The 226,472-nt window shown below is 49.2% G+C and carries 243 protein-coding genes, 4 tRNA genes and 1 pseudogene (1 of these 248 running past the window's edge); 154 read left to right on the forward strand and 94 right to left on the reverse strand.

What is annotated here, in order from left to right; genetic code table 11:
- Positions 1-106: 106 nt before the first annotated feature.
- Together thiL and PV02_RS06215 are read left to right on the forward strand one after the other, a co-directional pair.
- The gene (gene thiL / locus PV02_RS06210; protein ID WP_256622512.1) at positions 107-1,096 is read left to right on the forward strand and encodes a thiamine-phosphate kinase; all 990 of its coding nucleotides are present in this window, start codon (positions 107-109) and stop codon (positions 1,094-1,096) included.
- A gap of 49 nt (positions 1,097-1,145) precedes the next feature.
- The gene (locus PV02_RS06215; RefSeq protein ID WP_256622513.1) at positions 1,146-4,904 is read left to right on the forward strand and encodes an S-layer protein domain-containing protein; all 3,759 of its coding nucleotides are present in this window, start codon (positions 1,146-1,148) and stop codon (positions 4,902-4,904) included.
- 53 nt (positions 4,905-4,957) lie between these two features.
- Here PV02_RS06215 and PV02_RS06220 read toward each other — a convergent pair whose 3' ends face one another.
- Entirely contained in the window at positions 4,958-5,479 is a 522-nt protein-coding gene (locus tag PV02_RS06220) for a helix-turn-helix domain-containing protein (protein WP_256622514.1), read from the reverse strand.
- Positions 5,480-5,639: 160 nt separating this feature from the next.
- Between PV02_RS06220 and PV02_RS06225 the strand changes: the two genes are divergently transcribed.
- The 3 genes from PV02_RS06225 to PV02_RS06235 all read left to right on the forward strand — a co-directional run bounded on the left by PV02_RS06225 (position 5,640) and on the right by PV02_RS06235 (position 8,327).
- Positions 5,640-6,659 (forward strand): ABC transporter substrate-binding protein, encoded by a 1,020-nt coding sequence (locus tag PV02_RS06225; RefSeq protein ID WP_256622515.1) that lies wholly within the window; start codon positions 5,640-5,642, stop codon positions 6,657-6,659.
- 80 nt (positions 6,660-6,739) lie between these two features.
- A complete protein-coding gene (locus PV02_RS06230) occupies positions 6,740-7,567 on the forward strand; it encodes an ABC transporter permease (protein WP_256622516.1) in 828 nt (275 codons plus the stop codon).
- A 1-nt stretch (position 7,568) separates the two neighbouring features.
- Entirely contained in the window at positions 7,569-8,327 is a 759-nt protein-coding gene (locus PV02_RS06235) for an ABC transporter ATP-binding protein (protein WP_256622517.1), read from the forward strand.
- Positions 8,328-8,349: 22 nt separating this feature from the next.
- Here PV02_RS06235 and PV02_RS06240 read toward each other — a convergent pair whose 3' ends face one another.
- The gene (locus PV02_RS06240) at positions 8,350-8,778 is read right to left on the reverse strand and encodes a bactofilin family protein (protein WP_256622518.1); all 429 of its coding nucleotides are present in this window, start codon (positions 8,776-8,778) and stop codon (positions 8,350-8,352) included.
- Positions 8,779-9,018: 240 nt separating this feature from the next.
- On the opposite strand from PV02_RS06240, the gene PV02_RS06245 reads away from it, so the two are divergent.
- The gene (locus tag PV02_RS06245) at positions 9,019-11,028 is read left to right on the forward strand and encodes a PAS domain-containing sensor histidine kinase (protein ID WP_256622519.1); all 2,010 of its coding nucleotides are present in this window, start codon (positions 9,019-9,021) and stop codon (positions 11,026-11,028) included.
- On the opposite strand, the gene PV02_RS06250 is transcribed toward PV02_RS06245, so the two are convergent.
- From PV02_RS06250 to PV02_RS06265, 4 genes are all read right to left on the reverse strand, one after another.
- Positions 11,009-11,722 carry a hypothetical protein gene (locus PV02_RS06250; RefSeq protein ID WP_256622520.1) on the reverse strand — a complete coding sequence of 238 codons (714 nt, stop codon included), beginning with the start codon at positions 11,720-11,722 and terminating at the stop codon, positions 11,009-11,011. The genes PV02_RS06245 and PV02_RS06250 overlap by 20 nt on opposite strands.
- Before the next feature lie 155 nt (positions 11,723-11,877).
- A complete protein-coding gene (locus PV02_RS06255) occupies positions 11,878-12,708 on the reverse strand; it encodes an Mrp/NBP35 family ATP-binding protein (protein ID WP_256622521.1) in 831 nt (276 codons plus the stop codon).
- Between the two features lie 86 nt (positions 12,709-12,794).
- Positions 12,795-13,106 (reverse strand): DUF134 domain-containing protein, encoded by a 312-nt coding sequence (locus PV02_RS06260; protein WP_256622522.1) that lies wholly within the window; start codon positions 13,104-13,106, stop codon positions 12,795-12,797.
- Positions 13,107-13,192: 86 nt separating this feature from the next.
- On the reverse strand, positions 13,193-13,993 hold the full coding sequence (locus PV02_RS06265; protein WP_256622523.1) for an undecaprenyl-diphosphate phosphatase: 801 nt from the start codon (positions 13,991-13,993) through the stop codon (positions 13,193-13,195).
- 156 nt (positions 13,994-14,149) lie between these two features.
- Between PV02_RS06265 and PV02_RS06270 the strand changes: the two genes are divergently transcribed.
- The 7 genes from PV02_RS06270 to PV02_RS06300 all read left to right on the forward strand — a co-directional run bounded on the left by PV02_RS06270 (position 14,150) and on the right by PV02_RS06300 (position 18,495).
- The gene (locus PV02_RS06270; protein WP_256622524.1) at positions 14,150-14,554 is read left to right on the forward strand and encodes a NifB/NifX family molybdenum-iron cluster-binding protein; all 405 of its coding nucleotides are present in this window, start codon (positions 14,150-14,152) and stop codon (positions 14,552-14,554) included.
- Between the two features lie 164 nt (positions 14,555-14,718).
- Positions 14,719-14,910, forward strand: a complete 192-nt coding sequence (locus tag PV02_RS06275; RefSeq protein ID WP_256622525.1) for a non-structural protein NS4A — start codon at positions 14,719-14,721, stop codon at positions 14,908-14,910.
- An 83-nt stretch (positions 14,911-14,993) separates the two neighbouring features.
- On the forward strand, positions 14,994-15,347 hold the full coding sequence (locus PV02_RS06280; protein ID WP_256622526.1) for a DUF1622 domain-containing protein: 354 nt from the start codon (positions 14,994-14,996) through the stop codon (positions 15,345-15,347).
- Between the two features lie 135 nt (positions 15,348-15,482).
- Positions 15,483-15,905, forward strand: coding sequence for a metal-dependent transcriptional regulator (locus PV02_RS06285; protein ID WP_256622527.1), 423 nt, complete (start codon positions 15,483-15,485; stop codon positions 15,903-15,905).
- A gap of 86 nt (positions 15,906-15,991) precedes the next feature.
- A complete protein-coding gene (locus tag PV02_RS06290) occupies positions 15,992-16,912 on the forward strand; it encodes a metal ABC transporter solute-binding protein, Zn/Mn family (protein ID WP_256622528.1) in 921 nt (306 codons plus the stop codon).
- Positions 16,913-17,662, forward strand: coding sequence for a metal ABC transporter ATP-binding protein (locus PV02_RS06295; protein ID WP_256622529.1), 750 nt, complete (start codon positions 16,913-16,915; stop codon positions 17,660-17,662).
- Between the two features lie 14 nt (positions 17,663-17,676).
- A complete protein-coding gene (locus tag PV02_RS06300; RefSeq protein WP_256622530.1) occupies positions 17,677-18,495 on the forward strand; it encodes a metal ABC transporter permease in 819 nt (272 codons plus the stop codon).
- A gap of 7 nt (positions 18,496-18,502) precedes the next feature.
- Here the strand turns inward: PV02_RS06300 and PV02_RS06305 are convergent, their stop codons facing one another.
- Both PV02_RS06305 and PV02_RS06310 read right to left on the reverse strand, forming a co-directional pair.
- Entirely contained in the window at positions 18,503-19,174 is a 672-nt protein-coding gene (locus PV02_RS06305; protein ID WP_256622531.1) for a TfuA-related McrA-glycine thioamidation protein, read from the reverse strand.
- Positions 19,171-20,448, reverse strand: a complete 1,278-nt coding sequence (locus tag PV02_RS06310; RefSeq protein ID WP_256622532.1) for a YcaO-related McrA-glycine thioamidation protein — start codon at positions 20,446-20,448, stop codon at positions 19,171-19,173. Before PV02_RS06310 ends, PV02_RS06305 begins: the two co-directional genes overlap by 4 nt.
- Before the next feature lie 214 nt (positions 20,449-20,662).
- On the opposite strand from PV02_RS06310, the gene PV02_RS06315 reads away from it, so the two are divergent.
- The 3 genes from PV02_RS06315 to PV02_RS06325 all read left to right on the forward strand — a co-directional run bounded on the left by PV02_RS06315 (position 20,663) and on the right by PV02_RS06325 (position 23,290).
- On the forward strand, positions 20,663-20,818 hold the full coding sequence (locus PV02_RS06315) for a hypothetical protein (RefSeq protein WP_256622533.1): 156 nt from the start codon (positions 20,663-20,665) through the stop codon (positions 20,816-20,818).
- A 41-nt stretch (positions 20,819-20,859) separates the two neighbouring features.
- Positions 20,860-22,041 carry a cysteine desulfurase gene (locus tag PV02_RS06320; protein ID WP_256622534.1) on the forward strand — a complete coding sequence of 394 codons (1,182 nt, stop codon included), beginning with the start codon at positions 20,860-20,862 and terminating at the stop codon, positions 22,039-22,041.
- A 136-nt stretch (positions 22,042-22,177) separates the two neighbouring features.
- Entirely contained in the window at positions 22,178-23,290 is a 1,113-nt protein-coding gene (locus tag PV02_RS06325) for an ORC1-type DNA replication protein (RefSeq protein WP_256622535.1), read from the forward strand.
- A 140-nt stretch (positions 23,291-23,430) separates the two neighbouring features.
- Here PV02_RS06325 and thsA read toward each other — a convergent pair whose 3' ends face one another.
- On the reverse strand, positions 23,431-25,077 hold the full coding sequence (thsA, locus tag PV02_RS06330) for a thermosome subunit alpha (protein WP_256622536.1): 1,647 nt from the start codon (positions 25,075-25,077) through the stop codon (positions 23,431-23,433).
- A gap of 200 nt (positions 25,078-25,277) precedes the next feature.
- Positions 25,278-25,451, reverse strand: a complete 174-nt coding sequence (locus PV02_RS06335) for a DUF5350 domain-containing protein (RefSeq protein WP_256622537.1) — start codon at positions 25,449-25,451, stop codon at positions 25,278-25,280.
- 492 nt (positions 25,452-25,943) lie between these two features.
- Here PV02_RS06335 and PV02_RS06340 point away from each other — a divergent pair, with 492 nt between their 5' ends.
- Positions 25,944-26,678 (forward strand): YkgJ family cysteine cluster protein, encoded by a 735-nt coding sequence (locus PV02_RS06340; protein ID WP_256622538.1) that lies wholly within the window; start codon positions 25,944-25,946, stop codon positions 26,676-26,678.
- A gap of 7 nt (positions 26,679-26,685) precedes the next feature.
- Here the strand turns inward: PV02_RS06340 and PV02_RS06345 are convergent, their stop codons facing one another.
- The 7 genes from PV02_RS06345 to PV02_RS06375 form a co-directional block, all read right to left on the reverse strand.
- Entirely contained in the window at positions 26,686-27,801 is a 1,116-nt protein-coding gene (locus PV02_RS06345; protein WP_256622539.1) for a TIGR04013 family B12-binding domain/radical SAM domain-containing protein, read from the reverse strand.
- Between the two features lie 16 nt (positions 27,802-27,817).
- Entirely contained in the window at positions 27,818-28,219 is a 402-nt protein-coding gene (locus PV02_RS06350; protein ID WP_256622540.1) for a DUF126 domain-containing protein, read from the reverse strand.
- Entirely contained in the window at positions 28,209-29,399 is a 1,191-nt protein-coding gene (locus PV02_RS06355) for a phosphomevalonate dehydratase large subunit (RefSeq protein WP_256622541.1), read from the reverse strand. Before PV02_RS06355 ends, PV02_RS06350 begins: the two co-directional genes overlap by 11 nt.
- A 15-nt stretch (positions 29,400-29,414) precedes the next feature.
- Entirely contained in the window at positions 29,415-30,677 is a 1,263-nt protein-coding gene (locus PV02_RS06360) for an anhydromevalonate phosphate decarboxylase (protein ID WP_256622542.1), read from the reverse strand.
- A 109-nt stretch (positions 30,678-30,786) separates the two neighbouring features.
- Entirely contained in the window at positions 30,787-31,605 is an 819-nt protein-coding gene (locus PV02_RS06365) for an ABC transporter ATP-binding protein (protein WP_256622543.1), read from the reverse strand.
- A 156-nt stretch (positions 31,606-31,761) separates the two neighbouring features.
- Complete coding sequence (locus PV02_RS06370) at positions 31,762-34,185, reverse strand: PAS domain S-box protein (RefSeq protein ID WP_256622544.1); 2,424 nt, start codon at positions 34,183-34,185, stop codon at positions 31,762-31,764.
- 328 nt (positions 34,186-34,513) lie between these two features.
- Positions 34,514-35,041: a GNAT family N-acetyltransferase gene (locus PV02_RS06375; protein ID WP_256622545.1), complete on the reverse strand. Its 528-nt coding sequence runs from the start codon at positions 35,039-35,041 to the stop codon at positions 34,514-34,516.
- 269 nt (positions 35,042-35,310) lie between these two features.
- Here PV02_RS06375 and PV02_RS06380 point away from each other — a divergent pair, with 269 nt between their 5' ends.
- Positions 35,311-35,502, forward strand: a complete 192-nt coding sequence (locus PV02_RS06380) for a CxxC-x17-CxxC domain-containing protein (protein ID WP_256622546.1) — start codon at positions 35,311-35,313, stop codon at positions 35,500-35,502.
- Positions 35,503-35,898: 396 nt separating this feature from the next.
- Here PV02_RS06380 and PV02_RS06385 read toward each other — a convergent pair whose 3' ends face one another.
- The 7 genes from PV02_RS06385 to PV02_RS06415 all read right to left on the reverse strand — a co-directional run bounded on the left by PV02_RS06385 (position 35,899) and on the right by PV02_RS06415 (position 41,224).
- On the reverse strand, positions 35,899-36,093 hold the full coding sequence (locus tag PV02_RS06385) for a YwbE family protein (protein WP_256622547.1): 195 nt from the start codon (positions 36,091-36,093) through the stop codon (positions 35,899-35,901).
- Positions 36,094-36,103: 10 nt separating this feature from the next.
- Positions 36,104-36,889 (reverse strand): TrmB family transcriptional regulator, encoded by a 786-nt coding sequence (locus PV02_RS06390; RefSeq protein ID WP_256622548.1) that lies wholly within the window; start codon positions 36,887-36,889, stop codon positions 36,104-36,106.
- A gap of 23 nt (positions 36,890-36,912) precedes the next feature.
- Positions 36,913-37,995, reverse strand: coding sequence for a COG1361 S-layer family protein (locus tag PV02_RS06395; RefSeq protein ID WP_256622549.1), 1,083 nt, complete (start codon positions 37,993-37,995; stop codon positions 36,913-36,915).
- Positions 37,992-40,292 carry an efflux RND transporter permease subunit gene (locus PV02_RS06400; protein WP_256622550.1) on the reverse strand — a complete coding sequence of 767 codons (2,301 nt, stop codon included), beginning with the start codon at positions 40,290-40,292 and terminating at the stop codon, positions 37,992-37,994. Before PV02_RS06400 ends, PV02_RS06395 begins: the two co-directional genes overlap by 4 nt.
- Positions 40,293-40,464: 172 nt before the next feature.
- Positions 40,465-40,671, reverse strand: a complete 207-nt coding sequence (locus PV02_RS06405; protein ID WP_256622551.1) for a hypothetical protein — start codon at positions 40,669-40,671, stop codon at positions 40,465-40,467.
- Between the two features lie 15 nt (positions 40,672-40,686).
- Positions 40,687-41,046 (reverse strand): FAD-dependent oxidoreductase, encoded by a 360-nt coding sequence (locus PV02_RS06410; RefSeq protein ID WP_256622552.1) that lies wholly within the window; start codon positions 41,044-41,046, stop codon positions 40,687-40,689.
- Positions 41,003-41,224, reverse strand: a complete 222-nt coding sequence (locus PV02_RS06415) for an FAD-dependent oxidoreductase (RefSeq protein WP_256622553.1) — start codon at positions 41,222-41,224, stop codon at positions 41,003-41,005. Before PV02_RS06415 ends, PV02_RS06410 begins: the two co-directional genes overlap by 44 nt.
- Before the next feature lie 296 nt (positions 41,225-41,520).
- On the opposite strand from PV02_RS06415, the gene PV02_RS06420 reads away from it, so the two are divergent.
- Positions 41,521-41,748 carry a CxxC-x17-CxxC domain-containing protein gene (locus PV02_RS06420; RefSeq protein WP_256622554.1) on the forward strand — a complete coding sequence of 76 codons (228 nt, stop codon included), beginning with the start codon at positions 41,521-41,523 and terminating at the stop codon, positions 41,746-41,748.
- A gap of 252 nt (positions 41,749-42,000) precedes the next feature.
- Here the strand turns inward: PV02_RS06420 and PV02_RS06425 are convergent.
- Positions 42,001-42,074, reverse strand: a tRNA-Thr gene (locus tag PV02_RS06425).
- Positions 42,075-42,175: 101 nt separating this feature from the next.
- Here PV02_RS06425 and PV02_RS06430 point away from each other — a divergent pair.
- The 9 genes from PV02_RS06430 to hisC all read left to right on the forward strand — a co-directional run bounded on the left by PV02_RS06430 (position 42,176) and on the right by hisC (position 50,222).
- Positions 42,176-42,748 carry an aldolase gene (locus tag PV02_RS06430; RefSeq protein ID WP_256622555.1) on the forward strand — a complete coding sequence of 191 codons (573 nt, stop codon included), beginning with the start codon at positions 42,176-42,178 and terminating at the stop codon, positions 42,746-42,748.
- 47 nt (positions 42,749-42,795) lie between these two features.
- Positions 42,796-43,449 carry a CDP-alcohol phosphatidyltransferase family protein gene (locus tag PV02_RS06435; RefSeq protein WP_256622556.1) on the forward strand — a complete coding sequence of 218 codons (654 nt, stop codon included), beginning with the start codon at positions 42,796-42,798 and terminating at the stop codon, positions 43,447-43,449.
- A 46-nt stretch (positions 43,450-43,495) separates the two neighbouring features.
- The gene (locus tag PV02_RS06440) at positions 43,496-43,927 is read left to right on the forward strand and encodes an archease (RefSeq protein ID WP_256622557.1); all 432 of its coding nucleotides are present in this window, start codon (positions 43,496-43,498) and stop codon (positions 43,925-43,927) included.
- A gap of 158 nt (positions 43,928-44,085) precedes the next feature.
- Complete coding sequence (locus tag PV02_RS06445) at positions 44,086-45,552, forward strand: RtcB family protein (RefSeq protein ID WP_305891144.1); 1,467 nt, start codon at positions 44,086-44,088, stop codon at positions 45,550-45,552.
- A 410-nt stretch (positions 45,553-45,962) separates the two neighbouring features.
- Positions 45,963-46,436 carry a PUA domain-containing protein gene (locus tag PV02_RS06450; RefSeq protein WP_256622558.1) on the forward strand — a complete coding sequence of 158 codons (474 nt, stop codon included), beginning with the start codon at positions 45,963-45,965 and terminating at the stop codon, positions 46,434-46,436.
- A 77-nt stretch (positions 46,437-46,513) separates the two neighbouring features.
- Positions 46,514-47,434 carry a polymer-forming cytoskeletal protein gene (locus PV02_RS06455; RefSeq protein ID WP_256622559.1) on the forward strand — a complete coding sequence of 307 codons (921 nt, stop codon included), beginning with the start codon at positions 46,514-46,516 and terminating at the stop codon, positions 47,432-47,434.
- Positions 47,435-47,485: 51 nt separating this feature from the next.
- Positions 47,486-47,830, forward strand: a complete 345-nt coding sequence (locus tag PV02_RS06460) for a hypothetical protein (RefSeq protein WP_256622560.1) — start codon at positions 47,486-47,488, stop codon at positions 47,828-47,830.
- Between the two features lie 138 nt (positions 47,831-47,968).
- Positions 47,969-49,144 (forward strand): acetylornithine transaminase, encoded by a 1,176-nt coding sequence (locus PV02_RS06465; RefSeq protein WP_256622561.1) that lies wholly within the window; start codon positions 47,969-47,971, stop codon positions 49,142-49,144.
- Positions 49,131-50,222, forward strand: a complete 1,092-nt coding sequence (gene hisC / locus PV02_RS06470; RefSeq protein ID WP_256622562.1) for a histidinol-phosphate transaminase — start codon at positions 49,131-49,133, stop codon at positions 50,220-50,222. The genes PV02_RS06465 and hisC overlap by 14 nt, the downstream gene beginning before the upstream one ends.
- Here the strand turns inward: hisC and PV02_RS06475 are convergent.
- The 4 genes from PV02_RS06475 to artA are packed head-to-tail and all read right to left on the reverse strand — an operon-like array spanning position 50,211 to position 52,816.
- A complete protein-coding gene (locus PV02_RS06475; protein ID WP_256622563.1) occupies positions 50,211-50,573 on the reverse strand; it encodes a dihydroneopterin aldolase family protein in 363 nt (120 codons plus the stop codon). The genes hisC and PV02_RS06475 overlap by 12 nt on opposite strands.
- Positions 50,573-51,262, reverse strand: coding sequence for an archaetidylserine synthase (locus PV02_RS06480; protein ID WP_256622564.1), 690 nt, complete (start codon positions 51,260-51,262; stop codon positions 50,573-50,575). The genes PV02_RS06475 and PV02_RS06480 overlap by 1 nt, the downstream gene beginning before the upstream one ends.
- A 24-nt stretch (positions 51,263-51,286) precedes the next feature.
- Positions 51,287-51,991, reverse strand: coding sequence for a phosphatidylserine decarboxylase (locus PV02_RS06485; RefSeq protein WP_256622565.1), 705 nt, complete (start codon positions 51,989-51,991; stop codon positions 51,287-51,289).
- Positions 51,992-52,816: an archaeosortase A gene (gene artA / locus PV02_RS06490; protein WP_256622566.1), complete on the reverse strand. Its 825-nt coding sequence runs from the start codon at positions 52,814-52,816 to the stop codon at positions 51,992-51,994.
- 64 nt (positions 52,817-52,880) lie between these two features.
- Between artA and PV02_RS06495 the strand changes: the two genes are divergently transcribed.
- The 4 genes from PV02_RS06495 (at position 52,881) to priL (ending at position 55,576) form a co-directional block, all read left to right on the forward strand.
- Positions 52,881-53,297, forward strand: coding sequence for an NUDIX domain-containing protein (locus PV02_RS06495; RefSeq protein WP_256622567.1), 417 nt, complete (start codon positions 52,881-52,883; stop codon positions 53,295-53,297).
- The gene (locus tag PV02_RS06500; protein ID WP_256622568.1) at positions 53,275-53,595 is read left to right on the forward strand and encodes a transcription factor S; all 321 of its coding nucleotides are present in this window, start codon (positions 53,275-53,277) and stop codon (positions 53,593-53,595) included. The genes PV02_RS06495 and PV02_RS06500 overlap by 23 nt, the downstream gene beginning before the upstream one ends.
- Before the next feature lie 155 nt (positions 53,596-53,750).
- On the forward strand, positions 53,751-54,488 hold the full coding sequence (locus PV02_RS06505) for a DNA polymerase sliding clamp (RefSeq protein WP_256622569.1): 738 nt from the start codon (positions 53,751-53,753) through the stop codon (positions 54,486-54,488).
- Positions 54,489-54,493: 5 nt separating this feature from the next.
- The gene (gene priL / locus PV02_RS06510) at positions 54,494-55,576 is read left to right on the forward strand and encodes a DNA primase regulatory subunit PriL (protein ID WP_256622570.1); all 1,083 of its coding nucleotides are present in this window, start codon (positions 54,494-54,496) and stop codon (positions 55,574-55,576) included.
- 23 nt (positions 55,577-55,599) lie between these two features.
- On the opposite strand, the gene PV02_RS06515 is transcribed toward priL, so the two are convergent.
- On the reverse strand, positions 55,600-56,916 hold the full coding sequence (locus tag PV02_RS06515) for a cobyrinic acid a,c-diamide synthase CobB (RefSeq protein WP_256622571.1): 1,317 nt from the start codon (positions 56,914-56,916) through the stop codon (positions 55,600-55,602).
- A gap of 85 nt (positions 56,917-57,001) precedes the next feature.
- On the opposite strand from PV02_RS06515, the gene moaA reads away from it, so the two are divergent.
- Both moaA and PV02_RS06525 read left to right on the forward strand, forming a co-directional pair.
- The gene (moaA, locus tag PV02_RS06520; protein WP_256622572.1) at positions 57,002-57,934 is read left to right on the forward strand and encodes a GTP 3',8-cyclase MoaA; all 933 of its coding nucleotides are present in this window, start codon (positions 57,002-57,004) and stop codon (positions 57,932-57,934) included.
- Between the two features lie 5 nt (positions 57,935-57,939).
- Positions 57,940-58,089, forward strand: a complete 150-nt coding sequence (locus PV02_RS06525; RefSeq protein ID WP_256622573.1) for a hypothetical protein — start codon at positions 57,940-57,942, stop codon at positions 58,087-58,089.
- Between the two features lie 46 nt (positions 58,090-58,135).
- Here PV02_RS06525 and surE read toward each other — a convergent pair whose 3' ends face one another.
- The 3 genes from surE to PV02_RS06540 form a co-directional block, all read right to left on the reverse strand.
- Positions 58,136-58,924: a 5'/3'-nucleotidase SurE gene (gene surE / locus PV02_RS06530; protein WP_425438346.1), complete on the reverse strand. Its 789-nt coding sequence runs from the start codon at positions 58,922-58,924 to the stop codon at positions 58,136-58,138.
- A gap of 78 nt (positions 58,925-59,002) precedes the next feature.
- Positions 59,003-59,419, reverse strand: coding sequence for a hypothetical protein (locus PV02_RS06535; protein WP_256622575.1), 417 nt, complete (start codon positions 59,417-59,419; stop codon positions 59,003-59,005).
- A gap of 53 nt (positions 59,420-59,472) precedes the next feature.
- Positions 59,473-59,766, reverse strand: a complete 294-nt coding sequence (locus tag PV02_RS06540; protein ID WP_256622576.1) for a hypothetical protein — start codon at positions 59,764-59,766, stop codon at positions 59,473-59,475.
- A gap of 280 nt (positions 59,767-60,046) precedes the next feature.
- Between PV02_RS06540 and alaS the strand changes: the two genes are divergently transcribed.
- The 4 genes from alaS to PV02_RS06560 all read left to right on the forward strand — a co-directional run bounded on the left by alaS (position 60,047) and on the right by PV02_RS06560 (position 65,765).
- Positions 60,047-62,824: an alanine--tRNA ligase gene (alaS, locus tag PV02_RS06545; RefSeq protein ID WP_256622577.1), complete on the forward strand. Its 2,778-nt coding sequence runs from the start codon at positions 60,047-60,049 to the stop codon at positions 62,822-62,824.
- A gap of 8 nt (positions 62,825-62,832) precedes the next feature.
- Complete coding sequence (locus PV02_RS06550; protein WP_256622578.1) at positions 62,833-64,173, forward strand: RAD55 family ATPase; 1,341 nt, start codon at positions 62,833-62,835, stop codon at positions 64,171-64,173.
- Positions 64,174-64,264: 91 nt separating this feature from the next.
- Complete coding sequence (locus PV02_RS06555; RefSeq protein WP_256622579.1) at positions 64,265-65,323, forward strand: response regulator transcription factor; 1,059 nt, start codon at positions 64,265-64,267, stop codon at positions 65,321-65,323.
- Positions 65,324-65,384: 61 nt separating this feature from the next.
- A complete protein-coding gene (locus PV02_RS06560) occupies positions 65,385-65,765 on the forward strand; it encodes a response regulator transcription factor (RefSeq protein ID WP_256622580.1) in 381 nt (126 codons plus the stop codon).
- An 18-nt stretch (positions 65,766-65,783) separates the two neighbouring features.
- On the opposite strand, the gene PV02_RS06565 is transcribed toward PV02_RS06560, so the two are convergent.
- Complete coding sequence (locus tag PV02_RS06565; protein WP_256622581.1) at positions 65,784-66,800, reverse strand: methyltransferase domain-containing protein; 1,017 nt, start codon at positions 66,798-66,800, stop codon at positions 65,784-65,786.
- Positions 66,801-66,965: 165 nt separating this feature from the next.
- Here PV02_RS06565 and PV02_RS06570 point away from each other — a divergent pair, with 165 nt between their 5' ends.
- The 6 genes from PV02_RS06570 (at position 66,966) to flaJ (ending at position 73,323) form a co-directional block, all read left to right on the forward strand.
- Positions 66,966-68,249, forward strand: coding sequence for a FlaD/FlaE family flagellar protein (locus tag PV02_RS06570; RefSeq protein WP_256622582.1), 1,284 nt, complete (start codon positions 66,966-66,968; stop codon positions 68,247-68,249).
- Positions 68,239-68,670, forward strand: coding sequence for an archaellum stator protein ArlF (arlF, locus tag PV02_RS06575; protein ID WP_256622583.1), 432 nt, complete (start codon positions 68,239-68,241; stop codon positions 68,668-68,670). The genes PV02_RS06570 and arlF overlap by 11 nt, the downstream gene beginning before the upstream one ends.
- An 87-nt stretch (positions 68,671-68,757) precedes the next feature.
- Positions 68,758-69,264: an archaellum stator protein ArlG gene (gene arlG, locus PV02_RS06580; RefSeq protein ID WP_256622584.1), complete on the forward strand. Its 507-nt coding sequence runs from the start codon at positions 68,758-68,760 to the stop codon at positions 69,262-69,264.
- Positions 69,265-69,275: 11 nt separating this feature from the next.
- Positions 69,276-69,971, forward strand: a complete 696-nt coding sequence (arlH, locus tag PV02_RS06585; protein WP_256622585.1) for an archaellum protein ArlH — start codon at positions 69,276-69,278, stop codon at positions 69,969-69,971.
- A 20-nt stretch (positions 69,972-69,991) separates the two neighbouring features.
- Complete coding sequence (locus PV02_RS06590) at positions 69,992-71,653, forward strand: type II/IV secretion system ATPase subunit (RefSeq protein WP_256622586.1); 1,662 nt, start codon at positions 69,992-69,994, stop codon at positions 71,651-71,653.
- An 8-nt stretch (positions 71,654-71,661) separates the two neighbouring features.
- On the forward strand, positions 71,662-73,323 hold the full coding sequence (gene flaJ, locus PV02_RS06595; protein ID WP_256622587.1) for an archaellar assembly protein FlaJ: 1,662 nt from the start codon (positions 71,662-71,664) through the stop codon (positions 73,321-73,323).
- A gap of 63 nt (positions 73,324-73,386) precedes the next feature.
- Here flaJ and PV02_RS06600 read toward each other — a convergent pair whose 3' ends face one another.
- The 5 genes from PV02_RS06600 to PV02_RS06620 form a co-directional block, all read right to left on the reverse strand.
- A complete protein-coding gene (locus PV02_RS06600; RefSeq protein ID WP_256622588.1) occupies positions 73,387-74,394 on the reverse strand; it encodes an isocitrate/isopropylmalate dehydrogenase family protein in 1,008 nt (335 codons plus the stop codon).
- Between the two features lie 21 nt (positions 74,395-74,415).
- On the reverse strand, positions 74,416-75,279 hold the full coding sequence (locus tag PV02_RS06605; protein ID WP_256622589.1) for a DUF7714 family protein: 864 nt from the start codon (positions 75,277-75,279) through the stop codon (positions 74,416-74,418).
- Between the two features lie 28 nt (positions 75,280-75,307).
- Complete coding sequence (locus PV02_RS06610; protein ID WP_256622590.1) at positions 75,308-75,793, reverse strand: LeuD/DmdB family oxidoreductase small subunit; 486 nt, start codon at positions 75,791-75,793, stop codon at positions 75,308-75,310.
- A 125-nt stretch (positions 75,794-75,918) separates the two neighbouring features.
- Positions 75,919-78,426 (reverse strand): oligosaccharyl transferase, archaeosortase A system-associated, encoded by a 2,508-nt coding sequence (locus PV02_RS06615; protein WP_256622591.1) that lies wholly within the window; start codon positions 78,424-78,426, stop codon positions 75,919-75,921.
- Between the two features lie 37 nt (positions 78,427-78,463).
- The gene (locus PV02_RS06620; protein ID WP_256622592.1) at positions 78,464-79,624 is read right to left on the reverse strand and encodes a glycosyltransferase; all 1,161 of its coding nucleotides are present in this window, start codon (positions 79,622-79,624) and stop codon (positions 78,464-78,466) included.
- 64 nt (positions 79,625-79,688) lie between these two features.
- On the opposite strand from PV02_RS06620, the gene PV02_RS06625 reads away from it, so the two are divergent.
- The 4 genes from PV02_RS06625 (at position 79,689) to PV02_RS06640 (ending at position 84,548) form a co-directional block, all read left to right on the forward strand.
- Positions 79,689-80,771 (forward strand): glycosyltransferase family 4 protein, encoded by a 1,083-nt coding sequence (locus tag PV02_RS06625; RefSeq protein WP_256622593.1) that lies wholly within the window; start codon positions 79,689-79,691, stop codon positions 80,769-80,771.
- A gap of 91 nt (positions 80,772-80,862) precedes the next feature.
- On the forward strand, positions 80,863-81,918 hold the full coding sequence (locus tag PV02_RS06630) for a glycosyltransferase family 4 protein (RefSeq protein WP_256622594.1): 1,056 nt from the start codon (positions 80,863-80,865) through the stop codon (positions 81,916-81,918).
- A gap of 38 nt (positions 81,919-81,956) precedes the next feature.
- Positions 81,957-83,096 carry a glycosyltransferase family 4 protein gene (locus tag PV02_RS06635; RefSeq protein WP_256622595.1) on the forward strand — a complete coding sequence of 380 codons (1,140 nt, stop codon included), beginning with the start codon at positions 81,957-81,959 and terminating at the stop codon, positions 83,094-83,096.
- A gap of 6 nt (positions 83,097-83,102) precedes the next feature.
- A complete protein-coding gene (locus PV02_RS06640; protein ID WP_256622596.1) occupies positions 83,103-84,548 on the forward strand; it encodes a lipopolysaccharide biosynthesis protein in 1,446 nt (481 codons plus the stop codon).
- A gap of 5 nt (positions 84,549-84,553) precedes the next feature.
- Here PV02_RS06640 and PV02_RS06645 read toward each other — a convergent pair whose 3' ends face one another.
- From PV02_RS06645 to PV02_RS06655, 3 genes are all read right to left on the reverse strand, one after another.
- Complete coding sequence (locus tag PV02_RS06645) at positions 84,554-85,276, reverse strand: hypothetical protein (RefSeq protein ID WP_256622597.1); 723 nt, start codon at positions 85,274-85,276, stop codon at positions 84,554-84,556.
- On the reverse strand, positions 85,273-86,475 hold the full coding sequence (locus PV02_RS06650) for a glycosyltransferase (protein WP_256622598.1): 1,203 nt from the start codon (positions 86,473-86,475) through the stop codon (positions 85,273-85,275). Before PV02_RS06650 ends, PV02_RS06645 begins: the two co-directional genes overlap by 4 nt.
- Before the next feature lie 124 nt (positions 86,476-86,599).
- Positions 86,600-87,973: a mannose-1-phosphate guanylyltransferase/mannose-6-phosphate isomerase gene (locus PV02_RS06655; RefSeq protein WP_256622599.1), complete on the reverse strand. Its 1,374-nt coding sequence runs from the start codon at positions 87,971-87,973 to the stop codon at positions 86,600-86,602.
- Between the two features lie 224 nt (positions 87,974-88,197).
- On the opposite strand from PV02_RS06655, the gene PV02_RS06660 reads away from it, so the two are divergent.
- The 8 genes from PV02_RS06660 to PV02_RS06695 all read left to right on the forward strand — a co-directional run bounded on the left by PV02_RS06660 (position 88,198) and on the right by PV02_RS06695 (position 100,547).
- A complete protein-coding gene (locus PV02_RS06660) occupies positions 88,198-89,040 on the forward strand; it encodes a sulfide/dihydroorotate dehydrogenase-like FAD/NAD-binding protein (RefSeq protein ID WP_256622600.1) in 843 nt (280 codons plus the stop codon).
- Positions 89,040-90,413 (forward strand): NADPH-dependent glutamate synthase, encoded by a 1,374-nt coding sequence (gene gltA / locus PV02_RS06665; protein ID WP_256622601.1) that lies wholly within the window; start codon positions 89,040-89,042, stop codon positions 90,411-90,413. The genes PV02_RS06660 and gltA overlap by 1 nt, the downstream gene beginning before the upstream one ends.
- A gap of 99 nt (positions 90,414-90,512) precedes the next feature.
- The gene (locus tag PV02_RS06670) at positions 90,513-92,528 is read left to right on the forward strand and encodes a phosphoadenosine phosphosulfate reductase domain-containing protein (RefSeq protein WP_256622602.1); all 2,016 of its coding nucleotides are present in this window, start codon (positions 90,513-90,515) and stop codon (positions 92,526-92,528) included.
- Positions 92,529-92,593: 65 nt separating this feature from the next.
- Positions 92,594-93,691 carry an AI-2E family transporter gene (locus tag PV02_RS06675; RefSeq protein WP_256622603.1) on the forward strand — a complete coding sequence of 366 codons (1,098 nt, stop codon included), beginning with the start codon at positions 92,594-92,596 and terminating at the stop codon, positions 93,689-93,691.
- Positions 93,692-93,804: 113 nt separating this feature from the next.
- Positions 93,805-95,709, forward strand: coding sequence for a threonine--tRNA ligase (locus tag PV02_RS06680; RefSeq protein ID WP_256622604.1), 1,905 nt, complete (start codon positions 93,805-93,807; stop codon positions 95,707-95,709).
- A 22-nt stretch (positions 95,710-95,731) separates the two neighbouring features.
- Complete coding sequence (locus PV02_RS06685; protein ID WP_256622605.1) at positions 95,732-96,034, forward strand: acylphosphatase; 303 nt, start codon at positions 95,732-95,734, stop codon at positions 96,032-96,034.
- Between the two features lie 45 nt (positions 96,035-96,079).
- The gene (gene thiI / locus PV02_RS06690; RefSeq protein ID WP_256622606.1) at positions 96,080-97,252 is read left to right on the forward strand and encodes a tRNA uracil 4-sulfurtransferase ThiI; all 1,173 of its coding nucleotides are present in this window, start codon (positions 96,080-96,082) and stop codon (positions 97,250-97,252) included.
- Between the two features lie 496 nt (positions 97,253-97,748).
- Positions 97,749-100,547 (forward strand): FlaD/FlaE family flagellar protein, encoded by a 2,799-nt coding sequence (locus PV02_RS06695; protein ID WP_256622607.1) that lies wholly within the window; start codon positions 97,749-97,751, stop codon positions 100,545-100,547.
- A gap of 158 nt (positions 100,548-100,705) precedes the next feature.
- Here the strand turns inward: PV02_RS06695 and PV02_RS06700 are convergent, their stop codons facing one another.
- The 5 genes from PV02_RS06700 to PV02_RS06720 form a co-directional block, all read right to left on the reverse strand.
- Positions 100,706-101,284 (reverse strand): DUF2189 domain-containing protein, encoded by a 579-nt coding sequence (locus PV02_RS06700; protein WP_256622608.1) that lies wholly within the window; start codon positions 101,282-101,284, stop codon positions 100,706-100,708.
- Between the two features lie 407 nt (positions 101,285-101,691).
- A complete protein-coding gene (locus tag PV02_RS06705; RefSeq protein WP_256622609.1) occupies positions 101,692-102,258 on the reverse strand; it encodes an ATPase in 567 nt (188 codons plus the stop codon).
- Complete coding sequence (locus tag PV02_RS06710) at positions 102,255-102,548, reverse strand: hypothetical protein (RefSeq protein WP_256622610.1); 294 nt, start codon at positions 102,546-102,548, stop codon at positions 102,255-102,257. The genes PV02_RS06705 and PV02_RS06710 overlap by 4 nt, the downstream gene beginning before the upstream one ends.
- 188 nt (positions 102,549-102,736) lie before the next feature.
- Entirely contained in the window at positions 102,737-103,228 is a 492-nt protein-coding gene (locus tag PV02_RS06715; RefSeq protein ID WP_256622611.1) for a type IV pilin domain-containing protein, read from the reverse strand.
- Positions 103,229-103,253: 25 nt separating this feature from the next.
- Entirely contained in the window at positions 103,254-103,460 is a 207-nt protein-coding gene (locus PV02_RS06720) for a DUF5371 family protein (RefSeq protein ID WP_256622612.1), read from the reverse strand.
- 590 nt (positions 103,461-104,050) lie between these two features.
- Here PV02_RS06720 and PV02_RS06725 point away from each other — a divergent pair.
- The 5 genes from PV02_RS06725 to PV02_RS06745 all read left to right on the forward strand — a co-directional run bounded on the left by PV02_RS06725 (position 104,051) and on the right by PV02_RS06745 (position 107,554).
- Positions 104,051-104,329, forward strand: a complete 279-nt coding sequence (locus PV02_RS06725; RefSeq protein ID WP_256622613.1) for an ACT domain-containing protein — start codon at positions 104,051-104,053, stop codon at positions 104,327-104,329.
- Positions 104,330-104,343: 14 nt separating this feature from the next.
- A complete protein-coding gene (locus PV02_RS06730; RefSeq protein ID WP_256622614.1) occupies positions 104,344-105,705 on the forward strand; it encodes a PFL family protein in 1,362 nt (453 codons plus the stop codon).
- Positions 105,706-105,774: 69 nt separating this feature from the next.
- Positions 105,775-106,287 carry a shikimate kinase gene (locus PV02_RS06735; protein ID WP_256622615.1) on the forward strand — a complete coding sequence of 171 codons (513 nt, stop codon included), beginning with the start codon at positions 105,775-105,777 and terminating at the stop codon, positions 106,285-106,287.
- A gap of 591 nt (positions 106,288-106,878) precedes the next feature.
- Complete coding sequence (locus PV02_RS06740) at positions 106,879-107,199, forward strand: hypothetical protein (protein WP_256622616.1); 321 nt, start codon at positions 106,879-106,881, stop codon at positions 107,197-107,199.
- A gap of 181 nt (positions 107,200-107,380) precedes the next feature.
- Positions 107,381-107,554, forward strand: a complete 174-nt coding sequence (locus tag PV02_RS06745) for a hypothetical protein (protein WP_256622617.1) — start codon at positions 107,381-107,383, stop codon at positions 107,552-107,554.
- Between the two features lie 3 nt (positions 107,555-107,557).
- Here the strand turns inward: PV02_RS06745 and PV02_RS06750 are convergent, their stop codons facing one another.
- Positions 107,558-107,758, reverse strand: a complete 201-nt coding sequence (locus PV02_RS06750) for a hypothetical protein (RefSeq protein ID WP_256622618.1) — start codon at positions 107,756-107,758, stop codon at positions 107,558-107,560.
- Between the two features lie 32 nt (positions 107,759-107,790).
- Between PV02_RS06750 and PV02_RS06755 the strand changes: the two genes are divergently transcribed.
- From PV02_RS06755 to PV02_RS06880, 26 genes are all read left to right on the forward strand, one after another.
- Positions 107,791-108,318 (forward strand): hypothetical protein, encoded by a 528-nt coding sequence (locus PV02_RS06755; RefSeq protein WP_256622619.1) that lies wholly within the window; start codon positions 107,791-107,793, stop codon positions 108,316-108,318.
- Positions 108,315-108,479 (forward strand): hypothetical protein, encoded by a 165-nt coding sequence (locus PV02_RS06760; protein WP_256622620.1) that lies wholly within the window; start codon positions 108,315-108,317, stop codon positions 108,477-108,479. Before PV02_RS06755 ends, PV02_RS06760 begins: the two co-directional genes overlap by 4 nt.
- Positions 108,476-108,796 (forward strand): DUF5658 family protein, encoded by a 321-nt coding sequence (locus PV02_RS06765; RefSeq protein ID WP_256622621.1) that lies wholly within the window; start codon positions 108,476-108,478, stop codon positions 108,794-108,796. Before PV02_RS06760 ends, PV02_RS06765 begins: the two co-directional genes overlap by 4 nt.
- On the forward strand, positions 108,796-109,098 hold the full coding sequence (locus tag PV02_RS06770) for a hypothetical protein (protein WP_256622622.1): 303 nt from the start codon (positions 108,796-108,798) through the stop codon (positions 109,096-109,098). The genes PV02_RS06765 and PV02_RS06770 overlap by 1 nt, the downstream gene beginning before the upstream one ends.
- Positions 109,095-109,391 carry a hypothetical protein gene (locus PV02_RS06775; RefSeq protein WP_256622623.1) on the forward strand — a complete coding sequence of 99 codons (297 nt, stop codon included), beginning with the start codon at positions 109,095-109,097 and terminating at the stop codon, positions 109,389-109,391. The genes PV02_RS06770 and PV02_RS06775 overlap by 4 nt, the downstream gene beginning before the upstream one ends.
- On the forward strand, positions 109,382-109,669 hold the full coding sequence (locus PV02_RS06780) for a hypothetical protein (protein WP_256622624.1): 288 nt from the start codon (positions 109,382-109,384) through the stop codon (positions 109,667-109,669). The genes PV02_RS06775 and PV02_RS06780 overlap by 10 nt, the downstream gene beginning before the upstream one ends.
- Positions 109,666-109,875, forward strand: a complete 210-nt coding sequence (locus PV02_RS06785) for a hypothetical protein (RefSeq protein WP_256622625.1) — start codon at positions 109,666-109,668, stop codon at positions 109,873-109,875. The genes PV02_RS06780 and PV02_RS06785 overlap by 4 nt, the downstream gene beginning before the upstream one ends.
- The gene (locus PV02_RS06790) at positions 109,872-110,147 is read left to right on the forward strand and encodes a hypothetical protein (protein ID WP_256622626.1); all 276 of its coding nucleotides are present in this window, start codon (positions 109,872-109,874) and stop codon (positions 110,145-110,147) included. The genes PV02_RS06785 and PV02_RS06790 overlap by 4 nt, the downstream gene beginning before the upstream one ends.
- Complete coding sequence (locus PV02_RS06795) at positions 110,135-110,581, forward strand: hypothetical protein (RefSeq protein WP_256622627.1); 447 nt, start codon at positions 110,135-110,137, stop codon at positions 110,579-110,581. Before PV02_RS06790 ends, PV02_RS06795 begins: the two co-directional genes overlap by 13 nt.
- Before the next feature lie 663 nt (positions 110,582-111,244).
- Positions 111,245-111,589, forward strand: coding sequence for a hypothetical protein (locus PV02_RS06800; RefSeq protein WP_256622628.1), 345 nt, complete (start codon positions 111,245-111,247; stop codon positions 111,587-111,589).
- A gap of 266 nt (positions 111,590-111,855) precedes the next feature.
- Positions 111,856-112,092 carry a hypothetical protein gene (locus tag PV02_RS06805; RefSeq protein ID WP_256622629.1) on the forward strand — a complete coding sequence of 79 codons (237 nt, stop codon included), beginning with the start codon at positions 111,856-111,858 and terminating at the stop codon, positions 112,090-112,092.
- Positions 112,092-112,310, forward strand: a complete 219-nt coding sequence (locus PV02_RS06810; protein ID WP_256622630.1) for a hypothetical protein — start codon at positions 112,092-112,094, stop codon at positions 112,308-112,310. The genes PV02_RS06805 and PV02_RS06810 overlap by 1 nt, the downstream gene beginning before the upstream one ends.
- 13 nt (positions 112,311-112,323) lie before the next feature.
- Positions 112,324-113,223: a radical SAM protein gene (locus PV02_RS06815; RefSeq protein ID WP_256622631.1), complete on the forward strand. Its 900-nt coding sequence runs from the start codon at positions 112,324-112,326 to the stop codon at positions 113,221-113,223.
- Between the two features lie 321 nt (positions 113,224-113,544).
- A complete protein-coding gene (locus tag PV02_RS06820; protein ID WP_256622632.1) occupies positions 113,545-113,688 on the forward strand; it encodes a hypothetical protein in 144 nt (47 codons plus the stop codon).
- On the forward strand, positions 113,685-113,867 hold the full coding sequence (locus PV02_RS06825; protein WP_256622633.1) for a hypothetical protein: 183 nt from the start codon (positions 113,685-113,687) through the stop codon (positions 113,865-113,867). Before PV02_RS06820 ends, PV02_RS06825 begins: the two co-directional genes overlap by 4 nt.
- Entirely contained in the window at positions 113,864-114,043 is a 180-nt protein-coding gene (locus PV02_RS06830) for a hypothetical protein (protein WP_256622634.1), read from the forward strand. The genes PV02_RS06825 and PV02_RS06830 overlap by 4 nt, the downstream gene beginning before the upstream one ends.
- Positions 114,043-114,624, forward strand: a complete 582-nt coding sequence (locus tag PV02_RS06835; RefSeq protein WP_256622635.1) for a hypothetical protein — start codon at positions 114,043-114,045, stop codon at positions 114,622-114,624. Before PV02_RS06830 ends, PV02_RS06835 begins: the two co-directional genes overlap by 1 nt.
- A 9-nt stretch (positions 114,625-114,633) precedes the next feature.
- A complete protein-coding gene (locus tag PV02_RS06840; RefSeq protein WP_256622636.1) occupies positions 114,634-115,245 on the forward strand; it encodes a hypothetical protein in 612 nt (203 codons plus the stop codon).
- Complete coding sequence (locus PV02_RS06845) at positions 115,245-115,733, forward strand: hypothetical protein (protein WP_256622637.1); 489 nt, start codon at positions 115,245-115,247, stop codon at positions 115,731-115,733. Before PV02_RS06840 ends, PV02_RS06845 begins: the two co-directional genes overlap by 1 nt.
- Positions 115,730-115,963 (forward strand): hypothetical protein, encoded by a 234-nt coding sequence (locus PV02_RS06850; protein WP_256622638.1) that lies wholly within the window; start codon positions 115,730-115,732, stop codon positions 115,961-115,963. Before PV02_RS06845 ends, PV02_RS06850 begins: the two co-directional genes overlap by 4 nt.
- A 20-nt stretch (positions 115,964-115,983) precedes the next feature.
- A complete protein-coding gene (locus PV02_RS06855) occupies positions 115,984-117,183 on the forward strand; it encodes a hypothetical protein (protein WP_256622639.1) in 1,200 nt (399 codons plus the stop codon).
- 223 nt (positions 117,184-117,406) lie between these two features.
- Positions 117,407-117,571 carry a hypothetical protein gene (locus tag PV02_RS06860; RefSeq protein WP_256622640.1) on the forward strand — a complete coding sequence of 55 codons (165 nt, stop codon included), beginning with the start codon at positions 117,407-117,409 and terminating at the stop codon, positions 117,569-117,571.
- Between the two features lie 8 nt (positions 117,572-117,579).
- A complete protein-coding gene (locus PV02_RS06865) occupies positions 117,580-117,861 on the forward strand; it encodes a hypothetical protein (protein ID WP_256622641.1) in 282 nt (93 codons plus the stop codon).
- Positions 117,854-118,222, forward strand: a complete 369-nt coding sequence (locus PV02_RS06870; RefSeq protein ID WP_256622642.1) for a hypothetical protein — start codon at positions 117,854-117,856, stop codon at positions 118,220-118,222. The genes PV02_RS06865 and PV02_RS06870 overlap by 8 nt, the downstream gene beginning before the upstream one ends.
- Positions 118,219-119,346, forward strand: a complete 1,128-nt coding sequence (locus PV02_RS06875; protein ID WP_256622643.1) for a hypothetical protein — start codon at positions 118,219-118,221, stop codon at positions 119,344-119,346. The genes PV02_RS06870 and PV02_RS06875 overlap by 4 nt, the downstream gene beginning before the upstream one ends.
- Positions 119,343-120,221, forward strand: coding sequence for a hypothetical protein (locus PV02_RS06880; RefSeq protein ID WP_256622644.1), 879 nt, complete (start codon positions 119,343-119,345; stop codon positions 120,219-120,221). The genes PV02_RS06875 and PV02_RS06880 overlap by 4 nt, the downstream gene beginning before the upstream one ends.
- A gap of 62 nt (positions 120,222-120,283) precedes the next feature.
- Here PV02_RS06880 and PV02_RS06885 read toward each other — a convergent pair whose 3' ends face one another.
- From PV02_RS06885 to PV02_RS06895, 3 genes are all read right to left on the reverse strand, one after another.
- Positions 120,284-121,252 (reverse strand): tyrosine-type recombinase/integrase, encoded by a 969-nt coding sequence (locus tag PV02_RS06885; RefSeq protein ID WP_256622645.1) that lies wholly within the window; start codon positions 121,250-121,252, stop codon positions 120,284-120,286.
- 153 nt (positions 121,253-121,405) lie between these two features.
- Positions 121,406-121,480 (reverse strand) — tRNA-Glu (locus PV02_RS06890).
- Positions 121,481-121,574: 94 nt separating this feature from the next.
- Positions 121,575-122,813, reverse strand: a complete 1,239-nt coding sequence (locus tag PV02_RS06895; protein ID WP_256622646.1) for a proteasome-activating nucleotidase — start codon at positions 122,811-122,813, stop codon at positions 121,575-121,577.
- A 634-nt stretch (positions 122,814-123,447) separates the two neighbouring features.
- Here PV02_RS06895 and PV02_RS06900 point away from each other — a divergent pair.
- The 4 genes from PV02_RS06900 to uvrB all read left to right on the forward strand — a co-directional run bounded on the left by PV02_RS06900 (position 123,448) and on the right by uvrB (position 126,981).
- Positions 123,448-124,305, forward strand: coding sequence for a hypothetical protein (locus PV02_RS06900; RefSeq protein WP_256622647.1), 858 nt, complete (start codon positions 123,448-123,450; stop codon positions 124,303-124,305).
- Between the two features lie 25 nt (positions 124,306-124,330).
- Entirely contained in the window at positions 124,331-124,570 is a 240-nt protein-coding gene (locus tag PV02_RS06905; protein WP_256622648.1) for a TIGR00304 family membrane protein, read from the forward strand.
- Complete coding sequence (locus PV02_RS06910) at positions 124,570-124,833, forward strand: TIGR00304 family membrane protein (RefSeq protein WP_256622649.1); 264 nt, start codon at positions 124,570-124,572, stop codon at positions 124,831-124,833. Before PV02_RS06905 ends, PV02_RS06910 begins: the two co-directional genes overlap by 1 nt.
- 165 nt (positions 124,834-124,998) lie before the next feature.
- Positions 124,999-126,981 (forward strand): excinuclease ABC subunit UvrB, encoded by a 1,983-nt coding sequence (gene uvrB / locus PV02_RS06915; RefSeq protein ID WP_256622650.1) that lies wholly within the window; start codon positions 124,999-125,001, stop codon positions 126,979-126,981.
- A 3-nt stretch (positions 126,982-126,984) separates the two neighbouring features.
- Here uvrB and PV02_RS06920 read toward each other — a convergent pair whose 3' ends face one another.
- A complete protein-coding gene (locus tag PV02_RS06920) occupies positions 126,985-127,992 on the reverse strand; it encodes an ATP-binding cassette domain-containing protein (RefSeq protein WP_256622651.1) in 1,008 nt (335 codons plus the stop codon).
- 95 nt (positions 127,993-128,087) lie between these two features.
- Between PV02_RS06920 and PV02_RS06925 the strand changes: the two genes are divergently transcribed.
- The 3 genes from PV02_RS06925 (at position 128,088) to PV02_RS13280 (ending at position 130,982) form a co-directional block, all read left to right on the forward strand.
- Positions 128,088-128,159: transfer RNA gene (locus tag PV02_RS06925), tRNA-Gly, on the forward strand.
- Between the two features lie 1,083 nt (positions 128,160-129,242).
- Positions 129,243-130,040 carry an ATPase domain-containing protein gene (locus PV02_RS06930; protein ID WP_256622652.1) on the forward strand — a complete coding sequence of 266 codons (798 nt, stop codon included), beginning with the start codon at positions 129,243-129,245 and terminating at the stop codon, positions 130,038-130,040.
- A 117-nt stretch (positions 130,041-130,157) separates the two neighbouring features.
- On the forward strand, positions 130,158-130,982 hold the full coding sequence (locus PV02_RS13280; RefSeq protein ID WP_256623070.1) for a methanogen output domain 1-containing protein: 825 nt from the start codon (positions 130,158-130,160) through the stop codon (positions 130,980-130,982).
- On the opposite strand, the gene PV02_RS06940 is transcribed toward PV02_RS13280, so the two are convergent.
- Genes PV02_RS06940 through PV02_RS06950 form a run of 3 tightly spaced genes read right to left on the reverse strand, consistent with a single transcriptional unit; the run spans position 130,979 to position 132,544 of the window.
- Complete coding sequence (locus tag PV02_RS06940) at positions 130,979-131,368, reverse strand: 5-(carboxyamino)imidazole ribonucleotide mutase (protein ID WP_256622653.1); 390 nt, start codon at positions 131,366-131,368, stop codon at positions 130,979-130,981. The genes PV02_RS13280 and PV02_RS06940 overlap by 4 nt on opposite strands.
- 9 nt (positions 131,369-131,377) lie before the next feature.
- Positions 131,378-131,665 (reverse strand): chorismate mutase, encoded by a 288-nt coding sequence (locus tag PV02_RS06945; protein WP_256622654.1) that lies wholly within the window; start codon positions 131,663-131,665, stop codon positions 131,378-131,380.
- A 15-nt stretch (positions 131,666-131,680) separates the two neighbouring features.
- The gene (locus PV02_RS06950; RefSeq protein ID WP_256622655.1) at positions 131,681-132,544 is read right to left on the reverse strand and encodes a shikimate kinase; all 864 of its coding nucleotides are present in this window, start codon (positions 132,542-132,544) and stop codon (positions 131,681-131,683) included.
- Positions 132,545-133,063: 519 nt separating this feature from the next.
- On the opposite strand from PV02_RS06950, the gene PV02_RS06955 reads away from it, so the two are divergent.
- Positions 133,064-133,231 carry a hypothetical protein gene (locus PV02_RS06955; protein WP_256622656.1) on the forward strand — a complete coding sequence of 56 codons (168 nt, stop codon included), beginning with the start codon at positions 133,064-133,066 and terminating at the stop codon, positions 133,229-133,231.
- A gap of 52 nt (positions 133,232-133,283) precedes the next feature.
- On the opposite strand, the gene PV02_RS06960 is transcribed toward PV02_RS06955, so the two are convergent.
- A complete protein-coding gene (locus tag PV02_RS06960; RefSeq protein WP_256622657.1) occupies positions 133,284-133,835 on the reverse strand; it encodes a hypothetical protein in 552 nt (183 codons plus the stop codon).
- A 628-nt stretch (positions 133,836-134,463) separates the two neighbouring features.
- Here PV02_RS06960 and PV02_RS06965 point away from each other — a divergent pair.
- The 7 genes from PV02_RS06965 (at position 134,464) to cfbA (ending at position 141,122) form a co-directional block, all read left to right on the forward strand.
- Positions 134,464-135,486, forward strand: coding sequence for a 4Fe-4S binding protein (locus tag PV02_RS06965; RefSeq protein WP_256622658.1), 1,023 nt, complete (start codon positions 134,464-134,466; stop codon positions 135,484-135,486).
- Between the two features lies 1 nt (position 135,487).
- On the forward strand, positions 135,488-137,245 hold the full coding sequence (locus PV02_RS06970; protein WP_256622659.1) for a formylmethanofuran dehydrogenase subunit A: 1,758 nt from the start codon (positions 135,488-135,490) through the stop codon (positions 137,243-137,245).
- 5 nt (positions 137,246-137,250) lie between these two features.
- Positions 137,251-138,060, forward strand: a complete 810-nt coding sequence (locus PV02_RS06975) for a formylmethanofuran dehydrogenase subunit C (RefSeq protein ID WP_256622660.1) — start codon at positions 137,251-137,253, stop codon at positions 138,058-138,060.
- 10 nt (positions 138,061-138,070) lie between these two features.
- Positions 138,071-138,460: a molybdopterin dinucleotide binding domain-containing protein gene (locus tag PV02_RS06980; RefSeq protein ID WP_256622661.1), complete on the forward strand. Its 390-nt coding sequence runs from the start codon at positions 138,071-138,073 to the stop codon at positions 138,458-138,460.
- Between the two features lies 1 nt (position 138,461).
- Positions 138,462-139,778, forward strand: coding sequence for a formylmethanofuran dehydrogenase subunit B (locus PV02_RS06985; RefSeq protein ID WP_256622662.1), 1,317 nt, complete (start codon positions 138,462-138,464; stop codon positions 139,776-139,778).
- Between the two features lie 12 nt (positions 139,779-139,790).
- Entirely contained in the window at positions 139,791-140,591 is an 801-nt protein-coding gene (fdhD, locus tag PV02_RS06990) for a formate dehydrogenase accessory sulfurtransferase FdhD (RefSeq protein WP_256622663.1), read from the forward strand.
- A gap of 135 nt (positions 140,592-140,726) precedes the next feature.
- Positions 140,727-141,122 carry a sirohydrochlorin nickelochelatase gene (gene cfbA, locus PV02_RS06995; protein ID WP_256622664.1) on the forward strand — a complete coding sequence of 132 codons (396 nt, stop codon included), beginning with the start codon at positions 140,727-140,729 and terminating at the stop codon, positions 141,120-141,122.
- Positions 141,123-141,242: 120 nt separating this feature from the next.
- Here cfbA and PV02_RS07000 read toward each other — a convergent pair whose 3' ends face one another.
- Positions 141,243-141,935, reverse strand: coding sequence for a DUF169 domain-containing protein (locus PV02_RS07000; protein WP_256622665.1), 693 nt, complete (start codon positions 141,933-141,935; stop codon positions 141,243-141,245).
- 216 nt (positions 141,936-142,151) lie between these two features.
- On the opposite strand from PV02_RS07000, the gene PV02_RS07005 reads away from it, so the two are divergent.
- A complete protein-coding gene (locus PV02_RS07005; protein ID WP_256622666.1) occupies positions 142,152-144,059 on the forward strand; it encodes a hypothetical protein in 1,908 nt (635 codons plus the stop codon).
- A gap of 96 nt (positions 144,060-144,155) precedes the next feature.
- Here PV02_RS07005 and clpB read toward each other — a convergent pair whose 3' ends face one another.
- From clpB to groES, 5 genes are all read right to left on the reverse strand, one after another.
- Positions 144,156-146,810 carry an ATP-dependent chaperone ClpB gene (gene clpB / locus PV02_RS07010; RefSeq protein ID WP_256622667.1) on the reverse strand — a complete coding sequence of 885 codons (2,655 nt, stop codon included), beginning with the start codon at positions 146,808-146,810 and terminating at the stop codon, positions 144,156-144,158.
- 170 nt (positions 146,811-146,980) lie between these two features.
- Entirely contained in the window at positions 146,981-148,207 is a 1,227-nt protein-coding gene (locus PV02_RS07015; RefSeq protein WP_256622668.1) for a DEAD/DEAH box helicase, read from the reverse strand.
- A gap of 282 nt (positions 148,208-148,489) precedes the next feature.
- Positions 148,490-148,951 (reverse strand): Hsp20/alpha crystallin family protein, encoded by a 462-nt coding sequence (locus PV02_RS07020; RefSeq protein ID WP_256622669.1) that lies wholly within the window; start codon positions 148,949-148,951, stop codon positions 148,490-148,492.
- A 159-nt stretch (positions 148,952-149,110) separates the two neighbouring features.
- The gene (groL, locus tag PV02_RS07025) at positions 149,111-150,718 is read right to left on the reverse strand and encodes a chaperonin GroEL (RefSeq protein ID WP_256622670.1); all 1,608 of its coding nucleotides are present in this window, start codon (positions 150,716-150,718) and stop codon (positions 149,111-149,113) included.
- Between the two features lie 44 nt (positions 150,719-150,762).
- Entirely contained in the window at positions 150,763-151,038 is a 276-nt protein-coding gene (groES, locus tag PV02_RS07030) for a co-chaperone GroES (protein WP_256622671.1), read from the reverse strand.
- Positions 151,039-151,208: 170 nt separating this feature from the next.
- Here groES and PV02_RS07035 point away from each other — a divergent pair, with 170 nt between their 5' ends.
- Positions 151,209-151,619 carry a winged helix-turn-helix transcriptional regulator gene (locus PV02_RS07035; RefSeq protein ID WP_256622672.1) on the forward strand — a complete coding sequence of 137 codons (411 nt, stop codon included), beginning with the start codon at positions 151,209-151,211 and terminating at the stop codon, positions 151,617-151,619.
- Between the two features lie 44 nt (positions 151,620-151,663).
- On the opposite strand, the gene PV02_RS07040 is transcribed toward PV02_RS07035, so the two are convergent.
- From PV02_RS07040 to PV02_RS07055, 5 genes and pseudogenes are all read right to left on the reverse strand, one after another.
- Positions 151,664-152,503, reverse strand: a complete 840-nt coding sequence (locus PV02_RS07040) for a molybdopterin synthase (RefSeq protein ID WP_256622673.1) — start codon at positions 152,501-152,503, stop codon at positions 151,664-151,666.
- 49 nt (positions 152,504-152,552) lie between these two features.
- Positions 152,553-152,774 (reverse strand): annotated as a pseudogene (locus tag PV02_RS13340) (IS5/IS1182 family transposase); the annotation flags it as partial.
- A gap of 3 nt (positions 152,775-152,777) precedes the next feature.
- Positions 152,778-153,767, reverse strand: a complete 990-nt coding sequence (locus tag PV02_RS07045) for a hypothetical protein (RefSeq protein ID WP_256622674.1) — start codon at positions 153,765-153,767, stop codon at positions 152,778-152,780.
- Between the two features lie 224 nt (positions 153,768-153,991).
- Positions 153,992-154,576 carry a S1 family peptidase gene (locus tag PV02_RS07050; RefSeq protein ID WP_256622675.1) on the reverse strand — a complete coding sequence of 195 codons (585 nt, stop codon included), beginning with the start codon at positions 154,574-154,576 and terminating at the stop codon, positions 153,992-153,994.
- Positions 154,577-154,758: 182 nt separating this feature from the next.
- A complete protein-coding gene (locus PV02_RS07055) occupies positions 154,759-155,100 on the reverse strand; it encodes a hypothetical protein (protein WP_256622676.1) in 342 nt (113 codons plus the stop codon).
- A gap of 310 nt (positions 155,101-155,410) precedes the next feature.
- Between PV02_RS07055 and radC the strand changes: the two genes are divergently transcribed.
- The 3 genes from radC (at position 155,411) to PV02_RS07070 (ending at position 157,435) form a co-directional block, all read left to right on the forward strand.
- Positions 155,411-156,100: a RadC family protein gene (radC, locus tag PV02_RS07060; protein WP_256622677.1), complete on the forward strand. Its 690-nt coding sequence runs from the start codon at positions 155,411-155,413 to the stop codon at positions 156,098-156,100.
- Between the two features lie 57 nt (positions 156,101-156,157).
- On the forward strand, positions 156,158-157,120 hold the full coding sequence (locus PV02_RS07065) for a YbgA family protein (protein ID WP_256622678.1): 963 nt from the start codon (positions 156,158-156,160) through the stop codon (positions 157,118-157,120).
- A gap of 63 nt (positions 157,121-157,183) precedes the next feature.
- Complete coding sequence (locus PV02_RS07070; protein ID WP_256622679.1) at positions 157,184-157,435, forward strand: hypothetical protein; 252 nt, start codon at positions 157,184-157,186, stop codon at positions 157,433-157,435.
- A gap of 93 nt (positions 157,436-157,528) precedes the next feature.
- Here PV02_RS07070 and PV02_RS07075 read toward each other — a convergent pair whose 3' ends face one another.
- Positions 157,529-158,119, reverse strand: a complete 591-nt coding sequence (locus PV02_RS07075; RefSeq protein ID WP_256622680.1) for a 30S ribosomal protein S3ae — start codon at positions 158,117-158,119, stop codon at positions 157,529-157,531.
- Between the two features lie 226 nt (positions 158,120-158,345).
- Complete coding sequence (locus PV02_RS07080; protein WP_256622681.1) at positions 158,346-158,807, reverse strand: DUF5788 family protein; 462 nt, start codon at positions 158,805-158,807, stop codon at positions 158,346-158,348.
- Between the two features lie 380 nt (positions 158,808-159,187).
- Here PV02_RS07080 and thiM point away from each other — a divergent pair, with 380 nt between their 5' ends.
- Together thiM and thiE are read left to right on the forward strand one after the other, a co-directional pair.
- Positions 159,188-159,973 (forward strand): hydroxyethylthiazole kinase, encoded by a 786-nt coding sequence (thiM, locus tag PV02_RS07085; RefSeq protein WP_256622682.1) that lies wholly within the window; start codon positions 159,188-159,190, stop codon positions 159,971-159,973.
- 9 nt (positions 159,974-159,982) lie between these two features.
- Positions 159,983-160,636, forward strand: coding sequence for a thiamine phosphate synthase (thiE, locus tag PV02_RS07090; RefSeq protein ID WP_256622683.1), 654 nt, complete (start codon positions 159,983-159,985; stop codon positions 160,634-160,636).
- 36 nt (positions 160,637-160,672) lie between these two features.
- On the opposite strand, the gene PV02_RS07095 is transcribed toward thiE, so the two are convergent.
- On the reverse strand, positions 160,673-161,374 hold the full coding sequence (locus PV02_RS07095; protein ID WP_256622684.1) for a M48 family metalloprotease: 702 nt from the start codon (positions 161,372-161,374) through the stop codon (positions 160,673-160,675).
- 44 nt (positions 161,375-161,418) lie between these two features.
- The gene (locus tag PV02_RS07100; protein WP_256622685.1) at positions 161,419-161,775 is read right to left on the reverse strand and encodes a BlaI/MecI/CopY family transcriptional regulator; all 357 of its coding nucleotides are present in this window, start codon (positions 161,773-161,775) and stop codon (positions 161,419-161,421) included.
- A 261-nt stretch (positions 161,776-162,036) separates the two neighbouring features.
- Between PV02_RS07100 and PV02_RS07105 the strand changes: the two genes are divergently transcribed.
- The 4 genes from PV02_RS07105 (at position 162,037) to PV02_RS07120 (ending at position 165,452) form a co-directional block, all read left to right on the forward strand.
- Positions 162,037-163,212 (forward strand): ABC transporter permease, encoded by a 1,176-nt coding sequence (locus PV02_RS07105; protein WP_256622686.1) that lies wholly within the window; start codon positions 162,037-162,039, stop codon positions 163,210-163,212.
- Positions 163,205-163,876: an ABC transporter ATP-binding protein gene (locus PV02_RS07110; RefSeq protein ID WP_256622687.1), complete on the forward strand. Its 672-nt coding sequence runs from the start codon at positions 163,205-163,207 to the stop codon at positions 163,874-163,876. Before PV02_RS07105 ends, PV02_RS07110 begins: the two co-directional genes overlap by 8 nt.
- The gene (locus PV02_RS07115) at positions 163,873-164,361 is read left to right on the forward strand and encodes a Fe-S-containing protein (RefSeq protein WP_256622688.1); all 489 of its coding nucleotides are present in this window, start codon (positions 163,873-163,875) and stop codon (positions 164,359-164,361) included. Before PV02_RS07110 ends, PV02_RS07115 begins: the two co-directional genes overlap by 4 nt.
- 146 nt (positions 164,362-164,507) lie before the next feature.
- Entirely contained in the window at positions 164,508-165,452 is a 945-nt protein-coding gene (locus tag PV02_RS07120) for an NADP-dependent oxidoreductase (RefSeq protein ID WP_256622689.1), read from the forward strand.
- Positions 165,453-165,460: 8 nt separating this feature from the next.
- Here PV02_RS07120 and PV02_RS07125 read toward each other — a convergent pair whose 3' ends face one another.
- Positions 165,461-167,029, reverse strand: coding sequence for a serine--tRNA ligase (locus PV02_RS07125; RefSeq protein WP_256622690.1), 1,569 nt, complete (start codon positions 167,027-167,029; stop codon positions 165,461-165,463).
- Positions 167,030-167,301: 272 nt separating this feature from the next.
- Between PV02_RS07125 and PV02_RS07130 the strand changes: the two genes are divergently transcribed.
- Entirely contained in the window at positions 167,302-167,889 is a 588-nt protein-coding gene (locus PV02_RS07130) for a uracil-DNA glycosylase (RefSeq protein ID WP_256622691.1), read from the forward strand.
- Here PV02_RS07130 and PV02_RS07135 read toward each other — a convergent pair whose 3' ends face one another.
- The 7 genes from PV02_RS07135 to PV02_RS07165 form a co-directional block, all read right to left on the reverse strand.
- On the reverse strand, positions 167,890-168,153 hold the full coding sequence (locus PV02_RS07135; protein WP_256622692.1) for a KEOPS complex subunit Pcc1: 264 nt from the start codon (positions 168,151-168,153) through the stop codon (positions 167,890-167,892).
- Between the two features lie 12 nt (positions 168,154-168,165).
- Entirely contained in the window at positions 168,166-169,458 is a 1,293-nt protein-coding gene (gene recJ / locus PV02_RS07140; RefSeq protein WP_256623071.1) for a RecJ family nuclease, read from the reverse strand.
- Between the two features lie 71 nt (positions 169,459-169,529).
- A complete protein-coding gene (glmU, locus tag PV02_RS07145; RefSeq protein ID WP_256622693.1) occupies positions 169,530-170,738 on the reverse strand; it encodes a bifunctional sugar-1-phosphate nucleotidylyltransferase/acetyltransferase in 1,209 nt (402 codons plus the stop codon).
- Positions 170,735-172,036 (reverse strand): phosphoglucosamine mutase, encoded by a 1,302-nt coding sequence (glmM, locus tag PV02_RS07150; RefSeq protein WP_256622694.1) that lies wholly within the window; start codon positions 172,034-172,036, stop codon positions 170,735-170,737. The genes glmU (PV02_RS07145) and glmM overlap by 4 nt, the downstream gene beginning before the upstream one ends.
- Before the next feature lie 23 nt (positions 172,037-172,059).
- Positions 172,060-173,892, reverse strand: a complete 1,833-nt coding sequence (gene glmS, locus PV02_RS07155) for a glutamine--fructose-6-phosphate transaminase (isomerizing) (protein ID WP_256622695.1) — start codon at positions 173,890-173,892, stop codon at positions 172,060-172,062.
- A gap of 12 nt (positions 173,893-173,904) precedes the next feature.
- Positions 173,905-175,122: a bifunctional sugar-1-phosphate nucleotidylyltransferase/acetyltransferase gene (gene glmU, locus PV02_RS07160; RefSeq protein ID WP_256622696.1), complete on the reverse strand. Its 1,218-nt coding sequence runs from the start codon at positions 175,120-175,122 to the stop codon at positions 173,905-173,907.
- A gap of 179 nt (positions 175,123-175,301) precedes the next feature.
- On the reverse strand, positions 175,302-175,760 hold the full coding sequence (locus PV02_RS07165; RefSeq protein WP_256622697.1) for a 30S ribosomal protein S15: 459 nt from the start codon (positions 175,758-175,760) through the stop codon (positions 175,302-175,304).
- Between the two features lie 199 nt (positions 175,761-175,959).
- Between PV02_RS07165 and PV02_RS07170 the strand changes: the two genes are divergently transcribed.
- Positions 175,960-176,103, forward strand: coding sequence for a hypothetical protein (locus tag PV02_RS07170; protein ID WP_256622698.1), 144 nt, complete (start codon positions 175,960-175,962; stop codon positions 176,101-176,103).
- Between the two features lie 34 nt (positions 176,104-176,137).
- Here PV02_RS07170 and hisS read toward each other — a convergent pair whose 3' ends face one another.
- Positions 176,138-177,370 carry a histidine--tRNA ligase gene (gene hisS, locus PV02_RS07175; protein WP_256622699.1) on the reverse strand — a complete coding sequence of 411 codons (1,233 nt, stop codon included), beginning with the start codon at positions 177,368-177,370 and terminating at the stop codon, positions 176,138-176,140.
- Between the two features lie 198 nt (positions 177,371-177,568).
- Between hisS and PV02_RS07180 the strand changes: the two genes are divergently transcribed.
- The gene (locus tag PV02_RS07180; protein WP_256622700.1) at positions 177,569-178,867 is read left to right on the forward strand and encodes a TrpB-like pyridoxal phosphate-dependent enzyme; all 1,299 of its coding nucleotides are present in this window, start codon (positions 177,569-177,571) and stop codon (positions 178,865-178,867) included.
- An 89-nt stretch (positions 178,868-178,956) separates the two neighbouring features.
- On the opposite strand, the gene PV02_RS07185 is transcribed toward PV02_RS07180, so the two are convergent.
- The 3 genes from PV02_RS07185 to mpgP all read right to left on the reverse strand — a co-directional run bounded on the left by PV02_RS07185 (position 178,957) and on the right by mpgP (position 181,680).
- A complete protein-coding gene (locus PV02_RS07185; RefSeq protein ID WP_256622701.1) occupies positions 178,957-180,186 on the reverse strand; it encodes a glycoside hydrolase family 15 protein in 1,230 nt (409 codons plus the stop codon).
- Between the two features lie 5 nt (positions 180,187-180,191).
- A complete protein-coding gene (locus tag PV02_RS07190; RefSeq protein WP_256622702.1) occupies positions 180,192-180,725 on the reverse strand; it encodes a hypothetical protein in 534 nt (177 codons plus the stop codon).
- A 142-nt stretch (positions 180,726-180,867) separates the two neighbouring features.
- Positions 180,868-181,680 (reverse strand): mannosyl-3-phosphoglycerate phosphatase, encoded by an 813-nt coding sequence (gene mpgP / locus PV02_RS07195; RefSeq protein WP_256622703.1) that lies wholly within the window; start codon positions 181,678-181,680, stop codon positions 180,868-180,870.
- Between the two features lie 247 nt (positions 181,681-181,927).
- Here mpgP and PV02_RS07200 point away from each other — a divergent pair, with 247 nt between their 5' ends.
- From PV02_RS07200 to PV02_RS07210, 3 genes are all read left to right on the forward strand, one after another.
- Positions 181,928-184,156, forward strand: coding sequence for an ATP-dependent DNA helicase (locus tag PV02_RS07200; protein WP_256622704.1), 2,229 nt, complete (start codon positions 181,928-181,930; stop codon positions 184,154-184,156).
- 77 nt (positions 184,157-184,233) lie between these two features.
- Positions 184,234-185,514 carry a histidinol dehydrogenase gene (hisD, locus tag PV02_RS07205; RefSeq protein WP_256622705.1) on the forward strand — a complete coding sequence of 427 codons (1,281 nt, stop codon included), beginning with the start codon at positions 184,234-184,236 and terminating at the stop codon, positions 185,512-185,514.
- Positions 185,515-185,619: 105 nt separating this feature from the next.
- Complete coding sequence (locus PV02_RS07210) at positions 185,620-186,018, forward strand: DUF1699 family protein (protein WP_256622706.1); 399 nt, start codon at positions 185,620-185,622, stop codon at positions 186,016-186,018.
- A gap of 119 nt (positions 186,019-186,137) precedes the next feature.
- On the opposite strand, the gene gpgS is transcribed toward PV02_RS07210, so the two are convergent.
- Positions 186,138-187,361, reverse strand: coding sequence for a glucosyl-3-phosphoglycerate synthase (gene gpgS / locus PV02_RS07215; protein WP_256622707.1), 1,224 nt, complete (start codon positions 187,359-187,361; stop codon positions 186,138-186,140).
- A gap of 176 nt (positions 187,362-187,537) precedes the next feature.
- Between gpgS and cobA the strand changes: the two genes are divergently transcribed.
- From cobA to ahbC, 3 genes are all read left to right on the forward strand, one after another.
- The gene (gene cobA / locus PV02_RS07220) at positions 187,538-188,299 is read left to right on the forward strand and encodes a uroporphyrinogen-III C-methyltransferase (RefSeq protein ID WP_256622708.1); all 762 of its coding nucleotides are present in this window, start codon (positions 187,538-187,540) and stop codon (positions 188,297-188,299) included.
- A gap of 13 nt (positions 188,300-188,312) precedes the next feature.
- Positions 188,313-189,125, forward strand: coding sequence for a uroporphyrinogen-III synthase (locus PV02_RS07225; protein ID WP_256622709.1), 813 nt, complete (start codon positions 188,313-188,315; stop codon positions 189,123-189,125).
- Between the two features lie 192 nt (positions 189,126-189,317).
- Positions 189,318-190,520 carry a 12,18-didecarboxysiroheme deacetylase gene (gene ahbC, locus PV02_RS07230; RefSeq protein WP_256622710.1) on the forward strand — a complete coding sequence of 401 codons (1,203 nt, stop codon included), beginning with the start codon at positions 189,318-189,320 and terminating at the stop codon, positions 190,518-190,520.
- 237 nt (positions 190,521-190,757) lie between these two features.
- Here the strand turns inward: ahbC and PV02_RS07235 are convergent, their stop codons facing one another.
- Positions 190,758-191,108 carry a class II SORL domain-containing protein gene (locus PV02_RS07235; RefSeq protein ID WP_256622711.1) on the reverse strand — a complete coding sequence of 117 codons (351 nt, stop codon included), beginning with the start codon at positions 191,106-191,108 and terminating at the stop codon, positions 190,758-190,760.
- A 331-nt stretch (positions 191,109-191,439) separates the two neighbouring features.
- Between PV02_RS07235 and PV02_RS07240 the strand changes: the two genes are divergently transcribed.
- From PV02_RS07240 to PV02_RS07375, 28 genes are all read left to right on the forward strand, one after another.
- Complete coding sequence (locus PV02_RS07240; protein ID WP_256622712.1) at positions 191,440-194,031, forward strand: valine--tRNA ligase; 2,592 nt, start codon at positions 191,440-191,442, stop codon at positions 194,029-194,031.
- Positions 194,032-194,174: 143 nt separating this feature from the next.
- Positions 194,175-194,657, forward strand: coding sequence for an RNA-binding protein (locus tag PV02_RS07245; RefSeq protein WP_256622713.1), 483 nt, complete (start codon positions 194,175-194,177; stop codon positions 194,655-194,657).
- 190 nt (positions 194,658-194,847) lie between these two features.
- A complete protein-coding gene (locus PV02_RS07250) occupies positions 194,848-195,228 on the forward strand; it encodes a cell division protein SepF (protein ID WP_256622714.1) in 381 nt (126 codons plus the stop codon).
- Positions 195,225-195,863 (forward strand): ZPR1 zinc finger domain-containing protein, encoded by a 639-nt coding sequence (locus tag PV02_RS07255; protein ID WP_256622715.1) that lies wholly within the window; start codon positions 195,225-195,227, stop codon positions 195,861-195,863. The genes PV02_RS07250 and PV02_RS07255 overlap by 4 nt, the downstream gene beginning before the upstream one ends.
- Positions 195,864-196,060: 197 nt before the next feature.
- Complete coding sequence (locus PV02_RS07260) at positions 196,061-196,786, forward strand: redoxin domain-containing protein (protein WP_256623072.1); 726 nt, start codon at positions 196,061-196,063, stop codon at positions 196,784-196,786.
- Between the two features lie 171 nt (positions 196,787-196,957).
- The gene (gene proS, locus PV02_RS07265; RefSeq protein ID WP_256622716.1) at positions 196,958-198,391 is read left to right on the forward strand and encodes a proline--tRNA ligase; all 1,434 of its coding nucleotides are present in this window, start codon (positions 196,958-196,960) and stop codon (positions 198,389-198,391) included.
- Positions 198,392-198,496: 105 nt separating this feature from the next.
- A complete protein-coding gene (gene cobT, locus PV02_RS07270; protein ID WP_256622717.1) occupies positions 198,497-199,567 on the forward strand; it encodes a nicotinate mononucleotide-dependent phosphoribosyltransferase CobT in 1,071 nt (356 codons plus the stop codon).
- A 96-nt stretch (positions 199,568-199,663) separates the two neighbouring features.
- Positions 199,664-199,858: transfer RNA gene (locus PV02_RS07275), tRNA-Trp, on the forward strand.
- A gap of 228 nt (positions 199,859-200,086) precedes the next feature.
- The gene (locus PV02_RS07280; protein ID WP_256622718.1) at positions 200,087-200,857 is read left to right on the forward strand and encodes a response regulator; all 771 of its coding nucleotides are present in this window, start codon (positions 200,087-200,089) and stop codon (positions 200,855-200,857) included.
- Between the two features lie 204 nt (positions 200,858-201,061).
- Positions 201,062-201,652 (forward strand): 50S ribosomal protein L15e, encoded by a 591-nt coding sequence (locus PV02_RS07285; RefSeq protein ID WP_256622719.1) that lies wholly within the window; start codon positions 201,062-201,064, stop codon positions 201,650-201,652.
- Positions 201,649-202,101 (forward strand): RNA-binding protein, encoded by a 453-nt coding sequence (locus PV02_RS07290; protein ID WP_256622720.1) that lies wholly within the window; start codon positions 201,649-201,651, stop codon positions 202,099-202,101. The genes PV02_RS07285 and PV02_RS07290 overlap by 4 nt, the downstream gene beginning before the upstream one ends.
- Entirely contained in the window at positions 202,094-202,831 is a 738-nt protein-coding gene (gene rnp3 / locus PV02_RS07295; RefSeq protein WP_256622721.1) for a ribonuclease P protein component 3, read from the forward strand. Before PV02_RS07290 ends, rnp3 begins: the two co-directional genes overlap by 8 nt.
- Positions 202,831-203,205 (forward strand): Rpp14/Pop5 family protein, encoded by a 375-nt coding sequence (locus tag PV02_RS07300; protein WP_256622722.1) that lies wholly within the window; start codon positions 202,831-202,833, stop codon positions 203,203-203,205. Before rnp3 ends, PV02_RS07300 begins: the two co-directional genes overlap by 1 nt.
- A 69-nt stretch (positions 203,206-203,274) precedes the next feature.
- Positions 203,275-204,063 (forward strand): archaeal proteasome endopeptidase complex subunit alpha, encoded by a 789-nt coding sequence (gene psmA / locus PV02_RS07305; RefSeq protein ID WP_256622723.1) that lies wholly within the window; start codon positions 203,275-203,277, stop codon positions 204,061-204,063.
- Between the two features lie 35 nt (positions 204,064-204,098).
- On the forward strand, positions 204,099-204,791 hold the full coding sequence (locus PV02_RS07310) for a ribosome assembly factor SBDS (protein WP_256622724.1): 693 nt from the start codon (positions 204,099-204,101) through the stop codon (positions 204,789-204,791).
- Between the two features lie 9 nt (positions 204,792-204,800).
- Positions 204,801-205,592, forward strand: a complete 792-nt coding sequence (gene rrp4, locus PV02_RS07315) for an exosome complex RNA-binding protein Rrp4 (RefSeq protein WP_256622725.1) — start codon at positions 204,801-204,803, stop codon at positions 205,590-205,592.
- A 58-nt stretch (positions 205,593-205,650) separates the two neighbouring features.
- The gene (gene rrp41, locus PV02_RS07320) at positions 205,651-206,715 is read left to right on the forward strand and encodes an exosome complex exonuclease Rrp41 (protein WP_256622726.1); all 1,065 of its coding nucleotides are present in this window, start codon (positions 205,651-205,653) and stop codon (positions 206,713-206,715) included.
- 4 nt (positions 206,716-206,719) lie between these two features.
- Complete coding sequence (gene rrp42 / locus PV02_RS07325; protein WP_256623073.1) at positions 206,720-207,487, forward strand: exosome complex protein Rrp42; 768 nt, start codon at positions 206,720-206,722, stop codon at positions 207,485-207,487.
- 50 nt (positions 207,488-207,537) lie between these two features.
- Positions 207,538-207,825, forward strand: a complete 288-nt coding sequence (locus PV02_RS07330) for a 50S ribosomal protein L37ae (RefSeq protein WP_256622727.1) — start codon at positions 207,538-207,540, stop codon at positions 207,823-207,825.
- A gap of 7 nt (positions 207,826-207,832) precedes the next feature.
- The gene (locus PV02_RS07335) at positions 207,833-207,970 is read left to right on the forward strand and encodes a DNA-directed RNA polymerase subunit P (protein WP_015054636.1); all 138 of its coding nucleotides are present in this window, start codon (positions 207,833-207,835) and stop codon (positions 207,968-207,970) included.
- 6 nt (positions 207,971-207,976) lie between these two features.
- Positions 207,977-208,444: a Brix domain-containing protein gene (locus tag PV02_RS07340; protein ID WP_256622728.1), complete on the forward strand. Its 468-nt coding sequence runs from the start codon at positions 207,977-207,979 to the stop codon at positions 208,442-208,444.
- Positions 208,445-208,446: 2 nt separating this feature from the next.
- The gene (locus tag PV02_RS07345; protein WP_256623074.1) at positions 208,447-208,689 is read left to right on the forward strand and encodes a KEOPS complex subunit Pcc1; all 243 of its coding nucleotides are present in this window, start codon (positions 208,447-208,449) and stop codon (positions 208,687-208,689) included.
- A gap of 114 nt (positions 208,690-208,803) precedes the next feature.
- Positions 208,804-209,157 carry a prefoldin subunit beta gene (locus tag PV02_RS07350; RefSeq protein ID WP_256622729.1) on the forward strand — a complete coding sequence of 118 codons (354 nt, stop codon included), beginning with the start codon at positions 208,804-208,806 and terminating at the stop codon, positions 209,155-209,157.
- Positions 209,158-209,219: 62 nt separating this feature from the next.
- Complete coding sequence (locus tag PV02_RS07355) at positions 209,220-210,212, forward strand: DHH family phosphoesterase (RefSeq protein WP_256622730.1); 993 nt, start codon at positions 209,220-209,222, stop codon at positions 210,210-210,212.
- A gap of 18 nt (positions 210,213-210,230) precedes the next feature.
- Positions 210,231-211,535 carry a phenylacetate--CoA ligase family protein gene (locus tag PV02_RS07360; protein ID WP_256622731.1) on the forward strand — a complete coding sequence of 435 codons (1,305 nt, stop codon included), beginning with the start codon at positions 210,231-210,233 and terminating at the stop codon, positions 211,533-211,535.
- Between the two features lie 40 nt (positions 211,536-211,575).
- Positions 211,576-212,013 (forward strand): ACT domain-containing protein, encoded by a 438-nt coding sequence (locus tag PV02_RS07365; protein WP_256622732.1) that lies wholly within the window; start codon positions 211,576-211,578, stop codon positions 212,011-212,013.
- 73 nt (positions 212,014-212,086) lie between these two features.
- The gene (locus PV02_RS07370; protein WP_256622733.1) at positions 212,087-212,434 is read left to right on the forward strand and encodes a DUF2103 domain-containing protein; all 348 of its coding nucleotides are present in this window, start codon (positions 212,087-212,089) and stop codon (positions 212,432-212,434) included.
- Positions 212,435-212,452: 18 nt separating this feature from the next.
- The gene (locus tag PV02_RS07375) at positions 212,453-213,430 is read left to right on the forward strand and encodes a methanogenesis marker 12 protein (protein ID WP_256622734.1); all 978 of its coding nucleotides are present in this window, start codon (positions 212,453-212,455) and stop codon (positions 213,428-213,430) included.
- A gap of 65 nt (positions 213,431-213,495) precedes the next feature.
- Here the strand turns inward: PV02_RS07375 and PV02_RS07380 are convergent, their stop codons facing one another.
- The 5 genes from PV02_RS07380 to PV02_RS07400 all read right to left on the reverse strand — a co-directional run bounded on the left by PV02_RS07380 (position 213,496) and on the right by PV02_RS07400 (position 218,951).
- Positions 213,496-215,025 carry a thiamine pyrophosphate-dependent enzyme gene (locus tag PV02_RS07380; RefSeq protein WP_256622735.1) on the reverse strand — a complete coding sequence of 510 codons (1,530 nt, stop codon included), beginning with the start codon at positions 215,023-215,025 and terminating at the stop codon, positions 213,496-213,498.
- A 13-nt stretch (positions 215,026-215,038) separates the two neighbouring features.
- Positions 215,039-215,956, reverse strand: coding sequence for a methanogenesis marker protein 11 (gene mmp11 / locus PV02_RS07385; protein WP_256622736.1), 918 nt, complete (start codon positions 215,954-215,956; stop codon positions 215,039-215,041).
- Positions 215,957-216,074: 118 nt separating this feature from the next.
- Positions 216,075-217,784 carry a glutamate--tRNA ligase gene (locus PV02_RS07390; protein WP_256622737.1) on the reverse strand — a complete coding sequence of 570 codons (1,710 nt, stop codon included), beginning with the start codon at positions 217,782-217,784 and terminating at the stop codon, positions 216,075-216,077.
- Positions 217,785-217,920: 136 nt separating this feature from the next.
- Complete coding sequence (locus PV02_RS07395; protein ID WP_256622738.1) at positions 217,921-218,220, reverse strand: hypothetical protein; 300 nt, start codon at positions 218,218-218,220, stop codon at positions 217,921-217,923.
- Entirely contained in the window at positions 218,220-218,951 is a 732-nt protein-coding gene (locus PV02_RS07400) for a fumarylacetoacetate hydrolase family protein (RefSeq protein ID WP_256622739.1), read from the reverse strand. Before PV02_RS07400 ends, PV02_RS07395 begins: the two co-directional genes overlap by 1 nt.
- Positions 218,952-219,446: 495 nt before the next feature.
- Here PV02_RS07400 and PV02_RS07405 point away from each other — a divergent pair, with 495 nt between their 5' ends.
- Complete coding sequence (locus PV02_RS07405) at positions 219,447-220,691, forward strand: ArsB/NhaD family transporter (protein ID WP_256622740.1); 1,245 nt, start codon at positions 219,447-219,449, stop codon at positions 220,689-220,691.
- 78 nt (positions 220,692-220,769) lie between these two features.
- Here the strand turns inward: PV02_RS07405 and PV02_RS07410 are convergent, their stop codons facing one another.
- Positions 220,770-221,807: a tetratricopeptide repeat protein gene (locus PV02_RS07410; RefSeq protein WP_256622741.1), complete on the reverse strand. Its 1,038-nt coding sequence runs from the start codon at positions 221,805-221,807 to the stop codon at positions 220,770-220,772.
- A gap of 210 nt (positions 221,808-222,017) precedes the next feature.
- Here PV02_RS07410 and PV02_RS07415 point away from each other — a divergent pair, with 210 nt between their 5' ends.
- On the forward strand, positions 222,018-222,479 hold the full coding sequence (locus tag PV02_RS07415; protein WP_256622742.1) for a DUF5788 family protein: 462 nt from the start codon (positions 222,018-222,020) through the stop codon (positions 222,477-222,479).
- Positions 222,480-222,489: 10 nt separating this feature from the next.
- Here PV02_RS07415 and PV02_RS07420 read toward each other — a convergent pair whose 3' ends face one another.
- The gene (locus PV02_RS07420) at positions 222,490-223,035 is read right to left on the reverse strand and encodes a RimK/LysX family protein (RefSeq protein WP_256622743.1); all 546 of its coding nucleotides are present in this window, start codon (positions 223,033-223,035) and stop codon (positions 222,490-222,492) included.
- Between the two features lie 152 nt (positions 223,036-223,187).
- Between PV02_RS07420 and PV02_RS07425 the strand changes: the two genes are divergently transcribed.
- Both PV02_RS07425 and PV02_RS07430 read left to right on the forward strand, forming a co-directional pair.
- Positions 223,188-223,415, forward strand: a complete 228-nt coding sequence (locus PV02_RS07425) for a DUF1059 domain-containing protein (RefSeq protein WP_256622744.1) — start codon at positions 223,188-223,190, stop codon at positions 223,413-223,415.
- Positions 223,416-223,763: 348 nt separating this feature from the next.
- A complete protein-coding gene (locus PV02_RS07430) occupies positions 223,764-224,273 on the forward strand; it encodes a type 1 glutamine amidotransferase domain-containing protein (protein ID WP_256622745.1) in 510 nt (169 codons plus the stop codon).
- Positions 224,274-224,352: 79 nt separating this feature from the next.
- Here the strand turns inward: PV02_RS07430 and PV02_RS07435 are convergent, their stop codons facing one another.
- Both PV02_RS07435 and PV02_RS07440 read right to left on the reverse strand, forming a co-directional pair.
- On the reverse strand, positions 224,353-225,225 hold the full coding sequence (locus PV02_RS07435) for a GNAT family N-acetyltransferase (protein ID WP_256622746.1): 873 nt from the start codon (positions 225,223-225,225) through the stop codon (positions 224,353-224,355).
- A 38-nt stretch (positions 225,226-225,263) separates the two neighbouring features.
- On the reverse strand, positions 225,264-226,472 hold the 3' portion of the coding sequence (locus PV02_RS07440; protein WP_256622747.1) for a UvrD-helicase domain-containing protein. The gene runs 630 nt beyond the window's last position; only the last 1,209 of its 1,839 coding nucleotides appear in the window; its start codon lies off the right edge, out of view — the gene reads right to left on this strand; it ends in the stop codon at positions 225,264-225,266.

A 226,472-nucleotide genomic window follows, 5' to 3' on the forward strand; every position in this document is an offset into this window, starting at 1 on the left:
TAGATGCCTTCATTCATACAGTCCTAGAAACCGGTCATTTTAAATAAAAAAATATTGTTACTGCATAAGTACATAATGTTATAAGCTGACCCTTCAATGTGAGATCATGAGATCCGGACCTGTATCAGAGATTGGAGAGCGCCCTCTTATCGGCCTTTTGACTGGCATATTTAACAAGACCAGGAACCCTCATCTTATAGTCGGCCCCGGTCATGATGACTGCGCAGTGCTTGAGATATCGGAGGACGAATACCTCGTGGTGACAACTGACATGCTCCACCGGAAAACGGATTTTCCTCTGCAGATGACCGGGTGGCAGGTCGGATGGATGTCTGCGGCTGTCAACCTGAGCGACATTGCATCCATGGGTGCAAGCCCTGTGGGCTTCCTTTCAGCTATCGGTCTTCCCAGAGATACGGATGTTGCCTTTGTTGAGGATATAGCCCGTGGGATGGCGGACTGCGCAAAAGCCTGTGGCACTTCCGTCATAGGCGGTGATATAGACACCCATGACGAGCTGACCATCACCGGAACCGCCCTTGGGACTGTCAGGAAGGAAGAACTGCTCACCAGAAAGGGTGCCAGGGTGGGAGACAAGGTTTGCGTAACAGGTTTTGCCGGCTCAGCCGGTGCTGCGCTGCACGCCATCGAGCATGCAATCCCGGTGCCCGACCGGTTGGTGAACGCTCTTCTTGAACCGTATCCGCGGGTAGCCGAAGCAAGGGAACTTGCACGCTCCGGCCTTGTGACGTCCATGATGGATACCAGCGATGGCCTTGCATTATCCCTTCACGATCTTGCCGACCTCAACAAGGTGGGATTCCGCATCCATGAGTCGGCACTTCCAGTACATGATGACGTCAGGAAGTATGTAACATTAGATCCGGACAAGCTGAAGGACCTTGCTCTCTATACAGGCGGGGATTTCGAATTACTGTTCACGGCTGCTCCTGATATACTTGATGAAGTATTTAAAGGATTTAATTTAAGTATAATCGGTGAAGTAGTTGAACAATCAGTTGGTATGATCATTGAACGCAAGGACGGGTCAAACCTGTCGATTAATAGAAAAGGTTATCTACAATTAGGAAATTAGAATTATGCACGATTAGTTTACACTATTCAGGAAAAAGGATGGAACAAAAATGAATAAAAACATTCGACTGCTTCTATTTGGATTTATACTGCTCATGCTCACGGGGGCCGCTATGGGTCTATCCGGCCCGAGTGGTCTTTCTGATACTGCTACCGGCCCTACCTGGATCACATGGAGCTGGACCAACCCTACAGACGCTGACTTTAACAGAACCAACATCTATATAGGCGGTTCCCAGGTAGCGACTTTAGGAAACGCAGTTTCAACTTATAATGCAACCGGTCTCTCTCCCAGCACCTCTTATGAGATACGCGTTGAAACCGTAAATACTACCGGCGTTGTGGGAGGTTCTCTGACCGATTCCGCATTAACCACTCCTGCGACCGACACTGTTGCTCCTGGCCCGGTAACGGGTCTAGCTGAATCCTCCACAGGCCCTACGTGGATCACATGGAGCTGGACCAACCCTGGTGATTCTGATTTCAATGGGACTATCATTTATATAGGAGGCTCCCAGGTAGCAACTCTGGGGAACTCTGTTTCAACTTATAACGCAACCGGCCTCAATGCAAGCACTTCCTATGTAATTGGTGTTGCCACTGTAGATATTGCCGGTAATGTGGGAAGCTCAGTCTCTGATTCTGCATTGACCACTTCTGCGACCGATACAATTGCTCCGGGTCCGGTAACTGGTCTTACTGCATCATCCATCACTGGAAGCAGTATCACATGGGGCTGGACAAATCCAGGCGATGCTGACTTTGCTGGAACTATCATTTATATCGATGGCTCACAAGTTACCACTCTCGGAAATACAACCAGTTCCTATACTGCCACCGGCCTGTCATCCAGTGCATCTCATTCAATCGGGGTCAGGACCAAAGATCTGAGTGGAAACCTTGGTAACTGGGCAAACGCCTCAGCTACAACGACCGCTGACACTGGTGAGCCTGGAAGCATAACTTCTTTAAGTGTGGATTCTAAAGGTTCTGACTGGATAAAGTGGAAATGGACAAATCCTACAGATTCTGATTTCGATCACGTAATGGTCTACATCAACAACGCCTTTGCTGCAAATGTATCGGCCAACTCTTATACGGCCACCAACCTGAGTGAAAGCACCAGCTATACAATAAAGCTTCACACGGTTGACGATGCAGGTAACATAAACAATGCAGATGTCACAAACACAACAAGTACATATCATAAATCCTATCTCACAGGTGACCGCATCTGGGATGAAAACGCAAACCAGTCAACAACTTATAAATGGGATGCAAAGAGTTTCTCCGGTTTCTTCTATGATCTGGAAACCGGTTTCAGTTCTGAAACAATGACGATCACTGACATTTCAAGGACCATAGGTGATGGGGATCTCGTCTACCGTACCGAACCTGTAGACAGTAACTTCGAGCATTCCGGCTGGGGTAAATACCAGGTCATCGGTTTCATGGCCGAGAAGTACTTTGCAGGATACACTTCCAATACTACCATCACTGGAGTTGACAGAGTCAGCCTGATATCTTCCGGTCAGCTCTCCAAGGTCCTTATTGATAATGATGACAAGAAATCAGTGTATTCCGGGTCTTCACTCACCCTTGAGGACGGGTACAAGCTCAACATCGTCCAGGTTGACAGGAACGGTGACAAGGTATTCGTGACCCTCACTAAGGACGGTGACGAGCTTGACAGTGCAGTGATCAGCGGAAGCGGTGACTACATCTATAAGACCGACCTCGGGGACAGCGATGACGTTGTTATCGTAGCTGTTCGCTTCACATCGATCTTTAGTGGTACCGAATCCAATGCTGTTACAATCCAGGGTATCTTCCAGATATCCGAGGACTACATCGAGATGGAGGACGGCGCAAGTTACGGCAAGATGGAGATCACAGGCTTCAGCGATGACTATATCGAGATGAAGAACGACGGCTCGATCTCTCTCTCCAAGGGGAAGACCATCCCTATCATGGGTAAGATCAAGTTCATAGTGGCTGACTCGAACACCCTGCGCTTTGCACCGTTCGTAGACATGTCCGCTCCGGGCAAATACGAGCTCCGCGGCACTGTAGCTGAAGAAACGGAATTACTCACATGGACTCCTCTGAATTTCGAAGGATTCTACTATGACATCGATGAGGGTATCCAGACAGAAAAGCTTGAGCTGAAAGAGATTAATGGAAGAACCATACCGAAGAACAAGCTGATCTATACAAGCACTCCGGCACAGGTATCATTCGAACATTCATCATGGGGTAAGTATAATGTGATCGGTTTCATGGCCGACAAGTACTTCGCAGGATACCCCTCGAATGCTTTCGGTAGCAGCAGCAGTGTGGATATCCTTTCGGACGGCCTGCTCTCAAAGGTCCTTATCGATGAGGATGATAAGAAGTCCGTGTATTCCGGTTCCTCACTCGTTCTTGAGGAAGGATATGCTCTCAACATCGTCCAGGTTGACAAGAACGGTGACAAGGTAATGGTGACACTTACAAAGGATGGGGATGAGGTAGACACTTCAATCATCAGTGGCAGTGGCACTTACATCTATGAGAAGGATCTTGGCGATTCCGATGATGTCCCGATAATCGCAATTAATTTTGACTCCATATTTGCCGGTACTGAGTCAAATGCAGTATTTGTCAAGGGTATCTTCCAGATATCGGAGGATTACCTCGAGATCGAGGACGGTGACACCTTTGGCAAGATGGAGGTCACAGGCATAGGTGGCAGCATCACGATGTCTAACAAGGATTCCATATCCCTGTCAAAGGGCAAATCCATAGCAATTATGGGTGATGTCAGCATCAATGTAGCAGATTCCAATACTGTAAGGTATTACCCATACGTGGAGGTTTCCACCAAGCCATCCCAGACACTGAGTGTGGACCTGGATCAGTCCATTGTCGCAAAAGGAAGCGATGTCACAGTCACCGTAACTTCCCGTGGTGCAGCAGTAAGTGAAGCCACCGTGAAAGCAGGCAGCTCGACAGTCGGAACGACAGACGATGAAGGCAGAATAACCTACACAGCCTCAAAGATAGGGACCTTTAAGATCACCGCAGAGAAGGACGGTTATGCGGAAGGAAGCAGTGAACTGGAAGTTATCTCTCCTGATGACGATTCAAGGAAGATAATCCTCGAGGTTTCCCCGCAGGAGGTCTATGAAGGTTCCTCTGTGACGTTCTTTGTCCTCAAGGCAATAGGAGGAGACCCTGTGGAAGGTGCAACAGTGAGCTATGACGGCAAGTCCATCGGTTCCACGTCTTCCCAGGGAACGGTCACATATACGGTAACCAATCCGGGCATGCACAAGCTAACGGCAGTGAAGAGCGGTTTCCTCGATGCTTCGATGAACCTTGAGGTCAAGGAACTTGCAGCCAAGTTCGAATTCACCAACCTGGTCATAACTCCGCTTGATGTCAGGCAGGGCAAGGAAGCGACTTTCAGTGTCGATGTAAAGAACGTGGGTACGGCAGCAGGCAATTATACTGTCGACCTCAAGGTCAACGATACTGTCGTTGGCACCAAGACCGTAAGCCTTGACATAGGTGAATCCGAAACCCTCGAGTTCAAGCATGCTGAAAAGGAACCGGGCACTTACACTGTAAAGATCGCTGATCTTACCACGACCTATGAAGTGTTCGAGAGATCAGGCTTTATCTGGTATGCCCTCGGAGCTATTGCAGTAGTGATTGTAGGAGGACTTGGATACCTGTTCACGGCAGGAGGCTGGACCGTTGATATGGCTCAGGCAAAAGTAGACGAAGCAATACAGACCATACAGGAGCTTGTCAGCAAGCGCTGATAGCTCCGAACCCTCTTTTCCAAAAGCGGATTTCTTTTTCCGCTTTCCATTTTTTACCCTATCTTTTTGGCCACAAGCTCTATAGCTTCTATGAGACTGTCCTTTGGCATGATCGTGGCGACAGGTATCCTCAATATCTTCTCTACGGTAGGGCTTACAATAGGTGCGCACACGAGGGCCTTGGCACCATCCCTTTCAGCCCGCACGGCCGCAATGATAGCTTCCTCCATGGAGGTTGCTGAATACTCCCTGATAGTACAGAGGTTCCCGCATATCTTTCTCTTTGTTTCGCTAATATTATCCAGCACCGGCCGGGCGGCAATCACAGCTATGAAGTTCCCTTTTTCAGACCCTTCTATTTTCTTGATGGTTTTTATTATCTGGCGAAGGGTCTTCATATTTGGCTCTCTTTTACCTGACATTACCTTGTACAGTGTGCTCTGCGGTATGTCGGCCTTTTCTGCGAACTCCAGCGCAGTAAGCCCAAGTTCGTCCTTGATCACCTTTGAGAGAGTCTCTCTGAACCTGTCGTCGGACTCCAGCACGGCATCGATTATTTTGTCAGCTGCGTTCATTTATTCCACTCTTTACTCCTTAACTACTATCCTCTAAAGGCAATGTAGTGTGATATATTAATACCTTTGGGTCATCAATGCGAACTTAACGGTAATTTATATAATCTATATTGTCATGCTTTCAAAAAAAGAACAAAAAAGAGGAACAATTGGTGAGAACATGCATTCTAAAGGACATCGAAACACATATGCACTTTTGCTTTTAGTCATTATTGTTGTTTCAGCCGTACTTATATCCGGCTGTACCGAACAGGATACAGGGGATGAACAGCAGCAGGAATTGTCTTCCCTTACATTCGGATACCAGCCCAGCACCCATCAGATAGCCTACCTGACCGCAAAGGACCAGGGCTGGTGGAATGAAAGCCTTTCTCCTCTGGGAGTGCAGAGGATCAACGACAGGTTATTCCCTACCGGAGCTCCTGAAATGTCTGCAATGCTCGCAGGAGAGATAGATGTGGCCTATGTGGGAGCTGCGCCGGTTGTAGCAGCTGTTGCGAACGGGCTTGACGCCAAGATCGTTGCAACTGCACAGATCCAGGGCTCTGACATTGTGTTGCGTAACGGATTGCCTTATGAGGGTCCTGAGGACCTAAGAGGCTTAAGGATAGCGACTTTCCCCCCGGGAACCATACAGGATACCCTTTTGAGAGAATGGCTCGCAGCTAATGGTATCAATCCCGAAAGAGATGTAACCATTTTGCCAATGGGGCCGGGCGATGCCGTAACAGCGCTTTCTGCAGGACAGGTTGATGCAGTATTCCTCCCTCATCCCTCACCCACTGAGATAGAAGTACAGGGTATTGGCCGATCAGTCGTCCAATCCGGGGAAATGCTGGAAGACCACGCATGCTGCGTCGTCTTAGTAAGTGGAAGACTCATCAGAGAACATCCTGATGTAGTGCAGCAGATCGTTGCAACTCATGTGCGTGCGACAGAGTATGATAACGGGCATGTCAGTGAAGCAGCAGCAACTTTTGCCGCCGACCAGGACATGGATGTAGCGGTTGTGGAGAAGTCCCTTCAGGACTGGGACGGTACCTGGATAGCTGATCCGAACGTCATCATAGACTCAACTATCGAGTATGCACAGGTCCAGTATGACCAGGGCACCATAAACAAGCAACTCACACAGGACGACCTTTTTGATCTGAGCTTCTATGAAGCTCTTGATCAGTAATTTTTTGAACCGCAAGTTGAATAAGCATAAAAACGTTGAATAACTGCTTACAGAACCTTCGTTCTATATGCGGAGAGATCATGGCCAGAGGACGCTTTCAAAAATTAAAGAATAAGGGTGTGGAGATATTATCAGTAATCTCTGCAGTTATAATATGGCAACTTGTAGCTGATTACATTGTCCGGAACAGGTTTTTCCTTCCCAGTTTCACTGATGTTGCTGAGGCATTTCTTATCACTGTTTCAAGACAGGGCATATTCCCTTTCATGGGAATGGATATGGAACTTCCGGTTCTGTTGGTTGATACCCTTTACAGCCTCATGCACTTCTCAATTGGTCTTGTGGCTGCTCTTGTCATAGGCATACCGGTAGGTATGATCATGGGATGGTTCAGGTCACTTGAAAGGGTCTTTGACCCTATTATAGAGATAATACGCCCGATACCTCCTCTGGCATGGATCCCCTTTGCAATAATATGGATAGGCCTCAACCCATTCGGAGCAGGCTTTGTTATATTTGTAGGCGCCCTCTTCCCTATAATAATAAACACTTTCACCGGGTTCAAAAGTGTTCCGAGGATATATGTTGAAGCTGCAAAGGTGCTGGGTTGTACCGCTGACCATGATCTTATAAGGCGCATAGCAATACCGTCAGCCCTTCCGTCCATTGCGGCAGGCATCAGGATAGCCATGGGCGTAGGCTGGATGTGCCTTGTTGCGGCTGAGATGTTCGGCGTTAGCAGGAACGGTCTCGGTTTCAAGATATGGCACAATTATTACCTTCACCGCATGGATTTTGTGCTCGTCTATATGCTTGTCCTGGGATTCCTGGGACTCTTGATCGACAGGGCATTCAGATCATACCTTGAGGAAAAGTTCTTCAAGTGGCGCACAGGGGTGGTGATGTAAAATGGGCAGGGTGAACATCAGGGGAGTATCCAGGAAATTCGTGAAAGATGAAGCATCCCAGACCCTCGCTCTTGACAACGTAAGCCTGGACATCGCGGACAAGGAGTTTGTCTGTTTCATAGGTCCGTCAGGGTGTGGAAAGACAACTTTGCTCAGGATAGTATCGGGTCTTGATCTTCCCGATGCCGGTGAGGTCTTTGTGGATAATGAGAGGATCCTCTCTCCCGGACCCAAGAGGGGCATGGTCTTCCAGGAGTATTCCCTTTTCCCCTGGAAGTCGGTAATGGACAACATCATATTCGGTCCGCAGATGAGAGGGATCAGGAAGAAGGATGCCATTGAAGAAGCGCAAAAGTATCTGGAACTTGTAGGTCTTGAACAGTTCAGGGACAGTTATCCGCATGAGCTCTCAGGAGGTATGAAGCAGAGGGTTGCCATAGCCCGTGCTCTTGCAAATGAACCTGAGGTGCTCCTCATGGACGAACCCTTCGGCGCCCTCGATGCCCAGACGAGGAACACGCTACAGCATGAGCTCCTCAGCATATGGCAAAAAAAGAACATCACGATCCTCTTTGTCACTCACAGCGTGGATGAGGCAGTCTTCCTTGCAGACCGGATCATGATAATGACAGCAAGGCCGGGCAAGATAAAGGAAGTAATAAAGGTCGATATACCGAGGCTGCGTGACAGGACGAGCCTGGAAGTCAACCAGCTGCGCAACCGTGTCCTGAGATTGCTTGCAGAAGAACAGAAAAAGTGATTTAATGCACTTTTTCCCGGTTTCATTCCCCGCGGACGATCACCTTTGTGCCTGATTCTATTTCCTTTATATGGACCTGGCCTATCAGTTCAAGCGTTGTGCTGGCCTTAGCAAAATTTATAGAGCATCCGGGACGTATCGAGATAGTTCCTCCTGCTATGGCCGAACCTTCCACATTTACGCGGTCAAAGAGCTTAAGATCATTGTATGCTTCAACATCGCCCTTGATCTCGCATCCGGGTCCTATGACAATATCGTCTGCTTTGATTCTCCCCTTTACTGAAGAGTTCTTGCCTAGCTTCAGAGTACCTTTTACAGTGAGATCTTGCCAGAAAGAGGATGCTGCACCTGCGATGAAGTTCCCGTCAATGGTTACATCGTCTTCAAAGTATGATCGTCTCCTGGCAATATATGTGTTTGAAGCCTTATGATATCTAAGATCCGCACTCATCTCATTCACCTGACCTACTCTATACTTTAGTTGATTATAAATTCATTGTATCTGACTATCCATTCCAATGTTCCTGCATGCAGGGCCGGGGATGCTCTTTCCCTTATACTATAACAGGTGTTTTCAGCATGCTTCTAATAACAAGCATTATATATAACAACATATATACAATTATGTATTTCCGGGCTTTTGAATAATAATTCAGAGATCTGGTTAGTTTTCATGGATTGGGGTGGATGAATGGTCAATACTAGTAAAGAACATCAGTTAACAGAGAACATTGGTACTGGTCGATCACCCGGGCCTGTTCCTCTTCCCCTATTACAATGTAATCCTATCTCTGGAAATCTGGGTGAGGCGAAGAGATTTTTCGACACCCTGAACGTGCCTATCCTTGTAGTGGATAATGAGCATACGGTCCTGTCCGTTAACCGTATGGCTGAATCCCTGTTTGGCCGCAAGGATGATGAGCTTGCAGGCAGAAACTGGCTGGACACACTGGTCCATGAGAGCTCCAGGGAACTCCTAAAACATGCTTTCCATAATCTCCTGTCCGGAGACACTGTCCTTTCCGAGCCTCCCTGCTCGAAAATGGCCGTTAAGGATATTCCCGAAATGATAATCTCCTGGAACATTACTTCCCTGAAGGGGGATAATGGTTCTCCTTCAGGCTTCATACTGGCAGGCACCGATATCACCAGCCAGAAGTCAGCAGAATTGGGGGCAGTGCGCGAAAAGGAAAAACTGCTGGCATTTCTTCGATCAGCCACCTATGCAGTGATCTTCTCGGATCGCTCAGGCATGATCACTTTCTGGAATAAGATGGCAACCGCCCTTTTTGGCTATGAGGAAAGTGAGATACTTGGTGAACCTCTCACTCTTATCATGCCAAGGCGATACAGAAAAGCTCATGAGGGCTGGGACCAGATCATATCCATTGGCAATTCCCCTGTGATGGGCAGGCTCTTTGAGGCCTCAGGACTGAGGAAGGATGGCAGCGAGTTCCCTCTTGAAATTGCAGTCACCACCACAAGGCTCAACGGGGAGGTTTTTCACACAGCCTTCCTGAACGATATATCCAAGCGTAAGATGAAAGAGCGGCTCACAACTATTTCCAAGAACAAGTACCGCATGATCTTCCAGAAATCCCCTCTTGGTATCTTCCATTTCAACGAGAAAGGAGTTATTACCCAGTGCAATGAGAAGTTTGTGAAAATTGTGGGAGCTGCGCACGAGAACGTTATCAGCACAATTATCAATTTCAATATGCTTGACTCATTCAGGGATGAATCGATGGTCAGGTGCATAAAGCAGGTACTTTCAGGCATACCTGCAAGGTATGAGGACGATTTTGTATCTCCCTTCTCTGACAAGATCGTGCCTATCAAGGCGGAGTTCAGTCCTGTGATCTCTGACGAGGGCAAGCTCATGGGCGGTGTTTGTGTTGTCGAGGACTTCACGGAACGCAAGGCTGCAGAAAAAGCCCTTAACAAGTATGCAGAGGATCTTGCAAAGGCTAATACGGAACTAAAGTCCCTCGACCGCATGAAAGACGAGTTCCTCTCCAATCTCAGGCACGAACTTAAGACGCCTCTCATTCCCATACGCGGCTACAGTGAATTGATGTTTGAGGGTGCCCTTGGTGAGCTTAACGAGAGGCAGAAGGATGCCATGGAAAAGGTCATGCTCAGTTCTGAAAGACTGAAAAGGCTGATAGATTCCCTTCTCTATGTCAGCATCACGGAGGGCGGTAATGTTGATTATACCTTTGTCCCCCTTCGTGTGACCGAGGTTATCGAGTCTGCGATATGCGATCGCTCACCTGAACTGGTAAGTAAGGGCCACACAATAGAGACAGACTTCTCCCCCAACATCCCTCTTATAGAAGGTGACCTGGAGTATCTGACAGATGTATTCGTGAACATCATTGACAACGCGATAAAGTTCACGCGTGCAAAAGGTCACATCCGCATTTCTGCAGCTTTCGAGGATGGCTGTGTCCATGTCCGGATATCGGATAATGGCATTGGAATCTCCGAGGCGAACATGCCTAAGATCTTCTCCCGGTTCTATCAGGCTGACGGCTCATCAACCCGCAAGTATGGTGGCAACGGGCTTGGGCTCTATATATGTAAAAAGATAGTCGAGGCTCATAAGGGAAGCATCAGGCTGGAAAGCGTCGAGAACAAGGGCACCACTGTCCATGTATATCTTCCCGGACTGACCGTTCCTATATGCTCATGTGAGTGAAATATCCGAGCGTTATCAGGGACAGGGAGGTCGCAGTGACATCTCCTGCGTTTTTGCCCCATGAGCCGTTATTGTTCATCAGGGAGAGTAAACGCTGCTTTGAAGCATCCAGCTTCCGGCCATATCCGGCAAGTATCAAAGCCTGCATAACGAGGTTGCTTGTGGCAATAGTCTCCCAGTCCCCCTCCGGGCTACGTCGGGAAAGCAGCCATTTAGCCCTGTCATGGATGAACTCGTTCTCATCCGGCACCTCTGTCACTCCAAGCTTTCCCTGCAGCAGGAGGGACTGGAGTACAAGTGACGTTGTACCGGGATATTCCCAGGAAGGGCCGTAGTTATCAATAAGCCACGAGCAGCCCTCAACGTTCCGGATGCCCATATCTGCAAGGGCAATTAGTGCATAGGTCGTGTCGTATACGTCTTTGTTCCAGGAGCCCTCTTCCTGTGATGAAAGCATCCATTTGCCCACATCAGGAAAAACTATGCCTATGGCTGCAAGGGATGAGGCTGCTCTGGCAGTATCTCGCAGGGAGTGATCCCAGTTGCCTTCTTTCTTGAGCCTTATCAGCCTGGGTGCCAGTTCATTCTCCACGTCCCATACATGGCATGCGAGTATGGCACGTGAGAGTTCTTTTACTTGCGTGATGTCCTGTGAAAGGAGCCAGTCAAAAGATAGTTCACTATTGAAGTGCATGCCGGCATAGATGACAGCGAATTATTTATTTATTTGCAGGCAGGCCTGGGAAAGGCTTGCATGTTCCAGTTTGTGTGTCAGTGACAGAATCCCCTGAAAAGAAGTAGGGATAGTTGAAACGGGAACAGGGGTATACCTGTTCTCCGACGGTCATATTATTTGAAATTCTCCACAGCATCTGTGATGCGGCTGAATTCCCGGAACCATTCCAAGTCTGCGTTACCTTCGAGATGCACCCTGCCCTGATCCTCTATCTCCGCAAGTGCAGGATCAATGGGCAGCTCACCCAATACCGGCACGTTGAAATCGGCTGCAGCCCTCTCAACTCCTCCGGTTCCGTAAATATCTATCTTCTCATTGCAGTGAGGACATTTCATGCCGCTCATGTTCTCCACGATACCAATCACCGGTACTTTGAGCATACTGGCGAAGGTGAGGGATTTCCTCACGCTGAGCAGGGCGACATCCTGCGGTGTCGTCACAACCACGGCACCGTCCAGCTTTTCGATCAGCTGTGCGATGCTGAGGGGCTCGTCACCTGTTCCGGGTGGCAGGTCTATAAAAAGATAGTCCAGCTTACCCCACGACACTTCCTGCAGGAACTGCTTGATAGCTCCCATCTTAGCAGGCCCTCTCCATATTATTGGTGAATCCTTGTCTTCGATCAGGAGTGCTATTGACATCACTTTCAGGTTCTCGGTGACCTGTATGGGAACGATGCCATTCTCATCGACCCCGGGTCTCTGGTCTTCTATACCGAACATCTTGGGGATGCTGGGTCCGTGGATATCCGCGTCAAGAAGGCCTACCTTATACCCGCGGTCAGCAAGGCGTGCGGCAAGGTTGGCAGCAACAGTGCTTTTGCCCACGCCTCCTTTTCCGCTCATTACCATAATCTTCTTCCTGATGGATCTCATCTGCTTGATAAGCCTGGATTCCTGGGGTTTCTGCAACAGGTCCTGGGGGCTCTGTATAGTTTGTGCCATTTGATTACCTCTTCCTGATCATGCTATTGGGATCGCATACTAAGTATAGATTCTTCTGAGATGCAATATATTCTCAGGAAGCAGTGCTACTCTTTTCCGAGCCTGACATAGCTGCCACCTGATATCTCTATTGCCTTACCGGTCGTCAGTGCCAGTGCGACTTTCCTTCTTGCACTTTGCAGGTCTTCCCAGAAGGCGCGCCTTGAAACGCCCATTCTGAAGGCAGCGTCTTCCTGCAACATGCCTTCGAGATCCACAAGTCTCAGAGCTTCCAGCTCCTCGATCGCAAGAGCAACTGTCTCAAGTTCACTTAACGGTACTCCCCTTGGTTTGAAATAGAGCACTTCCGGAGAGCACTCCACTCTTCTTGGGGACTTGGGTCTCCCTCTGCATTTCATTAAGCATATTGATGGAGGTGCCAATATTTATTGCTTGCCGGTAAAGTTCATATATTTCTTCCCAAATGTACCTCATTCCAGGAGTTTCATATGAAGTAGGCGGCCATGCTTAGAACACCAATCCCTATGCAGAATTTTGCAAAATCGAATCTCTGGGCTATCCGGATGAATGCGTCAATGGTGAACAGGCCGAAGACGAAAGCAAAGAATGTCGCCAGAATCGCATTCATGTCCAGGGTCAGCATTCCCATTGCAGCGATACCTATGTCTGCGGCCAGGACGGCAGGTATGCTCATGAGGAAACTCAGTTTTATGGCTTCCGATGCATTGAAGTTTCTCAGGAGCAGTGATGAGACCGTGATGCCGGATCTGCTGACTCCCGGCAGTGCAGCAAAACCCTGGGCTATGCCTGTCACGAGTGAATCTGTGAATGAGGGTACGCTTTTCCTGATCTCTCTCCCTGAAGCTGCTTTCTGCAGCATTCCGGTGAATATAAGAAGCACTCCGATAAGAGCTGTCGCTACCTTGCCTGAGAACTCCGTGAGACTGGCAGCAAACAGTATGAGTGGAAGGCCAATGATGCCTGTGATCAGGGTGGAGACTGTAAGGAAGTTTATCACTGCATGAGTGTTCTCCCTGCGGGACAGAAGATTGCGGATGTATTGGGGTATATTGTCCAAAATCTCCTTTATGTCTTCCCTGAAGTAGATGACTGCCGAGAGGAGGGTGCCAGTGTGGAGCCATATGGACATTGGCAGGGCTTCTGAAAGTGTTTTATCAAAAACATTGATCATTACGAGAGTGGTCATCCCTTCGCTGCTTATCGGGAGCCATTCAGCTATGCCCTGAACTGCTCCTATTATTGCTGCCTCATAAAACGTTAACATTGCGCCAATATGTGATTTTTTTGTATATATATTGGACGGTCTTTTTTGAAAGGTTCTTGTAACCCTTATATATAAAGGCTTTTGTAAACGCTTATATATTATATCTCATATGTGTGTTATATCCTTAAATTTAAGATAGGATCTTCAGGTGATAATATGAAACTAAGCGTACCATCAATCGGAAAAGGCGGGATGGATGACACAGTCAGCCAGCATTTCGGAAGAGCTCCTGCCTATACTGTCTTTGACACTGAGACCGGGAATTATTCGGTTATGCCGAACACAAGCGATCATAATGGCGGTGCTGGTCTTCCTGTTGACCTTCTGGCTGAGGCCGGTGTCAATATAATGCTTTGCGGAGGCATCGGCAAAGGTGCTGCGGTAATGTGCCAGCGGTCAGGGATAGAAGTATTCATCGGTGCATCGGGAACTGTCAGGGATGCCATCAACTCATGGAAGTCCGGCACCCTCTCAAAGGCACCGCAGGAGGGGAATTGCGATAGCCATAGCCACAGCAGTCACTGCCAGGGTGGCTGTCATAGTCACATTGCTATCAACTGACCCTACAATCCCTTCCAGGCAAAATAATTAATACAGATACAGGTTATTCTTTGCCTTTTTTTCCTTTATTGCCGCTCATATGCAGGATTTGTCCCTGTCGATTGGTAATTATAAATAATTATAGATATTCGAAACCCTTTTATTTAAGCAGGACAGAGAACTACATGGAATTAGTTATGGCTCAATCAGTGAACAAGGGTTCAGGGAGCTTTGCACATGCCCTGCAATCGATTCCTGACTTCTCTGAGATCCTCGTCCTGCTCCTGATAATGGCTTTGCTGGCGATGTCCTCTGATGAGGTAGTGGACTTCTTCGACATAGTACGCGGAGTGTTCACTTATTCCGTATCTCCCTGACCGGGCATGGGGGCTGATGGTCGGCTGTATTCAGGGTCATTCATGGCATTGTTCACAGAGGCCCGGTTAATGGAGTGTTTGGTATGTCTGTTTACTCGGTAACCTTGTTTGAGTGGGGTTTCCTGGCACTTGGCCTTTTCCAGTTGTTCTTAACAATGGTCGGACTTGCCATGATCATATATGGCGGCATCGTTGCAACTATAGAGATAATCTTCCATGAAACCCGGAAGAAAAACTATACTTATGCCCATATCCGGCATCAGTTCACGGATAAGATCCTGTTCGGCCTGGAGTTCCTCATAGCTGCAGATGTGATCCGGACGATCCAGGACCCGACCCCCGAGGAGATTCTGACCCTGGGGGCCATTGTCCTGATCCGGACCGTCATGGGTTATTTCCTCAGTAAAGAAGTCCAGGAGTATTCTTTCCTTGAATAGGTCTCATGATGTCTTTTCTACTCAAGATTTTACAGTTGCGAGCCGGAGTTCATATTGGTATCATGCCAAATTTTGACTATCCTGTCCGCCTAAAATCCAAAAGAATAAATATCTCCGGTTTGTAATCCTTGCTCTATGCAGGAGATCACAGGACTTGAGCTTTCACCAAAGAAAGTAGAATACTTGAAGTTCCTTTTTAAGAAAGGGGGTCTTGTAAGGACTACGGACATCTCTTCCCAGTTACAGGTAGACCCTTCCACATCGACCAAGACGATAGCAGACCTTGCCGGGACAGGGCTTGTTGAACACATTCCCTACAGGGGTGTGAGGCTGACGGAGAAAGGCCAGCTGTATGCCGAATTCCTTGTCAACAGGCACAATATCCTGAGCCTTATGCTGAGCCACTACGGTCTGTCGTCCGAGGAAGCATGTGCTGAGACCGCAAGGTTCGAGTCTTTCGTTTCCAAGGATGCCGTGGACAAAATATGCAGTTCCATGGGTCACCCGCAGACCGGGGTTTGCGGCAAGATCCGGCATATATCCTGTGGCATTCTCTGATTGATATGCAGAATGTTGGTATATGGCCAAAATCAGTGGTATCAATCCAAATTTAAAGTATTAGGTAAAAATGGAGGTAGTATTGTATGAGAAAATTGTGTATGGCGTTCGTTCTGTTATTATCCCTGGGTCTTGTCCTCACCAGTGGTTGTACTGACGGGCCGGAAGCATCCGCTTCCCTGGATAAGCCTATTGTTGCAGTGAGCATCCTTCCGCAGGCTGAGTTCGTTGAAAAGATCGCAGGGGATAATGTAAAGGTGCTTGTTATGGTTCCTGCAGGCGCTGATCCGCATACTTATGAGATAACATCCGGGCAGCTTAGGGATCTGAGCAAGGCCCGGATGTATGTAAAGGTGGGCTCCGGGCTGGATTTTGAGAAAGTGTGGATGGACAGGCTGATAGCCCAGAATCCGGATATGCTTATAGTGGATTCATCAAGTGGCATAACGCTCAGGACAATGGAGGCTCATGATGAAGGGTCTGATGAGGAATATGAAGCCGGGGAGTACAATGAAAGTCTCACCAAGGATCCTCATATCTGGACATCCCCTCAGCAGGCAAAGGTAATGGTCAACAATACCTATGCAGGACTTGTGGAGATCGACCCGGATAATCAGGAACTGTACATGCAGAACAGGGACGCCTATCTCGCAGAGCTGGATGCGGCAGATGCCACGATCCGGGAAACCCTTGCAGGTAAGGAAGGCAGCAGTTTTATAGTGTATCATCCTTCCTGGGGATACTTTGCGGATACCTACGGCTTGGACGAGATCTCTGTGGAGATTGAGGGCAAGGAGCCAAGTGCGAAGGATATGCAGCGCCTGGTAGATGCTGCAAAGGAAAAGAATGTCAAGGTGATATTCGTGCAGCCCGGTTTCAGTACCACAAGCACCAAGGCTATCGCTGCTGAGATAAATGCCGAGGTAGTAGCGGTCGATCCCCTTGCAAAAGATTATATAGATAACCTTGCAAAGGTAACCGCAGCATTTGAAAAAGGGCTGGCTTAAATGGCTGAAGTGATCGATCTCAAGGATGTCTGGGTAAGTTATGGCAATACTCCCGTGCTCGAAGCAGTGGATCTTGTGGTAGAGGACAGGGACTTCCTTGCAATAATAGGTCCCAACGGGGGAGGCAAGAGCACCCTCCTGAAGGTGATCCTTGGATTGGTCAAACCTGACCGCGGTTCGGTCAGGCTCTTGGGTGACGATCCTAAAAAGACCCGCAAATACGCGGGTTATGTTCCCCAGTATATCTCTTCTAACCTTGATTTCCCCATAAGCGTGTGGGAAGTCGTCCTCATGGGATGCCTTGGTCACAAGGGTCCCTTCAGGGGATACAACGAAGATGACAGGAAAGCCGCCTATGAGGCCCTCAAGGTCGTGGATATGCTGGATTACAGGGACCGCCAGATAGGTGAGCTTTCCGGCGGACAGAAGCAAAGGGTTTTCATTGCCAGGTCACTTGTCACGCGCCCCAGGCTGCTGATCCTGGACGAGCCTTCCACAGGCATAGATTCAAAACGGCAGAGGGAGTTCTATGAGCTTCTCAACCGGCTCAAGTCCGAAATTGCTATTTTGCTTGTTACCCACGACATGAGCGCCCTGTCGGTCTATGTGGACAAGGTCGCCTGCCTTAACAGGAGGCTGCATTATCACAACTCCAAAGAGCTCAGCCCGAAGGACCTTGAAGCAGCTTATCAGTGCCCTGTGGAACTGATAGCACACGGTGTCCCTCACAGGGTCCTGAAGATCCATTGAAACGCGAGGATCCCATGTTAGAAATACTACAATACGGCTTCATGAGGAATGCCATCATGGCAGCGATCCTTGCAAGCATTGCCTGCGGCATTATAGGCGTATATGTCGTTGTCAAAAAGGTTGCCTCCCTGAGCGGCGGCATCTCTCATGCATCCTTTGGCGGAATAGGCCTGGGATACTATCTTGGTGTGAATCCCATGTATGGGCTGGTGCCTTTCAGTCTCCTGTCTGCCATTGCAATGGGTATAACAAGTAAAAGGACCAAGGTTGCAGAGGATACTGCAATTGGTATCCTGTGGTCGCTGGGTATGGCTATAGGCATCATCCTGATCTACCTGACTCCCGGGTATGCGCCGGACCTGATGACCTACCTTTTCGGGAACATACTTACGGTGCCGCTCTCTGACATTTACCTCATGCTGGCTCTTGATGCGGTCATTATCCTGGTGGTCTATGCCTATTATAAGGAATTCATGTCCCTGTGCTTTGACGAGGAGTTCGCCACGGTGGCAGGGATCAATGTGGAGCGCCTTTATCTCTTACTGCTCTGCCTGATAGCACTGACGATAGTCCTGCTCATCAAGGTGGTGGGAATAATCCTTATAATAGCACTGCTTACCATGCCGGCTTCTTTGAGCAGCCATTATACGAAAAACCTCAGAAAGATGATGTACATGTCCATGTTCCTTGGCGCGCTCTTCAGCATTACCGGCCTGGCACTCTCATATATCTATGACGTGCCTTCAGGGGCCACTATCATCCTTGTGATGTCAGCAGTGTACCTGCTGCATTTTGTGTACCATGCTGTCAGGCCAAGGATCGTACGTGCCTGATGCTGTCCTATTCGCTGCTCTCGCCCAGCAGCTCTTTCATTTTCTCAAGGACCATTACTGCATCCTGTCTCTTGATGTCCGCTTCATGCTCCCTGCAGTAATCAAGAAGTTCTGCTGCTTTCTGTTGAGGTATGATCCCATTCCTGGCGGCCTCTTTTGTTAACCAGAAATAGTTTCTCTCTGCGTAGTGCATCCTCTTGGCAAGGCCTGTCAGCCCGGTGCAGCTTTCCTGGTCAATTATGCCTTTTGCGGAAGCAGCCAGCAGTGTCTCTCTTATGTTCACCATGGGGCTTGAGACGGGCTCAAAGGTGTCCGGATTGGTTGCCACTGCAACTTCGTCATCATCCTCGATCACCCCGTCCCTGTACCATTCATATATCCTTCCCACTCCTATCATCCCGTGAACGTCAAGCTCCGAGGCCCTCAGGGCTCCCATGCTGCACCCGCCCACCACTGTCACCCCCTCATCCATCGCCCTGATTATCTCCTTGTGGGCAACGGCTGCACGGCTGAAGAAGACCCCGTCAATGATGCCGACCAGCGTGTATCCTGCCCTGACTGCTTCTTCCATGTTCCCCCGGAACACCGGCGGACGGTAGTCAATGCCGAGTATCTTTCTTGCTTCCTCGTGGCTGATGCTCGTGCCTGTGAACACCAGCGCTTTCCTGGGACTGCTCATTTCCTGGGCCTCTGTCTCCAGGGTCTTTCCTCCGGAGATAGTTTCTTTTTCTTTCCTGCCCTTAACCGGCTTCCCATCCTTTCCCTGTCAAGGGTGTACATCTCGAAGGCAGGTACTACGGCCCTGATCACCGGGATGGGTATGCTCTTCCTTGACAGGTCCACTATTGCTGCTATATCCACAACATTACGAAGCTCCTGCAGGACTGTTCCGATATTCTCAGCAGGACTGCTTCCCGAGAGATCCTCAATATCGCTCACAGCGACCTTTTCTCCCTCGTCGTACCAATACCTGTTCATGCGCCTGATCCTGTCATAGCCGATCTGCCTGACAAAGTTCTCGCGGTCGGTATCCTCGCGTGCTCCGTGTATCTGTACCACCCTGGACTGGGCTGCTTCCGTCAGTGCTCTTTTCACTGCAATTTCCGGCTTAAGGTGGGCCCCCGCTCCCATAACAAGCAGCGCAGCATCCCTGAGCTTTATGTCATCAGTGGCTGCAACAACAGTGGTGACCCGGGTGTCGTGGGGCAGTAACCATAGCCTGACATCGACTTCATTGTCCCGGAACCTGCGCAGCAGTTCATAGTTTTCCCCGTCTTCCGGTGTAAGTATGATCTCTTTGCCGGGGGACCGGTTATACTCGGCAATACTCAGGGCGTCCCTCTCGATCACTTCCAGCAGGCCATGGAGGATCGCTTCTTCGGGCGTGTTGCCCGCAGCAAGGCCGTTGGTATTGGACCTGAACAGTTTTGCAGCTCTTCCGGGTGCGTTATATGGATGGAAGACCGCATTTGCAGGGACAGCGACCTCTTCGTTTCTGAGGAGGTCCCATCCGGTCGTCCATTCCACCAGGTGCTCCGGGGTGTAGGCTTCGGACAGAAGAAGGGATACTGGATCGACTGCAGCGCCCCTGGCAGAAGCTCCCTCGAATGTATCAATGAAGTAAGGAGAAGAGATGTCTTCCTCTATGTCCTTGTTCAGGCCGCTTCTCTCGGCAAGGCATCTTTCATAACTCTCCATCATTGCGGATATACGTGCCTGGTTCTCATTGCTCCCTTTTCCCGAATATACGGAAATAGCTCCCTCTGCGGCACTCGGCCTGACAGTTGTGATCACGGGTATGCCTATCCTGTCAAGGTCCGTTATGCCTGCAACCCGGGTAACCCCTATCCTCTCAAGTTTGCTCTTTGCATTTTCAAGGGTGGCTTCCTCACTGAGCACCCGTTGTGTGCCCTTGATGTATCGGAGCGATCTGTCTATTGTTATCTCTGGCATGTTTAGGCAGAGTTTCCTGCAGGTATTAATTTCTTACGACAATGTATGCACTCAGAATTCTGGAGGCTCTTTCCTTTCATCAGTCTGCACAGGGATATATTTATATATAAGCTTCGCTAATTTTAAAGTTCCATCGGATAGGCGTATAAAATATCAAATATATATTTGAAGTGCTTATCTGGTCAAATAAGTAAAACGAGAGACAGGAGGAATCATGAGAGACCAAAGTAAAGCTAAGACCAGATCTGACAATGTCGGGTGCTTCCTGGAAAGGTTCCATACAGTTGTGGATGGTGTTTCACCGGATAATCTCAGCGATGAGGATATGGATCTCTGCCGCTTCATGATAGGCGGCCTGCAGGCGAAGTAAGCCTGCAAAACTATTTTTATTTTCTTGACGTAGGAAGCCCTATGTACGATGTTCATTCCATCAGGGAAGACTTTCCGGTACTTAAAGAGGTTATCTACCTGGATAATGCAGCCACCACTCAGACACCTGTACCTGCGGTCAGGGCAATGGAAGAGTACTTTTTCAGGTATGCGGCCAATCATGGCAGAGGAGCTCACAGGCTTGCCCGCGAGACCACCAATCATTATGAAGATGCCAGGGAGACTGTGGCAAACTTCCTGAATGCAGATGTGAAGAAGACCATCTTCACCGGGAATGCAACCGAGAGCGTAAATACCGTCGCAAGGGGCTTCCCCTGGGAAGAGGGCGACCACATCATTGTCACTCTTGTGGAACACCATTCCAATCTTCTTCCCTGGATGCGGCTCAGGGAGCATGGAGTGGATCTCACCATCGTCAGACCTGACATCACAGGTGTTGTTGATCCGGAGGATATCAGCTCTGCAATTACCGGGAGGACGCGCCTCATAGCTGTCACACAGGTCTCCAATGTTTTTGGTTCCGTACAGGATGTCGGCAGGATTGTTAAAGCAGCTCACAGGGAAGATGTGAGGGTGCTGGTGGATGGTTCCCAGTCCACAGGCCACATGCCTGTGGATATTGGTTCATTGGATCCCGACTTCTTTGTGGCCCCGGGACATAAGGGTCTTCTGGGACCGCAGGGCACCGGTATCCTCTATATCCGGGAGCCGGATATGATAGAGCCGATGTTCCTGGGCGGGGGAATGGTACGCGCGGTGTCTGACTCCGGTTATGAGATAGAGGCAAGTCCTGCAAAGTTCGAGGCCGGAACTCCCAACATGCCCGGTGTCATCGGGCTTGGAAGGGCAGTGGAATATGTGAAGGGTATCGGTGTGAAGAAAATAGAGAAGCATGAGCTTATGCTTGCGAGGGACGCTGCCCGCAGGCTTGCGGCAATAGAGGGAGTTGAGGTCTACGGTCCCACTGACAGGTCCTCCGTTGTGCCTTTCAATGTCACGGGCATGAATGCGCATGATGTTGCCATGATACTTGACCAGACAAAGAAGATATGCGTGCGCAGCGGTTACCACTGCGCTATCCCGGGGATCGATTTCCTGGGGGTGGACGGTACCGTCAGGGCTTCGTTCGCATTATATAACACCCAGGAGGAGGTCAATAAGCTCGTTGAGACCGTCCTGAACATAGCCGCATTCGTTGCATGAGGACTCCCGGCATGTGGCTGGCGATGAGAAAGCAAAAAGTTATTATGGGCAGGTTATATTTATATAATTACAAAGCTGGCTTACATACCAGCATATCTTACTGATACATCTTATTTCATCAAAAGAGGGGCTACAAGTGACCAAGGACATGCTGCTATGGGATGAGACCATATTCAGGAACGGTGAGGTTCTTGAACTGGACTACCTTCCTGAGTATTTTGCTCACAGGGACTCCCAGATGCAGGCCCTCAAGTTCAGCCTCAGGCCTGCGATGCGGGGGATGAGGCCCGTGAACTGCCTTGTCAGGGGTCCTCCCGGAACAGGGAAGACCACCGCTGTCCAGAAAGTGTTCAACGAGATGAAAGAGCACACAGAGAACGTGGTCTTTGCCAAGATAAACTGCCAGATAGATTCCACCCGCTTTGCGGTAGTGTCCCGGATATATGAGAAGCTTGTCAATATCAAGCCGCCTACATCCGGTGTTGCTTTCAGGAAGCTCTTTGAGAAGGTGCTCAAGCAGCTTGTGGACAGCAATAAGATACTGGTAGTTGCCCTTGATGATATTAACTATCTTTTCCATGAAGGACATGCTGATGAGGTCATGTATTCCCTGCTGAGGGCCCATGAACAGTATCCCGGGGTAAAGGTCTCTGTCATTGCCATCATCAGTGACGTGGGAACTTCCTACAACTTCGATCCCAGGGTAGGTTCCGTGTTCTTGCCGGAGGAAATAAACTTCCCCAGGTACGGGCCGGATGAGATAAGGGATATCATCAGGAACAGGATACAGCACGCTTTCTTCCAGAACGTTGTGCCTGATGAGGTATGCGAGCGTATAGTGGAGTATGTAAGCACCACAGGCGATCTCAGGGTGGGCATCGATCTTCTCAGGCGCTCAGGCCTGAATGCCGAGCGCAGGGCGAGCCGTACCATTTCCATCGAGGATGTCGAAAAAGCCTATGATGCATCCCGCCTCATATATCTCTGCCGCAGCATCCGCTCCCTGTCAGAGCATGAGAGGACCCTGCTTGGCCTGATAGCAAAGGGCGGCGACCTGCAGACCGGTGACCTTTACAAGTCCTTCCACGAACTTACCGGGCTTGGGTATACGCGCTTTTACGAGATCATCGAGAAGATGAACTCTTCCCAGTTCCTTGATGCCGATTTCTCCGGGAAGGGCATGCGAGGCAGAACGCGGGTCATAAAGGCAAGATACGCTCCGCAGGATATACTGAAATGTCTTGAGTGATCCTTGTCTGCGGGTCTTTGCCTGCAGAACAACGAAACTGCAATCAGTGAGTATTTTGATGCCGCTCTTTGGGGCCGCTTAAAAAAGAAGGTGCAGCGCAGAATGATCTGCGCTTTAGATTGTTTTCACTTACCTTACACTTACATGTCCATGCCGGGCATTCCGCCTGGTGGCATGTTTGGCACCATGTCAGCACCGGATGGGCCTGCAGGTCCCTGTCTGGATGCGATGATATCGTCGATCCTGAGGATCATGACTGCGGATTCTGCAGCAGCGTTGATCGCCTGGGTCTTTACCCTGAGTGGCTCAACTACGCCGGCTTCCCACATGTCGATGACCTTGCCCTCGTAAACGTTAAGGCCTGCAGTCTTCTGGCCCTTCTCGTGGTGTGCACGGAGTTCCATGAGCATGTCTATGGGGTCAAGACCTGCATTCTCTGCAAGGGTCCTCGGGATTATCTCAAGGGCTTCTGCGAATGCCTTTACAGCAAGCTGCTCTCTGCCACTGAGGGTTGATGCGAATTCCTGGAGCCTGAGTGCGACCTCTACTTCAGGGGAGCCGCCGCCGGCTACGAGCTTCTCGTCCTCGATGGCAACGCCGACCACTCTGAGGGCGTCGTTCAGTGCCCTTTCGATGTTGTCGATCACATGCTCTGTGCCGCCGCGCAGGAGGATGGATACTGCCTTGGGGTTCTTACAGCCAGTGACAAAGGTCATCTCGTCGCCGCCGATCTTCTTCTCCTCAACGAGTGCAGCGTTACCGAGGTCTGCCTGTGTGATCTCATCAAGGTTTGTAACGAGCTTGCCGCCGGTCGCCTTGGAGAGTTTCTGCATGTCGCTCTTCTTGACACGCCTTACTGCAAATACGCCTGCCTTTGCAAGGTAGTGCTGTGCCATGTCGTCGATACCCTTCTGGCAGAAGACCACATTAGCACCGCTCTTTGATACCTTGTCGACCATGTCCTTAATCATCTTCTCTTCCTGGTCAAGGAAGGACTGGAGCTGTTCAGGGGATGTAATGGATATCTCTGCATCGACCTCTGTATCCTTGAGCTCGATGGCAGTGTTGATGAGAGCGATCTTTGCGTTCTCAACTTTCTTTGGCATGTTGGTGTGGACACGTTCCTTGTCGATGATCATGCCCTCGATGAGCTGTGACTCTTCTATGCGGGCACCGACCTTCTTCTCGATCTTGATGTTGTCCATGTCGACCTTGTTGTCCTCGTCAACAATGCTTGTAATGGCTGAGACGACGATGTTTGAAAGCACGTCTTTGTTTGCCTCTGCACCCTTGCCGGTCATTGCAGTGCCGGAAATGCTCATAAGAACGTTCCTGTCTGCTTTTGTGACCGACCTTGCCAGTGTCTTGACAATACCGCCGGCCTTCTCGGATGCGAGCCTGTACCCGGATGCAATGATGGTGGGGTGGATGTCCTGGTCGATAAGCTCCTCGGCTTTCTTGAGGAGTTCTCCTGCAATGACTGCTGCAGTGGTTGTTCCGTCCCCTACCTCTGCGTCCTGGGTCTTTGCAACCTCTACGATCATCTTTGCTGCAGGGTGCTCGATATCCATCTCTTTGAGAATGGTTGCACCGTCATTGGTGATGACGACATCTCCGAGGCTGTCGACAAGCATCTTGTCCATACCCTTGGGACCAAGTGTTGTCCTTACAGCTTCAGCGACTGCCTTTGCAGCCATGATGTTGTTGCTCTGAGCTTCTCTGCCTCTTGTTCTCTGGCTTCCTTCTCTTAATATGAAAATCGGCTGTCCAGCCATCTGTCCTGCCATTTATTTCTATCCTCCTGTTATTGGAAATTATGGAATGATTATTAATTCCTGACGTTTTCTAATGAATGTTGTTCTATATAATCGTATCGGTGCTCCCGGATAATGTACCGGAACAGCTGCTTGAGCTAAAATGAACAGCAAACCCACTCAGGGAATGATCGGGTCAATTGAAAAAAGTAGGAAAAAAGAGTGAGTTGAACTCACTTGACAAGCGCTTTCGGAGATCTCTGCATGAATCTCCTCTTGGTGCCGTTTGAGGCGTACCTCTGTGCCGGACCCGGATGAGCCTTGATCTCTTTTGATTTCTGCACTTTTATCGTTCTACCCTTGCGGCCTTTTACCTTGACCCATTCAATACTGCCAGTCTTACCCATTATAAGTCCTCTGTGAAATTTGATTATGAGATAAACAAGATAAGCAATGATGCCTAACAGGACCAGCCATATCAATATTAAGGCTGTCTATTCTCGTTCTAAGTTTACCCTTAGATGTGATGCTTGTTATTAAACCTTACGGGAATATATAATCGATGAGAAGAGGATATTAAACCGGCTCCTGCCCCTAACTCAAATTTGGTGACAGGCTCCGTAACTTAAAACCCGTTCAGGTCTTTGTCCTTGAATTAAAATGAGTTGTACCTCCTGATTTATCTTTCAGACATGGATTCACACCGATTTACACGGATTAAGATGGCATGGATTTCTAAACCAGTGATTTTTGAAATCCATGTTCACCCGCGAACATCCATGTCTCAGGAGAGATCGCGAAAAGTATCAGTCTAAATGTAAAAGAAGACGGTATTTCCAGATCCGAATCAAAATCTTATGTTTTCAGAACACCACAATTGCTTTTAAGCCGGAGCATCTATGCAGGTATGCGTTCCGCATATCCCGCAGGAGTTGGTCACCATAGGCAAATCAATAGACGTACAGATGGAATTAGCAGCAGAGGAACTGAGATTGCTGCAGGCGTATCCAGACGAGGAGCTCATTTCGATCATCAGGGAGGTAGGCTTCCGGTGTGACCTTTGCGCACGTTGCTGCACCCGGGAGTTCAATGATCACGTATTCCTGCTGGAACAGGATCTGAAGGTGATCAGGGAAACAGACCCTGGCGTCATCGAGCCTGCACCATATTACGAGCTATGTGACCAGCACGGGAACTTTTACGTTTCCGGCTACGCGTTAAAGATACAGGACGACGGCTCATGCATCTTCCTTAATGAGAAGCGATGCAGGATATACGAACAGCGCCCACTCATATGCAGGCTTTATCCCTACATGTTGCACCTGGAGGCCGACGAGGACGGTAATGTCGGGTGGAGGCAGATAAGCGGCCTTGACCTTCATGGGTGCTATCACAACGAGATAAGCGACGAGGAGTGTGAGGCGATCGCAAGGGAAGTCAGGTCATATGAGGAAGCTTTCCTGCACCAGAAACTGGAGTTCTTTAAGGCGGCCAGGAAGTATTTCCAGAAGCACGGTCTCAAGCATGTCCAGAGTGTCTATGACCGGGAAATGAGAAAAATTAACAAAGGCGGGCAGGCAAAAGTGTTTGTTTTCTGTAACGGCGGTTTCGAGGAGCGCATGGCCAGGGAATGAAACGGCATTATCCCTCCCTCCCCCATGACCCCGTAGCCTTACCTCCCAGCGCCAGTTTGCCGAGCACGCGCCTGAAGCGTTCGCTCACCTGGGATGGTACGGCATGCTCATAGGGTGTCCCGGGCAATGAGGTGAGGTAGTGGGCGTGAATATTACCTCCTTTTCTGCATATCCATTCTATCATGTCCAGGCTTTTGTCCTGGTCATCCTCGCTCTCGCCGGGAAAACCTACTATGAAATCGACCACAGGGGTGATGCCACTCTCAAAACAAAGCTCGATGCCGCGGTAGGTATCCTCTACGGTGTGGCCTCTCTGTATATCCCGCAGCACTTCGTCGCTGCCGGACTGTGCGCCCAGGTTAAGCTTTGTATTGCTGCAATACCTTGTGATAAGCCCGATGGATTCTTCGGTAATGAACTCCGGCCTGACCTCGGAGGGGAAAGTGCCAAAATAGATGTTCCTGTCCCCTATCCTGCGCAGTTCGCAGAGCAGTTTCTCCACCTTGTCAAACCGGGGATGGATACCGTCACTCCCATAGGCAAGTGCGTTGGACGAGGTGAATCTGAGGTCATTGTAGTACTTCGCCCACTTCAGGATCGAGTCAATGCTCCTGTGCCTGAGCCTGCCTCCGAAGATACGCGGGGTCTGGCAATATTTGCACCTGAAAGGACACCCCCTGCTGATCTCCAGCGGCGCCATGGCGATATCCGGATCGAAGCAAGGATATTGGTTCAGGTCCACCGGCTCCCGGGGGAGAGTGAGAACGACCTTTCCACTCTCATTTTTATATGCGATGCCTTTAACTCCAGTAACATCTCCGCCTGAATTTATAGTCTCTATAAGCTCGGGAAGGGTTTCTTCTCCTTCCCCAATTACCGCATAGTCAAAAAAACGAAGTGTCTCCTCAGGTGCGCCTGAAGGGTGAGGACCGCCTGCAATGAACACGGAATCCGTGCCCGCACCTGCGACCTCCTCAAAAACAGACTGCTTCTGCCTGCTTGCAAAGCTGTAGACCATTATCCCGTCTTTTGGGCACTTAGTTATGTGAGCCCCGGGAAGAAGCGGTGCAAGTGCGGCTAAGCTATATGAATTCTTGTTATTCCAGCGAAGATTGATGTCCATATGCCACTATTGATGTTCATTCGATTGTCTCTACGACACCGTTAGTGCCGTCAACCCTGACAGTATCTCCGTTCTTAAGTAACTTAAAGGGGTCCTGCTCCATCCTGTCAACCAGGGGAATGCCTGATATAATGGCTCCGACAGCCACTATGGGTTCGGACTCGGAGTTTATCATGGCTGCAGGTGCAACGTTGTTCTTTATCAGCTGGTACAGCACATACGAGCCTACAGTGGACCCTTTCCCGTGAGGGAACACCAGCACCCTGTCCTTGATGCACTGTCCGAAGAGTTCGTGCTTTGGCTCGACGATCACACCGGTCTTCGGGTCCACGTTGCCAAGGAAGGATATGGACTCGCAGGTAAGGAGCACCTGTCCCTCCGCTATTCCCCTGGAGATCTTCCTGCAATTAACTCTCATCCTGTACAGCCTCCCTTACGCACTGTTCAATGCTGCCGTATCTTGAGGCGACACCGCACATGCTGGGCACATAGGCAAGGGCCTTGCCGGAATTGACCATCATGCAGCGATAGTTATTAGTGGCCGGGGACACCACCATGCATGTGTCACATACTATCTTGGCCCCGCTCTTCTCAATATCCCTCACAAGATCGGGATATCTTTCTGCCACCTCCCTGGAGGTGCATATCCACATTTCCTTACGGACGTTCTTGCCTGCAAGCAGCCTTGCGATATCCTTCAGTTCCCCGGGTGAACAGTGAGGACATCCCACGGTGATTATGTCCGTTTCTTGTTCTTCTTTGCATTCAGTCTCGGATTCGTAGACTTCCAGTATCTGTTCTCTCTCAATGGTCAGATTCTCGTCAGGTCTCTTAAACTTCGACCTGATCGCCTCGGGTGTAACGCCTTCAACATGATACAGTGCAACCGCCCCGGAAGCAGCCAGCGCGGCGCCGAGGGACTTTAACTCGTCACCCGAAGGCTTCCCCTTCAGGTAGAATATCGGCACCCTGTTCCCGATAACCCTGCCTGCCACATATCCCAGTGCCCCGTAATCAGCCCCGGAAAGGTCAATATCCACTGTCACTGCCATGACAGGTTCGCGCATCTCGTCAAGGTGATATCCATAGTTTGCGGTCTTGCCCACAAGCGCGGCTGAGAGTGCCGAAGGCCCGCCTTCTCTGTTTGTCCGCGCCCCTATCACCGAATTGGCATAGCATACGGCTGATGACTCGCTCCATGCCAGGTGATCGCCGTAGCCTGCATCGAAGCCTTCCAGATAGTACGGAGTGCAGGTGCACTTTGTGCGGATGCCAAGGTTCTCATAAGCCGTGATGATCTCCTGCTGCTTTCCGGCAAACTCCGGCTCAATACCCATATCCTGCCAGCGCATCATGTCCATGCCTGCAGGATTGAGTATGGCAGGTATCCTTGCCTTGCCTTTGAGGTCGGATATCCATTCAAGTCCGGCATCTCCTATTGTCTTGTAGGACACGCCTGCTATCTGGGCGCTCTTGACGGGTATCAGGCTGTCCGCACCGTAAATGTCCCCCAGGGCCACAAGGATCTCTATGGCCTTGCGCAGGGTTTCGCCGTACTCGCCTTCCAGGGTCTTCTCTTCTTTCTTTGTAAGATACATGGGAACCTGCCGCTATCACTCAGGGGGCATTCTTGCCCTTTTGAAGCTCTCGGACTCTGCCAGTACTTTTGTTGCGTCGATGCCGACCTTTGTGGTCGTTCCGTCCGGCGCGCCCCTGGGATCAAGGGAACTGCCCCTGACGTGGGGTACTATCATGATGTCCATATCACCCTTCACCCTGGTGGCAATGGCAAACTCCACATCCTTCATATCAAATATGTCGATATCGTCATCCACCACGACCACATGCTTGAGGCTGGTGTGGCTTGCAAATGCCGCCATGATGGCATTCTTACCGTCGCCCTCGGTCTGTTTCTCTATCTGGACCACAGCATGCAGGTAGCAGCATCCGCCCTCGGTGAGCACTACATTCTTCACAGTGGTCACTTCGCTCACGGCCTTGAATATCCTGGGCTCGTAGGGCACTCCCATCATGAGCAGGTGCTCAGGCCCCGCTGGAAGGATGCCGTGATATATTGGGTCCTTCCGGTGCAGTATCCTGGTAATATGAATGACGGGCTCTTTCCTGACAACATCGTAAGTGCCGGTGATATCGACAAATGGACCCTCGTCCACGCGCTCTTTCGGGTCGATGTACCCTTCGAGCACTATCTCGGCATGCGGGACCTTTATTCCGTTGCTGCACTCGAACACCTCCAGCGGCTTACCCATGAGCGCGGCTGCATAGTTGAATTCTTTTCCTGCAGGCACCCTTGTGGTGGAAGCGTATGTGACTGCCGGGTCGGCGCCTATGACTATTGCCACAGGCAGTTTCTCTCCCTTCTCAGCAGCCTTCCTGTGCATTACATAGGTATGCCTGGGAGCCACCAGTCTTGCAGCAAGTCTGGTCCTGTCCACGACCAGAAGCCTGTGGATGGCAGCGTTCATCACTCCGCCGTACTCGGTCACAACCACACCAGCGGTAATGTAGGGTCCTGCATCCTTTTCAAAATGCGTCATAATGGGAAGCTTCGTGAGATCCACTTCCGTCTCTACCACTTCTTTTGTGGGCGAGTCCTTTACCGGCACGACCTCTCCGTCGGGGTCGACCTCGGAAAGCTTCTGTATGATCCTGTCCTTATCAACACCGAACATCGCTGCAAGTTCATCCCTGGACCCAAGGACATTCATAATAGCACGGCTCCCGTCGACATTATGGAAGAGCACAGGAGCAGGTGTCTGTTTTGCTATCCTGGGAGCTTCGAACACCCTTGAGACAGGACGTGAGATCTCGACCAGTTTACCGGCCTTTTTGAGTTTTTCGATAAATTCCCTCATACTATCATCCGTATTACAATTATGGATAGATAAAGGGAATTGTGCCTTAAATCATTATCTTTAACGCCACCGATAAAAAGGGAACCGTCCTTTCATCAGGATTTGAAAATCAGTATATTGCATGATAATAGCCGTTAATCCTGCTTACTTTTACAGGAAGGCCGAACAGATCTGACAGCTTGCCCTCGCTCAGGATCTCTTCCTTCTTCCCCTCTGCGAATACCTTCCCATCCTTCAACAGTATTACCCGGTCTATCTCCGGTATGATGTCCCCAAGGTCATGTGTCACAAGGACTATGTTCTTGCCGGCCGCTGCCACCTTCCTTGTCAGTTCACGGAACTGGTGATGGCTTTTCATATCGAGGCTGTTGGCGGGCTCATCCAGCACGAGAATCTGCGGATCGTGGACCAGGGCCCTTCCGATGAGTATTCTCCTTGCTTCGCCTGCGGACATCTCCGATATCAGTTTACCGGAAAGGTGAGGTATCTCAAGGAACTTCATCACCTCATAGGCCGTCGCAACCATTTCAGGTCTGACCCTGTGGTTGGCATATATCCCGATACTGCTGAAAAATCCTGACAGGACTACCTCCATACCGCTGATATCCCTCATGTAATCTAACTGGAGGTCACCTGATACTATACCAAGAAGACCACGGAGGTCAAAGATGTTCCAGCTTTCTTTGCCCATTATCCTGAAAACCATGCCGCTGCTGTCAGCACGGGGACGGTAATCGCCTGTGATCACTTTTATAATGGATGATTTTCCTGAGCCGTTGGGCCCTATAATTGCAATGTTCTCTCCCTGGCGGATATACATCCCGACAGAATCCAGTATCTTCCTGTCATTTCTGGATACTGTCACATTCCTCATTTCAAGGAGTGGCACTTCCTGTCCAGTTGTTTCTTCAGCAGAGGGCATCTTCATTCACGCATTTACACTCAGGTTAGCTTTTAAGGATGGCTTTTTTTCCAGATTAACCATATCAATGCTGATAAATCTTTGCAGGAATGTAAGGAAAAGACCATCTGTTCAGCCACAGGCAGACGCTATCTGGATAAGCCGCCGGTGCATCGCTCTTTTTTATGGTGGGATGAAGGGTATTGTAAAACTGAAAGTGCTCCCTTTTCCCGGCTCGCTCTCAACAGTTACATTGCCGCCATGCAGCTCCACAAGCTCCTTCACAATGGACAGTCCAAGACCGCTGCCGCTATACTGGCGCGAGAGCTGGCTGTTTATCTGTTTGAAAGGCATGAACAGTTTGTCAAAGTCACTCTCAGCTATACCTATTCCGGTATCTGTCACGGAGACCCGGACTTTATTCCCGCTTGCAGTTGCACTAAGGGCCACCCTGCCGTTATCCGGAGTGAACTTGATGGCGTTGCTCAGAAGATTGTATATTATCTGCTTGACCTTGATCTTGTCTGCAAGCAGTTCTATGTTCTCAGGCTTGATGACGTGCAATTCAATTTTCTTCTTTCTGGCCAGGTGACCGGTCAGTTTCTCTGCATCCTCGAACACTTCATTCATGTTGAAAGGTTCCAGCTCCAGTTCCATCTTTCCGCTCTCTATCTTCGCAATGTCAAGTATATTATTGATAAGCGTCAGCAGGTACTTTCCGCTTGTTGATATGTAATTAGTATATTTCTGCTGTGTTTCGCTCAGGGGTCCCGCATAGCCTTCTGCAAGCATGTCCGAGAAGCCTATTATGGAGTTAAGTGGTGTCCGCAGTTCGTGGCTCATGCTGGCAAGGAACTCGCTCTTGATACGGTTTGCCGACTCAGCCTCCACCTTTGCCCGGAGCATGGCCTCTTCTGCTCTCTTTCTCTCTGTAATGTCCCTGACAACAGCCTGGGTAATATCCCTATATCCGTCAAGGAGTGATGCATTGATCTCAACATCGATGATATCGCCTTTTCCGGTAAGGTACTTTGTTTCCCCATGAATGAAGCTCTGTACCTTGAGCAGTTCCATTACCTTCTCCCCCTCCGGTCTCAGTTCCGGTATCAGAAGGTCTACAACCGACATCTGTTTAAGCTGCTCCTTTGTATACCCCATGATCTCGCAGGCCTTGCTGTTGACCTCAACGATCTGTCCATCTGTCCTGTTTATAAAAATCCCGTCGCTTGACTGTTCTACGAGTGACCTGTATCTCTTCTCACTCCTGGCAAGTTCCTCTTCAGCAAGTTTTTGTTTTGTAATGTTGCGGGCGGTGCCCAGCAGTTGTACATTCCCGTTTTCTAGTACATAGGCGGTTCCTGTGGAGTTCACCCACTGGATACTGCCATCGCCGCACACCAGCCGGTAATCTACGTTCTTTGTGACTCCGGCGTGTAGAACAGTATATTGTATTATATTAAAGAGCTCATCCTTGTCCTCCGGATGTATGCAGGCGAAATAGTCGTCCCAGCTATGGATGGTTGTTTCAGGCAGGCCGAGTACTTTGTCAGCAGGCGCGGAGATTTGAGGGTTGATATAATTCCACTTCTCATCAATATCCGTTCTCCAGATGAGGGTGTCTATTGAAGTGACAAGTTTCCTGTAATCCTCCTCTTTACCTATGAGGCGGCTTTCTGTATACTTGCGCTCAAGAAGACTTGTTATCATTTCCCCTACAAGCTTCACCAGATAGATGCCAGATTCGTTCCATTGCCTTTTTTCACCGACCGTGTTTATTTCAAGAAAGCCCTTGAAAGTAGATTTATAATATAAGGGAACCACCAGTACTGAAGCAATATCCATTTTTCTGAGGCTTTCTTTGATCCCTTTCCCTTCATCATTGAACTCTTCAAGGTCCGGTATATCGATGATGGCCCGTCTGTGGAATTGTTCTGATGCCCATTTGTTGTTCTTGACAGTCTCCTCTATGCCCATGCAAGAAGCGATGTTCTGTGTATTCCATCCATAGGTCCTTGTCATGCAGTCCTGGCTTTTGCTGTCAGAGTACAGGACAGCATGGTGTGCATCCAGGAACCGGGCTACTTCCCCGAGGGCTTTTCTAATTTCACCATCTATCTCATTCAAGGTGCTATTTATCAGCCGGCTGGAGATATGTGATATCAGTTTTTCCTTACGCAACTTCCTTTCAAGCGCTTCTTTAGCCTCTATCACTTTTGTGGCGTCCTCGACGATGCAACAGCAACCTATAATGTTTCCCGTACTGTCGTGCAGAGGCGTTGTCTTCAAATGCATGAAAAGGGATTTTCCCCATATGGAGTAGTAAGGGATCTCTATTGTATTGATAGTTCCATTTTCCAGAGTTTTCCTTATGGGTGCAGATATCCCTGACTCGATTATTGCCGGTGATGACAGCATATTAATTCTGCTTTTTGATTTTTCGGCAGAAGGAGACCCCATCAGGTTAAGAAGGAATCTATTTACATATACTATATTTCCTTCCCTGTCACATGAAAGTATCCCGACGGGTAATTCTTCCATAAGTTTCAGGTAATTATCCTCTAAGGCATACTGCTGTAACAAGGATTTCTCATGCTGCTTATCTATCATGATCTGATTAACCCGGAAGTTCCCGTTCCCACAATTGACTTCTGGAAAGCGTATTCTGTATATACACAAAATTATTATATTACAAGATATTTATAATTTGACATCATACGCTTCTTTGACACTGGGAACTAGAATAAGCAGGAAAATGTAAAATACTACAGCTCTCAGGCAATATTCATTCTTGAACCTACCAGGAAATATAAGGCCACATTACTGCGGCCAATGGCATAAGCAGGTAGGATTAAAGGCATGCAGTAGAACATCCACTGATATCATCCGAATAATAACTCCTTTCCCGGACAGCAGGCATGCACTATGCATCTCCTGTCTAGAGCCGCTTACGCATCACTATCCCGTTATATCTCTTTTCCTCACTGAAAAAGCCGGGGATCCTGCGCAGTTCCACAAAGCCGTTCCTCTCATAGATCTTCCTTGCAGCAGGCCAGCTCTCGGAGACCAGTAATATTATACTGGAAATCGGATATCTTTTGCTCACTCTTCCGGACAGTTCTGTGAACAGCAGGTCCCCATAACCTTTCCCACGATGTTTTTTAAGGATTCCTACGGAAGAAACGTATAGCTCTTTTCCCGCAGTGGTGTGCACCTCGCTGATCCTGTGGCTCAGGGCGAAGCTGTCCTCAGTAATATTCTCCGGATGATCCCATATCTCGGAGGAGATATATCCGCACACCTTGCTGTTAATTTCAAGAAGCAGGAAGCCTTCCGGAAAGTGTGCTATCCTTTCCAGGAAAGCAGCCTTGCTCTCGCGGATGTTCTCATGAAAGGATTCATCTTCTATCAGCATAATCTGATTGACGTCTGCGGATCCGGCTTCCCTGATAGTTATTTTTTCCATGGTAAAGAACTTGTACTTAATACTGATAAGATAAGCCGTAACATACTCTTATATATGATGGTGTTCTCTATTTATCTATCAGTTCGATTGCTCAACGATTTAATAAAGAATTATCATTATTTATGTGCTTCTTTTAGTGAATTGCTTGGACAGTAAAGAGTAAACCGTATCGAAAACCAGATTTGATCAAAGTCAGATTGGATTCTTCATGCGCAATTCTCGATCCCGTTCACAGCGGGACGAACTAGACAATATAAAGGAAATGAAATATGAGATTCGATAACAGAGGCGGCAACAGCAGAGGCGGAAGCGGTGGTTTCAGATCAACAGGTCCAAGAGAGATGCACAAGGCAACTTGCTCCGACTGCAAACAGGAAACCGAAGTACCTTTCGTTCCTGCCCCTGACAGACCTGTATACTGCAGGGAATGCTACCAGAAGCACAAGCCACAGAGATATTAAGATTCATATCTAAGATTTGAATCCCCCATAAGCGGGCAAATATCAAAATCCAGGTACCCATAACAGGATTTCCTGGTTCCGCATTTTTTGCCTGCAGTGGGATTTTTGGCCTATTTTTCAATTGTTTTGATCCGATATATTGCCTTTCTTCTAAAAAAGTGGCATATTGACTTGAAAATTGAAAATGTACTGTTCCCATTATGAGGGGCCCGGATTCTTGCGACCATACCTTTAGGGCGGCACATCGTATGCGTTTCAATGGATGCACGGGTTCCGGCCAATCTCGGAGCCACTTATAAGTCCACATCCAGGTGTGGCAGCTGCAGGAAGAGCTTTGTGTGCTATGCAAGCAATGGTAAAAGCCATATGATCATAAAAACCCCCTGGATGTGTTCTTCAATAAATCTCCTTCACCCTGCCAACGCTTCCGTCCTGTAATTCCACCTTTATCCCATGGGGGTGGGTGGATGAGTTCGTCAGGATCCTCTTCACAATGCCACGGGTGATCTTCCCGCTTCCCTGATCCTGCTTCAGGACAATCCCAACGCTTGCCCCTACCTTGATGTTATTTCTTGCAGTGCCGCTGTTCATGATAAACCTGTCAGTACTCTATGGGCTTTGAGTTTTCCCATTCTGCGTCTATGAAATGTTTAAAGATGTCTACCTGCTCTTTCCCGTTGTACCAGGTAGCCGTCAGGCTCGGGGGGACACTGTCGTCCTTTATGGTGACGACAAGTATCTCCCTGTCATCGATGACAAGTATTCCTCCTTTCAGGGGATGGGAACTTTCTGCATCATAAGACCTGGCTTCAACGCCCGGAAACTGCTTTGTGATGTCCGCTACCACGTCCTTGCTTCGCCCTGTCATCCTCATTCTCACTCCCTCACTGATCTTTTTGAGGACCGTCTCTTTTATGCCTTCCATTATAGGATATACCCCGATCACCCGGTCAAGGGGCTGGTAAGAGGAAGCAAATATGATCTCCTCTCTGGCCGATTCCAGCATCTGGACGATCTTGTCATTGACGTTCTTCACACCGCTGATGTTCCAGACCGCATCCTCTTCCGTCTGTTCCGACATTGCATGATAGATCACTTCAAGCTGCTCCCGGGAATACAGTATGGCCTTCTCATAGTCCTCCTTCAGGATATTGATGACTCTCTCGGGAGGAATCGATTTGTAACGCATGGGCTTTGTATTCTGTATCTCGATTATCCCTTTGTCCTTCAGCTTGGTGATCACGCCGTACACTGCAGAGCGCGGGATGCCGGAAAGCGCATGAATATCCGCTGCAGTCCCGCTCCCATACCGTGTGAGTGCTATAAGCACTTTCGCCTCGTAGGAAGTAAGGCCGAGCTGTTGAAGTGATTCTATCAGTTCATTCATTACCATGTTTAGCTGTCGTTAATTTATTTATTGTTTCTCTTCCTTTTTGAGACCATGTAAGCGGGTGTGCCTATAATGCCCACCATTAACATAAGCCCGGTTATTGTGGTTGCGTTGTCCTTCACCTTCTCTCCTAGGGGAGTGGCCGGACCGACATCCGCAGTCACCTTGAGGGCATCAGAGTACTGACTCTTGTCGTGTACGTCCTTATATTTGACCTCGCTGCTGATCGAGTATTCCTTTGGGGTTGCATCAGCTGCAACATTTACCACGAACGTCGCATTTCTGGACTCGCTTGGCCGCATGTCCCCGAGATAGGCCTGGTCATCTGTTGTGGTGAATGGATCGACTACGCTTATCCTTGCAATACATTCCCTGGCTAGCTGGTCTCCTGTGTTCATATATGTGACAGTGATCGTTTCCCTGTCGCCCGCCTGCAGGTCTGATTCGGTGTGCAGCACCTTGAAGTATGGTTCCTCCTCGATAACTATCGGCAGGTACATGGTCTGGTTGAGGTCCTCATACCAGTAGTATGTATCGCCGTAGGGAGGGGTGACAGCCGAATCTCTCTGGTGCCTGTAGGCTATATCCAGCCGGAGTGTATATGTGCCTGCTTTTGCATTGTCATATATCTCGATGGGGAAGGCTGCAGGTGATGCAAGGGACTTGCCTGTGCTCAGTGAGCCCAGCAGCAGGGTATCAAGCTTTATCTTTATGGGGGCGTCCTGGTCAACCAGTGAAAGTGTGGCGGTCATGGAATCTGCTGTCGTGATGGCCCTGTCCGAGAGAAGTTCGGCGGACATAAAACTGCGGGTAAGACTCTCACCGTACTGGGCGATGTCATCATCTATCTCTTTCTGGTCCGCTTCATAGCCCGTGATCTGGCCGTTGTTCATTACATTAACGTAAAGGACGGCACTCTCTCCTCTCTGGAACACCTTGTCACATGCAAGGTTTGCCTTCAGGTTGGGAGCTCCGTACACATCGTAGTAATCACTTGCAATTTCAGAGACGACCTCCTCGTTTATTCCTGCAGATGCTACCTGCATATAACTTAGCAGGAGTATCGTGATCATAAGCAGCTTTACATTTTTAATTGGTATCATATACTCACCTTATTATTCTCTAGATGTTTTTCTGATGTCTTGCGGGCTGATCTCCAGCTGTCCAGGTTGACCATTATGGGTGGCAGGACAACGATCGTGCTGAACAGGGAGAAAGCCACGGCTATTACTGTAACTATTCCAAAATCGCGTATCATCGGGAACGACGAGATGATGAGGGCTGAAAAGCCGAAGATCACGGTGAAGCCGGATGCAAGGATCGCAGGTCCTACCTTGGAGGCAGCCGTCTCCATTGCATCAAAAGGCTCCAGTCCTTTCTCACGCTCCTCGAAATAGCGCTCCAGCATAAGTATCGTGAATTCGGCGCCTATTCCTATGGCAAGGGCGCCCAGGGTGGCTGTCAGAGGATTATATTTCATGTCCAGAAGATACATCACACCTCCAAGCCATCCGGTTACCATCACTATAGGCAGTATTGTTGCCAGGGATTTCATCCAGTCCCTGTAGATGACAAGCATACCGATGAAGATTATAGCCATACCCAGGTAACCCATGGCTGTCCTTCCGGATGTCAGGGCGCCTATGATAGAAGTGGATGTGACCTTTGACCCCGTTACGGTCACGGTGACTCCGGGAGGCGGTGCGTACCACTGTAGGTCGTTCTCAACCTTATAGATGGTACTTGCGACCTGGGTTGATGTTAGTTCGCTCTCGAGATTGAGGTTGAGGACACCAAGGTTACTACCTTCGATATACCGGTCAGTCACTATCGGGGACATGCCATCGGTAATTGAGACAATGGTATCCCTGTCCGCAGGCACCGAACCATAGGCTGAATAGATCAGCGAACCGATGCTGCTCGATCCTGTGATATGGGAGTGCCTTTCTTCTTCCAGTTCCCCGAAATCGACCATCCACTGTATCAGGTCCGGGTCCAGGATGTCATCGGCTCTGATAATGACATTGATCTGGTCAGAGCCGCCCATTATCCTGTTCAGTTTGTTCAGATCCTGCAGCGCTTCCATATCCTGCGGAACGAAATCCTTGGTATCGGTCTGCACTCCCACATGTTCGTCAAAATACAGTCCTGCAACTGCCAGGATAGCCGCAAGTGCAATCACGACTGCAGGATGTCTTGCAGTCAGGAGGGATGTCCTGGAAAGGAATTGCCCGAAGGATGAGCCTGCCTCCTTTTTCTGCTTTTCAGGATCGTCTCCTCCATTGCATTTCTTCTTCACAGCCCTCCTGTCAAGGATATACAGCAGGGGAACGAGTACGAACATGGAGACAAGATAACACAGTATGGCTCCTACAAGGCTCATCTTTCCGAAGTCCTGTATCATCGGGACCGGTGAGATGAAAAGGGCAATAAATCCCAGTGAGGTTGCCGCCACTGCAGTTCCCACTGCAGGGCCTGTGTGCTTGATCGTGTCGATGATGGCCTCTTCGACACACTCCCCCTTCGCAAGTTCTTCCTCCACACGGTTGTGGAACTGAATGGCGTAGTCGGCGCCAAGCCCTATGAGTATGGGGAATACTGCCATGGATGCCATGGTCATCGGGATGCTCAGGAATCCCATGGCCCCAAAGGTCCAGATCAGTCCTATAACGACTACGGGTATCGGAAGCAAGCACCACCTGACATGGCGGAATACCATGAGCAGTGCGAATATCATCAGGATGAAGGCAAGAGCAAGCATGCTGGTGAGGCTCGAGCTCATTTCCTCGGACATTGCTATGACGAAAGCAGGCTCACCTGTTGCAGTGGCAGTTGTCCCTGCAGGGAAGTCCACCACTCGCAGGGTCCTCTCGACCTCTGCCAGAAGCCTCTTCTTGTTGGTCTCGTCGATGTTTCCCGGCATCTGGATCATGATTATGGCATGCTGCTCATCAGGCATCAGCTGCTCGACATATGCTTCCGGCAGATAGCTCCTGAGGGCATCTATGGTGACATCGCCGGGTATCTCGGAACGTCCAGTTGCAGAGTAGCTTGCGCTTTTGATAAGCGTTGCTACGCTCATCGTATTCTCAACGTCCTTGTCCCTTTGAATGATCAGTTCGAAGTTATCAATGGCCCTGAGTACCTCTGCATCCAGCACCTTGTCCGATTCCACCAGAACGACTATCACTTCGCTGCCGAAGTTCTGCTTGTACAGGTGATCATAATTCTGGTAGGTCTCCGAATCCTTCTTCACGAACGTATCGGTACCGCTCTTGTGCTCGATCATGCCTGCACCATAAAGAGACACGAACATCAAGACGATAGCTAACAGAACAATTAGCTTGGGGCTTTTCTCGATTAGTTCCCCTATTTTTTTATAGATTGTTTTTGCAGACATAAGCAGTCAGTAGTAGAGTACTAACAAAATAAATAGTTAATGCATAACAACAGAATATCAGGAATGTGTAACTGCCCATATTTGACAAAAATCATGAATTTTTTTAAAGATGCTGCTGAGAACAGCTTGATAAAAATGACGCTAAAATAAAAGTGACTACATTTTCCTGCTCTTACCTGAGGATATATTTCAGATCATATGATATGATTGGGTATGCGAACACGGTAGACCTGAGCTGCGTTGCAGTCACGCCGCAGTTCATGGCGACTGCAAATATATTTATGAGTTCCTCCGCCTCAGGGGCGAGGATGTGAGCTCCCAGTATCCTGTCAGTAGCTTCATCTATGATGACTTTGGATGCCGTGTTCCTGAGTTTCATCCTCTTTGTAAAGAATCATTGTTCCATATCGTGGAAAAGCACTTTCTGACCGGAGGATGATTCTTTCTCTGAGGTCCCGACACCCGCGAGAGGAGGGATAGTGAACAAGGCTGACGGTATCATACTATAATCGGCAGTGTACCTGTTCCTGCCTATGATATTGCCTGCGGCGATATCTGCCTGCATACTTACTGCAGGGATAAGGAGAGGTCCGGAGCGTATGCAGTCGCCTGCAGCATAGACCCTTGGATTTGAGACGCTCTGGAAGTATTCGTTAAGGGCGATATTGCCCATCTCCAGTGCAACATTAGCTTTTTCAAGTTGCAGCTCCTCAAGGGCCGGCACCCTTCCGAGGCCGTATGTTATGGGCGTCAACTATGCTGGCCACACCTGTGAGCACTTTTTTAGGAACGCATCCCCGGAGGGCACAGGTCCCGCCTAACTCCCGGCAGTCAGCTATCCCTACTTTCATTCCCGAGTCCCTCCGCCTATATGCAAAAGTGGTCCCTGCAGCTCCTGTTCCTATTATAAAAGCGTTGTAAATGTCTGTCATTTCCCTCTCCCTTAAAAGGGTTTTTTTACTGCTATTTATTTCTTGTCCGGGGGAGGATTGGCAGCATCGGCTTTATATTGTATGAGGTTGTTTGACTATCATAGTTCGATTGCTCAGGAATTCAATAAAGGGTTAGTACATTTGTATCTGCTTCTTTTAAAGATTACTCGGACAATTAGAGTTAGTCGTATCATAATGAGATATCTGGATAATTCCGGGTAAACCCCATCATGCGAATATTCTCGATCTCGGCTCTGCTGAGCGAACTAAATGCAATATATAAGGAGACAAAAAATATGGGATTCAATGACAGAGGCGGAAACAGCAGAGGCGGAAACAGGGGCGGCAGCGGTGGCTTTAGAGGCGGCGGAAGCGGTGGTTTCAGGCCAAGCGGTCCGAGAGAGATGCACAAGGCAACCTGCTCCGACTGCAAACAGGAAACTGAGGTTCCTTTCGTGCCATCCGGTGACAGGCCTGTATACTGCAGGGAATGCTACCAGAAGCACAGACCGGCAAGATATTAGAATTGATGTAATACCTCTATTCTAAAGTATTTACAAAAGGCAGGCATGCAGGACCGCTTTGGCTGGTCCGTGCCTGTCTGATATTTTGCAATTGTTTTTTCTCAGGTAAAGGCATTATAATCATCCTTGAACTGAAACCTGGTTTGAGATTGTCCTGACTCTTCTGTTGTGCTTGATTTGCTTGTTGTACTTAGTCCGTTTACTTATATCAGAACGAGTTGAGCCATAGCGTACAATTAATAAAGGATTAGAAGCCCCGGGCGTGATTTGAACACGCGGCCTAGTGATTACAAGTCACTCGCTCTGCCGGGCTGAGCCACCGAGGCATTCTGTCAGAAATGTGCTCCGCACTTATTTATGCGATGCACTCCCTTACATAGCATGATAGCAGATAAATTTTATGGTTATCCGGGACCGGAGGTGTCCTATGTGGCGTGAGATATCCAGGATAGGTAAAAAACTTGTGGACAGCGGGCTAGTGGAATCCCACTTCGGGAACATCAGTGTAAGGGTAGGGAACCGGATGGTGATCACACGCAGCGGCAGTGCCCTGGATGAGATAGGCGAGGATAGTGTGGTCGAGGTCAGGCTTGATGGCACCTGCGCCCTGGATATCATAGCATCCTCCGAAACTATCGTGCACAGGGCCATCTATAAGAATACCCATGCCCTTGCCATTGTGCATGCGCACTGTCCCTTTGCTGTCGTTATGTCCCTGCTCGCGCATGAGGATTCTGTCCGGCCGGCAGACAGTGAAGGGCAATACTTCCTGGGCAATATCCCTATCGTAAGGGGCGGCATCGGCTCGGAGGAGCTTGCCGCCAACATGTCCCAGGCGCTCGCTTCCCATAAGGCGGCCATCCTGTACAGCCACGGGACCTTCGCCATCGGGCGTGTGCTGGACGAAGCGTATGTTCTCACAACCCAGGTGGAGCACTCCTGCAAGATCAGATACTGGTACGACCTGGCAACCAAAACTCAGGCTCCTGTCACTCCCTGACTCTGGAAAGGATTAAATCGGAATAGAAGACATTTGGTACAATATTCATGACCTCTAACGCCCTCAGACCGCTTGCCCTCAAATACCTTGAACCAATGGCAAGAGCAGCAGCAGACGCAGGCTTATCTCCTAACTCGGTTTCCATCCTGTCACTTCTGTTTGCCGCTATCTCAGGTCTGCTATTCTATTATTCCGGTCGTGATCCGGAGTCAGGCCCACTGCTGGTACTTGCCGCAGGCACACTGGTAGCACTCAACTCCCTGCTCGATGCAATGGACGGCGTGATGGCGCGCTACATGGGAGTATCAAGCCCGAAGGGCGACTTTCTGGACCATGTCATTGACCGCTATGCAGACTCTTTTATAATATGCGGTATTTTCTTCGGAGGCCACGTACAGTGGCAGATAGGGGTCATAACTATCGTGGGTGTCCTCATAACAAGCTACCTGGGAACCCAGGCGCAGGCGCTTAACCTGGGGAGATACTACGGCGGCATAATCGGAAGGGCTGACCGCCTTATACTTATAATGCTGGCCACACTGGTGTATGCCCTGTATCCGGCCCCGGTCCATGGCCTGTCCATCCTTGGCTGGATCATACTGGTAATAGGTGTGGGTAGCCACATAACTGCATTCCAGAGGATATTCTACATCTGGAAGCAACTCAATGCACCTGTATCGGATGCCGGCCAGAAGGATTGAACCGGCAACAATACAGTTCAAATCGGTAAGGAGCGTTCTTTCCCTAATGGACAAGAGATACGAATATCTGGAACACACGGCGGATGCCAGATTCAGGGCTTACGGAGAGTCCCTCGAAGAAGCTTTTGAGAATGCAGCGTATGCCATGTTCAATGTCATGATAGACACTTCAACAGTTTCGGCAGAAACCTCCTATGAAATAGAGCTGACCTCGGAGGATATTGAAGGCCTGCTGTTCAACTGGCTATCGGAAATACTGTTTGTTTTTGAGGTTGAGAGCCTTGCTTTTGCAAAATTTGCAGTTGACAGGCTTGAGCAGGATAAAGATAACTTCAGGCTTGTAGCAAGGGCCCTGGGAGAGGAGATCGATCTTTCCAGGCACAGGTTCGGCACCGAGGTCAAAGCGGCCACATATAATGACATGAGAATAGAGAGAACGCCTGAAGGCTGGATGATACAGGCAACAGTCGACACATGACAATTGTGTTCTCTGTCTTCGTCTCCATGGAGGGCCCTGCCGGCGGCCTGCACTTTTAGGTACGCAGGCGATTGTTATCCATTCACTCTATCATCAACATGTTCATACGTTTACAGCATATAGTTCAAATCACACACTTTTACCAAGAGGAAAGATCAATGTCAGAGGAAACTGAAATCTCAGTATTTGATATACTTATAAAAATAGATGATAACACCTGGGAGGTGCCGATAGGATACAAAGCTGGAATGCACGTTCCGGGGAGGATATTCGTATCAGGGCACCTGCTGGGCATCCTGGAAAAGGAGACCATCGACCAGGTGGCGAATGTCGCGATGCTGCCCGGCATACAGAAATATTCTATGGCAATGCCGGATGCCCACCTGGGATATGGTTTCTCTATAGGCGGCGTTGCTGCATTCGACAAGGAGAATGGGATCATCAGTCCCGGGGGAGTGGGCTTTGACATAAACTGCGGAGTTCGCCTTATACGCACCAACCTTCTGGAGAACGATGTGCGTCCGAAGCTCTCCCAGCTGCTTGATGACCTCTTCGAGGCCATTCCCACCGGGGTGGGTTCCAAGAGCCGCCTGAGGGTATCCGATGCAGAACTGGATGATATCTTCATTAACGGTGTCCAGTGGGCTGTGGATAAGGGATACGGCGTGAAGGAAGATCTTGACCACTGTGAAAGCGGAGGAAAGATACCCGGCGCAGATCCCTCCAAAGTAAGTGCCAAGGCCCGCAAGAGGGGAAGACCGCAGCTCGGGACGCTGGGAAGCGGCAACCACTTCCTGGAAGTGCAGTATGTGGATGAGATATACGACGAAGAGCTGGCCTCTGTTTTTGGCCTCCATAAAGGTCAGGTCACGTTCATGATCCACTGCGGATCACGCGGTGCCGGTCACCAGATATGCACGGACCACCTGCAGGTACTGACGCAAGCCTCAAGGAAATATAATATTGCCTTACCCGACAAACAGCTTGCATGTGCTCCGGCGCAGTCTCCCGAGGCACAGGACTACTTCAAGGCGATGCTGTGTGCCGCAAACTACGCATGGGTGAACAGGCATGTGATTATGCACTGGACCCGCGAAGTATTCGAGAAGACATTTGCAGAGGAGTTCGGCGACCTGGGCATGCATCTGGTCTATGATGTGGCGCATAATATCGCCAAGCTTGAAGAACACACAGTGGACGGGAAGAAGACAGAGGTTTATGTACATCGCAAGGGAGCTACCCGTGCCTTCTCACCGGGACATCCAGACCTCCCCGATGACTATCGTGTCACAGGCCAGCCGGTGATCATTCCCGGCAGTATGGGGACCGCGTCCTACGTGCTGTGCGGTACTAAAGAGTCAATGGAAATCAGCTTTGGAAGTGCATGCCATGGGGCAGGGCGCGTGATGAGCCGCAAGAGTGCAAAAAGTGAGCTCCATGGAGAGCAGGTCCGTGAGGAACTGAGCCTTAAGGGTATCCAGGTACGTGCCTCCCAGCCGTCCCTTATTGCAGAAGAGGCTCCCGAGGTCTACAAGTCCAGCAGTGAGGTGGTGGACGTTGTGCACGATCTGGGGATAGCCAAAAAAGTTGCAAAGCTTCTGCCTATGGGAGTGATCAAAGGTTAATGGTCCCGAAATAGGTCGGAGAAAACACGGTTGGTAAAGAAGACAATTCTGACCGGGTAGTCAGTCTTGGCTTCTACTCTTACTTTCTTACTTACTTTTGTTTTAAACTGCAGGCCAGGAACTAAAGAACTAATATAGGGCCACGCCTCAGCCACGATATTCTAAAGAGGATCAGAAGATGAGCAATGAGGAAACGAGAGTGTTTGAGGGGATGAATGGTTTTGCTTGGTTACAGTTACTATACCTTTGAATACAGCTACAAGCAGTTTTCTCGTTTCCTCAGGATATAATTGGTCATTATTATATATAAATCTGTTCGATATTCTTTATATACTATTTTTGATTTGCCCTTCATTTTCTGCCGAACGGACCGCTATGAATTTAATACTTATATCGTATTTATAGTTCCTATGCAGACAAATGATAAAAATCTTGCCAGGGTTCGCATAATGGCAGACTTCCAGTTTGGAAAGGGGTGTGGGGACATCCTTTTCCCCGACAGTGTCACTTTCAGGCTTTCAAAGACCAAGCGCGTAAGGCAGGTTTTCAATAGCAATGATCACATTGCAACAGTGCGTGCAAGCGACGGAATGTTCACTCTTGGAATTGAGGGTGCACGTAGTCTGCATGATTTCCTCCCCGGACCCCATAAGAGGGTTGTGGTATGCGAAGATGCTGTCCCTTTCGTGTCTCAGGGAAAGACCACCTTTGCAAAACACGTGACCTCAATAGATCCTGAGCTCCGGGCAGGCGATGAGGTCATTGTTGTAAGCGGCTCCGATGAACTGCTGGCAACCGGCCAACTGCTTCTCTCTCCTGAAGAGATCCTTGTTCTTGACAGGGGAATGGCTGTTGATGTCAGGCGTGGCAGGGATCAGGCATAGGTATGTATTAATATATCTGAACGTATTAAATATGAGAAAAATAATATAAGCAAAAGCTTATATTATGCACCAGAGCCATGAACCCGACAGAAGCAAGCCAGTCTCCGGAACGCGAGAGTACAGAAGGGGAAGTTTTCAAGACATTCGTTATCCCTGACAGGACACGGATGGAAGAACATACTATCGTCGTAGAAGGGGATGTGATCATAGGCAACCATTCCGAGATAAAGTACGGTATAATCTCCAACTCCGCCATACTCGGCGAAAGGGTGGAAGTGTCAGGAGACCTTATATCCAGATTTGATGTGAGGGTCGATATATGGTCCCATATCAGCGGTAATATCAAAACGGATACTAATGCCTACATCGGTGAGTTCGTCACCATAGACGGCAAATTGGTTGTAAAGGGAGATCTCGATGTCGGCAACGACGTCAAGATAAACGGAGGCTTTGAGGCCAAAGGCTGGATAGTGGTGCGTAATCCTGTTCCTGTCATTGTCTATCTTTATCTTTACATCAGTGAACTGTTAAGGCTTGGCAAGGACGAGGAAGTGGAAAAAGCCCTTAGCGAACTGTTCGATGATGAAGTTGGGGCTGTGAGTATCAACAGCATGATAATCCCGAATGGCTCCAGGATATCCATGGACTCCATCAGGGTGCCCTCAAAAGCACTTATCGGGAGTGGCTGCAGGCTTGTTGGTAACATACGTGCGACCTCCCTGGAAATGGCAAACGATACAACCCTTTATGGCAGCATCCGCACTATCCAGGACATCGCATTGGGTAAGAATAACATAATCCATGGGAATATTGTTTCAAGAGGCAATGTGTACATAAATGAAAAGACCCACGTGCTGGGTGAGATCAATGCACAGGCCATCAGGATCCACGAAAGCGCCCGTGTGGACGGCGTGATGCGTGCTTCAGGTGGTATTGTGTTCGAACGAGAGGAAGATAAAGTTCTCAGCGAAAAGGAACTGATGCAACTTAATATTTAATAGGATGTACCTGTTTAGGACTATGGTTAAAACGAATATTGAGGGCTGTTTATGAGCTCCAGTGAATTACTAGACTTTCTTGATCTTGTACTTCGGTTGTGCATTTTCCTGATGGCATTAATGATATCCAGTTTGCTTGTCAGGATAGATGCAGACGTGATCCGTTCCAGGATCTACGTATCCTTCAGGAAACTGAAAGGAGCGTTCGTATTGCTTACAGTGGGTTTTATGTTCTATCTTGCAGAAATCTTCATAGATCTCAGTGGTCCGGTAGCGTCAGCCAGTGGCAATGACCTGCTCACCGGAGTGCTGTCCATTACTTTCCAGGCACTGGTCCTCTTTTTCCTGTATCATCTGTACGTGGCTATAAGAGTCCCGGACAGAAGAATACTCTGAAGGCCCTATTTTTAGGGCTTTTACCTTCTTTGTTTTGTTTGCAGTTGAATAAGGTTTATATCTATGGATTCAATCCATAAGCAGATCTAAAATAAGTTAAAATAAGTTTGTACATTATATAGCGCACAAGGTGTTTACATGACAGATCATTTAATCTCACGATCCTCATCCCACGAGACCGTGGTCCGGAAAGATGCGAAGTACGTGATGCAGAACTATGGCCGGCAGCCCCTGGTACTGGAAAGCGGCAGTGGCTGTATGGTCCGTGATATCGACGGCAACGAATACATTGACTGTGTCGCGGGCATCGCAGTGAACAATGTAGGGCACAGCCACCCCAAACTGGTGGAAGCGATAAAGAAGCAGGCAGAAAAGCTGATGCACGTTTCCAACATCTATTACACCGTTCCCCAGGCAGAACTTGCCGAAAAGCTCGTCCAGCTTACAGGCATGTCCCGCGTGTTCTTCTGTAACTCAGGGACTGAAGCAGTGGAGGCTGCAATGAAGCTTGCACGCGCCAAGACCGGGAAGACCGAATTCGTGGCGGTCGAGCATGCATTCCACGGGCGTACCATGGGCGCGCTATCGCTCACGTACAAGGAAATGTATCGTGCGCCCTTCAAGCCGCTTGTCCAGGAGGAGAAGTTCGTGCCCAGCAATGATGCACAGGCGGTTGCGGATGCTATCACTGGCAAGACCGCAGCGGTTATCGTGGAGCCTATCCAGGGTGAGGGCGGGATAAACATCCATAGCGATGCATACCTCAAGGAAGTCCGTAAGATATGTGACGATACAGGAACCCTCCTCATCTTTGACGAGGTACAGACCGGCTTCGGCCGGACCGGCAAGTGGTTCTGTAAGGAGCACTCCGGCGTCGAGCCTGACATAATGACAATGGCAAAAGCAATGGCCGGCGGTTTCCCCATGGGCGCCATAGCAGCCCGTGAAGGTATCTCCTTTGAGCGCGGCCAGCACGCAGCTACCTTTGGCGGCAATCCTCTTGCATGTGCAGCAGCTCTCGCTTCAATCGATATCATTGAAAAGGAAGGTCTTCTCGGGCATGCAACCGAAATGGGCAACTACTTCATGAACCGCCTGAAGAAGATTCCTCTGGAAGGCGTTGTAGACGTGCGTGGCCGCGGGCTTATGATAGGTGTCGAGCTGGACCGCAAGTGTGCCGACATCGTGGATTTTGCCATGAAGAAAGGCGTGCTGCTCAACTGCACCTCCGAGAAGGTATTGCGTATCGCTCCTCCGCTGGTAATAACCAAAGAGCAGATCGACTCGGTGGTGGCTGTGCTTGAGCAGGCCTGAGCTGGTAAAGAAGGAGATAGCCGGCATAGCCGAGTATGTCCCTGGCAAGTCCATTGAGGAGATAGCCCGCAAGTACGGCCTTGAGCCTGCTTCCATTATAAAGCTGGGCTCAAATGAAAATGTCCTGGGGCCTTCCCCCCGGGCCATCGCAGCTGTCGCTGCAGCTACAAAGGCTATGAACATCTATCCCTCGGCCGATGCTTCGGAACTGGTGGAGGCAGTTTCCGTCTATACCGGCATCCCGGCAGAGAACATCTGTGCAGCAGGTCCTGGCATGGACGGCCTGCTTGACAACCTCATGAGGCTGCTGATATCTCCCGGCGACGAGGTGATAATACCTCTGCCCACATTCTCATACTATGAGATAGCGGCCCGTGCGAACGGTGCGGTCCCGGTCTTTGTGCGGTCCGCTGAGGACTATGCTTTCGATATCGAAGGTATAATCAATGCAGAATCGGAAAGGACCAAGATAATATTCCTCTGTTCCCCTAACAATCCTACAGGAAGGCTTGTGAGCGAAACCGACCTGCGCAGGATACTTGAGCACACGCGGGGCCTGGTCTTTGTGGACGAGGCCTACGTGGAATTTGCAGACCGTAACCAGTCCCGTCTTCTGGAAGAATATGACAATATCGTCATTGGAAGGACTCTCTCCAAAGCCTTTGGCCTTGCAGGCATGCGCCTGGGCTATGGCCTGATGCCTTCCTGGCTCAGGTCCCAGTACATGAAGATAGCAACCCCTTTTAACATCAGTGTGCCTTCCATAGCAGCAGGTGTCGCTGCACTCTCCGATGATGCCTACCTGCAGGAAAGCATCAGGTTCACACGCGAGGGGCGCGCCTTCCTTCTGAAGAACATTCCTTTCCGGGTATATGACTCGCAGGCCAATTTCGTGCTTGTGGACGTTGCTCCACTGAAATCCAGGGATGTCAGTGAGGCCCTGCTGAAAAAAGGAATAATTATCAGGGACTGCAAGTCTTTCAGGGATGCAGGCGACTCTCTCATACGTGTGACAGTGGGTACGCCTGAGCAGAACGAAAAGCTTATTGCAGCCTTTAAAGAGGTTTCAGTTCTCTGAACTGTAAACCTTCTCTATTTTCATTAGCGGATAGTTCAATCCCGCATCATATGCAAGTCTTACGTCCGCAAGCACTGAATTGTAACTGACGGTGATCCTTACGTCCAGCATCCTGCCCTCAAGCTCGCAGTAACCGAACTCGCTGTTCAGTTTTGAACGGACCATGCTCCTGTCAATGGAGACCCTGATGCTCTTTACGAAAGGCTGTACTGAGATGCTATCCTGTATTGCTCTCTCCAGGCTGTCTGCGGTTCTCAGGCTGATGGGCGAGCCCGTGAACTGATGATAGAGTGCACCAAGCTTGATACCGGCCTCAAAAAGGGCATTGTCCCTGTCTGTGATGTTTTCCATCAGGCATCAACCTTCCTTTCTCCGTTTCTCCTGAAAACCGGCGAGATCACATAGATCATCATGACTGCCATCAGCAGGGACGCCAGTGTATGCGTGTATTCTGTATTAATGGGGTAAGAGAGCACTGTAATAGTGAAGAGCAAGCCGACTGGCCCTACATGCACGGGCTTCCTTGCCTTCATATATGTCACTTTGCTGATCATCAGCAGCCCGATAATAAATGAAAGCAGGATCATAAGTCCGCTGTGGAAATATCTCTCTCCTGCCAGTACGTATGCGGAAAGAATGATCCCTCCTGCCGTTATAGGAAGCCCTTTAAAGGAAGGAAGTCCCTGGTGGGCGGTGTTGAATCTTGCCAGCCTGAGAATGCCACAGAAGAAGTAAAAGCAAAGTGCTGCAAGCAAAAGATATGATGCCTCTGTGCCAGCTGCGGCATATACTATTGCTACAGGGGCAAGCCCGAAAGAGATGACGTCTGCAAGGGAATCCAGATTCGCACCTATCTCGCTGCCGGAGAAAAGCCTTGACAGGTAACCATCAGCACCATCTGCGACAGCGGCCGCCAGTATAAGCACGGGTGCAAAGTATGTAAAACCATTCTGTACAAGTATCACAGCCAGTAACCCTAAGAGGGAATTGAGCAGTGTTACCAGATCAGCTACTTTTAAAGTCCGTATTATTATGTTCACTTCCATTTTTTCTAGGGCTAGCTGTTATACCTGTGGTGACCTGCCGTTATTCATGCGCAGAATGTCAAAACCATCATGGGCAGCCAGGATATCGCTGCTTTCGATCTCGTGATCGCTCAAGTCGGTCTTGCGGGCTATGACAGTCATGCCTGCAGTAACCTTATCTCCTTTCTTGCAGAGGATATCGAAGTTATCGGGAACTGTCACATCAACCCTTGAGCCAAAGCGGATCATTCCCAGCCTTTCACCTCTGACCATGTGGTCTCCCACCTGTACATAGGAGACTATCCTTCTTGCTATGGTCCCGGCTATCTGCACGACCTCTACTATCCCATGTTCAGTCTCGATGAATATATGGTTGCGCTCGTTCCTCTCCGAATCCTTGAAAAATGCAGGGATGTATCCTCCTTTCTTATACTCTATAGCAACCACTTTGCCTGTCAGGGGTGCCCTGTTGACATGAACGTTGTGGACATTCATGAAGATACAAACCTTGCGTCCCCTGATATCCACAATTTTCCCGTCAGCAGGTGCTGTCATACTGCTGCAGGACTGCTCAACCTCTCTCTCGGGATCCCTGAAAAAAAAGACGAAGAAGATCAACCCTGCTATTCCTAGAACTGTGATCATGCCCATGTACGGCAGATACAAGGTTGTGTGTGCAATGGCAGCAAGCGTGCTGATGACGACAAGGGCCATAATCCATGGAGCAGAGCCTTTAGCAAGCATTTAATCGTTCCCTGTTACTCTTTCATATATGCTGTGAACGTATCCTGCCACCATATACCATATACCTTCTATAAGGTCGACAAGTTCGGGCAGTATACGCATGACCACGTATGCTATGGCAAAAAGGGCGATGCCGGATCCTGCTTTTGCAATCGTGTGGTGTGCTATCTCAAAGCTGTTTGGGCCGAACCATTGGTAGGCATATGCGACAATCACAAATACATCTCTTATTATATTTAAAGCATATATTATAGGTACGGATACCATAAATGCTGCTGCCAGCTTTTTCAGTGGCGCATTCACGGAAGCAATAAGGCCTATGAACAGTGCAATGCTCTCTATTGCCGTGCAGGCAAGTATTATCTCTACCTTGTATCCATTCAGAGATATCTTGTTCCATGCAGCCATTTCCGCCGGATGTCCCAGGACCTGAAGTACCCAGAACACATTATCCGTGACAAGGGATATTATCCACGTATTGAGGAACTCCATCTGTGCGAAGGGGAAATAGAACAAAGAGGCAAGTGCTGTTGCCGAGGTGGCCATGGATGTGACATCAACGGACCCGTCGCCTATAAGCCTTAACGACCTGTACTCCCTGAACATATTATAGGCCAGCAACAGGCAAATGATGCCCACTAAGATGACCAGCACTACATTGACATAGTCCCCTATTTCGATAAAGTGCATTGGCTGATAGAACCAGTGTATGGAAAAGAATCCCCATCCTATAGCTCCAAGCAATTTACGTATTCTTCTTTTTTTGGATAGCAGTGAGCAGGCTAACATGAACGCCACCGCAACCCATAGTACATTTTCTATCATTTACAAGCACCTTTAATAGGTATGCCTGTATATATGAAATGTAGCGTATTAATCTTTTGTTCGTATGTGTGCAGATACTCCAAAACTGACAGTGGATGCTGTTATTATTTACGATGGCAGGATCGTTCTGGTTCAACGCAAAAACCCGCCTTTTGAGGGAAAGTTCGCTTTGCCAGGTGGTTTTGTGGACATAGGTGAAACTGTGGAAAGCGCAGTGGTCCGCGAGGCACGGGAGGAAACCGGCCTCTCAATAGAAATAGTTAAGTTACTTGGGGTATATTCTGACCCTCTGCGCGATCCGAGGGGACATACGGTAAGTATATGCTATCTTTCACAGGGCCACGGAACCCTGGAGGCCGGCTCTGATGCAAAGGATGTGTTCCTGTTCGACGTTAATGATTTGCCTGAAATGGCTTTTGATCATAATATGATACTAGAGCAGGCAAGAGGTGATATCAATGGAATTCTGTCCAAAATGTAAGACTATGATGGTTCCTGTAAAAGGTGCGTTCAAGTGCAGGAATGCAAAATGCGGATATGTGAAAGAGAAAGATGCTGGCCAGGAATCACTGCTGTCAAAGGCAGCACGTTCAGACAGAGAGGTCACGGTGCTTGAAGGCAACACGGACCAGGGCCTGCCCACCACGTCAGTAAGATGTGAGGAGTGCGGTCATAATGTAGCATACTGGTGGCTTCGCCAGCTCAGGTCGGCAGATGAATCGGAAACCCGTTTCTTCAAGTGCACAAAATGTGGTGCCACCTGGCGTGAGTATGATTAATATATCACTAATATCTATAACAGTGTATAATAACCACGTGATAAAATAGCTTGTATCTGAAGGTCTTTACAGGCTTTCTGTTTATAAAAACAAAGCTTTTATTAGTTAATGGATATAATGACCTAGAAATCCAATTTATTTAGCGGAGAATCCAGATGTTCAAGGCAACAATCGATGCAGATATCTTAAAGACTTCCATAGAGACGCTTTCCGTTCTTGTCGATGAGGCAAGGTTCAGAATATCTCCTGAAGGCATTACCGTCAGGGCCGTTGATCCTGCCAACGTGGCAATGGTCAGCTTCGAGCTAGGCTCCGACGCATTTGACGAATACAGCGCCGATGACTGTGAGATAGGCCTGGACCTCTCCAAGATCAACGATATCTTCGGTGTTGCCGGCAAGGAGGACAAGCTCAGCATGGAACTTGACGAGATGTCCCAGAAGATGTCCCTTCATATAGGGGGCCTCTCCTATACTCTGGCACTGCTCGATCCTTCAACTATCAGGGCAGAGCCAAGGATCCCGCAGCTTGAACTTCCCGCAGAGGTCGTCCTTAACGGCAAGGACCTTCTCAAGGCTGTTAAAGCCGCCGAGAAGATAAGCGACCACATGTTGCTGGGTATTGAGGATGACACCTTCTATATGGAAGCCGAGGGAGACACTGACCGTGTGAGGCTGGATATAACCCGTGACCAGCTCATCGACCTCAAGGCAGGGGATGCTCGCTCATTATTCTCGCTGGATTATCTCTCCGACATAGTTAAGCCCGCTTCCAGGTCCAATGAGGTCACTGTAGAGCTGGGCAAGGATTTCCCTGTAAAGATAGGCTTCACTATAGCAAACGGCACAGGCAGGATCGGATATTTGCTGGCACCACGCATTGAATCAGATTAAGGCCTATGGATAACAAGGACTTTGCATTATATCCGTATACTACAGAGGCTGCCAGATATGTGGCAAGCCTTGATTTTTCCCTTGACAGCCTTATATCCTCCCGTGCAATGGACTCAGCGAGGGCGCGCGGCAAGGAGCGCGTACTGCAATCGATCGCAGGGGAAATCCTCAAACCTGTGCTGTCCAACTCCGATGAGAGGAAACTGCTCATCGAACTCCTGTCCTATCCTTTCTCCAGGATCCTGGTCTCATGCATAGACGATCCTTTTCTCACAAGGCGCTACTCACTGGCCGAGGCGGTGGCATCCTACAGGTCCCTCAGGACCATGGGCGCTGCCTTTCTCGGTGAGTTCTCCCTTGATTTCAGCATCCATGCCGAAGTAAAGGATTCGGTGGTCAGGATCCACTTCACAGACTACATCAGGCTTGCCAGTTCCCTCAAGGCTATGGAATGGAAGCTTGTGAACCGAAAGCTTGACCACGGCTATGTGACCGTATCCAGGGAGGAGTTTGCCCGCCTCCTGCAGGAAGGTATCAGGCACAGGATAGAAAGCACTCTTCCCATGCAGGTGCCTGAGGGTGTATGCGAGTCATGCCGGCCATATATAGCAGATATCATGGATGCCCTGAACGAGCGCAAGAGCCGTTTTGAGGGCTCTGAGTTCCAGACCGTTGAAGCCGGCCTTTTCCCGCCCTGCATCACCCGTGCCATATCACAATCCCAAGCAGGTGTCAACCTCGCACACTCCATGAGATTTGCAATGACCTCCTTTATGCTCGGGATTGGCATGTCAGTGGATGATATCATGAATCTTTTCACATCATCCCCGGATTTTGACGCTGAGAAAGCCAGATACCAGGTGGAGCATATAGCAGGCTCATCAGGCACCAGTTATAAGCCCCCTTCCTGTGCAACCATGCAGACCTACGGCAACTGCTACGCACCCGATGAGACCTGTAAGAGGATAAGCCATCCTCTGAACTACTATCGCCGTAAGATGTGGTTCAGGAACAGGGACGCGGTCAAAGAAAAAGAAGAGCAGTCTTCGGAAGGGACTGAGGCACTTCCCGATGCTGCCCGCAATTAGCCCTTAGTAAGTCATGATTCGGACTATCGGCGCTTGTATTCCCTGCACTTGTCCACAAAGGCCTTCACAGGGAAAGCAGCCGGATGCGCATGCGTGTAGCTTGCAAGTGAGTTATGTTCGGTGATGCCGTCTTTTCCGTCCCTGATGCCCTTGCCTCTTTTCATCTCGTAGGCCAGTTTTGCATCGCTGGCACAGCTGGTGACAGAGTAGTGGAACTCGTGGCCTCTTATAGTCCCCTTGATAAAGTCCCCTTTTGCGATCCCTTCTGTATAACCCAGGGCCTGTAGTTTCTTTGTCATGACAGTCTCAGCCGGGAAAAGGTCTGCGGTCCTGTAGATCCGTCCTTCCACTTCATACGATGTGGAGAGGTACTGGAGTCCGCCGCATTCCCCATAAATGGGCATGCCGTCCGCTGAAATGTCCTTAAGGACCTTTGTAGTTCTTGAGTTTTCAAGCTCTTCCAGGTGTAGTTCCGGATAACCGCCGCCAAAATACATGCCGTCAACTTCGGGAACTTCCCCCTTGATGGGACTGAAGGGCACGATCTCTGCGCCTGCCTCCCTGAATGAATCGAACATTTCCTGGTAGTAGAAACAGAATGCACTGTCCATAGCCACGCCTATCCTCACATCCGCTGCAGGCAGCTCTTCCCGTGGCATGGCTTCTATGTCGGGTGCGCTCTGCGCAATGGAAATGATAGCGTCAAGGTCGATGTTCTGTTCTATGAACTCTGCAAGTTTTGTCGTGTCAAAATCCTGCTCGTGTGCCATGTATAGTCCCAGGTGGCGCGAAGGCACGCTGATATCCTGATTGCGTGGGAGGGTGCCCACGACAGGTATGTCGGGAATGCAGTCCATGATCATTTTTGCATGCCTGGGGCTGCCTACCCTGTTAAGGATGACTCCTGCGATATTGACATCCCTGTCAAACTCCGAGAATCCCTTGACAAGGGCGGCAGCACTGCGTGACATGCCGTGGACGTTAACAACAAGGATGACAGGCACTTCGAGAGTCTTGGCCACATGCGCGGAACTGGCTATCTCCGTGGAGTCCATGCCGTCAAAAAGTCCCATGACACCTTCGATCACATTGATGTCGTTGTCCCCGGCATGTCCGGAGAATGTGCGCCTGACCCCTTCCACCTGCATCATGAAGGTGTCCAGGTTCCTTGATGGCTTGCCGCATATGGCGGTATGGTAGGTGGGGTCTATGTAATCGGGCCCTACCTTATATGGTTGTACATCCATCTGTCTCTTTTTGAGGGCCGCCATTATTCCCATGGACACCGTCGTCTTCCCAACGCCGCTATGTGTCCCGGCGAGCAGTACAGCTTTTGTCATGCAGGGTAGTTCGTCAAATACGTATATATGTATTATTCCTGCAGTCATTCAAAATGGTTAAATAAAGAATGTCTATCTACCTACTATGAATTCCTCCGGGTCGCACAGGACACTTACCGATCCATTCGGGCGCACGGTAAGAAGTCTGCGGATGTCCATTACTAACAGGTGTAACCTTAACTGCATCTATTGCCATAATGAAGGAGACCATGGAAGCACCGGGGAGATGTCGGTGGAGACCATTGTCAATATCGTGAAGGCGGCAGCAGATTTTGGTGTGGACCGGCTCAAGATATCCGGAGGAGAGCCTCTTATAAGACAGGATCTCGAGGAGATACTCTCATCGCTGCCTCCGCTGAGGGATGTGTCCCTGACCACCAATGCGACATTGCTCAAGGGAAGGGCAAGCTCCCTGAAGGAAGCAGGGCTGGACAGGATCAATGTGAGCCTGGACACGCTGGATCCGGGCAAGTTCAGGATGATAACCCGATGCAAGCGTGATATTCTCCCCTCTGTCCTCGAAGGTATTGATGAGGCTGTAAGGGTGGGCCTCACGCCTGTAAAGATCAATATGGTGCTTTTGAAGGATATTAACGAGGCAGAGATCGAGAAAATGCTCGCGTTCACAAAAAGATATAAGGGCGATGTGATACTGCAGCTCATCGAGCTCATGAACTTCCGCGATGCAGCCCCTTATCATGTGGATGCGGATAAGGTGGAGGAAGAACTATTGCACCATGCCACCGATGTAAGCACACGCACCATGCACCACCGGAAGAAATACATCATCAATGGTGCGGAGGTCGAGTTCGTCCGCCCGGTCGATAATACCGAATTCTGTGCAAACTGCAACCGCCTGCGTGTAACTGCGGACGGTAAGCTCAAGCCATGTTTGCTTGTTAACGATGATCTTGTGGATGTCTCCCATGCAAGCCCCGGGGAACTCCCCGATCTGTTCCGGCTTGCAGTGAGCAGGAGAGTGCCCTTCTACGGGCATGAAAGATGCAGCCTGGAGTGATAAAAATGGAAGTAGAACTGATAGTCGACGGGAAAGTGATCGAGATCAACCGCTTTGTCCAGGAATTCCTGGGAAGTACTGTAGCGGGTGCTGCGGGCACCCTCCGGGGTGTTGAGGACGATTGCAGGGAGATCCGGATAACAGTTAAGAAGTGAATCCGGCCTGCGTACCCTGTTGTTCTTGTCACTTCAAAATATCAGCCTAGATAAGGCGCTCGATATCCGAGAGATCTATGGGTGATGTGGAATCCAGTGATAGCGGCGTAACGGATATGTGTCCTTTCTGCACCAGCGCATTGACATCCGTGCCCTCCTCGTCAACCATGGAAAGGTCGCCGGCTATCCAGTAATATGGCCTGCCTCTGGGGTCGTGCCTTTCTTCCACTTCGGTCCTGAACAGCTTCCTGGCAAGCCGGGTGATCTCTACCTCGGTATCTGTCTCAACAGTGTATGGTATGTTCACGTTAAGCAGGTCTACTTTTTCAGGAAGGCCATATCTGAGCACATTGCGCGCTATCCTGTTCACCACCTTGATGGCAACCTCAAAGTCGTGTTCATAGTCCCGGTTGTCATCGAACTTCAGCCCCTCCTCCTTTACCTGGACCGAAGCTGCAATGGCAGGTATGCCGTGACTGGCCCCCTCAAGCGCCGCGCCTATAGTGCCTGAGGTGGTCACTGTGTCGGTGCTGATATTCTCTCCGATGTTAAAGCCTGACAGGATGAGGTCCGGCTTTTGCTTCATGATCGTGAACATGCCGATTATTACGGAATCGGTGGGAGTGCCGCCTACCGCATTGACCTCAATGCCGTCCACCTTTGTCTTGGTGACCCTGAGCGGCTCAAAAATGGATATGGAGCGGCCTACCCCGCTCTGCTGCATCATGGGTGCAGCCACGGTAACATCTCCGAGATCTGCCACGCTCCTGTAGGCAGCCCTTATTCCTGCGGAGTATACTCCGTCATCATTGGTCAGCAGAATCTTACTGGACATGAGCATACCTTTGCTGATATGTATATTAAAACTAATGGCTAAAAACAGGGAAGTAAGGACAACGGGAAGCTTTCGCTGTCATACGTTGGCGAAGACCCTCTTCTTATCCTTTGATTTGAGACAGGCATCAGAGCCTTCAGGAAGGTCTGCAAGGGCTTTTACCTTCTCAATGACCTCAATGTCCTCGCTCATTGCGTCGAGCTTGCTTATTATGTCGCAGATTGCCGCGTTCTGCTCCTCGCTGAGGCACTTGTTATCTTTTACGATCTCCAGGAGTATTGAAGCGTCGTCCAGCACCTGGGCAGCGATCGTCCTTTCCATGTACTGTCTGGCGGTTGCGGAGTCACTTGCCTTGAGAGTAAGGTTGAACTCATTGAGTTGAGTTTCGAACAACCCGACATCGTAATGGGCACTCCTGAAGATCTTTTTTACATAGTCTTCCCTGTAGACCTGTTTTGAGTTCTTCAGGACTTTAAGGAGCTTTTTATAATCCATTATCTCTCGTCCGTTTTCAAACCCGGCTTGCAGGTTAGTATTATCAACTGTTCTCAGATGCTCTTATTGAGTGATCTGCGCTTGAACTCCAGATTGATCTCAGACTCGGCAGAAACAGTCGGGACGGCCATTAATGCGGTGTATGGCTCACTGAACTGTGCGCCATTGACATCGTAGTCGGATTCAACATCGATACCATAGTCCTTGTTCTCTTCAATGATGGGATCGCAAAGATATACCTGCAGGTTACCGCCCGCGTCCATGAATACAGAAGGCCTTACTCCGAAGTTGTTGTACTCTTCGACCAATCCTCTAAAGATTAAAGACATGTACCGCATTGATTCCATTAGGTCATCACCACTTATGCAATTTCCTGACCATGCATTTATAGGTAATGTCCTCGATTTTCGACTTATGTACTTTTATCTGGCATGTCATGTTCATAAAACTATTAATTAAGATCAGTTTCTGCAATAGATACGATAGTCAGGTGCTCAGGAAGGGATGTATATTTATATAAGTGCTCTTATTATTCCTCCCGAATCTGCTGATAAGAAATGTTTTTAATCATTAGGTTGTACTTGGAAGAATTAATTTCATTAAACAATCATCTAAGTTGGAGTAATTATGCTTGAGGATGAGTATCAACTTGATTTTTTTTCCGAAAACGGTTTTGTCCGTAAGCAATGTTCAAAATGCGGAAAGTTCTACTGGACAAGGGATCCTGAAAGGAACACATGCGGGGATGCCCCGTGTGACCCCTATTCCTTCATAGGCAGCCCTGTCTTTAACAGGAAGTTCGATCTTGCCGGGATGAGGGAATATTACCTCAAGTTCTTCGAGGATCGTGGCCACACAAGACTTGAGAGGTATCCTGTAGTTGCCAGGTGGAGGGACGACATCTATCTTACCATTGCATCCATCGCAGACTTCCAGCCCTTCGTCACATCGGGCCAGGTTCCGCCTCCGGCCAATCCCCTGACCATATCCCAGCCATGCATACGTCTCTCGGACCTTGATGCAGTGGGAAGGAGCGGCCGCCACCTCACGACCTTTGAGATGATGGCTCATCACGCCTTCAATAAAAAGGGGGAGGAGATCTACTGGAAGGAAAGGACAATGGGACTGTGCGACGAGCTGTTCAACTCACTGGGAGTTGACCCTCTTGCAGTCACCTACAAGGAAGAGCCCTGGGCAGGAGGCGGGAATGCCGGTCCCTGCGTAGAGGCGCTCATAGGCGGCCTTGAGGTCGCCACACTGGTGTTCATGGATCTCCAGCAATCAAAGGACGGGACCATCCCTATCAAGGGCGAGACCTACCGTAAGATGGACAACTATATAGTGGACACGGGATACGGCCTTGAGCGCTTTGTATGGGCTTCCAAGGGTTCGCCCACTATATACGATGCAGTCTTCCCGGGAATCGTGAGCGAGCTAATGCAGCTTGCAGGCCTTGAGCATGAGATCGATGATCCAGAGTATGCCAATATCCTTGCCCAGAATGCACGCCTTGCAGGGCTCATGGACGTGAGCGAGAAGGCAAACCTGCTTCAGCTACGCAAGCAGGTGGCATCCAGCATCGGGACTTCCGTAGAGAAGCTCTCTGCCATCATGGAGCCGGTGGAGAACGTTTACGCTATCACCGACCACACCCGCTGCCTGACATTCATGCTTGCTGACGGCGTGATCCCGTCAAACGTGAAAGCAGGCTACCTTGCCCGTCTTGTGCTGCGCAGGACCCTCAGGATGATGAAGGATATGGACATCGACGCCTCGCTGGCCGATATCGTGAACATGCACATCAGGAACCTGCCTGAATATCCTGAGTTCTCCGAGAAGTTCGATGTCATCGAAGATATCCTTGCCCATGAGGAAAAGAAGTTCGACGAGACACTTGAGCGCGGCAGGCGCATGATCCAGAAATCCGCCAAGCACTACAAGTCAACCGGCGAGAAGATACCTCTGGCAACACTCATCGAGATGTACGACAGCCACGGAATCCCTCCTGAGATATCCAGGGAAGCTGCTTCCGGGATGGGTGTCGAGGTAGAGCTCCCTGATAACTTCTACTCACTTGTGGCAGAGGGCCACAGCAAGGCAGAGGCAAAGGAAGAGAAGGTGTTCCCGTACATGGAGCGCGTGGAGAAGCTGCCAAAGACGAAGCGCCTATTCTACGACGAACCCACCAGGATGAAGTTCGAAGCTGTGGTGCTTGATGTTTTCGACAACCACCTTGTGCTTGACAGCACGCTCTTCTATCCCGAGGGCGGCGGGCAGCCTGCGGACCACGGGACCATAACGGTGTACGACAATGTCCTGAAAGTCATCGATGTGCAGGTGGTCAATGGCGTGATCGTGCACATCATCGACAAGCTAGAGGATGAACTCCACCTGCGCAAAGGCGATCTGGTTGTCGGTAAAGTGGACGAGGAAAGGAGGATGGCCCACGCCTGCCATCACACTGCGACACACATCGTCAACGATGCTGCAAGAAAGGTACTTGGTGATCATGTCTGGCAGGCAGGTGCGCAGAAGAGCACTGACCGTGCCCGCCTGGACATATCCCATTACAAACGCATCATCCCTGAAGAGCTGAATCGCATAGAGCTCATAGCAAACCGTACTGTAATGGAGAACCAGCGTGTTACGGCCGAGTGGCTTGACAGGATAGAAGCGGAGAAGAAGTACGGCTTTAAGCTGTACCAGGGAGGAGTTCCCCCGGGAAACAGGATACGTGTGCTCAAGGTAGCTGATGACGTGGAGGCCTGCGGAGGTACCCACTGCACCAGCACAGGTCTTGTGGGGCCCATAAAGATCCTCAAGACTGAGCGCATCCAGGATGGTGTTGAGCGTATAGAATATGCTGCCGGTCTTGCTGCAGTGAGGGCCACTCAGAGAATGGAGGAATGCCTGAACCAGTCCGCGGAGGCCCTGAGAGTTCTGCCGGAGCACCTGCCAGCAACTATCGACCGCTTCTTCAGCGAATGGAAGGAGTTCAAGAAGGACAATGAGCGCCTGAAAGAAGAGCTGGCACGTATGCGTGTGAGCCGGATGGCGGACAGCGCCTGCGTTATCGGTGGCATGCGGGTCGTAGCAGAACTGGTGCCAAATGCGGACGCTGACGAGCTTGTCAAGATAGCAGGCGAACTTACCGGGAACAAGGATGTCATTGCCATTCTTGCAAGCGACTGTAGCGGTGTCAAGATAGTGGCAGCCGCAGGCGAGGATGCGCTTAAGGCCGGCGCAGATGCCGGGAAGATCGTTTCCACGATGTCCAGGGCAGTTGGCGGTGGCGGCGGCGGCCGTCCGAACATGGCTCGCGGCGGCGGTCCTGAGTCCCTCCGGATCAATGACTCCATGCAAACTGGTATCGACCTGCTCAAACAGCAGTTGAAGGCAAACTGAGGTGCGGCATGATCCCCGGGGAAATCAGGCAGTTCTTCTCTTCCCAGTTCGGGAAGTCCCTTGTGGTCAAGGGCAAGCCCGGAACCGGCAAGACCACTTTCGTATTCGGGATACTGCATGAATTATGCCCCGGCGGGAACTGCATCTATATTTCCCCCCGGATAGATAAGTCCTCATCATACGGGAAGTTCCCCTGGATAGAGGGAGATTTCAACAACAATGAGGATTTCCTGAGGATGCTCGCTTCCCGCATCAAGGCGATATGGGAATCAAGCGACTCAAAACCCATGATAGTTGTGGACTCCATTGATTCTCTCAGTATTGCCACCACAAGGTCTGTACACTGGGAGGAGAACAAGTTCGAGCTGGAACGCCTTCTCATGGATTTCTCAAGGAAGGTCAATGCCGACCTTGTGATGATCACAGAAAAGACCGATATCGACTCACTGGACTATCTAGTCGACGGGGTTGTCTCTGTCGAGATATCCGAAATGGCGGGAAGCGATATCCGCAAGATCCATCTGCTCAAGCTCCGCGGTGTTGGCATGTCCCAGTCCAGGTACCTGTTCACGCTGCACAATGGAACGTTTACCAGTTTCGAGCCTTTCAGGGTCTCATTTCCAGAACACACTCTGATCCCCTCTCCTGTGACGGACCCTGCCCACAGTAAGATATCCACCGGCAGCCCTGACTTTGACGAGATACTGGGTGGTGGCTACCAGAAGGGAAGTTTCAACCTATTCGAGATCACAAGCGGTGTAGGAGATTCATTTTACAGTATCCTGCTACCGACCTTCATAAACCACCTGAACATGGGCAGGGCCATGCTTAGCATCCCCACTGAAGGAACCAGTGTTGAGACAGAAAAAAGGATGATATCTCCCTTCACCAATGAGGCCAATTTCCCCCGCCAGTTCAAGGGATTCGAGATACGTGACCAGAAGGGCCGCATGCCTGCTTATGTGGAAGCGTTCTCCGGAAACCTCTACAAGGATATGGAGATATTCTATCAGTCAAAGCACGAGATGATGCGCCAGCTCGGATCTCCTCTTCTTGACTATATAGGACTTGACAGCATGGAGTACAGTTATGGCTGGGAGAACATAGGCGCTGTGATAGGACAGATCGCTTCCGTTACAAAGACCACTGAGAACATAGTTGTCGCCGTTGCAAAACACGGCCAGAAGATCACTGACTCCGTGGCTCACATGGCCACCACCCACTGGAAGTTCGAGAACGTGGACAAGACCCTTGTGATGTACGGGATCGTCCCAAAGACCGGGATGTATGTGGCCCAGATGGATTTCAGCTCGGGCTATCCCCAAGTCAGGCTCGTTCCGATCAAGTGATTCTTTGTCTCCTCTTTTTTCCACTACACCCCAAACATTAATATGAATATAGCACTAATATTTACAAAACAAGTTTAAAAGGTAAATGATAATGGATGATCAGACTAAGGAAATCCTGGCAACTCTAAGGGACGAGTTATCAGATAAGAGTTCACTGTTCTTTGCTCAGGTTGACAGTTCTGTCGAGCGTTTAGTCTATCTTCATATTTACGATGTACTCCGGAACGACCCTGCAAGAAATGTCGTGTGGCTGTGCCTCAATTATCCGCGTGATAAGGTGCTGGGGAAGTTCAAGGATTTCGGTTTCGATATCATTGGACTTCAGGACCGTTTGTTCTTCATTGATGTTGAAGTGCCAGGCAAGCCGCCACAGCAGGGGACCTTTTACTGCAGCTCGGTGGCGGACTACACCAAGATGGCATCCCATATATCAAACCTATTTGAGAGGGATGCCCGCACCCTGTTGGTAATGGACAACATGAATGTGCTGGCTACCGATACCATGCAGGTGGTCGAGACCTTCATGCAGTTCGTGGAGAAGAAAGTGCGTGAGAATGAAGGTGCAATCGCCTCCATGCTTCTGAAGGATATACTCTCCCAGGAGAATGAGATGCTGGTAAAGTCCTTTTTTGATGTGATCCTCGACGTGACCAGCATCGGTGAGGTGCATACCCAGATAGGGCTCAAGGATTTCGACTTCAGGTACATGGTGGAGGATGGCTCCATCAGGCTGGAATATGCCCGCAGGAAAGTCAAAAGGGACCGGCTGAAGATCCTCATAGTGGATGACGAGCCTGACATACCGGAACTGCTCAAGCTATCCCTTATCAGTGAGCCCTACGATTTCCTGGTAGCTTATAACGGTCAGGAGGCGATCGATATCACTCTGAAGGAACATCCCGACCTGATATTGCTTGATATCATGATGCCTGACATGGACGGATATGAGGTTGTCGAGCAGCTCAAGAACAGCAAGACAGCCAATGATATTCCTGTTATCATGATCTCCGCGAAGACCGCGATAGAGGACAAGGTGAAAGGCATGGAGCTTGGCATTGATGATTACATATCCAAGCCCTTTGATAAAAGGGAAGTGAAAGCCCGGATAAAAATGGTGATGAGGCGGCTTGGATGGGCTCTAGAGGAATAATTATATATTTCAGTTCTATATTATTCTCTAGCGTAGAGCATTTCTTTAACAGGAGTATACGATGCATCCAAAAATCATGGTGGTAGACGATGAGCCGGATACCATAGACCTTGTAAAGATAATCCTTGAGTCTGAGAATATAGAGGTCATCGGCGCAAGCAGCGGATTTGAGTGCCTTGAGCTGATGGACGTGGAAAAGCCCGATCTCATTCTACTGGACATCATGATGCCTGATATGAACGGCTGGGAGACCTTCCATAAGATCAAGGAAAAGGATCCGGGCCTGCCTGTTGCAATGCTCACTGTCAAGAGCCAGGAATTCGATAAAATGCTCGGCCTGCATGTGCTCAAGGCGGATGACTACATTACAAAGCCTTTCAGCAGGAAAGAACTGATAAAAAGGACCAAGGAACTGCTTGGAACAAAGATCCCTAACTCCTGATCCCGGGCTCATTAAGCCTCACAATGTCTCGCACAGGATCGCTACTCCTTCCTTCAGGAATACGTGCGCTTTGCGATCCCCGCTAAGGTCATCTTCAAGCTGCCTGCGAATATCCCAGTACTCTTTTGGCTCTACCGCAGCTCTTAATATCACAGTTCCGAACCCGCTTCTCCTGAGGAAAGCATTGATCTGCCCGGTGTCAAAATCCAGAGTTGACAGCACTTTATACCTGTTTTTGAACATGGGATGTTCCACGGCCCGATCGGATGTAAGGAAAAGGCGTTTCCGGTCTATGACGAAAAGGCTGATGTCTGAAGCCTGTTCTGACAGGTCCTTTGCCAGTTGCGGGAGCAGTCCTGCTCTTTCGACAGCTTCCTCGGGTTCGTAGGCAAAGGAAGCAAGCCTTTCGGCAGTTTTGAGCTCACATGTGGCTGGGGATGACTCAATACGTGATCCCGATGGCAGGGATACTGCCGATGTGCCACACTTCATCAGGCTGCCAAAGTACAGGTCGAGCCTGTTGAGCTTCCCCTCAAGGGAAATATATTCCTTTTCACACTCAAAGGGTATCCTTTCAGGGGTGAGCTGCGGAGGCGCCTCAAAAGCAAAGCCTGAAGCTATGGGACTGTATGCTGCTATGACTTCTGGTATGGCAGGCCGCAGGCTGGCGATGTCGCGCATGTCCTCGGTTGGAGGCCTTGCAGGATCGGAAAAGACAATATCAAGTTCCGGTAACTGCCGGATAACTTCAGGTGATAGCGCGTCTCCGCAAATGAATTCCACATTGTCGATACCAAGAAGCCTGCAGTTCTTCTTGGCATAGGCTATCTTCTTCGGGTCTATCTCCACTGCATAGACCTGGTCACATTCTCTTGCAAAATATATGGTCTGCCCGCCAACACCGCAGCTGATATCTGCGATGGTGCTGCATTTCAGTCTTCCGGCCCTGTATCTTGCGACATCCTCGGGTGTTGCGAATCTGACCCCGTCACTGTCGGATATGATATTGTGTTCGAACTTCTTCTTGCGTGGCACTCTTATCCCCGGAAAAAGTGATCTCAAATGATTTAAAGCCATCTCTGTGAGAGTAGGATAAGCTTCGGTAAATACACCACTATTATTCAATATTTTTATATAATATCGCATGTATATTGAAGTATCTATAGATACTTCCAACAAACTGTCTTATAATGTGAAACCATGTCCGGCCTGAGCGACACCATAAAAAAAGTAACCGGCCTCTTGGGAAAAAAGGATGCAGGTAAAGGTGGCAGCTCGCCCTTTGGTTCCGGCGACCTTCCTTTCTCTCCCGGTATCCCTGACCTGAACGCCCTGCCGGATCTGACTGCCGGTTTCCCTGGTTCGAAATTCCCATCTCCAGGAATGGGCCCGGCTCCTGGTATGCCTCCATCTCCTCCTGGCATGGGTGGCCCAGGAGGGTTCCCTGGCGCCTCCCAGCCAGTCAATAACGAGCAGAAGGAAGCGATAGAATCAAATGCCAAAAGGATCAAGGAAGTTGAATCGAAGCTCTCCAAGGCCGATGTGACCCTGAACATGGTACAGCGTGATAACGAGGAGATCAGGAAGACCGTTGACAAGATAGACCAGAGCGTGCTCGAACTGCTATCTCTCTATGAGATCGTATCCAATCAGGTCAATCCCTTCGTAGGTGATGATGTTGGTTCCCGTGCCACGATAGAGAGATTCGAGAAGACCGAGAAGAGGATAACAGAACTTGCGGACCTGCTTGTCATATTCAAGAATGACATGGATACCGTGGCCCATAAGCTCAACATGCCCGGCATCCCTAAGGAGATCGGCGCAAAGATGCAGGATATCGAGTCCAAGCTTAATGCATTTGCTGATGCGATGTCCATGCTGCATGAAAGTATAGAACAGTTGAATGCCAGGACAGAGGAACTTACAGGCAAGACCGGGGCGATCGACCAGAATATCCTCGAACTGGCAGAATCCACAAGCAACATCTCAGCCAGGGTTGATGAGCTGGAGCGGAAAAGTGCCCTTCAGTCCATTAATCATGCAAAGGATGAGCTGGAGGATGCTTCCGACGAGGGATCAGATGGTCAGGATAAGGATAGTTCCAGGAAGAACACTAAAAAAGGACTTCCACTGGTGCGCCTGGAGAACCTGAGGACCGATCCTACCAGTGTGGTGGTCCTGCTCAACTGGATAGAGTTCCTGATGGAGCGTGTGGGAAGGAACAATCTAATGGACGCGCTTGATTATTACGTGGACATAGGCTGGATCAGTGAGGATGTCCGTTCAGAGGTAATGGCATACGCCCGCGGCATCGACTACTATGTGGAGAAGCCTACATGGCGCTTGCTGCCTGAAGACCACACCAAGTCACTTCTTTTCATAGAAAGGCTCTGCGGACGCAAGATAGACCGCAATATGCTCAGTTCCATTGACCGTGAGATGTCAAAAGTAAAGCACGGCCTGGAGGAACTCTATGGGATTTGAGGTCGCAGTGGTCACGGCCATATTCTTCATTTCGGCTCTGGTTGTAGGCACCTTCTCTTATACCGCTCTAAGTACATCATCGGATCTTGTAAATGATGCAGCGGCAGAGCAGTATCAACTGCAAACGAGTCGCATGCATACATCGGTGAATATCGATTATTCAGTCCCGGCTGCTTCAGGTAGTATTTATGAGCTGACCGTGACGCTCACAAATACAGGCAGTGAGACACTCAGGTTCGATGAGCTGAATATCCTCATAGACGGGCATCTGGAGCCCTATACTTTTAACGGGACTGCTGCTGTCTGGGTGCCCGCTGAGACACGCAGTCTTACAGTGGCAGGTCTCACAGGTGCCGGGCAGCACCGTGTCAAGGTCGTGACCGGGAATGGTGTCCCGGCTTATGACACTTACCAGGTGTGACCGGAAGCAGTGTCAGACTTATATAGTATTGTCAATATATTATCCTTCAAATTATATTGTCATAACACGACCAGACGGTACGAAAGCATGAAGAGCCGACATATTTCCCGGAATGATTCCTTTTGCAGGTGCCAGAGAGCAGAAACTGCTATCACGCACATGATCTTTTTCATCGCTGCCATGATCCTGGCAATGGGGGTCATCACTGTCCTTTCTGCTGACGTGCAGTCTATCGTCTCCTCCTCCTCTGCAAACAGCAAACTGGTAGCACAGCAGATGAGGACCGATATAACTATCGTTAACGACCCTCTCATGGTCCCTTACGACAGCTCCGGCAATACGTACACCTTCTATGCCAAGAACACAGGCAGGACCGAGCTGACGCCTGATTTTATAACAGTACTTGTAGACGGTATTCTTGTGGAGCCGGATAACATGGAAGTTGAGATACTTGATGGCGACGTTGTATGGAGGCCCGGGGATATCCTGGTGCTGCATGTGATTCCCAGCCCCAGCCCCCTCGGTTCCGGGGACCATCGCATCCTTGTAGCCGCAGAGAACGGGAAGTCAGGCAGCATGAGCTTTAGAACTTAGCGGAGTAAAAAATGGTAAAGATATGTTCGTTCGAGATTCCCCGGGATGAGCTCAATGCAAAGCTGGGCGGAGGTTTTCCTGCAGGATCGCTTGTGGTCATAGAAGGCGGGAGCGGCGGCGGTAAGAGTTCCATCTCCCAGCGCCTTTCCTTCGGGCTGAATGAGAATAAGGTCAGTGTGACTCTCATTTCCACCCAGATGACAACAAAGGGTTTCATCAACCAGATGTATTCAATGGACTACCCCATCGCTCCTTACCTGCTGAACGGCTCTCTTCTTTATATCCCTGTGATCCCGCTGGTCCAGGCTGCAAAGTCCCGTTTCGATTTCCTTGAGAGGCTTATGGCTGCGGAGGAACTGTTCGAGAAGGATGTTGTCATAATCGACACCATTTCCTCACTGATCAAATACAGCGCGAACACTGAAAAGAGCCTCGATCTCATATCGTTCTTCAAGAAGCTCAATGGAATGGGAAAGGTGATCATCCTCACAATAGAGCCCAACCAGCTGGATGAAGATATTGCTTCCATGTTCAGGTCATCATGTGATATTTACATCACCCTGAAATCGAGGCCTCTCGGAAGTGAGGTAAAACGCACGATCGTTGTGAACAAGTTCACAGGGGCAAAAGGCCCTGTGGGGCAGATGATCGGTTTCAGGATAGAACCGAGGGTAGGCCTTGTAGTGGAGATAGCATCTGTTTCATGAGAACAGGGAGATGTGACTGAATGGACCTGGAATTCGAGAAAGCCATACAAAGGAATCCGCATCTGGGTGAATACGTGCGCAAGTTCATGCGGGATAACGGTGCGGACGAGCCTACTTTCATGATCAAGCTTTCCAAGGACATCAGTAAGGATAATGTAAATATCATCCTTCCTGTTGGTGATCCTGTCTTTATTCACCTGTATGGCACCCCGGAGCTGGGAGAGGTACGCTACTACAGCATAGAGCCATTGCTGAGTGACCTGGAGAAACAGAAGTATGATTCCGTGCTGAGCATCATCCTTGAAAAATCCGCAAGCGAGGCTGTCCCCAACTCAGAGGCCGAACTGAAAGAGCTTATAATCAAGCTTCTTAACGAGTCTGTAGACATTGGTGCCGGAGGGAGTCTCGAAGCTGATGTCAGTGAAAACAAGTTCGATATATTGCACAAATTGATGCCCGTGCAGAGAAAAGTTCCTGTGACCCAGGGAGAGTACAACAAACTGCTTTACCATATAGAGAGGAACATCATCGGTTCCGGTCCCATAGAACCTATCATCAGGGATCCCTATCTTGAAGATATCAGCAGTATCGGTGTTGATAATGTATTCATCGTCCACAAGATATTCGACACCATGAAGACAGACCTGACCTTCGGGGACGAGAAAGGCCTTGACAGCTGGCTCAGGAGCATGAGCGAACGTATAGGCCGTCCTGTGAGCGATGCCCGCCCCATTGCCGATGGTGCACTGCCGGACGGCTCACGCATCAACATCATCTACAGTATGGATATCAGCAGGCGCGGCAGCAGTTTCACCATGCGTAAGTTCAGTGAGGTCCCTGTCAGCATCATCCAGCTGATAAGCTGGGGTGCGGTGAACGCCGAGATGGCTGCCTACATGTGGATGTGTCTTGAGAACGGTATGAGTGTCTTCTTCAGTGGTGAGACTGCCAGCGGGAAGACAACAATGCTGAATGCCTGTCTTGCATTCGTCAATCCCAAGGCAAAGGTTTTCAGTGCGGAAGATACGGCTGAGGTCCAGCCTCCTCAGCCTGTGTGGCAGCAGCTGATCACCCGTGAGGAAGGGCCAGTTGACTCCCGTGTGGACACCTTTGCCCTGCTCAAGGCTGCGCTGCGTTCCAGGCCAAACTATATCATTGTGGGTGAGATCCGTGGAGCCGAAGGCAACGTGGCTTTCCAGGGCATGCAGACCGGGCATCCGGTCATGGCCACTTTCCACGCATCGGCTGTCAGTAAGATGATACAGCGACTCACTGCCGATCCTATCAATGTGCCTGTTACCTTCATCGACAACCTTAACGTGGCAATGATACTGTCCGCAGTTTACCGTAAGGGGAAATTCCTCCGCCGCTGCCTTGCCATCGAGGAAATCGAGGGCTACTATGAGGAAGTAGGAGGCGTGGTCACAAGGGCAGTCTTCCAGTGGGACCCCGAAAGTGACAAGCACAGCTTCAGGGGCCTGAACAACAGTTACATCCTCGAGAACAAGATAGCCACTAAGCTGGGTTATGAGGATAAGAGGCAGATATACCAGGATCTCTTCCTCCGGGCCAAGATACTGGAAGAAATGCGGTCAAGGGGTATAGAGGATTACTACGATGTACTGGAAATAATTGTTAATTTCTACAAGCACGGTGTTGACGGCCTGCCATTTGTCGTGTAGGTGAGCTCATGGGTAACAGTTATGAGAAGGCATTCAAGAACCTCGGCATGGATCCCAGGGACTATGCCCGGAAATTCGCTTTACCCATCATTGTTTTCGGCATTGTGTTCGCAGTGCTCATGCAGATCCTGCTGCCGACACTTTTTGTAGGCCCGGCAAGCTACATACCTGCACTTGTTGCTTTCATATGTGTCTTTTTTGCCTTCTCATATCCCCTGTCCGTTCTAGCTTCAAAGGCAGCGCGCATGGACAACAACATGCACTACTATATCACCCAGATGGGTTCCATAGCCACCGCAGAGACCCCAAGGCTTGATATTATCCGCATCGTGTCGGAGAATGAGGATTACCGTGAACTTGCGCATGAGACAAGGAAGATTTATGACCTTGTGACTGTCTGGAACATGAGCCTGGCAGATGCATGCAGGTTCATATCAAAAAGAACTCCATCTGTCATATTTGAGGATTTCCTTGACCGCTTTGCCCATGCGCTCCAGTCGGGAGAGGATGTGAAGAGCTTCCTTTTTGCCGAGCAGAACGTGGTAATGAACGAATATGAGGCTATGTATAACGGTGCCCTCTACTCTGTGGAGATAGTCAAGGAGCTTTTCGTTTCCCTTGTAATGTCCCTCATATTCCTGGCCTCCTTTGCGGTCATCATGCCTGTGATAACAGGTATGAACGCGGAACTGCTCATGGCCATCGTGGTCGTGGTCTTCCTTGTCACGGACCTTGTACTTGTTATGTTCACCAGGAGCAAGGTGCCGCAGGACCCGGCATGGAGCAGGTCAAAAGCGCTGACCAAAGACAAGATCAGGTTGTATCGCTCCATCCCCGTATCCCTGGCAGGCTGCCTCATTGTAGGCGTAGCTCTCCTTCTCTACGGGAAGGTCAACACTTCAATAGCTGTTGCGATGTTCTTCACTCCTCTTGTTTATACAGGATACGTCGCGCGTAAGATCGAAAAGAGTATTCGCAGGAAGGATGAGAACTTTCCGGCTTTCATCCGCTCCCTGGGCAGCTCCGCAGGTGCAAGGGGCGGCATGATAGATGACGCATTAAGGGCTCTGCGTGCTCATGATTTCGGACCCCTGACAAAAGATGTCAACAACCTCTACAAGATGCTGGCAACAAGGATCGATAAGTTCTCTTCCTGGAACCACTTCTCAGCAAACACCGGAAGTAACCTTATAAGCAGGTTCTGTGTGATGTTCGTGGAGGCAACCAACCTTGGAGGGCAGCCTGAGATCATCGGCGACATAATAGCAAGCAATTTTCACAGGATAGTCAACCTGAGGAAAAAAAGGACCCAGTCCGCAAGCAGCCTTGTGGGTGTCCTCTACGGCCTGACAGGAGGCATAGGTTTTACCATGTACATTTCCCTTGGTGTGGTGGGACTGATGCAGGAGATGTTCGCAACTGTGGAGATGCCTGCAGGTATGTCCATAGGCATGGTGCTGTACACCAATGTGGGTAACATGACAACTCTTGAGAACATGGTTCTCGGCATAATGATAGGCCACTCGTTCATGTCTGCGCTTCTCATTCGCATAGTTGACGGGGGACACATGCTTAGCTCAACCATCGACTTCGTCGTCATGGTGTGGATATCTGCAATAAGTGCAGTGGTAACGATAGCAGCAGTGTCATCTCTTCTTGGAATGGGTTGAAGCGATAGGCAGGTGAGTAAGGGTAAAGAGAAGACCCGTTTTCCGAAATACGGAAGGGTTTCCCTACTCCGTTCTTTCCTTTTCCCTTCTGATGTAATCTACAACGGCACAGGTCATTTCCTTGGTTGTATAGGTCCCTCCAAGGTCGGGAGTGGTAATCCCTTCTGTGAGGGCGGCATCGACAGCCTCTTCCACCAATGCGGCTTCGGGCATCTTCCCATACCATTCCAGCATCATCCTCAGGCTCAGTATGGCTGCGATGGGATTTGCAATGCCCTTTCCTGCGATGTCGGGTGCGCTCCCGTGCACAGGTTCAAAGAAAGCGTGCCGTGAACCGATATTGGCACTGGGAAGCAGTCCGAGGCTGCCCACAAGGGCCGCAGACATATCGCTGAGTATATCCCCGAAAAGATTGGTTGTGACTATTACATCGTATCTCTCAGGCGACCTGATGAGCTTATATGCCATCGAATCCACAAGCTCGTCAGTATACTCCACGCCTTTTGAACCTGCAACTTCGCGGCAGACATCCAGGAAGAGCTTGTCCGACTTCATGACATTGGATTTGTGAACGATCACAAGCTGGCTCTTTCTGCTCTTTGCCAGCTTGCAGGCATATTCGGCTATTCGTTCGGAGCCCTTGCGTGTGATGATCCGCTTTGTCCAGGATATGTCCTGCCCTATCTCCTCTATTCCGGAGTATAGCCCCTCGGTATTCTCCCTGACTATCACGAAATTGAAATTGCTCCTTCCTAGAATGCCCTTTACGGAAGGCAGGGGCCTTATCGGGCGGATATTTGCATACATATCAAGCTCTTTCCTGATGGTAAGGAGCACGCTTTTGTAATTGGGGTCAGGCGGGGTCGTTATGGCCCCGAAAAGTATGCAGTCACATCCTTTGAGGACCTTCAGGTCGTCTTCGGTTATCGCCTGTCCTGTCCTCTCCCACTTGCCGTATCCCAGCTCCACCGGGACCTTCTCGACATCAAGCCCGAGTGCATCAAGCACTTCCACAGCTGCCGGGATCACTTCTTTTCCGATCCCGTCACCCTCTACAATAGCAAGCCTCAACTTCTCACCTCGATCATCAGTTCAGGAATTCTCCGGCCTTCTCAGTTCCCTGACAAGGTCCCATACAGCTCCCGCCACGAAGAACTCGGATGCGCCCCAGTGTACCACAGCTCCTCTGACGCCATTGATCGTTACGATGCCTGACTTTTCCGAACGGCAGCATCTTGTTATAAATGGCTTTGAAGGTTTAAATACATCCGACCTGAAGGGGCAGATATTCACAAAAGAATAAGCAATTCCCGGAAATCTCGACTCGAAGAGACTTCTCGATATTTCGCATCCCACCAGCAGGGACCCATCCTCTGTGATGACATCGGAATCCAGGCATTTCCCCCGCAGTCCCGACGATGAACAGGGAAACACCGTTCCCTCACCCTCGAACTGTCTAAGATCCGTCAGGTTCTCTGAGAATCTTATCGCAAGGTCACCGAAAATGCCGCTATCCTCAAGCCGCCGGATAACGCTTGAAAGCCAGGATGGCTCAGGAGGCACCACATCCACGATCTCAATGTCTAGTATCGCAGAGAGCTCCGGTTTGTGCACGAAGGTCACATGCTTGTCAATGCCGGTGAATATGACCGTATTGACATTGCCTTTGCATAATTGATGCGCTGTCCCTATCAGGAGTGCGCGGTCCTTGATGTTCAGTTCCCTGTCGTACTTTATGACTTTCTCTCCGGAGGATATCAGCTCAAGTGAGCTGACGTCTCTCAGGAGCTGGTCCCCTGTCTTGATGACCTTGTAGAGAGAATATGAACAGTTGCCATCCTCCGTTGAACAGTCCTCTTCTATCATATATTCTGTAAGGAAGTAGATGCGCCTGTCGGCATCTGCAGGCATGGGGTGCGTGAGGCCCACATTCTTGTATTCTGGTGGAAAGATCATACTCATAATAATCAGTGCAGTGGATTGTTCACTTCTGCTGCGCAGCCTTCCTGTGTGCTACAAGTCCGCCGTCTGTCAGTATCTCGAGCAGGAAGTCGGGCAGTCTGTTTCCCCGGTAGGTCTGTCCGTTGACCCTGACTGTGCCCTCAAGAAGGTTTATCTCCATCTCGTCCCCTTCCCTGCATTCAACATCGGCCTCTATCAAAGGAAGTCCCACATTGATCGCGTTCCTGAAGAATATCCTGGCAAAGTACCTGGCCACAACACAGGACACTCCTGCATGTTTTAACGCAAGGGGCGCCTGCTCCCGTGAGGAGCCGCAGCCGAAGTTATCCCCGGCAACTATGATATCTCCCTTCCCTACCTTGCGGGGGAATTCCGGGTCTATTCCTTCCATTGCATGGTCGGCAAACACCTGCATATCGGTTGTACGAAGGTACTTCCCGGGTATGATGACATCCGTATCGACATCGTTGCCGAAAACCCATACTTTTCCTTTGATAACGCTGTCCAATATATCACCTTGAATTCAGGTTTAACAAACAAGTTTTACCATAAAAATGTATTCCGGAAATATCTTAGAAGCAACTTACGTAGCCAGCTGGAGAAAAAAATCAAAAAAGGATGAAATGTGACAGGTCAAACCTCTATCACATTTCCATTCAGCACGTCCGGTTCACTGACACTGACCTGCTGTGTCGTGTTGCCGTAACTTATCGTATATGGCCCGGTGGGCCTTACATCGAACTGTGTCTCTCCGGGGATTGGCCCCTCCGTGGAATAAGGCACTGTGAACGAGTATGCGCCGTCAGATATGGCAGACTGGGAGTATGTAAATGACCTGCCCTGATTCGTTTCAATGGTGTTGCTGATGGTCACGGTCTCTCCCGTTGGTGCATTACCTGTGATGGTTGCGCCTTCAACATACTCGAACACCTTGACATAACCCGTGTCTGTGAGTTCAAGGTTGCCGCCATAGAGTACGTTGTACACGTTCTTGTAGCCCGTCTCACTCGTATACCCTGTTGGAGCTTCAGGCGACTCGTGTACAAGACGGTACTGCTGAAGTCCATCGCCGTCAAAGATGTGCAGCCTTGCCTCCATTGAGTTGTAGTATCTTTCCCCGGGCACGTACTGGGCACCGCTGTCAGTCTGCACTGACACATAGTACCCCTCGGTGTCCATGGTCCAGGCGGTCATGGCGTAGAACTTACCGGTTGCCATTTCCACATCGGATATTATGTAGCGTGCTGCAGCCTTGTCGGGGTCCGGATGAATAGCCTCGAGGACTGCGGTTGCCTCTTCCTCCGAGGGTGCTGTGAAGAACGGTGCAGCGCCAGGTCTGTTCTCTTCATCAATGCTTGCAGAGCGTCCTCCTATACCTGCCTGGAATGGGTTGGCATTCGGCAGCCGCCGTGCAATGGCCTCTATCTCATGGCCGTAGTCCCACCAGGACATGACTCCATATGCGCTGTCAGGATAGCCGAATCTTTCCCCGCTTTCAGGTGCTTCGTATATCTGGAGGAAGTCTATACCAGGATCCGGGGTGTTGTCCCTCATCCAGAAGAGCGACTCAAGCCAGTAGCCATTTGCCCCGCTGGCATACTGTGACTGCTCCATGGCAAGGCTATAGCTTGGATAAGCGACGAGCAGTAAGAGGATGAAAATGGTCAGCAGATGGCCTGCCTTGACGTTCTTGCTTAAGAAGTGTGGCAGCTCTCCTACAGAGTGGACCTTTTCATGGTAGGCGGTCTCAATTTTTCTCCAGCCCACCATGTCAAGGACCTTTGCTGCAAAATACCCGGAAAGGAGTGCAACGTTGATCGCATAATAATATGCGAAACGGTTCTGGCCGTATATGGCAAGCAGCATTATGAAGGTCCAGACCAGGACGAGCAGTTGTTCCGGTCTCTTTTCCTTCCTTATACTGTAGGCCAGCATGAACATCGCTATTATTGAGATGAAGAATCCCATGGCGAAGTTATACCAGACCGAGCTCAGAGTGAAGGAACCGCCGCGGTAGAAGATGGAGGAGACTTCGCCTACTGTTGAAAAACCGCCGGTCTGCACCTTAAATATCGCTGCAGGGGTTGCAATGATCATATAGTACACTGAGGGTGAAACAATCCTTAGTGCTATAAGTGCAACTATAATAGTTACCATGAGCACCAGGGGGTAATACAGAGGATTTAATTTCCTCCTGTTAATCTCTTTGTGAACCAGGCTCATGTATACAAAAGCAGCCATTGCTGCCAGAGCTGATAAAAGATGGAACCAGGAGTAGTAGTAGATGGATACTCCCATATCAAAATGGATGAATGGAAGGACCAGCAAGAGACCCACCAGAAAAGTTATTATGCCTACTATCCCAAGGTAATCGGTGGACCTGTTATTCACATGATCGATTGAATACTGGATTGCAGCAAAGATGACAATGATCATTCCAAATAGCGGTGCTCCCGCCCACGTTAACTGATATGCGGCATACATCACTCCTGCAAGGATCGCATATACCAAAGGCTTGGCAAGCTGTTTATCCATGTGCTCAAGCATCTTCACCGAAAGATTAGCTTTCTTTGCCTGGATCATTGCAAGCATAAAGAATAAAATGAAAAGTGTACTGAAGAGCGTCTCTGCAACGTGATGATCAGTGAATATGATCATGGAACGGTTCAGGAACTGTCCGGGAGTTATGGATATAAGAATGGCCGCAATAACTCCTGTTTTTCTGTCCTTCAGATGCTTCCCGAGGAAATATACCGGAAACACAAGCAATGCACCCAGCACTGTAGGGAAGTAAGCCCCAATGGTATTCAGAAGCCCAGTGCCCGGATTCCCAAGGCCTATCACCAGTGCAGTTATTGCGATCATGTGATCGAAAAGTGGACCGAAGTGGATAAAAGATCCCTGGGGATAATTGGTCAACGGGTTATAAAACATTCCCTGCGGATAATTGTGCAGGAGCACTTCGACCATACGCATATGGTACAGGGGATCGTTACTGAACCTAACGAAACCGTTTGGCAAAAACACACTGTCAGCAGGCCTTATTCTTATGCTCAGTGCGACAAAAAAAGCAACTGATACAATGACCAGGGACATTAAGTCCTCTTTTGCCTTACCAAGCAGCGATCTAACATTATTCATGTTTCTCTATTCCCTCGTAAGAATATATTCTATTCTGTTAATCAAATAATTTGGCTATTATTTCGTTATAGTATTTTAAAGTTGTATCCCATGTCCGTTCAGGAGTTTCATACTTTTCTTCTGATCCGAACTGTTTTGCAATCTCGGTAGTGATCTCCCGTACATTTCCGGGTTCCACAAAAAAGGTTCCATCATAATCGGCCATTGACTCCTGAAGGCCGCCTACCCGTGAGACTACTACCGGTTTCCCGAATACCATCGCTATATGGGCTATCCCGCTCTGCGATGCCCTGAGGTATGGGAGGACTACTACATCTGCAGCACTGAAATATAGAGCAACCTTATCATCCGGGATATACTCATCAATAAGCGTTATCTTATCTTTGAATGAGGACGCGGCGATCTGATCTGTTATCTCCCTGCGATCATCCCATATTTCCCCTACAATAAGCAGCCTGCTGTTCTGCAGGATCTCATCAGGCAGTTGTTCGAAGGCTTTTATCAGGTGATTGACTCCTTTATACTTTCTGATGAGGCCAAAGGAGAGTATTACAAAATCTTCCTCAATGGACAATTGACTTTTAGCCTTCTCATTATCCAGAGGTGATCCGTATTGGTCGTAAAGGCCATGAGGAACAACGTATATACTGGAGGGGTCGATGTTGTATCTTTGGGCAACAAGTTCCTTATCCGATTCAGAGTGTGCTATATAGGCATTAAGGTTCTTCCGGAGCAGTTTGCCCGTGAACTTCGAATAAATGCGGATAGGCAAGACCGACTCTTCAAAAGGGTCAACCACTTCATGGAATTCTATAATTATCTTTGGTTTGCAGGTCAGACGGGCGAATAACTTTAACAGAATATGCATATGTGCAACCGAAGATGTCCACCACTGAAGAACCACAACATCGGGTTTTTGCTGCTTTAGGAATTTATATGCGCCCAGCCAGGTAAAAGGATTGTTGTAGTCCATCCCGTCAAATACAGTGACTTTGGAGTTAAATTCAAGAGAGGATATATTTTTACCTACGTGATCCTTTCCCGGGAAAAGAAAAGTTGGGAGCAGCTGCCTGAAGCAGATGGCCGATACCTGGTAAGGATCTGACATTGCGTTTGCCAGCTTGATCGTGTAATAACTGATGCCGCTGGTGAACCGCTTTGAGGGACCAGCTATACATACTCTCTTATGGTATTTCATTTTATATGATTACTACAGCATCTTTATATTAAAATAATGCATGGGTACTTCAAGAGGAAAGTATTTGGAAAAGGTATTAAGGATTGCACAGGTATGTCCCCGTTACTCTCCTGATATCGGGGGAGTGGAAACCCATGTCCGGGAAATAAGCGAGAGGCTTGTAAAGAGCGGACATCAGGTGGAGGTCATTACAACAGATCCTACCGGAGAATTAAAAGAAAGTGAAGTCCTCAACGGCGTCAAAGTGACAAGATTCAGGTCTCTTGCCCCAGGGAATGCATACTATCTGGCTCCGCAAATCTATACTTATCTACGACAGAATGACTTCGATATCGTGCATGCCCATAGTTATCATGCTCTGCCTGCACTTTTCGCAATCCTAGCTAAACCCAAGGGTAAATTGATCTTTACTCCGCATTATCATCGCAGTGGACATACACAATTCAGGAATGTCTTACATAAGCCATACCGTTCACTAGGTAAGCTTATGTTCTCTAGGGCTGACAAAGTAATCTGTGTATCAGAATATGAGAGGGAATTGCTTTGTGAGGATTTCCGGATATCTGACAAGGTTGTAAAAATCCCAAACGGGGTCAATCTTGATGAATTTAAGCACTTACAAAGGAAGCAAAAAGAAACCGACGAAAAGGTTCTTCTGTATATAGGCAGGCTGGAGGAATACAAAGGTGTGCAGTATGCTATCAGTGCCCTGCCCTCCCTGCCCGGGTTCAGGCTGCAGATAGTAGGAAAGGGTCCGTATGAGGATGATCTCCGAGAACAGGCAGAAGAGCTTCATGTGAGTGAACGCATACAGTGGCTGAAGGATCTGTCCAGAGAGGATATCCTGCATTGTTATGCTCAGGCGGATGTGTTTTTGATGCTCTCCAGGCATGAGGCATATGGGATTACTGTTGCAGAGGCTCTGGCTGCTGGGACTCCGTGTGTTGTGGCTAGGGGGAGTGCGCTGGATGAGTTTGTGGATGGGGAGATGTGTCTGGGTATCCAGCTGATGCATTTAAAGTGTAGTACTCTGGCTGCATCTGTCTATAGCGTAGAGAGGCAAGCATTTGATAAAACAAGGAACAACATAAATCTGTTTGATTGGAACCATGTAGTAGGAAGCATAAACGCTGTTTATTGTGAGTAATGATTTACCTAAAAAGAACCAACTTATTAACTATATTATATATATTATTAATATAACCACAGAACTCATATTCCTATTTAAGGTGAAACAGATGGAAATAGATTATATAAATGGTTTGAAGACGGACGAAATATATGGCATGTCCAAATATCAAAAAGGAATCCTTCAAAATATCAATACTATTCAATTAAACAGGATAGAGTACCCAAACGTGAATCCAGTTATCAATACTCTTACTAGATACTCTGTTTATCCTTTTATTGTTAAAAAAGACTTGAAGAAAGAAAATATAAAACATATCACAAGCCAGGATTTAGCATATATACTTAAATTCGTAAAAATGGAACGAAGTGTTGTCACATGCCATGATTTAATACCAGTGGTCTACGATAAGACACGTTCACCTGTTTGGAAACTTAATATGGAAGGGTTAAAGAAGTCAGATAGGATTATTACAATATCAGATTTTTCTAAAACTGATATTGTAAAACACTTAGATTATCCAGAGGATCAAATCAGAATAGCTTCTCCAGCAGTAAATCATTCTACTTACTTTGAGAAGAGGGATAGGGGTGTTTTAGCTAAACATAATATTAAGGATAATGAAAAAGTTATATTATATGTAGGTTCGGAACAGCCAAGGAAAAATGTTCCTAATTTGATAAAAGCATTCAGTAAGCTGAAGAATAAGTTTCCCTACGTAAAACTATTGAAAATAGGAAAACCGCAGCATCCTAGTGCTCGAAAAGAACTCTTGGAGCTAATTGACTTATTAAAACTTAATAAAGATGTGGTTTTCATTGGTTATATCTCAGAAGAAGAACTGACTAAATATTACAACGCTGCAGACTTGTTTATTTTTCCATCACTCTATGAAGGATTTGGTCTCCCTCCCTTAGAAGCAATGGCATGCGGTACACCTGTTATTACTTCAAATACATCTTCTTTACCCGAAGTGGTGGACGATAGTGGCATTATGGTCGATCCATTTGATATCGATTCAATGGCAACACAGATGTATGATATACTTACAAATGAAGCATTACATGAAAGTTTAGTTAAAAAAGGATTAAAGAGAGCAAGGATGTTTACTTGGAAAGATACTGCAAAAAAGACTATGGAAGTCTATAATGAACTGTCTATGTGAATCTTTAGTTTTGTTACAAGTGGGACGCAGGATGATTTATGAATATTCTAATTTCTGTTGAGAATTTTTACCCCGCAATAGGCGGTGCTGAAATTTCCTTGGCTGCCCTAGCTCAAAAGTTGGCGGAAAAACATAAGGTTTACGTTGTCCAACCTGGAGAAAAAGACGAGACAATTTGCCTCAATGAAATTCATGTTGTTAAAAAAATGATACCCTCTTTTTTCTCCAGATGGTTAGTTCGATCATACCAGATACTGAAATCGTCTTATTGGGCAAAGAATCTGGAGGTAGAGATTAATAAAATAAGACCAGATCTCATTATAACACAACTTAATTTTGCTCCTGTGAGTATTGATATGGCTGTTAAGCATGGAGTGCCTTCCATTTTATTTATAAGGAGCTATGAGCACTTTTGCCCAATTGGTTTCATCAACGGAACAGATTGTAATAAAAAGTGCAATAGCTGCATACCTTTAAAAAGCAAACATCACTTTTTATGCCTTACTAGGTGGTTAAAATGGAACAGTAATGCAATAAGAAATGCGGACCTCGTAATAGCTAATAGTTATTTTGTTTCGTCCTTAACAAAAATGTGGTATGGAGTAGAACCATCAGTTGTGTATCCTACTATAAAAAATGAAAGATATCAAAGTGATTTCGAATCAAAGCAGTATATTTCTATTATAAAACCGACACAAGCAAAAGGTGCCGGCATATTTTTAAAGATTGCAGAAACACTTCCTGACAAAAAGTTCATTGCAGTCGGCGGTGATGGAACTGTGATGAACAAAAAGATTATTTCATCACATAGGAATGTTGAGTTCATTGAATGGACCAGCAATATGGGAGAAATATACGCAAAAACAAAGATTCTGCTTGCACCCGCAGAATGGCCTGAGCCTTTTGGAAGGGTTATTATAGAAGCAGGAATAAACGGAATTCCTTCAATTGCCAGCAAAAGAGGAGGACTGCCTGAGGCTGTGGGGAAGGGAGGTACTCTGGTTGACAATATTTACGATATAGGTGAGTGGGTGAAGGCAATCAAGTGTTTGGATGATAATGGGACATATGATTGTCTTTCCAAAAATGCAATTTTGCATGCTCAAGAGTTTGAGTTTGAAGCCAATTATAGTCGATTTATACATGTTGTAAAAGAAAAACTTGGTCTTACTATCTGAACTACTATGTCAATAGCTAAAAAAGCAGTACATGGAATAGCTTGGGTTACTTTAACAGCTCTCCTCATAAGAATATTTGAGACTATCGCTCAACTGGTTTTGGCGAGGCTACTTGACCCTGCTGATTTTGGATTAATTGCAATAGGACTTTTGGCAATAAACACTATGTCTATTTTTCGAGATATGGGTTTTGGAGCAGCTCTTATTCATAGAAAAGAAGATCCCGATTACATCGCTGCAAATACTTCTTTTATTTTAATACCTATATTTGCGACCATACTTTTGGTTATTGCATACTTTTCTGCTCCTTACATGGCTGTATTTTTTGATAACTCTGAAGTTAGTCCGATAATCCGGGTTCTTGCATTAACTTTTCTTATATCTTCATTCGGAACAGTCCCATCAATTTTGCTCGAAAAAGAACTTGAATTTAAGAAAAAAGTAATTCCTGAAACTTTACCCCGATTAGGGTATGCTATTGTAGCTATCTTATTTGCATTCTATGGATATGGAGTATGGAGTTTAGTATATGGACAGATCACATCTGCTGTACTAACTACTGCTTTAATCTGGATTGTTTCGGACTGGAGACCGCATCTTATGTTTGATAAGAATGTGACAAAAGAGCTATTTAAGTACGGGAAGCATATTTTGGGTGCCAGTATCATCATATTTTTGATTACCAATGTTGATGATGCACTAGTGGGGAGAGTTCTTGGAATAGAAGAACTTGGTTTTTACACACTTGCCTATACAATATCCAATCTTCCAGCTACACAGATAACACATCTTATTGGTAGAGTTATGTTTCCAACATACTCAAAACTGCAGCATGATATAGATAAATTAAAGAGTATATATTTAAAAAGTATAACTTTTATATCTATGCTCTCTATCCCAACGTCGATAGGAATCTTGCTTATTGCACCAAGTTTTATTACATTCATTCTTGGAGAAAAATGGACTCCTGCAATTCCCGCGCTACAAATATTATGCTTTTATGGTTTGTTTAGATCAATAGCTGCTACAAGTGGAAGTCTTTTTCAGGCAATTGGAAAACCTATAGTATTAATGAAAACAAGCATAATGCAACTAGTATTGATGTTGTTATTATTTCCTGTGTTCTATAGATATGGCATCACTGGGATAAGTGTGGCGGTTACTATACCACTTTTCATAATAACCTTACTTCAACTTCATATAATTACCACAGTTTTGAAAATAAGTTTAAATGATATTGCCAGCATTTTAGCTTTTAACTTTAGTAGTGCATTCTTTATGGTTATTTGGTTTGTAGTTGCAGATAGTGTACTATTATCAACCCTTAACGAAAAACCTATTATAAAAATGAGTTCTCTTATTATTACTTCTGTAGTAATATACTTCTTAAGTATATACATTTTGAATAAGAAATCTTTAGAAGAACTTAAAACAATGTTTAAAAGCATTTAATAAATTTAATCATTTTTACCCTCTTTATTTGTTTTCTTATAAATATAGAAATCTGCGAAAGATGTTTCTTTTTCGTTTGTAGAATCAAAAGGATATTTGTTTACAAGATGACTAATAAGAATCCAATCAGGCTTATTAACTTCAATCCATTTGGTAAAACAGCGGTGTTTTACATGTTCAGTATCATTATATATTCCCTCACAGTTCGAAGAATATATTATCACATAGTTTATAGCGGATTTAAATAAATTACTTAAGTATGATTCGTAAATTTCATCTTCTATTAAATGATAAATTACATCTAACGAAAGGGCAAGATGTGCACTAAAGATTTGTGCATTGTCAATAAAATAAAAAGGATCATAATAAAAGAAACTTTTGGTTAAATCATTTTGAAACTTCTTTTGGCAAATACCAATTGCTTTTTTTGAAACATCTAACCCAATATAAAGCTTATAGTTTGCTAGAGATAACTGATTTCCATCTCCACAACCATATTCAATAACAGATATGACATTATTTTTCTCGCAGAAGTCGTTTAGAACCTCAGCTTTAAATAAAGCAAGCTTGTTGTAAGAACCTGAACCTGAATTTCCACCCTGAGTGTATCGTTCTTCCCAGTATTTTATTGAGCCTGGAAATCGATTAGTAATTTTATAATATATAAAATCATTTATATTTTTAACAAAAGGTACTTTTTGAATATTATTTATAATAGTTAGTTTCATAAAAACTCCTTTTTATCTGAATAAATATTAATCCATTCTCTGGTCTGATTTTCTACTTGGCACTTTATGTTGAATTCATGAATTATTTTTCTCCTTCCACCTTTACCTAATTTTTCCCTCAGTTGGGTATTGTCCAATAGCTCAATTACTGCCCGAGCAATTTCTTTTTCACTATTTGGATTCACTAATATACCTGATACTTTGTGATCAATAAGCTCTGGTATACTATGCACATTTGTAGAGACAACTGGCAACTCCATAGACATTGCTTCCTGCAATGTAAGGGGGCACACATCACGATCGCCAGTCTCTGTAATTATGCAGGGCAATACTGCAATAATGCTGTTTTCCAGTTCGTTATAATATTCGTCATCTGGAAGAGAGCCCCGAAATACTACATTATTGGTGAGATTATTTTCCCTTACTAGGTCCATTAACTCACTCTTCAGAGGTCCTTCTCCAATTACTTTTAGTAATGCTTCAGGATGCTTAGAGAGGATATCTTTCATGGCTAAAATCATGTATTTCATGCCTTTCTTTTCAACAAGCCTGCCAGCCATTATAATTTGTTTGCTTGTATTATTAGTATCAGCTTTACGAGTAAATTTATCTGGATCTATTGTAGCATGAATGACCTTGATTTTGCTTTCGCGACAGCCTGTGATCTCTGATAAGTATCTTTTATTGTAATTCGAAGGCGTGAAAACTTTATTTGCATCAAAGATTGCTCTTTTTATATCTTTCAATCGAGGATTACTATAAATCTCAAAAGCGTGAGATGTCATTGTATATTTTCTATTTGTGCAGAAAGCCAGTTTTCGTGCAAGATCACCTCTGAAGTGAGTGTGTATTATATCTACGTCTATATCTTCACTTAAAACAGAGAAATATGCAATCTTCAAGTTAACGTTGGCTATATTACGATGCACATTAAAGTCCAATAGATCCCTTACAACTCCTTTAGCAAAATATTTAAACAATCTCCTCTTTGTTACATTTTGCAAGTTGTTTTTTTTGTAGTAATGTACTTTATTATTTAAGTTTAAAGCACTAAACTCGTGATGCACAAGTTCTTCAGTAGGTAAAGAAACAGAAAATATGTGAAGATTATGACCATTTCTTATCAGTTGTACTATTTCGTTAAGTACAAAGGTTTCTGAAAGTTTTGGGAAGACATCTAGGATATATATTATTTTCATATGAGCTTAATTTTCCTTTTTCTATTTTTATTCGATAAGAGATGGAGTAGAAAGGTAATATCCAATAGTAACTGAGGACTAATAAAAATCTATGATGTCGTATGGATAAGGTCTTAACATCTCTTCAGGCTCTCCCATACTCATCGTCAAATCTCACAATGTCGTCCTCTTCCACATACTCGCCCAGCTGCACCTCAATGATCTCCAGCGGCAGTTTCCCCGGGTTTGACAGCCTGTGCTTTGCGCCTGCCTTGATGAAAGTGCTCTCTCCCTGTCTGAGGAAGAAGCTCTGGCCGTCATTCTCCACCTGCGCCATTCCCTTGACGACCACCCAGTGCTCGCTCCTGTGATGATGCAACTGCAGGCTCAGCTTTTTTCCTGGAAGGACTGCTATGTTCTTTATCTTATGTCCGCCTGAATTCTCCAGCAGCGTATAGGATCCCCAGGGGCGATAGACAGTCTCGTGGATATTTATGCGCTCGTCGTTTCTCTTTTTAAGGAGGTTGACAACTTCCTTTACCTTCTCACTGCTCTTCCGGGGGCAGATCATCAGGGCATCAGTGGTATCAACTACTATCATGTCATTTATATCGATCAGCGAGACCAACTTCTTGGCATTGGAGTGGATAAAATTATTGTTTGAGTCAACGAGAACATTCTGGCATGAAAGCGTGCAGTTATTGGCCTTGTCCTTTTCAGATTCAGCATAGAATGCATCAAAGTTCCCAAGGTCGCTCCATTTGCATCCGAGCTTCACAACGCCAACCCTGGAGGATTTCTCCATGATGCCATAATCAATGGAGATGTTTGGCACTTTGGAATAGGTTTCCTGAATTGTGCCGGCATTCTCAAAAGCATTCCACACGTCAGGAGCCAGGGTTTGCACTTCTTCTGAAAAGATGTCCGTGCCCATCAGGAACATCCCGCTGTTCCAGAGACATCCTTCTGCAATGTATTTTTTTGCGTCTTCCATACAGGGCTTCTCTCTGAACTCCCGGACCCTGTTACCAACTTCAAGCTCCTCTCCCGGCTTGATATATCCGTATCCGGTATGCGGGGATGAAGGAACTATCCCGAACGTCACAAGATATTCGGATGCTATTTTTTCTGCACCGGATATAGTTTCCATTGCAACAGGGTCAAGCACGTGGTCAGAAGAGAATACGCCGACGACCGATTTTCCAAAAGCCTTGTCGATCTCCCTTATCCCGTAACATATGGCAGGAAGTGTGTTCCTGCCTTCAGGTTCAAGCAGGAGGTTCTCGGGAGGCATGTCATATCCAAGCTCCTCAACCTGGCTGATAACAAAATACTTGTGCACTTCATTCGTGACTACATAGATCTCCGAAATGTCTGAAACCTGCAGGCATCTTGACACAGTGTCCTGAAAAAGGGATCTGTTCCTGATCTTCAGGAATTGTTTAGGGTAAAGTTCCCGGCTCAATGGCCACAGACGTGTTCCCGAGCCGCCTGCAAGAATTATGGATTTTATGCACATTCCTCCGCTTTAACTAAGTGGAAATTGTTTGCTTTGTATAAATAAACATACGAATATATAAGGCGTGTTATGTGAATACGCTCTATCGGCTCAATGCGAAGGACCCTTTCCAAGTCCGGGAGTACAGTCCGCTTCCTACTACCTCTACTTAAATCTTAAGTACTAGGACTGTAATCATATGCACATTTCCATCAATCCTTACCAACATATAATAGTGTGATCACATGTCATATACAATTCTTGAAAAGAAGCAGATAGCACCCCAGGTGCATCTGATGAAGGTGCTTGCCCCGGATGTTGCCAAAGCTGCAAAGGCAGGTCAGTTCATTATCCTGCGTATTGATGAAACCAGTGAGCGCATCCCTCTTACGATCGCAGATTTCGATGCTGATGAAGGTTATGTCACCATTATCTTCCAGGAGATGGGTAAGACCACAAAACAGCTTGCACAGATGACAGACAGGGATGTACTCCTGGATTTTGTCGGCCCTCTCGGAAAACCTGCTGACGTGAGGAAGCTGGGCACGGTCATCCTTGTAGGCGGAGGTGTCGGGATTGCCCCTGTATATCCGCAGGTGAAGGCATATCGTGATGCAGGGAACAAGGTCATATCCGTCATAGGGGCGAGGAACAAGGATCTTCTCATACTCGAAGACGAGATGCAGGCCGCAAGCGATGAACTGTACATAGCCACTGACGACGGTTCCAAGGGACACCACGGCTTCGTGACCGATGTCGCAAAGAAGATCCTTGACAGTGGCGAGAAGATCGCGCGGATAGTCGTCATCGGCCCTCCTATTCTCATGAAGGTGGCAGCAGGCATGACAGCTCCCTACGGCGTGGAGACAATAGTGAGCCTCAATCCTATAATGATCGACGGCACAGGCATGTGCGGCGGTTGCCGTGTCTCCGTGGGTGGCGAGACGAAGTTCGCCTGTGTGGACGGACCTGAATTTGATGCGCATAAGGTCGATTTCAACCTGCTGATGAGTCGTCTTGGATTATACAGGCCGGAGGAGGCGCAATGCCAGGAGAACCACCAGTGCACATGCAGGAGTGGTAACTGATGGCAGCAAGACAGGCAATGCCTCACCAGGACGCAAAGGAGAGGACCCGAAACTTTGATGAGGTCGCACTGGGTTACACCGAAGAGCAGGCAATTGCGGAGGCCTCCCGCTGCCTTGAGTGCAGGAACCCTAAATGTGTCCAGGGCTGCCCGGTAGAGATTGATATCCCTGGCTTTATCGCGCAGATGAAGGCAGGCGATTTCGATGAGGCCATAGCGACCATCAAGCTGACAAACTCCCTGCCGGCAGTATGCGGCCGCGTATGTCCTCAGGAAGTCCAGTGTGAGGAACTGTGTGTCCTTGCAAAGAAAGGAGAGCCTGTTGCTATCGGCAGGCTTGAGCGCTTCTGTGCGGACCATGAGAGGAAGAAGGGTGTAGCAGCTCCTGTACGCGCGCAGTCCACTGGCAAGCGAGTGGCGGTCGTGGGTGCAGGTCCTGCAAGCCTGACTGCTGCAGCTGATCTCGCAAAAGAAGGACATGCAGTGACAATGTTCGAAGCACTCCACGATACAGGAGGAGTGCTGACCTACGGGATACCTGAGTTCAGGCTTCCAAAATCAATCGTGAGGGATGAGGTCGAGTACATAAAGCAGCTTGGGGTCGATGTCAAGGTGGATTATATCATCGGCAAGATAAAGACCCTGGAAGAGCTGAAGAATGACTTCGATGCGGTCTTCCTGGGTACGGGTGCGGGCCTTCCGAAGTTCATGGGTATCGAGGGCGAGAACCTTAACGGTGTGTACTCTGCCAACGAGTTCCTTACAAGGGTGAACCTGATGAAAGCTTACCGTTTCCCTGACTACAGCACTCCCATCAAGAGAGGCAAGCATGTCATTGTGGTGGGAGGCGGCAACGTTGCAATGGATGCCGCCCGCAGTGCCCTGCGTCTTGGTGCCGAAGAGGTCAGCATTGTCTATCGCCGTGGTGAGGACGAGCTCCCTGCCAGGAAGGAAGAGGTGGAGAACGCAAAGGAGGAAGGCATTATCTTCAGGCTGCTTACCAATCCCGTCCGCATCCTTCAGGGTGATAACATGACCGTTAAAGGCGTTGAGTGCATCAGGATGGAACTCGGGGAGCCGGATGAGTCCGGACGCAGGAGCCCTGTCCCGAAAGCCGGTTCAGAGCATGTGATAGATGCCGATATAGTGATAATTGCCATTGGCACCTCGCCAAACCCGATGATACTCTCAGGCTCTGATGGATTGAAGGTGAGTCCACGGGGCACTATCGTTGTTGACGAGTCTGCGAAAACCTCAATTGGGAACGTATGTGCAGGCGGCGATGCAGTGACGGGTGCAGCGACTGTCATCAGTGCCATGGGCGCCGGCAAGCTTGCAGCCCAGACTATCAATGATTATCTCAGGAACAACTGAAAGGACAGGTAAGCCCTCCTTGGCCGGATGTCCGGAGAGGCTTACCGATATCTTTTTATGGTGGTAGACTTAATGCCGTCAACTAACTAGAACACTATAATGGATAAAGATCGATTCTCAAGAAAGCCTTCGAGGCGAAAGGACAGTCCCTCTTCTAAGAATGAAAATACAGGGGCCAGGGAGAAAAGCGGTCCCAGGCACGCGAGTTACGAGAAGGATTATATTTTCTGGTGCAATACCTGCAATGTACCGCTCATCGGGCAAAGATGCTGCACATGCGGCGGACAAGGACAGAAGCTGGTCCTGTCCCAGCCTGCCGATGTAAGGTTCTGTTCCCCATACGAGAGGTCCGTGCTCCGCGAACAGCTCGTATCCTCTTTTGGGTGTGATCCCATCGGGGAGCGTATCGTGCTGCTCAACAAGATACCGGGTGATGACAAGACTGACGAGGTGATCGTTGACGGCCTCTACTTTGGCGTGTTGGGCTTTGACCTGCAATCAATGAGTTACAGATTTGAGCCCATGGTCCAGGGTGCTAAGATCCTGATGGGAAATCCCGTCCCTGGGAAGCTTGTGGTCTTAAAGAAGAGCAGCAGGCACCTGAACGGCAAGAAGGTGGAAGCTGATTTGGTCCAGAGCATGTCCCTCGATATCAGGAAGGGTGACAGCGTGCTTGTTGTGTCAGGCGCCCTGGCAGGGTTTGGAGTTTCCTACTGTGATGCAGATGAACTTCAGGATTGCAGGGGTCCTGCCGTCAGGGTACGTAAGATCGACTCCCAGTCTGCCTCCCTCAATCCTAAGGTCTCATCCATGGGTGACGTCATTGCGGCAAATATCGATCACCTGCGCAGCCTTGGTAAGAATGCGATCAATACCATCAAGGGCATAGCGAACCAGAAGGATTTCAGGGACCTGCCTGTGCATGTGTCCTTCAGTGGAGGGAAGGACAGCCTGGCAGTGCTGGACCTTACCCGCAGCGCACTGAGGAACAGGGATGTGAAGGCGTTCTTCCTCAACACAGGCATCGAATTCCCGGAAACCGTGGATTTCGTGCATGAGCACTGTGCTGAGAACAATATCGAGCTCATTGAGAAGAAAGCAGGGGACAGTTTCTGGGACAACGTGGTTACGTTTGGCCCCCCTGCCAAGGATTTCAGGTGGTGCTGCAAGACCTGCAAGCTTGCACCTGCAAATGCGGCTATTGAACAGTGCCTGGAAAATGCGCCCACGTGCCTGACCATTGACGGGAAGAGGAAGCATGAATCCTTCTCCCGGGCAAGGATCGCTGTCAGCGAGAAGAACCCCTTTGTTCCTGGTCAGCTGAACATATTCCCTATAAGGGACTGGAGAGCCATAGAGGTCTGGTTGTATATCTACTGGAGGGGCCTTAAGTATAATCCTCTTTACGACCAGGGATTTGAAAGGGTTGGATGTTATCTTTGCCCTGCGGCCCTTTCTGCTGAATTCCAGAGGCTGCGGGATCTGCATCCGGAACTGTATAGTCGCTGGAACAGTTTCCTGAAAGACTGGGCAGAAGAATCAGGGTTCACCCCGGAGTTCATCGAGCACGGCCTCTGGCGATGGAAGGAGCTCCCGCCAAAAATGGTAAAGCTATGTGAAGATGCGGGCATATCTATTTCAGGCAGGGAAACGACATCACAGTTCGCAATTGAGATGACTTCGGGAATATCCCCATGCAGGGCAGGCGGCTATTCGATCGAGGGAGCGGTACAGGGTCTTTCAATGAGGAAGGCCGGCAATATCCTCAATATTATCGGAAGCACTTCGTTCTCAGAAGAACTCGGGTTGCTGCTTGTAAAGAGTGGTGGGTCCACCGTGAAGCTGTTCTCCTCCGGGAGCCTGGTGGTTAACGCGGATAACAGGGAAGAGGCTGACAGGCTATTTGCTGCAGTTTCAGAACAGCTTCTGAGGAACCACAGATGCACAGGCTGTGGCATTTGCCTCAAAGCGTGCCCTGCGGGATCAATAAGCCTTGATGGGCAGGGTGGGGTGCTGATCAGTGAAAGCTGCATCCGATGCGGCAGGTGTAGTGGCTCCTGTTTTATTGTGAAGTATTCGGACAGGATGAATATAATTGGGTCTTCTCTGCGGTGAGTTATTAATACTCTTAGTATTATATTACCTTCTGGATATATGGCTTTAAGTTTTGGCGGATTATAATGGTTCCAACAATAAAGGACGGAGTTTCCCGCATAATTGATTCCAAGTGGAAGATTGCGGCAGTAATAGCAATTATCTTACTTCTTATTATCCAGGTGTTCATTTTCCTGCCTCTTGCAGACGGTATTATCCTGGGGCTTGTGTTCGCATACATATCGAGGCCTATTTTCTATAAGATGGACCGCTTTCCCCGACTGGGTGCTTTCGTGGCAACAATGTCCATTGTAGTGCCGGTGGTATTTATCATAGGATGGGGCCTGCTGGAAATAGTGCGCAAGATCGCATGGGTGTTTGATAACCAGACATACATGCTCAATCTCGTGTTCGATTACTCCAGGAGGGTCAATGTACCTGCAGAGTACAGTAACGATGTTAACCAGCTTTTATGGAACATTTCCACTTCCTTCGTCCCCCTGATCAGTGGGGCGGGCATATTCTCTTATGCCTTTGACATTATGATGTTCGGTCTTAATCTTGTGGTCGCCGTATTTGTATGTTATTACCTTCTGGCTGACGGTCACAGGCTGTACCGGGCTATCGTGGCATTGTTCCCGGATAACTGTAAAAGCTCGGTGGTCAGGTACTTCGAGCATCTTGACGTTATCCTGCAGGGAGTCTTCGTAGGCAACGCATCAGCTGCGCTCATAGTAAGCATATTGTCCCTTATCGTGTTCTATGCGTTCGGCTTTTCGAACATACTGGCACTAGCGGCACTTATCTTCCTTGCCTCCGTTATTCCCATGTTTGCAGGCTACATGGTGCTCCTGGCACTTTCGGCCTACAGGTATTTGGAATATGGCCCGGAAAGTGCTATCATATTCTTCTTAGTGTCGTCAATAGTCATCTATGTGCCACCGGAACTTTTCCTGCGCCCTTACCTTTCAAGCATAAAGTCCCATGTGCACCCTCTGCTGATACTTCTTGCGTTCCTCGGAGGGGCATTTGTGGGTGGTATCTCGGGTTTCTTTGCAGCTCCTATATTGCTTGGTGCGATCATAGCAGCTTACAGGGTGTACATGGATGATGTGTCTGCAGCCTGCCTTTTATCTGAGAAGAAGCATGTTTCCATCGAAGCTGAGCTTCCTGATCAGAGCTGATCCATCCCCCGGGTATGCCCTGTTTCATTTTCCGTTTTTTCCCCGAAAGAGAACTGAAAAAGGTTAATAAGGATTGCTATAATTAAGTTAGCATTTATCTTAAGGTGAACCCCATGCAACTTTTATTGATCCATTCTGATTACATTGAATACGAAGTTAAGAAAAGCACTCCTGTGGCCGAGAAGATCGAGGAGTCATTCAGGACCGGAAGGCTCGAGGAGGCGCTGACAGCCTTCATGGCAGTGGAAAAAGCAGATGAGGCCGATGTAGAAGGCATTATCAGCAAGGCGGCAGCCGAGATAAGGAATGTGGCAGGACAGGTAAAGGCTGCCAACATAATGCTGTACCCCTACGCGCACCTTAGTTCCGATCTCTCCTCCCCCAAGGCCGCTGTTGCTGTTCTCAAGGGCGTGGAAGCGGCACTGTCCGGGGAGTACAACGTCAAGAGGGCTCCTTTTGGATGGTACAAGGCTTTCAGGATCAGTTGTAAGGGTCACCCGCTTTCCGAGCTTTCGCGCTCTATAGTCCCCGAGGGCAAGCCCGCAGTCTGCGGGGAGGCCGTAGCCGTGGAAAAGGAAGAGGTCGTATCCGAGGCCCTGAAGGCGGAGAGCACTGCAAGGTCCTACTGGCACATACTGACGCCTGACGGAGAGCTGCACAACACCGAGGGATTTGATTTCACAGGGCACGAGAACCTGCAGAAGTTCGTCAATTATGAGATATCAAAACAGAGAGCTGTCGAGAGGGCTCCGCCACATGTTGAGCTCATGCGCAGGCTGGAGATCGCTGATTACGAACCCGGGTCCGACTCAGGCAACATGCGTTACTACCCCAAGGGGCGCCTGATGAAATCCCTGCTTGAGAACTTCGTGCTTGAGGAGTCCTACAAGGTGGGCGCCATGGAAGTCGAGACTCCCCTGATGTATGATATGGAGCACCCGACCCTGAAGAAGTATCTTGACAGGTTCCCTGCAAGGCAGTATTCTATCGAATCCGACAAGAGGCACATGTTCCTCAGGTTCGCGGCATGTTTCGGGCAGTTCCTCATGAACCACGACATGACCATCTCATACAAGAACCTGCCAATGAGGATGATCGAGATGACCAGGTACAGCTTCCGTAAGGAACAGCGCGGGGAACTGGTAGGCCTGCGGAGGCTGCGTGCCTTCACAATGCCTGACATGCACAGCCTGTGTACAGACATGCAGCAGGCTGTGGAGCAGTTTGATGCACAGTATAACATGTGCATATCCGTGCTTGATAAGGTCGGCATCAAGGTAAGTGACTTCGAGGTGGCTGTAAGGTTCACCAGGGACTTCTACAATGAGAACAAGGATTTCATCACAAACCTGGCCCGTACCGTCAACAAGCCCGTGCTTGTGGAGATGTGGGATACGAGGTTCTTCTATTTCGTGCTCAAGTTCGAGTTCAACTTCGTCGATGCCCTTGCAAAGGCAAGTGCTCTCTCCACTGTCCAGATCGATGTGGAGAACGCCGACAGGTATGATATCAATTATGTGGATACCGACGGCGTGGCAAAGAAGCCCGTTATCCTCCACTGCTCCCCGAGTGGGGCCATCGAGCGCTGTATCTACGGTCTCCTGGAGAAGGAGGCCATGAGAGCTGAGAAGGGTGGAGTGCCTATGCTTCCAGTATGGCTTTCCCCTACCCAGGTAAGGGTCATACCCATATCCGAGAAACACATGGGATTTGCAAAACAGGTTGCAGACCAGCTGCAGTGCCGCGTGGACATTGACGACAGGGAGGATACCGTGGGCAAGAAGGTCCGTGAGGCAGCCCGTGAATGGATACCTTATATTGTGGTCGTGGGTGACAAGGAGGCCGAGACCGGTAACATCAATGTGACTATCAGGGCTGAATCCGAGCCTGAGAAGCCGAAGAAGGTGGAAATGACCGCCGGGCAGCTTAATGCCAGGGTGCTTTCCGAGATAGAGGGCCTGCCTTACAAGGGCCTGCCTCTTGCAAAGATGCTGTCCGTAAGGCCAAAGTTCTTATAATCCGCATACGAAATATAACCTTATGCTGGATGAAAATACGGATGCAGGGGCTCCTGCCTCTGCAAACATCATTGTTTCCGGGAAGGTGCAGGGAGTCTATTACCGGAAGTTCACGCAGGAGAACGCCATCAGGCTCGGACTGGCGGGTTTTGCCCGCAACATGCCCGATGGCCGGGTGGAGGTGGTGGCCGAGGGTCCGCGTGGGAGTATTGAAACACTCATAGAGATGCTTCACAGAGGCCCCGCTTTTTCCCGGGTGAAGGATGTGGATGTCCGCTGGTCATCTCCTTCAGGTGAATTCTCTGCCTTCGGGATAAAGAGATAGTGTCAGAAATTCCAGAACATATTCACAAACAAATTGGATTATCACATGATGAACGATATAGTCATTGTCAGGTATGGCGAACTTGCCCTCAAGAGCAGCAGCGTCAGGAACTGGTACGAGAAGACCTTGGTGAACAACATCGAGTCAATGCTGAAGCAATATGGTGTTCCCTATTCGGATATAAGCCGTGAGTGGGGCAGGATATTCATCCACAGTGCTGACCCCGACGCCCCAAAAGCAGCAGCGGATGTATTTGGTGTGGTTTCCACTTCCCCGGCAAGGACAACGGAAGCCAGCATCGAGGCTGCAGCCAGGCTTTGTGCAGAGGTGGCCGATGGTTTTGTCCGCGAAGATGAATCCTTTGCGATAAGGGCAAAGCGGACCGGCAATCATGACTTCTCTTCCAGGGAACTCGGGATGAAGTGCGGGGATGCGGTGTGGGCCATGCTTGAGTCGAAGGGAATGCAGCCCTCCGTAGACCTGACCGATCCCGACAGGGAGATATTCGTTGAGATGAGGCAGAAGTACGCCTATGTATTCACCGGGCAGGTGCAGGGCGTGGGAGGGCTGCCCCTCGGGACACAGGGTAAGATGGTCTCTCTCATATCGGGTGGCATAGACTCTCCTGTAGCTACCTGGATGATGATGAAAAGAGGCGTGGAGATTATCCCTATCTACTGCAATAATGAGCCTTTCAGTGATGAGCGTGGAAGGCAGAGGACTATGGAGTGCATCGACCAGCTCCAGAAATGGTGCCCCGGCCACCCTTTCAAGGTATATGAGGTGCCAAACGGGCAGAACCTGAGGGCTTTCATTGATAACTGCGACCGTGCAAAGACCTGTGTGCTGTGTAAGCGTACCATGTACAGGATAGCGCTGGAGATCATGAACATAGAGAATGCTTCAGGTATTATCACAGGCTCTTCCCTCGGACAGGTGGCCTCCCAGACGGCTGCCAATATGTATGCTGAGGTCTATGGGTTATGTGCTCCCCTCTACCATCCGCTGATCGGTCTCGATAAGGACGAGATCGTCACTATCGCAAAGAGGATAGGTACTTTCGATATTTCCATAAAGCCGGCTGCAAGTTGTGCGGCTGTTCCCCAGCACCCTGAGGTCAAAGCAAAGTCTGCATCCCTTCCGCCAGAGGAAAGTAAGGTGGAGATCGAGGACATGGTACGTTATTCCATAGCAAATGCCAAGGTCACTAAGGTGTGACTTCTCTCAGTTGACCTTGTTTGAAATGGCTTTTCTTTTTTTGTTGAACAGATATATCCTTCCATTGCAAGCCTCTATTTAGCATATAGTCCTCCGGGAAAATCGTTAATAATATATTATTGTGCATTATCAATTATTCCTATGCGCTTCAAAAGGCCTCATCATCATCTGCTCATCATGTTTTCTATTTACGGAGTGCCAGGTAATATTTATATATGTTAATTCCCAATGCACACTTAGGCGCACAAACTCACAGCATGAATTTTAGCACAAATTTCATCCTTTATCTCTCGTCCATTCCCTCAATTATTCCCGTGCGCCTACACTCTTATTTGCCATATTTTCCTCTACTGCACTTCTCTCTGATGTCTTCTCTGTTCACGGCCGGAGTTTTCGCTTTGTCATGCCATGCCGGCAAGAGCAAGTCTTATATAAAAAAGGGCCATATAATATTTAACTAAATATAAAAATCCTCTTTCTTATATAGCTGGTTCATATGACTGAATTTCCCTGGGACACTAAAAAAGGCTCTGACGGCAAATCTCAAAATGCTGCATCTTCTGCACCTGAACTGCCTGCTTTCCTGACAGGCAATGCAGGAGCTGCTCCGTCTATCCCGGATATTTTAGCCAATGCGTTTTCCGGAGCACCGATGGAAGAGGTAAAGGTAGACGTGCCATCGTTCGGGAATAAGCCCGAGGGACAGCCAGCTCCGTTCTCACCACCCAGTTTCCGCAATGGTGGTGACCTTTCTGCCCTGTTGAACAAGTCCCAGGCTTCAGACAGGCAGGAGCCATCTGGAGGGCCCGGGCAGTCAACCGGACCTCAGTTCCAGCTTGCTGTGGAACAGCCTTTTCAACTGGCGCAGTTAATGGATATTCCACCAAAGAAGGCTGGCATGCCACCTTTGAGGCCTGCTCCGGGTACGGGCCAGCTACCTTTGAGTGATGTCAAACACCCGACTGCGGACAAGGCAGACCCCAGGACTCCGCAGAAGGTCGCCAGACGGTCACCTCCTCCTCTTTTCAAGCTCAAGATGCCGGGGGACGAATCCCCGGAAACGGAATTGCTGGGAACTCTCGGTCCTGGTCTGTCGGAAGCACCTGCTTTCAATCCGATCTCCGGGACTTCTGCATCCCCTGAAAAAATGTTTAAACCCTCCATGCCTTTTGAAGGTGCAGCATCAGTAGGCCCTATGTCCCCTTTCAGCAGCTCGCTGCCGGAATATGTGTCTCCCTCTCCTGACCCGTTCAAGGATGCAGCTCCGAAAAATACTGATCCTTTCAGCTCTTCATCCCCAGCTGATCGACTTCCTTTCATGCAGAGGGAGCAGCAGGGTCCTTTCGCAGGATCTCCGGGCTCCCTGGCTGGTCCTTCAACTGTTCAGATGCCCTTCCAGGGCAGTGCTTTTCCGGACCAGGGGAAGCCTCAGAACAATCCTTTTGCAAGCCCGTTCTCACCGCCCGTCCAGCTTTCTCCGGATAGCGTTCAGCTCCCGATGAACCCTTTCACGGGACACGCGCCGCCATCTTCCACTCATTTCCCGGGCCCTTCGCCACAATATCCCAATCCGTCTGAGGCGTCATCCGCTTCCAGGGTCCACTTCCAGGCTAGCACTCATGCCTCCTTTGATCCCTTTGCAGGAACCACGCATGTTCCGGGGGGTGCATTTCCCGGGAATGCGACAGCGTCCCGGAATCCGGCATCTTTACAGGGTTCAAGCTCCCTGCTCTCAAAGGCAGAATTCCTGAAGAAGAATCTCGAAGGAGCCGGAACTACCCTGAGATCTCTGTTCAGGGGGCTGGTCGCAGGAAAGAGCCTTCTTGAGAGAATGGAGGAAATAAAAGAAGACTCACCTTTACCCGTTGTCCCTGATCCACGTTCTTCATTTGCACCTGGAACTGCAGCTGCCGATCATTTCTCCCGAGCCCCGGCTGCAGGCACCGTGCAGCCTTTTGCCAAAGGTCCCTCAGTTCACGATAATCCTTTTGAGCGGGGAAAGTCTGAAATGCCACAGGCAGCCCGGGAGCTTTCCGTGGACCCTTTTGCAGAGGGCATCAGGAAGGTCACGCCCATCGAAGATCCCCTTATGGAGCTGAAGGAGGAGCACAGGATCGATCTGTTCCCGGATGAGGAGGGCCATGAGGCCAGTGTCCCCGATCCTGACGACGGGATCATGAAGACGATTCCCGTGGGGAAGGATAATGCGGAAAGATCCCTGAAAAATACATCCGGTGCCAGGAAAGACTCTGATCCCTCTTCCCGGGATAGTGTACTGGCCAGCGGTGGCGCTGAAAAGATAGAAGGGCTCACATCGGAGCTGAAGGATGTCAAGGCCGATATGAAAGGCATGTTGTCCCGCTTTGCTGATGTTAACAGCAACGTGCTTTGTCTTTCATCGGGCATGGACAACCTCGGCTCTGCCGTAGCCGGGATAAAGGAGGAGGGGGAGCAGCGCCTGGCCGACACGACAATGCGGCTGAACTCCCTTGATGGCAAGATGGTCTCTCTTGAAGACGGCCTTGGGATGTTGCGTGCAGAGAACTCGGATATCAGGGCTGACCTGGCCCGGATAGAGGAAAGCATTTCGGAGCTTGTCAATTCCTATACTGCCCTGCTGGTGCAGATGCATGAATCCGCACAGGAGTCTGACGCAAGGTTCTCGCAGCTTGGGGATGCCATCATGAAGTTCTCCCCTATGGAGGACCGTCTCCGGACCCTTGAGAGGTCCCAGGGTGAGTCGCAGTCCATGTCCATGGAGCTTGCAAAATCCATATCCTCGCTGATGGACGGCCTTGGTGCAACGTCTGCAGACCTGCGGGAATTCAAAGAGGCTGCTGACCTCGATCACAGGAAGCTTAAGGAAAACCTCGGGCTTATGACCGAGTATGTGGATTCCGAGCTTCGCAAGATCGGGGCGCGAAGCTATAAGGGGTACGGGCAGAACGTCCACCTCTCCGGCATAACCAAGAATTCCACTAACATGAAGCTCTGCATGGAGTGGCTTGAGTTCCTCATGGGACTTGTCGGCAGAAACAACCTCCCGGACATTCTTTCCTACTACGAGGAACTTGGCTGGATAACGGAGCAGGTCCGGTCCGAACTCATACACTATGCCGAAGGCATCGACTTCTATATGGAAAAACCCGACTGGAAACTAACTCCTGACGATCATGTCAAGTCCATATGGTTCATCGAAAGCCTTGCCGGTTTGAAGGTTGACAAGAACAGGCTCTCGGTCATTGACAGGGACATCGAGAAGGTCAAGAAGGGCACCGAGATCTACGGGATATGAGGCTTTTTGAAACCTCGTTTCCTATTCTGTTCTTTTTCTGTTTCCTATCCTGTTCCCATCTGACTGATTTCTGATGGATTCCTCTCTCTGTAGTTGGAATCTGTCTAAAAAAGAGCATTTGCAGATCTTCCGACCTGCAAGTCACACCTGTTCTGTTCTTATGCCACTACCGTTGCAGAGGAGGCCCCGCTCTGGGCGGTCTCGCCTGCCACTTCCATGGTTGCCTTTGCAAGGAATATCTGGGTGAGCGGCGCTGTGATGAGCAGTCCTATGATAAGTGCTATTGCTCCTATCACGTTCAGGACGGCCATGATGATGTACAGTACGAGGGCTTCCACAGGATTTGCCTTGACAAGCTCAAAGGTCTCCTTCACGGCATCGACACCGCTGTATCCCTTGATGACGAGCAGAGGCATACCGAAGATGAAAACGATGCCCACTATCGTACCCAGGATGGAGGCTATCTGGCTGGCTATACCAACGACCACGATGTATATCAGCATGTATATCCAGCTTCTGACGAAATTGCCGTTCCTGAATCCCTCAAAAACGTCATTGATCTCTACTGGCTGGGATCTTGCACCCTTGACTGCGATATGGACAAGTCCGTAGTACAGCGGGGCGATGGTGACTATAAGTATCATACCAACGAACGCTATCAGCGTTGCAACTGCATAAGTAACTATATTGTCTTTCTGGAAATTCCAGGCGCTTTTCAATAAACCTTCATAATTCACAAAACCACATCCTTTAGATTGGTTATTTAAATGGTGTAGTGTATAGTATATATACTTTTTTAATATTTGCTCTTTGTCCTAAAAATCATGTACTACCCTGCCAAGTCGAAAACAAGAATGAGATATTAAGTAGCTTTAAACAAAATTACGATACGAATGCGGATTCCGTTTAGATATTATTGGATAAAATAAGTTTACATGCAAGTCATTATCAGCACGAGACGTATAATTTCACCTAATTCAACTGCTTCTGCGCATTCATTCGATTTTTGAAAAAAGGTATGTATTGATCCACTGAGGTAGTGGTTCATGACATTTGATTTTAATTTGTCCATTGATGTCTTTTTCGACAATTAAAGTTGAATCTTCGTTAGAATTGTCAAATACATATGCTCTTCTGCATAGCTTTAAGGCATCATATAAAAATTGTTTGCTCTTATATACCGTTCTACTATTTTATCTTCAGGAACATCATGTTGCCCTTTTTCAACACGTTCTTTCACTCGTCCCTGATTAATGGCACTATCTGAGGTACTTATAAAGTAAAGATATAGCTCCCAACCCTTTTGTTTAGCCCGTTCCATGAATTGTATTTTAGATATGTGTGAAAATACTGTTTCAAATGAAAACAGGCTTATATCTGATTCAATTAGTTGATCTCGGATAAAATCTGCTACCAATGAACCAAAATAAGGATTGTTTAGATTGATAAGGCAATTGTTTTTAAAATTGATATTGTTAATATCAATCTTGCTTATTGGGAAAAGGGTTGACTTAAAGAGGTGTTCTTTAAAATCGAGAATATCCGTCTGTATTCCGAAATTTCCAAAATCAATAACATCTGTGACATTAATCCTGTCAGGATCAATATGGAATTGAGTATTTATTAACCTCGGATCATCTTCAATAAATTGCTTAACCAGGGTAGATTTGCCTGATCCATTCGGACCTGCGAATATCCTGATTCGCCTCATATCCTATACACACGTTTTTGCGGGATGAAGTATGCATTTTCGAGGGTCTTTACTACTTCTACATTCCCATCAGGAAATTTCCTTACAATGGCATTACCCTGCTGGATCGTAATGGCCCGGCCATTTCTGAGAGCATCGCGTGCTGCTCGGGATGTTGCTTTCCGAGCCATCTTTGCAATGGATTCTGATGATTCATCGGATCGTAAATTCACAATGCTTATACATGTCGTTTCATTGATATGTTCAGTAAACTTGGGATGAACATTTTGAGAACTAGTTCTTTTCGGCATGTAACTTCCTCATTGCTTTGCTATTGGGCCTGTATATCATTGGGTGCATAAATACGTTCGTTTTTATTGCATAACCAATTTTGATGATTATATATGATGTAAAAAACAATCTAATATAAATGTTCTATTTCAACGATTCGTAAAAAAGAGAAAAGATGACGCAAATGGTGCGTCATAAGAATTTACGTTTAGAACCTTACGTTCATGTCAGCAATCATCTGCTGGCTGGTGACGTCAATTATCTTAACGCTGGCTGTTGCGCCTGTGCCACCAATGCTTGTAGATGCAGTGTCGTTCTTTATATCATCAATATAGAACACACCACCACTTGCCTTGGATATGTATAATATCTCACCGGCATCAAATGTGTTGTCCATAGTAGTGTTGTATGCTACAACTGTACCATTAACAGATATCCTGGTATTGGCACTTGCCAAAACTATCTGCTCTCCTCCTTGATGCTCAAGCTTGATACCATTGTAAATGACGCCTCCAGTACCTTCAATTGGTGTAGCGCTTGCTCTTAAGCTTGCCTGCGGTGCCTGCTCAGGTGGTCCCATGCCGAATACGAATGCTGCAATGACTGCAGCGAGGATGACGGTGATCGCGACCATCAGGATAACACCGATGACCGGGGATACTGCATCCTCTGTGTCAAGAAATTGATTTGCTTTGCTCATATATGTTCCTCTCTCGTTCAAAAGTCTACACTTTCTTTTGCTTCTTTTTTTGGACTACTTTTTCAAGTTTTTTAGTCCACATCTTATCGTCGAGATTGGTATACTCGCACTCGAGATAATGTTGCACTGCTATACTCAGCGCTTCCTTCGTAGAGGACTCGTTGCATTTCTTTTTGAGAGCTGCCAGTTCGTCCTCCGTGAGTACAGTTTGTGCATGTACAATTTTTACCATTGTATATCGCCTAGTGTTCGACTTGACTCATCTGACGTGCATCTCTGCCTGCCATCATCATTATTATTATAATAATGGATTACTATATATACTTTTTTGAACATAAAAATAAGCCGGATGTACATAAGTCTCCTGTTGCTTATTTTATATGTACGTGCAGATATATCTCAGGCCGGGAATCGCGTCAGAATACGTAAGCTGCTTCCTCAGGAAGGTCTTACATATATGAGCATCAAAATGAGTATCTTTAATAGTATATATACTGTGCTGACAACTCTTATCCTTCTGCGGGTACTGACTCGTTCCCCAACCTCCTTTTCTGATCCTATCCGTTGCTCAGGAAAGAACTTCACGGATATTGCACGGATCCACGCAGACCGACACCACTCCTTAAAGGGCTTAGTTTAGAAACCACTGCCATGTAATCCGTGTAAACCTGTATTGGTCTTATCTGAAATATCCGGCAGGACGTAACAACGGCAATGTGCTGGCGGTCCGTTATAGGCAAAGTCAAAATATCACTTCCTATATTATACATGCAAATATCATACGCGCATTCAAACACCCAATCATCCGCAAAGGTAAAAACCATGGTCTCAAGTCGTTTCATAATAACAGTAATAGGTATCGATAAGGTCGGTATAGTTGCAGGCATCACCAGGGTCATGGCGGACTTCAACGTCAATATCGTTGACATCAGCCAGACCATCATGCAGGATCTCTTCACGATGATAATGCTCGCAGAGATAAAAGAAGAGAACTTCGACCTCTCCTCCTTCCAGAAAGCCATGGCGGGCAAGGGTCACGAGTTTGGTGTCGAGGTCAAGGTGCAGCACGAGGACACCTTCCGCTTCATGCACAGGATATAAGCGGAGGCCTTCCAATGCTCATCCATCCCGAAGAGATCCTCGAGACCATTAAAATGGTCACCAACGAGAACCTGGATATCAGGACCGTCACCATGGGCATAAGCCTGCGCGACTGCAGCCATCCCGATATCGATACCCTTAACGAGAACATCTACAGGAAGATAACTACCTGCGCAAAGGACCTCGTGAAGACCACCGACGACGTGCAGAACCTGTATGGCATTCCCATCATCAACAAAAGGATATCCGTCACGCCAATAGCCATAGTTGCGGAAAGCTGCAATGAGCCGGATCTCACATCCGTTGCCATGACCCTTGACAGGGCCGCCCATGATGTGGGCATCGACTTCATCGGCGGCTTCAGTGCCCTTGTTCAAAAAGGCATGACCCCGGGAGACCTGCGGCTCATCAACTCCGTCCCGAAGGCCCTGGCGAGCACAAAGAAGGTCTGCTCGTCCATCAATGTCGCAACAACGAAGGCCGGGATAAACATGGACGCTGTGGCCCTCATGGGCAGGATCATCAAGGAGACCGCTCACCTGACACGCGACCAGGGGGGCATCGGATGCGCCAAGTTCGTGGTCTTTGCAAATGCCCCGGACGACAATCCCTTCATGGCAGGGGCCTTCCATGGCATAGGGGAGCCGGAGTGCACCATCAATGTAGGTGTCAGCGGCCCCGGCGTTGTCAACTCGGCGGTACGTGCCCTGGAGGACCCTTCCCTGGGTGACATTTCCGAATGCATCAAGAAGACCGCCTTCAAGATAACCCGCATGGGCGAGGTCATAGGCAAGGAGGTCGCCCGGCGCCTCGATGCAAAGTTCGGCGTGCTCGACCTCTCCCTGGCCCCCACTCCTGCCATCGGTGATAGTGTTGCCGCAATACTCGAAGCCATGGGCCTGGAAAGCTGCGGCACCCATGGCACCACAGCCGCGCTAGCCCTCCTAAACGATGCAGTCAAGAAAGGCGGAGCAATGGCTTCCTCTTCAGTGGGCGGCTTAAGCGGAGCTTTCATCCCGGTTAGTGAGGACGCAGGCATGATCGATGCAGTGGAGCGCGGTTCCCTGAGTCTGGACAAGCTTGAGGCGATGACCAGTGTATGCTCCGTCGGCCTGGACATGATAGCTATTCCCGGCACTACTCCGGCATCCACCATCTCCGCCATAATCGCAGACGAGATGGCCATAGGCATGATAAACAAGAAGACAACCGCTGTCAGGGTCATCCCGGTCCCCGGCAAGACCGTGGGTGATGTGGTGGAGTTCGGTGGCCTGCTGGGGAGGGCACCTGTCATGAATGTTAACAGCTTCAGCTCCGAGAGATTCATCTCAAGGGGCGGCAGGATACCGGCACCCATACAGGCGCTGACAAACTAAAACACCGATGGCGCATTGTGACTGGAACTGGATATAAACAATGCTAAAAAGTAACACTAAGGAGGCAGTATGATAATAACACTGATCGGAATGCCGGGTGCCGGGAAAAGTTCTGTGGGGAAGAGACTCGCCCGCCTCCTTGGGTACACCTTCACGGATACCGATGACCTGATAATCAATGCAGCCGGCAGCATGCTGCAGGATATTGTTGATACGAAGGGAGACATGGGCTTAATAGGCATCGAAGAGCAATGCATCCTCTCCCTTGAGCTGCAGGAAGACTGCATTATTGCAACAGGCGGAAGTGTCGTCTACTCTGACAGGTCAATGGCCTTCCTGAAGTCGAACTCTGCAATTATCTTCCTTGATGTCCCTTACGAGACCATCGCCCGCAGGCTTTCAAACATCGACACGAGGGGCGTGGTCGGTCTCAAAGGCAGGGGCCTGCGTGAACTCTACCAGGAGCGCACGGGGCTGTATGCCGCTTATGCCGATATGACCATCAAGGTCAGCGGCAGGGACAGAGTGCAGGATGTAGTGAACAGGATAATGGAAAGAATGCAGGCCTGGAAGCCTGAGTAGATTGTTTCCCTCCCAGTTCCTCTTTTCCCGCCAGATCTTTACTCCTGATCCAAGGGCTTCATGGGCAAAATTCTCTTTCCTTTCCGGGCCTGTTTCTCAGGTCTTCACAAGCGGTTCATGGCAGGATGGGTTCTAAGAGAGGGAGCTTCATTGAAAACTAATGGTCCAAACGGATGTATGGGATAAGCCTGTTTCTGCAAAACCTCTAACTGGTGCAAGATGTTGTTTCCAAAAAAAGGAATGGTGCTCCGATCGGGATGTGAGGTCTCACCATCCTAATGATGAGTCCATCACCCCGGAGCGCATCCTCGATTATTGTAATTTTGGACCGGGCGGTTGAACGAAAAAACCCAGTCCATTTAAACCTGTTACGAGCAGGTTCACAAAAATCTGAAGCTGCATTTAGTACTATACACTATTGTGTATAAATGTTTTATCCATATATTAGTTAGCTATCAGCCTAATTATTCTATCCCATACGAACATCTGTAAAATACTTGCTTTTGAAAAAACTTATATACTAAACTATCTTCCTAATCAGTGTTGAGTTTACGAGACTCGACACAAAAAATAGAAAGAAGGTTGAACGAAATGAAAGACATTGAATATAATAGCGAAGGCGCTAGCTGTGAAGCTTGCGATTGTATAGGCTTTGAAGATCTCCCTGCAGACAGCTCCGCACAAGTCAGAGGACCGGCTCTGGAGAAGTTCTACTATGTCCTGCTAGGAACATCTGCAGGTATGGCAGCTCCACTGGCATTTATCGGGCTTCATGCATTGCTGGATATGCAGTTTGACAGCTCATCCGTTACTGCTCTGTTCATTACTCCAGCTTTTGTCTTTGCATTTGCATTGACAGTTCGTTATTACGGGAGAAATAATCAAATCGATCTCTGTGGGAGTGAGAACTGATGGACAGAATTGCCTCCTCCATAGAAGATCTGAACAAGCACATTGACGCACAGACAACTCGCTACGCTTTTCTATCCACGCGAATATTCAGAACTCACACTGATGATGCAGGTCCTGTATCTGGTTGCTCATACCACCTCTCCAGAGGATCTGCACGTCACACTTCCCAGGAGGTACTCTAATGTGCTCCTGGGGACGTCTTATCACTGCAGCTGAGAAGGCCTGCAGCAAGTGTGGCGACATATACTATTCTACCTCTCTCAAAGATGGCCTCTGCTTTAACTGTCAGGTAGAGCAAAGGCGTCAGTTATTCCGCTCAGAGATCGGCCTGGAAAGCTCCCAGGAGGTGCTCTGAATGTCAGGCAAACCTGCATACATCATCCAGGACCATGAGCGTCCTGGTACTTTCTCCGTGCGCCGCATAACCTACCGGCAAAGGCACGACGTCAAAGCTCCGGCACAGAGGCCTAAGGTTGCCATCAAGGTCCATAAAGGCATGGGCCGCTTTTGGATGGTAGGGAAGGTCTGGTGTGGAGATCAGCCTCGTATCCTTCCGCACAAGATATCCAGGACTCCAGGGAGGTGGGTCTGATGCCTAGCATAGAAGTTATTGTGACTATTCGGGACATTCCTCTGGAGAGATCCATGCAGATCCTGGACCTCCTCAAAGGGGCAGTGCCAGCTCCTACAGTAGACCATATATGCTCCACAGATACACCATGTAATCCAGATCTGCCAACTTTGGAAGAGGTCATGAAGGACCTGGGCGAGAGAGAGAAAGAGCTCGACAAGCCAAAGCGCAGGCCAAGAGCAGAACGTGGACATTCGACATACTTCCATTACGTGCCTGTTCCTGGCACGATGCATCTGGAATGGAAGGATACTCAGGACGGACAGGTAGATCTCAGGTATCAGAACACCAGGGTAAGATTGAGCTGGAGGAATGCGGTCACGCTGTCAATCATCCGGAACAAGCAGGACAGGAAAGCAGAGATCTTTAAGATCCTGAGGAATGAAGCCTCAAACGGATCCAGGATCACAGCTGTCAATCAGTTTGTTCAGGCCATTATCGATGAACGCATAACCGCTCCTATTACTGTAGAGGAGCTGGTATTATGAGCGAGACACTGACAGCTGCAGCTTGCCGCCAGGCAGGATGCTGCCATTTAACATCCAGGCTTATAGCCACACATAAAGGAGCTCAGAAACAGTCATACTGCCGCCTCACAGGAAGGATCCCTGGCAATATGCAGGAGTGTCCTCGGGGGCTGGTATCATGAAGGCCTTCATACTTGACAGCTGGCCTGTCCTGATCTTCTACGTTCTGGGAGATATTCTCACAACAGTCTGGGCGCTAAACCTGGGGGGAGTCGAAGCAAATCCTGCCATGAACTACCTCCTGTCTGAGTATGGATTTGCTTCTCTTCTCATTACAAAGTTCATAGTAGTGCTCTGTTGCTATGCCTGCTACAGGTACGTGAAACCTCAGTCTCTTTTTGCCTGGAAGGCCCTCAATTACGTTGTGGGAGCTATGGGTATATTCATCATCGGATGGAACGTGTGCTCTACATACTGGATATCTGGAGGTGTTTTCTGATGCGCTGTCCGTACAATGGCTTCAGAGACTGCATGGGAGACTCCTGTGCAGTCTACAACCCATTCCTGAATGGCTGCTCTGTGATGACCACTCCGCTGGCCTTGGGGGAGGAATTCAGGGGTATCAGGGTAGCCTTGGAGAAGATCTCCTCTCAGCTGGAGAGCCTGGAGAGATCCTGCAGCACGGGTATGAATGCTGTCTGTCAGGAGATCGCTGCGGCAACTGATGAGATGAGTTGCCTTGCGGATGAGCGAGAGGTCCCGGCTGTTAGAGTCCTAGAGCCTGTGGAGGTCCAGGTATGAGCTTAGAATGGAAGGATCCTGCAGAGAGACCTACTTTGCGAGTCATCAAAAAACCTGAGTTCATCCCTGTAGATAATGGAGTCAGTGAAACCAGATTCCCTCTCCAGGACAATGCAAGTGCATACTCCATGAAGGAAGCTGCAGATCTGCACAGACGCAGGATCCGCAGGTTCCATCATCTTGGATTCAGGGATCATATTCAGGCATGTTCTAACTGTGGCTATATGATCTGCAGATGTGCTGACCGTGAGAGACGGAAAGAGATCGAGGCTAAGAGGAGGCGATGGCAGTGAGGTTCACTATATCCTCCGGACCGTTTAATGTCCCGATAGTGCAGCATGTTGTCATTACTACCGGAAATTCCTACACTCAGGCGAGATGGTACTGGGAGTACGTCAGGAGCATACTGTTCTCACATTTCCCTCACTTTGAGAGTACCAGATCTTACATCGAGGACTATAAGCATGACCGTGAATCCAATACATATCATGATAATGTCCTCATATTCATAGACCTTGAGCCTGCAGTTCTGAAGGAGATCTGCGAGAAGCACGGAGGCCAGTACCTATGATCGCCAAGACATGCACAGCCATCTCCATCATAGGGGCTGCATGTGTCTCCGTAGGAGCCCCAGGAACTGCAAATGCAGTCTGGTCCATATCTAACATAGGCCTGGTCTGGCACAACTACAGGACAGGAGAGATATCTCAGGCTGCAATGTTCACGGTGTTCTGGATCCTGGCAGTCTTGGGAGTATTCAGGGAGGTGTTGCTGTGAGCTATTCTAAATGGTCCTTCAGAAGAATGAAACCGCCCAAAGAGCCCAGGAGCCGGCAGGAGATCAAGGCAGAGCTGGAAGAGCTCATGCCTAAGATCTGCGAGGCTGAAGGCGAGCTGGAGGAGTTAGAGGCCAAAGTTGAGGATCTTTATCATACGAGAAGAGAGCTCCAGAAAGAACTGGACCCTCTCCTGCGTCCCTGGGAACGTCCCCGGCCTAAATATGAGCACAAGATCCTGCAGTGCCTGGAGGGAGTCGTATGCAAGCTGTAAGGATGCAGTTTGAGAGGAGATCAGCTCCACAGGCTGCTCAGGTCATCAAGACAAAGCCAGTTATAGGACTTGATGATCCTGAGATCAGGAGGGATGTAGCTTTTGCCAAAGAAGAAATCGAATGCCTGCAGGCACTCACATGCATGCAAACTGAGCGTATTTCCATGCTAGAACAACAGGTCGAGCATTTGACAAAGCTTCTCTCTGGAGGAGTGACGAAGACAGCTCAACGTGCTCACATGCTTGCTGAAGCCGTGAAGAATACGAACCTGGGATTTGTTACCAGGACTCAGGCGCGCGAAATTTTAGCCGAGGAAGGGGACAGACTTGGCCTGAAGGTCACAGACGATGCCATGAAGGCAGCTGCCAAAATGTACAGTCTCGTGTACCGCAAGAACGGAGCTGGAGAGGTTGTGCTGGGGGTCCTAAAATGATTTTTTTTGCGCTGCATGACTCACCTACCCCTCACCAGTTAGTGAGCGTTGGAGGTGAGCCTAGACGATGAGAAGGACAGTTTATTTATATAGTCGAGGTGGTTCAGGATGATACCTGCTAAAAAAAGATAATTTGTGTTCGGTTTACAGGCTAAAGACCTGAATAAACTAGATAAAATATATTACTTTTTTATATATCACTTATTTTATAATGTGTTCTAAAATGGGTCTAAAATGGGTCTAAGGGTGCTCACCGCTTCTCTGTTTCCACTCACTCACCGGTGAGCGCTCACCTACCATCTTAAAGAAATCACTATCAAGGTGTTCAAAAATGCCCCTCACCAACTGGTGAGAGTGTAATAAAAAACAATCAATCTTTAAAGTAAGTTATATTGTTTTGTAAGTTGGGGTTTAAATTGTGAATATTATTAATATTTTGGTTAGATCTTCCAGGTTTTCCTGGATCCCATAGTAGAGGAAATTATGATTGACATACGGATGATAATATTTGTACTGACAATGTTGGCATTGGTGGCCGGTATTGTCAGAGGTGCAATTTCAAATGATATTTGTGCTCATGCTCTAATTTCTGCCGGAGCAATTGGCACGATGTATATTCTATTCACATCAAAATGAGAAAACCCATAAGAAAGGAAGACGCTTATGAAAAATATTATTTTGCGTTGGTTTGGAGATGACTATTCGGAAGGCACTGGCAATATTAGAAAAGTAACTCCAGTTAGTATCTTTTTTAACATTTTTAAGTTTGGGAAACGCATATCGCCGCCGGTAATAATTGTACTGATAGACTATTGGATAATATCATCCGAAGCGTGGAAGCTATTGCAGTTGGTTGAGCAATACAACTGGTTTGTGCAACACGTTATATTGTTTATCATTGCCGTAGGTTCTGTGATATTAGCGTTTTCTAACCTGCTTTTAATAGCATGGATTCTTGATTTATTAGACACACTCACACTCTTAAGAGAAAATGACAGGGAATCCTAAACACCATAGGAGAGGAAACCATGACGAAGGACTATTATTTTACAGCACTTTATATTTTGATCGGCATTGTTCTCGGCTTACTGGCCGGGTATGACATCGGATATAACATTGGATGGGATGCATCATTGATGTACTATTCCCAGGGAGTTATCCCATAATTACGGAAACTAAAGTACTGTAATAAGTGCAACGTTAACTATATATAGTATGGTTGCATAGTAGTATATAGAGGTACAAAATGTGCCTCACGATAGGAGGAAAATAAGATGATTACAAAAGAAAGAGCAGCCGAAATTTTGACAGATATCGAAGAAAAGATGCAAGCAATTTTTGATGACAAGAACAATGAATACACATATCAGGCGGATTTTTGGCAAGTGTGGGAGCATGTGGTAGATCAGTATTACCCGGATATTGAAATAACTGATATAGATATCGAGGGTCACAAATATGATACTATAGACGGATATTATTTCCGCCTGAGTGAAGAGGATGAGGTATAATGCCCCTCCCCATCTACCTCCCTCATCGGCAAATTCAGGTCAACCAGGCAGGCCAGGTCTACATAGGCAAACCGTTTGATGGCATGGGTGTTGAGATATGGATCGATGGCTATATGATCGTATCCGGTCCCGTGACATCTGGCAGGGTGTCTGTTGGCCGTGAATATGTAGGGAAACGATCAGATGTGTATTATTTGAGAGAAACCGAAACCCCATAATAAAGGAAGGATTATGAGAGTACAACTTGTAGATGTGGATTCAAAGATACCAAACCTCGCACTGATGAAGGTCAGCGCATACCACAAAGCACAGGGTCATACTGTAGGCTTTGATGTTGTGGATCCAGATCTTGTCTATGCCTCTGTGATCTTCAAGAAGAATAAGCATAAAATTGATGGATTGAAATTCTTCTATCCGGGAGCACAAATAATAGTTGGTGGCTCTGGTTATGATCTGCACTCTAAATTACCGGATGATATAGAGCGCATGATGCCGGACTACTCTTTATATTCAGAATGTGATTACAGCATGGGATTCTCGACACGCGGGTGTTTCAGGAACTGTTATTTCTGCATAGTTCCTGAGAAAGAAGGATCCTTTCATAAGGTCGCTCATCCGCAAGAGTGGCATAATCCAACATTTGATAAAATCATGTTCCTGGATAACAACATTCTTGCAGATAAGGAATGGTTCTTTGAGGTTACACAATGGTGTATAGATCACGGTCTGAAAGTGTGGTTCACACAGGGGTTAGATATACGCCTACTGGATGAGCAGATAGCAGCCAGGCTGTATAAAATGAAGGTCTGGAAACCTATCTTCTTTGCATGGGATCACATACAGGATGAGCCAATTATCAAAGCAAAGATCCGGGTATTAAATAAGGTGGGCTTCACTCCCTCTAAACTGAAACGGTGGGTGCAATTTTATGTTTATGTCGGCTCAGATGCAGACTATGAAACCGGGGTCTACAGGTGCAGAACTCTAAAAGAGCTTAACTGCAATCCTTTTGTTATGTTCAATATTGACGAAAAGCCGACAAAGCGCATCCAAGAATTAAGGAGATGGGCTAATCTAAAGTGGTGTTTCTGGGCTTGTGATATTTCGGAGTACTCCAGGACAATAGCCTAAACTCACAAGTAAAGGAAATGCTTCCAAAAGCCATCCAAAAAATGCGCTTTTGTTTATATACAAAATCTCTTTTTTTCTGATTCAGTGATCGTGTGGAAAAATATTTCCTATTATGCCGTATAATCGGAAACATTCTTTATATATTTCTTTTCTTAGTTGGGTTTTATATTCTTATTATTTTCATTTTGAATCTTAATAATAAGAATATTTGGAGGTTAAAACATAGCTGAAGAAATCGTAACAGGACAGGCATCCTTCACGGGAAGGGAACGTGATGAGTTACTCAATGTTGTCAGGAGAACTCATCCCGGACATGCAAGCATGAAAGCAGCTCTTAGGGTCACTGCCTTGGAGTACTCCCAGATAGATCTCTCTCCGGAAGAGATCAGCGCGTGCAAGAAGCATGGAGGCTCTGACAGTCTCCTGGAATCAATGTGTAATCTGGTGAGGAAGGTCATCAGATGAACCGCCATCCCCGGATTGTCGGGAAGGTCAAGAAAGCGTATAATACTTGGTGGGTCCAGCTGCTCATCCAGGCTGCATCAGCTATCGTAAAAGGCTTTTACTGGGTATCCTGCAGGATCCTGGGACGCTTTACAAGTGGCCGGAAAAAGTACCGCATGGACTGGAGGAAATGGAAATGAACATATTAAACCGCATATCCTATGCAGGAGTGTGGATAGTCTACCAGCTGGTCAAGGCCAGGGCAGATGTGCACAGCATCCTTCCAGCTGGATCCCTGGAACCTATGGCACGCATTGCAGAGCCATACAATAAGCCGATATCCGAGTATTTCAGGTTACTGCAGGCGGTGGTCTGATGTTCGGCTGGGTAAAAGGATCTATCAGGTCCATCTCTGCAGCTATGGTCCCTCTCCGTAAGGCAGAGTTTCCAAACATTGGCAAGGCCATAAAGCATCCTGTTAAGACGATAGGTACAGCTCTCAACTCCAGGGAAGTCGTGGTCACTCTCCTGAGGGGAGACGGTATCGAGCACGTTCCAGCTGTCCGTTTTGCAAATGTGATCTTCAATCACGAGCTGGGATATGGGTGGATGATCATGCCAGGATCTGCAAGAAAACTGGACGGCCAGACTGCTTACATCTGCAGTCCGGATGTCCCGTACACTCTGCAGATCCACAAGGCTGCTAAGGAGCTGGATCTCAACTCCGAGAAAGAGAAGACAAAAGATGATCCTGAGATTCAGGGACTAGGACTTCCCGACACGATCCTCAAGCTGACCACACAAGGCCTCGATCAGTTCGCCATGGCAAAATGGCACGCTGGCTTCGATGAAATAGGAGGCAACGGCATGGTGTTCCTGTTCGGTCTCTTTGGCGGTGTGATCGTTGGTCTTATCCTTACAATGCTCTTGCTATCGTTAATGGCTGCTTTCTCATAAGGTGGAATAATGGACTATACATGGATAATTATAATAGGCGCAGGGCTGCTCTTTGGCCTTGTTGTACGGTATGTAAAAAAGAATCCTGGCACGACTTTCCAGCTTCCAAAAAATAAAAAGGCTCAGGTCATTGACCTGGAAGATCCAGACACTCACAAGCTCTATGGATGTACTCAGTGTTCCTGGTGGTTCCCTTCCATCGATGAACTGCAGGACCACTCCATGGACGAGCACAAGATCGTGGTATCCGTCCAGGATGCAGAGTACAAAGTCAAGCTGGTGGATGAGGAAACCTTCCAGGAGATCCTCCTGCAGCAGGCAGAGACAGCACAACTGCAGGCTGACCTGGAGGAAGCCCAGGCCGAAAGGATCCAGGCAAAGCTCATGCAGGACCATGTTGTGGACCGGGCCATAGTCATCCAGGAAGGATCCACTCCTGCAGAGATCTGCACGCAGATCATATCCCGCCTGCAGGATGCAGACATAGACAAGATGTTCAATGGCAAGATACAAACCACTATCAAGGGAAGCCAGATATATTTCCAGGCCAACCTTATCCTGCCACATTCTGAACATAACCTGCAGGCAATAACGCAGTTTGCCGGGGCGGTGAAAAGGTAATGGCATTCACTAAGAAGCCTGACAAACAAAAAGAGCAGATGGAAGAGTCAAAGGCACAGGTCGCGGCTGCTTACGCAGGCCTTGACCCCTCTTTCCTGCAGGCCATCCAGGACGCAGGCAATGACGGCTTTATGGTCCCTGATCCAAATGTAGATCTTACAAGGGACCTTGCCAAGATTGCTCTGGGTATCAAAGAATACAGGGACTCTCTGCCACAAATGACAAATCTGGAGCATCCTGTCCAGAGTACCTGCCTGACTGCTAACATGACGGACTTGGAGCTCATGCGAGCCATGGGAATGTCGCAGCACGTGTATAATATTCTCAAGGGCGATAATCTGTATGTTTCCGGGTTTGCCGGGATGCTCAAGACCAGGATGGGCATTATCTATCCAGGAGCTGCAGGAGTAGAGTTGCATCCGCGTGTATCTGTCCTGGGGTCTCTCTTCGCCAGGCTCAATATGCTCCGGGAGGCTGGTAAGAGATGAGTAAATACAACGAAGATCAGCTGAAACGAATTACAACTAACATCAAGAAGGCGTGTATCCGGGAATATGGAAACACTGAGGAGGCCGCTAAGCAATTCTGGTACAGGTTAATACACGAGGTCTACAAGATCAATCCTGAAGCTGTCCCGGTGATGATCCAGGCACAACCACACCCGGGTAATAAAGAGTACATGCAGTCCATTTATGATGAACTGAAAAAACAACAGTAGCTTTATTTTAGGTAATCACTATGGCAGATATAAGAGCATACGTCGGCATGTCAGGCAGCGCAAAGACTCTCTGCCTGTCAAATGAAGCGTGGCATCTGTGGCTGAAAGGCTACCGTGTATATTCAAACTATGACCTGGTGTTTGATGGGAACACAAAGCCATGGTCTAAGAGGTACAACGAGGGAGAGCTCAATTACAGCCCTTTGTTCCATCCTAAGGATCTGCTCAGGATCAAGTTGCGGGGTAGGTTTGTCATTGTCCTGGATGAGATTGACAACTTCGGCTCAGATCCTGACGATCTCATGGGAGGAGTGGACGCTTACGACTTCAAGAGCGAAGCTGCCCGTATGACTTCCGCATTCTTCAAGAAGAGGCTCAGGAAGCTCCACGGAAGTCTGAGGTACTCTGTCCAGCAGATGAGGATGGTCCCTCCCAGGGTGAGAGAGGAGACTGAGTTCCTGGACCTCCCGCAAGTAGTCAAGACCAGGATGACAGGAGATCCTGCAAGACCTACAGCTCCTCTGGTTGTCGTGATTAAGGAGAAGCGCATCAATCCAGAGAGTCCAGGAGGCGAGTACCACGACACAGGTATAGCTCGACGTCTTGCTCATCCGCTGCTCGGCCTGGGCTATGTCACCCCTGACATGCTGCAGATCTACAACACTGATGCAGATATCCTGTCAGCTGCAGATCTACCTCAGCCAAGAGCAAATCCGTTTGCAGAGAATGCGGTAAATGACGAGAAGTTCTATCATGCGTGCCAGAAGCACTTTGGTGTGGACTGCATGGTAGAGCTCCTGCAGGACAGCGGCAATAATAGCCAGTGGATCGGGGACGTCGTGGTCACTCCTCCCGGCCAGGCTCCTATCATCTTCGACGTAACAGGGGTAAAGAAGTACTACAAGGATGGGAAAGCTCAATACATGGACCTTAAACCGAAGTGGGAGAAGCTTAAGGAGATGCTCCAGTTGGACGCCAAGATAGGATCCGTGCATTACCTGGCATACTACCAGATGGAAGGAGAGAAGCGGGATAAACAGGCGTGGTACCTGATACCCCTCTCCCGCCTCCGTAATGCCCTCTACTCTCCTATACACCTTCTACCATCATCGAAAATAATAACAGGCTCAAAAAATTTAAGAGTTCAGGAGGTAGAGGCCATCCCATTAGCAAACTTGCAACTTACACCCACAAAAACAGATACTGTGGTGATAAATTAGACCAGAAGGAGCGCTAAGGATGTCAGACATCATGGTGGCCGGGTATGGGGCGAAAAGGGGCAAAAACGGCAATCTCTAGAGGATTTTCATTTTTACCACTATCATTTTTAAGAAGTTCTCCCGCTCATGGAAGAAACAAATAATAATATGATTAAGAATATTATTAATATTAGATAAATATTTATACTGTATGATTTGACTATATAGATGAGGTGTCATCTATATGGCAGACATAAACTTCACCGGTATTGGCGAGATCATCACCGAAACAACCACCCTTATACCCAACCTCGTTGACCTTATCGTCAGCATTGCACCGCTCAAGATCGTCCAGGCTATCGTGGCCGGTATCGTCGGACTTGTCATCGGCATTGCTAAGATCGATTAAGGTGGCTCATGGCTACAGACAACGGATCTACACTGCAGAACGTGAGCCTCAACGGCTCATCTTTTTCTCTTCTCCCTGAAAATTACAATCCTGCCACTGACACGGTTCAGTACGTCAACGGGCAGTATGTCCTCACTCACTACATGACCCCGGAAGAGCTCCAGCCCTACATCCTGGCAGCCACTCTTATCCTGTGCGGCCTCATGGCTGCAGTAGGGTGGTACATCGGCACACGGTACGGAGCAGCATTCAAGGCAAAATACAAACGCCTCAGAGGCAAACATGCATAAACTATCCTCTATCCTATTCATCATCGGGCTGCTTGCCTTGCCTGCAGCTGCACAGACTGTCAGCTTCACAAACACCGGGTACCTGTCAGAGCAAGACGTGGAGCTCAGGATATACTATGGCAATGGCACATACGCAGGCGCCCTGAACACGTCCAGCCCTATTACCTTGGATCCTGACATGGACTATATCCTCTTCATGGATCAGAAAAAGGTAGATCTCTTCAACCGTCCGGATGCATGGCTCACATGGCTGCTCAGTGGTGGTGGAAAAGGACTGTTTGTACTGCTTATGATCTTCTCTCTTGTAGTCATGGTAATAGGCATGTCGTGGGCAATGGGTAGACGCGGAGGTGGAAAATGAGACAAACACTGCTCTTCGCTTGTCTGGCGCTCCTGTTGTGCAGTGTAACGCCTGCATTGGCGTTAGATTTACAGAATGTAGATCCTTTCAGTATCTATAATGCTAATAGCTATATGTCTGAATCTACAAAAGATTATTTCATTTTTTTGTCAGGGGGTTCTCCCAATAACATAATGATTGCCGATTATACAGGGAATTATTATACAATTGGATACGGGAACAACACCGTCAATAATCCTATCTCTGTATATTGCTCTTGGGATGGGAAAATATATTTTTCCTCTTCCAGTGGCGTATATCGTTATATGATAACAAAAGGTTCTACTTCACCTAAAAATCTCGGATTACCTGAAAATTATCAGTTTGTGTCATCTGACACAGAAGTTTATTCGTGGTTCGAGGATTCCAATTATATTTATTATTGGTCTGGCGGTTCCAATAGCATTAAAAGAATAAATAAAAGCAGTACTTTGGTGTCTAATCAGGTTACTTATACGTATACGTATTATACAGCTACATCATCCCAAATATCAAGTATGAATAAAGTAGGTACTAGTTTTTATAATACGGTTGCTAATTGGATTGGGCAGTTAAATCTTATAATGGTTAATAATAATGATCCTAATAATGCATATTTGTTAACAAGTGGTCAAGGTACTGGTCCCTCATGGACAATGAGTGGGTCTGAGTGGATTAATGATACGTGTCTATATGTAGGTGCCACGTCTAGACATGATAATGGTGCAATTAGTACTTTTAACATCAAAAGATTATCTAGGACAGGCACAAATACATATTCAGTTCTTAACGATATGGGTATCAGTTTCACTTATTCAACCACTAATCGCCCCTCAATGAATATGCATTGTTTAGCTCTTGGTAAAAATAATGCTGTAATGGCGTATGCTAATGGTAGGCATTTGTCATTCGTCGAGGTTTTCGATTTAGGCATTAGCGGAACTCCAGATTCTTCAGATGGTTCTTCCGGTACAACGACTGACCAATATGAAACTGGCCACGAATGGACAGACGAAGAAATGAGCAACGAAGGCCGAAAAATCATTTTCCCGTTGTTTCTGATTGTCTTGGTATTCTGGGTGCTTGAAGTGATAGGGGGAAAATGAGGCCTTGTATTTTCCTTTTGGCGTTATGCCTGCTTATTGTACCTGCATCTGCTGAGATATCAGTTGACGGGGTGTATGGCGATACAATTGTGTACCTGCATAACGACATTACTTCTTTCACGGAGACTGCAGACAGTGGGAATGTGTATAATTTCATCAGTGTTACTTCTGGTCTGGATGCAAATCACTCGTATTCAATCAATTCAAACACATACGAAATTGATGTAGTTGTAGGGCGTCTCAATTGGTACTCATCAACTTTATCAGTGGATTATTACAGCTTAGTTACCGGGAACAGTACCAGTTACACCAACACAATTTATCACATGGGATTGATTAGCTGCGAGGTTAGTGCAGGTGTGATTGACAACTCTGTGGAAGGATCGCTGAAAGTCAAAACGGGTATGTCCGCTAAAAAGATCTCTGATGAAACCGTCTATGCTCCCAGCAGTGTTTCACTTAGCTCTACAACACCAATTGATCTTAGGATCTCTCAGCTTGACGGCGATATAATCGGCATTGGACTAACAGATACAATACTCAATATAATCGATGCAATCCCTTTTGTTGGCCCGTACATAGGAGAAGCGTTACGACTATCTGCGTGGGTACTGGGTGCATTCTTTTCGGGGGCATGGTTCTTTGTAAATAATATAATGCTTTTCTTCTTCCTTTTCGAGACAGGTGTATTCTTGCACGGTATTGTAATCATTAGAGGGAAGGGGCCAAAGCACAGAAGGATCACGAAGAGTATAGGGGCTATCGTGAATGATAATAGGATTGCTCTTGAGGTATGTTTCACAATCATTATGAGAGGACTTGAGCTGGTGTATAGGGTCATACAGGCCATAGGAAACTGGATACCGTTTACGTGAGGATAACATGATAGAGAAATGGAGATTACAGAAACTTGAAGGGCAGAGAGATAACCCCGGCTTCAAACTGGAAGGCTCTCTGGACCAAATACTTGTGATCCTGAAGGATAAGGGGATCCTGGCAGAAACGAGCGTGTAAGCTTAGGGGCAGATCTGGTGTATGATGTTTTGATGATATCCGGGTCAAACTCTACATAGTTATTTGCCCAGGTTTTCTTTTTTAACGAGTCCCCACGAAGCCACATAATATCTATTTCTGTCATTCCTGTGCGTTGCATCTGTGTGGTTGCAAATCCGCGCAGACAATGACATGTAAGCCTTTTGTGAAGAGGTCCTGCAGGATCGTGCAAGCCCAGAGGTGTGGCATAATGTGCCAGGACCTCATTGGTATAGTCCTTGTGGATCCTTCCGCCTCGATCGGTGATCCATAGATAGTCTGTCTTTGCCCTGGGAGCTCTCCACTCCAAGTATGCTTCCAGGATGGCGTTGAGCTCGTCATCAATGAAGCCTAATCTTATCCTGCGTTTCTTCTTGGCACTCCAGTAGATCTCATTACGGTCCAGGTCTATGTCGCAGTCCTTGAGCTCCAGATATTCTCCTCTACGGCTCGCAGTCTTTGCCAGGAGGCATATCATGGCCAGCTCTCTTATCATGTCGTCCTGGTCATCCTCGATGGCTCTGACGAGATTCCTGACATCCTCCAGCTCCGGTATGAACCTTCTCTCCGGCTCATAGGATTGGTCCAGATATCTGCTGCGTACCTGCAGGATGGGATTGTTTGTGCAGAGATCCATGAACCTCATGTACTCATACAGGCCTGAGATCGCGGAGAAGTCGCGCTGGATACTGCTTGGCTTCTTGCCTCTTTTCTGCAGGTGCTCTATGTAACATACAAGATCCTGCTTGGTGACTGACTCCGGATCCGGGAAGGAATCAAGGTAATCTTTAACACTGCTCTTATAACTTTGGACTGTGCGCAACGTACGTCCACGTACCGCGCAGTCATGAAGGTATTGCTCTAACAGGTCCATTTTTTGCACTTCCGCGCATATAGATTTAAAAAAAGTATCTATTTTTTATTACATCTATATAGATAACAATCCATAACGCAAAAGTGTATAGTCTTTAGTGACTATTTATAATTTTCTAGCCTGTTTAGATACTAAATAAGAATAATGAGGATGTGCTCCGATCGGGATTCGAACCCGAGTCGCAGGAGTGAGAGTCCTGCATGATTGGCCGTGCTACACTATCGGAGCATTTTGTTTTAAGCCGCATTGGCCTAACAGCATCTCTGAAAGACGTTTATAGGATATTAACCTTTCGTTAATGGGAGGGGATGGGTATGTCTGTTCAGACAAACATACCGTGAGGCGTATTGTTCTCTTCTTCGGATACTACTTTTTCGTAGGCATCGTTTATATCCTTCATAGTTATCTCAGTGCCGCGTCTTCTGAGAACGAACATGCCTGCTTCCTTGGTAATGACCTTGATATCTGCGCCGCTGAGCGCGTTCGTCATCTTGGCTATCTTCTCGAAGTCCACGTCAGGGGCAAGCTTCATCTTGCGGGTGTGTATCCTGAAGATCTCCATGCGTCCCTTCTCATCAGGAAGGGGGACCTCTATCACGCGGTCAAAACGGCCCGGACGCAGCAGTGCGGGGTCCAGCAGGTCTATCCTGTTGGTTGCCGCAATTATCTTCACGTTCTTTGTGGCGTCAAAGCCGTCCATCTCGGCAAGTAGCTGGAGCATCGTCCTGTTGACCTCGGCCGAGCCGGTGGTGCCGTCGTGCGTGCGCATGCCGCCCACTGCATCTATCTCGTCAATGAAGAGAATAGATGGTGACTTGTCGCGCGCCATCTGGAACACATCCTTGACCAGTCGCGCACCTTCTCCTACGAACTTCTGGATGAGGTCGGAACCTGACATGCGAATGAAAGTCGCCTGTGCGCGGGATGCTACTGCCTTTGCGATAAGTGTTTTTCCGGTTCCCGGTGCTCCGTAGAGCAATACTCCCGTTGGCGGCTCGATACCTATGCGCTCGAAAAGCTCAGGTTCGGTCAGTGGAAGCTCTACTGATTCAATGACCTCCTTGAGCACATCGTCAAGCCCTCCTATCATATCGTAGTCGATCCCGGGTGAATTGATAAGCTCCATCACCTGTGCACGCACGTCAGCGGCCCTGCTGATAATGGATACTATGGAGAACGCAGCATTGACACAGACCCTCATTCCTGCCTGTATCTCTCCCTGGAAATGCGGAGGTATCTTTGTCACAACCTCCTGGTTGTTCCCGTGCTGCCTTATGAGTGCCATATCCTTCTCGACCTCCATGACGCTCGCAATGAACAGAGGCGGCCTTGTCAGCTGCTCTATCTGTTTTTTGAGCTTGCCGGATTCCTCGAGATAACTGTTCGCCAACATGCTTGCCTCAAGAAGCTTTGCACGCATGTTCTCGTTATTGACCTTCAGTATCTCTATCTCCTGCAGTAATGACTCCGCATCCTTCCTGTCAGCATCATCTGGACCGGAATGTGCAGGCACTTTTGGATTCTTAGTGTCAACCGGTGATTCGGCACTACTGTTAGACATAGGGGCATACTATACGCACCATCTAATATAAATTGAACTATGGCGGGAAAATATCCTTGATAAATACCTAGGGGCAAGTGACCTCTGCAGAGGGGAACACGCGCTCCGGTTAAGGTATTGCCTGGTGTCTGACAGTGACTTCCGTTGATCTGGTCTCTGTTTAATTGTCCGATCACAAAAAACATTGTTTTTACCTGTGTCTTTTATACTATGCTTGTTTTGAAGCAAAGTACGGCTTCTTTAAAAAAACAAAAGCTTTAGCGCTGTATTTGTTCCTTTAGTGGCTTAATTCTCCCTCTTACAAAACAAAAAAGAAATATTTATCTAGCATGAATTGCAGTTAATTAATTGTTCACAATAGTGTTCAGCTGTATTTATCTCCTTAAAATATAAAAGAAGGAATTTTAGAGCTTAGATTGTCCTTAAAACAAATAAGCACTGAAATAAAAGAAAAGATTTATATATTATTACTCCCATTTAAGTAATTGTAAGACACAACGCGACAAAGTGTCCCGGATGTGTTAACACAACAACAGATCAAGATTAAATGAGCAACCATTGTCTGAGGGGATAAATGGTTTGTGAATCCATTATATCTGAGGGGATGAATGGATCTGCAAAAAGAGGCAACAGGATGAAGGTTCGGCTTGAGATCATCGACGAAGATGGCATTGAGAGCACAAATGTCGAGTTTGGCGGGAAGCACTGGAAACGGTGCCTCCTGGCATTCATAGACTCAATAGAAGACGAGAACCCAAAACACACCGAACCTTCATCTGCTTACTCACAATCTTCTTCACAGTCTTCTTTTAACCACGGCACAGCTCCAGGTACGGCACAGGGTCCTGTTCACAGTCCTGCTCCGCAGCCTTCGATGCAGCAGCAGTTCTCGCAACAGCAACCGGTTATGCAGGCTTTCTATCCGCAGCCGGCTCCGCAGGGTCAGTACCCGCAACAAGCGCAGTACCAGCAGCAATCACAATATTACCTACCTCCCACGGTGGCACCGTATTATTACTATGGACAGCCGGCTCAAAGTATATCCTCCATCAACTCCCAACAGCCACCACAATATCCACCAGCCCGGCCGGCTGCTCCAGAAGTAATGCCTGTGAGGCAGCAGGAGGCCCATGTTAACGCTCTCCACCAGCGTGCACCGGGACGCACTGTAAGCCTTAAGGATCGTATGAACGATTCCTCTCTCACTATCAATGAGAGGCTTGAGCTCTTCCTTAAATACGAGTATCCGCGCGTCTGGTTCTCCTCGCAGGATGTCCAGCAGCACTACGAGCGTATCTACGGTACTATAAAACAGAGCACAGTCTCCACATATCTTTCCAGAATGTACCAGAAGAACCTTCTGGAGCGCCGTGGCAACAGGACACAGCGCGAGTACAGATATGTCGGTGACGAGGCTGCCGGTCCGCGCCAGTCAGCACAGTCTCCTGCAGGTGTGCCACAGTTTCACAGGAATTCCGTGGAATATGGTTAAATCCGACAGGAACCTATCCTGAACCATGAGCTTTTTTGAGAATCTCCTTAAAACAGGCTTCTTTCTTGTATTCCTTGGTTTCCTACTCCTGTTTTTAGGCACTCTTCTCTCCGCAGGCCAGGGCAATGGCGATTTTGGCGGTCTGATCCTGATCGGGCCTATACCTATAGCTTTCGGCTCTTCGCCCGGGATCACTTCCACTATGATGTGGGCAGGCCTTGTGATAGCTCTTGTTTATCTGGTCGTGCTCAGGAGGTTCAGGTAATGTCCTCTCTGATCACAGCCGGCATCCTGTTTGTTTTCGTGGGTATTATTCTTCTCTTTATAGGGAGCATCGGCTCCATGTTCCGGGGTGCCCGCGGGGACGGACCCCGGAGCAAGGTGAAGGGAGGCGGGATAATCATGCTTGGACCGATACCGATAGTATTTGGCTCTGACCGGGGAAGCGTAAAGACTCTCGTATTGCTTGCCCTGGTACTTATGGCAGCATATCTGCTTATGGTAGTAGTCATGTCCCTGCTGCTGTGAGCCCTGGCCCGCAGTCTGTGGGATCACCTCTGTCCTATACCGTTTGTGTGAAGCGTGGTGAGCCTGTGATCGTGTTGGCCTGTATTTTGTGATAGGTTCCGGGGTAATGCGCATGCATCTCCCCTGTGAATATGTTTATACAGGTTCCGCCAAATATTACATTTAATGCGTGAGTTCAAACTTGTATCAGATTACGAGCCCAAGGGTGACCAGCCCGGGGCCATAGAGCAGCTTACCCGGGGAATCAGGAAGAAGATGAGGCACCAGACCCTGCTGGGCGTCACGGGGTCAGGCAAAACGTTCACCGTGGCTAACGTCATCCAGAATGTCCAGATGCCCACGCTTGTGATCGCACATAACAAGACACTTGCAGCCCAGCTGTTCTCTGAGTTCCGTGAGTTCTTCCCGGACAATGCTGTGGAATATTTCGTAAGTTATTATGACTACTACCAGCCTGAAGCCTACATCCCTACAACGGACACCTACATAGAGAAGGATGCATCCATCAATGAGGAAATAGACCGCCTGCGCCTGTCGGCCACAAGGTCATTGCTCGAGCGCCGTGATGTCATAGTCGTATCCAGTGTTTCCTGTATCTACAACCTGGGTTCCCCTGAGGAATGGCGCAAGATGTCGGTGCTGCTGACCGTGGGGGATGAGCTGGACAGGAGCTCCTTCTTTGAGGATCTCATCAATATCCAATATGAACGCAATGATATCGAGTTCACCCAGGGTACATTCCGTTCAAGGGGAGATACTGTCGAGGTATATCCTGCCCAGGAGCGCCAGGGGATACGCATAGAGCTCTTCGGGGACGAGATAGAACGGATTGCTTACTTTGACCCTGTCAGCGGGAAAGTGCTCCATGAGCTCAGGCCCGGAGAGAGCACTATGATCTATCCTGCCAAGCACTTTGTCATGTCCGAGGAATATATTGCCGGCGCGCTGGAGTCCATAGAAGCGGAGCTGGAAGTCGAGCTTTCCAAGCTCAAGTCCCAGAACAAGCTGCTTGAGGCACAGCGTCTTGAACAGCGCACCCGGTTCGATCTGGAGATGATAAAGGAACTCGGGTACTGCAGCGGCATCGAGAACTATTCCCGTCACTTCGATGGAAGGAAGCCCGGGGAGCCGCCATCCTCGCTGCTCAATTTCTTCCCTGAGGATTATCTGGTGGTCATTGACGAATCTCATGTGACCATCCCCCAGATAAGGGGCATGCACAACGGCGACCGTGCCAGGAAGGATGCGCTGGTGTCCTATGGCTTCCGCCTGCCTTCTGCGTACGATAACCGCCCCCTGCGGTATGACGAGTTCGAAAGGAGGCTGAACTATGTGCTTTACGTATCCGCGACCCCTGCTGAGTTCGAGCTGCAGAGGAGCAGTGCCGTTGTGGAGCAGATCATCCGCCCCACAGGTCTCGTGGACCCGGAAGTTGTTGTGCGGCCTGTGGAGAACCAGGTGGACGACCTCATAGGAGAGCTGCGCAAGGTCACTGCCTCAGGTTATCGCACGCTTGTGACGACCCTTACAAAGAAGATGGCTGAGGATCTCACCGATTATCTCACCGAGCTGGGCATCAGGGTGCGTTATATGCACTCAGATATAGATACCCTCCAGAGGGCGGAGATTGTCAGGGACCTGAGAAAGGGAGAGTTTGATGTGCTTGTGGGCATCAACCTGCTCCGTGAAGGGCTGGATATACCGGAGGTTGCCTTTGTTGCTATCCTTGACGCTGACAAGGAGGGATTCCTGAGGTCTGAACGCTCTCTTATACAGACCATCGGGCGTGCATCGAGGAATGTGAACGGCCGTGTGATACTGTACGCAGACAATATGACAGGTTCCATGGAGCGCGCCATCCGGGAGACCAACAGGCGCCGCAAGCTCCAGATGGAGTTCAATGAGGAGCACGGCATTATACCTAAGTCGATACAGAAGGCTCTGCAGAAAGAACTTGTCGAGTACAGGGAATCTACGGAGGTTTCCGATGTCACGGCCATAGCCGAAGGTCTTTCCACGGTGGAACTGTCGGACATGATCATCGACCTTGAGTCGGAGATGCACCTGGCCGCCAAGAGCCTCGACTTTGAGAGGGCGGCGCAGCTCAGGGACAGGATAAAGGAGTTGCGTGAGAACTACGCGTTGTGAGCATCATCTTCTGAGCATCCGGCGCACCCTGCCCCTGGGTTTACCGTTGTCATGCTCCTCGTCCCTGATGCCCTTGCCTGTATAGTGAAGGAAAACGTCATCAAGGGTTGGCTTGTGCAGGTTCACGGATTCGATAGTGAGCCCCAGCTTTGTGGTGGTTCCCAGGATGTCAGGTATAGCGCGCTCTCCGTTGGTGACTGTTATGCGGACTGTGTTTCCTGAGGCAGATATGTTGTTGATCCCGGGCATGGCACTACAACTGCCAAGCAGCTTTCCGGCGTCCTCTTCCGAGGAGAGGCCAAGGGTGATGATGTCCCCGCCCAGGGATGACTTGAGTTCCTGTGGGGTGCCCATGGTGATTATCTTTCCATGGTCGATGATGGCTATACGGTTGCAGAGCCTGTCCGCCTCTTCCATGTAGTGTGTTGTGAGCACCATGGTGATATTCTTGTCTCGGTTGAGCTCTCTTATGTAGTCCCAGATGTGGTTCCTTGTCTGCGGGTCAAGGCCGATGGTAGGCTCGTCAAGGAAGAGCAGGTTGGGGTAATGCATGAGCCCGCGTGCTATCTCAAGGCGGCGCATCATCCCGCCGGAGTACTTCTGCACGATCTCGTTCTCCCACCTGTACAGCTCCACCAGTTCCAGGACCTCTTTTATCCTTTCATTGCGCTGCTTCCTGTTCAGTCCGTAGAGACGGCCGTGCAGGTCAAGGTTCTCCCTGCCGGTGAGCTTCTGGTCAAGGGTCGTCTCCTGGAACACCACGCCTATGGACTGGCGCACCTTCGTCGGGTTTCTGGCGATGTCATAGCCCCACACGCTGGCACTGCCCGACGTGGGCCGAAGCATGGTGGAGAGCATGGCTATGAGGGTTGACTTGCCCGCCCCGTTGGGGCCCAGAAGCCCGAAAAGCTCTCCCTTCTCCACGGTGATGTCAATATTGTCCACTGCCGTCAGGCCGTCATACTTCTTACTTATTCCCTCAGTACGTATTGCAGCGTCGCTCACTTCCATCTCTGGAATAATGGCTTACCGTTCAAATATACTTATGCATTCAGGGCCGGGCGAAAATGTTATATCCGAAAAAACGCTTCTATGGCTTACAACCTGCGCCGATGGTCTAGCGGCTATGACTGGGGCCTTCCAAGCCCTAAACCCGGGTTCGAATCCCGGTTGGCGCACTTATCCTTTCTTATCCGTTTTTCTCAAGTATTTGCAATGATTTAAGCTAGAATGCATTTTTTTCGAATATCTATTGCGTACTGTGTAATAAATGTTGTATAGGTTCAGCATATGTACAAGACTACTTCTAAAAATGTGTGTTAATTGTGGGTTCGTCAAAAACCCGCATAGGTACCTGGGCTATCCCGGGGATTGACTCGGTTGCAGTTATACTGTGGAGGATGCCTTTTTGACCCGATGCTGGTACTGAGCGACTCTTCTTCCGGGTCTTGGAAAAGGGCCAGCCTCTGGATCTTTTATTCATGAATGCCGTTAAACTTCTCCTGAAGGCAGTTCTGACTATTATTAAATTAAAAATATACGCTGCATCTCGATAATTCTCTGCAATATTAACGCCGCGAACTTAAATTGTAACGCCGTTAAAACTTTACCTGGGAACAAAATCTCTTATCCTCTGTAAGATTAAGACGGATTTAGGTTAAATAAGAAAATAACTAATTACATATTGCGGGTCGTGGGGGAAAATGAGCCGCAAGGGAGTGGAGTAGGAAAGAGATGTTGGGGAACATCTCGGATTCGTTAGGAAAGAGGCGCCTTGAAGCGTGGTGGTTTATCGGCGCCTCATTCTATCCAACCTGGTAAGCCGTTAAGATGGCTTGAGAGATATTGGGGAATATCTCGGATTCGTTAAGGAAGAGAGGCGCCCAAAGCGTGGTGGTTTATGTGGCGCCTCACCTTAATGATCGACTAAGCCGTAAAAGGGTTTTTTAGTATAAAACAGTCTCGTAGCCGAAATTATTCTCCTTGCCGGAATATTCTGATGAGAGTTCTGATAGTGGCCAAAAGTCTGTTTTCAACGGCGGAAGCCATTTTCTTTTCCTGAATCAATAGAAGCACTTAACACTTTTAAGACCTAGCACTTTTCTGGCACATACGCTTTACACTTTCTCTTTCATGCCGACTCAATCACGACGATCAGTAAATATTCCCCATAACAGCTGATCAGCACTATTTATTTATAATATATAGTTAATATTATTATAATATAATTGTAATCTGTACGCTATTTAAGGGTGCTTAAAATGGACAGGATGCCAACTGGGATAGAGAACCTAGATAAGAAGATAGGGGGTGGATACCCCAAAGGCAAAGGGATACTTGTCACCGGAGTCCCGGGGGCCGGCAAGACCATTTTTGGACTTCACTTCCTTCATAAATCCTGCATGGACGGGAACAAGTGCATCATGGTCGCCACTGAGGAAACCCCGGAGGATCTTCTTGGACAGGCTGCGATGCTGGGGCTTGGCCTTGAGTCGTTCATCCAGAAAGGACTCCTCCAGATAAAACCCGTCATCGAGCTGAGGACGCGGGGGATTGCCCGTGAGGCGTGCCTTTTAGATGATTTCAGTGATGAAGAGATAGACCTAATTGAAGAGACCGGACTTGACCGGCATCTCAGGGTTGACAGGGCCGACCTCAACATTGAAGAAATAGACATGATAGACCTGATACGGCTTATCCCGGAGGGGACCGATGTGGCAGTCATTGACAATCTGGGGGTGCTTGCTTTCGGATTGAGTGCCAAGGACTTCCGGGACCGGTTTGATACGCTCAACCGCCTTCTGGCAAAGCAGAAGACCAGCACCCTCTATATCATGGACGAAGCAGCCTATGAGATGACACACAAAATAGCAGACTACTCCACCTACGGCGCTGTCAAGCTTTTCGTAAAAGAGAACCCCTACACCGGCAATAATGAGCGCTTCTTAAGCATACCTAAAATGCGCAGCACAAAAATCACCCTTGATGTAAGCACTTTTGACATAAGCTCTGCAGGAATAAAACTGAAGGGGTCCAAAAGCAAGCTTGTGGAACTTTGATCCTATTTGCATCAGGCTGACACATAAACCAAGACCGTCCTTGAGATGAATAGTACCCAATCATACCATTTGTAAGGAGTTGTTGATATTTCCGGCAGGCAGAAAACAAGGATACTCATTGTTGATGATGAGATAATGAATACAGAGTTACTGAAGGCCTATTTGGAGGACACGTATGAAGTGATCATCGCGCTCAACGGGCAACAGGCACTTGAAAATGTCGCAGTCAACAAGCCTGATATCATTCTGCTGGACGTCATGATGCCTGACATGAACGGATACCAGGTATGCGAAAAACTCAAGCTTGACCCTTCAACCCAGTTCATCCCCGTGATAATGGTAACAGCCCTTTCAGGAAGGAATGACTGGATCAACGGCATTGAGGCCGGGGCTGACGAGTTCCTTACAAAGCCCGTGAACAAGCTTGAACTCCTGACAAGGATCAACTCCCTTCTGAGGATTAAGAACCTTCATGAAGACCTGCTGGCTGAAAAGAATAAACTCGACCTGCAAAACCGCATCCGTTCGGTGCTGACCCAGATCATTCCCACGCTTCTGAGGACGTTGCCTCCCGAACAAAAAGGCATCGTGATCCATCAGATGATAGACATGGTAGTGAATGCCATTCTGGAGAACACAAGTCCGGAGAACAACCTGGCGGGCTATGAGACCGTAGGTGATCTTTGTTGCCAGATAATAAACCAGCTAGGAGCTAACTTTGAGGTGGATGTATCCGGGGATACTAAAAACTGTACAATAAAAGGCAATTGTTGCCCATGGGGCAAGGAAGAGGCCAGGTCGAACCCCATCCTTTGCACTATCTCAAGAGGGATATTCTCAAGGGTTGCAAACATGAAGGGGGACGATGTGGAGGTCGATGTCCTCGAAACCATGGGTAACGGAGATGATTGCTGTCTTTTTGAGATAAACCGACTGGATTAAGGGATAAGGTCCAGTATCCTTATTGCAAGATGGGCCGCATTGGCACCGTTGTCCACGCCAACACTGGCAACCGGGACTCCCGGAGGCATCTGGGCTATTGAGAGCAACGCGTCAAGGCCCATCATCTTTGCACTGACCGGGACCCCTATTACCGGCTTGCCGGTCTTGGAAGCAATGACGCCCGGCAAAGCTGCCGATAATCCTGCTATGGCTATGAATACCTTTGCATCGCTCTGCTTGATGTACTCTTCGAGCTCAACAGGGTTACGATGGGCCGATATTACCTGCACGTCATAACTGTATTTGCTGTTGTCAAGCACGTTACTTACCCTGTGGGCAATGGCTCTGTCTGATTCAGATCCCATTAATACTGCTACGTCTACCATGAATTTCTCCTACGGAAGGTTTCCTTCACCACTTAGTTCATGTTGGCGTTCTATATTCATACGAATAAGAATCTGGAATATCTCTTTTATTGATGAGGTGTCAAGATTCCTTTCAGTGGCAGCATCAACAGCCCGCTCCAGAACCACCTGGTTCTGGGCACCGTCGTTTATCTGGATCCCTTCTTTCTGCTTTGAACGGAGGACCTTTTCCGCAAGGTCCACTCTCCGGTGGATAAGCTCGATGATCTCACGGTCGATCCCTGCTATCTCTTCACGTACTTCCTTGATCGTGTCCATTTTACTCTCACCACCCTAAAGTTTACCTGCACCTTTATTATTGATCTTTGTACATATCACGGTTCCGCTGATTCCGCATTCCTGCCAGGCATCTCTCAGTATCCCCGATGAACGCTCGTCCACAAGAGCCACATAGGAAGGCCCAGTGCCGGACAATGTCACACCTTTGATACCTGCTTCCAGTGCGCGCATCATGGGCTCGGTATCAAAGCCAAGGGCACTGCAGTAAAGGAAACCGTTAAGTGACATGGCCTTCTCATATTCTCCCCGGAGTGCCAGCTCGTAAGCGATATCGACCCAGGGGGCTAACAGCCTTGAACGCGCAACGTTGGTCCCGGAACTGAAGGCTTTCCTGTCGGGTGCAAATATAAGTACATCCGCCTCCCGTTCTTCCCTCTTGAGGAGTTCCGTCTCTCTGTTATCGGTGACAACAAAACCTCCGAAAAAGGAAGCGCATGCATCATCAAAAGCACCTGTGATTGTTACGCCTGCATCCTTTGCGGCCCTGACCCCAAGCCTGACTGCTTCAAGCGGGTCCATCTCCTCTCCGATGGCGTCCAGTGTTGCAAGAACTGTTGCGTTTGCAGCCGCACTGCTGCTTTTCAGTCCCCTTGCAAGAGGCACTTCACTGCTGGTCATGACAGCGCCGCCCATCTTCAGGCCGAAATGGTCCAGCACATGCCGGACACATTTTTCTATAAGGGCGGTATCACCGTCCGGCATCCCGTCGATACTTCCCCTTATGTGATCGTCGTTGCGAGAGAGCTCCACATGGGCAAAGGTCTTCAGGTCGATGCCAAAAGCTGCACCTTTCCAGGTTGCGATCGCATTGATGACCGTCCCTGCACCAAGTGAATACGCTTTTCCCTCACAGCTCATGTGCGATCACACCTGCCGGGGAAAAAGTTCCGCTCCTCATTCCTGACATGCACTCCTAATAGTATCTATCATATTTAAATGTTATATTTAACTTTAGGACTTTTTGAGGGGACTTCTGGATAGTTCCTGAAGCACCACTTCTACTGTTATGACAAACTCCATGACTTAAAATCCATGCATATCTGTGCCTTAGAATTGAAATGGATTGTACTTCCGGACTTACTTTAGACACGGATCAACACCGATTTGCACGGATTTTAGGTGGCAGGGGTTTCTAAACTCATTCTTTCCTGAATCTGTGTTCATCCGCGCAGGTCCATGTCTCCGGAAAGATTACGAAAAAACATCAGTCTGAATAGAAAAAAAGCAGACGTTTAAATGAGAACTCAAATCCTGCGTTTCCTTACGTAACCGAGTACAGAAAAAACGGAGACAACAGGATACCTTTATTTATCATGGGTAAAAACTCTTAACTGGGGCAATGTAAAGGCTCTCTAGGATTAAAGGAGGAGTGGATAGATGGCATCTTCTGCCAGCTCATGTAATGTCTTAAGCAAGGGACAGAGATTCAAGTGCGGTGAATGTGGTATCGCCTTTGAGGTCGTTGACGAATGTAAAGGATGCCCTGAAGGTTGCAATATCACATTGAATTGCTGCGGAAAGGATATGGATATGGTGAACAGATAAAGGTGGCCTTAATAGGCTCCTTTATTGCTTTTTCCATTTTGCTTTTTTGAGTCTATGCCAGCTGGTCTGCCAGCCCCAGTTCAGCCCTCATGTCTGCATACACCTTCTGGTAGATCCGCAGGGTTTCCTTATCGTCATCTCTTCCAGCCGGACTGCCATTATCTGACAGTGGGCCATTCATGCCGGGAGAAATATCCGCACAGTTCCCTACTGATTTCAGTGAGAATCCGGCGCGTCTGAAAGCAGACATGAGATTTTCAAGCTCATCATCTTCCTGCCCATAGAGGAGAAGGATGCCGTCTGAGATCTTACCATAGAACCTTATCTTTTCATAGATCTCTTTGTTGAGCTTGCAACTGTCCGAATTAAGTGAGGCGCTTTGCAGCGCTATTATCACATTGAATCCGTTGCTTCTTTTGAGGCTCGGTGGAATAGAATCTGCAGATACCGACTCTACCCTCGCATTTGTGCCTTCAAGCTCTTTTTCAAAGTCCGGGTTATTTCCGTTAACAATAACAAGACTATCTATTGCGCCATCGTTTATCAGGACTTGCGCAATTTCATTTTTGAACAATTCGCAGCCTATTATACTTAATAATGGCATGTATCATTACTCCTTCATCTTTTTGCTGAGCGCTGCAGAACTGGAATTCCTGCCGGATGGCCGCAGGTATGACTGAACGTATCCGGGTTGCAGAAAAAAGCATCTTTGGTAAAATACAGTGCTGTTGAGTTCTGCTTATTGCCCATATTATACTACCCCATTATTGATGGGGTAGCAAGTACTATAAAAAGTCATCGTGACCTTTATATAATAAGTCTCAGGGTGCATGGTTATCATGAAAGACGATCGATAAAAACCTTGCAGATGCCACCAATGTTGAACCTGCTACAGATGCAAACGATACTTTTATAACAAATAGGTGTTACTATAATTACAATTTCAGGAGCCCATATGCTCCCGGGATTGTGAATTATCGATGCGGTAATTTAAAATGGATATTACACAGGTGAACCCGGATATTGCTTCAGCACGCTGTGAAAAGGCCCGGGCTTAACCTGAAAATGGCGTATTCATGCCACAAAAGCAATAATTTGTGCTTATAATGGGAATTTCCAGTGTACACATATAAATGCCGACTCTGCCATTTATTGAAGCTTTATGTGTCCACCAGCCGAAACAACCTTACAAAGCATGTGGAGTCAAAAGGCAGGACTACGGAGAAAATGAGATGAACGAATCAGTGTTTGGAGTAAAAGACGACAAGCAACTCGTATACATTCCCGAAAAATGTATTGGTTGTGGAACGTGCGTGATGGCATGTCCTAAGGGTTCATTGGTAATCGGCTCAGTGGGAGCTGTTGCCAGAGGGCTCATAGACAAGGATTTCCTGGAGAACAGGTCAGAACTCTGCATCCTTTGCGGGATATGTGCCAAGACCTGCCCCACAGGCGCACTTGAACTGAGACAGGCAGGCAAAACTGTAAACGACAACAGCTATATCAGGGTTGCACTCAAGCCAACTACTGTTGACGCTGAAAAGTGTGTCCATTGCGGCCACTGCGAGCAGATCTGCCCTCAGGATTGCATAGAGGTCAAGCAGTGGCTTGCCAATGACGGCAGCGCACGTGTGGAAGGTGAAACTAAGATCGATAACGAATGCTGCGTACACTGCGGATGGTGCATGGAAGTCTGTCCGGTAGATGCTATCGCAGTAGAGAAACCATTCGAGGGCACCTGGCACAGGGATGAGAACACCTGTGTAGCATGCAGGACCTGTGTTGACACCTGCCCGTGCAATGCTCTTTTCAACCCCGAGTGGGGTGCAGGTGAAAGGGTGGATAAGGTCGCACAGCGCCCGGACGTATGCATCTACTGTGGGGCATGTGACGTATCCTGTCCGGTCAATGCGATCACCGTGACCAAGACCGCAATAGTACCGGCAGTGGAGAAGAAGGCCCTCCTTGAGAAGAAACTGCTCAACTCTGACGTGCCAAGACCCACACTCGCCTCCAGACTGGAGACTGATGAAGAGGCATGCCTGGGATGCGGTAACTGTGTTATCGTTTGCCCTGTCAATGCAAGCGACGCAGATGTCGGTGCAGGCTACCTTAATGAAGTTGACAGCAAGAAGCTCCTTGAAGTAAGGAACGGTGTTGTCAATGTGGTCGATCAGGAACTGTGCGGTTCCTGTGGAGCGTGTGCCATGATATGCCCGGTCGATGCAATAAGATTAGTAGTAAAGGAGGTATAAAATGGCTGGAACAATAGCAATCAAGAACGGTTATGTCTTCGACCCCCTCAACGAGATAAACGGGGAGAGGATGGACATCTTCATCCGCAACGGCAAGGTCGTAACAGAGCTTTCCGCTGCTGAGCTCAAGGATGCCAAGGAGATCGATGCCTCCGGCAAGACTGTAATGCCTGGTGGTGTCGATTCACACTCACACGTGGCCGGTGCAAAGGTCAACGTGGGCAGGATGATGAGGCCTGAGGACCATTACAAGTTCTACCAGAAGAAGACGCCCCTTACACATTCCGGCTGCGGATACAGTGTTCCTTCCGTGTACCTGGGAGGATACGAGTACTCAAAGATGGGTTACACTACAGTCTTCGAGGCGGCTGTTCCACCCATGGAAGCACGCCACACCCATGAGGAGATGCGCGCTACCCCTATGCTTGATATGGGCGGGTACCTCGTCTTGGGTAACAACTGGTTCCTTATGAGATACCTTAAGGAAGGAGACATCGAGAAGGCTGCAGCTTACATTTCCTGGATGATGAGGACGCACAAGACCTATGGTATAAAGTGTGTGAACCCTGCGGGTGTGGAGAACTGGGGATGGGGAGAGAATGTCCATGCCCTGGATCAGGCCAACATCCACTTCGAGGTCACACCCGAGGATATTATCAAGGGACTTGCAGAGCTTAACGAGATGCTCGGATTCTCAATGCCTGTGCACCTGCACGCAAACAATCTCGGACACCCGGGCTGCTGGGAGATCACAAGGGATTCGCTCAAGATCCCCAAGAACATAAAGGCACGCCCCAAGGACCATAATGTCGAATGGGCAGAGACAAAGGTCAATCCCAGAAGGCATGAATCAGTCTACCTTACACACTGCCAGTTCAACGCCTTTGGAGGAACATCCTGGAGGGACTTCGAATCAGGTGTGAAGGGAATAACTGACTATGTCAACAGCCACGACCATGTGGTGATGGACAGCGGTTGTGTGCCATTCGGTGACGCAACAGTGATGACCGGTGACGGACCTGCTATCCACGACCTGTATGTGCTTACCGGTAACAAATGGTCCAATACCGATGTCGAGTGTGAGTGCGGTTCAGGTGTACTGCCTTTCACATACCTCAAGAGCAACCCCGTACACAGCGTACAGTGGGCAATGGGTCTCGAGGTGCTGCTTTATGTCAAGGACGCATGGAAGAGCATCATGACAACCGACAGCCCCAACGGCGGACCTTTCATAAAGTACCCGCAGGTCATTGCCTGGCTCATGTCCAACAAGGCAAGGCAGGACACCCTCAACGAGTGCCACAAGTGGGCAGCAGACAGGTCAGGCCTGGCTGCAGAGACAAGGGAAATGACCCTTAACGAGATAGCTATCGTCACCCGTGCAAATGCTGCAAGGACCATAGGTCTTTCACACAGCAAGGGTACCCTCGGCGTAGGAGCGGACGGAGATGTGGCAATCTACGATCTCGACCCTGCAAAACTAGAGGTCAGCGACTACGAGAGCATTATCAGGGCCTTTGAGAACGCAGCATATACCATCAAGGGCGGTGAGGTTGTATGCCAGAGGGGAGAGATCGTAGCGATCCCTGAGAAGAAGACCTACTACTCTGACATAGCCGTGAACGCTGATGAAGAGAAGAAGATGATCGAGGATGTCAAGAACTGGTTCAAGTACTACACCATAGGTTTCAGCAACTACCCGACACCTGAGAAGTACCTTGCAAACCCGACCCCGATCAAGATCGATGCAGAGGTGTGAATCCCATGGCAGAAGTAATTCTTAAACCCGTATCCAAGTTCGAGCTGACAATTGAGGCAGAAGTGATCACACCTGACAACTTTGCAGGCAAGAACGCACAGGAGATCGGAAAGCTCCTTGTATGGGAAGGCCCACAGCAGTTGCCTATTTCTAATTTCTTTGAGGTCAAGGGCAACGGCGGAAGCTCTGCACAGGACACAACCATTGTCATCGACGGGAACGTCCCCAGAGTGAAGCGCATCGGTGAAGCAATGACTGCAGGCAGGATCCTTGTGAAAGGTTCGACCGGCATGCATGTCGGAGCATTCATGCAGGGCGGGGAGATCCTTGTTGAAGGTAACTCTGACTCCTGGCCGGGGATGGAGATGAAGGGCGGACTCCTGCACATCAAGGGTAACTCCCTGGACCATGTAGGTTCCGCATACCGTGGAAGCTGGAAAGGCATGACCGGCGGCCGTATCGCTATTGACGGTAATGCAGGCAACCAGGTCGGCGGCGGCATGAGCGGAGGAGAGATCGTTATCGGAGGCAATGTCGATAACTTCTGCGGAACCCGCATAAATGGCGGCCTTATCGTCGTCAAGGGGAATGCTATCAGAACTGTCGGAGCAGAGATGACCGGTGGCACTATCGTTGTCGGCGGCAGGATAGGGAAGTTCACCCCGGGCTTCCAGCAGACAGCAACTGAGTCCAACCTCAAGTTCAATGATATTGAATGCCCCGGAGAGTTCAAGAAGTTCGCAGGGGATTACGCAATCCCTCAGAAGGGAAAAGGCGTATTGTACGTATCCGCTGAGAACAACGAGGATCTGTGAGTTGATTTTCATGCAAGCATTACTCAATACAGGAAGTACTATAGAAGAAGGCAGGCTTGCCAAGGGAGGCGACAAATACTCTGCCGCCTACACAAAGGAATGCGCGGTCTGCTGGATGTGTGCTCATGATTATGAAGCACTCGGATGTCCTGAAAAAGTGAAGGTTACGACCAGGGACGGCAATCACTCTATTGCCGTCTACACAAAAGTTACGGAATCTGTAAGGTGCGGCCACGTATTCATCCCGCGGTCCATCTGGGCCAACATAGTGGTTGAGCCGACTACCTTTTCCACCGGCTCCCCGCTCTACAAGGGAAGCCCTGTGACCGTTGAACCTACAGATGAAGAGGTACTCAGCGCCGAGGAAGTTGTCCTGAAGCTGTACATGGGAGGCGAATAATATGGTCTACAAGAACATTATCTGCCCCGTCTGCGGAGGTTCATGTGACGATGTCCAGGTAGAACTCAAGGACGGAAAGATAGACGTCCAGAACGCGTGTAAGATGGGTAACGCAAAGTTCCAGGAAGTCGTGAGCTCACACAGGATCAGGAAACCTACCGTAAGGGATAATGGTTCTGTAAAGCCCGTCAGCTGGGAAGAAGCGCTCGACAAGGCAGCAGATATCCTGGTGAACGCAAAGAAGCCTCTCTTCTTCCTTGGAAGTGAGACCTCATGCGAAGCCCAGGAAGTAGGACTGCACATTGCAGAGTATCTTGGCGGAATAGCAGACTCCAATGCAACTATCTGTCACGGTCCGACGGTGATGGGTATCCAGGAGTCCGGCTGTGTAGGTTCCACTGCAGGCCAGGCTAAGAACAGGGCCGATGTCATCATCTACTGGGGAGTGAATGCACTCGAATCCATGCCAAGGCACATGTCCAGGTACGGAGTATTCCCCAGGGGCTACTGGGCAAAGAGGGGAAGGTTCGACAGGACCGTTATCACCGTCGACCCCAGAAGGACTCCCACTGCCGCAGCATCCGACATGCACCTGCAGCTTAATCCCAACAGTGACTACGAACTGCTCAGCGCGATGTTCACCATCCTGAACGGTAAGGAGCCTCACCACTCCGTCGAGGAGATAACAGGTATCCCGATCGCCGTAATGAAGCAGACCATCGAGATGATGAAGGAAGCGAACTACGTTGCAATCTACGTAGGACTTGGTGTCTCTTCCTCATACGGAAAGCACAGGAACATCGAGATAGCCCTCAACATGGTCAAGGAACTGAACAATTACACCAAGTGTAACCTTGGCGCACTGAGAGGACACTGCAACGTGGCAGGATTCAACCAACTTGCATCCTACCTCTACGGATACCCCTTCGGTATCGACTTCACTAAGGGATACCCGAGGTACAACCCCGGAGAGACAACCATGGTAGACCTGCTCAGGGAGAAGGACGTCGACGCAGCATTCGTTATGTGCGCAGACCTCGTCAACCACATACCTGCAGACAGTGCGAAGTACCTTGCAAGCATACCCATGGTATGCATGGATATCGCACCATGTCCCTCAACCACAGCAGCCGACGTAGTGCTGCCCGGTGTTATTGACGCCATGGAATGCGACGGTACCTTCTACAGGCTGGACAACGTGCCGGTTCACTTCGAGCCCTTCACAGAGTCCCCCTTCCCTGAGACAAAGAGCAACGAGGAAACCCTTAAGATGCTCTTTGAGAAGATAAAGGCCAAGAAGGAAGCAGCAGCTAAGTGAACAGGTGCTAACATGGGAACAGGAAGACCGCTGAAGGCTTCCGGGGATGAGGAAAGCCCCTCTCCCTTCCATGTTTCCATGAAGTGCCTCAGAATCACTGAGTCAGAAAACCAATACATAGATGTGGATGTCATCATTGAGGAAAGGTTTGACCTTTTCGTGAATGGTATCCATATAACCACTTTTTTTGCAAGCCCTGTGGAACTTGAAGAGCTTGCCTTGGGATTTTTGGTCTGCGAAGGCTTCATTCAGCCCTATTCAAGGATTGGGCCAATCACTATAACCCCGGATTCCATCTCATGCACTCTTGATATAGATGCTGACGAACTTGCAGCCCTGACACACCAGCAGAGGTGCGGGACCACAGATTACTGCAAGGACACCGTACGTCGCATCAGCTCGGATGTCAGGTTCAGCAAGGAAGCCGTTATCATGGCTGTGGAGCAGCTCAAGGAAAAAGGAAAAGCCTGGCACAGAACGGGCGGAGCGCACACATCCATGGTCTGCAATGATCAGGGAGAAGTGCTTTTTTCCTGTGAGGACGTGGGAAGGGCATGCTCCGTGGACAAGGTTGTGGGCAAAGCCCTGCTGAACGGCACGGACCTCTCGCAGTGTGCTCTTGTGACCACCGGCAGGCTTGCATCCACCATGGTTTCAAAGGCTATCAACGCCGGATTCCCCCTCGTTGCAAGCAAGGGGGCTACCGTGCGTGAGGCCGTGGAACTTGCCAGGGAAACAGGAATAACGCTGGTGGCTTTTGTCAGAAGGCCGGACCTGTATGTATACAGCGGGGAACAACGGATTAATGTGTAGTGTTCACTCTTCTGAGTTCAGTAAACAGGTCCCGTTTGAAAGCAAAAGAGTTATATTAAATGAACTTAAACTTAAGCCGCTTCTTGTAGCACTTTTAATGTAATTTATAATACTTATCTGGATACAGGTGATTAAATGACTGAAAAGATTGGAATTTTAGCAATTGGTCATGGAAGCAGGCTTCCCTACAACAATCAGGTAGTTTCAGAAATTGCCGACATGATAGCAAAAAAGCACCCTGAGTTCGTTATCAGGTCCGGCTTCATGGAAATGAGCACGCCTTCCGTGGAAGAGGCTATGCTGTCCTTTGCAGGCACTGGCGTGACAAAGATCGCTGCTGTTCCTGTGTTCCTTGCATCCGGCGTGCACATTACCAAGGACATTCCCGAGATCCTCAAACTGGACCCCGAGACAAAGCAGGGAAAAGTGAAGCTTGACGGCAGGGAAGTTACAATAGTATACGGTAAGCCTCTTGGAAGCGATGAGCTCATTGCAGAACTGATCTTCAAGAGAGCACAGGAAGTCTTTTAAAGCTGCACCTTCGCAGCGTTTTTTGCATATAGGGATCTGAATAGTGTTTTTTAAAAGCGTCGGGAACAGGCATTTAAAACTGTGCCTGTCCTCGGTATTGTCCGGATCACAGCCTGGGTATTAACAGGGCTGGCCGAACATCTTGTCTGCGGCCTTCACCAGCTCAGGGAGCCTTTCAACAGGGATGCTGATGATCATCTCTTCATCCTGTATCTGCGTGTACTTGCGGCTTCCGCTGCAGCCTACGGTCACGCCTACCTCTCCTGTCGTATATGGCAATGCCACACCGTCACCGCACAGGCTCTGCTTGCCTGCAAAACTGGAAACTATCCTGCCTCCTGAAGTGTACAGCAGTGCCTGGGAAAGTTCCATAACGTGCCTGGGGGTTGTGACTATGACTATAATGTCAGGCATGAAGTTTGTCTCCTCCAGGGGAGCATAAAGGATGTTCTTCACGGAGAATGGCTCGACATGAGGCACCCTTTCCATGGTCTCCCTTGCAGCCTCAAGGTTGCCAAAATGATTAAGATGGAAATAGAACTCTCCGCTCTTGAGCTTCTCGCCCATTTCATGCATACCCATCACAGCGGCCCCACCCTTGCACTGGTGATCATCATAGGTGGTATAGAACGCAGAACCGGTCCTTCTCACATTATCCACCATCTGGCAGTGTCTTGTGGACTCTCCTATTTTTTCCATGCCTTCGGGAATATCCTTCTCATCGGCGACGAGTTTGACTGCAACAGGAGATGTTTTAAGGTTAAGTGTTTCTTTCAGCTCACGTCCTAGTCTGTTCAGTTCTTTAAGTTCCATATTGATTATTCTCCGTTTATTAAGTGTTCCGTATAGGGATGTGCGAAAAGTATACACAACTCTGGCATTTATATATAAAAGGCTTTCGAGAGATAAAATTATATATGCTAAATCAATATATTAATTTTGGTAGATAGGTATGTTTATATTTTTAAATGTTATAAAAATAACAGGTAAATTCTAAAAGCAAAGTTAAAAGCTGCACGGAGGAAAAACATGGGATGGTTCGATGTTGTCGCAGGTATCGCGACAGGTGGATTGTACACTATAGGAAAAGCTGCCTACCAGGCAGGCAACGCGGCAGAATCTGCAGGTAACGCTGCAGAAGAGGCAGGACTGGCTGTGGCGGTCATAGGGTCGACCATAGAGGCTGTAGGGAAGCAGCTTGTATCCACACTGAAGGAAGCTGAGGAGCTCCTGACTATCGACAGGCTGACACCAAGGAGTGAGGCGGACCTGTGGGATGAGGAGAAGTCAAGGCTTAATTCCCTGAGGCAGGAGAAAACAAAGGTCGAGAACGAACTTAAGAAACTTGGTATCAGCAACCCTTCAAGTTTCAATTTCAATTTCTGGGACATTGTATCGAACATTGATCTGGTAATTCAGCAGTTCCAGCTGCTCGCCAGGCTTGCGGCGGTCAATAAGGAGATCCAGAACATATTCTACCAGGAGCCCGGAGTACTCACAACAGGAATATATAACGCAAAAGAGTCTCTCGAGCGCTTCAATACCATCGAGCAGCCTATGATAGAGGATATACTCGCTTCCCTGGATGATAATCTGGAGGTGAGTGAAGAGATACTTCAGGAAATAAAGAAGCTCTTTGTGACCACCAAGAAGGTAGAGATCCCGGTAGGCGAGCAAAGCGAATCCCTTAAAGGGAAACTTGAGGCCATCAGGATAGATAAACAGTACTACAACAAGCTCCTGACAAGGAAGGACATCCTTACATCCAAAATGTCAGAAGTGATGCGTGTTTATCCTGAGAACGTGTTCCATATAGGAGTGGACTCCATTAAGGTGCCGTATGAAAATGTCTATGCTTCAGATATTCTGGAAAGTATTACAAACATCGGAAGCATTGTTGATAACCAGGTCAATACCGGCAGCATCGTTGACAACACCATAGTTCAGGGAAATATAAGGGACGGCCTGGTTAATGCAGGGAGCATAAAGGATAATGCAGCTAACCTAAAAGATGAACTGACTGCTGTAAATATAAAAGATGAAACAGTGCTCATTGGAGCGGTCCGGGACGTTGCTGTCAATTCAGGCAATACCCTGTCTAAGGAAGTCTCTGGAGGAACGAGTGTCATTAAAGAAGCCGGGAGTATTGCCGCAGCTAACAAAGTATCAGGCTTAACAGAAGGATCGATCATAGGATCTGCTGTCGTGAAAGATAGTTCTGTCATGGCCGCCAGGACCGGCGGTACCATTGTGAGTGCACTTGAAGAGGGGAACAACGTATCAGCAGGAAATGCAGCAGTCAGCCTGAGAGCCCTCTCCAGCGCCACAGCTGCAGTATCCGAACTGAGGTCATACTCTTATATGTCCTCCATGCAGCCATACGGCGCAAGGATATCCGCATCCCTCAGCACTAAATTCGATGGATACCAGCGCAACTACGACCTCATGAAAGCCCAGAAGGCATTCTATGCAAGGCAGTCCCTGAAGCTTGATAAGCATTATGAGAAACTGGTTAACAAGTGGGTCGAAGTGCCAGGGGTCATTCCAGGGACGCTGGAAGAGCTGCACGGGGTCCTGCAGCGTGTCAGGACCGAGGAACAGCCACGTATAGATGTGCTGCTCGATAACCTGAACACGGGGGTACCAGGTACACTTGAGGAACTTGGTGCCGTGCTACGCACCGTGAGGACTGAAGAGCAGCCGCGCATAGACACGCTGCTTGATAATCTCAATGCGAACCTGACAGAGTCCAAAGAGGCAATATCAAAGGCAAACGAGACAATGGAGTCGGTCCAGAAAGCTCTTTCACTCCTTGATACGGGTTCAAAACTGAATACGAACCTGATAAAAATAGGCGCCATGGCAGTGGGGGGACTTGTGGTCCTCAATCTTTTTGTCGGACTGATAGTCCTCATCAGGATGGCACTTGGAATGTAAAGGGTATACTCCTTCAATGTTAAAGAACAGGATAGGGATTTTCCTACCCCTATCCTTTAATCTTTTCATTCATGTGCGCTTCTGGCCTCAGCGATCTCATTGCGCTGCTTCCGTAACACTTATCAGGATCTCTCTGCCATCCGAGCCCACTGTCACGGTCGAGCCCTCCGGCGCCTTGCCTGCTATTATAAGCTTGGCTATCCTTGTCTCGACCTCGTTCTGGATGACACGCTTAAGCGGCCTTGCACCGAAGGTCTCGCTGTAGCCCACCCTGCCAAGGTAGAGCTTTGCCTCTTCCGTGATGTTGAGGGTGATACGCCTCTCCTTGAGCCTTTCCTGAAGGTCCGCGACCTTGAGATCCACTATCTGAGCCAGCTCTTCCGGCTTGAGTGCATGGAAGATGACCACCTCGTCGATACGGTTAAGGAACTCCGGCCTGAAATACTTGCCAAGCTCCTGCATGGCCCTGATCTGCAGTTCGGAGTAGTCGAGCGTCCTCTTACCGCCTGATTCGGGGATTCCCTGCTCCGGCCTGTAAGTGCCGCTGTCACTGAGCAGCTGCGTCAGGTCGCCCCCGAAGATGTTGGATGTCATGGTGATCAGTGTGTTCTTGAAGTCCACGGTGCGCCCCTTGGAATCGGTGAGCCTGCCATCGTCCAGTATCTGGAGCATGACGTTGAACACGTCCGGGTGAGCCTTCTCTATCTCATCGAACAGCACTACGGCATATGGACGCCTGCGCACGGCCTCGGTTAGCTGGCCTCCCTCCTCGTGGCCTATGTAGCCCGGAGGTGCACCGATAAGGCGCGCAACAGTGTGCTTCTCCATGTACTCCGACATGTCAATGCGGATCATGTTATTCTCATCATCAAAGAGTTCTGCAGCCAGCGCCTTGACAAGCTCTGTCTTGCCTACTCCCGTGGGACCCAGGAAGATGAAGCTTCCGATAGGCCTTCTCGGGTCCTTGATGCCTGCATAGTTGCGTATGACCGCATCAGCAACGGCCCTGACAGCCTCTTCCTGACCGATTATGCGGTTGTGCAGGTTCTCTTCGAAGTGCATGAGCTTCTCACGCTGGCCCTCCATGAGGCGGGTGACCGGGATGCGGGTCCACTGGCTCACTACCTCGGCTATGTCTTCCTCACCTACCTCCTCGCTCAGGAGCATGTCACCCTGCATCTCCTTGAGACGTGCCTCTTCCTGCGTGTACTCTTTCTGGAGGGGTATGAGAGTGCCGTACTTCAGCCTGGATGCAAGTTCCAGGTTGTTGTCATTCTCCGCAAGCTCAAGCTGTACCTTGGTATCTTCTATCTGCTGCTTCAGGGCATTCAGCTTCGCAATGGCCTTCTTCTCCATGTCCCATCTGGCTCTCATGGCGTCGGATTCGGCCCTCCTGTCCGCAAGCTCTTTCTCCAGAGCCTCGAGCCTCTCTCTGGAAGCCTCGTCCTTTTCCTTTTTCAGGGCCTCGCGCTCGATCTCAAGCTGCATTATCTTGCGGTCAGCTTCATCTAGTTCAGCGGGCTTGCTGTCGATGGCTGTTCTCTTCTTGGCCGCGGCTTCGTCCACAAGGTCTATGGCCTTGTCGGGCAGGAACCTGTCGGCTATATAGCGGTTGCTCATCACGGCGGCAGCCACCAGTGCGGAGTCCTTCAGGCGCACCCCGTGATGCACCTCGTACTTCTCCTTGAGGCCGCGCAGTATGGATATGGTGTCCTCTACCGTGGGTTCTTCCACAATGACAGGTAGGAAGCGGCGCTCCAGGGCGGCATCCTTCTCGATGTACTTGCGGTACTCGTCCAGTGTGGTGGCACCTATACAGTGCAGCTCTCCGCGGGCAAGCATGGGCTTGAGCAGGTTGCCTGCATCCATTGCACCTTCCGTGGCACCCGCGCCCACTATGGTGTGGATCTCATCGATGAAGAGAATGATCTGGCCTTCCGATTCGGCCACTTCCTTGAGCACGGCCTTGAGCCTTTCCTCGAACTCCCCCCTGAACTTGGCACCGGCCACAAGCGCACCCATGTCAAGGGCAATGATCCTTTTGTCCTTCATGGCCTCCGGGACATCTCTCTTTGCCACACGCTGGGCTAGCCCTTCCACTATGGCGGTCTTACCCACACCGGCCTCGCCGATAAGCACGGGGTTGTTCTTCCTGCGCCGGGACAGGATCTCTATGGAATGCCGGATCTCCTGGTCCCTGCCTATCACGGGGTCAAGCTTTCCCTGTGATGCAAGCTCGGTAAAGTCGATACCATATTTCTTGAGAGGCTCCATGGTCCCCTCGGGATTCTCTGATGTCACCCTCCTGTTCCCCCTTATGTCCTTGACTGCCTTCAGAAGTCTGTCCCTTGTTACGCCTTCTGAGGCGAGTATCCTGCTGCCTGCGCAGCTGCTCTCCCCGACTACAGCAAGCAGGAGATGCTCGACACTTACATACTCGTCCTTCATCTTCCCCGCTTCCCTCGAGGCAGTATCAAGCACGCGGCGCAGGGTCTGCGTCATATATACCTGTTCGCCCCCCGGACCGGATACCTGGGGAAGCTCCTCCAGGTGCGATTCAACCTTCTGCGTAACCCGCTCAGGATTCACATCCATGTTCTTGAGCAGTGCAGGCACAAGCCCTCCCGACTGCTCGAGCATTGCAAGCAGGATATGTTCACAGTCGATCTGCTGGTTCCTGTATCTTGCAGCAATGGTCGTCGAATCCTGAACAGCCTCCTGGGCCTTCTGTGTGAAACGATTAAGATCCATGATCCTTTCTCCCAATTATAATTGCAGTTTTCTCCCTTAATAATTTAATCTGCGCGCACCAGCATTGCCGGAGCATTCAGACTCATCATCCTGTTTACTGTCCCTGCCCCATTTCCGGTTCCTGAAAACAGAAACCGGGCGGATCATCCCCGGAATACGTTCTTAGGCATCTACTGACGCTTGTGAGTGCCGTGCCCCGGCCTCCTTGGAGGACGCGGTTTCCTTGGAGCCGGTTTTGCTTCGTCACCCACCGCATCCTGCGCCCGCTGTGAATGATAGCGGTGCCTCATCACCTCGATCTCCATCCTTGTGAGCTTCTCGATACTGCGAAGGAAGTTGCGTTCATCCGCGGCACAGAATGAATATGCCGTCCCGTCCGCTCCCGCCCTTGCAGTGCGCCCGATGCGGTGCACATAGCTCTCGGGTTCATTGGGCAGGTCGTAGTTTATCACATGGGATATGTCCTCGATGTCTATTCCCCTGGCTGCTATGTCCGTCGCTACAAGCACCTGCAGCTCGCCTGAACGGAAACTGTCCATCACTCGTGTCCGGTGGGCCTGTGACTTGTTGCCGTGTATGGCATCGGCACCCACGTTGTTCTTGTTCAGCATCTGGGCAACCTTGTTGGCCCTGTGCTTCGTACGGGTGAACACCAGCACGCAGCTCAGATGGTCCTGCTGGAGGAGGCTCACCAGTAGCGCGTCCTTGTTCTCGTTGTCCACGAAAAAGACGCGCTGTTCTATGCGCTCAACAGTGGTTGCCTGGGGAGTCACTTCCACCTGCACCGGGTCCTTGAGCAAGCGCCTGGCAAGCTCTCCTATCTGCGGGGACATGGTCGCCGAGAAGAAGAGCGACTGGCGCTTGTGCGGCAGCATCGAGACTATCCGGTTGACGTCTTTGATGAACCCCATATCAAGCATCCGGTCAGCCTCATCAAGTACGAAGAACTCGACCGCACTCAGTTTGACGATGCCCTGGTCCATGAGATCGAGCAGCCTTCCAGGAGTTGCCACCAATATATCCACGCCCTTTGTTATGCTCTTGAACTGGGGCACTTGGCTCACACCGCCAAACACTACCGTATGCCGGAAGTGAAGGAAGTGCCCATAAGCTGCAAAACTGTCGCCTATCTGTGCCGCAAGCTCCCTCGTGGGTGCAAGTACAAGCACCCTGGGGAAACCCGGGCTCACGTGCTTGTGCTTCTCATGCATCCTCTGGAGTATGGGCAGCACAAAGGCAGCAGTCTTGCCCGTACCTGTTTGGGCGATGCCTATGAGATCCTTGCCCCTGAGCAGCTGCGGTATGGCCTGCATCTGTATAGGCGTTGGTGCTATGTAGCCTTCCCTGGTAAGGGCTCTCTGCAGGGGGTCTATAAGGTTAAGATCTGTGAATTGCATATTATCCTCTGAATCTAAATCATAATTTAATTGATAAGGCTCGACTAGAGAGGCCTTCAATTGCTCAATGTTGCCGTTTTTAAAGACAGACCTACAGAGGGCCCAAGGTATATGAAATATGACTCCTCGTGATCCCGCCCATTATATTTTCCATTGCCTGGAACGGAGGTACGATCAGTTGGCAACAGGAGTTCGGGCAATCCCCGGACCCATTACACCGGGAGCCGTCCTGAACCCGGAGCCGATACCATATCCCTGACAATTTTCCTTTTTAATGCCAGGTCATTCGATCATTATCTTCTGCTTTTCCTCAGGCTGCTGCTTTGGGAGTGTCACTGTGAGGACACCGTTCTCAAGCTTTGCTTTCGCGCCTTCGGAAGTGACAGCCGCAGGAAGTGTCAGTGTCCTTGAGAACATGCTGTAGGTCCTTTCCCTGCGGGTGTAACCTTCATCCGCGCTCTCGGACTCCCTGCCGCACTTTGCAGTGATGCCTATCACATTGTCCCTGATGTCGATGTCAACATCCTTCTTATCCACTCCTGGCAGATCAGTGGTCACTGTGATATTGTTACCTTCATCCTTCACATCCACAAGCGGTGCCAGGGTCCCGCTTTCCGACCATTTTTCCTCAAGGCTCATCTCCTTGATCATATCGTTTATCTGGGTCTGCATCTGCCTCATCTCATCGAACGGGTCCCATCTTGCAACCCTAGTCGGATTCCATCTTGTCAGTCCGAATCTCATATAATCACCCCATTTTGCCTTAATGGACGTCTGGATATTTTTCGTTCATCCTATTTGCGGTACAAAAGGCCTTTTATGACCTTGCACGTGTCTGTTCTGCTGTTATGCCCCTGCTTTTCCTTACAACACCTCCAGCTCCTGAAGATAAAGAAGGGGCGATCAGATTATGATCGCTGCTGTCTGCTTGTCCTTCTCATCATCATAGTCTGCAACAAGTGCCTCGGTGGTAAGTACCAGGCCTGCAATGGATGCAGCGTTCTGCAGCCCGCTCCTTACGACCTTGGTCGGGTCGATAACGCCTGCCTCGAAGAGATCCTCGAAGGTATCGGTCTTGGCGTTGTAGCCGAACTGGTCATTGGGCTCTGCCCTTATCCTGGCCACGATCTCGGCACCCTCGCGTCCTGCATTGACAGCTATCTGTCTGACAGGCTCTTCCAGTGCGCGCCTGACTATGTTCAGGCCGATCTTGCGGTCACCTTCAAGCTCCATGCTGTCAAGGGCGCTGACTGCATGGAAGAGTGTCACACCGCCTCCTGCGACAACGCCTTCCTCAACTGCTGCCTTTGTAGCGTTCAGTGCGTCATCGATCCTCATCTTCTTCTCCTTGACCTCGGTCTCGGTTGCTGCGCCTACCTTGATGACGGCGACTCCGCCTCCGAGCTTGGCAAGGCGTTTCTTGAGCTCCTTCTTCCTGAACTCCGCATCCGTGACCTTGACCTGGGACTCGATGAGCGCCATTCTCTTCTCTATGGCCTTCCTGTCACCCTTGCCTTCAACTATAGTGGTCTTGTTCTTGTCGATATTGATCTTGCGGGCGTGTCCTAGCATGTGTTCGGAGAACTCTTCGAGCTTCATGCCCCTGTCCTCGCTGATGAGCACTCCGCCGGTAAGTATGGCGATATCCTCAAGCATCTCCTTCTGCTCATCACCAAAGCCCGGTGCCTTCACAGCGCATACTCTCAGGGAGCCGCGCACGATATTCAGGATGAGCGCAGCCTGTGCATCGCCTTCCACGTCCTGGGCGATCATCACAAGAGGCCTGCCCTCCTTTGCAACCTTCTCAAGCACGGGAATGATCTGGTTCATGGTGCTGATCTTGCGGTCTGTTACCAGGATGTACGGATCCTCGAATTCGCAGGTCATCTTCTCGTGGTCGGTTGCCATGTACGGGGAGACAAATCCGCGGTCGAACTGCATACCTTCCACGACCTCAAGGGAGGTTTCCATTGTCTTGGAGTTCTCGACTGTAATGACGCCGTTGTAGCCCACCTTGTCCATCGCATCGGCAATGAGAGCACCGATCTGCTCGTCATTGTTGGCAGAGATGGTGGCAACCTGCAGTATCCTGCTCTTGTCCTTGACCTCCTGGCTCTTCTCCTTCAGACGGCCCACAACCTTCTCGGTGGCCTTTTCAATACCCCTCTTTACCTCTATGGGGTTGGCGCCTGAAGTGATGTTCCTTAAGCCTTCGGTTATCATTGCCTGTGCAAGCAGGGTGGCCGTGGTGGTACCGTCACCGGTGGTATCCTGTGTCTTGGATGCCACTTCCTTGATGAGCTTGGCACCCATGTTCTCGAACTTGTCTATAAGCTCGATCTCTTTGGCAATGGTCACACCGTCGTTGGTGACCACAGGGCTTCCTGCCTTGTCAAGCACAACGTTCCTTCCCTTGGGGCCAAGGGTGATCTTTACGGTATTTGCAACCTTGTCCACACCGCTTAAGAGCGCTTTGCGCGCATCCTCGTCAAACATGATCTGTTTAGCCATATGATTACCTCTGTGTCAATTGATCAGCAACTGTCTGTGCAGTCTCACTTCTCCACAACTGCCAATACGTCCTTGAAATCGATGAACATATGTGTCTCACCGTTGAAGTCGATCTCATCGCTCTTATATCCGCCGTAGATAACATGGTCGCCCGCCTTGAGCGGGAGCGCCTTGCCGTCCTCGAAAGTCCCTACCCCGACCACTATGCCCTCCTTTCTCTCTTCCTGGGCTGAATCAGGAATATATATGCCGCTTTCAGTAACTTCCGCTTTCTTGATCGATTTGATCAACACTCGTTCTCCTATTGGTCTGATCATCATAGTAGATTATCCTCCAAAGTTATCCCGGCAATACCCGGCTTACAATTGAACTATATAACAAAACTTCTATATATACCCTTTCAGTAAAATTGAGTTAATTGGTTTTTTGTAGATATCATTTCGATTTAATACAGAAAACTATATATCTATTCTGATGGATAGTAAAAATCATGCCACAACAGATCATACTCATCAATCTTGAAAAACCAAGAGAGAAAAAACTAGAGCATGATATAAGCTGGTTATGTAACAGTTTCGGTTTGTCATCAGGCAGGGATACGGAAAACCTGGCTACTCAGATAGTGACGGATCTCTTAAAGCAGCTTGCTATGGAAGAAGAGCGTGTGTCCTCTGATAAGATAGCCGAAGATCTTGATGTGACACCTTCAAGGGTCAATCACCACGTAAGGAATCTTATTAATACAGGACTGCTGTACAGGGACAGGCGTGCACTCTATCTCCGGGGAGGCAGCCTGAAAGCTGCAGTCAGGGAGATGAGAAAGGATTCCGACAGGATATTCGACGAGCTTGAGGAGATCGCAGAAGAGATCGACAGGCAGATGGGGCTGAAGAACAGGTAGGGGCACAGCAGGAACCTTGTAAGGCCTGCCGTGAGACCGCGAGTTCACTCACCGCCGCTTTTATCGTGCACCCAGAAATCGCCATCCAGCGTAAGCTCTTTTTTCCAGATAGGCACTTCCTCTTTCAGCCGTTCGAGCGCATCAACCAGGGTGACGAACAGTTCCTTCCTGTGACCTGCAGCGACCACTATATAGACAATATCCTCGCCTGCCTTTATCAGGCCGGTCCTGTGGTGCATCAGCACATCGATGATGCCTTCCCTTTGCTTCATCTCCACGCATATCTTTTCCATGGCACGCTCGGCAACATCGGCATATTTCTCGAATTCAAGAGCCTGCGTATGAGTCCCGTCTGTCATCTCGCGGACAATGCCTGTGAATGTTGCAATGCCTCCTGAGAACCCGATGTCGGGATTACTTTTGATCTTCCTGATGAGGGATCCAAGGGTTACCCAGTCCTCCTGCTCAAGGACAAGTTCCACAAGTCTGTCAGTATCCCAGTCAGCCCGCTCGGGCAACCTTGCAACTACATTCACGATGCCTTCGGCATCAGCTGCTTCCCCCAACACGATCTTAGGAAGGGAACTGCTCTTTGCACCTTCCACAACAGCAAAGTCCATACCGGCATCGGCCAGTGAGTCGAGGGCCTGGTCAAGTGTCGGATTACGCTTTACAATCACAAGCTCGGAATCGGTTATCGCAGCAACAGCATCTGCGCCTGCATCGAAGTGTTTTCCCGTATCGGTATCTGTGGGATTGAAACGATGATGGGACATTATCTTGACAGTGCCTACGGAGCCTTTCTCAGACAGGGCTTCTACAAGACGGGTGACCAGGGTGGTCTTACCTGTGTTCTTGTAGCCTGACACACAAATGACTTTCATGGGAAGGGTTATGATCATTCATGATATAAGTACACGGCGAACATGACAATTAGAATAAAAAATAAAGGAAAAAGGGCTCTGTAGAAATCCTCCTTTGAGTCAGATAGATAACCTTGGCATACTTGCCAAGGTTGTGTACTAGTAATTTTATTTTCATCTCTTTTACCTAGTTCCAGTACTTCCGTGCTCTGATCTCTTCTCAATGTTTCCTTTTGAGGTCTGTGAACATTGTTTCAGCCAGATTTCTGTTATGATAGAGTTGCTCATCAAATCCTTAACTTTTGACCTTCATTAGTATGAGAAGACTCAGAATTAGTATCACGGAAGTAAAACCCGGTGATTTTTTTGCAGTTTCGTTCTCTTCACCTGATAAGTCTGAAGTTCCAACTTGGTTCATCTCTTCATCTGGTAGCTCATCTACTACTGGAATATCTGCAAAAACAAAGACTACTGGTACATCACTTATCCCTATTTGCTCGAATCGATTATCAATCACCTGATAAATTTCATCTATTAAAGTTTCATTTACTTTTTCCGGGGTGTTAGAATAGAACTCTACGAACAAATATCCATTAATACTAGTTCCAAAACCAATCACTGGACCATCAAGAAAATAATGGTCTATTTTTACATCATTATGACTGCCCTTTACAAGCAAATCTGTCCATTCTCTCTTTTTTCTTTCCTCGGTAATAACAGGCATTGTTCCCCGTGTAGTTATGAAATTGGAGCTCTTTCTAGCTTCTTCAAACATCTCAGGGCCATAATCGGGTAATGGGAAGGTTTCATTTATGTTTGCCCATATGAAAACAACCGGTACTTCACTTATACCTCTCTGTTCACAGTAGCCATCTATCTTTTGATATATTTCATCAATTCTAGAATCATTTATTTCTTCACGATAATAAGGATCTAGGTCTACTATTAAAAAATCCTCCGCAAAACTATAACTGATTATAGCTTCGTCAAGATCAGAACAAGAAGGACTCATTTTTGTTAAATTAAGCCAACACTTGCTAAGAGAATAGGACCATTTCGCTCTTTCACTGTCATTTGTGGTTTCGGGAAATACCCCCCTATTGGTTATGAAAACTGGGTCCATTTTAATTCGTTCAAAGTTAGACTCAAAACTATTTAAAGTGGAAAATTCCTTAATAGATTCAGAATAGTTTATTTCAATATCAGCATTTACGGAAAAGGGTAACAAGGCGACAACACACATCAAAATGATTATTCTTTTGGTAAATATGATTTTTGTAAACATCAAAACAACTCCTATAAATACAATTAAAAGTTCGTATTATATGATAAATCGTAGGTAAAAATATAAATTTTTCATAACCGTGTATTTGACTTATAATGCTAGTGTAATATATATTTGACTAGTATATAGTATAAAGAAATTAAAATATAAGAAGCCAAATTAAATTTTAAATAATTTGGCCCTTTAAGAAAGAACTTTAGGCATACTCCTCTTATTATACCTATTTAATTATAAATCCGAAGAACTACGTTTAAGTCTAGTGTCACTCCACTGACGGGGGAGAAAACGGCTTGTGTAGGGCTGTCATGTCCCCAGTGTACACCTACTATTTTAACCGTATTGCTTCCGTAATTCATAAATACAGGTCCACCGCTATCTCCATTGTTACTATTGTAACTGGCTACGAATTGATCTTGTAAAGGACCAAAAACAGTACTGATTTTACGTACGTATTCTGCTGTAACAGTACCGGTTGTTGTACCACTTACTATTCCTGATAGATAGACAGTATCACCTAAGGAGGGGTCTCCATAACTAACTACATCTTTTACTATATTATTGTTTGCCCAATATATGTCGTCTGTAACACTGTTTGTTTTTACCCATGCAGCATCTGAAAAAACGCAATTATAGTAAGTTACGTCTCCTACTTTTCTTGTGTTATCGGGTTGATAAATATCTCCTCCAACACCACCCGATGTCCTAGCGCAATGTCCAGACATTACAAATCCTTTATTACCACTACTATCTTGTGCAGCAAATGATGATGTCGCTGAATACCAGAGGTTGGTGGATGTATTTTTGTACATTAGTTTCACCCCTCCAATCAGTGGATTCCATATATCACTGCGAGTATCAAGAATAACTGGCTTTGACTTTATGAAGACGACTGGAATGTTAGACAATCCATCCTTTTTTGCGTCTTCCTCTATTATGTTATATATTTCATCTATTGTAGACGTATCAACCGTTCCCCTGTCTTCACTAAGTTCTATGAACAGTATCCACCATAGTTGATACCAAAACCAGAGACAAACTGACCATTTAATTCTGTATAAGGCATTATTTTATCCTTGGAAAGTCGCATACTTGTCCCTATTCTGTTTAACCATACTTTTTTTTCTTTATCTTCTGTAATCTCAGGTACTACTCCTCGAATTTCAATCACATTTGAATCCGCTTTAAGAGAATCAAATGTTTTCGCTCCGTAATCTGGTAAATAATAATTAAGTGATTCATCCCGACTTGAATCGGAATCTGAAGCACTACCTATTCCAATGAATATAACAGATATCACCATTATACTCAAACATATTTTTAGCATTCTATCCATTTTATAACTTAGCAAAAATTATTATAATTTTGCATATAATTAGAAACAATGCTACTAAATAAAATTACCGACTGTTTAAATTTATGAGTTATAAATAAAAAGAAGACTTCTGCATAGATTATTTTTAAGAAAATGGGCGTAATTATTTAAACATAGCTTAAACTAATTTTACCAGCGAGCTCTTAAAATACTATCATTGTGTATGTGCAAGCGTTTGTTCCAACAACCAATTGGAAAAATCATTATAAGTAGCAAATTATAATAGTCAATTTTCGAATAATTTATAAATGTGAAAATTATTCACGCTTGCATGAACCAGTACAAAATATGCATCCGTGACATGCCCGAGGACGAGAGGCCCCGGGAACGATTGCTCAAATATGGCCCTGAAGCGCTCTCGAACGCAGAACTGCTGGCAATCATCCTGAGGACAGGCACGCAGAAAGAAAATATTGTCAACCTGTGCAGCCGAATCTTTTCAGAGTACAGCATCAAACAATTGAGTCAGGCCAACGTCAGCAAGCTCACAGAAATCCATGGCATAGGCACTGCAAAGGCAGCCCAGATAGCAGCGGTGTTCGAGCTTGCACGCAAGCTGGAAGGATTCACGGACGAGCCAAAGCGCAAGATCAGATCACCTGCGGATGTGTACTCGCTGCTCTATCCAAAAATGAGGGAGCAGAAAAGGGAAAGGCTGGTGGCCCTGCTACTTGATACCAAGAACCAGGTGCTCCGTGAGGAGGTCATCTCCATCGGCAGCCTGAATGCTAACATTGTCCACCCGCGGGAGGTATTCAAAGCCGCACTCATGGAATCGTGCGCTTCGGTCATCCTCTCCCATAATCACCCCTCGGGGGACCCCACGCCAAGCAGGGAGGACATCGCTGTAACGGAAAAACTTGTCGAGGGAGGGAAGCTGCTGGGAATAGACGTGCTGGACCATGTGGTCATCGGGGAAGGAAAATATGTGAGCCTCAAGGACGAAGGCTTTGTCAGATGATCTCGCTTTTCGGTTTGAGTACTTATATAAGCTCCTGGAACCAACACTGTGCATATCATGATGCACTCCAGTCCACGCCCCCGAATCCTGATAAGCAAATGCCTTGGTTTCTCGCCCTGCAGGTACGATGGAAGCATGGTCCCCTTTCCTGTTGCGGAGGCTATGGGGGTCTATGTTGATTTTATCGCCGTATGCCCGGAGTACGAGATCGGTCTGGGGGTGCCGCGTGCGCCCATACGTATCATCTTGGGGGATCAGGATGCAAGAAGGCTTGTGCAGCCTGCCACCGGGCTGGATATTACTGAAAGGATGGCTGATTTTACTTCTGCGTATCTGGACAGGCTCGATACTATTGATGGAGCCATCCTTAAATCAAGGTCTCCTTCCTGCGGCATCGGGAATACGAAGATCTTTTCCTCTTCCGCGAGCAAGGATTGCCTGCACCGCAAGGGTACAGGTTTTTTTGCTGAAGGACTGAAACTTCATTTTCCGTCCCTTCCCACAGTGGATGAAGAGCAGCTTTACGATCCTGCGATAAGGGATGACTTCCTGGCGCGTGTCTTTGCCCTGGCCTCGTTCAGGGAGGCGGCAGGGTCAGGAAAAATGAGTGAACTGTTGGACTATCACACGCGCAACAAGTTGCTATTGATGGCTTTCGACAAGAAGGCCATGAAATGGATGGGTGACCTTGCGGCCAACCATGGGAAGCGCCCGCTTGATGATGTACTGAAGGACTATGGCCGATCTATCCGGGAAGTGCTTTCCCGGGAGGCCGGTATCGGGTCGAACATCAATGTGCTCATGCACGCAATTGGTTATTTTTCCGACAGGCTGACAGGTGATGAGAAGCTCCTCTTTGAGGGCATGATAAGCAAATACCGCAGGGACAGCACTGTGCTGGCGGAGCTCAGGCAACTCCTCCTTTCCTGGATAATGCGCTCCAATGTGGAATATCTGGCTCAGCAGACTTACTTTTCCCCTTATCCTCCCGAACTGTCGGGGACTTTGCGGCAAGTTTGATATCTCCGGACCTCATAGTCTTATACGGGATCGCTTGTACGCGGCGACCAGGGGTAATGCAAAATGGAAGATGAGTTTCGGGAAAATGGTGATATGGATTTTCCGGACATCGGGGATGATGACCCGGAAGAGACCGTGCAGGTCTGTCCTGTGTGCGGGAGCATGGAACTTTACTATGAGGCAGGCGGAGTCGAAGGACTGTACCACTGCAAGAACTGTGGCTACATCGGCTCTTTCATCGTAGAGGCCAACGAGGAAATGGCCAGGCTGATCAGGGAAGAGTACGAGAACAAGGGACGTAATACTGCACTATAGGCTGGCCTGCCGTAATTGGCAGTTGCTGCATTCTGAGAAAAAGTGATTGCGGGTATCACCGGAGTGATACCTTTGAACGTTGGGATATTATGCTTAAGCTGCTGCAGGAAGTGCCTTGACTTCGGTCTTCCTGATCTCGACCCTTCTGAGGGGGTAGATGAACTTAGCATTCCTGTAGATGTTTGCGGAAAGCTTGCCCATGATGGCTTCTTCGATGAACTGCTCGAAGTTGAGTTCTGCTGCGCGCTCAACGACGATCTTGTTCATGATCTCCCTGATGGACTTGATCTGGCTGGTCCTTGCCCTCTTGACAGTGAAGCAGATGGGCTTGACCCTTATGACGTAGCCGTCCTTTGTGGTCACATCGAGGTTGGTGTCGATCCTTGATGTCTGGCGCTTGACGATGGAGCGCAGGTAATCGGTTGTGATTTCGTGTCCAATGAATCTGGTGTTGGCAACGTCACCATTGACTTCACTGATCTCGAGGATGAGCTTTGTGTTGTGTTTTGTGAAGTCGTTTGCTATCTCTCCGACAGTGGTCTCAACAACACGGCCAACGAGCTGCTCCGGGTCTTCTGCAGGGGTAACTCCGATGTTTGTCCTGCTGATGAACTCGGGTGTCTCTACGTTGTACCAGGTCTTTGACTTCCACTTGTCTAACTTTCTCTGTACTTTCTTTGCCAAGGAATTCCTCCGGATGAGTGTGATTTTATGATATTGATAATGTAATTGGTGTAAGTGTTCAACGGGCGATCATGATATGAAATGAAGTAATCTATGCATTAAATTGGCTTTCTATAGTAGTCATGTCCGTATATAAAGAAATCGGTTCATGCGGTATTTTACAGAGTGCGGCCATGAAAATATGAATATTGACCCACAGATCCGGGACAAAATATTGAGAGAGGCTCTATTTTATCTCTCCTGTTTCCTTTAAGAAGCTTATCCACCGGCGTGCTTCAGCGACTCTCTCGCGATTAAACGTTTCAAAAAACTCTTTCTCTTTTTCTTTTGACACGCCCTCTTCAATATCCCTGAGATCCATGAGAGTGCGCAAGAGTCCGGCAGTCTCATCGAACAACTTCTTTGCTTCTTCTTCTGTAAGTTGCCCGGTTGCCAGTTCAAGCTCATCTTCTTTTGCTTTTTCACTGATGTGCAGAATGCACCTGTCAATAAATTCCCTGTCTTTGTTATCAAGTTTCTTTTTGTTGAGAAGCTCCCATACAACAGTGTGCGGGTTGTACTTCTTTCCATTCAGTTCTATATTATAAGGTATCTCTCTGCCTACCCAGATCAGGCGCCGATGTAACGCTGCAAGTAGATGCTTTCTCTCATGTTCTGTAATGGTCCTATCTTCAGACGTTTCGCTCATAAATCCCCCTTTGATAAACTGTCAGGGTGGCACAAATACTTAATTAGTACTTGTGCTTTAATGCAAATATAAGTTTAGAGGATTCCATTTGTCAACTTATCATTTCCTTATCTATGAGCTATCTGACAACTTTCATCCCTTTTGTGCTGGGCCTCATATTCCCACCATGTTTTTTATTGAATGTCTGGGCAGTTTGGCAGCGTAACTTGAAAAGGCCTTGGACATTCCTATATTTATACATGAATATGGTGGAAGTACATACAGGGTAAACTGCCATCCGCATGATTAATACATAATGAGCTCGATAGCGGGTCATCGACTGGAATCACTATTTGAACATGTCAATCCAGGACGTGCAAAAATAAGCATCGAGGACTATAATGAAGGACCCACTCAAGACACTGAGAGAAACAAGACCGCTGATACATCACATAACGAACTGGGTAACGATATATGATTGCGCCAACATCACAAGAGCATTCGGTGCGCTTCCGGTGATGGCACATGCACGCGAGGAATGCGCCGATATGACAGGTATTGCATCCGCGCTTGTGATCAACATCGGCACCCTGACATCCGAGCTTATCGACTGCATGATCATCTCGGCAGCCGCCGCGAACAAGAAGGGCACCCCGGTAGTGCTTGATGCAGTGGGTGTCGGTGCAACAAAGTTCAGGGACGACATGGCTGCGAAAATCCTTAACTCCGCAAGGGTCGACATCATCAAGGGCAATTATTCAGAAGTGGCAAAACTTGCAGGTGAACATGCGCAGACCAAGGGAGTAGAGGCAACCTCCATAGATGCCGATCCCCTGCAGGTCGCAAAAGCTCTGGCAGGGTCAAGGTCGTGCACCGTGGTCATGACAGGCAAAGAGGACATAATAAGCGATGGTAAAAGGACTTATATTGTGAGGAACGGCCATGAAAGGATGGGCTCCATTGTCGGGACCGGCTGTATGGCTGCGTCGATAATAGGCTCTTTCGCCTCTGTCAACAGCGATCACTGCGATGCTGCAAAGGATACACTATGCTATTTTGGCGTGGCAGGGGAACTGGCAGCCGCAAAGTCGGAGGGCCCGGGAACATTCAAGATGTACCTCTATGACGAGGTGGCCAACCTTACAGATGAAAAAGTAAAACCCCTGATGGACTTCGAAGAACTCTGACAGGCAGCCATGGACAAAAAGAAATTGCTTGGCGAGATAGATTTCTATCTCGTTACGGATTCAGGCCTCTCTAAGAAAGGTAGCCTTTCTGATGTACGCAACGCGGTGGAAGCCGGATGCAGGATAGTCCAGTACCGTGAGAAGGACAAGAGTACAAAGGAGATGGTGGAGGAAGCTCTTCTGATAAAGGGGATCTGCAGGGACAAGGCTATCTTCCTGGTCAATGACCGCATTGATGTTGCCATGGCTGTGGATGCGGACGGCATACATATCGGTCAGGACGACATGCCAATTCAGCTTGCACGACAGCTTCTGGGAAGTGACAGGATCATCGGCCTTACAGTTCACGACCTCGGGGAGGCGCTGCAGGCCGAGCGGAAAGGCGCTGATTACGTCGGCCTCAGTCCCATATTCGGCACGTCCACCAAGAAAGACGCAGGAGAGGGCATCGGCCCTGAGCGGATAAGGGAAGTGAAGGATGCCCTGAGCATCCCAGTGGTCACCATAGGCGGTATCAACAGGAAGAACTGCGTGAGTGTTATTCAGGGCGGCGCCGATAGTCTGGTGGCGATCTCAGCTGTCGTATGCAGTGACGATGTAAGAAAGGAAACCAGGGAATTCATAGACCTCATACGCAATACAAAACGCAATCGTGCCCCTTGAGCACATAACCGGGTCGGGGTGTTCCCCCTTTTCTTTTTAGCTGAGTTTTGCCCTTGCGGATTCCACTGCATTCTTACTGACAGTCTTTGATGCAAACGTATCCGCCAATCCCTCAAGCTCATTTCCTGTACAGTTCCTGGTAAATGTTATCATGGACAGGTTTCTCAGAATGGGAGTTCCGGTCCTGTGACGCAGATGCCATACTTCGTGTGCAAGTATAGCTTTCAGTTCGTCCATGTCCATGATCTCGATCAGCCCGATGGACAGGAAGATGGCCTTTCCGCAAGCGAATGCTCTTGGGACTGCAGAATCGTAATAATAGACATTCACTGTGCCGGATGAGTTCAAACTACTGTTGTTTCCGACCTTGTTTACAAAAGCCTGAGGCCATTCCATGATTTCCACGATCGGTCTGGCCCTGTATCTTCCGATGAGGACTCTCTGGTATACTCGCGGCAGGAGCAGGGCCGCGAGAGTCGAGAGGCCGGCATAAGCTGTGTATATCTCAATAGTAAGCATCCGGCTGCAGTGCATGGATGAGACGACTATGCCGATAGAAGCGAGCATGCATAACTGTGCGGCAATGAATGAGGATATACGGATGCCGGGAGTTTTGGCATTAAAATATGACACGAACAGCAACAGGGCCGTGAACAGCGATGCCAGCAGCAATGGAAGCATGCCAGAATCTGAGATGCAGGTAATGTAGCATCCGATCTCATTGCTTATGGAAAACATTTACCAGTGCCCCGCGAATCCCGCCACTCTATTATCCCGATACCTTATTTCTTGTTATAGGTATGGAAGTTCTCTATGGCTACCTTGCCGAAAGTGTCCACAAGGCTATCCAGCACCTTGCGGGTGATGGAATTTGCCGTGCTGTCCATGGACTCGCTTGCGGAATACAGATATCTTACCCGCTGTCCGCTCCTGTCCACTGTCCTTTTTGCATAGCCGGCCTTTACAAGCCTGTCAAGCGTCCCTGCAACGCTGGATAGGGGGATACCCGTCCTTTCAGTGATATCGGGCGTGGTGCACTCACCGTTCTCCCAGAGGACTGTCATTATCTGGGCCTCGATGGGACTGAAGAACTTGGTAAGGCCTTCATTTGAAAGGTTTATCCGGTCAAGTTTAACCATGCGTTTACAACAGGTGTAAGGCAATATAAGTCTTACTGTGCCGCATAAGCTGAGTCTTGATAAAGATCAGCATGCTCTTTTGCTCTGCTTTTTGTTCCACTAGTTCACGGGCCCGTTTTGAATACCTGCAGATGCAAGTGCTTTACATTGAACGTAAAGCTCAAATAGAGTTACAGTTATTGTAAAGTATGCGCTTTACATTCACTGTAAATTTGCTGCAGACTATGCCGGGACGCCCCGGCTGCAGATGATGAGGTAATTATGCATTTACACTCTTTGGTCCTGAAAGATATATCCCGCAGAAAAACAAAACTCCTTGTTGCTGTACTCGGTGTGGTGGTGGCCTCTGCGGCAATGGTCGCGGTAGTGACAACTTTTTCAGCAGCTACCGACAGCCTTTACGAAGAATCCAACAACTTCGGTGCAAACATCATTGTAAGGCCGGAGGTCAAGACCATTCCACTGGTGGCGGGCTCCACTTCCATGGGTTCCCTGTTCACAGGCGAGAACTACATCGAGGAATCGGATATTCCCCGGATACACACCATAATGGACAGTTCCAAATTGTCCGCTGTGGCGCCGAGATTATACGGGGTCGCAGAACTTGGAGATTCGTCAGTCGTTATAATGGGCGTGGATCCGGACGAGGAAAGGAAGCTCAAGTCATGGTGGAAAGTGCAGGGCAGCTGGATATCCTCTGAAAACACCGGTCCGACCGAAGTGATGGTCGGTTCTGATATAGCCACACCGCTCGGACTTACCGAAGGCTCCCTCATCACTCTCCGCAATGGTAATATCTCCATGGATGCCCGGGTCGCAGGTGTGATAGAAAGCACAGGCAGCAATGAAGATGCGTATGTGATACTCCCGCTTGCAGCTTCCCAGTATCTGCTCGACAGGGAGGGGAAAGTAAGCAGCCTTGAGGTCAGGGCATTGTGCAACGAATGCCCGGTTGAGGAGATCAGCATGCAGATCGAGGATAAGTTCCCCGGCCTGGAAGCCAGGTCCATGAGCCAGATAGTCCGCAACGAGCTGGCAATTGTGGAACACACCCGGTCTTCTGCGATGGCAGTCTCGATCATCACTCTGCTTGTGAGTACACTGACCGTGGCTTCCACCATGCTTGCCTCAGTGAACGAGAAGCTCAAGGAGATAGGGATTATGCGTGCGGTTGGTGCCAGTGATGTGCAGGTCGTATCCATGCTGTTCTTTGAAGGCGCTATCATAGGGGCTGTGGGAGGCGTTATCGGGTTTGCTGCAGGAACAGTCGCTTCCACTATTGCCGCTCCCCTGCTGGTACAGGTGACCCCCTCTCCAATGTGGTCGATCCTGCTTCCTGTGACAGGCATGTGTGTCTTTACAGGCATGCTGGCGTCCATACTTCCTGCTAAGAGGGCTCTTGGTGTTGATCCGGCGGAGGTGCTGAGAAGTGTCTGATGATAATATGATACGCATCCTGAAAGCAGGCAAAAGATACCGCATAGGAAGCGGTGAGCTTGAAGTGCTGCGTGATGTCAGCCTGGAAGTGAAAAAAGGTGAGTTCGTATCCGTTATGGGACAGTCGGGCTCGGGTAAGACCACCCTGATGAACCTTATCGGCATGCTTGACAGTCCCAGCGGGGGAAGCATATCCATCGACGGCGCCGATATCACAGGCAAGTCCCAGAAAGAGCTGGTTGCACTGAGGCGCAGGACTGTTGGTTTCGTTTTCCAGCAGTTCCATCTTATACCCTCGCTCACGGCCTACGAGAATGTAGCCCTGCCTCTGATCTTTGCAGGGGAGAAGGATGACGGATCTGTGGCCGCTGCTCTGGAGAGGGTCGGACTGTCCCATCGGAGGGAGCATAAGCCTGCGGAGCTGAGTGGAGGAGAACAGCAAAGGGTCGCCATTGCACGTGCGATCGTCATGAGGCCGAAGATATTGCTGGCCGACGAACCCACAGGGGCGCTGGATGCAGCTACAGGCTCGATGATTATCTCCCTGTTAAGGTCGCTGGCAGGAGAAATGACTGTGATCATGGTCACTCACAACAGTGAACTTGCTAAGCTGTCCGATCGCATCGTGAATTTGAAGGACGGGAATATCGAGGAGGAGAAATGAGATCAAAAACAATAGTTATGATTTTGTCAGTGCTGGTATTGGCCGCATTTGCACTTGGATGCACCGGGAACGATTCACTGAAAGGCTCTGCAAGGCCCGTGGAAGCTGTATGGATAAATCCGGCCGTGAAGGCGGATGTAGTTTCCATACCCATTGAGGCAGTAGATAAGAACACCAATGTTCACTTTAAAGTAAATACAGGCGCCAGCGAAGTTGCAGTAATGGCTTACAGGCTGGGCGATGAACTATTTATCAGGTCCAGTGTTTGCCCACCCTGCGGTTCCATGGGATTTGCACTCGAAGGGAACATACTCGTATGCGATGCTTGTGCCACCAGGTTTGATGCCTCCACAGGCATGGGCGTAGGAGGTGCCTGTATAGCATATCCCAAGGAGAGCATTCCCTATACAGTCTTGGACGGAAATCTCACAATGAGCCTCAGTGACATCATGACTGCATATCAGGAAACCTTAGAACCGAACTAACAGATGGCACTGGGAAGGTTCAGTAGAGTGCGGCAGCAGGTGCTTCCTGCTGCCCTGTCATTTTGATGACATATCGGTTTCTGAGTGATGAATGTCCGTAACATATTAATGAATACGGCTTTCTCTTAACTAATGGAGGAGTGATTATGAAAGCCGCACAGATCAATGAATTCGGAACGGATAGTGTAGTTATAAACCACAATGTTAATACTCCTGAGATCGAGTCGGGGAAAGTCCTTGTAAAGGTCCATGCCGCAGGAGTGAACCCATTTGACTGGAAGGTACGTGAGGGTTACGTTCCCTCAGCAAAAAATCATGGGTTCCCGATGACCCTGGGAGGGGATTTCGCCGGTACTGTGTTGGATGTCGGGGAAGGTGTAAGCCTGTACAGGAAAGGCGACCACATATATGGCAGCGGGATTATCCTGTCAGGGGGTTCGGGGGCTTTTGCGGAGTATGTACTGGCGTCTGAGAAGCTGACAGCCCTGAAGCCGGAAAAGGCAAGTTATCCGGAAGCTGCTGCACTGCCTCTTACAGGTGTCAGCGCTTATGATGTCGTCTTCAATAAGATGCAACTGCAGGAGGGACAGAAGATACTCATACACGGAGGCTCGGGCGGAATCGGTTCGATGGCCATCCAGATGGCAAAACATCTGGGAGCCTATGTGGCAGCAACAGCGCGGAAGGATAAAAGTGACTATCTAAGAAACCTTGGGGCAGATGAGGTCGTCGACTACAAGGATGAGATATTTGAGGACCGACTGAAGGATTACGATGCAGTTTTCGATACAGTGGGAGGGGATACTTACAAAAGGTCCTTCAAGGTGCTTAAAAATGGAGGCATCATCGTTTCCATGCTTGAACAGCCCGACCAGGAACTGATGAGTAAATATCAGGTGAGTGCAGTGGGGCAATCGACAAAAATAAACAGCCACAGCCTGCAGAAACTGGCAGGGCTCTTTGACGACGGAGTGATCACAGTCACTATTGACAGGATCTTCCCGCTGGATGAAGCAGGACAGGCTCTGGAGTACCAGCGTGCAGGAAACGTGAAGGGGAAAGTCGTGATTGCAGTATTACAGGAAGAGTGAAAGAAGGATCAGAGGAACCTGATCCCTTTGGGCACCTCTCCCACTCTTTTCCTGAACTCCTCCGGCCAGTTGGCGGGGTCCAGTCCCTTCTGGGCAAAGAACGCCGATGCCCATCTCTCAAGCCCGACACCGGAGCAGCCTGACCAGAGTTCCTCGCCGCTCTGGCATTTCACGTTGAATCCGGCAGGGTACTTGTTACCGTTAACACTGACGTTCTGGAACTCGAGCCATTCGCCGTCCGGGCCGCGGTAGGGGAGGGGTGCCTCGTAGTCGGTAGTGCCTGCTTCGGACTGCTTGGCAACTCCTGTAAGTCCTTCCTGTGCCATGAACCAGGGTGTCACCCAGGCTTTCCTCCATTCCAGCTCAAGGATCTCGTTGAAGATGTGCATGTACCTGTCGTGCAACTCGCTGGCAACCCTGATCACCTGGTCTTTGGTCCCGACCCAGACGATCTCTATCCTGTGGAACTCATCCACGCGCTCCATGCCATGGATACCACCGCTCTCGTACCTGTGGGATGTGCCCGACCTGTCAAAGACCTTGATGGGGAACTCGTCGGTGGGTATGGTCTCACCCTGCAGGTAGGTCCAGAAGGGGGGGCACTGGGCATAGCACATGCCGCCGATAGGATCGCCGATCTTCTCCTTGATAAGGGAGGTGGGGACCTCAAGGGTCACTTTATAATGGTCAATGACCTCTTCCCAGAACTTCGGGTCACGGGTCTTTGGAGGGCATACGTAGTATATCTCGGGATAGACTCCCTTTGCATGTCCTGATTTCTGCCAGACTTCCCATGGAACCAGCTTTGGGAAGATCATCTCTCTGTATCCCAGAGGCTCGAGCAGTTCCTCGAACACTATTTTTTCAAACGCCCTGAACATCCTGGTGGACTGCGGACCGTGTATCCACTGACCCCTGCTGGCTCCTCTCTTTATCCAGCCGGCATCCACCATTGCCTGTGTCGGGTCTTCCGAGAACTTGTGCTCCTTCTTTTCGCTCTGCCAGAGCACGTGCCAGTGCTCGGCCTTCCCGCCGTAGGACTGCTGCTCTATCTTTTCTTCCATCAGGGACAGTATCCTGTCGGGAACGCGGTTTGACATGGCAGAATCATCCACATCAAGATCCAGCCGGAGGATACCTGCATCATAAGTAACGGACCTCACATAGGGGATCTTCACTTCGGCAAGCGGCTTCTCCGAAGGCATTTCTATTGTGAATGAACTTACATCGGTGCCGCGTATCCCTATGCGGAAATCCTTTCCCAGTTTTGCGCCGAGAGGCTTTTTCAGGCGCATCACCGCATCGTGCACCCTCACATGCCTTCCGGACTCAAGTGTGAGATTGACCCTTTCTCCTTCAACGCTCCAGTCCACGACCTTTGCCCCCTGTCCCTCCGGGGCACCCTTTGTGAATATCGTCCTGTTGGATTCATCGATCAGCTCCGCAATGGCATCCTTTGCCGGTGTCGCATCGGCGCTGGTCCTTATGGCACATTCCAGCCTGAACTTCAATTCTGTTGAACTGCCGCCTCTGACCTCATCCTGCGGGCAGCAGGTATCTCTCTTTTTAACTTCCATTCTTATTCCATTCCTGAAGTGATAATATGAGTAGACAAGGTGAATTTATATCCATCTATAAATGACCTTTGCACTTGGTACTGGTATTCAAGATATATCTTTTGTCAGATGTATCTTTTGATAATTAAGGGCTTCTCTTTTTGGGTCTTATGTCTTATTTTTTTATCCGGATAGTTTCCTCCCGGTCATTTCTTTTCAGATATCCTTTTAAAAGAATGGTATCTATGTACCTGCAACATTAGATCCTCCATATGGATAAATGAGGGTAAGATATGGGAAAAGCACAGGGAACTGATATATCAGCAGTTGTTGAGGAAATGGCCGCCGCAGGCTTCGGAAATCTGGAAGAGACTATCCTGCAGTGCGCAGACTGCGCCCTTCGTGAGGGTGCCACGAACCCCGTGATAATGAAAGGCTCCCGCACTCCCAGGGTGCTGTTCATAGGGGAGGCCCCGGGAAAGACCGAGGATATGACAGGCATTCCCTTCAGCGGAAGGGCAGGGAAGAAGCTTGATGAGATGATAGGATACATGGGTCTCTCAGCTGAGGATTACGCAGTCATCAACGCAGTGAAGTGCCGTCCCCCGAAAAACCGCAAACCGCTGAAAAGCGAGATAGAACTTTGCCGCCCCTTCCTGCTGGCCCAGATCCGGATGCTGGACCCGGAGGTGATCATCCTGCTTGGCAACACGGCTGAGGAAGCATTCTGCAGGAATAAGAAGCTTGAATGGGGTGTGCCTAAAGTTTCCGGTGGCATGAACATAGTTAAAATATATCACCCGGCAGCGATGATCTATCAGCGCTCAAGGATCGAAGAGCAAAAAGCGCTCATCGATAAGAACAGGCACCTGTGGGAATGACTACTCCCATTGATCACGTTTTCCTTTTTCACACCTTTTAGCTTCCTGAAGTACTTCTTCCGCGACCTTTGCATTCATGAGCAGGTCATCGAGGGTTGCTATGAGTGAGGTGATCTTTTCCGTGGAGATATGTATCTTTGCACTTCCCCTGCACACTTCAGTATGCATGCTGGTGAGATTATCCGGAGCCAGTGACCTTGCAATCTTCTCAGTTATCCTGGATGCATCCTCATCAATGAATTCAATGGTGGTCCGTATCTTCATTGTACCATGCCCTTACTTTTTCCCGAGCTGCTGGCCCACTATCTCATCCACTTTACTGATGAACTGCTCTTCAGTTCCCGGGGGTATGGAGGCTCCCGATGCTATGTTGTGTCCTCCTCCCTCTCCGCCAACAGCCTTTGCGGCCTCCCTGAGGGCAAATGCAAGGTCCAGGCCCTTTGAAACCAGCGCCCTTGTGCCCCTGGCAGACACCTTAACAATGTCATCCACCTGGTTCACAGCCACAAAGGGCATATCGGGATTGATATATCTGACCATGGTGCTTGCAACCATTCCCGTGGATTCCATGTCCTTTGTTATCAGGTAACCGATGCTTTGTCCCATGCGGAGCATATCGCTGGCAGCTTTGATGTTCCCGACTATCTCACGCTGGTATCCGACGGACATCTTCATGGCCTCTTCAAGGTGCGTTTTATCCCTCATGCCTATAGAGATGGCAATCCCTGCTTTTTCCATCCTGCCGCATGTATTGAAGATAGAAACGAGGTCGTAGACATTCTTCACAAGCTCCTTGTTCAGGTAATAGACATCTCCGATGGAAGCATCTATGGCTTCGGATGTTGATCTTTTCGCCAGTTTTAGGGCGACGGCCGATGTGAGCTTCTTGAGCTGCTCTTCCGAAAGCCTGCTGGTCTCTCCACGCAGGCCGAGGATGCTGAGGAATTCATCAATTCTTTGCCGGTCTCCCGTTATATCCAGGTAGGGCTCGGGTGTGTACTCAAGCACATCTGCAATGTTTCCGTCTCCCACTTTCAGCCCCTTCCTGACTGTCACCACGCCGGCATCGACTGCTTCCTTAAGGATGGTGCCGTTGACAGTGTCCATGAGCTGCTTATCTCCCACAGCTCCTGCAATGGCCATTCCCGCAAGGTCCACATTTGCCGGGTCCAGTGCCTTTGCCACCAGATAGGTCGTTCCCGATGCAGAGATGTGCATTGCACCATCGATACCCACAAGGTGCGGGTTAACTACCACCTTTGCAGGTGAGTCTCCCACCGGAACGTGATGGTCGAGTATTACCATAGGGTTCTTTATTGCTGAAAGTATGCCGGACTGCCCGCTACCCATATCGCAGAACAGGACGAGGTCCCTTTCTTCTGCACTTGCCATTACCATATCTGCCACAGAGCTGTCCAGTCTCGGAACAATGGTGGCATGGAATCGGATACCCTTTCTCAACAGGGCCTGGCATATGATCGATGCAGATGTGAGTCCGTCCGCATCATTATGGGAAATGACCCGCACATGATCGTGGTCCTCGATCACTGCAGCTGCCTGTCGGGCCATATCTTTCAGTTTTTGGGTCTCGACATTGAAGTTCAATGGTATCACTCGGTAAATGAAAAATGATAGAAAACTTAATTAGTTTTTCTTCCGGGAGTGATGACTTCCCCCGGATGGCTGTAGCTGCCTGCTTCCATCATCATACCAACATTGATGCTGGTGTTGATGCCGGTGTGCACATCGTCGCCCATGATGACCCCGAGCTTCCTCCTGCCGGTATCCACGACCTTGCCCTTCACAGAGCATTTAATGTTCTTCCCGTCATGCCTCAGGTTGGCCACCTTGGTGCCGGCACCGAAATTACACTTGAGACCGATCACGCTGTCCCCAAGATAAGAAAGGTGCCCGATCTTGGTACCATCCATGATGATGCTGTTCTTGACCTCCACCGCATTACCTATGTGAACATTATTGCCGATCGCAGTGGATGCCCTGATGAAGCAGTTGGGCCCGATGTCGCAGTCATCGCCGATGACCACCGGGCCGATGATGTAGGACCCGTTACGGATTATAGTCCCCCTGCCCACAGTGACCTCTCCGTGCAGGGTGGCGTAGGGTTCCACGGTGCCCTCGCACATGCCTTTCATATTCTCCAGCAGGACCCTGTTGGCATCAAGCAGGTCCCAGGGCCTGCCGATATCTATCCAGTCGGAATCCAGCACCGCGTATCCGACATTACAGCCGGCATCTATCATCATCTGCAGTGAGTCCGTGATCTCAAGTTCCCCCCTGGGGGATAGCTGCGTCTTTGCTATGAAGTCAAAAACGGCTTCCGTAAATAGGTATATGCCTGCGTTGGCAAGCTTACTTGGCGGGTGCTGGGCCTTCTCGATGATCCTTATAACCCTGTCGCCATCAGTCTCTATCACTCCGAAGTGGGAAGGATCGTCAACTTCCTTGACTGTGATCACGGCATCCTTATCTGTGGATATCAGGTGCCTGATGTGTTCGGGACTTATCAGCATGTCCCCGTTGAGTACCACAAACCTGCCGTCAACATGTCCTTTGGCATATCCTATGGCATTGGCAGTCCCAAGCTGTGAGTCCTGGTGCACGTAGTCAATACTTATTCCTTTCCCGCTGCCGTCCCCGAAATAGTCCTTTATGGAATCCTCGCGATAGCCTGTGATGATCACAAAGTCCCTTATTCCGGCTTGTATGGCGGCATCCACGGAATGTTCCATCATGGGCTTGTTGGCTATGGGAAGCATCACCTTGGGTCGGGCTGCCGTGAGCGGGCGCATCCTTGTGCCTTCGCCCGCAGCAAGGATCACTGCCTTCATTTAAGGCTCTCCTTCACTATGCCTTCAGCCAGAGCATACAGCTTCTCCACGTTATCCCTGGCCTGGGCAGTGACGCGGACCTTTGGCTCAGTTCCAGAGGGCCGGACAAGCACCCAGCCGTTATCCATCTCTACCCTGATGCCGTCAATATCGGATACAGTGCCCATTGGCTGCAGTTTTGACCTAACGGCCTCCATGACCTTTTCCTTATCGCAGTCAGCACAGGGAATGGTGCCCCTGAGGGTCGGGTACTGAGGGAGTGCTTCCCTTAGCTGTGACAACTTTGTCTCCTGCACTATCTCGACCAGCCTGGCAGCAGCATAGATGCCGTCCGGGCAATAGGATATCCTCGGGAATATCCAGCTTCCTGAAGGTTCTCCGCCGAACTCGGTGATGTGCTTCTTCATCTCTTCGGCAACGTATACATCCCCGACCCTTGTCCTTACGATCTCGGAGCCTTCGAGAGCGTCATCGACAATAAGGGATGTGTCTACGGGTACGCATACCTTTGTCCCGCCTTTGCACTCGTAGTGCCCGAAGATGGCGAGCAGTTCGTCACCTGATACGAAGTTTCCCTTTTCGTCAACAGCCATCATCCTGTCGGCATCACCGTCGTGAGCTATCCCCAGCCGGGCACCGAACTCGACCACTGCCTTTCTCAGCAATTCCAGGTTCTTCTCGTTGGGTTCAGGATTACGTGCAGGGAAATGCCCGTCAAGCTGGCTGTTGAGGGTGATCACCTCACATCCCATTTCCCGCAGGAGGAATGGAGTGATCGTGCCCCCCGCCCCGCAGCCGCAATCAAGTATCACTTTCATGGAGACCCTTCCTACGTTCTTCAGGATCATGTCCATATGGTCCCTGACGGCATTACTGTACGATGTGATAACACCTGCCTGGTCCCATCTCACTTTCACGAAGTCCTCTTCCTCTACTATGGACTCGATATCTTCCTGCTGTTTTGAATCAAAGGCCATGCCGTCTGGGTTCCAGAGCTTGATGCCCACGTACTCTGCAGGGTTGTGGGATGCGGTTATCATTACCCCACAGTCATAGTCCCTTGCAGCGTAAGCAAGCGTGGGGGTTGTAACGAGCCCTACGCGGACGACCCGGCACCCGGAGCTGGCAAGCCCGCTGATGACTGCGTGCTCTATCATCTCGCCTGCGACCCTGGGGTCCCTGCCGATAACTGCGCTCTTTTTTGATCTTCCCAGCGCCATGCCCACTTTCAGTGCCAGGTCGACTGTGATATCCTTATTTGTGACTCCCCTGATACCTGAAGAACCGAATAGTTTCATTCAATGCCTCCGATCATATCTTATCATTCTACGGTCACGCTCTTTGCAAGGTTCCTCGGCTTATCGATGGAACAGTCCTTCGCAAGGGCTGTGTAGTATGCGAGCAACTGGAGCACCACGGAAGACAGCACAGGAGATGTCATCTCATGTGAGGCCGGGATGCGTAAAACCATATCCGCATACTTTTCTATCTCCTTATCATCCTCATTGGCAACAGCTATCACGACAGCATTGCGGGCCTTTACTTCCTTGATATTGCTCAGTATCTTGTCGTAGGTGTGACCCTTGGTGGCAATAGCAACAACAGGTGTTTCCTCTGTGATCAGAGCAAGAGGTCCGTGTTTCAGCTCCCCGGCCGCATAGCCTTCTGCATGGATATAGGATATCTCCTTGAGCTTAAGCGCCCCTTCCAGGGCCACAGGGTAATTGAGGTAGCGTCCGATAAAGAAATAGTCCCTCTTGTCAGCAAACTGCTGGGCGCATTCCTTTATCTTCTCCTTCCTGTTGAGTATCCTCTGGATCTGGCCGGGAAGGCGCTTGAGATTCACTATGAGGTCCTTTGCCTCATCTGCCGTGATGACACCCCTTGTCCTTCCCATGTGGATCGCCAGCATGTAGAGCGTGATGAGCTGTGCCGTGAACGTCTTTGTTGCAGCGACCCCTATCTCGGGGCCGGCGCGCGTATATACAATGCTGTCTGATTCCCTGGTGATGGTGCTTCCCACGACGTTGGTAATGGCAACTGTCCTGCATCCGTAGGACTTGGAACTCCTGACGGCTGCAAGGGTGTCTGCGGTCTCGCCGGACTGCGTGATCGCTATGGTAAGCTCCTCACCGCACAGGACCGGATTGCCGTACCTGAACTCGGAGGCCGTTTCTATATCGGTGTGTATCCCTGCAAGCTTCTCGAAGAGATATTTTCCCAGTATCCCTGCGTTCCAGGAAGTTCCGCAGGCAACTATCGTGGCCCTGCGCAGGTGCTTTATCTGCTCCGGGTTGAGGTAGAGCTCATTCATCCTGACAGTGCCCTCAAGTTCCATGAGCTTGCCTGCAAAGGTGTTCTGTATGGATGTGGGCTGCTCGTGTATCTCCTTGAGCATAAAATGATCGTATCCGGACTTCTCCGCAGCTTCCAGATCCCACTCAATAGTCTCCGGGGATTTTTCCAGCAGCTTTCCTTCCGGATCGTATATCCGGATGGCGTTGGGAAGGATATAGCCTACCTCATGGTCACTCACAAAGACCACGTTCTTGGTGTGTTTCAGGAAGGCTGTGACATCGGATGCTGCATAGTTCCCGGTCTCACCAAGCCCTATCACAAGAGGGCTGTCCTTGCGTGCAAAGACGACGCGGTCGGGCTCGTTGCAGCACAGGGCCGCTATTGCATAGGAGCCTTCGAGATCCCTGACAGTCTTATGCATTGCTGCGAGCAGATCGCAGCTGGGTGTGCCATTGTTCATATTGTGGTGAAGGAGATGGGCTATGACTTCGGTATCAGTGTCTGACTCGAATACATATCCAAGCTCAGTGAGTTTCTCCTTTAGCTCAAGGTAGTTTTCAATGATGCCGTTATGCACCACCGAGACACCGGAAGAAACGTGCGGGTGAGCATTCCTTGTTTCAGGTCTCCCATGAGTCGCCCACCTGGTATGGCCTATCCCTACGTTAGCTTTGATCTCGGCGGGGAGGATCGACTCCAGATCTGCGATCTTCCCTACGGTCTTATACGTTTCAAGTGTGCTGTTAAGAACAGTGATCCCGGCAGAATCGTATCCCCTGTACTCGAGCCTTTTCAGGGACTCCAATAAGATCGGTGCAGCTGGTTCCTTACCAACGTACCCTATTATACCACACATTTTACCCCACCCTCAGATGACAATCGAATTTTGCGCCAATGCTTCTGTTATTAATTTGCCCGAATTCACCCTGCAATTCGGATATATCATAATCCCTGCTCTTACAAGTACATTACTGCCTATGTCAGTATCGTCACCTATTATCGTACCCAGTTTGTCTGCAGGGTGCAGGCTGCCTTCTATCTCTATCATGAGCTTTTCCTTATCCTCGGTAACGAAATGAGAGCCTACAGTGACGTTGCTCCCGATCACGGAGTTGGAGATGAGCGAATGTGTTCCCAGGCGAACATCGTTCATTACTATGCTGTTCTGTATCTGGGTGAACGACGCGATAGATACATTATTCCCTATGCTTGTTGAGGGCAGTATGACCGCGTTTGGCCCGATATCACAGTTGTCCCCTATCACCACGGGTCCTACAATGTAGCATCCGGAGCGGATAGTTGTATTGTATCCTATGGAAACACTACCTTTCACCACAGCACCTTCCTCAACTGTGCCTTTCTTCAGATCCTGCTCGAATTCCCCGAGCACTATAGGGTTCGCTTTCAGCAGGTCCCATGAGTAAAGGGCGTCAAGCCAGTCCGAGAATGTGTTTGCCATTATCACCTTCATACCCTCATCGATCATTATCTGGAGGGTGTCCGTGATGGCATACTCGCCTGTGGGCGTAAGCGGTGTCCGTTCTATCAGTTCGAATATCTGGGGCCTGAAAAGGTATATTCCGGTGTTGATCAGGTGACTTACCACATGCTGGGGCTTCTCTACTATCTTTTTTATGCGCTGCCCTTCGACAACCAATACTCCGTATCCTGTCGCGTTCTCCTTCTTGCATGCAAGCACCGTTGCATCTCCGCCTGCGCTCCTCAGAAGATCGCGGATAGTATCGGGTTCAATGATGTTGTCCCCGTTGACCACCAGGAAAGCCTCATCTTCCTGCCCGATCATAGCGCGGGCCTTGAGTATGGCGTGTGCCGTCCCTATCTGAGCCTTCTGCTCTACATAGCGTATCTTAACCCCGAGATCGCCACCATCTCCAAAGTAATCCATGACACGTTCTTTTTCATACCCTACTACGAGGATGATATCCTGAACCTCATTTTTGGACAATGCGTTTATGACGTGTTCCAGGATTGGCTTGTTTGCTACGGGCAACATTACCTTTGACCTTGTAAGTGTGAGCGGACGGCATCTTCTACCTTCCCCGGCCGCGAGAACGACTGCTTTCATGGAGTACTATGTTCTTTAAAGCAATTTATATCTTGCCTTGAACAGGGAGCCATTCAATATGGGGCCATGGCATTTTAGATAGTGACTCCTCTCGCAGGAAAACAGTTATGCTGTATAAAAAACAGGTCTGGCCGGGTGACCAGACTTCAGTTGAATCTAGTTAAAGGATGATGCCAGATTTATCTGGTAATCATCATCTCTGCAGTTTCAGGCTTGTATTTCCAGTCAGCGGGAAGGACCTTTGTGGACTGGTAGTACTTGACCAGCCTTCTGATCTTGGACTCAGTGTTCTGGAGGGAGCGCTTGTTGTGTACGTCCTTGTGGTTGGCTACAATGTGCTTTCTGATTCCGATTGCCTTTACTATGAGGTTGTACAGGTCTTCCGGAACAGTTGACTGCTCTCCTTTCTCCTTGATGATCTGGCCGATCTTCTTGCTGGTTACGATCTTGACATCGGGTACGCCGTACTTGTCCCTGAGTGTCATGCCTATAACGCTTGTGCTCATTCCCTGCTTCCAGAGGTCCATTATGACCTTGGTGACCTCTTCCTCGTTCATTGTGGACCAGGCTGGCGGTTCAGTGCGAAGCGGTCTTGTGGATCCGGACTGTCCTTTCTTCCGGGTGTGCATCTTTGCCATGCAATTCCTCCTGATAATTATAATTCCTTATTGAATCCTTATTTGAGATATGATTTGTTCGTATGGTTACCGCAGTCCTCAGGCATGTCGAACGAACAGGAGAACCTGATTGTACGGATGTCAATGTAATGGGCGAAGTGTTCATAAAAAAGCATTATCAAATATATATGTTGTGATTGGCCCTTCAGGGCCTTTAGATTTGTTCGTCTTGAACCTTTTTGCCAGACCACCATTCTCCGGCGCATTGGAAATGGACGATGCTGACAGCAGGATAACTGCCGGCAGGACAACGGATGCCAGTGTGAAGCGCATGGGGATACTTCCGCAGACCTTTCGTTACTGAAGATGTCCTTGCGTGCAGAGCCATTTCCCGAACCTTAAAGGGCAAGCTTGCTAATGACCTCCTCAACAGTGAGGAGTTCCTGCTCCCCGCTCTGCATGTCCTTGAGCATTAGCTTTCCGGCAGCTGCCTCTTTATCTCCTATGATGACGGCATATCCGGCTTCCAGGTAGTTGGCGTAGGATAACTGCGCCTTGAAATTTCGTTTCATAAGATCTATGTGGACCGGTATATAGGGGCGAAGCTGCATGGCGGTCTTCACGGCTTCAAGCCTTGTGGATTCCATGGCGATGATCACAACGGGTTTTGCTTCTTCAGGCTCGATGGTACATACTTCCATTATCCTGTCAAAGCCGAGCCCGAAGCCTGTGGAGGGGACCTCGCCTCCTCCGAAGAGCTTGATGAGCTGGTAGGACCCGCCGCCACATACCTGCTTCTGTGCTCCCAGGCCCTCGGCATATACTTCAAAGACCATACCTGTATAGTAGTCCAGCCCCCTGGCGATGCCGAAGTCTATCGTGTACTCGACCCCGTAGGTGTCCAGCAGCGTGAGCAGTTCCTGATATGTAGTGAGCTCCGGTATGTCGCCTACAAGCATCCGTGCCTTTTCGATCGCATCATTGCCTGTGAGGTCGATAAGCTCAGTCAGTTTCATACGCAGGTCGGAGGGCGCGTTGATTTCCGCAAGATAGTCTTCAAGCGCCTGGTACTCTTTCTTGTCCACCAGCCTCATGATCTTGCTCTGCTGCCCGGTCTCAAGCACGCTGAGCAGGCGCCTGATAACACCCAGGTGGTTCACATGCAGGTCTCCCCTGATTCCCACAGCCTTCAGCATCTCATTGGCAAGCGCAATGACCTCGGCATCGGCGTCAGCCTTGTCACTCCCGATGAGTTCCACGCCGAACTGCCAGAACTCCCTGAAGCGTCCCTTCTGAGGGCGCTCGTACCTGAAACAGTTCTCAAAGTAGAACAGCTTCAGGGGCCGCTGGCGCGCCTGCATCTCATTCACATACATCCTCATGACCGGGGCGGTGAGCTCCGGGCGCAGGGTCATCTCCCGTTCTCCCTTGTCGGTGAAATTGTACAGTTCTCCGACTATTCCCTCTCCTGATTTCATGGTGAAGAGCTCAAGGGACTCGAAGGTGGGCGTGATTATCTCCTGGAATCCCCAGTTCCTGACCACCCTGCGTAAGATGTTCTCTACATTCCTTCTGCGCCTGGTATCCTCCGGGAGGAAATCCCTGGTCCCTCTTGGTCTGCTAATTGTCATTTTTGATCAACCTGATAAAAGCGATTATAAGATTGCAATAATTTGCCTGTTATGCTGCGATACTATAAGTGTAGCCTATTTTAGATTTTCGATTAGTTTCCTTTGGAAGCCATTTCTACTATATCACAAGCATTAAATACTCACTTAATGTACTAAAACCTACATTGATGAATTTGTTTTTACTAATGAGGCATCACTATGGATCGCACAAAAATACTGCTCGACGAAAATGACATGCCAAAGCAATGGTATAACATCCTTGCCGACCTGCCGGTAGAGCCACCTCTCAACCCTGCAACCCGGGAGCCCATGAATCCTAAGGACCTTGAGCCCATATTCGCAAAGGAACTTATCAAGCAGGAGATAAGCTCCGAGAGATATATCACCATCCCGGAGGAAGTCCGTGAGATATACAAGCTCTGGAGGCCTTCACCCCTGTACAGGGCGCACAGGCTTGAAAAGGTCCTGGGCACTCCCGCAAGGATATACTACAAGAACGAAGGGGTGAGCCCTGCAGGAAGCCACAAGCCAAACACTGCCATTGCACAGGCCTACTATAATATGAAGGAAGGTACCGAAAGGATCAGTACCGAGACCGGCGCCGGACAGTGGGGAAGTGCATTGTCCCTTTCCTGCAACTACTTTGACATCGAGTGCAAGGTTTACATGGTGCGCTCCAGTTACTACCAGAAACCATACAGGAAATCCCTTATCAATCTGTGGGGAGCCAATGTGGTGCCGTCCCCGAGCCCTGACACTCAGTTCGGACGCAAGATCCTTGAGATGTACCCGGACACCACCGGCAGCCTGGGCATAGCCATCAGTGAGGCGATTGAGGATGCGGCCCTCAATGACAACACCAAGTATGCTCTCGGAAGCGTCCTGAACCACACCTGCCTTCACCAGACGGTAGTGGGCCTGGAGACGCAGAAGCAGTTCGAGATGACCGAGGATTATCCGGATATCGTTATCGGATGCTGTGGCGGAGGAAGCAACCTCGCAGGTGTGAGCCTGCCATACATAAGGGATAACATCGCAGGCAAGACCAACATAAGGATCATAGCCGTCGAGCCTTCGGCATGTCCAAGCCTCACAGGAGGCAAATTCGAGTACGACTTCGGTGACATGGCGCAGATGACACCCCTGCTTAAGATGTATACGCTGGGTTCAGGTTTCATACCCCCGGCAATCCATGCAGGCGGTTTAAGGTACCACGGCGCTTCCCCGATAGTCAGCAAACTAGTGGCAGACAAGCTCATGGAAGCCAGGGCCTACCACCAGGTGGAGGTGTTCGATGCTGCAGTCACTTTCGCCCGCAGCGAAGGAATAGCACCTGCTCCTGAATCCTCTCATGCAATAAAAGCCGCCATCGACGAAGCTATCAAGTGCAAGCAGACCGGCCAGGAGAAGACCATCCTCTTCAACCTCAGCGGTCACGGCCATTTCGACATGGGGTCATACGACAAGTACTTCTCCGGCGACCTCAGCAACGAGTAAGTTCCGGGAATACAGGAGCATCAGCAATGCATGGCATACTAAGGCCATGCACTTCTTTTCCTTTACCTTGTTTTTTTACTTCCAGCAGCTCACGCAGGATGGAACCTGTCCCTGTATTTCTTGTAGGAAATTATGAATTCCGCATGCGGCCACGTCAGCGGTATGGTGACATACGCAAGCCCGTCCTTCCATTTTGGATGAGCCCTTATATCTTCTATTAACTTCACCTTGCTGTCCCTCAGTATCTTGCCGTTGGTATAATCCTCAAGCCAGAGCTCGAACCTCTCTATAGTGGAAATGTGCTCCGGCAGCGTATACTCGTGTGCCATGTCAACCACCCAATCAAGGTATGTCTCGGCCATATCCTGGTTATCGGTCTCTGTGTGGTGGTTTGAAAGCTGGCAGGTGAAATGGCCCCAGGGCCCGTAACCTCCGTTGTTGCGTCCCCAGTACTCAGGATACCTGTTAAGGCCGCCTATCTCGCTGTCCCATAGTTCCCTATGTATCCTTCTGACGGTGGAGACTATCTTGACGTCATAATCGCTTATCAGTTCAAAATATGCAGGTGCATACTCCACGGCATCAACATCGTGGACGACGGATGCAAAAGAATCGTATCCTATGGGCTTACTGTTCTTGTCCTTCACGCGGATACACTTTACAAAAGAACGTCTCCTGGGGCTGTAAAGCCTTGTGAGGATGGCCTGCCTGATGATGCCTGCCTGCTCCTCCCATGCAGATACGTCCTTCCCGATGGCCTTTCCCATATCGATGGCAGCATATATGCCTGCACAACAGGCACAGTTGGCGTATATTTCAAAGCCGTGCTCATATGCGGGATATTCATGGATGCTGTTGATAGTGTGGATCAGATTTACTTCTTCGTTCTTGTTCATCAGGATGAACTCAACAGCCTTCCTGACGGTTTCCCAGTGTTTGGCTACGAATGCCTTGTCAGCCATCTCTTCGTAGAAAGAGCCCCCTGTAGCCTTGAAATACTTCCCCATCACAAAGAGCACAAGACCGTTGCCATCTATCTGCAGTTCCTTATAACTTGCATCGTTGCCGTCGACATCATACCGCTGGGAGAATTCTCCAAGAGGTTTCTGTGAGTTGAGTATGAATTCCAGTCCCTTGCGGGCCTCGTTCATCAATCCTGCTTCCACCGCTCCGTAGATGCATACGGAGTGATCCCTGGGATAGATAAAAGGATAACGTGTGCCGGGAGGACTTGCATAGAAGCCTCCTTTTTCATGCTGGTTGTTTTTAAGCATTCTGACACTGCTCTCATACAATCTTTCTGCTTCTATCAGGTTCAAGCGCTTCACTCCTTTTCCGGGTGTTCTATAAAGTAGACAAAAAATGCCCTTTCGAGTATCATTGCCACATCCTGCTTTGCCATGCCAGACCTCTCAATGGCTTCATCATTGTACTGTATCACATCACCAAGAGGTGACTTGGAACCGAGATTGTAGAACCTGGTGCCTGCAAGTTCGGCCCTTTTCTGGTTGTAGCTGTGCTGCAGCACATCCAGTACATGCGACATGGCAGGGAACTCCCACGGAGTATCAGATTCGCTCTTGAGCTTTGACATGGTGCTGAAAATGTCCATGAACTGTGGAGGATTTTCCTTATATATGTTTGCGAACTCGACTACTTCATTCCCAAAAGGGGTTTTTGGCAAGTAGACAATATCAGTATCCATTCTTGCACCCTCGAATCCCGGACCTTCCAGGATTGCAAGTTCCTCACCTATGGACTGCATCCAGTATATTGTTTCCAGTGGTCCTTCCCTGTCAACCATCTTCGTTATCCCTACCAGAAATGCTCTGGGAAGCATATTTTCAAGCCTTATCATGTGATATACCCCTTCTACCCCGATGAACCTAAGATCTCGGTTGCATCATGGATGATGCGCACCGGACTGTTAAACATTAGATTTTGATCATTAATACAATGTTCGTTTTCTGCAGGTGGTGACCGAATTCATCCTGTATGGTTCAGGGCGCTTCTTTCAGGATACCCATGATAGCCCTGTTCCACCCCACAGGCCCGATCCCATCGACCCTGTCCACTCCCGGATCCCCTATCTTCGGATCATGCTTTCCATTATGCTTCTGTACAAGGAAAGGCATGTCTACTGCACGAAGCATGGGAAGGTCGTTAAGGCTGTCCCCCAGGCCGATGGTCCTGACCTCTCCCAGCTCCTTCCTGTACAGGTTTGCGAGTATGGTTACGGCTTTTCCTTTGTCATTATCTCCCAGGATATGCCAGTAGCGCCCTCCTCTTGTGAAATTCAGGCCGCGGGAGTTTATGCTTTCCGCCAGTTTTTCAGCTTCCTTCTCATCTCCTTCCAGCTTGAAGGCCTCGTCATACTCGCGCATCTTTGCCAGGGTCGCGGACTCGATATCAAGCCCCGTATCCTTGCTTACCCTACGGGCATCCATGTCGCCGAATCCTATGATACGCATCTCCTCATGGCTCCGGATGTCTGCAAGGACATGCCTGAGTATGTCGTAGGCTGTTCCCAGCTCGATCACGTCGTAGATGCCCTGTGTCCTTGAGACCGGATAGTCCGTCTCAAAATATCCCCGGGGGATGAATATGCCTCCTCCGTTCTCTGATATGAAAGGGTGGGACAGGTCCAGTTCCTTCACATACACCTCGATCTCGGCCCGGGTCTTGCTGGTACAGAATATAAGTGGTATGTCTCGCTTTTTAAGCTCATCGATCGCAGGTTTCGCAGCTTCGTAGGAGTATGTGTCATGGTCTATCAAAGTCCCGTCAAGGTCGGTGAAAACTATGTATCTCATTCATTCCTCTCCCGAATGGAACACGGACAACGACAGCTTACGCGGCCCATCAACAAGTTCTTGAATTCACACTGCCCTGTGTGCCCTGTCCCGAATCTCTTAAATCCCTGATAATATGCTATTTTACTTATCTCATATAATCATATTCGATAAAATAGCGATATGTGCCAACAGAGGCATGGCGGGAAAATACATTCACTCTGCACAGGGTAGTTTTATTAGATATCGTCACTTCTTACCACACAATATGGAAATAAGGTCCCTTGATATTCCGGCAGAGGTGCGGGATTTTTACCTCAGTTCCGGTATTGGAAATCTATATCCTCCACAGGCAGAAGCCATCAGCAAAGGTTTGCTTGAGGGCAGGAATGTTCTTGCAGCGATCCCTACCGCGTCGGGAAAGACGCTGCTGGCGGAGCTTGCCATGCTGAAGTCCATAGCCAGGGGAGGCAAGGCACTCTACATAGTTCCCCTGAGGGCGCTGGCCAGTGAGAAATTTGACCGCTTCAGGGAATTCTCCGGGATAGCCCTCAAAGAGGGGGGCGTCAAGGTTGGTATCTCAACAGGGGATTTCGAATCCCGGGATGAGTGGCTGGGTTCCAATGACATTATCGTGGCAACCTCCGAGAAGACCGATTCTCTCCTGCGTAACGGCACCTCGTGGATGGAGGACATCACGACCATAGTCGTGGACGAGGTACACCTGCTTGATTCTGCCAACAGGGGCCCTACCCTGGAGGTCACCCTGACCAAGCTCATGAAGCTCAATCCCGGCTGCCAGATCATTGCACTGTCTGCAACAGTGGGCAACGCCTATGAGGTTGCTAACTGGCTCGGGGCCGGGCTTGTGCTCAGCGAGTGGAGGCCTACGGACCTGATGGAGGGGGTTTTCTACGGCGGGAGCATCAATTACAGGACATCCCAGAAGCAGGTGCATGATGCTTCCGGGGACGATGCCATCAATCTGGTCCTTGATACCCTTGAGGACGGCGGGCAGTGTCTCGTATTTGAGAGCAGCCGCAAGAACAGTGTAGGCTTTGCACGCAGGGCCGGGATGAAGGTTGCAGGGCTGCTGGACAAGAGGACCCGCGCAGCACTGGATGATATTGTCGAGCAGGTCATCGAGGCTGGCGAATCGGACACTGCAAAAGTGCTGGCACAGTGCATCAGGAACGGTACCGCTTTCCATCATGCCGGCCTGAACTCGGCTCACCGCAGGCTGGTGGAGGACGGCTTCCGCTCCAACCTGATAAAGATGGTTGCCAGCACACCGACACTTGCTGCTGGTCTTAACCTGCCAGCGAGGCGTGTGATCGTGAGAAGCTACAAGCGCTATGACCCTAACTTCGGCATGCATCCCATCCCTGTGCTCGAGTACAAGCAGATGGCAGGCCGGGCAGGACGTCCGCATCTTGACCCCTACGGTGAGGCAGTGCTCATAGCCAAGTCCTATAATGAGATGGAAATGCTCTTTGAGAACTACATCGAGGCGAATGCAGAGGATATCTGGTCCAAGCTGGGTACGGAGAACGCTCTCAGGACGCATATCCTGTCCACCATAGTCAACGGCTTTGCCACCAGCAGGGACGGCGTCATGGAGTTCATCGAAGCCACATTCTTCGCTCACCAGAACGACACATGGGGCATTGTCTCAGTGGTAGACGAATGCCTGGATTTCCTCAGGGAGAAGAAAATGCTGCAGGGAGAGACCCGCCTGACAGCAACATCACTGGGAAAGCTCGTGTCCATGCTCTATATCGACCCGATGTCTGCTGCCATTATTATTGAAGGACTGGATAAAGCAACGCATGTGACCGAACTGACGCTGATGCATCTCATATGCAAGACCCCTGACATGCGCCAGCTCTACCTGAGGGCCGGGGACTATGAGCTCATCAATGATCTCGTCCTGTCCCGCAAAGAGGAGTTCTGTGAGGTGCCGGCCCCTTTCAGGGCCACTGATTACGAATGGTTCCTGGGCGAGGTAAAAACAGCTCTTCTGCTCCTGGACTGGATCAACGAGCGCTCTATGGATGACATCAGTAAGGTGTTCAATGTCGGCGATGGCGACATCCATGCATTTGCGGAGCTTGCGGAATGGCTCATGCATTCCCTTTCAAGACTGGCAGCCATCACGGGCCATGACAAGGCTGGCATGGCAGGGTCTATCGAGAAGAGGATACACTACGGTGCGCGCCAGGAACTCATGGAGCTTGTGGGAATCAGAGGCATAGGGCGTGTGCGTGCGCGCAAGTTGTATGACAGTGGCCTTCACAGCATTGAGGAAGTCAGGAAGGCCGACCCTGCGGTTCTTGGAGGGCTGCTGGGTCCAAGGACTGCTGAGAAGCTTCTCCGGGAGATCGGTGCCAGGCCCGGGATCAGACCCGGAGGCGGTACGGACGGGAATCCGGATCCAAGGACCATGGATTCCTTGATGGAAAGCGAGCAGAGCACTTTCAGCGATTTTGAGCGATAGTGTCTTTTGAAGAATCTATATATAATGAAAATCCATTCCTCTCAGAAATGGAAATGCCGTTATAACAGGGAATCATCATGCTTTACAAAAGAATATCTGAAATGAGCAGGGAAGAGAAGGACAGACTGATCAGGCGCGGCGGGGAACTTGCTGATGTCAGGGACACTGTCGCATCCATACTGCAGGATGTAAGACAGAACGGCGATGCTGCTCTTCGTCTGTATACCGGGAAGTTTGACGGCGCCGAGCTGGGTGCCATCGAAGTGTCCGAACAGGAGATGGATGAAGCTATGCAGAGCATAGATGCCTCCCTGCTGAAACATCTTGAGTTTGCAGCCGGTAACATAAGGAAGTTCCATCAGGCCCAGATGCCTGAGAAGGTCTGGTTCATGGAACTGTCCCCCGGCATAGAGCTCGGGCAGAAGTTCACACCCCTGGAAAGCGTGGGTGCGTATGTTCCGGGTGGGCGGGCTTCCTACCCATCCACGGCCCTGATGACCATCATTCCTGCCAAGGTCGCAGGCGTGAGGAATGTGGTGATGTGCACTCCCCCGGGAGCCGACGGCAGGATAAATCCCCTTACCCTTGCGGCAGCCAGGATCGCAGGCGCAGATCATGTGTACAAGGTAGGAGGCGTGCAGGCCATAGGGGCCATGGCATACGGCACCGAGACTGTGCTCAGCGTGTGCAAGATCGTCGGGCCGGGCAACGTATATGTGACCGCTGCCAAGATGCAGGTCCGTGACAAGGCTGAGATCGATTTCCCGGCCGGCCCCAGCGAAGTACTAATCATAGCTGACGATTCGGCGGATGCCCGCATGGCTGCCTCGGATATCATTGCCCAGGCTGAGCATGACCCTAATGCGGTTTCCGTCCTGGTGACCACTTCGGCGCAACTGGCGGAAGATGTACACGCAGAGGTACTCGGGCAGGCTGCAAGGACTGCGAGGGCTGAGATCGTCAGGAGCTCCCTTGCCAATGCAGCTGTCATCCTGGCCGGGTCCCTTGAGGAGTGTATTGGCTTTTCCAATGATTTTGCCCCTGAACACCTGGAAATAATGGTCTCGGAGCCGGACTACGTGCTTGAGAGGATAGAGAATGCAGGCTCTATATTTGTGGGCAACTACGCGCCGGTGCCTGTGGGTGACTATGCTTCGGGCACCAACCATGTGCTGCCAACGGCAGGATATGCAAAGATATACTCCGGGCTCAATATATCCCATTTCATGAAATCCGCAAGTATCCAGAGGATAAGCAAGCAGGGGCTTGAAACACTGAAGGATGCTGTGATCTCTATTGCTGAGAAGGAAGGTCTCACAGGTCATGCTGACTCCATAAGAACTAGGTTCAGTAACTAACAATCTTTTTTTTTTGTGCTGTAAATCGATAATTATTTAATAGGTAAGCACATAGACTAATTTAGTAAGTTCTAACGATTATAGAACTTAATGTGAGGGAGTTCCATGAAGATCAGAGTTGTAAGTTCGCGAGAGGAGATACCAAATCTGAACCCAAACGAGAAGGTAATTCATCTGGCATTCAGACCATCTAACAAAGACATCTTTTCCCTGGTGCAGACCTGCCCTAAGGTGGAAGTGATACAGATACCGAGTTCTTACAGGCGCACGGTTTCCAAGTCAATAGAGATGTTCCTTGAAATGCAGAACATAAAATTGATCGAAGGGGATGTATGGGGGCACAGGAAGGATATCAATGAATACTACAGTGTATCTCCGGCGCTGCTTGACAAGGTCAAGGAGCTCAAGTCCGAAGGTATGTCTGACGAAGAGATTGTGAACAAGCTGGAGCGTGAGGGTAAACTGAACCGTGATATGCTCTACTACATATTGAGCAAGAAGTAGTTCTCTCAGTAACAGCAGCTGGTGTGCATCACCGGAGACTGCACACAACCCTCTTTTATCCTGTTTTTTTATTACTGGTTTTTTACATTGTCTTTGATCATTAGTACTTCCAGGCCCGTCTATGCACGGTTCCGTATGACCTCTTCAAGGTCTGCATGTGCCGCGTCCCTCAACTGCTCCCGGAGATCAGGTATTGCAGACAGGGCACGTGCCCAGTCAGGAAGAAGTGCACCTGACGGATCTTTAAGGTATTGTGTCCCGGCAAGCATCAGCGTCTCGGCAAATATCTCTACGTACCTTTCCTCCAGGTGCCTGCTGTATTCAAGTCCGTTACAGACTGCATCAGCATGGTACTGCCTGATCAGGTCCTGTGCCGAACGCCTGTATTTTACCTGTATCCCTCTGAGGAACGATGTGGATACCTGGGTGCTTGTGGTCTCGTTCACAACCCGCAGGAAGGTAACCATGATGTCGTTCACCATTTTTGTCAGGCCTTCACTTGGATTCGTGCCCAGCTCCTTATGCTTGTGGTCATAGAAGCCAAGGTCGGTCTGGCATACTCTTTTGAGGGATGTGTTCCTGTAGATCTCGGCCAGCATTCCTACCTCCAGTCCCCAGTCGGAAGGTATCCTGATGTTAAGTGCCAGGTCCCTTGTGAAGGCAAATTCACCCGAAAGGGTGTACCTGAATGCCTGCATGTACTCGAGGATGTCGGATTCGTATTTCACGTCCCTCATGAGCGTATCCAGCAGGGGACGTACAAAAAGCCTGTAAACACGCCCATGCATGGTCTTTTTCTCCAGATTGATCCTTGCATAATATCCTTTGTTGAAATAGAAGTTGAGCTGCGGATGCACAATAGGATAGAGCAGTTTGGCGACAAATTCCTTGTTGTAGTTGATGATATCTGCATCATGGAGCACTATGGCATATGAATAGAGGCTTGCTATGCCCAGGGATATCCATGCATCCTTCCCTTTCCCTGAGAATCCCGTGATATCAAGTTCGTTCTCCTTCATCTCCTCGATCACGGAGCTTATCCGGGAGCCGTTACACCAGACGATCAGATGGTCCAGCTCAAGCCGCTCAAAGAAATCGACCACTGTGCGATACTGTTCCCTGTTATCAGCTGCAAGTGCAACTACCACTTTTTTCAGGAAAGTGCACTTGTTCAGCTCGTCAATTATCCGGGGCAGGGGAGGATTCTCGATCTCACTGTACAGCATTGGCAATACTACCACAGCAGGGCGGACAAAGGATAGCTCCTGAAGGTGCTGCAGCATTCTGTCTGTATCGCTGTAGAAATTGTGAATTGTTGTTATCTTTTCCTGAAAAAAGTCCATTTGACCCACTCCTTTTAAAATAAAAGTAAATTCAATTGTAAATAACAATTACGATTTAAACAAGATAAAATATGCCTTCTAAAATATGCCTTCTTGCCTCCATGTGCCGGGACAATGAATATATAACTTGGAACGATTCATTAGAATCAAAGCAAGACAGACAGGATTCCGCTAACATGACGCAATATGGAAAAGTGTATCTGGTGGGCTCGGGACCCGGCGATCCGGAGCTTCTGACCCTCAAAGCCCGAAGGCTGATAGATTCTGCCGATGTCGTGGTCTATGACCAGCTTCCCGGAAAGGTGATCCTTGATTCCATCCCGGCAGGCACGGAAAAGATAGATGCAGGAAAATACGCAGGTGAGCACACCCTTAAGCAGGACGAGATCAATACGGTTATTATTGAGAAGGCAAAGGCAGGCAAGAATGTCGTTCGCCTGAAGGGCGGAGATCCTTATATGTTCGGGCGGGGTGGCGAGGAGGCCCAGGAGCTCGTTGAGGCCGGGATCGAGTTCGAGGTCGTGCCAGGAATAACTTCTGCGATAGCTGTACCTGCTTATGCCGGGATACCCGTGACCCACAGGGATCATGCATCCATGGTGACCTTCATCACCGGCCACGAGGACCCGACAAAGGAAGAGAGCGCCCTTGACTGGGAGACCCTTGCGAAGTTCGATGGCACTCTTGTGGTATTCATGGGTGTCAAGATGCTTGAGAGAAACGTGAGCGAGCTCATTAAGAACGGCAAGGATCCGCAGACCCCTGTTGCACTGATCGAAAGGGGAACCCGTCCGGACCAGCGCGTGACAGTCGGTGTCCTCGAGAACATAGCATCACTTGCTAAGGAACGAAAGGTCAGGGCTCCTGCTATCACTGTTATTGGCAATGTGGTAAAACTGCATGATGAGCTTGGCGAGCAGATCCTTGCAGATCGCTAGAGGAGGAATGTCAATGGCTGAAAATGCAATGTCTGAGGGTGCTAAAAAGCCGGTGATAGCCATCATGCGCCCAGAGAGATACATCCGGGAATCCGTGGAGCTGGCCCGGTCAATGGGTTTTGAACCTGTCACAGTGCCCATGGTCGAGATAACCGATATGAAAGATGAGTACTTTGACGGCTTTGTGGAAAGGGTGCTCGACGGCAGGGCTGATTATGTCATATTCACAAGTGCCAACGGGATAGATTTCACCCTGCGCAAGATCCCTGAAGGTTCAAGGAAAGCCTTTATCGACGCACTCAACAGGACAAAGGTCATAGCCATTGGTCCGACCACGCGCAAGGCTCTTGAGAAGACAGGCATCAATGTGATGGGGATGCCCGGCGTCTACAGTTCCGAGGGTCTTGTGGACTACCTGCGCAACGATGTGACAGGCAGGACAGTTGACACTGCCAGAAGCTTCTATGGCTCCAGACAGCTTGTTGAAGGCCTGCAGAGCTGCGGTGCCGTTGTCAACCAGACCAAGGTATACACCTTGGCAAAGCCTGAGGGGGGCGAGCAGGACAGGCTCATCGATGCAGCCCTTAATGGAGAGATATCTGCCTTTGCTTTCACAAGTTCCATGATGGTGCATAATTTCTTCGAACATGCACGCTCAAGGGCTTCCGAGGAGCAGGTTATCAATGCACTGAACAGCTCCGTTGTTGCAGCCATTGGAGGTCCCACGGCGCAGACCCTTGCAGGATATGGGGTCAAAGTGTCCGCAATACCTGACAAATTCACTTTCGAGGAAGTGCTCAGGTCCATCAGGGAGCAGCTATCCTGAAAAAGAGCAGATCAGTAACTTCAACTTTAATTATTCTTTTTTCACTTTATCCGCTCCTGTGTTTTCTGTCGTGGTTCCGGGTTTCTTAGTATATGTACGAACCACAGGTGTAATATACTATTATTCTATAGTCTGCTCAATCAAGGATGCAGGTCTCTCCTGTACTTGTCCTTTTATTGCGGAGCATTCATCATGATAGGCATCTCAAAGTTATACTGCAGGACCGTAGAGCCCTCTGACGCGCTGCGTTACGGGCGCGATTCAAAGAAACTTCCCTCTCATCTGCTCCAGTTCTCAAAGGACAAGAAGCCGGTTGTTGTCTGGAACGTTACCCAGCGCTGCAATCTTCGCTGTGTTCACTGCTATGCCCATTCAAAGGATATTGATTACAGTAACGAGCTTACCACAGAGCAGGGTAAGGATCTGATAGACGACCTCGCAGAGTTCGGCTGCCCGGTCATACTGTTCTCGGGGGGAGAGCCCCTGATGAGAAAGGACCTGCCGGAACTGGCAGCATATGCAACCTCAAAAGGCATCCGTGCTGTGATATCCACAAACGGTACTCTCATCACGGAGAGTATGGCAAAGACCCTCAAGGAGATTGGCCTGTCATACGTCGGTATATCCCTTGACGGCATGAGGGAAACCAACGACATGTTCAGGGGTGTCGAAGGAGCTTTTGACAGGGCCCTGAGGGCGGTTCGCAACTGCCAGAAGGAAGGCATAAAGGTTGGCCTGCGCTTTACTATCAATAAGCATAATGTGAAGGATATTCCTGCCATTTTCGACCTGCTGGAAGAAGAGAATATCCCCCGCATCTGTTTCTATCATCTTGTGTATTCCGGAAGGGGTTCGTCGATGATAGATGAAGACTTGTCCCTGGAGGAGACCCGGCAGACCGTGGACCTGTTAATTGACAGGACAAGGGAGCTTCATGGAAAGGGCAGGATGGTGGAGGTGCTCACGGTTGATAATCACTGTGACGGTCCCTACATCTACCTGCGCCTGCTCAGGGAGGACCCGGAGCGCGCAGCAGAAGTGCTTGAACTCCTGCAGATGAATCAGGGCAACTCCACTGGAATAGGCTTTGGATGCGTTTCCTGGGATGGCTCCGTCCACCCTGATCAGTTCTGGAGGCATTACAGCTTTGGCAATGTAAAGGAACGCAGGTTCAGTGATATCTGGAGAGATACTTCAGATACCCTCATGGCAGGCCTGAAGGACCGCAAGCCACTGTTAAAAGAGAATGCAGACCGATGTGCCAACTGCAAGTGGCTTGATGTGTGTAACGGCAATTTCCGTGTGCGTGCGGAAGCAGTTTTCGGTAATGTATGGGCAGATGATCCGGCATGCTATCTGACAAAAGAGGAAATAGGGTACGATAAGAATATCTGATACCTTTTTCCTTTCAGCCCCTCACTTTTACATGTGAGGCGCCATGTAACTCACATATACATATGCCAGCAGGGATGCAGTCATAGCAAGTATGACCATTTTTGCTGCGAGAGCTACGAACATTTATATCGCCTTCCTGTTGTATGGATTGGTTTGCATCCATCCCCAAGGATAAGCTTCCCTGCCCATCTATATAAAAGGTGTGGCGATCGGCTGCCACGATATGGACATTTGTGTTCATACTTCGATGCAGTTCTGCCATACTCCGTGTATGTTGCAGTATTCCAGTGCGCAGAAAGCCTTGAAATTGTCAATGCCCTTTACATGGAATGTGGCCACCGGATCGGTATATATCGGCTCGAAGCCCATGCGCCCGAAGTTGATGGTCCGTCCCTCTTTTGTGATACCGTAAAGCTCCACCCATTCAATGTGGTGTTCCGCAGTATTGGGATGCGGTACTTCTTTCCCTACGGTGACCCTCACAAAGTCGTTCTTGTCTTTTCCATGCCCTCTGATAATATCTATTTCTGGCACATGCTTTTCTTTTCCTTCAGCTTCTCTGCCTTTAAGTATGTCTGCGAAATTCATATTTTTGCCTCTTCTTCCCCCGCTTCACTCTGCAATCCTGTTCTCAGGAATCACAACACTCCATCATTTTATTGAATAGGTATGTATAAAGCCGTTGCGCTAAGCCGGTCTGCCAAAACATGTTCTTCTGTTATGCTTTTCTTCCGGTGCGCCTTTCCGGGGCCTGACTGCTTCCGACCGGTTAGTATATCACATAAAGCTTGCTTTACTACCTGACGCCTGCAGCCTGCCCGCAATAAAGAGGCGCATGCAACCAGATATGTTTAAATAATCTTAGACCACTCTAAGATAAAAAATACAATCACTATATAACGTTTATCGGAGAGTTAGAATGACGGTCCCAAAAGAATACATCCCGCATGAAGTTGAACCCAAGTGGAAATCAAGCTGGGATATGTCCATGTACCATTTCGACTGGAAAGACAATACAAGACCACAGTATATTATCGATACTCCTCCACCTTATCCTACCGGTAACTTCCACATCGGTAACTCTCTCAACTGGTGCTATATCGACTTCGTGGCACGCTACAAGAGAATGTGCGGTTACAACGTCATGTTCCCTCAGGGCTGGGACTGTCATGGCCTGCCTACCGAGGTAAAGGTCGAAGAGATCCACGGCATCACGAAGAACGAGGTCCCAAGGGAGCAGTTCAGGCAGATGTGCCGCGATCTCACCCTTGGGAACATCGAGAAGATGCGCGCCACCCTGATGAACCTGGGCTTTTCCGTGGACTGGAGCAATGAGTTTGTTACGATGGAGCCTGAGTATTACTCCAAGACCCAGCGCTCCTTCAGGAAGATGTATGATATGGGACGTGTCTACCAGTCAGAGCACCCTGTGAACTGGTGCCCCCGATGTGAGACCGCCATCGCCTTCGCTGAAGTGGAATATGAGGCAAGGGATACAAAGCTCAATTTCCTCAACTTCGACAAACTGAAGATCGCGACTACCAGGCCTGAGCTGCTTGCAGCCTGTGTGGCGGTTGCCATCAATCCAGATGACGAGCGCTACAATGCCCATGTCGGCTCAAATGTGAAGGTTCCCCTCTTCGGCCACGAGGTCCCTGTGATCGGCGACATGCAGGTTGATCCGTCATTCGGTACCGGCGTTGTCATGATATGTACCTTCGGTGACAAGCAGGACGTACGCTGGTGGGTGGAACACCAGCTTCCGCTGCGCAAGGCCATCGACAAGAACGGCCGTATGACCGCCATCGCAGGCAAGTATGAGGGAATGAGTATCCCTGAATGCAAGGCTGCAATAATCGAGGATCTCAAAGCGCAGGGCCATCTTTACGAACAGAAGACCCTGGACCAGAATGTGGGCATGTGCTGGCGCTGCGACACTCCAATAGAGATCCTGTCAGAGAGGCAGTGGTTCGTGAAAATAGATACCGATGCGGTTGCAAAGGCAGCCGACGAGATCAAATGGCTGCCCGAGTACATGAAGGTCAGGCTTGACAACTGGATCAGCACCATGGAATGGGACTGGTGCATCTCCCGCCAGAGGATCTTCGCAACCCCGATACCGGTGTGGTACTGTAAGGACTGCGGCGAGGTCATGGTCGCAAAGGAAGAATGGATGCCCATAGACCCCACAAGACAGCAGCCGCCTGAGGCATGCCGTTGTGGCTGCACAGGATTCGAGCCTGAAGAGGATGTGCTGGACACCTGGATGGACTCTTCCATCACAGTGCTGAATGTGACCGGCTGGCTCTCCGATCATGAGATGAGACTTCCGGCACAACTGCGTCCGCAGGGCCACGATATCATTCGTACCTGGGCCTTCTACAGCATACTGAGATCCATGGCCCTTGCAGGCAAGAGGCCCTGGGATTCCATACTTATCAACGGCATGGTCCTTGGTGAGGACGGGCATAAGATGAGCAAGTCCCTGGGCAATGTCATCTCGCCGGAAGAGGTCATCAAGGAGTACAGCGCAGATGCGTTCCGGCAATGGGCGGCTGTTGGCGGCTCTGTAGGCTCTGATGTCATGTTCCGCTGGAAGGATGTCGTAGCTGCTTCCAGGTTCTTTACCAAGGTGTGGAGCATATACAGGTTCTCAATGTCCCACCTTGAGGACTACGAACATAAGGAAGTGGACGCATCAGAACTGGAAGTCGTGGACAGGTGGCTGCTGAGCCATCTTAACAGGCTCATTGTGACTGTGACGGACAGCATGGAAGCATACCAGTTCGATGAAGCCTTCAAGGCTATACGCGGCTTCTCATGGGAAATACTAGCCGACAACTATCTTGAACTCATCAAGTCCCGCCTTTACGGTGAGGACGGCGCAGGCAGGCAGGCCGCAAAGTATACTCTGTATGTGACGATGGACACTCTCGTAAGGCTGCTCGCACCCTTTGCTCCCTTCTTCGCAGAAGAGATGTTCTCCTATCTGGGCAAGGGAAGCATACACGTTCAGTCCTGGCCAAAGGCAAGGGAAGATCTCATTGATGAGGAGTCAGAGAAGTCCGGTGAGTTCATCAAGGACGTTGCAAGCGCTGTCAGGAGGTACAAGTCCGAGAAAGGCATGGCGCTCAATGCAAGCCTTGCAAAGATCGAGCTCTATAGCGTAAGCCTTGATGTGGCAGATCTCACAGGAGTGACGAATTCCCCGGTGGAGGTCATACCAGGCAAGCCAGACTTCGAGCATGTGCCCGTGAATGTCAAGCCTAACATGGGCAAGATCGGCCCCAGGTTCAGGGGACAGGCGAAGGCCATAATAGATGCTCTGCTTGAGGAGAACCCGAAAAAGATAGCCGATGAGATCTCCGGAGGCAGGATATCCTTATCCGTTAATGGCGAGATCATAGAGCTTGAGCCCGAATTCGTCGATGTGGAAAAGGAAGTGGTGTCAGCAGGCAGGTCCGTGGACGTGCTGGATGTAAGTGGAATGCCGGTTGTGATTGTCAGGTAAAAGGCCTCTGGGATTGGTGTGACATGAAGCCAAAGCATGGTTTTCGCAAGGTTTAAGGCTCCGTCACACCTAGCCTTTACATATCCCTACGTACATATGCAGAATCAAAGCAGGACATGTAAGTCTCTGTTGCTGGTGATCAGTTGAAAGTCAGATCCAGGGTACAAATAAGGAAATCGGACAAGGCCAGGTTGCTTAAGGAGCTGAAGGATTCCTTTGGTGATGTTGTGGACAGTTTCTCCGAAAAGAAGTTCGAGACAGCTACTGCGGATGACCTGCCGATTGTCATAATCGAGGGCAAAGTACTGCTTTTCCAGATAGGTGATGCTTATTTCCCCACTGTGAGAGGAGTGCTTGAACTTGGCCTGAGGAAGAACGTGGTCAAAGTCGATGCCGGAGCAGTCCGGTTCGTTGTCAACGGTGCTGATGTGATGTGCCCTGGCATAGTTTTCGCCGATCCTGATATCAAGGCAGGGGATCCGGTGATCATTGTGGAAGAGACACATAACAAGCCGCTTGCCATAGGTACTGCCATCATCTCCGGGGCCGACATGAAGGCAAGTTCCGGCAAGGCTATCAAGTCAGTACACTATGTGGGCGACAAGCTGTGGAACCTTGACATCTGAAAGAAATGATTAATATATCATGAAATGGTTTATAAATATACGCATAATTATAGTTAATCATAAGCGAACGTGAATGGCACATGGGTCCGGGCCTGCCCGGGTCTGGATGCTGGCATTACTCGGTAATAATTTAAGTAGTATCGATATTATTAATATAGCAGCAATGTTATTCAATACATGAGGGCTCATTATGGCAAAGATCATGAACAAGTTGTTTGGTGGCACTAGCAAAACCACAACAGTTGAAGATGAATACACCGAACTTGACCTTACCAAGTACGAAGAAGTGCTGGATGAGGAACCTGCAGAGACATACATAAGGGTTGCCGAGCTGACCAACCTTAACGAACTGACTGCCCTTAAAAGGGAGATATATGGCGGAAATATTGTAATGATCGATATCTCCAACATAAAGGCCGACAAGCTCATGCTTGACCGCGCATTGAAGGACCTAAAGGATGTTGTCATGGATGTGCATGGCGATATCGCGGGAATAAAGGATGACCAGGTGCTTGTGACACCCACCGGCATCAAGATCGACAGGTCTAAGATCCTTGGTGGAAGGTATTGAGTGAAGAAGCTCCCTGCCACAATTTCGTAACCCGTACTTCCTGTCCCCTCTGTCATGAGGAGCTTATCATCAACTGGCAGGGTGATGATATTCCTTATTTTGGCGAGGTCATGCACATCACATCAAGGTGTGATTGCGGCTTCAAGTTCTCGGATACCCTGATCCTCGCACAGAGGGAGCCTGTGAGGTATGAGCTGAAAGTTGAGAGCATGGAAGACCTGTACAGCAGGGTGGTGCGTTCCACTTCCGGTACGATACGTGTGCCTGAGCTTGGCATTGATGTTGAACCGGGCTCAATTTCCGAGTCTTACGTGACCAATGTGGAAGGCGTGCTTGACAGGATACTGAGCGTTGTAGTGACAGCAACCAAATGGAGTGCGGAAGAGCCGGAGAAGTATTCTCTTGGCCTTGATATCCAGCAGGCCTTAAGGGATGCCATGGACTGCAAAAGAGAACTCACCCTTATCATAGAGGACCCTCTGGGGAACAGTGCTATCATTTCCGATAAGGCAAAGTCCACACTGCTCAGCCCGGAAGAGGCAGGACAGCTCAAAACCGGGATGATCGTGTTCGATACCTCGTCTGCAGAGATGGAGATCGATGCATGTGATGCGGATCACTCCTTAACGGATTGATCCCTTTACGGGCCTGCCTAAGCAGCCAGGCCCCCGTTCCTCTGCAGCTTATGAATTTCGATTACTCCTGACCAAGCTAAATTTTTTCATGTTGTCTCCGAAACCTTATATATATTGGGATCCGATATAAACTATCATATATTTGATGAACTGTGGGAGGATACATCTTGCCAGAGGAACGCTGTCACAATGTCACCATGCCGCTTATAGGGGACGATGCGCCGTCCTTTACTGCCAGAACCACTTTGGGTGTTGTGAACTTCCCCGATGATTACAGGGGGAAGTGGGTGGTGTTCTTCAGCCATCCCGGTGATTTCACTCCTGTATGCACCACAGAGTTCATGCGTTTTGCCTCCATGCAGGAGGAATTCGGGAAGATCAACACCGAACTTCTCGGTCTCTCAATTGACAGCAACAGTTCCCATATAGCGTGGCTTGAGGCCATCCGGGACAAGATAGAGTATAAGGGTATGAAGAATGTAGACATCATGTTCCCCGTCATTGAGGATCTGAGCATGGACGTTGCATGCAGGTATGGCATGATACACCCTCATGCACGCTATTCTCCCGAGGAGATCCTTGAAAAGTTCGAGCGTACAGGGGGAAAACTCAAGCTGCAGGAGTTCAGTACGGAGACTGTACGTGCAACCTTTATCATTGATCCGCAGGCAAAGATCCGTGCAATGCTCCACTATCCGTTTTCCAACGGCAGGAACATGGATGAGATTAAAAGGCTGATCCTCGCTCTCCAGAAGTCTGACAGGGAGCACGTATATACTCCCGAGAACTGGCATCCAGGTGAGGATGTCATAGTCCCCAATCCTACCACATGGACAGGCGCGAAGGACCGGGCGACTGGTGAAAACGAGAGCCTGAAATGCAGCGGCTGGTTCCTGTGCATGAGAAAGGACATCAAAAGATGATCCCCGCTTTTACGGTTTTTATTCCCCGTCTCTCTTTTACCTTCTCGCGGATCTCTCCGGGCAGTTGCTGGAATACCTGATCATGAAGGAAATGCCTTATAAGCAATGCATTTGTTAATTTAGCCAAAATCAATGGAAATATTGTGATATAATCAGTATATAGGTGACCCTATGGCAGAACAAGAGAAAGAGGCCGCACTTCCTAAAAAAGAGAATTTCAGTGAATGGTACAATGATCTCCTCCAGAAAGGAGAGATAATGGATGTCCGTTACCCTGTTAAAGGACTTTATGTTTGGTATCCTTTTGGTTTCAACATCAGGAGGAATACTTACAATATCATGCGCGAACTGCTTGACAAAGACCACCAGGAGACCCTGTTCCCGCTCCTGATCCCGGAGAACGAGTTCATGAAGGAGGCAGAGCATATCAAGGGTTTCGAGGACGAGGTCTACTGGGTAACGCACGGAGGCACATCACCTCTGGATGTGAAACTTGCACTGCGTCCGACCAGTGAGACTGCCATTTATCCCATGTACAAGCTCTGGGTCCGCTCCCATGCAGACCTGCCTCTCAAGCTGTACCAGATAGTGAATACCTTCAGGTACGAGACCAAGCACACGCGCCCTCTTATCAGGCTGCGTGAGATCACCTCCTTTAAGGAGGCACACACAGTGCATGCCACTTGGGATGAGGCAGCGGCACAGGTGGACGAGGCCATAAGGATATATACGGAGTTCTATCGCAGGCTTGCTATTCCGGTACTGCCCTCCAGGAGACCTGACTGGGACAAATTCCCGGGGGCTGACTATACCATAGCCACAGATGCGCTCATGCCGGATGGCAAGACCCTCCAGGTCGGCACGGCTCACCATCTTGGGGCTAACTTTGCAAAGACCTTCGATATCACCTATGAGGACGTGAACGGTGAGCAGGTATATGCCCATCAGACCTGCTATGGTGTTTCCGAACGCTCGGTGGCTGCATTGATCTCCATACACGGCGACGACAAGGGGCTTGTCATTCCGCCAGAGATCGCTCCGGTGCAGGTTGTCATTATCCCTATCATTTTCAAGGAATCCTCGGATGTGCTGCAGGCGTGTGAGAGCGTAAAGAATAAGCTTGAGGCCGCCGGAATCAGGGTAAAGGTAGATGCAAGCGAGGATCGCCCCGGGGCCAAATACTACAAATGGGAAATGAAAGGCGTTCCTGTAAGGCTTGAGCTTGGTCCGAGGGACCTGAAGAACAACGCTGCGATGCTGGTGCGCCGTGATACCGGAGAGAAGAGGCAGGTGTCTCTTGAGAATATCTCTGATGAGGTTCTTTCCTTGTTCGGGGCTGTCCAGACTTCTCTGTACGAAAAGGCAAAACAGGAAGTCGAAGAGCGTATATTCGACTGCAGCACTCATGATGAGATAAGGCAGAAGATAACACAGGGTATAGCGAAGGTCTTCTGGTGCGGTAAGAAGGAATGCGGCCTGAAGCTTGAGGATGAGATCGGTGCCGGCATCCTGGGTATCCCCACAGGGCAGGAGCCATGCAAAGGCAAATGCATCACCTGCGGAACTGATGCAGATATGCAGGTATATGTGGCAAGGACCTACTGAGCACTCGGTGCCGGGCTCCTGGCAGGGGCTCCGGTACTGTGCATATGACCGGTCTCTGACAGGAAAAGATGATATATACCATCTAAAATAAGTGAGGTGATAACTATGGATGCCCTATCACCCGAGAATGCCAGTTTGCCTGAGAGGCCCCTGTTCGTATGTGTGCTTGGAAACACTGAGACCGCCTACATTGAAGGTCTCTCGGCCGCCGGGAAAACTGCAAAGCTGACGGATTACACGCCTGCAGGAGATGCGGAGGTCCTGCACAAGGGTACTATCATCGACATCCCTATCCTGCCGATGACCCCTCCTTATGATACCCCCACTCCTGCCCTGATAACAAGAGTGGCCCTGACCCTCACCGGGGTACCATTGCTGATCGTGAATGCAGGCCTGAGGGTATTCCCTGCAAAAGAGGTTCCCCTTGTGGAACTCGGGGGCATGCCGGGTTCTGATATAAGGGGCTCCGTGGCTGTGCATAAAGTTGATGAGGTCTTCAGTAATGCATTCAAACTGGGACAGGAGCTTGCCGGGAAGCATGACCTTGTAGTCATAGGGGAGAGCATTCCTGCAGGGACCACAACTGCCAACGCAGTGCTGCAATCCCTGGGATACAGCGGGGATGTGAGCAGCAGCTCGAGTTCCAATCCTCTGTCCCTTAAAAGGGAAGTTGTTGCAGCTGCCCTGAAATCCTCGGGCATCACACCCGGCTCCCTGCGGGATGAGCCGCTGAAGGCTGTAGCTTGTGTAGGTGACCCTATGATGGTTGCAGTTGCAGGTCTTGCTGCCGGTCTTGGAAGCACGCCCGTGATACTTGCAGGCGGCACTCAGATGGAAGCCATCTATGCAGTAATAAAGCACCTGGAATACCCGACGGATAGCATCACTATAGTCACGACAAGCTATGTTGTCAATGACGAGTCTGCCAGTTTCCGGGAGATCGCAGAGAGGCTCGGTGCAAGCTACTACGGTGTTGATCCAGGGTTTGGCAAGTCCGCTTCACAGGGCCTGAGGCAATATGAACTTGGTTTTGTCAAGGAGGGTGTGGGCGCAGGCGGTGCCATGTACCTCGCTCTCATGTATGGCCATTCCAGGGAAGAGATTCGCTCAGAGATAGAGAAGCTGTGCACAGAGCTGTGCCGGCTTGGCAGTCTTGACCGGGTCGAATGCCAGTAAATATGGCCTTCCATGTGGCATTTCAGGTTCGTCGCTACAGATTGTACCGCTAAATATATCTTCCATAAGGCATATTCAGGGGTACAGTCAGATCATGGGGCTGTGGCCTAGCCCGGCATGGCGATGGGCTCCAGCGGATAGATGATGAACAACGGGTCTACTGAGGCTTAACCCGACGGGGTTGGCCGGTGAGGAACCGTTGGAGCACTGATGTTGCTCATACCTTAATGCTGTGTAATGCAGCAGTTCGGAGAGACCCGTCGATCGTGAGTTCAAATCTCACCAGCCCCATTTCCTTTTTCTTGGCTTCCTGAAAGCTTTTTTCAGCATTTTTCATACATTCATGTGCCTAAAATTATATATGCAGAAAGAAGTATAATACTCTCTAGAATCTCGCTGTTACTCTCATGAACCGTGAAAGTATGGGGTGTGATTACCATCATATTTATATTGACATGCATATATTAACCATAGATGTGCGATCATAATAAATGTACTTAAAAATGGAGCAAAAAGTGGATGCAGGACAGGGACAAAGTACTCATTGTTGATGATGAGCAGGCAATTGTTGAACTGATGGGGCTTTACCTGAGGTCTGAGTATGATGTGGTCAGTGCATACAACGGCCAGGAAGCTCTTGAGAAGATCAGGAGTGATAAACCTGACATAGTCCTTCTGGACGTCATGATGCCTGACATGAATGGGTACGAGGTCTGCAGGAGGCTGAAAACTTCCGTGGAGACTCAGTTCCTTCCGGTGATCATGGTCACGGCTCTGTCCGGTAAGGACGACCGCATAAAGGGTATTGAGGTAGGCGCCGACGAGTTCCTTGGCAAGCCCGTGAACCGGCTGGAGCTGGTTACCCGTGTGAGGTCTTTATTGCGCATCAAACACCTGCAGGATAAAATACTTGCCGAAAGGAACGATGCTCTGGGTTATCTTGATGCGGCAGGTTTCATTGTGGTGGTCGTGGACCCGGACCTGAGGATCAATCTCATTAACAGGAAGGGCAATGAGGCACTCGGATATGAGGAATTCGAGCTTATCGGGCAGGATTTTGTGAAGGCTGTCGTCCGGGAGGATATGGGTGACGAAGTGAGGACATCCCTGCTGGCTGCACTGGCAGGCAATTCGAAGCTGCCGGATTACTGGGAGATCCCTGTTGTATGCAAGGATGGCCGGCATATCACTATCCGCTGGTATGATACCCTGCTGGGCGGCAATGGTGGCGAAGTTACGGGTCTGATCTGCTCCGGCGAGGATCTTAGCATCTTCAGCAAGGATGTCTGATAGCAGTATCAGGACCACCGACTGCTTTTTCTGTGTTCTCTCTGGTCAGCATGACCTCCGGAAATGTCCCTTAATTTTCCGGTAAAAAAGTTTAAATCCTATCAGCGGGTAGTAGCCCTGTTTCATTGTCGGGATATGTCCCGTGGGAATGTGGCTTTTGAAGCTGAACCGTGAAACAAGTAAATGAAACAAAGGTGAACGTATTTGTCCAGATCATTTTACAGCTATATAAGAGACGCATGGAAGGACCCTGACACTACCTATGTCAGCGAACTCAGATGGGAAAGGCTCCAGGAATGGAGAAAAGAGGGCTCAGTCACAAAGATAAGGCGCCCTACCCGTATCGACCGTGCACGCTCTCTTGGCTACAAGGCAAAGCAGGGCATAGTGGTTGCCCGTGTACAGGTGCGCAGGGGAAGTCTCAGGAGATCCAGGTATGTGCGCGGAAGGCGTACCCACAACATGGGTAAGAATAAGATCACTGCCGGAAAGAGCATCCAGAGGATTGCTGAAGAGCGCGCAGGCAGGAAGTTCCCGAACATGGAAGTACTGAACTCCTACTGGGTAGGGGAAGACGGTAAGCTCAAGTGGTACGAAGTGATCCTTGTAGACCCAAGCCACCCGGTAATTCAGAGTGACAGCAACCTCAACTGGATATGCAACAGCAGCCACAAGGGGCGTGCCCCGCGCGGCAAGACCAGTGCAGGCCGCAAGGGCAGAGGTATGATGACACGCGGTAATGGTACCGAGAAGACCAGGCCGAGCATCAGGTCACACCAGAACAGGGGCAAGTGATCCATTATATTGACTTGCGTGCGATAGCGCATTCCACTGAAGATCCGGCCAGGGTCCGCAAGGCCCTGGACTTCTTTTTACTGCCTTCTCCGGAAGGGGAGGACCGCAATACCGATGATATTGTGGAAGTGATCGATGCTGAAGGCCATTATGGCAATCGCATGACAATCTTCAGTGCGCATGTACCGCGCAAAAAGGACCTGAAAGCACTGGCCGCTTTTATTAGGCAGCACATGTTGCCTGAGGATGTTGAGCTCCTGAGGGAGGAGATGCCGGACCGTCTTGATGACGACCAGGTATTCCACATCCGGCTCGACAAGCAGGCAGCTTTCGGGGAACAGGTAAAACTCACGTCCTCATCGGATGCCATTATTGTCCGGGTCAAGATCGAGACATATCCGAAGAACCGGCAGAAGGCTGGCCTGATCGTGGAGGAGTTGTTTGGCTAGCTCCGGCTTCTATGACCTGAATGTCTGCTGCATCCCTGAAAACGGTAACTCGGTTCGGGAGTTCGCTACAGTGGCAAGGCGTCTGGGCTATAGTGGCATTGCCATCACAAACCCGGACACTGCTAAACAGCAGGTATCCTGCGACAGGATCGGTGGCTTTGAAGTACTGAGCGGAGTCGAGATAAGGACCGACAACCCTTCAAAACTTCATGGCATGATCAGCAAGTACCGGGGCAAGGTAGACGTCATCGCTGTCTCGGGAGGCAGCGAGAGCATAAACCGGGCTGCTGTTGAGAATCCGGGCGTGGATGTGCTGGTGAACCTGGGCATCGGGCAGGATAACGGCTTCAATCAGGTGCTTGCAAAAGAAGCAAGCGAGAATCATGTAGCCATTTCCTTTGACCTTGGGGTCCTGATCCATTCAAGAGGAGGAAGCAGGGTCCAGGCATTGGCCAACAGCAGGAAGAACCTGCAGCTGGTGAGAAAGTATGATGTCCCTTTTATCCTGACAGGTAATGCCAGATCCTGTTTTGACATGCGTGCCCCCCGGGAGCTGGCAGCTCTTGCCACACTGTTCGGGATGTCTGCAGAAGAGGCAATGGCCGGACTTACAGCAACGCCTTTGTCCATAATCGCAAGGAATCGTCCTCCTGCAGGATATATAAGTGAGGGTGTGCAGCTGGTGTATGATGATGCAGATGCCGGAAGTACGGATGAAGGTGACTGCTGATGAAGATACTTCCTCCAACGCAGCGTGCAAGGAACCGGTACCTGGCATTTGAGCTTATATCGGAGGAGCCGGTAAAGAGGGAGGATTTGATAAGGGAGGTCTTTTCGTCCTCCGGCTCCCTTCTGGGTGATGTCGGATCAAGTGAATGCGCCATACGGCTGCTTGCCTTCGAGGATTCAAAGGGAGTAGTGCGCTGCGCGTACGACAGGACTGTCAGTACGCGTGCAGTGCTTGCATGTATCACGGCCGTGAAAGGTACGAAGGTCATTGTTCACATACTCGGCATATCGGGGACTGTCCAGGGAGCGACAAAAAAGTATTTAGCGGGTGTGGATGTATTTAATCCGAAGGAACAGTCACATATAAATGAGTAGAATACATATTTCAAGTAGAAACTAGATTTAGTGTTGCTATTTTAAGTTAATAGAGGAGATGAGATTAAGATGCAAATGACACCACAGATGGGTTACGATCGTGCCATCACTGTTTTTAGTCCTGACGGACGCCTTTTCCAGGTAGAGTATGCAAGGGAGGCCGTCAAGAGAGGTACGACTGCAGCCGGTGTAAAAGCAATTGACGGGGTAGTGCTGCTCGTTGACAAGAGGATCACAAGCAGGCTGATAGAAGCTGAATCCATCGAGAAGATATTCCAGATCGACAATCATATAGGGGCTGCTACATCCGGTCTGGTTGCAGATGCCCGTGCCCTCGTGGACAGGGCAAGGGTCGAAGCCCAGATAAACCGTGTGTCCTACGATGAGCCGATAGGTGTGGAAGTGCTTTCCAAGAAGATATGCGATCACAAGCAATCCTACACCCAGTATGGCGGTGCACGTCCTTATGGTACAGCTCTCCTGATAGCAGGTGTCGATGATTCCAGGCCGAGGCTGTTCGAAACAGACCCAAGCGGTGCACTGCTCGAATACAAGGCTACGGCAATAGGTGCCGGCAGGAGCACTTTCATGGAGATATTCGAATCCGATTACAGGGATGACATGGATATGGACGCTGCAATCATGCTCGGAATGAAGGCCATCTACAGGTCCACGGAAGGAAAAGTGGATGCTGCCACTCTCGAAGTTGGTCTTGTCACCCTCCAGGATAAGCAGTTCAGGAAGCTCTCTGAGGATGAGGTCGAAACTTACGTACAGCGCATTCGCGATGAACTGAAAGACGAATCCAAAGGCGAAGGCGAAAAAGCCCAGGGCCCTGAAGAAGGATCGACAGAGTGATCGAGTAAGTTCAAAAAGTTATCGGAGTGACTAATATGGTATCTCTTGACGAATCTGTGATAGCAAGGCTCAAGAAAGGCAAGCACCAGTTCGAGGTGTATGTGGACCCTGACGGAGCATTTGCATTTAGAAGGGGCGAAAAGATCAATATCGAGGATATAATTGCTGTTGAGTCTGTTTTCTCTGATGCAGGTCAAGGGGACCATGTTTCCGAATCCGAGCTTGAGAGCGCTTTTGGCACTACCGATATCATGGAAGTTGCCAAGAATATCATACTGCACGGAGAACTTCAGCTTACTAAGGAACAGAGGAAGCACATACTTGAGGAGAAGACCCGGCAGATAATCACAGTTATTGCGCAGAACGCCATCAATCCCCAGACAATGACCCCTCACCCCCCGGCCAGGATAGAAAAGGCCATGGAAGAGGCGAAGGTCCACATAGATCTTTACAAGAGCGTGGAGGAGCAGGTCAATATCGTAATGAAGGCGATCCGTCCCATAATCCCCATCAGGTTCGAGGAGATCAATATCGCGGTCAAGGTTCCTGGGGAGTATGCCGCCAAATCCTATGGTGAGATATCCAAATTTGCAACCCTGGTCAGGAATGAATGGCAGGGTGACGGGTCCTGGGTGGCTGTGGTGAAAATGCCTGCAGGAATGCAGAACGACTTCTACAGCCTGATAAATCACCTGACTAAAGGGGATGCTGAAACAAAGATTTTATGAGGATGTACAATGGAACGTGAAATTGTATTGCCGGGACAGCTTTTATCGGAGAATCCAAACGATGCAGGTTCCGGTACTTATGTAAGAGATGGGAAGGTATATTCTCTTCTGTACGGTGTCAAAAATGCCAAGAATAAGATATCGGTCATTCCCTTCTCCGGAAAGTACATCCCTGCAGCCAAGGATTTTGTCATTGGCACTGTTATCGATGTAACTCCTTCGAACTGGATATTCAGCGTCGGTTCTCCATATGATGGCCTGCTGCATGTTTCTGAATATCCGAGGCGTGTGGATTCATCCCAGATGGCCGGAATAATGGATGTCGGTGATTCCGCATTGCTGCGCGTAAAGGACGTGAGTCCGGCCATGAAGGTAGAACTTTCCATGAGGGACAGGGGATTACGTCCTCTTAAGGTAGGGCGCATAATCGAAGTCGTCCCCGCAAAGGTCCCAAGGGTCATAGGACATGGTGGCTCGATGGTTTCCATGCTCAAGAAGGAAACCGATTGTGAGATCTTCGTAGGCCAGAACGGAAGGATATGGATCAACGGGAAAGACAAGGACATGGATCTTCTTGATGATGCCATCAGGATGATCATGCAGCAGTCGCACATGGACGGGCTGACTGACAGGATATATCAATTCCTGAAGGACGAAAAAGAAAAAGACAATGGCACAGTTCCTGAGGAAAAGGATGCTGTTACGGTGGACTCCGGCGAGGGGTCAACAGAGGATCCACGCGACATTTCCGAGGATACTTACAGAAAAGTAGATGCGCTTCTTGAAGAGACGGATGAATGATCCAGACAGTCTTCTGTAAAATGTGACCGGCCTATAGCGTGAATATTGGAGAATTAGTATGAGTGATAAACCTGAAAAGTTCATTGATGAGAATGGTTTACGCCTCGATGGCAGGCAGATCAATGAGATACGGCAGATGAAAATAAAGATCGGCGTGCTTTCCAGAGCAGATGGTTCCTGTTATCTGGAATGGGGCAACAATAAGATACTTGTGGCAGTCTATGGTCCCAGGGAGCTTCATCCCAGGAGGCTGCAGAAGGCTGATTCAGCCCTTATCAGATACAGATACAACATGGCAGCTTTCTCGGTGGAGGAGCGCATACGTCCGGGTCCCAGCAGGAGGAGCATTGAGATATCAAAGGTAAGCCGTGAGGCTTTCGAACCTGTCATTATGACACACCTCTACCCCGGCGCAGTGATCGATGTTTTCGCAGAGGTGCTCCAGGCTGATGCCGGCACAAGGACTGCTGCAATCAACGCCGCTTCCGTGGCTCTTGCTGATGCAGGTATTCCCATGAAAGGCCTTGTGTCCGCGTGTGCGGTAGGTAAAGTGGATGGCCAGCTTGTGCTTGATCTTAACAAGGCGGAAGATAACTATGGCCAGGCAGATCTTCCTGTGGCAATGACACAGGATGGCGAGATAACCCTCCTCCAGATGGATGGGGATATGACCCAGGAGGAGTTCAGAAAGGCCCTTGAGATGTGTAAGGAAGGCTGCAGGCAGATCCTGGAGATGCAGAAGGAAGCCCTCAAAGCCAAGTTTGCAGATGATACTGCCCTGCCGGTTCCTGATGAAGCTGAGGAAACAGTAGATGTGGCAACCGCCCTTGAAGATGTTGTTGAGGAAGCTGAAGAAGCAGCCGATTCAGAGGAACCGGAAGCTGAGGAGACCGAAGAGGCGGATGAATCCGCAGAATATCTCATTGAAGAAGACCTTGAGCCAGCTCCCGAAGAAACAGAAGCAGAGGATGTGGAAGACGAGACCGCTGCTGAAGAGTTGGATGAAGAGGATGCTGATGAGGAGGTCCTCGATGTGGAGGAAGAGTTCATTGAGCTTATCGATGAAGATACGGAAGATGAGGAAAAGGTAGCTACCGAGGGAAGTGAGACTCGTGAGCAATGAAATAATGTCTGTGTTGAAAAAGGATTATATCTATAATCTGATGCTTAAGGGTAAACGTGTCGATGGCCGTTCCTTCGATCAGATCAGGGATATTGCACTGGAGACAAAAGTCATAGACAAGGCGGAAGGTTCCGCCTGGGTGAAATATGGTGAGACCGAGGTCCTCGTAGGTGTAAAGCTGCAGGCTGGAGCTCCATTCCCTGACTCTCCGGATGAGGGTGTCATTATAACCAGTCTCGAGCTGAATCCGCTTGCATCCCCTGAATTTGAGGCAGGCCCGCCGAAAGAGGGTGCTATCGAGATGGCCCGTGTGACAGACAGGGGTATTCGTGAATCAGGCGCAATTGATTTAAATAAGTTATGTATTACGAAGGGAGAAGAGGTATGGATTGTCTTTATTGATATCCATGTTCTCAACGACGCTGGCAATATCCAGGACGCTTCCTCCCTTGGTGCAATTGCAGCTCTCATGACAACTACCATCCCTGCAGAGCGCGACGGGAAAGGAGAGAATATGGCGATGCCTATGAGAGATACGCCTCTGGCTGTCACGCTGGTGAACATTGGCGGCTCTCTGATGGTTGACCCGGGTCTTGACGAGGAAACCGTATGTGATACAAAGATCACGATAGTTTCAAATCGGGACGGTTCCATATCCGGCATGCAAAAGAGCGGTAATGGGGCGTTGACAGAGGAACAGGCGATCAGGGCCGTAGAAATGGCATGTGAGAAAGCAGCGGAGCTACGCAAGGCTCATCTGTCGAGTATCTGATACATTCACACTTCAACTGAATTCATATTTAACTCAAGGAGATTAGACTCATGGCAAAGAAATATACGAAGAAAGGGCGTGTAACCAGATCAGCAGGCAGGTTTGGTGTACGATATGGTAGAAAAGACCGTAAACTGGTTGCGGATCTTGAAGAGAAGATGCGCATGCCTCATATTTGTGCAAAGTGTGCACGTCCGACAGTGAGCAGGGTAGGAACTGGCATATGGAAATGCGCAAAATGTGATTACACATTTGCAGGCGGCACATACATACCGCAGACCAGCGTTGGTAAAACCGTTACTCGCCTTGTCAGGAAAGCCACTGAACAGATAGCTTAAGGTGAACATGGATTACAAGTGCACAAGATGCAAACGGAATGTTGAGATCGACTATGAGTATACAGGTATCCGCTGCCCTTACTGCGGGCACAGGATACTTGTGAAAGAGCGACCGACAACTATCAAGCGCATCAAAGCAGAGTAGAAGTAGATGCTTATCACTTCTTCTCGCAAACCCTCTGCCAGTACGCGTACTTTATGTAAGCTTCTGGCATCCTTTTTTGACAGTGATTATGTCAACCGTGGTAAGATGGGTATGGGTGAGGTCCTGGCCAGCTCTCATGGTTCTCCGCTTCTTATAGTGGGAGAGTATCACGGCAATCCAGGCAATATCAGCATATACGATCCTGAAGGATTTTGCGCATTATCTGCTAATGTTATTCTGGTGCCATCAGCGAGCCCTTATCCCCGCTCCAGGGGTGCGGTGCCTGTTGTGGCAGGTGAGGGTGACCTTGCACAGGCTTTATCAGGCATGCTTCTGCTGGAGAATGTAAAAGCACCTCAGGGTTCCCGGGTTCTCACAGTCTGGGAGGACAGGATGGATTTCATTGAAGGGGATAGCACCCTTTTCAACCTGAAGGTCAAAAGTTACCGGATATATGAGGGTGATTCACCCTGAAGCTGCGCCTGGAATCCGTGTTTGAGACTGTCCATGCAGATGCTGTTCTCAGATCCCTTGAGCCGGAGCTTGAAACCCCGGTCACTGAGCGGTCCAGGATGGAAATGAGGGCTGACGGATCCGGCCTGCACCTTGTTATAAATGCTGACGACATAATCTCCATGCGTTCGTCCCTGAACACCTGGCTGCGCCTGGTACAGGTGGCCTGTGAAGTGGCTTCCCTGCAGGAAGAGCTTGCTGATTGACTTTTCTCATCCACTTCATTTAAAAAACGGATTAAAGTGGCTGTTTTCAGCGGCTCATACACTATAGAAACATTAAAATCACTTTAGGTTTATTGGTATGCCAGGTGAAACCAAATGAGTACGCAAATACCCCCACAGATACAGAACCAGTTAGCACAGTTGCAGCAGGTTCAGCAACAGGCGCAATCACTTGCTATGCAGAAGGCACAGATGGAATCCCTGCAGAACGAGTCACGGGTGGCGCTTGAAGAGCTTGAGAAACTTTCAGATGATGCAGTTATCTACAGGACTGTCGGGGAACTCCATATCAAGGCTGGCAAGGAAGAGACTATTGCCCAGCTTAAGGAGAAAGTGGAAACACTATCATTGAGGCTGCAGTCCATATCCAGACAGGAGGAACGTATCTCCAAGCGCTTTACGCAACTTCAGGAACAACTTGAGCAGTCCATGGGGAAGCAGGCACAGTAAGCCCTCTTTCCTTTTAATGACGTAACTCGGGTCAATCTATTTAGTGATGATCAGAGGTGTTCATGCAAGTTGAAGAACTGGAGTTTTACAACCGGCTTCTGGACTATCAGAATATCCTTTATTTGTGCCACCGTAATGCCGACCCGGATGCAGTGAGCAGTGCTTTTGCCCTTTCTGAGGCTATCGGCGGGACTATAGGACTTGTTGATGGCTGCAACAGGGTCGCTTCTCTTTTGATAGACAAACTGAAGATAAAAGTAGTGGAAAGACCGGACCCTTCCGAGTATGATATCACGCTGGTCGTGGATACGTCCACCATTTCCCAGCTGAACGATATCAAACTGGGAAAATACTGTGTCATAGATCATCATGCCACTACTGCTCTTATAGAGAATGCCGATTTCTACCTGCACCGTCATGCCACGTCCACCGCAGAGATGGTCTTTGGCATCCTCAAGATAATGGGGGCTCCCATCATGCGCAGGACTGCACTGGGGCTCATGACCGGCATAATTACCGATACAGGCCACTTCAAGCATGCCACTGCCGAGACCTTCAGGACGGTATCTGAGATCGTGGATGCAAGCGGGGTGGAGTATGCAGAGGTCCTTGAGATGATGGCTACAACACCGCAGGACATATCCATGCGTATAGCCATGCTCAAGTGTGCTACAAGAGCTAACATCGAGCGCGTGGAGGACTGGCTTATAGTGGATTCGCATGTGAACTCTTTCGGAGGGGCGGCTTCTTCTATGTTCCTTAACATAGGTGCCGATATAGCTCTCATAGGCACATCAAGGGATAACAATGTAAGGGTCAGTGGCAGGGCCAAGCGCGAGGCTGTCAGCGCCGGAGTCAATCTCGGAAAGATAATGGAGGATATAAGCTCCAGCTATACCGGGACAGGAGGAGGCCATGCAGGTGCCGCCGGGATAGATGTTGTGGCTGATATGGATGTCATTGTTGAAGAATGCAAGGGCAGGATACGGGAAGTATTGAAAGGAAAACCCAATCCTTCAATATGTCCCGCTGTCCTGCAGGAAGATCCTGAATAAAAATGAAATGGCGATAGAATGAGAGAGTACTGGAACCCATGGATAGAAAGAATGCCTGTTTCCGAACTGGAAAAGATACAGGAGAAAAAGTTATGTGACCTGGTGAACTATGTTTACCGGCATTCGGGCTTTTATAGGAAGCGATTTGATGAAGCGGGCGTGGACCCCGGGGAAATAAAGACCCTTGCGGACCTTAAGAAGCTCCCGTTCACCTACAAGAGTGACCTGCGGGACACCTATCCCACAGGCATGTTCTGCGTGCCTAACGAACAGCTTGTACGCTTCCATGTATCGTCCGGGACTACGGGGAAGCCTACCGTTGTAGGTTATACCCAGAACGACATCGATGTATGGACCACATCCCTTGCACGGGCCATGACATCCATCGGTGTGGGAAGGGGCGATATCGTCCAGGTGGGTTACGGTTACGGTCTTTTTACAGGAGGTCTTGGCGCCCACTACGGTGCTGAGGAGGTTGGTGCCACCGTTCTCCCGGTCAGTTCAGGCAATACCGAAAGGCAGATCGAGCTGATGCAGGACCTCGGGTCAACAGTGATTGCATGCACACCTTCATATTTCCTTTTCATGAACGAGGTTGCTAACAATCTGGGTGTCAGCATAAAGAATAACACCCAGATGCGGGTGGGTATCTTCGGTGCGGAACCCTGGACAGAGGAAATGAGGAAGAGGATCGAGGAGTCCACGGGAATAAAGGCATACGATATCTATGGTACTTCGGAACTGAGTGGTCCTCTCTTCACAGAATGCATGTACCAGGAAGGCATACATGTGTGGGCAGACCAGTTCCTCATCGAGATCATCGATCCGGTAACGGGAGAGCAGCTACCCGACGGCGAGCGCGGGGAACTTGTCATCACGACCCTCGCCAAGGAAGCTCTGCCTCTCATCAGGTACAGGATAGGAGACATCACTGTGATCAACAGGGATGAGTGCAGGTGCGGAAGGACCCACCCGCGTATAATGCGCGTGTTGGGCCGTGTGGACGACATGCTCATCATCAGGGGTATCAATGTGTTCCCCGGACAGATCGAGGCCGTGCTCATGAAGATACCCCAAGTTGGGGAGCACTTCATGATCGTTGTTGACAGGGTCAATGAGCTTGATGTCATGAAGGTCCAGATAGAGATGACTGATGAGGCTTTCAGCGACAAGGTCAATGATATAATGGTTCTTGAAGCCAAGGTATCATCCGCCCTGAAGCACGTGCTCAACCTTGCCGTAAAGGTGGAACTTGTTGAGAAGGGCAGCCTGCCACGTTCCATGGGCAAGGCCAAGAGGGTCATAGACAACAGGAAATTATAATATCTGTCACTACATAATCTTGATCTGTAAAGGTGGTTCAATGGAAGATAAGATAATAAAACAAATTTCCCTGTTCGCTGAGAACAAGCCGGGCCGTCTTGCCAATATTGCCAGCAACTTCCGCAAGTCCGGCATCAATATAAGGGCTTTCACAATAGCCGAAGCCGGAGACTTCGGGATCATCAGGATGGTCGTTGACAGGCCTGACGATGCACATGAAGTGCTGCATAATGCGGGTTTCACAGTATCTGAGACCAACGTTCTCGGCGTTGAGATGGAAGATGTGCCGGGAGGCCTTGGGAAGATAGCTGACGTACTGGGTGAGAGAAGCATCAACATCGATTATGCATATGCTTTTGTCACAAAGACCGAGAAGGCATTGCTCATACTGAGGGTCAATGATATTGAGGGAGCCATACTTGTCCTGCAGGGAGCGGGCATCAGGCTGGTAGACATGGCGGATGTACAGCAGATATGATCTGCTTATATCCCTAATCCCTTTATCATCGCGACCACTACTAATTTATATTCCTTACATTTATTTCCATCAAATGAATGCCGGTATACCTGCGGGTCCAACAGACAAGCCAAAAAGCAAACTTGGCGGTTCTCATACCACTATAATCGGGGAGCGACAGGGGAAAAAGATCGTCGCTCTGGTAAGCCAGCACCCCGAAGTGAAGAAAATAATTCCCTCAGTTATCACTGTAAGGGCCAAGGGGGCTTCAGGCGGCATTATTACCGGCAAGGTCCAGCGTCCCGACGAACGGGGAAATCTCCGTCTGCTCATATCATACGGCACATCCTCCCAGGAACTGCGTATCGTCACTACAGTAGGTGATGTTCTTGAAGGTGAGCGTATAATGAACGAGCTGAACGCAATGCTTAAGGACGGCTAATCTTAAGGGGTGTTCATTATGTTTATCGGAGTAGATCATGGTACGACTGCAATGCGTTTTGCATCCGCCGGCAAGGATGATGCCGGCGTGATCAGGCTGGAAGTCCCCAGACAGGACATCGCTCCCATGAGCGAGCCGGAAGTCATATCCCTGATCGAGGAAGGTTTTGGTGTGAAGAGCGATGAGATCGAAATGATCGCTGTCACTTATTCCATGGGTGACAGCATAACATCGATTGAGAACATCGATCACGTCCAGAACCGTGGAGTAAGGAGCATCGAAGGTGCAGGCAAGAAAACAGGCGGTGGAAGCCGCGTGTTCGACGCAGTGAAGAACTCCGGCATTCCTGCTGTAGTCATCCCGGGAATACATGACAAGAGCCGTACAGATCCCCGGCTCAATGTGTTCTCCCACTCCACAAGCCCGGAGAAGATAGGTATCGCCTATCATGCTTTCTGCATGGGACTTGCGGATTTCGTGCTATCGGACATAAGCTCCAATACAGTCACCCTCGGGGTTGCTAATGGCAGGGTCATCGGTGCTATCGATGCCTGTATATTTGCCCCTGGCCTGGTCCATGGGCCTCTGGATGTGCAGGCGCTGAGGGACGTGGATGCCGGAAAGATCAGCGCCAATGAGGCATTCACCAAGGCAGGTGTGCTCAAGCACACGCCTTTCTCTGACAGGCACGAGCTATTAAAAGCCGCGCTCAACGGTGATTCCGAGGCACTTCTTGCGCTGGACACCATTGCTCTGTTCGCAGCTATGGAGATCTCCTGCATGCAGATGCTCTTAAAGGACTACGGTTCCAGAGGGGAAGTGGTCCTGGAAGGCTCCGTAGGTGAGATCCCACGGGTGGTGGAAAAAATAAACGCTCATCTGGGGACAGAATGCCATGTTCTTGACAGGTGGAGCGCTGCGATCGGATGTGCCGAGATCGCGCGGGACATTGCCGGCGGCCGCAGGGAAATACTGGGCATACCTGTGAATTTCTGAAACAGGATATATCGCGTGTATGCTGTTTGAAACGCCAAATTGCAGCCTTGCCGGGCACTGCAGGATCAGTACATTACACATTTGCATTTAACATAGATCACTGAAACGCCTTTGAGGTCCAGTTTTTCTTTTATCATCCTTTCCAGCTCTTCAAATGCTGCTTCCCCCATGTTCCTGGCGCCTGCATCCGGATCGAACACTTCAAGGTCCGGGACAAGCGCACGGACAGCCTCCTTTATATCCGGCGCCGCCTGCCCTCCTGTCATGGCTGCGACATCATTCTGCAGCACGATAACAAGTACGTCTGATCCGTGGTCAACAGCATTTATGAGTCCTATTATCCCTGAGTGGGCGAGTCCGAAGTCCCCGATGACAGCAATTCCATTTTTAGTAAAACCGCAGGCAGTGGATATTGCTCCGCCGAGTGAGAAACCGGTGTCGACAGCTCCGAGGGGTTCGGGTGCCGTGCGTATGGAGCATCCCATATCCCCTGCGATCATCACATCGAGCCTGCGCAGTATGTGGTAGAGGGGCATGTAGGGGCAATCGCTGCATATTGGCCGTGGGCCTCTTTCCGCTATTGTCTGGATGGACGTGTATTCAGTTACATGTGCCCTGTCCAGGTTCTCCAGGGCAAAACCTATATGTTCCCTGTTCAGGAGCCCGTAAGGAAGGTGTCCTGTTTCCTTCCCGTACACATTTCCAAATATCCTGGTATGGGATTCTATGAAGGGCTCGCTTTCTTCTGTAACGAGGATCCTTTCATGCTTCCTTACAAAACTCGCCGCCAGCTCATAAGGGAAAGGTGACACGACACCAAGCGCGAGATGCGAAACCGAGTTCCATTGCTCATCCCCCGATAGGAGTTCGTCAACGATCGCTGATGGGAAACCCGAGGATATCACCCCGACACTCCCCTTGGTCGATACTCTGTTAAGGGAGCCCTTTTCCGCTTCCCTGGTAAGGATCGGCTGTGATCTCAGGTGGAACAGCTGGTGCTTTCCGTGCATAGTGAGCTTCCACACGGACGGATCAAAGAGCTTTCCCCGGCCGCCTGCACGGGGAGTGATCCTCAGGACGCGGCCCTCGCTTTTCTCAAGCCTGTCGGTGACCCTGACAATCACAGGTGCGCTTGCCTCCTCAGATATCTCAAAGGCCCTTATGAGGCACTCATAGGCAGTTTCAGGGCCGGAGGGATCGAATACTGCAATCTCGGCTATCTTCCCGTACCATCTTGAATCCTGTTCGTTCTGGGAGCCAAAGGCTGCCGGATCGTCCCCTGCAAGGATGACCACTCCGGCACCAATAGTATGCGTGACCGAGGTTATCAGGGGATCTGCCAGAAGGTTCATCCCTACATGCTTGACAAGCACGAGTGACCTGCATCCGCACACCGATGCTCCCAGGGCGGTCTCCATCGCAGACTTCTCGCTGGTGAACCAGTGAAAATCGTAGGTGCCATCATTATCCCGTATAAATTTCTCAGCAACGGCAGTGATTGGAAAACCGGCAACAGCTGTTATTCTCTTTACACAGCTGTCAATTGATGCAAGATACAGTGCATCGAGCCCGGTAGTATGTATTGTCTTCTGCATGCTGTTCCTGGTGTCAGTTATCGCCGATCATGGCGTCAGGCCGGACAGAATCATCGGGACGGGCAAACCATGCCAGCGCAGCCAGCGCGCCAATTATGCCGTTGCCGTCTATCCATATCTCGACACCATGTTCCTGTGCGTACCGGAGTGCATATTCCCTGCTAAGCTCTCCTGAACGGCATTTCATGCTGTACTCCTGCACTGCTGCAGCATCGAAATCAGAAAGCACGACCATGCCTGTGTCTTTTGAGACGCTGTATCTTATGAGTGCCGCCCTGATGCTTTGGAGCAGTTCCTCCTTGGCAGCCGCACTGGTGCAGGCAAATTCCAGCACAGTGGAAACGCAGTTCTGTGTCCTGGCCGCCACGGGGTAGAGCTGTACAAGGGAGTGTGACAGGTAGATTGATTCCGGGCAGTCGAGCTCTTTAGCTATATTATGGGTCAGGGTCCAGGTAGCCCCCTTTTCCTTGGTGTCGGTGTCATCGATGCCTATAATGACCCTTTCTCTCCTCGGGACCACGATAGTGCCCTTTGCTGCACGGCCTCCTCCTGATTCAGTGCACTCGTAACGCAGCACTCCGTTAGCAAGGGCCCTGCATCTGGTGGCACCGACTCCGCCACCTCCAAGGCCTGCATATGTTATGGATACCTCATCACCGCTGACAATCACTGACTCGATACCTGCCGCGAAGCGGGAAGGTTTCAGTTCAAGGTGCGATGTGCCTGTTCTCACAAGGTAGCGTATCATGTTGCCAATAGACCTTGCCTTAAGCACAAGCGGTGAATGTGAATAATGGAACTTTACCCATGCAGCACCACCATAGCAGTTAGTGTGCTCGATGATCTCCGCATACCCGTTGTTTTTATCGCATACAGCATATATGCCCTTATAAGGAATGGTGTATGGATCCTCAAGTACTATCTCTTTCATCTGAGTGCCTAATAGCAGGATAATACTTTAAATGTTTTGTTTGTACCCGGCTTTGCAGAAAGCCTGCACATTAACCACGACATTCACAGAAAATAGGAGTGAAAAGGAGATTCCCTTCTCACTTGTGCGTATAGTAAGCCACTATCTCGCTGCCTGCCGAATCGATACGGCAGAACCCGAACCTCTCGAACTGGACAACCTTGTCCAGCTCAGCGGCAATCTGTTTCTCACCAATGCCTGTGAACTCGCCGTCCGGGGAGAGTACTCTTACAGGGACACCGTTGACAGGAGCCCAGTGGATGATCTTCATCTTCTCCTTCTTCGCGGACCCGATGGTATCGTCAATATAGCGTGCCTGGAAAGGCTCCATGGAAGTGATCTCCACGTTGTAGAGATCCTTGAGCCTGACCTTGGAGCCGGCTGCAAACTTCCCGGCGTCTTCCCTGCAGACCAGAACCTTAGTGCCTACATCGATCTCACGGCAGCCGCGGTCTTCTGTGGGATGCAGCGGCGGGTTTGCAGTACACGGCTCTGCACCTGTGATCTCAAGCTCCACGGGGTCCCATACGAAGAAGTACCTGTTGGCCTTTGGCTCCACGAGTTTCCTGTTCTCTGCATAAAGTGTGTCAAGACTGATACTGATATCTGTTTCACCGACACCCATATCGAGCATGAACTTGCGGACAGCTTCAGGCTGGATACCACGCCTCCTTATGGCACGCACCGTGGGCAGGCGCGGATCGTCCCAGCCGTTGTACTCTCCTTCCTCTATGGCCCGGCGGAGGCCGCTGGTACTGAACTTACCGAACTCATGCATCTTCACGCGGCCCCAGTGTGTCGTTATGGGATAGTCCCAGCCGAGATATTTATAAATATAGGTCTGACGTTTCTCGCTGTCCATCAGGTCCTTACCCCTGATGATATGCGTCGTGCCCAGGACATGATCCTCGATGGCGCCCTCAAAATCAAGGAGAGGCCATACAATATACCTGTCCCCGACTTCCGGACGGGGATGTGGCATCCTCAATATCCTGAAAGCCCCGAAATCACGCAAAGCCGGGTCCTTGTGCCTGATATCTGTCTTGATGCGCAGTACAGCGGATTTCTCAGGATAAGCTCCCGAGAGCATCTTGTCCCAGTGCTCCAGGTTCTCCTTCGCAGGTGTGTTCCTGTGGGGACATGCCTCCTTTGCGTCCTTGAGAGCTTTGAATGCCTCACTTTCACAGAAGCAGACATAGGCATGCCCGCCCTCAATGAGCTTTCTCGCATGTTCGTAATAGATGGGGATCCTGTCGGAAGCGATGATGATCTCATCCGGCCTGGCGCCGAGCCAGTTACAGTCCTCTCTGTACCAGTCATAAGCCTCCAGCATGGGACGCTTGGTCTGTGTATCAGTATCATCGAAACGGAGTATCAGCTTGCCGTTATACTTCTTCACATACTCGGAGTTCACCACTATGCCCCGGGTACTTCCAAGGGTGGGAGGACCATTAGGATTTGGCGCAAAGCGCATAACGACCTTTCCGCATTCAGCCTTTTCCAGAGGCTTGAGCCCCTTCTCAGGTTCCTTTCTGGTACAGAGCTCTTCTATAAGCTCCGGAGCTATCTGCTCAAGGCGGGCCTGCCACTGTTCAGGACTGCCTTTTGTGACCTCTCCAAGTATCTCCTGGATGAAAGGGGTCACTTCCTTTGCCTTGTTACGCAGGTGGGGGCACTCGCCCATAACACGGCCCATAACGGCGGCTATCTGTGGAGCCTGGCCATATTTCACAGCGTTCTGAAGGGCATACTTCTCAACGGTCTTTTTGTCGTCCTCGGTTAGTGTCATCGCTATTCTCCGAAAGGATATGGATCAAGGATGATCCAAGATGAGTGTTCATTATCTGACAGTATATCCGGAATATCCGATTTGTGTTTTTTGAAAGAACAGGCTTGAATTGTTATAACCGGATTTAAATGTGCGCTTACTGGGGTTTGCCCATGTCCCTTATACGGGTGGCCTTAGTCACCACGTCAGAGATATCGGCCTCAAAGGACGAGAGGAACTCCTCCACTGAATCTCCTGTTACCGCACCATGTGTGGATGGCTTTATGAGCCTCTCCTGTTCCAGGATGCGCAGCGAGTAACGCACTTTATGGGTGGGCATGCCTGTCTCCTCGGCCAGTTTCAGGATACCGATGGGGCCGCGTTCCACAACTGCCCTGAGAACCATCAAATGGCGCTCCGCAAGCTCCAGTTCCCTGATGATCTGGTCGAACAGCATTATACAACCTCGTTCCTTAACGTTCCGATCCCTTCTATCTCGATCTCCACAGTGTCACCCGGGTGAAGCTCCCCTACCCCCGGCGGAGTGCCGGTGGCTATGATATCCCCAACCTCAAGGGTCATTATGCCCGATATGAACTCTATCAGGTATGGCACATCGAAAATGAGATTGGAAGTATTTGAATCCTGTCTTGTCTGGCCATTGACCCTGGCTTTAATGGAGGCATTATCCGGATCGAATTTGGCTGCCGGTATGATGAAGGGACCTACCGGAGCAAAGGTATCAAAGCTCTTGGCCCTTGTCCACTGTCCATCCTTTCTCTGGAGGTCACGGGCGGTGACGTCATTGAAGCATGTGAAGCCCGCGATCACATCATAGGCCCTGTCGTATTTAATGCTCTTGCACTTCTTGCCGATTATCACTGCAAGCTCTGCTTCGTAATCCACTCTCTGGCTGCTTCTGGGATACAGGATCCTTCCCTCATGGCCCAGGATGGACGAGGGTGGCTTTATGAAAAGTATGGGCTCATCCGGGACCTGCAGGCCGAACTCCGCGGCATGATCGTGATAGTTCAGTCCTATGCACACGATCTTCGTAGGACTGCTGGGCGGAAGGGTTTCCAGTTCATCCAGTTCATAGGTCTTCCCGTCACCATCGTGGGAAGTGACAATGCCGTTATTTACCTCTCCGTAGAAGATGTCGTCAAGATATCTGAAGCGTCCAAACATTAGTCAAACTCTTTGCTTTCATTCTAGATAAGTATAGATGCTTTAGCTGAATGAAGGGGCTTTCCAGCTAATATCAGCATCATCCCATACTCTGTCCGATCAGTGGGTATAGATTCAATTATAACTATTTATTATTTAAAATATTTATTTATATTAATACGTATATATTCTCTTCGGAGATTACAATATGGGATCTCCGGAAGTGCCCTGCTAACAAGGGGGGTCATTTCCATAGCAACGTGAGGATTAGTATGCAATATACAAAAGAACACCACGAGAACCTTTACGGCTTCCGCGAACGTGACAAGTTCGATTATTCCGTAGACATAGTTTTCGGGGAGTTTGACGAAACCATAGTGCTCTTGCACTGAACGATACGATCCATGAGACTGCCGGGAAACAACTGCAGTCCCATGCAGCATTTACCATCTCTGCGGCTTTACGGCCTTGCAGAGAGGAATATATTTAAGCATGGTCCCTGTTCCTGACAACTTGATGACGCTGCCTGTCCTCATACTTGCAATTGTTTTTATCCTGACCGCAATAAGACAGATAGGTAACCTGAGGCTTGGCATCTGGCAGATAATGTCGCTGGGCGCTCTCGGAGTACTGCTGACAGGGCAGATATCAGTTACTGATGCCCTTAATTCTGTGAATATGGATGTCATGCTCTTCCTTTTCGGAATGTTCGCCGTGGGGCAGGCATTGGAGATGAGCGGCTATATTTCCCATATCTCCTACCGCTTTTTCAGGAGTGCGAGGACCCTTGATGCCGTAATACTGTACATCCTGTTCGGGATGGGCCTCGCATCCGCATTCCTGATGAATGATACACTGGCAATAATCGGTACGCCTGTAATGCTGCTCCTTGCCAGGGAACATAACATCGATCCCAAGGTGCTGCTTCTGGCATTGGCCTTTGCCGTGACCACAGGAAGTGTCATCAGCCCCATAGGCAATCCCCAGAATCTCCTGATAGCCCTGGGCGGGGGTCTTGAGGACCCTTTCGTTACCTTCGCCCGCTACCTGCTGCTTCCTACAGTGGTGAACCTGCTGATAACCTACATGCTGCTTAAGGTCTTCTACAGGAAACATTTCTCTCCTGTACCGCTTGACCATGCAGTGCCAAGGATCACTGACCACAGGCTTGCCAGGTGGTCAGGTATGTCACTTTGCCTGGTCGTCATCCTGGTGGCGGCGAAGATCGTTGTCACATCGGCAGGCATTCCCTTCGATTTCAGGCTGACCTACATTGCCCTTATTTCGGCAATCCCTGTGCTTTTGCTCAGCAGCCGGAGGAAAGAGATACTGCAAAAGATGGACTGGCATACACTTGTGTTCTTCGCTGCCATGTTCATACTGATGGAGAGTGTGTGGGATTCAGGATTCTTCCAGGGCGTCATCGGAATGACAAGCATCGATGTTAACTCGATCCCTATGATACTCGCGGTGAGCGTCCTCCTGAGCCAGTTCATCTCCAATGTTCCTTTAGTTGCACTTTACCTGCCTGTCCTGTCGCAGGCAGATATGACTGTCCTGCAGATGATGGCACTGGCAGCCGGAAGTACTATAGCAGGCAATCTTTCCATCCTTGGAGCAGCGAGCAATGTCATCATTATCCAGAACGCAGAGAAAAAAGGCAATATAAGCCTGAAATTCTCTGAGTTCGCGCTGATAGGCGTACCCCTTACGACCATACAGATATGTGTGTACTGGCTCTTCCTGTCAGGCCTGCGGTGAAAATAAAATAAGGAAAAAAGGGTCTTCTTAGAGACCTGTTCCGGAACGCTTATATTCTGATGGAGCCCGGAATCCCGATCATATATAGGTCGCGACCTTCAAAGCTATTATCACTGCCACAATGCCGACCGCCCAGAACTTGAGCGTCTCGCTCATAGGTATCCTGATATCCATGATCTGCATATCCTCCTTAGTCACTGATGCAACTGTCTGTGTTTCTCTGGACTGGCCCTGCGGTCTTGTTCCTTCAGGACCTTTTGCTGGCTGTTTCACGGGCCGTTTTTTCTTTTCGTCAAGTCCTGTCTTAAGAGATCTCTCGCCTGCATTCGCAAACCGGGGCTGCGCTTCCTTTCCGCTGTCTGCAGCTTCTTCTTTCCAGAATCCCGTTCCCTCTGAACCCGACTGTACTATTCCAGTCACGGCAGCCTCTGCTTTTGCCATGGGCCCCGCATCTGCCTGCAGGGTGTTCCCGTATGCATTTTCCTCACGTGGCATAATCTCTGTCTCTTGTACCAGCTGCATATCACCGGAAGTGGAATGGGAACTGATCATCTCTGTATCCCGGACTGCTTCCTCGTTCTCACGCCTGCCAAGATTACTGAATATGGACTCTTCGCCTACAGGGGGCTTATAGCCTGAACCGCTCCATCCCGTCTCTTCTGCCATCCGCTCCTTTCCGGCCTGTTCATGTGTTTCTCCTTCGAAGCTCTCCCCGGGCTCTTCCATGAACCCTTCAACCGCCTCCCCTGTGAGTTCCTCTTCCAGCTCGCTTTCCATGAAAGCGTCATCTTCATTTTGGTTTTCCGGGAATACGGAACTTTCCGGGTAGTCTGCTGCGGGTTCTGCACTATACTGCTTCTTTCCGATAAGTCCCTGGTAATCAGGGTCTATCTCTGTTGCGAGGTCAAAGCATCTCTGGGCTTCTTCGAAGCTCCCCATTGTTTCAAGGACCCTGCCTTTCCTGAACCATGCTTCCGCATTGTATGGATTGGCATCCAGTGCCTTTGTATAGTATTCAACCTGCTTTTCAGGGGTTTTGGCATTCTCAGCCAGCTTAAGCCAGTTCTGGGCGGCTTTTATTTTATTCTTGGATTTTACTTCGTTAAGCATTCCCATGATAACACCTTATTGACCAGAGGAGACCATGCTCTGCAGGATACCTTGTACTGAGACTTGTATATATTTATATAAATAATTATTTTTATCTCATTTAGTTCCTTTACTTATTAATAGTTGCTTATCGCCTGTTCATCTACAATATCTCGCGCACTTGAAGCTTCGAAACGTATTTGTGCCATACAGGCAGAATTCATGGAGGGGAGAGATATGAGCGGAGAACCTGAAGACGATCTCATTACAGAACAGGAAAGGAAGCAGCTCCTTGCCGCATTGCACACGCGCCTTTTCTGGGTAGGCAAGGAAATACCTTACAACTGTGACATAAGGGGAAAGATATGCAACCTGCATAACATTGTATGGGAACTGCTCCAGAAGGAGAGACTGGACGAGGAGGACAGGAAACTCATTAATAAGTGTATCCTCTACATCGATGAAAAAGCAAAAGAGGATGAACTGGAGCTTTCAACGGGGCAGCTCACCCGGGAAGAGGCAGACAGGCTCTTCGATGAGACTGCCGGTCTTATGAGGACTCTCATGAACCTCAGGGATATCGAAGAAGGAAAGTCCAAAGAAAAAGAGAGACAGTTCCATGAAACCTACTCGCGTGAAAGAGTGGCCGAAGCCAGACGATGGCTTAATCTCCTACGGGATACAGGAGAACTGAAATAGGGCACGGCTTTCAATCAGGACCACTTGATTCTGCGAGCTCGTACTTAAAGGACCACATCGGAAGCCCGTCGATCTCAACATGCTCCAGGTGTTCCATCTCATGTGCTGCATAGAAGGCCGAGGGACCCGTGAACGCCACAACCTTATCAGCGGCCTCGCGCACCATGATCGTTCTTTTCTCTGTGCTGATGCGCGCCACAAATATCCTCTCCGCTTTCAGGGTTATGGAATAGGGGCGTGTGAGCAGTACCCGCTCCTCCCTGTTGCCGCATTTTTCCAGCCGGTTGACCAGTCCTTCCCTTGCGACAGTCTCAGGATTGACCAGCAGGTATATTTCCTCCAGGGTATTGCCTGTCTTCGTACTCTTATCATAGTCGGTATGGACCCTCATTACTGAAATGCTCCTGAGATGCTCGGCTGAATAGCTCCACGCCCCTCCCGTCTTCAGCGAAAGCAGCATTGGATAGAAGGCATCCCTTGGAAGGTCGAAGCTCCCGAAAACTGCTTCTTCCCTTGAGCTCATCACAAGCATGGATCTCAGGTCACTTACTTTCATGATCATCCCTTTCCTGATATTCGGGAGAGGTGCTTATATATCTTGGTCCGGTCCCAGGTACTGCCCGGACTGATCAAAAAACCTAGGTTTATATCCTTCGGCTTCCATTCATTTTAAACCTGAACCCTGAACCATGAATGAGGAGTCACTTTATGAAGATAAGGCTTGTGAAATGCGGAGACATAGGAATCGCTAACTGCAATTACATGGCAATCGGCAATAATCTGGATGATGTTGAAAAGAACATGTACGATCATATAGAGGCCGAACATAAGGATCTGCTGGAAGAGATGACCGATGATGAGATCCATCAGCTTAAGCACAGGGTCTCGACATTTCTCGGAAGAAGCTGCGGATGCGGCCATCTGCCAAAACCATGAAGTGAAGCTCTGACCGACGCAACACCATGAAGTAAAGTCCTGGCCGATACAATACTAAGTGTAAGGCCTGCCGGCAGACATAAGAAACAGATACCTCCCGGTTCACTCGTGCTATGTGTACACCATCGAACGGGAGGTATCCACGGAAGGGGGGTGTTTTCTCTTCAAAGCACAGCTGTACACTTTAACTTAGGAACTATGAATATAAATAAACCTAAGTATTAGGAATACTGAACATTGTTACACCGAGTCCAGAAGTCTCGGACTTGAGAGCAGATGTTCCCTGTTGCCATAAAATACATATAATCCGCGCCCAGAGTACTATGCATCAATCTGGGAGTAGGTGTTTTGAAAGCTTTAGTATTCGGAGCAGACGGATTTGAGGATGTGGAACTGATTTACCCTTGCCACAGGCTCAAGGAAGAGGGAGTAGAGACTCATATCGTATCCATGGAGAAAGGAAAGATAACTGGCAAGCACGGTTACTCTGTGGAGGCCGATGCAGCCTTTAAGGACATCGACCCTTCTGAGTATGGCCTGCTGGTGATATCGGGAGGGAAGGGGCCTGAGAAGATGAGACTTGACAAAAACGCACTGGACATCACCCGGCACTTCTTCTCAGAGAATAAGCCTGTCGCTGGCATCTGTCACGGTCCCCAGGTGCTCATATCAGCAGGCGTCGTCAAAGGGAGGAAGGCCACGGCATGGCCCGGGGTCATTGATGACCTGACCGCTGCAGGTGCCCGGACAGAGGACAAAGAAGTCGTTGTTGACGGGAACCTTATAACATCCCGCGGTCCTAAGGACCTCTACGCTTTTGGCAGGGAAATGATGAAGAAAGTAAAAGAGGCAACCTGAGCCCCTATCAGGTTAAATCTTCTCTTCGGGGATCTGCCCGTTTTCTTATTTGTGTTGCCGGTCCCATATCTGCGGACTCTCACCCCAGTTCGAAGGTCGTGACCCCGAAAGCCTTTTTCAGGTCAATGTCGGGCGCCTTACCTTTATACATGCGTATCGTCCTGAAGCAAGCCGACATGCCGTACTTCTCTGCCAACATAAGGGCATCTCTGTTGGGCTGCGGAACATCAAGAAAAACAGGCTCATTCTCAGGCACGGTGCTCCTAAGGGCAAGGAAGATCCTTTCGGCTATTGATATGTCATCTGCAAAAAGAGGACCTATCTTGTAACCTGAAACGCACTTCCTAATCACGCCGTATCCCTTAAGCTCTCCGCCTTCAAGCACTGCACAGGCGTGAGATCCGGGCTGGTTTATCCATCTTTTGAGGAAAGCATCTCTTGGGGCGGGGAACATTCTCCTGTCATACTCAAGCAGTTGGCTGAAGGGTACTTCACGCACATTTACCAGGTCATCCGGGACCTCTCCTCCGCCTTTACCCTCAAAGCGCAGGTTGCTATAAGAAGAAGTGAACTTCATGACGTCCTGGTATTTCCTCTCGTTCTCTACAACACCATCAAGCCCGATGGTCCGATCTCCCATGTGGGCCATGCATCTTTCGGTCAGCTGTGACCCTATACCTCTGTTCTGGAATTCAGTTCTGACCACATATAGCCCCAGAAAGCCGAAATTATCATCATACGCTACGGCAGAGGCACATCCGACAGGCCTGCCTTCAAGCTCCGCAATAAAGAATCCTTCGGGGTCAGCCTCATAAAAAATATCCCCGTCATGGATCCCCGGATTCCAGCCCTCGCTTGCCGCCAGCCCAATGATAAATCCCATCTCTTCCGGAGCAGCGTTTCTTATAAGCAGTCCCGGAAACCCATAAGTTCCGCCAGCTTTTGTATCCATGGTAACACTCTTATAGATTATAACTTAGAGATTACAATTTAAAGATTATAATTGAGGTGATTCCCGGTCTGTATCCCTGCGCTATCCGAAGGTAACTTCCTGGCTCCTTTTTTATATGCTGCCGGTGCCCTGTATACAGGATCGTGGCACGCATACAGCTCCCTGAAAACCTCTCCTCCGTCCGGCCTGTACGAATGGATGTACAATTTTTCGGAGGCTCTTGTCAGGGCCACATAAATGAGCTTCTTGTTATTGATACGGTCCACGTTGAGGAGGATACATACCTTGTTCTCCAGGCCTTTTGATGAGTGATAGGTGGTGATCAGCAGTTTATCATCGTCGAAGTGCTTCGATACCTTTGATATTTTCCTGATCTTCTCGTCCAGGCTGGCGTAAAGGAACTCATTGCCATCGTGGGAAGGACCCAGGATGAGGATATCCCCGGGGCAGTAGCCCTTTTCAAGGAGATCCAGGATGAGCTTGTTAATCTGCTTATAGTTGCCTGTGAAAAAGCTAAGCGAACTGTCAGTATCGAAACTGTGGCAGATGCCTTCGCGGCCTTCGTAGAACCTCTCTACTTCCTTTCGCAGCTCGCCGTCGGACATAAGGTAGTTCAGTGCCAGCGATATGTGGCAGCATCCTGAACGATAGGATGTCTTGAGAAGCTTGGACCTGCCACGTATGTTGATACCAAGGCTTTTCCAGCTGTTGTCCCTCTGGTTATAGATGCTCTGCAGGCGGTCTCCTGCAAGGAAGAGATTCTCGGTCAGCTCCCCGTTCCTGTCCGGATGCTTTTTACACACCATGAGGCAGAGCTTTATCCAGGAGTCATGGAAGTCCTGGCACTCGTCTATCAGAATGGCATCGTAAACAGGAACGGCTTTGTCCATGGCCATGTAGGGGAGGGTGACGTCCCAGAACGTTTCTTCCCGGGTGCCCATTAAATCAACACCTGCTATCTCCAGTGCAAGGGTATGGAATGTGGAAACTTCTATATTCTCATGCCTGATGCCCATGTACTGCAGATCCTCAGCCTTTGACAGCAGTTGCTGGCTGATCTTTTTCTCAAGGGACCTGTTATATGTCAGTATCCTGATCCTCCATCCGGGATTCTCTCTTAGCAGGTGTATGGCCCTCGCAATGAGTATCACGGTCTTGCCGCTGCCCGGAACACCGGTGATCATATAGTGCCCGCTGGGAATCCTTCTTGCGAACTGCTCCTGTTCATGGTCAAGGGCAGCAATGAC

This window comes from Methanolobus chelungpuianus, from assembly GCF_024500045.1.
Taxonomy (GTDB): domain Archaea; phylum Halobacteriota; class Methanosarcinia; order Methanosarcinales; family Methanosarcinaceae; genus Methanolobus; species Methanolobus chelungpuianus.

What these genes read in the sequence shown, in the direction of transcription:
- thiL (WP_256622512.1), top strand. Translation starts at nt 107, where the DNA reads ATGAGATCCGGACCTGTATCAGAGATTGGAGAGCGCCCTCTTATCGGC.
- PV02_RS06215 (WP_256622513.1), top strand. Translation starts at nt 1,146, where the DNA reads ATGAATAAAAACATTCGACTGCTTCTATTTGGATTTATACTGCTCATG.
- PV02_RS06220 (WP_256622514.1), bottom strand. Translation starts at nt 5,479, where the DNA reads ATGAACGCAGCTGACAAAATAATCGATGCCGTGCTGGAGTCCGACGAC.
- PV02_RS06225 (WP_256622515.1), top strand. Translation starts at nt 5,640, where the DNA reads ATGCATTCTAAAGGACATCGAAACACATATGCACTTTTGCTTTTAGTC.
- PV02_RS06230 (WP_256622516.1), top strand. Translation starts at nt 6,740, where the DNA reads ATGGCCAGAGGACGCTTTCAAAAATTAAAGAATAAGGGTGTGGAGATA.
- PV02_RS06235 (WP_256622517.1), top strand. Translation starts at nt 7,569, where the DNA reads ATGGGCAGGGTGAACATCAGGGGAGTATCCAGGAAATTCGTGAAAGAT.
- PV02_RS06240 (WP_256622518.1), bottom strand. Translation starts at nt 8,778, where the DNA reads ATGAGTGCGGATCTTAGATATCATAAGGCTTCAAACACATATATTGCC.
- PV02_RS06245 (WP_256622519.1), top strand. Translation starts at nt 9,019, where the DNA reads ATGGTCAATACTAGTAAAGAACATCAGTTAACAGAGAACATTGGTACT.
- PV02_RS06250 (WP_256622520.1), bottom strand. Translation starts at nt 11,722, where the DNA reads ATGCACTTCAATAGTGAACTATCTTTTGACTGGCTCCTTTCACAGGAC.
- PV02_RS06255 (WP_256622521.1), bottom strand. Translation starts at nt 12,708, where the DNA reads ATGGCACAAACTATACAGAGCCCCCAGGACCTGTTGCAGAAACCCCAG.
- PV02_RS06260 (WP_256622522.1), bottom strand. Translation starts at nt 13,106, where the DNA reads ATGAAATGCAGAGGGAGACCCAAGTCCCCAAGAAGAGTGGAGTGCTCT.
- PV02_RS06265 (WP_256622523.1), bottom strand. Translation starts at nt 13,993, where the DNA reads ATGTTAACGTTTTATGAGGCAGCAATAATAGGAGCAGTTCAGGGCATA.
- PV02_RS06270 (WP_256622524.1), top strand. Translation starts at nt 14,150, where the DNA reads ATGAAACTAAGCGTACCATCAATCGGAAAAGGCGGGATGGATGACACA.
- PV02_RS06275 (WP_256622525.1), top strand. Translation starts at nt 14,719, where the DNA reads ATGGAATTAGTTATGGCTCAATCAGTGAACAAGGGTTCAGGGAGCTTT.
- PV02_RS06280 (WP_256622526.1), top strand. Translation starts at nt 14,994, where the DNA reads ATGTCTGTTTACTCGGTAACCTTGTTTGAGTGGGGTTTCCTGGCACTT.
- PV02_RS06285 (WP_256622527.1), top strand. Translation starts at nt 15,483, where the DNA reads ATGCAGGAGATCACAGGACTTGAGCTTTCACCAAAGAAAGTAGAATAC.
- PV02_RS06290 (WP_256622528.1), top strand. Translation starts at nt 15,992, where the DNA reads ATGAGAAAATTGTGTATGGCGTTCGTTCTGTTATTATCCCTGGGTCTT.
- PV02_RS06295 (WP_256622529.1), top strand. Translation starts at nt 16,913, where the DNA reads ATGGCTGAAGTGATCGATCTCAAGGATGTCTGGGTAAGTTATGGCAAT.
- PV02_RS06300 (WP_256622530.1), top strand. Translation starts at nt 17,677, where the DNA reads ATGTTAGAAATACTACAATACGGCTTCATGAGGAATGCCATCATGGCA.
- PV02_RS06305 (WP_256622531.1), bottom strand. Translation starts at nt 19,174, where the DNA reads ATGAGCAGTCCCAGGAAAGCGCTGGTGTTCACAGGCACGAGCATCAGC.
- PV02_RS06310 (WP_256622532.1), bottom strand. Translation starts at nt 20,448, where the DNA reads ATGCCAGAGATAACAATAGACAGATCGCTCCGATACATCAAGGGCACA.
- PV02_RS06315 (WP_256622533.1), top strand. Translation starts at nt 20,663, where the DNA reads ATGAGAGACCAAAGTAAAGCTAAGACCAGATCTGACAATGTCGGGTGC.
- PV02_RS06320 (WP_256622534.1), top strand. Translation starts at nt 20,860, where the DNA reads ATGTACGATGTTCATTCCATCAGGGAAGACTTTCCGGTACTTAAAGAG.
- thsA (WP_256622536.1), bottom strand. Translation starts at nt 25,077, where the DNA reads ATGGCAGGACAGATGGCTGGACAGCCGATTTTCATATTAAGAGAAGGA.
- PV02_RS06335 (WP_256622537.1), bottom strand. Translation starts at nt 25,451, where the DNA reads ATGGGTAAGACTGGCAGTATTGAATGGGTCAAGGTAAAAGGCCGCAAG.
- PV02_RS06340 (WP_256622538.1), top strand. Translation starts at nt 25,944, where the DNA reads ATGCAGGTATGCGTTCCGCATATCCCGCAGGAGTTGGTCACCATAGGC.
- PV02_RS06345 (WP_256622539.1), bottom strand. Translation starts at nt 27,801, where the DNA reads ATGGACATCAATCTTCGCTGGAATAACAAGAATTCATATAGCTTAGCC.
- PV02_RS06350 (WP_256622540.1), bottom strand. Translation starts at nt 28,219, where the DNA reads ATGAGAGTTAATTGCAGGAAGATCTCCAGGGGAATAGCGGAGGGACAG.
- PV02_RS06355 (WP_256622541.1), bottom strand. Translation starts at nt 29,399, where the DNA reads ATGTATCTTACAAAGAAAGAAGAGAAGACCCTGGAAGGCGAGTACGGC.
- PV02_RS06360 (WP_256622542.1), bottom strand. Translation starts at nt 30,677, where the DNA reads ATGAGGGAATTTATCGAAAAACTCAAAAAGGCCGGTAAACTGGTCGAG.
- PV02_RS06365 (WP_256622543.1), bottom strand. Translation starts at nt 31,605, where the DNA reads ATGAAGATGCCCTCTGCTGAAGAAACAACTGGACAGGAAGTGCCACTC.
- PV02_RS06370 (WP_256622544.1), bottom strand. Translation starts at nt 34,185, where the DNA reads ATGATAGATAAGCAGCATGAGAAATCCTTGTTACAGCAGTATGCCTTA.
- PV02_RS06375 (WP_256622545.1), bottom strand. Translation starts at nt 35,041, where the DNA reads ATGGAAAAAATAACTATCAGGGAAGCCGGATCCGCAGACGTCAATCAG.
- PV02_RS06380 (WP_256622546.1), top strand. Translation starts at nt 35,311, where the DNA reads ATGAGATTCGATAACAGAGGCGGCAACAGCAGAGGCGGAAGCGGTGGT.
- PV02_RS06385 (WP_256622547.1), bottom strand. Translation starts at nt 36,093, where the DNA reads ATGAACAGCGGCACTGCAAGAAATAACATCAAGGTAGGGGCAAGCGTT.
- PV02_RS06390 (WP_256622548.1), bottom strand. Translation starts at nt 36,889, where the DNA reads ATGAATGAACTGATAGAATCACTTCAACAGCTCGGCCTTACTTCCTAC.
- PV02_RS06395 (WP_256622549.1), bottom strand. Translation starts at nt 37,995, where the DNA reads ATGATACCAATTAAAAATGTAAAGCTGCTTATGATCACGATACTCCTG.
- PV02_RS06400 (WP_256622550.1), bottom strand. Translation starts at nt 40,292, where the DNA reads ATGTCTGCAAAAACAATCTATAAAAAAATAGGGGAACTAATCGAGAAA.
- PV02_RS06405 (WP_256622551.1), bottom strand. Translation starts at nt 40,671, where the DNA reads ATGAAACTCAGGAACACGGCATCCAAAGTCATCATAGATGAAGCTACT.
- PV02_RS06415 (WP_256622553.1), bottom strand. Translation starts at nt 41,224, where the DNA reads ATGACAGACATTTACAACGCTTTTATAATAGGAACAGGAGCTGCAGGG.
- PV02_RS06420 (WP_256622554.1), top strand. Translation starts at nt 41,521, where the DNA reads ATGGGATTCAATGACAGAGGCGGAAACAGCAGAGGCGGAAACAGGGGC.
- PV02_RS06430 (WP_256622555.1), top strand. Translation starts at nt 42,176, where the DNA reads ATGTGGCGTGAGATATCCAGGATAGGTAAAAAACTTGTGGACAGCGGG.
- PV02_RS06435 (WP_256622556.1), top strand. Translation starts at nt 42,796, where the DNA reads ATGACCTCTAACGCCCTCAGACCGCTTGCCCTCAAATACCTTGAACCA.
- PV02_RS06440 (WP_256622557.1), top strand. Translation starts at nt 43,496, where the DNA reads ATGGACAAGAGATACGAATATCTGGAACACACGGCGGATGCCAGATTC.
- PV02_RS06445 (WP_305891144.1), top strand. Translation starts at nt 44,086, where the DNA reads ATGTCAGAGGAAACTGAAATCTCAGTATTTGATATACTTATAAAAATA.
- PV02_RS06450 (WP_256622558.1), top strand. Translation starts at nt 45,963, where the DNA reads ATGCAGACAAATGATAAAAATCTTGCCAGGGTTCGCATAATGGCAGAC.
- PV02_RS06455 (WP_256622559.1), top strand. Translation starts at nt 46,514, where the DNA reads ATGAACCCGACAGAAGCAAGCCAGTCTCCGGAACGCGAGAGTACAGAA.
- PV02_RS06460 (WP_256622560.1), top strand. Translation starts at nt 47,486, where the DNA reads ATGAGCTCCAGTGAATTACTAGACTTTCTTGATCTTGTACTTCGGTTG.
- PV02_RS06465 (WP_256622561.1), top strand. Translation starts at nt 47,969, where the DNA reads ATGACAGATCATTTAATCTCACGATCCTCATCCCACGAGACCGTGGTC.
- PV02_RS06475 (WP_256622563.1), bottom strand. Translation starts at nt 50,573, where the DNA reads ATGGAAAACATCACAGACAGGGACAATGCCCTTTTTGAGGCCGGTATC.
- PV02_RS06485 (WP_256622565.1), bottom strand. Translation starts at nt 51,991, where the DNA reads ATGCTTGCTAAAGGCTCTGCTCCATGGATTATGGCCCTTGTCGTCATC.
- artA (WP_256622566.1), bottom strand. Translation starts at nt 52,816, where the DNA reads ATGATAGAAAATGTACTATGGGTTGCGGTGGCGTTCATGTTAGCCTGC.
- PV02_RS06495 (WP_256622567.1), top strand. Translation starts at nt 52,881, where the DNA reads ATGTGTGCAGATACTCCAAAACTGACAGTGGATGCTGTTATTATTTAC.
- PV02_RS06500 (WP_256622568.1), top strand. Translation starts at nt 53,275, where the DNA reads ATGGAATTCTGTCCAAAATGTAAGACTATGATGGTTCCTGTAAAAGGT.
- PV02_RS06505 (WP_256622569.1), top strand. Translation starts at nt 53,751, where the DNA reads ATGTTCAAGGCAACAATCGATGCAGATATCTTAAAGACTTCCATAGAG.
- priL (WP_256622570.1), top strand. Translation starts at nt 54,494, where the DNA reads ATGGATAACAAGGACTTTGCATTATATCCGTATACTACAGAGGCTGCC.
- PV02_RS06515 (WP_256622571.1), bottom strand. Translation starts at nt 56,916, where the DNA reads ATGACAAAAGCTGTACTGCTCGCCGGGACACATAGCGGCGTTGGGAAG.
- moaA (WP_256622572.1), top strand. Translation starts at nt 57,002, where the DNA reads ATGAATTCCTCCGGGTCGCACAGGACACTTACCGATCCATTCGGGCGC.
- PV02_RS06525 (WP_256622573.1), top strand. Translation starts at nt 57,940, where the DNA reads ATGGAAGTAGAACTGATAGTCGACGGGAAAGTGATCGAGATCAACCGC.
- surE (WP_425438346.1), bottom strand. Translation starts at nt 58,924, where the DNA reads ATGTCCAGTAAGATTCTGCTGACCAATGATGACGGAGTATACTCCGCA.
- PV02_RS06535 (WP_256622575.1), bottom strand. Translation starts at nt 59,419, where the DNA reads ATGGATTATAAAAAGCTCCTTAAAGTCCTGAAGAACTCAAAACAGGTC.
- PV02_RS06540 (WP_256622576.1), bottom strand. Translation starts at nt 59,766, where the DNA reads ATGGAATCAATGCGGTACATGTCTTTAATCTTTAGAGGATTGGTCGAA.
- alaS (WP_256622577.1), top strand. Translation starts at nt 60,047, where the DNA reads ATGCTTGAGGATGAGTATCAACTTGATTTTTTTTCCGAAAACGGTTTT.
- PV02_RS06550 (WP_256622578.1), top strand. Translation starts at nt 62,833, where the DNA reads ATGATCCCCGGGGAAATCAGGCAGTTCTTCTCTTCCCAGTTCGGGAAG.
- PV02_RS06555 (WP_256622579.1), top strand. Translation starts at nt 64,265, where the DNA reads ATGGATGATCAGACTAAGGAAATCCTGGCAACTCTAAGGGACGAGTTA.
- PV02_RS06560 (WP_256622580.1), top strand. Translation starts at nt 65,385, where the DNA reads ATGCATCCAAAAATCATGGTGGTAGACGATGAGCCGGATACCATAGAC.
- PV02_RS06570 (WP_256622582.1), top strand. Translation starts at nt 66,966, where the DNA reads ATGTCCGGCCTGAGCGACACCATAAAAAAAGTAACCGGCCTCTTGGGA.
- arlF (WP_256622583.1), top strand. Translation starts at nt 68,239, where the DNA reads ATGGGATTTGAGGTCGCAGTGGTCACGGCCATATTCTTCATTTCGGCT.
- arlG (WP_256622584.1), top strand. Translation starts at nt 68,758, where the DNA reads ATGAAGAGCCGACATATTTCCCGGAATGATTCCTTTTGCAGGTGCCAG.
- arlH (WP_256622585.1), top strand. Translation starts at nt 69,276, where the DNA reads ATGGTAAAGATATGTTCGTTCGAGATTCCCCGGGATGAGCTCAATGCA.
- PV02_RS06590 (WP_256622586.1), top strand. Translation starts at nt 69,992, where the DNA reads ATGGACCTGGAATTCGAGAAAGCCATACAAAGGAATCCGCATCTGGGT.
- flaJ (WP_256622587.1), top strand. Translation starts at nt 71,662, where the DNA reads ATGGGTAACAGTTATGAGAAGGCATTCAAGAACCTCGGCATGGATCCC.
- PV02_RS06605 (WP_256622589.1), bottom strand. Translation starts at nt 75,279, where the DNA reads ATGATCTTTCCACCAGAATACAAGAATGTGGGCCTCACGCACCCCATG.
- PV02_RS06615 (WP_256622591.1), bottom strand. Translation starts at nt 78,426, where the DNA reads ATGAATAATGTTAGATCGCTGCTTGGTAAGGCAAAAGAGGACTTAATG.
- PV02_RS06620 (WP_256622592.1), bottom strand. Translation starts at nt 79,624, where the DNA reads ATGAAATACCATAAGAGAGTATGTATAGCTGGTCCCTCAAAGCGGTTC.
- PV02_RS06630 (WP_256622594.1), top strand. Translation starts at nt 80,863, where the DNA reads ATGGAAATAGATTATATAAATGGTTTGAAGACGGACGAAATATATGGC.
- PV02_RS06635 (WP_256622595.1), top strand. Translation starts at nt 81,957, where the DNA reads ATGAATATTCTAATTTCTGTTGAGAATTTTTACCCCGCAATAGGCGGT.
- PV02_RS06640 (WP_256622596.1), top strand. Translation starts at nt 83,103, where the DNA reads ATGTCAATAGCTAAAAAAGCAGTACATGGAATAGCTTGGGTTACTTTA.
- PV02_RS06645 (WP_256622597.1), bottom strand. Translation starts at nt 85,276, where the DNA reads ATGAAACTAACTATTATAAATAATATTCAAAAAGTACCTTTTGTTAAA.
- PV02_RS06650 (WP_256622598.1), bottom strand. Translation starts at nt 86,475, where the DNA reads ATGAAAATAATATATATCCTAGATGTCTTCCCAAAACTTTCAGAAACC.
- PV02_RS06655 (WP_256622599.1), bottom strand. Translation starts at nt 87,973, where the DNA reads ATGTGCATAAAATCCATAATTCTTGCAGGCGGCTCGGGAACACGTCTG.
- PV02_RS06660 (WP_256622600.1), top strand. Translation starts at nt 88,198, where the DNA reads ATGTCATATACAATTCTTGAAAAGAAGCAGATAGCACCCCAGGTGCAT.
- gltA (WP_256622601.1), top strand. Translation starts at nt 89,040, where the DNA reads ATGGCAGCAAGACAGGCAATGCCTCACCAGGACGCAAAGGAGAGGACC.
- PV02_RS06670 (WP_256622602.1), top strand. Translation starts at nt 90,513, where the DNA reads ATGGATAAAGATCGATTCTCAAGAAAGCCTTCGAGGCGAAAGGACAGT.
- PV02_RS06675 (WP_256622603.1), top strand. Translation starts at nt 92,594, where the DNA reads ATGGTTCCAACAATAAAGGACGGAGTTTCCCGCATAATTGATTCCAAG.
- PV02_RS06680 (WP_256622604.1), top strand. Translation starts at nt 93,805, where the DNA reads ATGCAACTTTTATTGATCCATTCTGATTACATTGAATACGAAGTTAAG.
- PV02_RS06685 (WP_256622605.1), top strand. Translation starts at nt 95,732, where the DNA reads ATGCTGGATGAAAATACGGATGCAGGGGCTCCTGCCTCTGCAAACATC.
- thiI (WP_256622606.1), top strand. Translation starts at nt 96,080, where the DNA reads ATGATGAACGATATAGTCATTGTCAGGTATGGCGAACTTGCCCTCAAG.
- PV02_RS06695 (WP_256622607.1), top strand. Translation starts at nt 97,749, where the DNA reads ATGACTGAATTTCCCTGGGACACTAAAAAAGGCTCTGACGGCAAATCT.
- PV02_RS06705 (WP_256622609.1), bottom strand. Translation starts at nt 102,258, where the DNA reads ATGAGGCGAATCAGGATATTCGCAGGTCCGAATGGATCAGGCAAATCT.
- PV02_RS06710 (WP_256622610.1), bottom strand. Translation starts at nt 102,548, where the DNA reads ATGCCGAAAAGAACTAGTTCTCAAAATGTTCATCCCAAGTTTACTGAA.
- PV02_RS06715 (WP_256622611.1), bottom strand. Translation starts at nt 103,228, where the DNA reads ATGAGCAAAGCAAATCAATTTCTTGACACAGAGGATGCAGTATCCCCG.
- PV02_RS06720 (WP_256622612.1), bottom strand. Translation starts at nt 103,460, where the DNA reads ATGGTAAAAATTGTACATGCACAAACTGTACTCACGGAGGACGAACTG.
- PV02_RS06725 (WP_256622613.1), top strand. Translation starts at nt 104,051, where the DNA reads ATGGTCTCAAGTCGTTTCATAATAACAGTAATAGGTATCGATAAGGTC.
- PV02_RS06730 (WP_256622614.1), top strand. Translation starts at nt 104,344, where the DNA reads ATGCTCATCCATCCCGAAGAGATCCTCGAGACCATTAAAATGGTCACC.
- PV02_RS06735 (WP_256622615.1), top strand. Translation starts at nt 105,775, where the DNA reads ATGATAATAACACTGATCGGAATGCCGGGTGCCGGGAAAAGTTCTGTG.
- PV02_RS06740 (WP_256622616.1), top strand. Translation starts at nt 106,879, where the DNA reads ATGAAAGACATTGAATATAATAGCGAAGGCGCTAGCTGTGAAGCTTGC.
- PV02_RS06745 (WP_256622617.1), top strand. Translation starts at nt 107,381, where the DNA reads ATGTGCTCCTGGGGACGTCTTATCACTGCAGCTGAGAAGGCCTGCAGC.
- PV02_RS06755 (WP_256622619.1), top strand. Translation starts at nt 107,791, where the DNA reads ATGCCTAGCATAGAAGTTATTGTGACTATTCGGGACATTCCTCTGGAG.
- PV02_RS06760 (WP_256622620.1), top strand. Translation starts at nt 108,315, where the DNA reads ATGAGCGAGACACTGACAGCTGCAGCTTGCCGCCAGGCAGGATGCTGC.
- PV02_RS06765 (WP_256622621.1), top strand. Translation starts at nt 108,476, where the DNA reads ATGAAGGCCTTCATACTTGACAGCTGGCCTGTCCTGATCTTCTACGTT.
- PV02_RS06770 (WP_256622622.1), top strand. Translation starts at nt 108,796, where the DNA reads ATGCGCTGTCCGTACAATGGCTTCAGAGACTGCATGGGAGACTCCTGT.
- PV02_RS06775 (WP_256622623.1), top strand. Translation starts at nt 109,095, where the DNA reads ATGAGCTTAGAATGGAAGGATCCTGCAGAGAGACCTACTTTGCGAGTC.
- PV02_RS06780 (WP_256622624.1), top strand. Translation starts at nt 109,382, where the DNA reads ATGGCAGTGAGGTTCACTATATCCTCCGGACCGTTTAATGTCCCGATA.
- PV02_RS06785 (WP_256622625.1), top strand. Translation starts at nt 109,666, where the DNA reads ATGATCGCCAAGACATGCACAGCCATCTCCATCATAGGGGCTGCATGT.
- PV02_RS06795 (WP_256622627.1), top strand. Translation starts at nt 110,135, where the DNA reads ATGCAAGCTGTAAGGATGCAGTTTGAGAGGAGATCAGCTCCACAGGCT.
- PV02_RS06800 (WP_256622628.1), top strand. Translation starts at nt 111,245, where the DNA reads ATGAAAAATATTATTTTGCGTTGGTTTGGAGATGACTATTCGGAAGGC.
- PV02_RS06805 (WP_256622629.1), top strand. Translation starts at nt 111,856, where the DNA reads ATGATTACAAAAGAAAGAGCAGCCGAAATTTTGACAGATATCGAAGAA.
- PV02_RS06810 (WP_256622630.1), top strand. Translation starts at nt 112,092, where the DNA reads ATGCCCCTCCCCATCTACCTCCCTCATCGGCAAATTCAGGTCAACCAG.
- PV02_RS06815 (WP_256622631.1), top strand. Translation starts at nt 112,324, where the DNA reads ATGAGAGTACAACTTGTAGATGTGGATTCAAAGATACCAAACCTCGCA.
- PV02_RS06820 (WP_256622632.1), top strand. Translation starts at nt 113,545, where the DNA reads ATGAAAGCAGCTCTTAGGGTCACTGCCTTGGAGTACTCCCAGATAGAT.
- PV02_RS06825 (WP_256622633.1), top strand. Translation starts at nt 113,685, where the DNA reads ATGAACCGCCATCCCCGGATTGTCGGGAAGGTCAAGAAAGCGTATAAT.
- PV02_RS06830 (WP_256622634.1), top strand. Translation starts at nt 113,864, where the DNA reads ATGAACATATTAAACCGCATATCCTATGCAGGAGTGTGGATAGTCTAC.
- PV02_RS06835 (WP_256622635.1), top strand. Translation starts at nt 114,043, where the DNA reads ATGTTCGGCTGGGTAAAAGGATCTATCAGGTCCATCTCTGCAGCTATG.
- PV02_RS06840 (WP_256622636.1), top strand. Translation starts at nt 114,634, where the DNA reads ATGGACTATACATGGATAATTATAATAGGCGCAGGGCTGCTCTTTGGC.
- PV02_RS06845 (WP_256622637.1), top strand. Translation starts at nt 115,245, where the DNA reads ATGGCATTCACTAAGAAGCCTGACAAACAAAAAGAGCAGATGGAAGAG.
- PV02_RS06850 (WP_256622638.1), top strand. Translation starts at nt 115,730, where the DNA reads ATGAGTAAATACAACGAAGATCAGCTGAAACGAATTACAACTAACATC.
- PV02_RS06855 (WP_256622639.1), top strand. Translation starts at nt 115,984, where the DNA reads ATGGCAGATATAAGAGCATACGTCGGCATGTCAGGCAGCGCAAAGACT.
- PV02_RS06860 (WP_256622640.1), top strand. Translation starts at nt 117,407, where the DNA reads ATGGCAGACATAAACTTCACCGGTATTGGCGAGATCATCACCGAAACA.
- PV02_RS06865 (WP_256622641.1), top strand. Translation starts at nt 117,580, where the DNA reads ATGGCTACAGACAACGGATCTACACTGCAGAACGTGAGCCTCAACGGC.
- PV02_RS06870 (WP_256622642.1), top strand. Translation starts at nt 117,854, where the DNA reads ATGCATAAACTATCCTCTATCCTATTCATCATCGGGCTGCTTGCCTTG.
- PV02_RS06875 (WP_256622643.1), top strand. Translation starts at nt 118,219, where the DNA reads ATGAGACAAACACTGCTCTTCGCTTGTCTGGCGCTCCTGTTGTGCAGT.
- PV02_RS06880 (WP_256622644.1), top strand. Translation starts at nt 119,343, where the DNA reads ATGAGGCCTTGTATTTTCCTTTTGGCGTTATGCCTGCTTATTGTACCT.
- PV02_RS06885 (WP_256622645.1), bottom strand. Translation starts at nt 121,252, where the DNA reads ATGGACCTGTTAGAGCAATACCTTCATGACTGCGCGGTACGTGGACGT.
- PV02_RS06895 (WP_256622646.1), bottom strand. Translation starts at nt 122,813, where the DNA reads ATGTCTAACAGTAGTGCCGAATCACCGGTTGACACTAAGAATCCAAAA.
- PV02_RS06900 (WP_256622647.1), top strand. Translation starts at nt 123,448, where the DNA reads ATGAAGGTTCGGCTTGAGATCATCGACGAAGATGGCATTGAGAGCACA.
- PV02_RS06905 (WP_256622648.1), top strand. Translation starts at nt 124,331, where the DNA reads ATGAGCTTTTTTGAGAATCTCCTTAAAACAGGCTTCTTTCTTGTATTC.
- PV02_RS06910 (WP_256622649.1), top strand. Translation starts at nt 124,570, where the DNA reads ATGTCCTCTCTGATCACAGCCGGCATCCTGTTTGTTTTCGTGGGTATT.
- uvrB (WP_256622650.1), top strand. Translation starts at nt 124,999, where the DNA reads ATGCGTGAGTTCAAACTTGTATCAGATTACGAGCCCAAGGGTGACCAG.
- PV02_RS06920 (WP_256622651.1), bottom strand. Translation starts at nt 127,992, where the DNA reads ATGGAAGTGAGCGACGCTGCAATACGTACTGAGGGAATAAGTAAGAAG.
- PV02_RS06930 (WP_256622652.1), top strand. Translation starts at nt 129,243, where the DNA reads ATGGACAGGATGCCAACTGGGATAGAGAACCTAGATAAGAAGATAGGG.
- PV02_RS06940 (WP_256622653.1), bottom strand. Translation starts at nt 131,368, where the DNA reads ATGGTAGACGTAGCAGTATTAATGGGATCTGAATCAGACAGAGCCATT.
- PV02_RS06945 (WP_256622654.1), bottom strand. Translation starts at nt 131,665, where the DNA reads ATGGACACGATCAAGGAAGTACGTGAAGAGATAGCAGGGATCGACCGT.
- PV02_RS06950 (WP_256622655.1), bottom strand. Translation starts at nt 132,544, where the DNA reads ATGAGCTGTGAGGGAAAAGCGTATTCACTTGGTGCAGGGACGGTCATC.
- PV02_RS06955 (WP_256622656.1), top strand. Translation starts at nt 133,064, where the DNA reads ATGGCATCTTCTGCCAGCTCATGTAATGTCTTAAGCAAGGGACAGAGA.
- PV02_RS06960 (WP_256622657.1), bottom strand. Translation starts at nt 133,835, where the DNA reads ATGCCATTATTAAGTATAATAGGCTGCGAATTGTTCAAAAATGAAATT.
- PV02_RS06965 (WP_256622658.1), top strand. Translation starts at nt 134,464, where the DNA reads ATGAACGAATCAGTGTTTGGAGTAAAAGACGACAAGCAACTCGTATAC.
- PV02_RS06970 (WP_256622659.1), top strand. Translation starts at nt 135,488, where the DNA reads ATGGCTGGAACAATAGCAATCAAGAACGGTTATGTCTTCGACCCCCTC.
- PV02_RS06975 (WP_256622660.1), top strand. Translation starts at nt 137,251, where the DNA reads ATGGCAGAAGTAATTCTTAAACCCGTATCCAAGTTCGAGCTGACAATT.
- PV02_RS06980 (WP_256622661.1), top strand. Translation starts at nt 138,071, where the DNA reads ATGCAAGCATTACTCAATACAGGAAGTACTATAGAAGAAGGCAGGCTT.
- PV02_RS06985 (WP_256622662.1), top strand. Translation starts at nt 138,462, where the DNA reads ATGGTCTACAAGAACATTATCTGCCCCGTCTGCGGAGGTTCATGTGAC.
- fdhD (WP_256622663.1), top strand. Translation starts at nt 139,791, where the DNA reads ATGGGAACAGGAAGACCGCTGAAGGCTTCCGGGGATGAGGAAAGCCCC.
- cfbA (WP_256622664.1), top strand. Translation starts at nt 140,727, where the DNA reads ATGACTGAAAAGATTGGAATTTTAGCAATTGGTCATGGAAGCAGGCTT.
- PV02_RS07000 (WP_256622665.1), bottom strand. Translation starts at nt 141,935, where the DNA reads ATGGAACTTAAAGAACTGAACAGACTAGGACGTGAGCTGAAAGAAACA.
- PV02_RS07005 (WP_256622666.1), top strand. Translation starts at nt 142,152, where the DNA reads ATGGGATGGTTCGATGTTGTCGCAGGTATCGCGACAGGTGGATTGTAC.
- clpB (WP_256622667.1), bottom strand. Translation starts at nt 146,810, where the DNA reads ATGGATCTTAATCGTTTCACACAGAAGGCCCAGGAGGCTGTTCAGGAT.
- PV02_RS07015 (WP_256622668.1), bottom strand. Translation starts at nt 148,207, where the DNA reads ATGCAATTCACAGATCTTAACCTTATAGACCCCCTGCAGAGAGCCCTT.
- PV02_RS07020 (WP_256622669.1), bottom strand. Translation starts at nt 148,951, where the DNA reads ATGAGATTCGGACTGACAAGATGGAATCCGACTAGGGTTGCAAGATGG.
- groL (WP_256622670.1), bottom strand. Translation starts at nt 150,718, where the DNA reads ATGGCTAAACAGATCATGTTTGACGAGGATGCGCGCAAAGCGCTCTTA.
- groES (WP_256622671.1), bottom strand. Translation starts at nt 151,038, where the DNA reads ATGATGATCAGACCAATAGGAGAACGAGTGTTGATCAAATCGATCAAG.
- PV02_RS07035 (WP_256622672.1), top strand. Translation starts at nt 151,209, where the DNA reads ATGCCACAACAGATCATACTCATCAATCTTGAAAAACCAAGAGAGAAA.
- PV02_RS07040 (WP_256622673.1), bottom strand. Translation starts at nt 152,503, where the DNA reads ATGAAAGTCATTTGTGTGTCAGGCTACAAGAACACAGGTAAGACCACC.
- PV02_RS07045 (WP_256622674.1), bottom strand. Translation starts at nt 153,767, where the DNA reads ATGTTTACAAAAATCATATTTACCAAAAGAATAATCATTTTGATGTGT.
- PV02_RS07050 (WP_256622675.1), bottom strand. Translation starts at nt 154,576, where the DNA reads ATGTACAAAAATACATCCACCAACCTCTGGTATTCAGCGACATCATCA.
- PV02_RS07055 (WP_256622676.1), bottom strand. Translation starts at nt 155,100, where the DNA reads ATGGATAGAATGCTAAAAATATGTTTGAGTATAATGGTGATATCTGTT.
- radC (WP_256622677.1), top strand. Translation starts at nt 155,411, where the DNA reads ATGAACCAGTACAAAATATGCATCCGTGACATGCCCGAGGACGAGAGG.
- PV02_RS07065 (WP_256622678.1), top strand. Translation starts at nt 156,158, where the DNA reads ATGATGCACTCCAGTCCACGCCCCCGAATCCTGATAAGCAAATGCCTT.
- PV02_RS07070 (WP_256622679.1), top strand. Translation starts at nt 157,184, where the DNA reads ATGGAAGATGAGTTTCGGGAAAATGGTGATATGGATTTTCCGGACATC.
- PV02_RS07080 (WP_256622681.1), bottom strand. Translation starts at nt 158,807, where the DNA reads ATGAGCGAAACGTCTGAAGATAGGACCATTACAGAACATGAGAGAAAG.
- thiM (WP_256622682.1), top strand. Translation starts at nt 159,188, where the DNA reads ATGAAGGACCCACTCAAGACACTGAGAGAAACAAGACCGCTGATACAT.
- thiE (WP_256622683.1), top strand. Translation starts at nt 159,983, where the DNA reads ATGGACAAAAAGAAATTGCTTGGCGAGATAGATTTCTATCTCGTTACG.
- PV02_RS07095 (WP_256622684.1), bottom strand. Translation starts at nt 161,374, where the DNA reads ATGTTTTCCATAAGCAATGAGATCGGATGCTACATTACCTGCATCTCA.
- PV02_RS07100 (WP_256622685.1), bottom strand. Translation starts at nt 161,775, where the DNA reads ATGGTTAAACTTGACCGGATAAACCTTTCAAATGAAGGCCTTACCAAG.
- PV02_RS07105 (WP_256622686.1), top strand. Translation starts at nt 162,037, where the DNA reads ATGCATTTACACTCTTTGGTCCTGAAAGATATATCCCGCAGAAAAACA.
- PV02_RS07115 (WP_256622688.1), top strand. Translation starts at nt 163,873, where the DNA reads ATGAGATCAAAAACAATAGTTATGATTTTGTCAGTGCTGGTATTGGCC.
- PV02_RS07120 (WP_256622689.1), top strand. Translation starts at nt 164,508, where the DNA reads ATGAAAGCCGCACAGATCAATGAATTCGGAACGGATAGTGTAGTTATA.
- PV02_RS07125 (WP_256622690.1), bottom strand. Translation starts at nt 167,029, where the DNA reads ATGGAAGTTAAAAAGAGAGATACCTGCTGCCCGCAGGATGAGGTCAGA.
- PV02_RS07130 (WP_256622691.1), top strand. Translation starts at nt 167,302, where the DNA reads ATGGGAAAAGCACAGGGAACTGATATATCAGCAGTTGTTGAGGAAATG.
- PV02_RS07135 (WP_256622692.1), bottom strand. Translation starts at nt 168,153, where the DNA reads ATGAAGATACGGACCACCATTGAATTCATTGATGAGGATGCATCCAGG.
- recJ (WP_256623071.1), bottom strand. Translation starts at nt 169,458, where the DNA reads ATGGCCCGACAGGCAGCTGCAGTGATCGAGGACCACGATCATGTGCGG.
- glmU (WP_256622693.1), bottom strand. Translation starts at nt 170,738, where the DNA reads ATGAAGGCAGTGATCCTTGCTGCGGGCGAAGGCACAAGGATGCGCCCG.
- glmM (WP_256622694.1), bottom strand. Translation starts at nt 172,036, where the DNA reads ATGAAACTATTCGGTTCTTCAGGTATCAGGGGAGTCACAAATAAGGAT.
- glmS (WP_256622695.1), bottom strand. Translation starts at nt 173,892, where the DNA reads ATGTGTGGTATAATAGGGTACGTTGGTAAGGAACCAGCTGCACCGATC.
- glmU (WP_256622696.1), bottom strand. Translation starts at nt 175,122, where the DNA reads ATGAAAGCAGTCGTTCTCGCGGCCGGGGAAGGTAGAAGATGCCGTCCG.
- PV02_RS07165 (WP_256622697.1), bottom strand. Translation starts at nt 175,760, where the DNA reads ATGGCAAAGATGCACACCCGGAAGAAAGGACAGTCCGGATCCACAAGA.
- hisS (WP_256622699.1), bottom strand. Translation starts at nt 177,370, where the DNA reads ATGACAATTAGCAGACCAAGAGGGACCAGGGATTTCCTCCCGGAGGAT.
- PV02_RS07180 (WP_256622700.1), top strand. Translation starts at nt 177,569, where the DNA reads ATGGATCGCACAAAAATACTGCTCGACGAAAATGACATGCCAAAGCAA.
- PV02_RS07190 (WP_256622702.1), bottom strand. Translation starts at nt 180,725, where the DNA reads ATGATAAGGCTTGAAAATATGCTTCCCAGAGCATTTCTGGTAGGGATA.
- mpgP (WP_256622703.1), bottom strand. Translation starts at nt 181,680, where the DNA reads ATGAGATACATAGTTTTCACCGACCTTGACGGGACTTTGATAGACCAT.
- PV02_RS07200 (WP_256622704.1), top strand. Translation starts at nt 181,928, where the DNA reads ATGGAAATAAGGTCCCTTGATATTCCGGCAGAGGTGCGGGATTTTTAC.
- hisD (WP_256622705.1), top strand. Translation starts at nt 184,234, where the DNA reads ATGCTTTACAAAAGAATATCTGAAATGAGCAGGGAAGAGAAGGACAGA.
- PV02_RS07210 (WP_256622706.1), top strand. Translation starts at nt 185,620, where the DNA reads ATGAAGATCAGAGTTGTAAGTTCGCGAGAGGAGATACCAAATCTGAAC.
- gpgS (WP_256622707.1), bottom strand. Translation starts at nt 187,361, where the DNA reads ATGGACTTTTTTCAGGAAAAGATAACAACAATTCACAATTTCTACAGC.
- cobA (WP_256622708.1), top strand. Translation starts at nt 187,538, where the DNA reads ATGACGCAATATGGAAAAGTGTATCTGGTGGGCTCGGGACCCGGCGAT.
- PV02_RS07225 (WP_256622709.1), top strand. Translation starts at nt 188,313, where the DNA reads ATGGCTGAAAATGCAATGTCTGAGGGTGCTAAAAAGCCGGTGATAGCC.
- ahbC (WP_256622710.1), top strand. Translation starts at nt 189,318, where the DNA reads ATGATAGGCATCTCAAAGTTATACTGCAGGACCGTAGAGCCCTCTGAC.
- PV02_RS07235 (WP_256622711.1), bottom strand. Translation starts at nt 191,108, where the DNA reads ATGAATTTCGCAGACATACTTAAAGGCAGAGAAGCTGAAGGAAAAGAA.
- PV02_RS07240 (WP_256622712.1), top strand. Translation starts at nt 191,440, where the DNA reads ATGACGGTCCCAAAAGAATACATCCCGCATGAAGTTGAACCCAAGTGG.
- PV02_RS07250 (WP_256622714.1), top strand. Translation starts at nt 194,848, where the DNA reads ATGGCAAAGATCATGAACAAGTTGTTTGGTGGCACTAGCAAAACCACA.
- PV02_RS07260 (WP_256623072.1), top strand. Translation starts at nt 196,061, where the DNA reads ATGCCGCTTATAGGGGACGATGCGCCGTCCTTTACTGCCAGAACCACT.
- proS (WP_256622716.1), top strand. Translation starts at nt 196,958, where the DNA reads ATGGCAGAACAAGAGAAAGAGGCCGCACTTCCTAAAAAAGAGAATTTC.
- cobT (WP_256622717.1), top strand. Translation starts at nt 198,497, where the DNA reads ATGGATGCCCTATCACCCGAGAATGCCAGTTTGCCTGAGAGGCCCCTG.
- PV02_RS07280 (WP_256622718.1), top strand. Translation starts at nt 200,087, where the DNA reads ATGCAGGACAGGGACAAAGTACTCATTGTTGATGATGAGCAGGCAATT.
- PV02_RS07300 (WP_256622722.1), top strand. Translation starts at nt 202,831, where the DNA reads ATGAAGATACTTCCTCCAACGCAGCGTGCAAGGAACCGGTACCTGGCA.
- psmA (WP_256622723.1), top strand. Translation starts at nt 203,275, where the DNA reads ATGCAAATGACACCACAGATGGGTTACGATCGTGCCATCACTGTTTTT.
- PV02_RS07310 (WP_256622724.1), top strand. Translation starts at nt 204,099, where the DNA reads ATGGTATCTCTTGACGAATCTGTGATAGCAAGGCTCAAGAAAGGCAAG.
- rrp4 (WP_256622725.1), top strand. Translation starts at nt 204,801, where the DNA reads ATGGAACGTGAAATTGTATTGCCGGGACAGCTTTTATCGGAGAATCCA.
- rrp41 (WP_256622726.1), top strand. Translation starts at nt 205,651, where the DNA reads ATGAGTGATAAACCTGAAAAGTTCATTGATGAGAATGGTTTACGCCTC.
- rrp42 (WP_256623073.1), top strand. Translation starts at nt 206,720, where the DNA reads ATGTCTGTGTTGAAAAAGGATTATATCTATAATCTGATGCTTAAGGGT.
- PV02_RS07330 (WP_256622727.1), top strand. Translation starts at nt 207,538, where the DNA reads ATGGCAAAGAAATATACGAAGAAAGGGCGTGTAACCAGATCAGCAGGC.
- PV02_RS07335 (WP_015054636.1), top strand. Translation starts at nt 207,833, where the DNA reads ATGGATTACAAGTGCACAAGATGCAAACGGAATGTTGAGATCGACTAT.
- PV02_RS07340 (WP_256622728.1), top strand. Translation starts at nt 207,977, where the DNA reads ATGCTTATCACTTCTTCTCGCAAACCCTCTGCCAGTACGCGTACTTTA.
- PV02_RS07350 (WP_256622729.1), top strand. Translation starts at nt 208,804, where the DNA reads ATGAGTACGCAAATACCCCCACAGATACAGAACCAGTTAGCACAGTTG.
- PV02_RS07355 (WP_256622730.1), top strand. Translation starts at nt 209,220, where the DNA reads ATGCAAGTTGAAGAACTGGAGTTTTACAACCGGCTTCTGGACTATCAG.
- PV02_RS07360 (WP_256622731.1), top strand. Translation starts at nt 210,231, where the DNA reads ATGAGAGAGTACTGGAACCCATGGATAGAAAGAATGCCTGTTTCCGAA.
- PV02_RS07365 (WP_256622732.1), top strand. Translation starts at nt 211,576, where the DNA reads ATGGAAGATAAGATAATAAAACAAATTTCCCTGTTCGCTGAGAACAAG.
- PV02_RS07370 (WP_256622733.1), top strand. Translation starts at nt 212,087, where the DNA reads ATGAATGCCGGTATACCTGCGGGTCCAACAGACAAGCCAAAAAGCAAA.
- PV02_RS07375 (WP_256622734.1), top strand. Translation starts at nt 212,453, where the DNA reads ATGTTTATCGGAGTAGATCATGGTACGACTGCAATGCGTTTTGCATCC.
- PV02_RS07380 (WP_256622735.1), bottom strand. Translation starts at nt 215,025, where the DNA reads ATGCAGAAGACAATACATACTACCGGGCTCGATGCACTGTATCTTGCA.
- mmp11 (WP_256622736.1), bottom strand. Translation starts at nt 215,956, where the DNA reads ATGAAAGAGATAGTACTTGAGGATCCATACACCATTCCTTATAAGGGC.
- PV02_RS07390 (WP_256622737.1), bottom strand. Translation starts at nt 217,784, where the DNA reads ATGACACTAACCGAGGACGACAAAAAGACCGTTGAGAAGTATGCCCTT.
- PV02_RS07395 (WP_256622738.1), bottom strand. Translation starts at nt 218,220, where the DNA reads ATGCTGTTCGACCAGATCATCAGGGAACTGGAGCTTGCGGAGCGCCAT.
- PV02_RS07400 (WP_256622739.1), bottom strand. Translation starts at nt 218,951, where the DNA reads ATGTTTGGACGCTTCAGATATCTTGACGACATCTTCTACGGAGAGGTA.
- PV02_RS07405 (WP_256622740.1), top strand. Translation starts at nt 219,447, where the DNA reads ATGACGCTGCCTGTCCTCATACTTGCAATTGTTTTTATCCTGACCGCA.
- PV02_RS07410 (WP_256622741.1), bottom strand. Translation starts at nt 221,807, where the DNA reads ATGGGAATGCTTAACGAAGTAAAATCCAAGAATAAAATAAAAGCCGCC.
- PV02_RS07415 (WP_256622742.1), top strand. Translation starts at nt 222,018, where the DNA reads ATGAGCGGAGAACCTGAAGACGATCTCATTACAGAACAGGAAAGGAAG.
- PV02_RS07420 (WP_256622743.1), bottom strand. Translation starts at nt 223,035, where the DNA reads ATGAAAGTAAGTGACCTGAGATCCATGCTTGTGATGAGCTCAAGGGAA.
- PV02_RS07425 (WP_256622744.1), top strand. Translation starts at nt 223,188, where the DNA reads ATGAAGATAAGGCTTGTGAAATGCGGAGACATAGGAATCGCTAACTGC.
- PV02_RS07435 (WP_256622746.1), bottom strand. Translation starts at nt 225,225, where the DNA reads ATGGATACAAAAGCTGGCGGAACTTATGGGTTTCCGGGACTGCTTATA.